The 222795-nt window shown below is 63.0% G+C and carries 230 protein-coding genes, 1 tRNA gene and 2 pseudogenes (1 of these 233 only partly in view); 134 read left to right on the top strand and 99 right to left on the bottom strand.

Going from position 1 to position 222795, the window contains the following annotated elements; genetic code table 11:
• Together ACGYK7_RS04335 and ACGYK7_RS04330 are read left to right on the top strand one after the other, a co-directional pair.
• On the top strand, positions 1–509 hold the 3' portion of the coding sequence (locus tag ACGYK7_RS04335; RefSeq protein WP_394399346.1) for an ATP-binding protein. It extends 481 nt beyond the left edge of the window; 509 of the gene's 990 nt are visible here — the last part of the coding sequence; its start codon lies off the left edge, out of view; its stop codon occupies positions 507–509.
• A gap of 564 nt (positions 510–1073) precedes the next feature.
• Positions 1074–1652, top strand: coding sequence for a YceI family protein (locus tag ACGYK7_RS04330; protein WP_394399344.1), 579 nt, complete (start codon positions 1074–1076; stop codon positions 1650–1652).
• Positions 1653–1726: 74 nt separating this feature from the next.
• Here the strand turns inward: ACGYK7_RS04330 and ACGYK7_RS04325 are convergent, their stop codons facing one another.
• A complete protein-coding gene (locus ACGYK7_RS04325) occupies positions 1727–2911 on the bottom strand; it encodes a cytochrome b/b6 domain-containing protein (protein WP_394399341.1) in 1185 nt (394 codons plus the stop codon).
• Between the two features lie 150 nt (positions 2912–3061).
• On the opposite strand from ACGYK7_RS04325, the gene ACGYK7_RS04320 reads away from it, so the two are divergent.
• Positions 3062–3775 carry a potassium channel family protein gene (locus ACGYK7_RS04320; RefSeq protein WP_394399747.1) on the top strand — a complete coding sequence of 238 codons (714 nt, stop codon included), beginning with the start codon at positions 3062–3064 and terminating at the stop codon, positions 3773–3775.
• 2 nt (positions 3776–3777) lie between these two features.
• The gene (locus ACGYK7_RS04315) at positions 3778–5121 is read left to right on the top strand and encodes a TrkH family potassium uptake protein (protein ID WP_394399339.1); all 1344 of its coding nucleotides are present in this window, start codon (positions 3778–3780) and stop codon (positions 5119–5121) included.
• A gap of 48 nt (positions 5122–5169) precedes the next feature.
• Here the strand turns inward: ACGYK7_RS04315 and ACGYK7_RS04310 are convergent, their stop codons facing one another.
• Positions 5170–5508, bottom strand: a complete 339-nt coding sequence (locus tag ACGYK7_RS04310; RefSeq protein ID WP_394399337.1) for a hypothetical protein — start codon at positions 5506–5508, stop codon at positions 5170–5172.
• 165 nt (positions 5509–5673) lie between these two features.
• The gene (locus ACGYK7_RS04305) at positions 5674–6672 is read right to left on the bottom strand and encodes an aldo/keto reductase (protein WP_394399335.1); all 999 of its coding nucleotides are present in this window, start codon (positions 6670–6672) and stop codon (positions 5674–5676) included.
• A gap of 209 nt (positions 6673–6881) precedes the next feature.
• Here ACGYK7_RS04305 and ACGYK7_RS04300 point away from each other — a divergent pair, with 209 nt between their 5' ends.
• The 6 genes from ACGYK7_RS04300 to ACGYK7_RS04275 all read left to right on the top strand — a co-directional run bounded on the left by ACGYK7_RS04300 (position 6882) and on the right by ACGYK7_RS04275 (position 15388).
• On the top strand, positions 6882–7784 hold the full coding sequence (locus ACGYK7_RS04300) for a helix-turn-helix domain-containing protein (protein ID WP_394399333.1): 903 nt from the start codon (positions 6882–6884) through the stop codon (positions 7782–7784).
• A 101-nt stretch (positions 7785–7885) separates the two neighbouring features.
• Positions 7886–10024 carry a TonB-dependent siderophore receptor gene (locus tag ACGYK7_RS04295; RefSeq protein WP_394399331.1) on the top strand — a complete coding sequence of 713 codons (2139 nt, stop codon included), beginning with the start codon at positions 7886–7888 and terminating at the stop codon, positions 10022–10024.
• Between the two features lie 53 nt (positions 10025–10077).
• Positions 10078–10890: an ABC transporter substrate-binding protein gene (locus tag ACGYK7_RS04290; protein WP_394399329.1), complete on the top strand. Its 813-nt coding sequence runs from the start codon at positions 10078–10080 to the stop codon at positions 10888–10890.
• Positions 10887–12869: a Fe(3+)-hydroxamate ABC transporter permease FhuB gene (fhuB, locus tag ACGYK7_RS04285; RefSeq protein WP_394399327.1), complete on the top strand. Its 1983-nt coding sequence runs from the start codon at positions 10887–10889 to the stop codon at positions 12867–12869. Before ACGYK7_RS04290 ends, fhuB begins: the two co-directional genes overlap by 4 nt.
• Positions 12866–13630: an ABC transporter ATP-binding protein gene (locus ACGYK7_RS04280; protein WP_394399325.1), complete on the top strand. Its 765-nt coding sequence runs from the start codon at positions 12866–12868 to the stop codon at positions 13628–13630. The genes fhuB and ACGYK7_RS04280 overlap by 4 nt, the downstream gene beginning before the upstream one ends.
• A 51-nt stretch (positions 13631–13681) precedes the next feature.
• Positions 13682–15388, top strand: coding sequence for an ABC transporter ATP-binding protein (locus tag ACGYK7_RS04275; protein WP_394399323.1), 1707 nt, complete (start codon positions 13682–13684; stop codon positions 15386–15388).
• A gap of 24 nt (positions 15389–15412) precedes the next feature.
• Here ACGYK7_RS04275 and ACGYK7_RS04270 read toward each other — a convergent pair whose 3' ends face one another.
• Positions 15413–15691 carry a metal-sensitive transcriptional regulator gene (locus ACGYK7_RS04270; protein WP_067630970.1) on the bottom strand — a complete coding sequence of 93 codons (279 nt, stop codon included), beginning with the start codon at positions 15689–15691 and terminating at the stop codon, positions 15413–15415.
• A 198-nt stretch (positions 15692–15889) separates the two neighbouring features.
• Here ACGYK7_RS04270 and ACGYK7_RS04265 point away from each other — a divergent pair, with 198 nt between their 5' ends.
• The 12 genes and pseudogenes from ACGYK7_RS04265 (at position 15890) to ACGYK7_RS04210 (ending at position 24858) form a co-directional block, all read left to right on the top strand.
• Positions 15890–16792 (top strand): DUF305 domain-containing protein, encoded by a 903-nt coding sequence (locus tag ACGYK7_RS04265; RefSeq protein WP_394399320.1) that lies wholly within the window; start codon positions 15890–15892, stop codon positions 16790–16792.
• A gap of 251 nt (positions 16793–17043) precedes the next feature.
• On the top strand, positions 17044–17313 hold the full coding sequence (locus ACGYK7_RS04260) for a hypothetical protein (RefSeq protein ID WP_394399318.1): 270 nt from the start codon (positions 17044–17046) through the stop codon (positions 17311–17313).
• A gap of 81 nt (positions 17314–17394) precedes the next feature.
• Entirely contained in the window at positions 17395–17673 is a 279-nt protein-coding gene (locus ACGYK7_RS04255) for a hypothetical protein (protein WP_394399316.1), read from the top strand.
• On the top strand, positions 17673–19136 hold the full coding sequence (locus ACGYK7_RS04250; RefSeq protein WP_394399313.1) for a TolC family protein: 1464 nt from the start codon (positions 17673–17675) through the stop codon (positions 19134–19136). Before ACGYK7_RS04255 ends, ACGYK7_RS04250 begins: the two co-directional genes overlap by 1 nt.
• A 17-nt stretch (positions 19137–19153) precedes the next feature.
• Positions 19154–20512, top strand: a complete 1359-nt coding sequence (locus ACGYK7_RS04245) for a multicopper oxidase family protein (RefSeq protein WP_394399311.1) — start codon at positions 19154–19156, stop codon at positions 20510–20512.
• Between the two features lie 45 nt (positions 20513–20557).
• Entirely contained in the window at positions 20558–21292 is a 735-nt protein-coding gene (locus ACGYK7_RS04240) for a copper-binding protein (RefSeq protein ID WP_394399309.1), read from the top strand.
• A gap of 69 nt (positions 21293–21361) precedes the next feature.
• Positions 21362–21913: a helix-turn-helix transcriptional regulator gene (locus ACGYK7_RS04235; RefSeq protein WP_394399307.1), complete on the top strand. Its 552-nt coding sequence runs from the start codon at positions 21362–21364 to the stop codon at positions 21911–21913.
• A gap of 30 nt (positions 21914–21943) precedes the next feature.
• Positions 21944–22393 (top strand): ion channel, encoded by a 450-nt coding sequence (locus ACGYK7_RS04230; protein WP_394399306.1) that lies wholly within the window; start codon positions 21944–21946, stop codon positions 22391–22393.
• Positions 22394–22555: 162 nt separating this feature from the next.
• On the top strand, positions 22556–23854 hold the full coding sequence (locus ACGYK7_RS04225; protein WP_394399304.1) for a multicopper oxidase family protein: 1299 nt from the start codon (positions 22556–22558) through the stop codon (positions 23852–23854).
• Entirely contained in the window at positions 23854–24276 is a 423-nt protein-coding gene (locus ACGYK7_RS04220; RefSeq protein ID WP_394399301.1) for a c-type cytochrome, read from the top strand. The genes ACGYK7_RS04225 and ACGYK7_RS04220 overlap by 1 nt, the downstream gene beginning before the upstream one ends.
• Positions 24277–24283: 7 nt before the next feature.
• Positions 24284–24505: pseudogene (locus tag ACGYK7_RS04215) on the top strand (SDR family NAD(P)-dependent oxidoreductase); the annotation flags it as partial.
• 104 nt (positions 24506–24609) lie between these two features.
• A complete protein-coding gene (locus ACGYK7_RS04210; protein WP_394399299.1) occupies positions 24610–24858 on the top strand; it encodes an SDR family oxidoreductase in 249 nt (82 codons plus the stop codon).
• A gap of 67 nt (positions 24859–24925) precedes the next feature.
• Here the strand turns inward: ACGYK7_RS04210 and ACGYK7_RS04205 are convergent, their stop codons facing one another.
• Positions 24926–25942 (bottom strand): cation diffusion facilitator family transporter, encoded by a 1017-nt coding sequence (locus ACGYK7_RS04205; protein ID WP_394399297.1) that lies wholly within the window; start codon positions 25940–25942, stop codon positions 24926–24928.
• Positions 25939–26637 carry a transporter substrate-binding domain-containing protein gene (locus ACGYK7_RS04200; protein ID WP_394399295.1) on the bottom strand — a complete coding sequence of 233 codons (699 nt, stop codon included), beginning with the start codon at positions 26635–26637 and terminating at the stop codon, positions 25939–25941. Before ACGYK7_RS04200 ends, ACGYK7_RS04205 begins: the two co-directional genes overlap by 4 nt.
• Before the next feature lie 746 nt (positions 26638–27383).
• Here ACGYK7_RS04200 and ACGYK7_RS04195 point away from each other — a divergent pair.
• The 4 genes from ACGYK7_RS04195 to ACGYK7_RS04180 all read left to right on the top strand — a co-directional run bounded on the left by ACGYK7_RS04195 (position 27384) and on the right by ACGYK7_RS04180 (position 32450).
• Positions 27384–28955, top strand: coding sequence for an ABC transporter substrate-binding protein (locus tag ACGYK7_RS04195; RefSeq protein WP_394399293.1), 1572 nt, complete (start codon positions 27384–27386; stop codon positions 28953–28955).
• Between the two features lie 82 nt (positions 28956–29037).
• Positions 29038–29994 (top strand): ABC transporter permease, encoded by a 957-nt coding sequence (locus ACGYK7_RS04190; protein WP_394399291.1) that lies wholly within the window; start codon positions 29038–29040, stop codon positions 29992–29994.
• Positions 29995–29996: 2 nt separating this feature from the next.
• Positions 29997–30815 carry an ABC transporter permease gene (locus tag ACGYK7_RS04185; RefSeq protein WP_394399289.1) on the top strand — a complete coding sequence of 273 codons (819 nt, stop codon included), beginning with the start codon at positions 29997–29999 and terminating at the stop codon, positions 30813–30815.
• A gap of 18 nt (positions 30816–30833) precedes the next feature.
• Positions 30834–32450 (top strand): ABC transporter ATP-binding protein, encoded by a 1617-nt coding sequence (locus ACGYK7_RS04180; RefSeq protein ID WP_394399287.1) that lies wholly within the window; start codon positions 30834–30836, stop codon positions 32448–32450.
• Positions 32451–32460: 10 nt separating this feature from the next.
• On the opposite strand, the gene ACGYK7_RS04175 is transcribed toward ACGYK7_RS04180, so the two are convergent.
• From ACGYK7_RS04175 to ACGYK7_RS04155, 5 genes are read right to left on the bottom strand one after another with little or no spacing between them, the layout of a single operon-like run.
• Complete coding sequence (locus ACGYK7_RS04175; RefSeq protein ID WP_394399286.1) at positions 32461–33792, bottom strand: aspartate aminotransferase family protein; 1332 nt, start codon at positions 33790–33792, stop codon at positions 32461–32463.
• Positions 33793–33795: 3 nt separating this feature from the next.
• The gene (locus ACGYK7_RS04170; RefSeq protein ID WP_394399284.1) at positions 33796–34908 is read right to left on the bottom strand and encodes a phosphotransferase; all 1113 of its coding nucleotides are present in this window, start codon (positions 34906–34908) and stop codon (positions 33796–33798) included.
• A complete protein-coding gene (locus ACGYK7_RS04165) occupies positions 34905–36194 on the bottom strand; it encodes an ArgE/DapE family deacylase (RefSeq protein WP_394399282.1) in 1290 nt (429 codons plus the stop codon). Before ACGYK7_RS04165 ends, ACGYK7_RS04170 begins: the two co-directional genes overlap by 4 nt.
• Positions 36195–36213: 19 nt before the next feature.
• Positions 36214–37776, bottom strand: coding sequence for an acetolactate synthase large subunit (locus ACGYK7_RS04160; RefSeq protein ID WP_394399280.1), 1563 nt, complete (start codon positions 37774–37776; stop codon positions 36214–36216).
• Positions 37773–38801 (bottom strand): histone deacetylase family protein, encoded by a 1029-nt coding sequence (locus ACGYK7_RS04155; RefSeq protein ID WP_394399278.1) that lies wholly within the window; start codon positions 38799–38801, stop codon positions 37773–37775. The genes ACGYK7_RS04160 and ACGYK7_RS04155 overlap by 4 nt, the downstream gene beginning before the upstream one ends.
• On the opposite strand from ACGYK7_RS04155, the gene ACGYK7_RS04150 reads away from it, so the two are divergent.
• The 26 genes from ACGYK7_RS04150 to ACGYK7_RS04025 all read left to right on the top strand — a co-directional run bounded on the left by ACGYK7_RS04150 (position 38766) and on the right by ACGYK7_RS04025 (position 71819).
• Complete coding sequence (locus tag ACGYK7_RS04150; protein ID WP_394399276.1) at positions 38766–39584, top strand: GntR family transcriptional regulator; 819 nt, start codon at positions 38766–38768, stop codon at positions 39582–39584. The genes ACGYK7_RS04155 and ACGYK7_RS04150 overlap by 36 nt on opposite strands.
• A gap of 99 nt (positions 39585–39683) precedes the next feature.
• Positions 39684–41258: an ABC transporter substrate-binding protein gene (locus tag ACGYK7_RS04145; RefSeq protein WP_394399274.1), complete on the top strand. Its 1575-nt coding sequence runs from the start codon at positions 39684–39686 to the stop codon at positions 41256–41258.
• A 75-nt stretch (positions 41259–41333) separates the two neighbouring features.
• On the top strand, positions 41334–42305 hold the full coding sequence (locus tag ACGYK7_RS04140; protein ID WP_394399272.1) for an ABC transporter permease: 972 nt from the start codon (positions 41334–41336) through the stop codon (positions 42303–42305).
• The gene (locus ACGYK7_RS04135) at positions 42302–43141 is read left to right on the top strand and encodes an ABC transporter permease (protein WP_394399270.1); all 840 of its coding nucleotides are present in this window, start codon (positions 42302–42304) and stop codon (positions 43139–43141) included. The genes ACGYK7_RS04140 and ACGYK7_RS04135 overlap by 4 nt, the downstream gene beginning before the upstream one ends.
• Entirely contained in the window at positions 43138–44760 is a 1623-nt protein-coding gene (locus tag ACGYK7_RS04130) for an ABC transporter ATP-binding protein (RefSeq protein ID WP_394399268.1), read from the top strand. Before ACGYK7_RS04135 ends, ACGYK7_RS04130 begins: the two co-directional genes overlap by 4 nt.
• Positions 44761–44800: 40 nt before the next feature.
• Positions 44801–45547: an SDR family NAD(P)-dependent oxidoreductase gene (locus ACGYK7_RS04125; protein WP_394399266.1), complete on the top strand. Its 747-nt coding sequence runs from the start codon at positions 44801–44803 to the stop codon at positions 45545–45547.
• 151 nt (positions 45548–45698) lie between these two features.
• Positions 45699–46169 carry a (2Fe-2S)-binding protein gene (locus tag ACGYK7_RS04120; RefSeq protein ID WP_394399264.1) on the top strand — a complete coding sequence of 157 codons (471 nt, stop codon included), beginning with the start codon at positions 45699–45701 and terminating at the stop codon, positions 46167–46169.
• A 4-nt stretch (positions 46170–46173) separates the two neighbouring features.
• Positions 46174–48474 (top strand): molybdopterin cofactor-binding domain-containing protein, encoded by a 2301-nt coding sequence (locus tag ACGYK7_RS04115; protein WP_394399262.1) that lies wholly within the window; start codon positions 46174–46176, stop codon positions 48472–48474.
• Between the two features lie 243 nt (positions 48475–48717).
• Positions 48718–49053: an Hpt domain-containing protein gene (locus tag ACGYK7_RS04110; RefSeq protein WP_394399260.1), complete on the top strand. Its 336-nt coding sequence runs from the start codon at positions 48718–48720 to the stop codon at positions 49051–49053.
• Between the two features lie 12 nt (positions 49054–49065).
• Positions 49066–51009 (top strand): hypothetical protein, encoded by a 1944-nt coding sequence (locus ACGYK7_RS04105; RefSeq protein ID WP_394399258.1) that lies wholly within the window; start codon positions 49066–49068, stop codon positions 51007–51009.
• A gap of 6 nt (positions 51010–51015) precedes the next feature.
• Positions 51016–52908 carry a glycosyltransferase family 2 protein gene (locus ACGYK7_RS04100; protein WP_394399256.1) on the top strand — a complete coding sequence of 631 codons (1893 nt, stop codon included), beginning with the start codon at positions 51016–51018 and terminating at the stop codon, positions 52906–52908.
• Positions 52905–54320, top strand: coding sequence for a hypothetical protein (locus ACGYK7_RS04095; RefSeq protein WP_394399254.1), 1416 nt, complete (start codon positions 52905–52907; stop codon positions 54318–54320). Before ACGYK7_RS04100 ends, ACGYK7_RS04095 begins: the two co-directional genes overlap by 4 nt.
• Before the next feature lie 4 nt (positions 54321–54324).
• Positions 54325–55275, top strand: coding sequence for a PleD family two-component system response regulator (locus ACGYK7_RS04090; protein WP_394399252.1), 951 nt, complete (start codon positions 54325–54327; stop codon positions 55273–55275).
• Between the two features lies 1 nt (position 55276).
• Positions 55277–57280 carry an ATP-binding protein gene (locus tag ACGYK7_RS04085; protein ID WP_394399250.1) on the top strand — a complete coding sequence of 668 codons (2004 nt, stop codon included), beginning with the start codon at positions 55277–55279 and terminating at the stop codon, positions 57278–57280.
• Positions 57277–57636, top strand: coding sequence for a response regulator (locus ACGYK7_RS04080; RefSeq protein WP_394399248.1), 360 nt, complete (start codon positions 57277–57279; stop codon positions 57634–57636). The genes ACGYK7_RS04085 and ACGYK7_RS04080 overlap by 4 nt, the downstream gene beginning before the upstream one ends.
• 47 nt (positions 57637–57683) lie before the next feature.
• Positions 57684–58397, top strand: a complete 714-nt coding sequence (locus ACGYK7_RS04075; protein WP_394399247.1) for a hypothetical protein — start codon at positions 57684–57686, stop codon at positions 58395–58397.
• A gap of 258 nt (positions 58398–58655) precedes the next feature.
• Complete coding sequence (locus tag ACGYK7_RS04070; RefSeq protein ID WP_394399245.1) at positions 58656–59636, top strand: TAXI family TRAP transporter solute-binding subunit; 981 nt, start codon at positions 58656–58658, stop codon at positions 59634–59636.
• 111 nt (positions 59637–59747) lie between these two features.
• Complete coding sequence (locus tag ACGYK7_RS04065) at positions 59748–61991, top strand: TRAP transporter permease (RefSeq protein WP_394399243.1); 2244 nt, start codon at positions 59748–59750, stop codon at positions 61989–61991.
• Between the two features lie 120 nt (positions 61992–62111).
• Positions 62112–63023, top strand: a complete 912-nt coding sequence (locus ACGYK7_RS04060) for an AEC family transporter (RefSeq protein WP_394399241.1) — start codon at positions 62112–62114, stop codon at positions 63021–63023.
• A 120-nt stretch (positions 63024–63143) separates the two neighbouring features.
• The gene (locus ACGYK7_RS04055; protein ID WP_394399239.1) at positions 63144–63734 is read left to right on the top strand and encodes a TetR/AcrR family transcriptional regulator; all 591 of its coding nucleotides are present in this window, start codon (positions 63144–63146) and stop codon (positions 63732–63734) included.
• Between the two features lie 2 nt (positions 63735–63736).
• Positions 63737–64816 carry an efflux RND transporter periplasmic adaptor subunit gene (locus ACGYK7_RS04050; protein ID WP_394399237.1) on the top strand — a complete coding sequence of 360 codons (1080 nt, stop codon included), beginning with the start codon at positions 63737–63739 and terminating at the stop codon, positions 64814–64816.
• Positions 64817–64820: 4 nt separating this feature from the next.
• Entirely contained in the window at positions 64821–67871 is a 3051-nt protein-coding gene (locus ACGYK7_RS04045) for an efflux RND transporter permease subunit (protein ID WP_394399235.1), read from the top strand.
• Between the two features lie 186 nt (positions 67872–68057).
• Positions 68058–68972 carry an ABC transporter substrate-binding protein gene (locus ACGYK7_RS04040; protein ID WP_394399233.1) on the top strand — a complete coding sequence of 305 codons (915 nt, stop codon included), beginning with the start codon at positions 68058–68060 and terminating at the stop codon, positions 68970–68972.
• 98 nt (positions 68973–69070) lie between these two features.
• Positions 69071–70156 carry an ABC transporter permease gene (locus ACGYK7_RS04035; protein ID WP_394399231.1) on the top strand — a complete coding sequence of 362 codons (1086 nt, stop codon included), beginning with the start codon at positions 69071–69073 and terminating at the stop codon, positions 70154–70156.
• Positions 70153–71088 (top strand): ABC transporter ATP-binding protein, encoded by a 936-nt coding sequence (locus tag ACGYK7_RS04030; RefSeq protein ID WP_394399229.1) that lies wholly within the window; start codon positions 70153–70155, stop codon positions 71086–71088. Before ACGYK7_RS04035 ends, ACGYK7_RS04030 begins: the two co-directional genes overlap by 4 nt.
• Positions 71085–71819: an ABC transporter permease gene (locus tag ACGYK7_RS04025; protein ID WP_394399228.1), complete on the top strand. Its 735-nt coding sequence runs from the start codon at positions 71085–71087 to the stop codon at positions 71817–71819. Before ACGYK7_RS04030 ends, ACGYK7_RS04025 begins: the two co-directional genes overlap by 4 nt.
• A gap of 3 nt (positions 71820–71822) precedes the next feature.
• Here ACGYK7_RS04025 and ACGYK7_RS04020 read toward each other — a convergent pair whose 3' ends face one another.
• From ACGYK7_RS04020 to ACGYK7_RS04010, 3 genes are all read right to left on the bottom strand, one after another.
• The gene (locus ACGYK7_RS04020) at positions 71823–72518 is read right to left on the bottom strand and encodes a haloacid dehalogenase type II (RefSeq protein ID WP_394399226.1); all 696 of its coding nucleotides are present in this window, start codon (positions 72516–72518) and stop codon (positions 71823–71825) included.
• 71 nt (positions 72519–72589) lie between these two features.
• Positions 72590–73894, bottom strand: a complete 1305-nt coding sequence (locus tag ACGYK7_RS04015) for an NAD(P)/FAD-dependent oxidoreductase (protein ID WP_394399224.1) — start codon at positions 73892–73894, stop codon at positions 72590–72592.
• The gene (locus ACGYK7_RS04010) at positions 73894–75243 is read right to left on the bottom strand and encodes a glutamine synthetase family protein (protein ID WP_394399222.1); all 1350 of its coding nucleotides are present in this window, start codon (positions 75241–75243) and stop codon (positions 73894–73896) included. The genes ACGYK7_RS04015 and ACGYK7_RS04010 overlap by 1 nt, the downstream gene beginning before the upstream one ends.
• A 124-nt stretch (positions 75244–75367) precedes the next feature.
• Here ACGYK7_RS04010 and ACGYK7_RS04005 point away from each other — a divergent pair, with 124 nt between their 5' ends.
• From ACGYK7_RS04005 to ACGYK7_RS03995, 3 genes are all read left to right on the top strand, one after another.
• The gene (locus tag ACGYK7_RS04005; protein ID WP_394399220.1) at positions 75368–76084 is read left to right on the top strand and encodes a GntR family transcriptional regulator; all 717 of its coding nucleotides are present in this window, start codon (positions 75368–75370) and stop codon (positions 76082–76084) included.
• Positions 76085–76188: 104 nt separating this feature from the next.
• The gene (locus ACGYK7_RS04000) at positions 76189–77271 is read left to right on the top strand and encodes an alpha/beta hydrolase (protein ID WP_394399218.1); all 1083 of its coding nucleotides are present in this window, start codon (positions 76189–76191) and stop codon (positions 77269–77271) included.
• Positions 77272–77361: 90 nt separating this feature from the next.
• Complete coding sequence (locus tag ACGYK7_RS03995) at positions 77362–78279, top strand: MYG1 family protein (protein ID WP_394399216.1); 918 nt, start codon at positions 77362–77364, stop codon at positions 78277–78279.
• Between the two features lie 30 nt (positions 78280–78309).
• On the opposite strand, the gene ACGYK7_RS03990 is transcribed toward ACGYK7_RS03995, so the two are convergent.
• The 4 genes from ACGYK7_RS03990 to motA form a co-directional block, all read right to left on the bottom strand.
• Complete coding sequence (locus ACGYK7_RS03990; RefSeq protein WP_067262423.1) at positions 78310–78648, bottom strand: peptidoglycan-binding protein; 339 nt, start codon at positions 78646–78648, stop codon at positions 78310–78312.
• A 179-nt stretch (positions 78649–78827) separates the two neighbouring features.
• Entirely contained in the window at positions 78828–79253 is a 426-nt protein-coding gene (locus ACGYK7_RS03985) for a hypothetical protein (protein ID WP_209217524.1), read from the bottom strand.
• Positions 79250–79504 (bottom strand): hypothetical protein, encoded by a 255-nt coding sequence (locus ACGYK7_RS03980; protein WP_394399214.1) that lies wholly within the window; start codon positions 79502–79504, stop codon positions 79250–79252. The genes ACGYK7_RS03985 and ACGYK7_RS03980 overlap by 4 nt, the downstream gene beginning before the upstream one ends.
• On the bottom strand, positions 79504–80370 hold the full coding sequence (gene motA, locus ACGYK7_RS03975; RefSeq protein ID WP_394399212.1) for a flagellar motor stator protein MotA: 867 nt from the start codon (positions 80368–80370) through the stop codon (positions 79504–79506). The genes ACGYK7_RS03980 and motA overlap by 1 nt, the downstream gene beginning before the upstream one ends.
• Positions 80371–80463: 93 nt before the next feature.
• On the opposite strand from motA, the gene ACGYK7_RS03970 reads away from it, so the two are divergent.
• The 6 genes from ACGYK7_RS03970 (at position 80464) to ACGYK7_RS03945 (ending at position 86241) form a co-directional block, all read left to right on the top strand.
• The gene (locus ACGYK7_RS03970) at positions 80464–81564 is read left to right on the top strand and encodes a hypothetical protein (RefSeq protein ID WP_394399210.1); all 1101 of its coding nucleotides are present in this window, start codon (positions 80464–80466) and stop codon (positions 81562–81564) included.
• A gap of 186 nt (positions 81565–81750) precedes the next feature.
• A complete protein-coding gene (locus ACGYK7_RS03965; protein WP_394399209.1) occupies positions 81751–82221 on the top strand; it encodes a MucR family transcriptional regulator in 471 nt (156 codons plus the stop codon).
• Positions 82222–82264: 43 nt separating this feature from the next.
• Positions 82265–83194: a flagellar motor protein MotB gene (locus tag ACGYK7_RS03960; RefSeq protein WP_394399207.1), complete on the top strand. Its 930-nt coding sequence runs from the start codon at positions 82265–82267 to the stop codon at positions 83192–83194.
• Between the two features lie 274 nt (positions 83195–83468).
• Positions 83469–84101 carry a hypothetical protein gene (locus ACGYK7_RS03955; RefSeq protein ID WP_394399205.1) on the top strand — a complete coding sequence of 211 codons (633 nt, stop codon included), beginning with the start codon at positions 83469–83471 and terminating at the stop codon, positions 84099–84101.
• 53 nt (positions 84102–84154) lie between these two features.
• Entirely contained in the window at positions 84155–85561 is a 1407-nt protein-coding gene (locus ACGYK7_RS03950; protein ID WP_394399203.1) for a flagellar hook-length control protein FliK, read from the top strand.
• A gap of 11 nt (positions 85562–85572) precedes the next feature.
• Positions 85573–86241, top strand: coding sequence for a flagellar hook assembly protein FlgD (locus ACGYK7_RS03945; RefSeq protein ID WP_394399201.1), 669 nt, complete (start codon positions 85573–85575; stop codon positions 86239–86241).
• 19 nt (positions 86242–86260) lie between these two features.
• On the opposite strand, the gene ACGYK7_RS03940 is transcribed toward ACGYK7_RS03945, so the two are convergent.
• The 5 genes from ACGYK7_RS03940 to flgF form a co-directional block, all read right to left on the bottom strand.
• Positions 86261–86806: a hypothetical protein gene (locus tag ACGYK7_RS03940; RefSeq protein WP_394399199.1), complete on the bottom strand. Its 546-nt coding sequence runs from the start codon at positions 86804–86806 to the stop codon at positions 86261–86263.
• 80 nt (positions 86807–86886) lie between these two features.
• Positions 86887–87657: a flagellar basal body L-ring protein FlgH gene (locus tag ACGYK7_RS03935; RefSeq protein WP_394399197.1), complete on the bottom strand. Its 771-nt coding sequence runs from the start codon at positions 87655–87657 to the stop codon at positions 86887–86889.
• Positions 87654–88313: a flagellar basal body P-ring formation chaperone FlgA gene (gene flgA / locus ACGYK7_RS03930; protein ID WP_394399195.1), complete on the bottom strand. Its 660-nt coding sequence runs from the start codon at positions 88311–88313 to the stop codon at positions 87654–87656. Before flgA ends, ACGYK7_RS03935 begins: the two co-directional genes overlap by 4 nt.
• Positions 88313–89098, bottom strand: a complete 786-nt coding sequence (gene flgG, locus ACGYK7_RS03925; RefSeq protein WP_394399193.1) for a flagellar basal-body rod protein FlgG — start codon at positions 89096–89098, stop codon at positions 88313–88315. The genes flgA and flgG overlap by 1 nt, the downstream gene beginning before the upstream one ends.
• Positions 89099–89130: 32 nt before the next feature.
• A complete protein-coding gene (gene flgF, locus ACGYK7_RS03920; RefSeq protein ID WP_394399191.1) occupies positions 89131–89874 on the bottom strand; it encodes a flagellar basal-body rod protein FlgF in 744 nt (247 codons plus the stop codon).
• A gap of 98 nt (positions 89875–89972) precedes the next feature.
• Between flgF and ACGYK7_RS03915 the strand changes: the two genes are divergently transcribed.
• The 11 genes from ACGYK7_RS03915 to ACGYK7_RS03865 all read left to right on the top strand — a co-directional run bounded on the left by ACGYK7_RS03915 (position 89973) and on the right by ACGYK7_RS03865 (position 100245).
• Positions 89973–91733 (top strand): hypothetical protein, encoded by a 1761-nt coding sequence (locus tag ACGYK7_RS03915; protein WP_394399189.1) that lies wholly within the window; start codon positions 89973–89975, stop codon positions 91731–91733.
• A gap of 98 nt (positions 91734–91831) precedes the next feature.
• On the top strand, positions 91832–93100 hold the full coding sequence (locus ACGYK7_RS03910; RefSeq protein WP_394399187.1) for a flagellar hook protein FlgE: 1269 nt from the start codon (positions 91832–91834) through the stop codon (positions 93098–93100).
• Between the two features lie 12 nt (positions 93101–93112).
• On the top strand, positions 93113–94528 hold the full coding sequence (flgK, locus tag ACGYK7_RS03905; RefSeq protein ID WP_394399186.1) for a flagellar hook-associated protein FlgK: 1416 nt from the start codon (positions 93113–93115) through the stop codon (positions 94526–94528).
• Between the two features lie 7 nt (positions 94529–94535).
• Positions 94536–95597 (top strand): flagellin, encoded by a 1062-nt coding sequence (locus ACGYK7_RS03900; RefSeq protein ID WP_394399185.1) that lies wholly within the window; start codon positions 94536–94538, stop codon positions 95595–95597.
• 15 nt (positions 95598–95612) lie between these two features.
• Entirely contained in the window at positions 95613–96713 is a 1101-nt protein-coding gene (locus ACGYK7_RS03895; protein WP_168612836.1) for a flagellar basal body P-ring protein FlgI, read from the top strand.
• Positions 96714–96722: 9 nt separating this feature from the next.
• Positions 96723–97025, top strand: a complete 303-nt coding sequence (locus tag ACGYK7_RS03890) for a rod-binding protein (protein WP_067262376.1) — start codon at positions 96723–96725, stop codon at positions 97023–97025.
• Positions 97022–97399 carry a hypothetical protein gene (locus ACGYK7_RS03885; protein WP_394399183.1) on the top strand — a complete coding sequence of 126 codons (378 nt, stop codon included), beginning with the start codon at positions 97022–97024 and terminating at the stop codon, positions 97397–97399. The genes ACGYK7_RS03890 and ACGYK7_RS03885 overlap by 4 nt, the downstream gene beginning before the upstream one ends.
• A 107-nt stretch (positions 97400–97506) precedes the next feature.
• On the top strand, positions 97507–98478 hold the full coding sequence (locus ACGYK7_RS03880) for a flagellin (protein ID WP_394399181.1): 972 nt from the start codon (positions 97507–97509) through the stop codon (positions 98476–98478).
• A 105-nt stretch (positions 98479–98583) separates the two neighbouring features.
• Positions 98584–98988: a flagellar biosynthesis regulator FlaF gene (flaF, locus tag ACGYK7_RS03875; RefSeq protein WP_394399179.1), complete on the top strand. Its 405-nt coding sequence runs from the start codon at positions 98584–98586 to the stop codon at positions 98986–98988.
• Between the two features lies 1 nt (position 98989).
• Positions 98990–99415 (top strand): flagellar biosynthesis repressor FlbT, encoded by a 426-nt coding sequence (locus ACGYK7_RS03870; RefSeq protein ID WP_394399177.1) that lies wholly within the window; start codon positions 98990–98992, stop codon positions 99413–99415.
• Complete coding sequence (locus ACGYK7_RS03865; protein WP_394399175.1) at positions 99412–100245, top strand: DUF1217 domain-containing protein; 834 nt, start codon at positions 99412–99414, stop codon at positions 100243–100245. The genes ACGYK7_RS03870 and ACGYK7_RS03865 overlap by 4 nt, the downstream gene beginning before the upstream one ends.
• Positions 100246–100251: 6 nt before the next feature.
• On the opposite strand, the gene ACGYK7_RS03860 is transcribed toward ACGYK7_RS03865, so the two are convergent.
• The 5 genes from ACGYK7_RS03860 to fliF are packed head-to-tail and all read right to left on the bottom strand — an operon-like array spanning position 100252 to position 104948.
• Positions 100252–101301 (bottom strand): flagellar motor switch protein FliG, encoded by a 1050-nt coding sequence (locus ACGYK7_RS03860; RefSeq protein WP_394399173.1) that lies wholly within the window; start codon positions 101299–101301, stop codon positions 100252–100254.
• Positions 101302–101323: 22 nt separating this feature from the next.
• Positions 101324–102160, bottom strand: a complete 837-nt coding sequence (gene fliP, locus ACGYK7_RS03855; protein WP_394399171.1) for a flagellar type III secretion system pore protein FliP — start codon at positions 102158–102160, stop codon at positions 101324–101326.
• Positions 102147–102599, bottom strand: a complete 453-nt coding sequence (locus tag ACGYK7_RS03850) for a FliM/FliN family flagellar motor switch protein (protein ID WP_394399169.1) — start codon at positions 102597–102599, stop codon at positions 102147–102149. Before ACGYK7_RS03850 ends, fliP begins: the two co-directional genes overlap by 14 nt.
• Positions 102586–103248, bottom strand: a complete 663-nt coding sequence (locus ACGYK7_RS03845) for a FliH/SctL family protein (protein ID WP_394399167.1) — start codon at positions 103246–103248, stop codon at positions 102586–102588. Before ACGYK7_RS03845 ends, ACGYK7_RS03850 begins: the two co-directional genes overlap by 14 nt.
• On the bottom strand, positions 103245–104948 hold the full coding sequence (gene fliF, locus ACGYK7_RS03840; protein ID WP_394399165.1) for a flagellar basal-body MS-ring/collar protein FliF: 1704 nt from the start codon (positions 104946–104948) through the stop codon (positions 103245–103247). The genes ACGYK7_RS03845 and fliF overlap by 4 nt, the downstream gene beginning before the upstream one ends.
• 182 nt (positions 104949–105130) lie before the next feature.
• Here fliF and ACGYK7_RS03835 point away from each other — a divergent pair, with 182 nt between their 5' ends.
• Genes ACGYK7_RS03835 through ACGYK7_RS03820 form a run of 4 tightly spaced genes read left to right on the top strand, consistent with a single transcriptional unit; the run spans position 105131 to position 107616 of the window.
• Positions 105131–105664: a flagellar basal body-associated FliL family protein gene (locus ACGYK7_RS03835; protein ID WP_394399163.1), complete on the top strand. Its 534-nt coding sequence runs from the start codon at positions 105131–105133 to the stop codon at positions 105662–105664.
• Positions 105661–106608: a flagellar motor switch protein FliM gene (locus ACGYK7_RS03830; RefSeq protein WP_394399161.1), complete on the top strand. Its 948-nt coding sequence runs from the start codon at positions 105661–105663 to the stop codon at positions 106606–106608. Before ACGYK7_RS03835 ends, ACGYK7_RS03830 begins: the two co-directional genes overlap by 4 nt.
• Positions 106601–106990, top strand: a complete 390-nt coding sequence (locus ACGYK7_RS03825; protein ID WP_394399159.1) for a flagellar motor switch protein — start codon at positions 106601–106603, stop codon at positions 106988–106990. Before ACGYK7_RS03830 ends, ACGYK7_RS03825 begins: the two co-directional genes overlap by 8 nt.
• Positions 106987–107616 carry a MotE family protein gene (locus tag ACGYK7_RS03820; RefSeq protein ID WP_394399157.1) on the top strand — a complete coding sequence of 210 codons (630 nt, stop codon included), beginning with the start codon at positions 106987–106989 and terminating at the stop codon, positions 107614–107616. Before ACGYK7_RS03825 ends, ACGYK7_RS03820 begins: the two co-directional genes overlap by 4 nt.
• 9 nt (positions 107617–107625) lie before the next feature.
• Here the strand turns inward: ACGYK7_RS03820 and flhB are convergent, their stop codons facing one another.
• The 8 genes from flhB to flgB are packed head-to-tail and all read right to left on the bottom strand — an operon-like array spanning position 107626 to position 113859.
• Positions 107626–108744, bottom strand: coding sequence for a flagellar biosynthesis protein FlhB (gene flhB / locus ACGYK7_RS03815; protein WP_394399155.1), 1119 nt, complete (start codon positions 108742–108744; stop codon positions 107626–107628).
• Positions 108745–108747: 3 nt separating this feature from the next.
• A complete protein-coding gene (locus ACGYK7_RS03810) occupies positions 108748–109503 on the bottom strand; it encodes a flagellar biosynthetic protein FliR (protein ID WP_394399153.1) in 756 nt (251 codons plus the stop codon).
• A gap of 2 nt (positions 109504–109505) precedes the next feature.
• On the bottom strand, positions 109506–111590 hold the full coding sequence (flhA, locus tag ACGYK7_RS03805) for a flagellar biosynthesis protein FlhA (protein WP_394399151.1): 2085 nt from the start codon (positions 111588–111590) through the stop codon (positions 109506–109508).
• Positions 111587–112420 carry a lytic transglycosylase domain-containing protein gene (locus ACGYK7_RS03800; protein ID WP_394399149.1) on the bottom strand — a complete coding sequence of 278 codons (834 nt, stop codon included), beginning with the start codon at positions 112418–112420 and terminating at the stop codon, positions 111587–111589. Before ACGYK7_RS03800 ends, flhA begins: the two co-directional genes overlap by 4 nt.
• Positions 112417–112686, bottom strand: a complete 270-nt coding sequence (gene fliQ, locus ACGYK7_RS03795; protein WP_067261035.1) for a flagellar biosynthesis protein FliQ — start codon at positions 112684–112686, stop codon at positions 112417–112419. Before fliQ ends, ACGYK7_RS03800 begins: the two co-directional genes overlap by 4 nt.
• Before the next feature lie 3 nt (positions 112687–112689).
• Entirely contained in the window at positions 112690–113022 is a 333-nt protein-coding gene (locus tag ACGYK7_RS03790; protein WP_067261033.1) for a flagellar hook-basal body complex protein FliE, read from the bottom strand.
• 12 nt (positions 113023–113034) lie between these two features.
• Positions 113035–113445: a flagellar basal body rod protein FlgC gene (flgC, locus tag ACGYK7_RS03785; protein ID WP_067261031.1), complete on the bottom strand. Its 411-nt coding sequence runs from the start codon at positions 113443–113445 to the stop codon at positions 113035–113037.
• Between the two features lie 9 nt (positions 113446–113454).
• Positions 113455–113859: a flagellar basal body rod protein FlgB gene (flgB, locus tag ACGYK7_RS03780; protein ID WP_394399146.1), complete on the bottom strand. Its 405-nt coding sequence runs from the start codon at positions 113857–113859 to the stop codon at positions 113455–113457.
• A 70-nt stretch (positions 113860–113929) separates the two neighbouring features.
• On the opposite strand from flgB, the gene ACGYK7_RS03775 reads away from it, so the two are divergent.
• Positions 113930–115270, top strand: a complete 1341-nt coding sequence (locus tag ACGYK7_RS03775; RefSeq protein ID WP_394399144.1) for a FliI/YscN family ATPase — start codon at positions 113930–113932, stop codon at positions 115268–115270.
• Between the two features lie 162 nt (positions 115271–115432).
• Here ACGYK7_RS03775 and ACGYK7_RS03770 read toward each other — a convergent pair whose 3' ends face one another.
• The 6 genes from ACGYK7_RS03770 to ACGYK7_RS03745 all read right to left on the bottom strand — a co-directional run bounded on the left by ACGYK7_RS03770 (position 115433) and on the right by ACGYK7_RS03745 (position 120786).
• A complete protein-coding gene (locus ACGYK7_RS03770; protein ID WP_394399142.1) occupies positions 115433–116581 on the bottom strand; it encodes a lytic murein transglycosylase in 1149 nt (382 codons plus the stop codon).
• 119 nt (positions 116582–116700) lie between these two features.
• Positions 116701–117165, bottom strand: a complete 465-nt coding sequence (locus ACGYK7_RS03765) for a CreA family protein (protein ID WP_394399140.1) — start codon at positions 117163–117165, stop codon at positions 116701–116703.
• Positions 117166–117218: 53 nt separating this feature from the next.
• Entirely contained in the window at positions 117219–118943 is a 1725-nt protein-coding gene (locus tag ACGYK7_RS03760; protein WP_394399138.1) for a SulP family inorganic anion transporter, read from the bottom strand.
• 49 nt (positions 118944–118992) lie between these two features.
• Positions 118993–119910 (bottom strand): MBL fold metallo-hydrolase, encoded by a 918-nt coding sequence (locus ACGYK7_RS03755; protein WP_394399136.1) that lies wholly within the window; start codon positions 119908–119910, stop codon positions 118993–118995.
• Positions 119910–120350, bottom strand: a complete 441-nt coding sequence (locus tag ACGYK7_RS03750; protein ID WP_394399135.1) for a DUF6691 family protein — start codon at positions 120348–120350, stop codon at positions 119910–119912. Before ACGYK7_RS03750 ends, ACGYK7_RS03755 begins: the two co-directional genes overlap by 1 nt.
• A gap of 1 nt (position 120351) precedes the next feature.
• A complete protein-coding gene (locus tag ACGYK7_RS03745; RefSeq protein WP_394399133.1) occupies positions 120352–120786 on the bottom strand; it encodes a YeeE/YedE family protein in 435 nt (144 codons plus the stop codon).
• Between the two features lie 92 nt (positions 120787–120878).
• Here ACGYK7_RS03745 and ACGYK7_RS03740 point away from each other — a divergent pair, with 92 nt between their 5' ends.
• Positions 120879–121184, top strand: a complete 306-nt coding sequence (locus tag ACGYK7_RS03740; RefSeq protein ID WP_394399131.1) for an ArsR/SmtB family transcription factor — start codon at positions 120879–120881, stop codon at positions 121182–121184.
• A 27-nt stretch (positions 121185–121211) separates the two neighbouring features.
• Here the strand turns inward: ACGYK7_RS03740 and ACGYK7_RS03735 are convergent, their stop codons facing one another.
• Positions 121212–121670: a beta-lactamase hydrolase domain-containing protein gene (locus ACGYK7_RS03735; RefSeq protein WP_394399129.1), complete on the bottom strand. Its 459-nt coding sequence runs from the start codon at positions 121668–121670 to the stop codon at positions 121212–121214.
• Positions 121671–121949: 279 nt separating this feature from the next.
• Between ACGYK7_RS03735 and ACGYK7_RS03730 the strand changes: the two genes are divergently transcribed.
• The 5 genes from ACGYK7_RS03730 to ACGYK7_RS03710 are packed head-to-tail and all read left to right on the top strand — an operon-like array spanning position 121950 to position 124809.
• Complete coding sequence (locus tag ACGYK7_RS03730) at positions 121950–122396, top strand: hypothetical protein (protein ID WP_394399127.1); 447 nt, start codon at positions 121950–121952, stop codon at positions 122394–122396.
• A complete protein-coding gene (locus tag ACGYK7_RS03725; protein ID WP_394399125.1) occupies positions 122396–123082 on the top strand; it encodes a MotA/TolQ/ExbB proton channel family protein in 687 nt (228 codons plus the stop codon). The genes ACGYK7_RS03730 and ACGYK7_RS03725 overlap by 1 nt, the downstream gene beginning before the upstream one ends.
• On the top strand, positions 123075–123452 hold the full coding sequence (locus ACGYK7_RS03720) for a biopolymer transporter ExbD (protein WP_394399123.1): 378 nt from the start codon (positions 123075–123077) through the stop codon (positions 123450–123452). The genes ACGYK7_RS03725 and ACGYK7_RS03720 overlap by 8 nt, the downstream gene beginning before the upstream one ends.
• Before the next feature lie 2 nt (positions 123453–123454).
• On the top strand, positions 123455–123844 hold the full coding sequence (locus tag ACGYK7_RS03715) for an ExbD/TolR family protein (protein WP_394399121.1): 390 nt from the start codon (positions 123455–123457) through the stop codon (positions 123842–123844).
• Positions 123841–124809: a TonB family protein gene (locus ACGYK7_RS03710; RefSeq protein WP_394399119.1), complete on the top strand. Its 969-nt coding sequence runs from the start codon at positions 123841–123843 to the stop codon at positions 124807–124809. Before ACGYK7_RS03715 ends, ACGYK7_RS03710 begins: the two co-directional genes overlap by 4 nt.
• A 16-nt stretch (positions 124810–124825) precedes the next feature.
• Here the strand turns inward: ACGYK7_RS03710 and ACGYK7_RS03705 are convergent, their stop codons facing one another.
• Positions 124826–126160: an aspartate aminotransferase family protein gene (locus ACGYK7_RS03705; RefSeq protein WP_394399117.1), complete on the bottom strand. Its 1335-nt coding sequence runs from the start codon at positions 126158–126160 to the stop codon at positions 124826–124828.
• 172 nt (positions 126161–126332) lie between these two features.
• Between ACGYK7_RS03705 and ACGYK7_RS03700 the strand changes: the two genes are divergently transcribed.
• The 6 genes from ACGYK7_RS03700 to gap all read left to right on the top strand — a co-directional run bounded on the left by ACGYK7_RS03700 (position 126333) and on the right by gap (position 133454).
• Positions 126333–127340 (top strand): BMP family protein, encoded by a 1008-nt coding sequence (locus ACGYK7_RS03700; protein WP_394399115.1) that lies wholly within the window; start codon positions 126333–126335, stop codon positions 127338–127340.
• Positions 127341–128888, top strand: coding sequence for an ABC transporter ATP-binding protein (locus tag ACGYK7_RS03695; RefSeq protein WP_394399113.1), 1548 nt, complete (start codon positions 127341–127343; stop codon positions 128886–128888).
• On the top strand, positions 128878–129927 hold the full coding sequence (locus ACGYK7_RS03690; RefSeq protein ID WP_394399111.1) for an ABC transporter permease: 1050 nt from the start codon (positions 128878–128880) through the stop codon (positions 129925–129927). Before ACGYK7_RS03695 ends, ACGYK7_RS03690 begins: the two co-directional genes overlap by 11 nt.
• The gene (locus ACGYK7_RS03685) at positions 129927–130871 is read left to right on the top strand and encodes an ABC transporter permease (protein WP_394399109.1); all 945 of its coding nucleotides are present in this window, start codon (positions 129927–129929) and stop codon (positions 130869–130871) included. The genes ACGYK7_RS03690 and ACGYK7_RS03685 overlap by 1 nt, the downstream gene beginning before the upstream one ends.
• A gap of 153 nt (positions 130872–131024) precedes the next feature.
• Positions 131025–132305 (top strand): amidohydrolase family protein, encoded by a 1281-nt coding sequence (locus ACGYK7_RS03680; RefSeq protein ID WP_394399107.1) that lies wholly within the window; start codon positions 131025–131027, stop codon positions 132303–132305.
• 147 nt (positions 132306–132452) lie between these two features.
• Complete coding sequence (gap, locus tag ACGYK7_RS03675; RefSeq protein WP_394399105.1) at positions 132453–133454, top strand: type I glyceraldehyde-3-phosphate dehydrogenase; 1002 nt, start codon at positions 132453–132455, stop codon at positions 133452–133454.
• 39 nt (positions 133455–133493) lie between these two features.
• Here gap and ACGYK7_RS03670 read toward each other — a convergent pair whose 3' ends face one another.
• A complete protein-coding gene (locus ACGYK7_RS03670) occupies positions 133494–134021 on the bottom strand; it encodes a winged helix DNA-binding protein (protein WP_394399103.1) in 528 nt (175 codons plus the stop codon).
• 198 nt (positions 134022–134219) lie between these two features.
• On the opposite strand from ACGYK7_RS03670, the gene ACGYK7_RS03665 reads away from it, so the two are divergent.
• Positions 134220–135287 carry a Hint domain-containing protein gene (locus tag ACGYK7_RS03665; RefSeq protein WP_394399101.1) on the top strand — a complete coding sequence of 356 codons (1068 nt, stop codon included), beginning with the start codon at positions 134220–134222 and terminating at the stop codon, positions 135285–135287.
• 30 nt (positions 135288–135317) lie between these two features.
• Here ACGYK7_RS03665 and ACGYK7_RS03660 read toward each other — a convergent pair whose 3' ends face one another.
• Positions 135318–135887, bottom strand: coding sequence for a TlpA disulfide reductase family protein (locus ACGYK7_RS03660; RefSeq protein ID WP_394399099.1), 570 nt, complete (start codon positions 135885–135887; stop codon positions 135318–135320).
• A gap of 23 nt (positions 135888–135910) precedes the next feature.
• Here ACGYK7_RS03660 and argH point away from each other — a divergent pair, with 23 nt between their 5' ends.
• Genes argH through ACGYK7_RS03630 form a run of 6 tightly spaced genes read left to right on the top strand, consistent with a single transcriptional unit; the run spans position 135911 to position 141834 of the window.
• The gene (gene argH, locus ACGYK7_RS03655; protein ID WP_394399097.1) at positions 135911–137302 is read left to right on the top strand and encodes an argininosuccinate lyase; all 1392 of its coding nucleotides are present in this window, start codon (positions 135911–135913) and stop codon (positions 137300–137302) included.
• Positions 137299–137478 (top strand): hypothetical protein, encoded by a 180-nt coding sequence (locus tag ACGYK7_RS03650; protein ID WP_394399095.1) that lies wholly within the window; start codon positions 137299–137301, stop codon positions 137476–137478. The genes argH and ACGYK7_RS03650 overlap by 4 nt, the downstream gene beginning before the upstream one ends.
• On the top strand, positions 137475–137636 hold the full coding sequence (locus ACGYK7_RS03645; RefSeq protein WP_394399093.1) for a hypothetical protein: 162 nt from the start codon (positions 137475–137477) through the stop codon (positions 137634–137636). Before ACGYK7_RS03650 ends, ACGYK7_RS03645 begins: the two co-directional genes overlap by 4 nt.
• Complete coding sequence (locus tag ACGYK7_RS03640; protein ID WP_394399091.1) at positions 137636–137953, top strand: DUF2834 domain-containing protein; 318 nt, start codon at positions 137636–137638, stop codon at positions 137951–137953. The genes ACGYK7_RS03645 and ACGYK7_RS03640 overlap by 1 nt, the downstream gene beginning before the upstream one ends.
• A 27-nt stretch (positions 137954–137980) precedes the next feature.
• Positions 137981–139246: a diaminopimelate decarboxylase gene (gene lysA / locus ACGYK7_RS03635; protein ID WP_394399089.1), complete on the top strand. Its 1266-nt coding sequence runs from the start codon at positions 137981–137983 to the stop codon at positions 139244–139246.
• A 35-nt stretch (positions 139247–139281) separates the two neighbouring features.
• Positions 139282–141834 (top strand): DUF4175 domain-containing protein, encoded by a 2553-nt coding sequence (locus tag ACGYK7_RS03630; protein ID WP_394399087.1) that lies wholly within the window; start codon positions 139282–139284, stop codon positions 141832–141834.
• Between the two features lie 6 nt (positions 141835–141840).
• Here the strand turns inward: ACGYK7_RS03630 and ACGYK7_RS03625 are convergent, their stop codons facing one another.
• Positions 141841–142827, bottom strand: a complete 987-nt coding sequence (locus tag ACGYK7_RS03625) for a zinc-ribbon domain-containing protein (protein ID WP_394399085.1) — start codon at positions 142825–142827, stop codon at positions 141841–141843.
• 156 nt (positions 142828–142983) lie between these two features.
• Between ACGYK7_RS03625 and ACGYK7_RS03620 the strand changes: the two genes are divergently transcribed.
• The 3 genes from ACGYK7_RS03620 to ACGYK7_RS03610 are packed head-to-tail and all read left to right on the top strand — an operon-like array spanning position 142984 to position 145300.
• Positions 142984–143661 (top strand): cell division ATP-binding protein FtsE, encoded by a 678-nt coding sequence (locus ACGYK7_RS03620; RefSeq protein ID WP_394399083.1) that lies wholly within the window; start codon positions 142984–142986, stop codon positions 143659–143661.
• On the top strand, positions 143658–144566 hold the full coding sequence (locus tag ACGYK7_RS03615; protein ID WP_394399081.1) for a cell division protein FtsX: 909 nt from the start codon (positions 143658–143660) through the stop codon (positions 144564–144566). The genes ACGYK7_RS03620 and ACGYK7_RS03615 overlap by 4 nt, the downstream gene beginning before the upstream one ends.
• The gene (locus ACGYK7_RS03610) at positions 144563–145300 is read left to right on the top strand and encodes a lysophospholipid acyltransferase family protein (protein WP_394399079.1); all 738 of its coding nucleotides are present in this window, start codon (positions 144563–144565) and stop codon (positions 145298–145300) included. Before ACGYK7_RS03615 ends, ACGYK7_RS03610 begins: the two co-directional genes overlap by 4 nt.
• 413 nt (positions 145301–145713) lie before the next feature.
• On the opposite strand, the gene lpdA is transcribed toward ACGYK7_RS03610, so the two are convergent.
• From lpdA to ACGYK7_RS03540, 14 genes are all read right to left on the bottom strand, one after another.
• Positions 145714–147102, bottom strand: a complete 1389-nt coding sequence (gene lpdA, locus ACGYK7_RS03605) for a dihydrolipoyl dehydrogenase (RefSeq protein WP_394399077.1) — start codon at positions 147100–147102, stop codon at positions 145714–145716.
• 93 nt (positions 147103–147195) lie between these two features.
• Positions 147196–147591 carry an MAPEG family protein gene (locus ACGYK7_RS03600; protein WP_394399075.1) on the bottom strand — a complete coding sequence of 132 codons (396 nt, stop codon included), beginning with the start codon at positions 147589–147591 and terminating at the stop codon, positions 147196–147198.
• On the bottom strand, positions 147588–147851 hold the full coding sequence (locus ACGYK7_RS03595) for a hypothetical protein (protein WP_394399073.1): 264 nt from the start codon (positions 147849–147851) through the stop codon (positions 147588–147590). Before ACGYK7_RS03595 ends, ACGYK7_RS03600 begins: the two co-directional genes overlap by 4 nt.
• An 11-nt stretch (positions 147852–147862) precedes the next feature.
• Positions 147863–148246 carry an MAPEG family protein gene (locus ACGYK7_RS03590; RefSeq protein WP_394399071.1) on the bottom strand — a complete coding sequence of 128 codons (384 nt, stop codon included), beginning with the start codon at positions 148244–148246 and terminating at the stop codon, positions 147863–147865.
• Positions 148247–148325: 79 nt separating this feature from the next.
• The gene (gene odhB, locus ACGYK7_RS03585; RefSeq protein ID WP_394399069.1) at positions 148326–149912 is read right to left on the bottom strand and encodes a 2-oxoglutarate dehydrogenase complex dihydrolipoyllysine-residue succinyltransferase; all 1587 of its coding nucleotides are present in this window, start codon (positions 149910–149912) and stop codon (positions 148326–148328) included.
• Positions 149913–149915: 3 nt separating this feature from the next.
• A complete protein-coding gene (locus ACGYK7_RS03580; RefSeq protein ID WP_394399067.1) occupies positions 149916–152876 on the bottom strand; it encodes a 2-oxoglutarate dehydrogenase E1 component in 2961 nt (986 codons plus the stop codon).
• A gap of 305 nt (positions 152877–153181) precedes the next feature.
• Positions 153182–154069 carry a succinate--CoA ligase subunit alpha gene (gene sucD, locus ACGYK7_RS03575; RefSeq protein WP_067261915.1) on the bottom strand — a complete coding sequence of 296 codons (888 nt, stop codon included), beginning with the start codon at positions 154067–154069 and terminating at the stop codon, positions 153182–153184.
• Positions 154070–154121: 52 nt separating this feature from the next.
• On the bottom strand, positions 154122–154808 hold the full coding sequence (locus ACGYK7_RS03570) for a hypothetical protein (protein WP_394399065.1): 687 nt from the start codon (positions 154806–154808) through the stop codon (positions 154122–154124).
• Positions 154809–154881: 73 nt separating this feature from the next.
• A complete protein-coding gene (locus ACGYK7_RS03565) occupies positions 154882–155175 on the bottom strand; it encodes a hypothetical protein (RefSeq protein WP_394399063.1) in 294 nt (97 codons plus the stop codon).
• 135 nt (positions 155176–155310) lie between these two features.
• Positions 155311–156504 carry an ADP-forming succinate--CoA ligase subunit beta gene (gene sucC / locus ACGYK7_RS03560; RefSeq protein ID WP_394399061.1) on the bottom strand — a complete coding sequence of 398 codons (1194 nt, stop codon included), beginning with the start codon at positions 156502–156504 and terminating at the stop codon, positions 155311–155313.
• 223 nt (positions 156505–156727) lie between these two features.
• Entirely contained in the window at positions 156728–157759 is a 1032-nt protein-coding gene (locus tag ACGYK7_RS03555; RefSeq protein WP_394399059.1) for a MaoC family dehydratase, read from the bottom strand.
• Positions 157759–157962: a DUF1737 domain-containing protein gene (locus ACGYK7_RS03550; protein WP_067261906.1), complete on the bottom strand. Its 204-nt coding sequence runs from the start codon at positions 157960–157962 to the stop codon at positions 157759–157761. Before ACGYK7_RS03550 ends, ACGYK7_RS03555 begins: the two co-directional genes overlap by 1 nt.
• A gap of 14 nt (positions 157963–157976) precedes the next feature.
• Entirely contained in the window at positions 157977–158534 is a 558-nt protein-coding gene (locus ACGYK7_RS03545) for an NnrU family protein (protein WP_394399057.1), read from the bottom strand.
• Complete coding sequence (locus ACGYK7_RS03540; RefSeq protein WP_394399055.1) at positions 158531–159397, bottom strand: HpcH/HpaI aldolase/citrate lyase family protein; 867 nt, start codon at positions 159395–159397, stop codon at positions 158531–158533. Before ACGYK7_RS03540 ends, ACGYK7_RS03545 begins: the two co-directional genes overlap by 4 nt.
• A 305-nt stretch (positions 159398–159702) precedes the next feature.
• Here ACGYK7_RS03540 and ACGYK7_RS03535 point away from each other — a divergent pair, with 305 nt between their 5' ends.
• The 10 genes from ACGYK7_RS03535 (at position 159703) to ACGYK7_RS03490 (ending at position 168381) form a co-directional block, all read left to right on the top strand.
• A complete protein-coding gene (locus tag ACGYK7_RS03535) occupies positions 159703–160029 on the top strand; it encodes a hypothetical protein (protein ID WP_394399053.1) in 327 nt (108 codons plus the stop codon).
• Between the two features lie 177 nt (positions 160030–160206).
• On the top strand, positions 160207–161322 hold the full coding sequence (locus ACGYK7_RS03530) for a PRC-barrel domain-containing protein (RefSeq protein ID WP_394399051.1): 1116 nt from the start codon (positions 160207–160209) through the stop codon (positions 161320–161322).
• Positions 161323–161476: 154 nt separating this feature from the next.
• Positions 161477–162439, top strand: a complete 963-nt coding sequence (gene mdh, locus ACGYK7_RS03525; protein WP_394399745.1) for a malate dehydrogenase — start codon at positions 161477–161479, stop codon at positions 162437–162439.
• Positions 162440–162693: 254 nt separating this feature from the next.
• A complete protein-coding gene (gene sdhC / locus ACGYK7_RS03520) occupies positions 162694–163077 on the top strand; it encodes a succinate dehydrogenase, cytochrome b556 subunit (RefSeq protein WP_067261898.1) in 384 nt (127 codons plus the stop codon).
• Positions 163078–163088: 11 nt separating this feature from the next.
• Complete coding sequence (gene sdhD, locus ACGYK7_RS03515) at positions 163089–163460, top strand: succinate dehydrogenase, hydrophobic membrane anchor protein (protein WP_067261896.1); 372 nt, start codon at positions 163089–163091, stop codon at positions 163458–163460.
• Between the two features lie 28 nt (positions 163461–163488).
• Positions 163489–165294 (top strand): succinate dehydrogenase flavoprotein subunit, encoded by a 1806-nt coding sequence (sdhA, locus tag ACGYK7_RS03510; RefSeq protein ID WP_322329225.1) that lies wholly within the window; start codon positions 163489–163491, stop codon positions 165292–165294.
• Positions 165294–165629, top strand: a complete 336-nt coding sequence (locus ACGYK7_RS03505) for a hypothetical protein (RefSeq protein ID WP_394399049.1) — start codon at positions 165294–165296, stop codon at positions 165627–165629. Before sdhA ends, ACGYK7_RS03505 begins: the two co-directional genes overlap by 1 nt.
• Positions 165630–165639: 10 nt before the next feature.
• Complete coding sequence (locus ACGYK7_RS03500; protein ID WP_067261891.1) at positions 165640–166419, top strand: succinate dehydrogenase iron-sulfur subunit; 780 nt, start codon at positions 165640–165642, stop codon at positions 166417–166419.
• A gap of 43 nt (positions 166420–166462) precedes the next feature.
• On the top strand, positions 166463–166678 hold the full coding sequence (locus ACGYK7_RS03495) for a hypothetical protein (RefSeq protein WP_394399047.1): 216 nt from the start codon (positions 166463–166465) through the stop codon (positions 166676–166678).
• A 53-nt stretch (positions 166679–166731) separates the two neighbouring features.
• Positions 166732–168381 carry an FAD-binding dehydrogenase gene (locus ACGYK7_RS03490; RefSeq protein WP_394399045.1) on the top strand — a complete coding sequence of 550 codons (1650 nt, stop codon included), beginning with the start codon at positions 166732–166734 and terminating at the stop codon, positions 168379–168381.
• A 191-nt stretch (positions 168382–168572) separates the two neighbouring features.
• Here ACGYK7_RS03490 and deoD read toward each other — a convergent pair whose 3' ends face one another.
• The 3 genes from deoD to ACGYK7_RS03475 all read right to left on the bottom strand — a co-directional run bounded on the left by deoD (position 168573) and on the right by ACGYK7_RS03475 (position 171890).
• The gene (deoD, locus tag ACGYK7_RS03485; RefSeq protein ID WP_394399043.1) at positions 168573–169277 is read right to left on the bottom strand and encodes a purine-nucleoside phosphorylase; all 705 of its coding nucleotides are present in this window, start codon (positions 169275–169277) and stop codon (positions 168573–168575) included.
• Positions 169278–169494: 217 nt separating this feature from the next.
• Positions 169495–169839, bottom strand: coding sequence for an H-NS family nucleoid-associated regulatory protein (locus ACGYK7_RS03480; protein ID WP_394399041.1), 345 nt, complete (start codon positions 169837–169839; stop codon positions 169495–169497).
• An 83-nt stretch (positions 169840–169922) separates the two neighbouring features.
• Positions 169923–171890 carry a methylmalonyl-CoA mutase family protein gene (locus ACGYK7_RS03475; protein WP_394399039.1) on the bottom strand — a complete coding sequence of 656 codons (1968 nt, stop codon included), beginning with the start codon at positions 171888–171890 and terminating at the stop codon, positions 169923–169925.
• A 165-nt stretch (positions 171891–172055) separates the two neighbouring features.
• Between ACGYK7_RS03475 and ACGYK7_RS03470 the strand changes: the two genes are divergently transcribed.
• From ACGYK7_RS03470 to ACGYK7_RS03450, 5 genes are all read left to right on the top strand, one after another.
• Positions 172056–173453, top strand: a complete 1398-nt coding sequence (locus ACGYK7_RS03470) for a 1-acyl-sn-glycerol-3-phosphate acyltransferase (RefSeq protein WP_394399037.1) — start codon at positions 172056–172058, stop codon at positions 173451–173453.
• A 125-nt stretch (positions 173454–173578) separates the two neighbouring features.
• Complete coding sequence (ccrA, locus tag ACGYK7_RS03465) at positions 173579–174859, top strand: crotonyl-CoA carboxylase/reductase (RefSeq protein ID WP_209217441.1); 1281 nt, start codon at positions 173579–173581, stop codon at positions 174857–174859.
• Positions 174860–175050: 191 nt separating this feature from the next.
• On the top strand, positions 175051–175257 hold the full coding sequence (locus ACGYK7_RS03460; protein ID WP_394399035.1) for a hypothetical protein: 207 nt from the start codon (positions 175051–175053) through the stop codon (positions 175255–175257).
• On the top strand, positions 175205–175924 hold the full coding sequence (locus ACGYK7_RS03455; RefSeq protein ID WP_067261877.1) for a LuxR family transcriptional regulator: 720 nt from the start codon (positions 175205–175207) through the stop codon (positions 175922–175924). Before ACGYK7_RS03460 ends, ACGYK7_RS03455 begins: the two co-directional genes overlap by 53 nt.
• 80 nt (positions 175925–176004) lie before the next feature.
• Positions 176005–177543, top strand: coding sequence for an ATP-dependent RecD-like DNA helicase (locus tag ACGYK7_RS03450; RefSeq protein WP_394399033.1), 1539 nt, complete (start codon positions 176005–176007; stop codon positions 177541–177543).
• Here the strand turns inward: ACGYK7_RS03450 and ACGYK7_RS03445 are convergent.
• The 12 genes from ACGYK7_RS03445 to ACGYK7_RS03390 all read right to left on the bottom strand — a co-directional run bounded on the left by ACGYK7_RS03445 (position 177540) and on the right by ACGYK7_RS03390 (position 187739).
• On the bottom strand, positions 177540–178307 hold the full coding sequence (locus tag ACGYK7_RS03445; RefSeq protein WP_394399031.1) for a TIGR02186 family protein: 768 nt from the start codon (positions 178305–178307) through the stop codon (positions 177540–177542). The genes ACGYK7_RS03450 and ACGYK7_RS03445 overlap by 4 nt on opposite strands.
• Complete coding sequence (locus ACGYK7_RS03440; RefSeq protein ID WP_067261874.1) at positions 178304–179218, bottom strand: sulfite exporter TauE/SafE family protein; 915 nt, start codon at positions 179216–179218, stop codon at positions 178304–178306. Before ACGYK7_RS03440 ends, ACGYK7_RS03445 begins: the two co-directional genes overlap by 4 nt.
• 114 nt (positions 179219–179332) lie before the next feature.
• Complete coding sequence (locus tag ACGYK7_RS03435) at positions 179333–180301, bottom strand: ABC transporter permease (RefSeq protein WP_394399029.1); 969 nt, start codon at positions 180299–180301, stop codon at positions 179333–179335.
• A 35-nt stretch (positions 180302–180336) separates the two neighbouring features.
• On the bottom strand, positions 180337–181473 hold the full coding sequence (locus ACGYK7_RS03430) for an ABC transporter permease (RefSeq protein ID WP_394399027.1): 1137 nt from the start codon (positions 181471–181473) through the stop codon (positions 180337–180339).
• A gap of 1 nt (position 181474) precedes the next feature.
• The gene (locus ACGYK7_RS03425; RefSeq protein ID WP_394399025.1) at positions 181475–183076 is read right to left on the bottom strand and encodes an ABC transporter ATP-binding protein; all 1602 of its coding nucleotides are present in this window, start codon (positions 183074–183076) and stop codon (positions 181475–181477) included.
• A gap of 136 nt (positions 183077–183212) precedes the next feature.
• Positions 183213–184214 carry a BMP family protein gene (locus ACGYK7_RS03420; RefSeq protein ID WP_394399023.1) on the bottom strand — a complete coding sequence of 334 codons (1002 nt, stop codon included), beginning with the start codon at positions 184212–184214 and terminating at the stop codon, positions 183213–183215.
• A 107-nt stretch (positions 184215–184321) separates the two neighbouring features.
• Positions 184322–184777, bottom strand: a complete 456-nt coding sequence (locus ACGYK7_RS03415; RefSeq protein WP_394399022.1) for a GNAT family N-acetyltransferase — start codon at positions 184775–184777, stop codon at positions 184322–184324.
• Complete coding sequence (gene tsaB / locus ACGYK7_RS03410) at positions 184774–185397, bottom strand: tRNA (adenosine(37)-N6)-threonylcarbamoyltransferase complex dimerization subunit type 1 TsaB (protein WP_394399020.1); 624 nt, start codon at positions 185395–185397, stop codon at positions 184774–184776. Before tsaB ends, ACGYK7_RS03415 begins: the two co-directional genes overlap by 4 nt.
• Positions 185390–185950, bottom strand: a complete 561-nt coding sequence (locus tag ACGYK7_RS03405) for a NifU family protein (protein WP_067261530.1) — start codon at positions 185948–185950, stop codon at positions 185390–185392. The genes tsaB and ACGYK7_RS03405 overlap by 8 nt, the downstream gene beginning before the upstream one ends.
• A gap of 113 nt (positions 185951–186063) precedes the next feature.
• The gene (locus ACGYK7_RS03400; protein ID WP_040700546.1) at positions 186064–186522 is read right to left on the bottom strand and encodes a universal stress protein; all 459 of its coding nucleotides are present in this window, start codon (positions 186520–186522) and stop codon (positions 186064–186066) included.
• 97 nt (positions 186523–186619) lie between these two features.
• The gene (locus ACGYK7_RS03395) at positions 186620–187498 is read right to left on the bottom strand and encodes a branched-chain amino acid aminotransferase (protein ID WP_394399018.1); all 879 of its coding nucleotides are present in this window, start codon (positions 187496–187498) and stop codon (positions 186620–186622) included.
• Positions 187499–187508: 10 nt separating this feature from the next.
• On the bottom strand, positions 187509–187739 hold the full coding sequence (locus tag ACGYK7_RS03390) for a hypothetical protein (RefSeq protein ID WP_067261534.1): 231 nt from the start codon (positions 187737–187739) through the stop codon (positions 187509–187511).
• Between the two features lie 132 nt (positions 187740–187871).
• On the opposite strand from ACGYK7_RS03390, the gene ACGYK7_RS03385 reads away from it, so the two are divergent.
• Positions 187872–188597, top strand: a complete 726-nt coding sequence (locus ACGYK7_RS03385) for a M48 family metallopeptidase (protein WP_394399016.1) — start codon at positions 187872–187874, stop codon at positions 188595–188597.
• A 4-nt stretch (positions 188598–188601) separates the two neighbouring features.
• Positions 188602–188958, top strand: a complete 357-nt coding sequence (locus ACGYK7_RS03380) for a YigZ family protein (RefSeq protein WP_394399014.1) — start codon at positions 188602–188604, stop codon at positions 188956–188958.
• On the opposite strand, the gene ACGYK7_RS03375 is transcribed toward ACGYK7_RS03380, so the two are convergent.
• The 3 genes from ACGYK7_RS03375 to ACGYK7_RS03365 all read right to left on the bottom strand — a co-directional run bounded on the left by ACGYK7_RS03375 (position 188955) and on the right by ACGYK7_RS03365 (position 191057).
• Positions 188955–189575 carry a hemolysin III family protein gene (locus ACGYK7_RS03375; RefSeq protein ID WP_394399012.1) on the bottom strand — a complete coding sequence of 207 codons (621 nt, stop codon included), beginning with the start codon at positions 189573–189575 and terminating at the stop codon, positions 188955–188957. The two genes, ACGYK7_RS03380 and ACGYK7_RS03375, sit on opposite strands and share 4 nt — an antisense overlap.
• A gap of 69 nt (positions 189576–189644) precedes the next feature.
• On the bottom strand, positions 189645–190028 hold the full coding sequence (locus ACGYK7_RS03370) for a hypothetical protein (RefSeq protein ID WP_394399010.1): 384 nt from the start codon (positions 190026–190028) through the stop codon (positions 189645–189647).
• A 138-nt stretch (positions 190029–190166) separates the two neighbouring features.
• Positions 190167–191057 carry a LysR family transcriptional regulator gene (locus ACGYK7_RS03365; protein ID WP_394399008.1) on the bottom strand — a complete coding sequence of 297 codons (891 nt, stop codon included), beginning with the start codon at positions 191055–191057 and terminating at the stop codon, positions 190167–190169.
• A gap of 95 nt (positions 191058–191152) precedes the next feature.
• Here ACGYK7_RS03365 and ACGYK7_RS03360 point away from each other — a divergent pair, with 95 nt between their 5' ends.
• Complete coding sequence (locus ACGYK7_RS03360; protein WP_394399006.1) at positions 191153–191647, top strand: lactoylglutathione lyase family protein; 495 nt, start codon at positions 191153–191155, stop codon at positions 191645–191647.
• An 18-nt stretch (positions 191648–191665) separates the two neighbouring features.
• On the opposite strand, the gene rimO is transcribed toward ACGYK7_RS03360, so the two are convergent.
• Positions 191666–193039 carry a 30S ribosomal protein S12 methylthiotransferase RimO gene (rimO, locus tag ACGYK7_RS03355; protein WP_394399004.1) on the bottom strand — a complete coding sequence of 458 codons (1374 nt, stop codon included), beginning with the start codon at positions 193037–193039 and terminating at the stop codon, positions 191666–191668.
• Positions 193040–193101: 62 nt separating this feature from the next.
• On the opposite strand from rimO, the gene ACGYK7_RS03350 reads away from it, so the two are divergent.
• The 6 genes from ACGYK7_RS03350 (at position 193102) to ACGYK7_RS03325 (ending at position 198417) form a co-directional block, all read left to right on the top strand.
• Positions 193102–195039, top strand: a complete 1938-nt coding sequence (locus ACGYK7_RS03350) for an AsmA family protein (protein ID WP_394399002.1) — start codon at positions 193102–193104, stop codon at positions 195037–195039.
• A 95-nt stretch (positions 195040–195134) separates the two neighbouring features.
• Positions 195135–196367: a tryptophan synthase subunit beta gene (gene trpB / locus ACGYK7_RS03345; protein ID WP_394399000.1), complete on the top strand. Its 1233-nt coding sequence runs from the start codon at positions 195135–195137 to the stop codon at positions 196365–196367.
• Between the two features lie 436 nt (positions 196368–196803).
• Complete coding sequence (locus ACGYK7_RS03340) at positions 196804–197052, top strand: tryptophan synthase subunit beta (RefSeq protein ID WP_394398998.1); 249 nt, start codon at positions 196804–196806, stop codon at positions 197050–197052.
• A gap of 54 nt (positions 197053–197106) precedes the next feature.
• A complete protein-coding gene (locus tag ACGYK7_RS03335; protein ID WP_394398996.1) occupies positions 197107–197373 on the top strand; it encodes a tryptophan synthase subunit beta in 267 nt (88 codons plus the stop codon).
• Positions 197374–197412: 39 nt separating this feature from the next.
• Positions 197413–197679 carry a tryptophan synthase subunit beta gene (locus tag ACGYK7_RS03330; protein ID WP_394398994.1) on the top strand — a complete coding sequence of 89 codons (267 nt, stop codon included), beginning with the start codon at positions 197413–197415 and terminating at the stop codon, positions 197677–197679.
• A gap of 204 nt (positions 197680–197883) precedes the next feature.
• Positions 197884–198417, top strand: a complete 534-nt coding sequence (locus tag ACGYK7_RS03325) for a LuxR C-terminal-related transcriptional regulator (protein ID WP_209217422.1) — start codon at positions 197884–197886, stop codon at positions 198415–198417.
• Positions 198418–198432: 15 nt separating this feature from the next.
• On the opposite strand, the gene ACGYK7_RS03320 is transcribed toward ACGYK7_RS03325, so the two are convergent.
• The 8 genes from ACGYK7_RS03320 to trpA all read right to left on the bottom strand — a co-directional run bounded on the left by ACGYK7_RS03320 (position 198433) and on the right by trpA (position 205073).
• The gene (locus tag ACGYK7_RS03320) at positions 198433–199011 is read right to left on the bottom strand and encodes a DUF4893 domain-containing protein (RefSeq protein WP_394398992.1); all 579 of its coding nucleotides are present in this window, start codon (positions 199009–199011) and stop codon (positions 198433–198435) included.
• Between the two features lie 2 nt (positions 199012–199013).
• Positions 199014–199397: a DUF2237 family protein gene (locus tag ACGYK7_RS03315; protein ID WP_394398990.1), complete on the bottom strand. Its 384-nt coding sequence runs from the start codon at positions 199395–199397 to the stop codon at positions 199014–199016.
• 24 nt (positions 199398–199421) lie between these two features.
• Positions 199422–200588, bottom strand: coding sequence for a serine hydrolase domain-containing protein (locus tag ACGYK7_RS03310; protein WP_394398988.1), 1167 nt, complete (start codon positions 200586–200588; stop codon positions 199422–199424).
• A gap of 105 nt (positions 200589–200693) precedes the next feature.
• Positions 200694–201392 (bottom strand): aminoacyl-tRNA hydrolase, encoded by a 699-nt coding sequence (pth, locus tag ACGYK7_RS03305; protein WP_394398986.1) that lies wholly within the window; start codon positions 201390–201392, stop codon positions 200694–200696.
• A gap of 178 nt (positions 201393–201570) precedes the next feature.
• Positions 201571–202224 (bottom strand): 50S ribosomal protein L25/general stress protein Ctc, encoded by a 654-nt coding sequence (locus ACGYK7_RS03300; protein ID WP_394398984.1) that lies wholly within the window; start codon positions 202222–202224, stop codon positions 201571–201573.
• A gap of 113 nt (positions 202225–202337) precedes the next feature.
• Entirely contained in the window at positions 202338–202958 is a 621-nt protein-coding gene (locus ACGYK7_RS03295; RefSeq protein WP_394398982.1) for a hypothetical protein, read from the bottom strand.
• Positions 202952–204142: an L-lactate dehydrogenase gene (locus tag ACGYK7_RS03290; RefSeq protein WP_394398980.1), complete on the bottom strand. Its 1191-nt coding sequence runs from the start codon at positions 204140–204142 to the stop codon at positions 202952–202954. The genes ACGYK7_RS03295 and ACGYK7_RS03290 overlap by 7 nt, the downstream gene beginning before the upstream one ends.
• Before the next feature lie 139 nt (positions 204143–204281).
• The gene (gene trpA, locus ACGYK7_RS03285) at positions 204282–205073 is read right to left on the bottom strand and encodes a tryptophan synthase subunit alpha (protein ID WP_394398978.1); all 792 of its coding nucleotides are present in this window, start codon (positions 205071–205073) and stop codon (positions 204282–204284) included.
• A gap of 156 nt (positions 205074–205229) precedes the next feature.
• Between trpA and ACGYK7_RS03280 the strand changes: the two genes are divergently transcribed.
• A complete protein-coding gene (locus ACGYK7_RS03280) occupies positions 205230–205421 on the top strand; it encodes a hypothetical protein (RefSeq protein ID WP_067261693.1) in 192 nt (63 codons plus the stop codon).
• Between the two features lie 59 nt (positions 205422–205480).
• A complete protein-coding gene (gene ychF, locus ACGYK7_RS03275) occupies positions 205481–206578 on the top strand; it encodes a redox-regulated ATPase YchF (protein ID WP_394398976.1) in 1098 nt (365 codons plus the stop codon).
• An 86-nt stretch (positions 206579–206664) separates the two neighbouring features.
• Here the strand turns inward: ychF and ACGYK7_RS03270 are convergent, their stop codons facing one another.
• Entirely contained in the window at positions 206665–206967 is a 303-nt protein-coding gene (locus ACGYK7_RS03270) for a hypothetical protein (RefSeq protein ID WP_394398974.1), read from the bottom strand.
• A 435-nt stretch (positions 206968–207402) separates the two neighbouring features.
• Here ACGYK7_RS03270 and ACGYK7_RS03265 point away from each other — a divergent pair.
• Positions 207403–207492 (top strand) — tRNA-Ser (locus tag ACGYK7_RS03265).
• A 263-nt stretch (positions 207493–207755) separates the two neighbouring features.
• On the opposite strand, the gene rarD is transcribed toward ACGYK7_RS03265, so the two are convergent.
• The 4 genes from rarD to ACGYK7_RS03245 all read right to left on the bottom strand — a co-directional run bounded on the left by rarD (position 207756) and on the right by ACGYK7_RS03245 (position 211450).
• Positions 207756–208697: an EamA family transporter RarD gene (gene rarD, locus ACGYK7_RS03260; protein ID WP_394398972.1), complete on the bottom strand. Its 942-nt coding sequence runs from the start codon at positions 208695–208697 to the stop codon at positions 207756–207758.
• Positions 208698–208839: 142 nt separating this feature from the next.
• On the bottom strand, positions 208840–210039 hold the full coding sequence (pcaF, locus tag ACGYK7_RS03255) for a 3-oxoadipyl-CoA thiolase (protein WP_394398970.1): 1200 nt from the start codon (positions 210037–210039) through the stop codon (positions 208840–208842).
• Positions 210036–210731: a 3-oxoacid CoA-transferase subunit B gene (locus tag ACGYK7_RS03250; RefSeq protein ID WP_067624155.1), complete on the bottom strand. Its 696-nt coding sequence runs from the start codon at positions 210729–210731 to the stop codon at positions 210036–210038. Before ACGYK7_RS03250 ends, pcaF begins: the two co-directional genes overlap by 4 nt.
• Positions 210731–211450, bottom strand: a complete 720-nt coding sequence (locus tag ACGYK7_RS03245) for a 3-oxoacid CoA-transferase subunit A (protein ID WP_394398968.1) — start codon at positions 211448–211450, stop codon at positions 210731–210733. Before ACGYK7_RS03245 ends, ACGYK7_RS03250 begins: the two co-directional genes overlap by 1 nt.
• Before the next feature lie 105 nt (positions 211451–211555).
• Here ACGYK7_RS03245 and ACGYK7_RS03240 point away from each other — a divergent pair, with 105 nt between their 5' ends.
• Positions 211556–212317 (top strand): IclR family transcriptional regulator C-terminal domain-containing protein, encoded by a 762-nt coding sequence (locus ACGYK7_RS03240; RefSeq protein WP_394398966.1) that lies wholly within the window; start codon positions 211556–211558, stop codon positions 212315–212317.
• Between the two features lie 68 nt (positions 212318–212385).
• Here ACGYK7_RS03240 and ACGYK7_RS03235 read toward each other — a convergent pair whose 3' ends face one another.
• The 3 genes and pseudogenes from ACGYK7_RS03235 to ACGYK7_RS03225 form a co-directional block, all read right to left on the bottom strand.
• Positions 212386–212604 carry a DUF2798 domain-containing protein gene (locus ACGYK7_RS03235; protein ID WP_269348081.1) on the bottom strand — a complete coding sequence of 73 codons (219 nt, stop codon included), beginning with the start codon at positions 212602–212604 and terminating at the stop codon, positions 212386–212388.
• Between the two features lie 215 nt (positions 212605–212819).
• Complete coding sequence (locus tag ACGYK7_RS03230; protein ID WP_394399743.1) at positions 212820–213521, bottom strand: substrate binding domain-containing protein; 702 nt, start codon at positions 213519–213521, stop codon at positions 212820–212822.
• A gap of 15 nt (positions 213522–213536) precedes the next feature.
• A pseudogene (locus ACGYK7_RS03225) lies at positions 213537–213713 on the bottom strand (LysR family transcriptional regulator); the annotation flags it as partial.
• Between the two features lie 132 nt (positions 213714–213845).
• Here ACGYK7_RS03225 and ACGYK7_RS03220 point away from each other — a divergent pair.
• Both ACGYK7_RS03220 and ygiD read left to right on the top strand, forming a co-directional pair.
• Positions 213846–214268 (top strand): DoxX family protein, encoded by a 423-nt coding sequence (locus ACGYK7_RS03220; RefSeq protein ID WP_394398964.1) that lies wholly within the window; start codon positions 213846–213848, stop codon positions 214266–214268.
• Positions 214269–214330: 62 nt separating this feature from the next.
• The gene (ygiD, locus tag ACGYK7_RS03215; RefSeq protein ID WP_394398962.1) at positions 214331–215152 is read left to right on the top strand and encodes a 4,5-DOPA dioxygenase extradiol; all 822 of its coding nucleotides are present in this window, start codon (positions 214331–214333) and stop codon (positions 215150–215152) included.
• 64 nt (positions 215153–215216) lie between these two features.
• On the opposite strand, the gene ACGYK7_RS03210 is transcribed toward ygiD, so the two are convergent.
• From ACGYK7_RS03210 to ACGYK7_RS03200, 3 genes are all read right to left on the bottom strand, one after another.
• Complete coding sequence (locus tag ACGYK7_RS03210) at positions 215217–216509, bottom strand: TRAP transporter large permease (protein WP_394398960.1); 1293 nt, start codon at positions 216507–216509, stop codon at positions 215217–215219.
• On the bottom strand, positions 216506–217006 hold the full coding sequence (locus ACGYK7_RS03205; RefSeq protein WP_394398958.1) for a TRAP transporter small permease: 501 nt from the start codon (positions 217004–217006) through the stop codon (positions 216506–216508). Before ACGYK7_RS03205 ends, ACGYK7_RS03210 begins: the two co-directional genes overlap by 4 nt.
• Before the next feature lie 66 nt (positions 217007–217072).
• Positions 217073–218104 (bottom strand): TRAP transporter substrate-binding protein, encoded by a 1032-nt coding sequence (locus tag ACGYK7_RS03200; RefSeq protein ID WP_394398956.1) that lies wholly within the window; start codon positions 218102–218104, stop codon positions 217073–217075.
• Between the two features lie 299 nt (positions 218105–218403).
• Here ACGYK7_RS03200 and ACGYK7_RS03195 point away from each other — a divergent pair, with 299 nt between their 5' ends.
• The 5 genes from ACGYK7_RS03195 to ACGYK7_RS03175 all read left to right on the top strand — a co-directional run bounded on the left by ACGYK7_RS03195 (position 218404) and on the right by ACGYK7_RS03175 (position 222708).
• Positions 218404–218877 carry a MarR family winged helix-turn-helix transcriptional regulator gene (locus ACGYK7_RS03195; RefSeq protein ID WP_394398954.1) on the top strand — a complete coding sequence of 158 codons (474 nt, stop codon included), beginning with the start codon at positions 218404–218406 and terminating at the stop codon, positions 218875–218877.
• A 216-nt stretch (positions 218878–219093) separates the two neighbouring features.
• On the top strand, positions 219094–220239 hold the full coding sequence (locus ACGYK7_RS03190) for a muconate/chloromuconate family cycloisomerase (RefSeq protein ID WP_394398952.1): 1146 nt from the start codon (positions 219094–219096) through the stop codon (positions 220237–220239).
• Positions 220240–220309: 70 nt separating this feature from the next.
• Positions 220310–221698 (top strand): benzoate 1,2-dioxygenase large subunit, encoded by a 1389-nt coding sequence (gene benA, locus ACGYK7_RS03185; protein ID WP_394398950.1) that lies wholly within the window; start codon positions 220310–220312, stop codon positions 221696–221698.
• Between the two features lie 12 nt (positions 221699–221710).
• Positions 221711–222238, top strand: coding sequence for a benzoate 1,2-dioxygenase small subunit (gene benB / locus ACGYK7_RS03180; RefSeq protein ID WP_394398948.1), 528 nt, complete (start codon positions 221711–221713; stop codon positions 222236–222238).
• Between the two features lie 71 nt (positions 222239–222309).
• Complete coding sequence (locus tag ACGYK7_RS03175) at positions 222310–222708, top strand: 2Fe-2S iron-sulfur cluster-binding protein (RefSeq protein WP_394398946.1); 399 nt, start codon at positions 222310–222312, stop codon at positions 222706–222708.
• The last annotated feature ends 87 nt before the right edge of the window (positions 222709–222795 follow it).

The following is a 222795-nucleotide window of genomic DNA, read 5'->3' as shown; positions in this document are numbered from 1 at the left end:
AGGTTCTGAGCGTCCTGGATGCGTTCAAGACGCTCATGAAGTCACACGACTGGCCGCTCATGTTGATCCTTTCGGGTGTTCCGGAACTGGGAGACTACGTGCAGCGCGAGCCACAGCTCGATCGACTGATGACTAGGATCGAGTTCCAGGAAATCGATCTGAGCAGTGCGCCCGGGCATCCAGCGCAGGACTACGAAACCCTCAATGAAATCGTCGGGAGCTACGCCATCAGCGCGGGGCTCGATGTCGATGCGAGTCTACCGACGGGAGATTTCCTGCACCGCCTTGCGACTGCCGGCGCATTCCGGTGGGGATTGGTCATCGACATGGTCGTCGATGCTGTAGCGCTTGCCGTTGCCAGGAGGGAAGGGGTGGTTGAGCGGTCGGATTTCGTGGCGGCCTGGTGCGAGAAAACCGGAATGAACCAGCTGGCGACACCATTCACCCATGAAAGCTACGAGAGGATGTTCCGGAGGGACAAGCCGTTCCGGGCCGCCATCGGCACCTGATCGTCCAAGACAATTCAGTCTTTGAGAAACCCGCGCTTCGGCGCGGGTTTTTTCATGCCTGGATGCTGGCGCCCGGATGTCAACGCGAGCTAAGTCGCTGATGCTGCGCAGTTTTTTGGTTTCTGCGCAGGCATATGCTTTCACTCTGGAAATCGTGTCCGGCAAGTTGTTGAAAATGTTTATGGATTCCTGGCGCCGAATCGGAAGTGATTGATTTTGCGCATTCATCTGCTTTCTCTGACTATTGTGTGACTGAAAGCAATTCTAGCCCATTACGCCTGAAGTTTTGACCGCTATGAAACCAAAAAAACCATCGGGTTCTCGCCCGGTGGTCTTTTTGGTCTCAAACCCGATGCTGTCCCCACAAACCAGTCATCGCCCGCGCGGCCTGTGCTGTCGCGATGTGTCTTTCGCTTTTTCTGGCCAGAAGTCGAGCGCTCCCCCCCTCGCATGCCTGTTCGATTACGCACAGGAGATGTTGACGGTTGAGAGTTGCTGCAATTCCGCAGGGTGCTTATCCCAAGGAGCGTAATGAATGCACCTAAATCAGGGAATGAAACCGATATGAAGAACGTCCTTCTCTCGACGGCTGTGGCCGCAACGCTCGCGGCGGCGGCACAGGCTGAAACCGTGACCTATATGCTCGACCCGTCGCATAGCCAGATCGTCTTTAGCTACAATCACCTGGGCTTTTCCACCACCACAGGCATGTTCTCCGGGTTCGAGGGCAGCATTGAACTGGACGCAGAAGACCCCGCGGCCTCAAGTGTTGCCGTTTCCTTCCCCGCAGAAAGCCTCATTACCGGCTGGCCCGCCCGCGAAGCGCATTTTCTGACAGAGGATTTCTTCGGCGCCGAAGCGAACCCAGTGGTGACCTTCAAGTCGACAAAGATCGAAGTGACGGGTGAGGATACCGGTTTGATCACCGGCGATCTGACGCTGAACGGGATCACGAAATCTGTGGTGCTGGACGCCAAGCTGAACCAAATGGCCGACCACCCGATGGAGAACCGGCCCTGGGCGGGCTTTGATGCCACGACCACGCTGTTGCGGTCTGACTTCGATATGGGCCAGTTTGCCCCGTTTGTTGGCGATGAAGTTGCCATCGACATCTCGATCGAAGCCATGGTTCCCGCCGAGTAACCGGCATTCGCCGCAGCAATTCAAGGGCCGCCCAAGCGTTGGGGCGGCCCTTCTTCGTTCAGGCAGCCTCTGGCCTATTCCGCTTTGGTTGCGACAAGTTCGATGAGGGCTGTCACGCTGAACCCGACGGTGCTTTCATCCGGATAGCCCGCCCCCATGCCGAAATCGCGGCGGTCCAGAGCTGTGCTGCCAGACACGGTGGCCCTGTCGTCTGCCAGATCGAGGTCGAAATCAAGGGTGACGGGCACGGTCTGCCCGACCAAGGTCAGCGCCCCTGCGGCACTGTGGTTCGATCCCCCGACCCGCCGAATGTCGCCTTCGAACACCGCCTTGTCATGGGTTGCGACATCAAAGAACTCTGGGCCTTTCGCTTGCTCTGTCACCGATCCCAGCTTGAGGGAAGTGGTGTCGATGACCGCCCTCACAGTTCCCGCGCCGCTGTCGGGGTCATATTCGATACGGGCATCCCAATTTGCGAAACCACCCGTTACCTCGGCCCCCATTTGGGTGACCGAGATAGCCAGGCGACCCTCCTGCACCACCCAACCTGCTGTGCTTTGCGCGGGCTGCCTTGCGGCTATCTCGCCCTCATGCGCGGGAGCAAAGACGGTAAGTGCCCCGCCGATTGCAATCGCCCAAACCCCCATCGCGGCAAGGGTCGAGGCGGCCTTGCCCGCGTGGGCGGCCTTCGCATCCCCGGCGGCCCGGCCGTTCCACATGCGGGCCAAAGTACTGTCCCGGTCGATCAAAGCATGCTTGAGGGCCCCGCCAATATGCGCCGCGACGGTGGCCGCCAATACGATCCCCGCGATCCAGTGAACATTGGCCGCCAGTTCCGCCAAACGCTCTGATTTTGGAATGAACGGCAGGTCTTGGGCAAAGGGCCACCAGATCGGCGCAAAGCCGACCTCTGCCGAATGGATCACCCAGCCGGACAGGGGCAATAGGAAGATAGCCGCGTATAATACCCAATGGGCTGTCTCGGCGGCAAAGGTTTCAAGGCGGCGTTCGGGGTGAAGGGGCAGGGGGCGCGGTTGCGTCACGGCCCAGATCACACGCAGCACGGCGAGCGCCAAGACGGTAACCCCGATGGTCTTGTGGGTCGAATACAACAGCTGAAGGAACCCGACGGTGTCACCGGAACGCGGCGTATATTTTCCCGCTACCCCGAGCCCTAAGTCGAGCAAGACCAAAAGCGCAATGCTCCAGTGAAAAAAACGGGCGACGCGCCCGTAGCTGGCGGCAGTATTTCGTATCATTGAACCCTCGCGTGGTTGTGCTGGAGGTTCGATACATCAACCACATGCCGCCTTCATCATGCGGTTTCACACAGCCAATGTGCGCGAAAGAGGGAAACGCGCGGCAAATGGCCTGCGAAACCTCAGGATGCCCCTTTCATTGACATCATTCTGCGTTGCCGCAATGGTCCGCGACAGTCAGATTGGATGGACAGTAACGTGACGAAAATCAAAAGACGCACCTTTGGTGTCGTTGGTTTGGGCAACTTCGGAAGCTCCGTTGCGAAGGAATTGCAACGTTTCGGCAACCATGTCATCGGCATCGACATCTCGGAGGCGCGCGTTGCCAACCTCGCCGATACCCTTTCGCAGGCCATGATCGTGGACGCCCGCGATGATGCCGCGCTCCGTGATGCCGGGTTTGGGGACTGTGATACCGCCGTGGTGGCCATGGGGTCGGACCTAGAGGCCAGCATTCTATCGGCGATGAACCTTAAGCTCGTGGGCGTTCGGGTCGTCTGGGCCAAGGCCACGACCCGCACCCATCACCGAATACTGAAAAAGCTCGGCGTGGACAGGATCGTGCATCCCGAGGTCGAGATTGGCCAGCATATCGCCCAGATCCTGCACAACCCGCTCTTGCGGGACTATGTCAGCCTCGGCAACGGATACCATGTGGTGAACTTTCGTATTCCCGAAAGCCTTGAGGGCAGGCGTCTGACCGAACTGCCGCATGGGAAAACCTATAATCTGCGCTGCATCGGCGTGATGCGAGGGAGCGAATTCATCGGGCAGGATGGAGATGAATGCCAGTTGCAGCGCGATGATCTGCTCTTGCTGTTGGGCCAGCGCAAAGACCTGCACAGCTTTTCGGCCAGCCTCTGACAATGGCCCTGTCAGTTCGGTCCCTCCTGCGGCGGAAAAAGACCCTGCGGATGCCGCCGCCTGCGCTTTTGTCGCTCTATTACATGGCGTTTATCATTCTGGGAGCCGTTCTGCTGTGGCTGCCGATTTCGCATCACGGTGACATCGGTCTGGGCGAGGCGCTTTTTACCTCGACCTCTGCGGTGACGGTCACCGGGCTGGTGCTTGCCGACACCGGGGCGGCATTCACGGGCTTTGGTCAAGCGGTGATTGCGGCATTGATTCAGCTTGGCGGTCTTGGCCTGATGACCTTTGCGGTGCTGTTGCTGGGGGCGCTTGGTATTCCCATCGGCATGCCGCAACGGCTGATCCTGCGCGAGGATTTGAACCAGACATCCCTGTCGAACCTGTCCTATATTGCGCGTATGATCTTGATCATCGCCATCGCTTGCGAGGCGGTAGGTGCCGCGCTTTTGGCCCTTGTCTTTGTGCCTGAGTTCGGCTGGGCCGGGCTGTGGGAGGCGGTCTTTCATTCCATTTCCGCCTTCAACAATGCCGGGTTTGCCCTGCACCCCGACAGCCTGTCGCAGTGGGTGGGAAACCCGATCATCAATCTGGTGATCCCTGCGCTTTTCATCCTTGGCGGGCTTGGGTTTATCGTGGTCGGCGATGTCTATCGCAACCGGAGTTGGCGCAAACTGACCCTGCATTCCAAGCTGATGCTGGTTGGCACGGCACTACTGATCACTTGGGGCAGTGTCATGTTTGGCCTTCTGGAATGGGGCAACCCTGAAACCCTCGGCCCTTTGGGTGTCGTTGAGAAACTATGGGCAAGTTGGTTTCAAGGCACCACGCCGCGGACCGCTGGTTTCAACACGATCAACACCGGCGGGATGCATGACAGCACCTCCCTGCTGACCATGACGCTGATGCTGGTGGGGGGCGGCAGCACCTCAACGGCGGGTGGCATCAAGGTGACCACGCTCTTTGTCCTGCTGCTTGCCACGATCGCATTTTTTCGGCGTCAGACAACACTGCATGCCTTTGGCCGGTCCTTGGGGCTGGATGAGGTGATGAAGGTCTTGGCCCTGACGACCATTTCCATGCTGCTGGTCCTGACGGGGGTATTCGTCATGACCATCAACCATGACGGCCAGTTCACCGATATCGCCTTTGAGGTCACTTCCGCTTTTGGAACGGTCGGCCTGTCGCGGGGCATTACGGCAGAGCTGGATGGCATTGGGCGCTTCATCATCATGACGATCATGTTCGTCGGGCGGGTCGGCCCCCTGGCAATCGGCTTCTTCCTTGCCACCCGCAACGTGCCAAAGGTCAAATATCCGGCGGGACAGATTTATCTGGGGTGATGGGGTGATTGGCTTCGCGCCACGGAGCCTGCGCTGGCGTCAAACCGGTCAGATCGTCTCGTCGTCGTAAGGTAGGCTGTCGAGGGGGCGGTTCACGAAGTCAGGCGGCGGGGTCTTGGCGAAGCGCACCGCCGGGATCTGGGTGCGGCCCTCTGCAATCGCCTTCACGACACGGTGCATTCCATCCATCAACCGACCATCGGCACAAAGGATAATCGGATGCCGGGGATCGAGGTCGCCGATCAGGGATAGGTGGCCCGCAATTGATCGTGGGGTGGGTATGGCATCGGCCCCGCCATACCACCAATTCTCATCCGCCTCGGCAATAGCGTCGGGCGATACCATCTGCACCTCTAACCAACGCGCCGCGCGCATCAGCCGGTGCACGTCCCAAATGTGTAAGTCAGATCCGACTTTCCGAGAGTGGTATTGCTTTCTGACGGGCTTTTTGTCCGAGGTCTCCATCTTCAAAAGGGTAGATGGTGATCGCGTGGGCGCAAGGGCAGGGGGACATTGCCGCCCCCGCGAGACCCCGTTTGGCGATGAGGCGCCCTAACAATAGCGTTCCGGCCCCTGCCACTGCGCCTCTGAATAGCGGTCTCCATGGGCCCAGCCCACGGGCAGGACCGCCTCGATCTGCTCAAGATCGCTGGCCGAAAGCGCCAGTTCCGCGCCCGCGGCACACTCCCGCAAATGTGCCGGATAACGGGTGCCGGGAATCGGGATAACATGCTCGCCCCTACTCAAGAGCCAGGCTATGGCGAGTGCGGCTGCCGAAGTCTCCATCTCTGTTGCCAAGGCGCGGAACCTGTCCGTGATGGCGAGGTTCTCGCTCAGGTTCGGCTCTACGAAACGGGGGTTGCCCGATAGGAAGGGCAGTTGCGAAATGCGGTCCTTGGGGATTGGATTGTCGGTCAGCAAAGACCGCCCGACCGGAGAGAAGGCAACCATGGCGACACTCAGTTCCGAGCAAGCCTGCACCAGACCGAGGTCCGGGGCGCGGGTCGACAAGGAATATTCGGATTGGACCGCCGTAATCGGATAGGCCCGATGGGCGCGTCTCAGCGTGGCGGGAGAGACTTCGGACAGTCCGATCGCCCTTGTTTTTCCTTTTTCGACCAGACGGCCCAGATTGGCCGCCGTTTCCTCAGGGCTAAACCGTGGATCCCTACGATGAGCGTAGAACAGATCGACACAGTCCACGCCGAGGCGCTGAAGCGATTTGTCCAACTCCGCTTCGAGATGCGCGGCGGAGTTGTCGAGGATCCGGTTGCCATCGTCGTCGCGGGTGATCGTCGCCTTGGTGGCGATCACGAAGTCTTTGCGCGCGCCCGGGTTGGCCTTCAGGTAGCTGCCGATGGCGCTTTCGGATCGGCCCATGCCATAGATATTCGCGCTGTCCAGATGGGTGATGCCAAGATCGCGGCAGCTATCCAAGATCGCATGGCTTTCGCCCTCGTCGGTGGGGCCGTACATGTCGGAAAATGACATGGCGCCATATCCGACGCAGCTGATCTCCGGCCCGTTCTGTCCCAGTTTGCGCGTTTTCATGAAAGCCTCTTTGGTTCGGAATGATCTGTCGCGGGTGTCATGATGATGAAAAGACCCGGCCTTGTCGAACGGTCATATTTTCGGGTCTGTGAGGCACCGCGTCCCTGTCGGAGGCCAAGTAATATCACCTTAACCGGTCTTCTTGACATTTCTTATAAAATTAGTCAGGAATTCGGGCAATCCTCTGATCTGCCAGAAATGTCATCCTCATGCCGACGTCCTCACTGTCTGAACTGCGCAACGCGCGGGCCTTCATCCCTCGTATGGAGGCGCGGACAAGAGACCTTCACACCCTCAAACCCTTGAAGTTCAGGCCGCTTTCAGGGGCTATCGCGGATGTGTGGCACGTCTCCGGTAAGCGGGGCGGGGGCGGGTATTACATCGCGCCCGATCCGCGGCTCGTCGTGTTTCTCGACGATGTGCCGCCCTCGATCCAATTGCGAACCTCCGAGGAAGGGGCCGATGGGACCGGGCTGCGCGCCTTTTTCGTGCCTGCCGGCGTCCCGCTCTGGAGCAAGCTTGCTAAGGCACAGAGGCTCAGCCATATCGACTTTCATTTCGACGCGGCCGCCTTGCAAGCGCGGCTGAGCGCCAGTGGCCTTTCCAGTTTGCCGCGCTGCCCCATTTTTGCAGGCGACGACAGTATTTTGCTGACCCTCGCCCGGCTGGCCGCGCGTGAAGTCGAGGCACCGCAGCGCGGTACGTTGGTTCTGGACGGATTGCTGCAGGCGCTCTTGGGGGCCGTCGTGGCACCGCCTCTCGACACCGCGGCGCCTGCGTCTGGTGGGTTGACGCCGCAACTCATGTCGGCAGTGCAGCGGCATATGGCCAAGAATATCTTTCGGGCCGTCAGTGTCGCGGAACTGGCGCATGTGGCGGGGCTTTCCGAAAGCTGGTTTGGCCGGACGTTCAAGCAAACGACGGGCATGTCGCCGCAGCGTTGGATCGCCGAATGCCGCGTCGTTGCCGCAAAGGAAATGATGGCCGACCAGCAGCGCCCACTTGCCGATATTGCGGTGGCAACCGGCTTTTCCGATCAATCCCACCTTTCGCGGGTCTTTCGACGCTCGGTCGGTCTGTCGCCCTCACAATGGCGCCGCCAGACGCAATAGTTCCTTTGCAACGGATTGAGGCAAATGACGGCGGAAACGTTCAAGACGCGTCGAAATAGTTGAGTTATTCGCTCGGGAAATTCACAGACGGATATGAGAACATGAAATCCACATTCTTCCTGATGCTGGGCACCAGCGTATTGGCCGTGTCGGCAGGTGTTGCCGCCGCACAGGATGCCGTAGACCTCGGCGAAATTGTCACCCAGTCCGAAGAAGCCCCGACCGGCCCTGTTGTCGGCTACGCGGCGGGCACGACGGCCTCGACCAAGAGCGGGCGATCCTTGCTGGAAACGCCGTCGTCGATCACGGTCGTGACCACGGATCAGATCGAGGACACGGCGGCCAACAACCTGTCCGAGGCACTCGGCTATTCCGCGGGCGTGGTGACCGAGGCTTATGGGGCCGACCCGCGGTTCGATTCGATCTCGGTTCGGGGGGCGGGTTTGCAAAACCAGATCTACCTCAACGGGCTTCCTTTCAGCCGTTCCACGCGCCCGAACTACGGTGCGCCCTCGCTTGATCTTTACGGAATGGAGCGGGTCGAGCTGTTGCGCGGGCCGAACTCCGTCCTCTACGGGTCGGGGTCTCCGGCAGGTCTGGTGAACCTGATCCAAAAGCGGGCTCAATTCGATGGTGACACGAATGAGGCCGGTCTGCACACCGACAGCAACGGCTCTTACTATGCGTTCGGCGACGCGAACCGCGTGGTCAACGAAAAGCTGGCCTATCGCATTGTCGGAAAGGCGGGCAATCGCGTTCTGGGCATCGACGAATACGACAACCCGGGCGCCTACCTCGGCTTCGCCGCGAAGTACCGTCCGACAGATGCCACCACGGCGGAGTTTCTGCTCTCTTATCAGGATGACGACCCGGATTCCCCTTCGGGCGCGCCCAATGGTCTGATCGGCACCGCATCCGATGAAACCCTGCGCGATTTCTACTTCGGCAATGAGGCGCTGGAATACGGCGACCGCAAGACACTCAACATCGGAACCCAGATCACGCATGAATTCGACAGCGGGTGGCGGCTTGTGGGCAATGCGGGGATCACCAAGTTTGACTGGTCCTATTCGAACCTGTCCGTCGGCGCGGTCAACGGAACGAATGTTTCCCGCACCCAGCTGTTGCAGGACGAAGATGTGACCTCCTATGCGGTGGACCTGCGCCTTGAAGGGGCGGCCTATACAGGTGACCTGCGCCATAACCTCACCTTTGGCGTGGATGCGCGCAGGTTCGAGGAATCCGCCGTCAGCCTGTTCCACTACGGTCAGCAAGAGATCGACTTTGCCAATCCCGATTACAGTCCGATCACGCCAGAGCGTAACGGCGCAAGTTGGTACGCCAACAAGAATGTGACGGTGCAGCAAACCGGTTTCTATGTCAGCGATGAGATCGACTATGGCAATTGGCGCGCGGGTCTGGCCCTGCGCCATGACCGTAACAAGTCCGAAGGGCAGTCCGAAACGCTCTATTCGGTGCCGGGGTCCGGCGATTTTCCCGGCACGGTCGATCTGACGCGCGACGACAGCGCGACCACCGGGCAGGCCAGCCTTGGCCATGTCTGGGACAACGGTCTTTCGGCCTATCTGTCCTACGGCACTTCTTTCCAAAGCTTCGCGGAACCCGGCGATACCGGCAGCGCGCTTGAGCCGACAACGGGGGAACAGTGGGAAATCGGCATGAAATACCTGCCCGCCACGGTAGACGCCTATGTGTCGGCAGCCCTCTACCAGTTGGAAGAGAAGAACCGCGCGGTCTATGTGCAAAATGGCGCCGGGGTCCGAAGCTACGAGCAGGTGGGCAAGTCCCGGGTGCGTGGGCTTGAGTTGGAAGGCCGGGCCAATCTTGTCAACGGTTGGAGCCTGACAGGCGGCTATTCCTATACCGACAGCGAGATCATTGGCGGCGACGAAGATGGCAATGAGTTGGGTTTGACGCCTGCGCATACCTTCAAGCTCTGGGCCTCCAAGGAAATTCAGGCCGGGCCGCTTGCCGGGCTGACCATCGGGGCAGGGGCGCGCTACATCGGGGAGCGCTATGCGTTCAACGCCAATGCCAACCAACTCGACGCTGTAACCCTGCTGGATGCCGCCGTGTCCTATGATTTCAATGACGGGACCGAGTTGCAGGTCAATGTGACCAACTTGACCGATGAGGCTTATGTATCCTCCGTGGGCTACTTCTCCACCTACTATGGGGACGGGCGCACCTTCTCGGCGACGCTGTCCAAGAAGTGGTGAAGTCGAGCCCCCTGACGCGTCGCGCATTCATTGCCACAGGAGCCTGCGCTCTTGTGGCATCGCGCGCGCGCGCCTGGGGGGTGTCGCGGGTTGCGGCGATTGATTGGGCGATGGCGGAAACGGCTGTGGCTCTTGACCTGCCGCTGGCGGCGGTGGCGGAGAAGCGGCAGTTCCTCCGCGGCGCGGCGGTAGCGCTGCCCGCGGGCTGCGCGGATGTGGGGCTGCGCGGCAGCCCCAACCTCGAAGCGCTGAGCCTTGTCGCCCCCGACCTGATCCTGTCGTCGAATTTCTACAGTTTCGTGGAACCGCAGCTTGGCCGCATCGCCCCGGTGATCACCCAAAACATGTTCATCCCGACCGAACCGGCCTTGCCAAAGGCCCTGTCAGCGCTGGAAACCTTGGCGATACAATTGGACCGCGGGGCAAATGGCCACCGGGTGCGGCGGGACTATGAGACCGCCTTTGATGCCCTGCGCGCCCGCGCGACACGCTTTGCGGGACGGCCCTGTCTGGTGATGACCGTGGGGGATGCGCGCCATGTGCAGATCTATGGTTCCGACAGCCTGTACGGCGGGGTGCTGCCACGGATCGGGCTGACCAATGCCTGGGGCGGCGATACCGAGTTTGGCTTCAATGCACCGGTCCCGCTGGCGAAACTGGTCGATTTCCCCCATGCGCAACTGGTCGTCGCGGGCCCGGTGCCGCTTGTCGCGCGACGCGCGCTTGCGCAAAGTGCGCTTTGGGCCGCCCTGCCGCCTGTGCGGGCCGGTCGGGTGGCCTATCTGCCCGATCGCATGCCCTTTGGCGGCGCGCCCTCCGCGCTGCGTTTCGCCACCCATCTTGTGACCGCGCTGGACGCTGCATGATCCCGCATCGCGTCTCGACACTGCCCCTTGTGGCCGGGCTGGCTGCGGCTTGCCTTTGGTCCCTTGCCGCGCTCAAGGCGCTGCCCGCCGGGCAATGGGTGCTGCCCTTTTCAGGGCCGCAAGACCTGTCGCCCGCACAGATCCTCTTTGCTTTCGGGCTGATGCCGCGGGCGGTGATCGCGCTGCTGATCGGGGCGCTTCTGGGGTTGTCGGGGGCGCTGATGCAGGCGGTGCTGCGCAATCCGCTGGCCGACCCCACAACGCTGGGCGTGGCCTCTGGCGCGCAGCTTGCGCTGGTCTGCGCCACGCTTCTTTGGCCGCAGATGTTGGCCCTTGGCCCCGGTCCCGTGGCACTGGCGGGGGGCGGTCTGGCGGCGCTTGTCGTCATGGCCTTGGGCGCGCGGCGCGGCTTTGCCCCTGTCACGGTCACCATCGCGGGAATGCTGGTGGGCATGCTTGCCTCTGCCATCTCTACCGCCCTGACGCTGGGGCAGGGGCATTACCTGCTGTCTCTGGTCATCTGGAACGGCGGGGCGTTGTCACAAGACAGTTGGCACGGGGTGGCACGGCTTGCCGTGGTGTTGCTTTTTGGAGCGGCAGGGGCTGCGCTGCTTTTGCGCCCCTTGCTGGTCCTGAGCCTTGGCGGGGCGACGGCCAAGGCCCTTGGCGCGCAGGTCGGGGCCATCCGTGTCGCGGCGCTGGCATTGGCGGTGTTCCTTTCGGCCATGGTCTCTGCCGAGGTGGGGCTGGTCGGCTTTGTCGGCCTTGCGGCCCCCGCCTTGGCCCGCCGTCTGGGGGCACGCAGCGTGGCGCAGGTACTGCTGGCCGCACCGCTTGCAGGTGCACTGCTGCTGGCGCTGGTGGACAGCGGTCTGATGGCCCTTGCCGCGTTGGGGCTGCCGGAGTTGCCCACGGGCGCGCTGACCGGGTTGCTTGGCGGCCCGCTTCTCATCGCGCTCCTGCCGCGCTTGCGCAACATCGTTCCGCCTGACGCCGAACGCAACGACAGCTTTTCCGCCCGCGCGCGGCACCCGTGGCAGCGGGTTGCCATGCTGGTCGGTGCGACGGTCGTCATGGCCCTGCTCAGCCTTTTCGGCACCCGCGGGCCTGATGGCTGGAGCGTAATATCCGGCGCGATTGCGACGACCTTCCTGCCGTTGCGCGCCACCGCCATTCTGGCCGCCGCCGCTGCCGGAGCGCTCTTGGCCCTTTCGGGGTCCGCTTTGCAACGGGTGACGGCAAACCCAATGGCCGCGCCCGAGGTTCTGGGCGTGACCGGCGGTGCCGCGCTTGGCTATGCGGCCACCCTCTTTGCGGTGCCCGCGCCCTCGCCACTGGCGCTGGCAATCGGCTCTTCCTGCGGGGCGGTGGCGACGCTGTTCCTGCTGTCCGCCTATGCCGCGCGCAGCGACATGGCCCCGGCGCGTCTGCTCTTGGCGGGGCTGGCGATCGGTGCATTCGCCTCGGCCCTGCTGGCGGCAATCATGGCCTCGGGCGATCCCCGGGCCTGGACCCTGCTGGGCTGGCTTGCGGGCAGCACCACGCGGGTAACGCTGGCCGGGGCGGTGGCGCTGTCGCTATTGGCGGTCGTGGCCCTGATGGCGGCGCTGCTCTTTGCACGCTGGTTCGACATCCTGCCGCTCGGAGCGGGGATTGCGCGGGGGCTGGGAATGCCGCTTGGCACCGCAAGGCTCGCGGTCGTCATGGCCGCCGGGCTGGCCACCGGGGCCGCAAGCGTGCTGGTCGGACCGGTCAGCTTTGTCGGTTTGATGGCCCCGCATATCGCCCGCGGCCTCGGCCTGCTGAGGCCCGCCCCATTCCTCGCCGCCAGTTGGTGTCTGGGCGCGCTGCTGATGAGCCTCGCCGCCTTTGGGGCTCGCACCGCCAGCTACCCCTACGACCTGCCTCTGGGGCTTTTCGCCACGCTGGTCGGCACGCCCTGGCTGTTCTTGGCCCTGCTCGGACGGAGACACGCATGAGCCTTTTTACGCTTGATCATATCACCTTCGACGTGCCCGGACGACGGTTGGTCGATGACCTTTCCCTGCGGATCGAGACGGGGATCACGGCGCTGGTCGGGCGCAATGGATCGGGCAAATCGACACTGCTAAAAATGCTGGCGGCGCAAACCCGCCCCAATACCGGCAGCATCCGCTATGGCGGGCGCGATCTGCGCGCTTGGAAATCTCGCGATTTCGCCCGCGATCTGGCCTTTCTGCCGCAGGTCACGCCGCCCACCGAGGGGCTACTGCTGGAGGAACTGGTGGCACTAGGCCGCTACCCTTGGCGCGGAGCCTTGGGCCGGTTGGGGCCGGAGGATCGGCGCATGATCGACAGCGCCATTGCGCAATGCGGGCTTGAGCACAAGCGCGGGCAGATGGTCGACACCATGTCGGGCGGCGAAAGACAGCGCGCTTGGATCGCCATGATGCTGGCCCAAGGCGCGCGGAGCCTGCTCTTGGACGAGCCGATCTCGGCGCTGGATGTCGCCCATCAGATCGATGTGCTGACGCTGTTGCGAAAAACCGTCGACGCCGGTGCGCTTTCGGCGGTGGTGGTGCTGCATGACGTCAATATGGCGGTGCGGTTTTGCGACCATGTCATCGCCCTCGACGGTGGTCGCGTCGCGCTGGAAGGACCGGTGCAGCACCTGCTCGACCCGCATGCATTGCAGCGCATCTATGGCCTGCCCATGCAGGTGATCGAGACCAGCCCGAGCCCGGTGGTCCACCCCACCTGAGCGCCTCTCCCTCTCACCTCTCTCTTCTCCCTCCCCGTCGAAAGCCAGCCCATGTTACGCCAGTTTTTCCAATACTACCGCCCCCATATGCGCCTATTCTGGGTCGATTTCGGCTCTGCCGTTCTGTCCGGCCTGCTGGAACTTGCCTTCCCGCTCGCCATTACCGCCTTTATCGACCACCTGCTGCCGCTTGGCGATCTGCGGCTGACCGTTCTGGCCGCGATCGGGCTGCTCTTGGTCTATCTGGTCAATACCGCGCTGATGGGGGTGGTGATCTATTGGGGGCACCGTCTGGGGATCGAGATCGAGACCGAAATGCGCCGCCGCGCTTTTTCGCATCTGACCCGACTGTCTTGGCGCTGGTATGACCGGGCACGCACCGGCAAGCTTGTCGCTCGGGTCACCCGCGATCTGGAAGAGATCGGCGAGGTCGCGCACCACGGGCCCGAAGACCTGTTCATCGCCATGGTCACCTTCGTCGGCGCCTTTGTGTTGATGATCAATCTGCATGTCACCCTTGCCCTGATCACCGTGGTGATCGTGCCGATGATGGTCTGGGTGGTGGCCGTCTATGGCGCGCGCATGACCCGCTCTTGGCGCGAAATTTACGCTCGGGTAGGGGCGTTCAACGTCCGCCTCGAAGAGGCGGTCAGCGGCATTAGGGTGGTGCAAGCCTTCGCCAATGAGGGGCATGAGGAGGCGCTCTTTGCCCGCGACAATGCCGCCTATCGCGATACCAAACTGTCGGCCTATGCAATCATGGCCAAGGCCAGCGCGATCCACTACATGGGGCTGCGCTTCGTGCAGGTCGTGGTAATGGTCGCTGGGGCGGGATTTGTGCTCCAAGGATCGCTCAGCACCGGGGGCTTTGTCGGCTTTCTGTTGCTGGTCAGCGTCTTTTTCCGACCGCTGGAAAAAATTGCCGCCGTGATCGAGACTTACCCCCGCGGCATTGCGGGGTTTCAACGCTATACCGAATTGCTAGAGACCGAGCGCGACGTCGCCGACCGGCCCGATGCGCGCGCCGTGACCATCACCCAAGGCACCGTGTGCTTCGAGGACGTCTCTTTCGCCTATGACAGCCCGCTGCCGATCCTGCATGGGGTGAGCCTGACCGTGAACGCCGGAGAAACCGTCGCTTTTGTCGGCCCCTCGGGCGCGGGCAAGACCACGCTTCTGGCGCTGCTGCCGCGGTTCTACACCCCCTCGGGCGGGCGGATCACCATCGACGGCGTTGATATTGCCGATATGACGCTGGAAAGCCTGCGCTCGCAGATTGGGCTCGTGTCTCAGGATGTGTTCCTGTTCGGCTCCACCTTGCGGGAGAATATCCTCTATGGGAAATTGGATGCCACGGCGGCGGAACTTGAAGCCGCGGTTGAGAATGCCCAGTTGAGCACGCTGGTGGCCGCCTTGCCCGAAGGCTTGGAAACCATCGTAGGCGAAAGGGGCGTGATGCTGTCGGGTGGGCAAAAGCAGCGTGTCGCCATCGCCCGGGCTTTCCTGAAGAACCCGCCGGTGCTGATACTGGACGAAGCCACCTCTGCCCTCGACCGTGAGACGGAGAGGGACATTCAAGCAGCGCTCCTGCGGCTGTCACAGGGGCGCACGACCCTGATCATCGCGCATCGTTTGGAGACGGTGCAGCATGCCGATCAGATCGTTGTTATGGATGCCGGGCGCAAGGTCGAGACCGGCACGCATGACAGTCTTTGCAGGCGCAACGGGCTATATTCGCGGCTGACGGGAGGGGTGTGACCGGACTGGGAAAGGGAGCGCCCGTCAGTCCCGCGCCTTTTCCAGCAAAGCAACCAACTCACGAAACTTCTGCCGCTGTTCTTCACGGTCGCCTGAGAGGATCGCCTCTTCCATACAGTGGTTGGCGTGGTCTTCGATCACCAAGCGCTCCACGGCGCGCAGGGCCGAGCGGACGGCGGCGGTTTGCACCAGCACGTCGACGCAATAGCGCCCTTCGTCGACCATCCGCGTGACGCCGCGCAATTGCCCTTCCAACCGCGCCAGCCGCTTGAGGATCGCTGCCTTGTTTTGCTTTGCTTCCACGTATGATGCCTCCACCTATCGGAACTATGACGAATGTGGCCGGTTAACATACCACAGGGGGGTATCTGGGGCCGCCCCATTCGCATTCTGCCGGCGCGTCGCAAAGGCCCGCATTGGCGCTGGTGATCATAGCCTTCCATGGGGCTGATTGCCACGGAGCCAAAGGCATCGCGCATAAAGTTGATAAAGGAGACACCCATGTCCTATTGGCGTTTCGCTGCAATGATCGCGACATCCACCATCGTGATGTTTGGCCTGATGTATCTCAACACCTACGCCTTCGAACATGTCTTTTTCAGCGAAACGCGGACCTATATGGCGCTGCTGATGGGGGCGGTGATGGCGGTCATCATGCTTAGTTTCATGCTCTCTATGTATTCGAACAAAGCCATAAACATCGCCATCTATATCGGGTCCGTCGTGGTTTTTGCGCTCACCCTTTGGCTGGTCCGCAGCCAGGTCACGGTCGGCGATACTAGCTATATGCGCGCGATGATCCCGCACCATTCGATCGCAATCATGACCTCGGAGCGGGCAGAGCTTTCCGACCCGCGTGTGCGCAAACTGGCCGATGACATCATTGCGGCTCAGCGCAAGGAAATCGCCGAGATGCGCAGCCTGATCGCCGATATCGAAGAGAACGGCGATGCGGTTGACCCCGAGCTTGGCAAAGCGACATCTCCGGCGGAGATCGGCACGGTGGAAGAGGCGCTGTCGTCGGCTGATGTGGCCGCGGTCGACCCGGCAGCATTGACCGCAGAGGATGTAGACAGTGTGCTGGGCGCTGAGGCGATCTGTCAGTTCAGCCGCACCAACGAAGGCGATCCGAGCCTCGTGATGGCGGGCAAGACCGGCGGCATCAAACTGTCGGGCACTTTGATCGAGTTGCAATCCAATGAGGCCATCGACCAAGACGCCCTTGCCGATGGTGCCGCTTTCTCCGCTGAGGGCGTCGACGTGACTGTTGCCCCCCTCGCCGGGGCGGAGTGGACCGACACGGACGGCGACCTGAGCCGCTCGGAAGCCGAGTTGAAATTCCACCTCGACCGCGGGTTGACCGTTGGCTACCGCGGGTTCTTGGACTGCAAGAGCGAATTATAACGCGTTCGAGGGCGGGGGGCAGGTCGCGTTGGCCGTGCCCCCCCCCAGACCCTGCTGCCACGGTAGAGAGGCCTAAAAAGTTGCCATCCTTCCAGCGCTGGACGCGTTGACAGGCTTGGCCACATGGGACACTCCTGTTCCTCATGCGTCCTTTGGCAAACATATTATACCTCTGTCGCGCCCTGCTTGGCGTGATTTTGGCCTGTAGTTTGTTGCTGCTGCCGCCTTCCTCGGTACATGCCCAAAGCGGCATGCATGACAGCGCGCAGGCGCTGCATCACGCTGACGATCATGGGGCGGCAATGCCTGTGGCGCAGCAGGATGCCGCGCAATCCGAGCATCTGGATTTGTCAGGAGAGCTCGACGGCGAACCTTGCTGCGGGGGCATCTGCCTAACGGCCGCGCTCAATCCCTCGCAGGATTCCAGAATGTCAGATCTGCGGTCCGTCGAATTCACCCGCGTTTCCCGGTCCGTCGTTTCGGGCCAGCCTTCCCGCCAGTTGCGCCCGCCGCGCGTCTGAGTTGATCCCGGCCCGAACACGGCCTTCCCATTCGCAGTGTCCTGCTGCGGGTTAGATCACCTCATTCTCAGGCAAATACCAATGAAACGACCACTGATCGCAGGGACCATGTCCCTGACCCTTGGCGCATGCGCCACGGCGCTTCCGCCCCTTCCTGACGTCACCGCCGCCTATGTTCAGCACCCCACGCCGCTGCCCAATGTCGCCGCCATGACCGCCGCCGACAATAGCGCGCGCGGCAGCGTTGCGCCCACCGCCGAGCAGCCCTTCGCGGGCTACCGTCGCCGCGGCGTTGTCGAGCCGCTCGACTGGCGCCGGCTCAATGCCGAACAAGCGCCGATGCAGGGGATGAACCACTGATGCGCTGGAAATTGAAAACCGCGGCTGTCATCACCCCGCTGATCTTGGGCGCCTGCACGACAACGGACCTGCCGGTGAGCTTCTCGGCCCGTGATGCTGGCTTTGCCACCGTCGAGGCGCGCACCTCCAAAGCCATCGGCAAGCGCACCGTATGGGCACAGTCGCAGGCCGAGACCGTCGCCACCTCCAAACAGGTGCGCGCCATGGTGCAGGGCAAAACCATCAATGCCGAAACCGCCGTGCAGGTGGCGCTTTTGAACAACAAAGGGCTTCAGGCGTCCTATGCGCAGATCGGCCTATCGGCGGCAGAGGCGTGGCAACAGTCCACGCCTGAGAACCCGGTCGTGTCCATCGGACTGTTGGGCATCGGCGCGCCCGAGGTGGGGCTCTATCGTGCTTTGGAAAGCATGATCGCCGTGAACCTGCTGGATGCCCGCACCCGCAAACAGCGCATCGCCGTAGCCGAGGCAGAGTTCCAGCACGCCCAGATGCAGGCGGTGAGCGACACGCTGGCTTTGGCCAATGAAACGCGGGAGGCTTGGATCAATGCCGTCGCCGCCTTCGAGACGGTCAGTTACCTGAAGCGGGCCTCGGTCACCACCGATGCCTCGGCCGAGTTGGCGCAGCAGTTGGGCAAGACCGGCGCGCTCAACAAAGCCGCGCAGGCCCGCGAACAGGCCTTCAATGCGGAAATGGCGGGGCAACTGGCGCAGGCACGGCTGGACGCGGAACTGGCCAAAGAGCAACTGACCCGTCTCATGGGGCTTTGGGGGCAGGACGTGGCCTATTATGTCCCCGATGCCCTGCCGCGCGTGCCGAATACGGTCAGGGGCCACGGGGGCATCGAACGGCTGGCGCTGGCCAACCGGGTCGACCTCGAAGTCGCACGGCTGGGGCTCGCCGCCACGGCGAAAGCCTACGGTCTGACCGATGCCACCCGCACGTTGACCGATCTCGAAGTCATCGCCGGGGTGGAAGTCGAGCGCGAGGAAGAGAATGGCGAGATTGAGACCAGCGCCTCCCCGCAGGTCGAGTTCGAGTTCGTCATTCCGATCTTCGACAGTGGCAAGGCACGGCTGCGCAAGGCCGAGCTGAGCTATCTTCAAGCCGCCAATGTCCTGGCGGAACGGGCGGTGAATGTGCGCTCCGAGGCGCGGGCGGCGGCCACGGCCTATCGCTCGAGCCACCAGATCGCCCGGCATTACGCGGAGGTGGTGCTGCCGCTGCGCCGCACCATCGATGAAGAGGCGCTGTTGAGCAACAACGGCATGATCACCAGCACTTTCGACCTGCTGAACGACGCCCGCGAGAAGATCGGCAGCCAGCTTGAGGCGGCCAATGCCAAGCGCGACTTCTGGCTGGCCTCGGCCGGGCTGACCGCCGCGATCTACGGCGGCGGCAGCGGCGGCGCGAGCGCGGGCGGAGAGACACAGATCGCCGCCGGTGGCGGCGCCGGACATTGAGACAAGGAAGCAAACAGATGATCAACAGACGTCAACTGCTGGGCGCGGGTGCCGCGGGGGCGACGCTCGTCTCCTCCAAGGCCTGGGGCCAGACCCTCAACATGGGCCTGCCCGAAGCCGCGGTCATGGACAGCGCGGCGACCCAAGCCCCGACCCGCCCCACCTCGGGGCCGGATTACAACCCCGTCGTCACGCTCAATGGCTGGACCCTGCCGCACCGGATGAACAACGGGGTAAAGGAATTCCACCTCGTCGCCGAACCGGTCGAGCGGGAGCTGGCCGATGGGATGGTCGCGCGGCTCTGGGGCTACAACGGCCAATCGACCGGCCCGACCATCGAGGCGGTCGAGGGCGACCGGGTGCGCATCTATGTCACCAACCGCTTGCCCGAGCATACGACGATCCATTGGCACGGGCTGATCCTGCCCTCGGGGATGGACGGTGTCGGCGGGCTCAGCCATCCCGGCATCCCGCCGGGCAAGACCTTTGTCTATGAGTTCGACCTGACCAAATCGGGCACCTTCATGTATCACCCGCACGGCGATGAGATGGTGCAGATGGCCATGGGCATGATGGGCATGTTCGTAGTCCACCCCAAGGATCCGGATTTCATGCGCGTGGATCGGGACTTCCTGATCATGCTCAATGCCTTCGACATCGACCCGGGCAGCTACATCCCGAAAATCATGACGATGACGGATTTCAACCTGTGGACCTGGAACAGCCGGATCTTCCCGGACATCGACCCCCTGGTCGTCAACCGTGGCGACAGGGTGCGGGTGCGGGTCGGCAACCTGACGATGACCAACCACCCGATCCACATGCATGGCTATGACTTCAAGGTCACCTGCACCGATGGCGGCTGGGTGCCGGAATCGGCGCAATGGCCCGAAGTCTCCATCGACATCCCCGTGGGCGCGATGCGCGCCTATGAGTTCGTGGCCGACCATCTGGGCGACTGGGCGATCCACTGCCACAAGTCGCACCACACGATGAACGCGATGGGGCACGATGTGCCGACGCTGATCGGCACCAACAGCACCCAGATGACACGTCAGGTCCGCCGCGTGCAGCCCGAGTTCATGCCCATGGGCACGGCGGGCATGGCGGATATGGGCGAAATGTCGATGCCACTGCCCGACAATACCGTGCCGATGATGGCCGGCTGGGGGCCGCATGGCCCGCTGGAAATGGGCGGCATGTTCTCGGTCGTGAAGGTGCGCGAGGGCATCGACGCGGACGATTACGAAGATCCCGGCTGGTACGAAAACCCGCCGGGCACCGAGGCGTATGAATGGACGGGCGAACTGCCTGACTTTGCGCAGAACCACAGTGCGAAAACCCAGATCACGCCGAAACCAACCTCCAAGGGCTAAGCGGCCCTCGGACCGCAACGACAACCAAAGGATACAGGAAACACCATGAACAAACTTCTTCTTTCGACCGCCCTTAGCCTTCTGATCGGCGCCCCCGCCTTTGCCGCAGGCACCCACGGCGGCGGCCACGGCGATGACGGCCATGGCGAGATGCATGAAGAAATGGCCATCGGCATGCCCGGCAAAGCCGAGGCCGTTGACCGCACCATCGAAGTGACAATGCGCGAGACCGACGACGGCGAAATGATCTTTGAGCCGGCCGAATTCGACATCCAGAAGGGCGAAACCATCCGCTTTGCCGTCACCAACAAGGGCGAGATAGAGCATGAGTTCGTCATCGACACCATGGAGGGCAACGCCAAGCACAAGGAAGCCATGGCCAAGATGGACATGGAGCATGACGATCCAAATTCCGTGCGCCTCGACCCCGGCATGGAGGGGGAGGTGATCTGGACCTTCGCCAACGAAGGCGCCTTTGAGTTCGCCTGCCTGATCCCCGGCCATTACGAATCCGGCATGCATGGCCCGCTGACCGTGGCGCAGTCCGATGCGGCCGCCGAGGCGCCGCTGGTCTATTCCACCGGCAAGGTCAAAAAGATCGACAGTAAGGGCAAGAAGGTCACCATCATCCACGGCCCGCTGGAAAACCTCGATATGCCGTCGATGACCATGGTGTTCAAAGCCGATGAGGCGCTGATCGCCAGGATGAAGGAAGGCCAGAACATCGAATTCGTGGCCGACCGTGTCAAAGGCAAGCTGACCGTCACAGCGATGAAGTAAGCGCGTCTTGCAGGGCCGGTCGCTGAGGTCGGCCCTGCATTCCACCACAACAACAAGGCGTATCGAGCTATGAAAACGCGTGGAACCATCGCCCTTTGGGCCATCGCGGCGCTACAGGCCGTCGTGGCGATTTTCTTTACCACCTGCTTCTTGCTGGACGCCATCGGCATGGAGCCTGATTTCCTGATCTGGCAGAGCCATGAGTACCAGCAAACCGTCTTGGCCATCGGCCTGAACCTCGGCGTGGCTCTTGGCTGGGTCGCGCTTCGCACCAGTTTGCAACGGGCGCGGCTTGCCGAAGAGAAGATGCGTCGGTGCACCTCGGAGTTCTCAATCGTGATGTCTCAGCATTTCACCGATTGGCGGCTGACCCCGGCAGAGCGGGATGTCGCTGTCTTTCTGGTCAAAGGGCTCAGCACCCGCGACATCGCGGAATTGCGCGGCACCTCCGAGGGAACGATCAAGGCGCAGACCAACGCGATCTACCGCAAGGCCGCGGTCACGGGGCGCACGCAGCTGCTGAGCACCTTCATCGAGGACTTGATGGATGACGTCCTGCTGCCCGAGGGCCCGCAGCGACCTGCACCGACAAAGGGCGCTAAGATTGCCGCCGCAGCATGACATGACCCTACGAAGAGAGGTGCCCGCCTTATGATCCAAGCAATGCTTTTGTCAGCTCTGGTCGTGACAATCTGCACAGCGATTCATTATTTCGTCCTCAAAGGGGTCTCCGACACGATCGCCCGGTGCCGTGCAGGGGGGCAGGGCCAGAATCTGGGCCTCGCGGTAGGGGCGATCACGATCGCGCATGTGATCGAGGCTTTCATCTATACGCTCTTCTTTCTCTGGGCTGTACAGGGGTTGCAGATCGGCGTGCTGAACGCGTCCGGCCCGGGGGACAAGCCGATCACCTTGATGGACTATTTCTATTTCTCGCTGGTCAACTTCACCACGCTGGGGCGCGGAGACCTGAGCCCCGCAGGGCATTTGCGTTTTCTTACCGGCATCGAAGCCTTTCACGGGTTTCTTATGATCACCGCCTCGGGAAGCTTCCTTTTGCAGGTCATGGGGGGCCGTGCCCCCTTGTCAGAGAGGGGATGACCCGAATGGTTCGGCACAGTCCCCTGAGCCAGATTGCGCGCATCGGCGGTTCACCTCGCACCCGAGTTGGAAACGGCTTGCGCAGCCAGTACCTTTGTCTGAACCCCGGCGGCCCGCGCATCGACAGCAGCATGAATCTCAAACATCCCGATAAGGCATGACATGAACAGAAGACACTTCCTCGCCAGCGCTTCAGCCGCGATGGTCCTGCCGCGCCCAAGCTTTGCAAGCGCGCTGCCTTTGACGCTCAAGGCCCAGAGCGTGACCCAACAGATCCTGCCTGAGGGCGAAGGCACCACCGCGATGCTCGGCTTCAACGGCTCGACGCCCGGCCCAGAGCTTCGGCTCAAACGCGGCGCGCAGGCTTCGATCAAGGTCGAGAATGCGTTGCAAGAGGGCACAGCGGTTCACTGGCATGGCATTCGGCTAGAGAACCGAATGGACGGCGTGCCGGTCTTGACCCAAGACTTGATCAACCCCGGCGACAGCAAGACCTACAGTTTCGTGCCGCCCGATGCGGGAACCTATTGGTATCATTCGCACTACATTTCGCAAGAGCAGGTCGCGCGGGGCCTCATGGGGCCGTTGATCGTCGAAGACGACATGCCGGTCGATGTGGATCACGATGTGACTGTGATCCTGTCAGACTGGATCCTTAATCAAGACGGCAGCCTTGTCGATGAGTTCACGGATATGCATAGCGTCGCACATGCGGGCTATATGGGGAACTTCGCCCGCGCCTTCCTGTCGCGGGATGAGGTCCGGCAGGGCGACCGTGTGCGCCTACGCCTGATCAATGCGGCGACCAACCGGATCTTTCCGCTGATGCTGTCGGGGGTCTCGGGGTCGGTGGTGGCCTTGGACGGTATGGCGCTGAGCCAGCCGCGCGACCTGTCCGACCTAGTGCTGGCCCCCGCCCAGCGGGCCGATCTGATCGTCGATATCACGGGGCCGGTTGGCTTTGACATGCAGACCGGGCAGGGGGGCTACAGGCTCGCCGAACTGCGCGTTTCTGGTGAAAATAGCGAGCGCAAACCCGGACCTCTGCCCAAGCTCACGGCCCCGAACCTCCCCGCGCCGGGCAGCCCCGCGCAGCATCTCACCCTCACCATGATGGGCGGCGCGATGGGCGGGCATCACGGCGGCGCGAATATCTGGTCCTTCAACGATGTCTCGGACCTGCCGCCGGACCCTTTCGCCACCATAGAGCGCGGGGAGACCGTGCGGATCACCCTAGCCAACGACACCGCTTTTCCGCATGGCATCCATCTGCATGGCCACCATTTTTACGAAGTCGCCGCCGATGGCAGCCTTGGGGACCTGCGCGATACGACATTGCTCGCAGCCCGCGAAAGCCGCGATGTGCTTTGCGTGTTCGACAATCCCGGCCGCTGGCTGATCCATTGCCATATGCTGAGCCATGCCATCGGAGGGATGCGCACTTGGGTTGAGGTCACGTGATGCGTTATCTGTTTCTAGTCTGCCTTTGGGCGACCGCCGCACAGGCGGAGCACGAACTTGAAGTCCGCGATATCGAAGCCGGTCGCGGGCTCTATGCCGAGACCTGCGCGGCCTGTCATGGGGCCGATCTGGAAGGCCAACCCGAGTGGCGCACACCGGACGAGGACGGCATCCTGCCCGCGCCGCCCCATGACGCCACCGGCCACACCTGGCACCACGACAACGCGCTGCTGTTCGAATATACCAAATTCGGAGGCCAAGCCGCTTTGGCCGCGCGCGGCATCAATGATTTTGCCAGCGGCATGCCCGCCTTCAAAGAGGTTCTGTCGGACGAGGATATCTGGGACATCCTCGCCTACATCCGATCAACTTGGCCGCCCCGCGAACAGGCTGTTCAGGCAAGCCGCAATCGGGCGCATTGAAACGCTGTTGCTGGAGGGCGATGTCGGTGAGAAAGCCTTTTGCAAAGATGCCGTAAGCCGCACGATGGCAAGCTTTGGCAAGATCGACATCCTCTTCAACGATGCGGGCGAACAACACGCGCAGGAAAGCCTCGAAGACATCGAAGAAGCGCAGATCGAACGCACGTTCCGCACCAATATCATCGGCATGATCTTGGTGACGCAGGCGACGCCGCCGCATCTGAAAAAGGGCGCGCGGATCATCTGTGTGACGTTGATCACCGCCTACAAAGGGCAGGTCTTCTCATCGACTATGCCTCGACCAAAGGGGCGATCCTGTCCTTCCTGCGCGCGGTGGCAAGCAAGCTGGCGCCCAAGGGGATTCTGGTCAATGGCGTGGCCCCGGGGCCGATCTGGATGCCACCGATCCCGGCTTCCTTCCCGGCGGAAAAGGTTGAGGGCTTCGGGCAGAACGCCCCGCTTGGCCGCCCCGGGCAGCCGAATGAGGTGGCCCCATCGCTGCTGTTCCTCGCTTGCGAGGACTCGTCATATATGAGCGGACAGGTGCTGCATCCGAACGGCGGTACGTTGGTCGGGGGCTAAACCAGATGCCTTTCGCCTCGCCCGCCATGGCGCGGGGCGGGCGCGATACGGGGGGCGCGTCCGTGGTTCAGCCCGCCGGACGCCGCCGGGCACCCGAACGCAGCGGCAAAGTGCCGTCATCCGCGCCTTCGATCGTGACCGACCCTGCAATCTTGGTTCGCGGCATGATTGAGATGTCATGAATGCGCCAATGCAGGTCGAGCAATTCGGCCTCCGCCGCCTCGACCCTTTCGGGCGTGCCGCCGTTATCATGCGCCACGACATAAATCGTACCGGTCAGAAACCGCCCTTCTTCGCGCAGCCGCAGGCGGCTTTCGCAGACCCATGGCAGCGCGTTGAAGGTCTTTTGAACCTTCTCGATCAGAGGGTCGAACTCTTTATCCTCAATCGTGCGCGGCATCTCATCGCTGAGGTCGCGGATCGCCGCGCCCGTGTGTTTGAACCCGTCATGCAGCACGTCCAAGGCAATTATGATCGCCGCGACCGCATCGGCCCACCACCAGCCCATGCCAATTCCGAGGATGCCCACGATCCCGGCAAGCCCGGTCATCCAATCCGCCTTGTTCATCATGGCATCGGCATAGAGCGTCTTGTCATGGAGCATCTTGGCAGGTTTCATTTTCAGATGGCCGAAAATGACCGGCATCACGACGCTATAGGCCAGCGCCGCGATCATCACCCAACCGAACCAAATGGTGGTGCCGAAAAGCTCGACACTGCCGATGCTGGGGTGTTCTTGTTTGAGCAGCGCGATGGAAGAGTCGACGATAAGAAAAATCCCGACCCCGCCGAGCGACACGGCGCTGATCAGATAAGCGATTGATGTGACGCGGATATAGCCCAGTGGGAAACGGCGGTTGGGCTTCCACCCCTCGATCCACGAGCCAACCAGAAAGGCGATGGGCGGCACGAAGCTGAGCAGGTCTTCAATCCAAGCAGTTTTCATCGCTTGGCTGCCACCCACCACAAAGTAGATCGCCGCCACGATCGACACCAAGACCGCGATCCAGATGGCCTCAAGCCAGCGCGCGCGGTGCAGCGCCTTTTTCTGCGCCTCGGGCATGGTGCGAATGGAACGGCTCATGGGGCAGATGCGCGCAAACGCGCCCCGATGGTTCCGGCCTCATCTCGAAGGAAACCTTCGATCTCCATCAGCCAAGCGTTTTCGCCCTGCTGCACGGCAACGACATGTTGCGCTCGCTTTAGGGTCACTTCGCTGGCGGTAAGGTCTTTCTCCTCAAGCTGCCAATGGGGGAGGGCGGCAAAGCTGAGATCCTCGGCCCATTGATCCACCGGAATGCCGCCTTCTTTCTCGACCAGTGCGGCAAGCGGCAGGTCGGGCGGTACGAAAACCTGTTGTCCTTTGATGTCATCAGGCAAAGCGTCTGGCCCGCGGCTGCCGATGACAAAGGACTCTTCGAAATAGACGTAACTCGGCGCGGCACTCTTGACTGGTGTCACGTCCTTGCGGGTGAAACCCCCGATGGCGAGGTCGATGTCACCCTTTTCCAACCCCTCCAAGGCTGCGAAGGCGCCGAGGGGCTTCCATTCGATGGACACCCCCAAAGCCTCGGCAAAGGCGCGGGTCAGATCGGCTTCGACCCCCTGCGGCGGGTGGCCGTCTGCCAGCACGACCCACGGCGGGTTTTCCGATACCGCCACGGTCATTTTCTGTTCGGCAAGAACGGTTTCGAGGGTTTCTTCCACATCCCGAGGGAACTGCAGGTCCTCGCATGCGGCGAGCATGCTCAGGGCGGCGAGGGGGAGCAAAAGGCTCAAACCAGTCGGATATCCTACGCCTTTCGCATGCGGCGTAGCTTTGCGGGGCGTCATCACATTATTCCTTTGAGCCGGATCGCAGGGGGATAACCGGCGGTTACCCGAAAGGTTCCTGTAACGGTCAACCTCACCCCCGCGGCCCGCTCGGTTAATTTTCGTAGGAGGCGTGGATTGGGGGCGCATCTTTGGAGCGCCTGTTTCTGCACCCGGGCGCGGCGCGAAGCCCGCGCGTTTCGGGGACTGTGCCGTCGGCGGGCGCAGGGTGACCATCGACCGCCCGCGCGACGGGCTTTACAGTCACTGGCATTTGCGAGGCTGTCGACACAGTTAGGGGTGCGCAGACGACCAAAGCCGAAGGAATTTTGCGGCAGCTTTATGCGCCGACCAACCAAAGGTTTTCAGGGCACGCAGCAGGGGGCGGCGGCTGGGCTGCACCGCCCGCCACCCCTCAACATCTTGATCTTCCCGTAAAACTTCACTAGCCGTAACGTAATTTCGCGACAGGCGACCGGGGTATCTATACCGCGGTGTCGGAACCGGCTATGCCTATGGGAAAGAGCGTTGCGGCAGGCGAATTGCCGCGATGGATCGCACGCAGAGGGGCGCGCACCGTCTTTTGTCCGCGCCTGCGGCTGGGGCGGATGGCCCATGCCAGTGCGAGGGGGGCGACCAATAACGCGGCCCCGCAGCAAGATGCCGAGCGCTTTGTCAGGCGTTTGACCAAGAAAACAAACAAGGGGGATACAATGACCAATTTCACAAACCGTCAAAACGGCCCGAGCCGTCGCAGCTTTCTGGCCGGGAGCGCCGCAGCCGTGGGGGCCGGTCTGATCCTGCCGCGCGGGGCGCGGGCACAGGCGCAGCCCAAGAAGGGCGGCACGCTGCGGGTGGGCTTCACCCAAGGTTCGACCTCAGACAGCCTTGACCCTGCGACCTTCAACAACGACTTCATGTTCGCCAGCGGCTACGCGGTCTTCAACACATTGACCGAGATCGCCCCCGACGGCACCGCCCAGCCCGACCTTGCCGAGAGCTTTGAGGCCAGCAGCGACGCCGCCACATGGACCTTCCGCCTGCGCGACAATGCGCAATTCTCGGACGGCAAAACCGCCACGGCGAATGACGTGATCGCCTCGGTCCGTCACCACATGGGGCCAGAGTCCAAATCTGGGATCAAACCGCTGCTTGAGCAGATCACCGACATCCGCGCCGATGGCGATAAGGTGGTGGTGTTTGAACTGGCTGCGGGCAACGCGGATTTCCCGTTCATCTTCAATGATTACCACCTCGGCATTCGCCAAGACACCGGCGACGGCACGATCGACCCCAACAGCCGCATCGGCACCGGCGGCTATGTGATCGACGTCTTCGAGCCGGGCGTGCGGGTCGAACTGTCGCGCCGCGATGACTACTGGAAAGAGGGCCGCGCGCATTTCGACAAGGTCGTGATCCTGAAAGTCGGCGATCCGGCGGCCCGGATGAACGCGCTGATGACCGGTGAGGTCGATCTGATCGACCGGCCCGACCTCAAGACGATCAACCTCTTGGGTCGCGCACCCAACGTGAAGATCCACACTCAGGACGGCACGCTGCATTACATCATGCCGATGCAGACCAACACGGCGCCCTTCGATGATCTGAACGTGCGCATGGCGCTGAAATACGGCATCAACCGCGAGGACATGATCGAAAAGGTTCTGCGCGGCTATGGCACCGTGGGCAATGACCAACCGATCTCGCGCTCCATGCCCTATTACAACGACGATCTGGAACAGATCACCTATGATCCGGAGCGGGCGAAGTACCACCTGAAACAGGCGGGGTTGGAAAGCCTCGACGTGACGCTCTCGACTTCGGATGCGGCGTTCAACGGGGCGGTAGATGCCTCTGTGCTCTTTGCCGAAAGCGCGCGGCCTGCTGGCCTGAACATCGAGGTGAAGCGCGAGCCGGATGACGGCTATTGGTCGAACGTTTGGCTGCAAAAGCCCTTCTGCTGCTCCTATTGGGGTGGCCGCCCGACGCCTGACCTGATGTTCTCGACCGGCTATGCGGCGGATGCGGAGTGGAACGAGACCAAATGGGACAACGAGCGTTTCAATGAACTGCTGTTGCAGGCCCGGCCCGAGCTCGACCAGACCCGCCGCGCCGAGATGTACGGCGAGATGCAGAAGATCGTGAAAGAACAGGGCGGCGCGCTGATCCCCGCCTTTGGTCAATATGTCTCGGCCATGAGCGAAAGCGTGCAGATGCCCGAGGAAGTGTCCGAGATGTGGGATCTCGACAGCCAGCGCTTCATCGAACGCTGGTGGATGTCCTAAGCCACAGCTTCACGCGGGCGGCCCCCGAGGGCCGTCCGTTTCCCGCACCAATGGCCCGCCCCGGGCCGGAGAAAACTTTAAAATGTCCCGGCTTCAGAAGCTTGTTATTGGCCGAGTGTCCCTTGGCATTCTGACCCTCTTTGTCGTATCCGCCCTCATGTTCGTTGGCATCGAACTTTTGCCCGGTGATCTGGCGCAGCAGATCCTTGGCCAATCGGCGACTGAATCGACCCTCGCCGCCTTTCGCGCCGAGCTTGGCCTCGATCAGCCCGCGCATCTTCGGTATTTCGATTGGCTTGGCGGTGTGCTGCGCGGTGATTTCGGCACCTCTCTGGCTTCGGGGCGCGAGGTGTCTGAGCTTTTGGGCCCGCGGCTTGCCAATACCATGTTTCTGGCCGTCTATGCCGCCGTCATCGCCGCCCCGCTGGCGGTGATCCTCGGCCTTCTGGCGGCGCTGTGGCGCAACACGCTGTTTGACCGCGGTGTCAACCTGACCGCGCTTTCCGCCATCTCCATGCCCGAGTTTTTCGTGGGCTATCTCCTGATCCTGTTTTTGTCGATCAAAGCGGGCGTCTTCCCGACGCTGGCACGGATCGACAGCGCCACGGGGCTTTGGGACGCGCTCTATCGCAGCTTTCTGCCCGCGCTGACGCTTATTCTGGTGGTCGTGGCGCATATGATGCGGATGACGCGGGCGGCCATCATCAATGTGCTGGCCTCGCCCTATATCGAGATGGCCCGCCTCAAGGGCGTGCCGCGCTGGCGCATCATTCTGCAACACGCGCTGCCCAATGCGCTCGCGCCGATCGTGAACGTCGTGGCGCTGAACCTTGCCTATCTGGTGGTCGGCGTGGTGGTGGTTGAGGTCGTCTTTTCCTACCCCGGTCTGGGCCAGTTACTGGTCGATGCGGTTTCCAGCCGGGATTTCCCGGTGGTGCAGGCCGTGGGGCTGTTCTTTGCCGCTGTCTATATCACGCTCAACGTTCTGGCCGACATCATCTCGATCATGTCGAACCCGCGTCTGCGGCACGGGAGATAACGATGAAATCTTTGCTAAAATCCGCGCCGCCCTCGGCGATCTTTGGCATGGTGGTGCTGGTCCTCGTGGCGATCACCGGTCTTTTCGCCCCGTGGATTGCGCCCTATGGCGAGACGGAGGTGGTGGGCGACGCCTATCTGCCGTGGAGCGCCGCGCATCCGCTCGGCACCGACAATCTGGGCCGCGATATGCTGTCGCGCATGATCTTTGGGGCGCGCAATACGGTCGGGCTGGCGCTGCTGACCACGGCTATTTCCTTTTCGGTCGGGGCCACGCTGGGGATGCAGGCCGCCCTCAAGGGGGGATGGCTGGACGAAGTCCTGTCGCGGCTCGTCGACGTGTTGATGGCGGTGCCGCCGCTGATCTTGGCGCTGATGCTCTTGGCCATTGTCGGCCCCTCGATCCCGAATATGGTCGGGGTGATCGCGGTGATCTATGTGGCCCCGGTCTACCGTCTGTCGCGCGCGGCGGCGATGAATGTGGTGGGCCTTGATTTCGTCGAGGCCGCCAAGCTGCGCGGGGAGCGCACGCCATGGCTGCTGCGGCGCGAGATTCTGCCCAATATCTGGTCCACCCTGATCGCTGAATTCGGCGTGCGCTTTTGCTTTGTGTTTCTCTTTATCGCGGCGCTGTCCTTTCTCGGCATCGGGATCCAGCCGCCGACGGCGGATTGGGGGTCGATGGTGAAAGAGAATGCCACCCTGATCAGCTTTGGCGATATCACCCCGCTGATCCCGGCGGCTGCCATCGCCTTGCTGACCGTCGCGATCAACCTGATCGTCGATTGGATGCTGCACCGCGCCAGCGGTCTGAAAAGTTAACCAAGCAGGGGCAGGCCTATGGGAAATCTTCTGAACATTCGCGGTCTTCGGCTTGAGGCGGGCAGCCGTGCGCGGCCCAATGTGATCATCAAAGGGCTCGATCTGGAACTGGACCGGGGCGAGGTGCTGGGTCTTGTCGGCGAAAGCGGGGCGGGCAAAAGCTCCGCCGGCTTGGCGGCGATGGGCTATGTCCGCGACGGGGTGCGCTTTGCCGGGGGCAGCGTCGAATTCGACGGGACCGAGTTGATCGGCATGGGGCGCGGGCAATTGCGCCGGTTGCACGGCAAACGCATCGCCTATGTCGCCCAGTCCGCGGCGGCAAGCTTTAATCCCGCCAAGACGCTGATCGACCAATATACCGAAGCGCCACGCCTGCACGGTGTCTCGGGCCGCGCGGCGGCAGAGCATGACGCTGTCGCGCTCTACCGTCAGATGCAATTGCCCAACCCCGAAGAGATCGGATTTCGCTACCCGCACCAAGTGTCGGGCGGCCAGTTGCAGCGGGCGATGACGGCGATGGCCATGGCCTGTCGCCCCGACCTGATCATTTTTGATGAGCCGACGACCGCCTTGGACGTGACCACCCAGATCGAAGTGCTGGGCGCGATCCGCGATATCGTCGAGCAATATGACACGGCGGCGATCTATATCACCCATGATCTGGCCGTGGTCAGCCAGATGGCCGACCGCATCTGCGTGATGAAGGATGGCGCGGCGGTGGAGACCGCGCCGACCAAGACCATGCTGGACGCCCCGCAAGAGGAGTACACCCGCTCGCTCTGGGCCGTGCGGTCCTTCCGCCGCCCCGACGCCGAGGCGGGGGAGGCCCCGGCGCTGATCCGCGGCGAGGGGGTCTCGGCCGCCTATGGGCCGATGACGGTTCTGGACAACCTTAACTTCACCTTCCCGCGCGGCCAGACCACCGCCGTCGTCGGGGAAAGCGGGTCGGGTAAATCGACGCTCGCGCGGGTGATCGCGGGGCTGTTGCCCCCCGTCGCCGGGCAGTTTTTCTGGAACGACGCGCCGCTAGAGCCGCGGTTGGCCAAACGCGGGGCCGAGACGCTGCGCAATATCCAGATGATCTATCAATCGGCGGATACCTCGCTGAACCCGCGCCACAGTATCCGCGAGATTTTGGCCCGCCCGGTGCGCAAGTTCACGGGCCGCAGGGGACAAGAGCTTCAGGCGCGGGTGGCGGAACTGATGGATCTGGTCGACCTCGACCGCGCCTTCCTTGACCGCAAACCTAGCGAACTCTCGGGCGGGCAGAAGCAACGCGTGGGCATCGCGCGGGCGCTGGCAGCCGAGCCCGAATTCATCATCTGTGACGAGGTTACCAGCGCGCTGGACCAACTGGTGGCCGAAGGAATCCTGCGGCTTTTGGTGCGTTTGCAGGCCGAGCTGGATCTGACCTTCATGTTCATCACCCATGACTTGGCCACGGTTGAGGCGATTGCTCATAAGGTGATCGTGCTCAAGAATGGTCAGATCGTGGAACAGGGCGGGCGTGATGAGATCTTCGGCGCCCCAAAGCAGGCCTATACCAAGCGGTTGCTGACATCGGTGCCTCAGATGGACCCGGAATGGCTGACCGAGGCCCGCGCGCGGGAGCGGTCCCTGCGCGAGGCGCAGTAGGGCCGCGGGGTTAAACCCCCTCGGCCCGCGCGGCGGCAAAGGCGGCTTCGGTCGCGTCGAGGAACAGCGTAGCCTCGGCCTGCTGCAAGACAAGCGGCGGGCGGATTTTCAGCACGTTGGCCCCCGGCCCGGTGGCGCTGATCAAGACGCCATTCTGGCGCAGGTGGTTGACCACGAATTTGGCGCGGGCGGCATCGGGGGCGTTGGTCTTGCGCGCGGTGACGCATTCGACCGCCAGAAACAGCCCCGCGCCGCGCACATGGCCGATCTCGGGGTAGCGGGTCGCGATATCCTGCAAGCCGCGCTTGAGAAAGCCGCCCACCCTGGCGGCATTGTCCTGCAATCCCTCATCCGCGATCACGTCGAGCACCGCCATGCCCGCGGCGGCAGCCACGGGGTTGCCGCCAAAGGTGTTGAAATAGCGTGCCTTTTCACCAAATTCTTGCACCAGTTCTGGCCGCATCGCGGTGCCGGAAAGGGGGAAACCATTGCCCATCGGCTTGCCCATCGTGACCATGTCAGGCACCAGACCGTGGCGCTGAAACCCCCAGAAAGCGTCGCCGGTGCGGGCAAAGCCGGGCTGCACTTCGTCAGCGATGAAAAGCCCCCCTTCGGCGCGGATCAGATCGACCGCCGGTTGCAGGAACCCTGCCGGATCGGGATGCAGCCCGTCGCTGGAAAAGATCGTATCGACGATGAAGGCCGCAGGCTCGATCCCATCGGCGCGCATCTCGGCAATCGCTTGGGCCAGATCGGCGGCGAGTTTCGCGCCCTGCTGGGCCTCGGGGATGCGCAGCGTGTCAGGCGCGTCGATCAGCCGGATGCGCGGGCTGCGCGGGGTGAATTCGCCTAACGAGGGGGAGAGTTCGGCCACCGCTTCGGTCAACCCGTGATAGGCAAGCCGGGTGACGATGACGCCCTCGCGCCGGGTATAGCTGCGGGCGATGCGCAGGGCGATGTCATTCGCCTCGGAGCCGGTGCAGGTGAACATGACATGGCCGAGTGCGTCGGGCATGGTGGCGAGCAGCCGTTCGGCATAAGTGAGTACTTTTTCATGCAGATAGCGGGTGTGCGTGTTCAACACGCCCAACTGCCGGGTAATCGCCTCGACCACGCGGGGGTGGCAATGGCCGACAGATGCGACGTTGTTATAGGCATCGAGGTATTTGCGTCCGTCCTTGTCCCAAAGCCAGACACCCGCACTGCGCGTGATATGCAGCGGCTGATCGTAGAACAGCCGGTAGGCGGGGCCGAGCGCCTTGGCGCGGCGGTCGATCAGGGCGCGGTCTGCGGGGCTGAGGGCCTCGGCTTGGGCGCTGTCATAGGCGTTGATCATGGTCATCGGTCACTCCGTTCCCGCAGCGTGGTGCAGGGCTTTGATCGCGGCGGCGTCGCCCACATGGTCGAGTGCGGCCAGCCCGCGCTGCGAGGCGGCGGCGTTGCGCAGGATATAGGCGGCATTCTCGGGATAGCGCCGCGCGCGAGAGGCACCGATCGCCAAGGTGGTGGCATGGCGCAGCCGGATCAGACTGGGCAGAAGCGCGATTTCCTCGGCCTCCAGCGGCAGCCGTGCGGCGAAGCCCGCGACCATCTCGCAGATGGCGGCCAGTGGGTCTGTACCTTGGCCGAGTTGATAGGAGCAGGCTACCGCCAGATCGCAGGCCAGCGGCGTATGCACCATGTCACCGAAGTCGATCAGCCCGACGGGGCGCAGTGCCTCTGGTCCATCGACCAAAATATTGTGCGGATTGAAATCGTTATGGACGACCTGTGCCCGCAGATGTGGAAGCTGGGGCGCGACTTCTGCATCAAAGTGATCGAGGGTGCGCCCCAGTTGGGCGCGCAGCGCGGCGTCCTGCACATCCGCCAACAGAGGGCGCAGATGGCCTGCCTGTTTGATGTCCCATTGCAGAAAATGCCCGCCCGCCGGGTGAAAGAACCCGCGCAGCCCAAGGGTGACCCGCGCGTGGAAATCGCCCAAGGCGCGGTAGAGGCCGGGCTGCGGGGCCGCATTGCTGAGCACGGTGCCGCCGAGGAAGGACATCAGGCGGACCACATGGGGCTGTCCGTCGGCGGCGGTGACGACCTCGGCGGCTTTGCCGTTCAGGCTGGCGCAGATGCGTTGCACGGGCAGTTCGGGATCGGCGGCGGCCAGATGCATCAGTGCGGCGGTCTGCATGTCGGTCACCGCACGGTCTTCGGCGGCGTTGGTGATCTTTAGCAGTGCCTTTTCGCCCGTGGCGAGGGCAATGAGGAAGTTCGCGTCTTTCTCAGCCGCAAGCGGTTCGATCTGACCCGAGATACCATAGCAGCGCCGCGCGACCTCTGCCGCGCGGGCCGCGTCAAAGGCGGGCGGGTCTTGCGCCAGCAGGTCGGTCTGCGCCCCGGCCTCTTCGGCCAGCACACCGCTGAGAAAGGGGGGCAGACCGCCATGGGGCGTGATCCCGGCCTCGGTCATGGGGTGATGTCCTCGGTCCCGCACCATTCGGCGATGAACAGCGCCATGGCTTGGGTGATCTTCTTGACCGAACTCAGGCTGACGGATTCATTGATCCCGTGAATGTTGCGCGACTTCGGCCCGTAACAGAGCGCGGGGATCTTGTTGTAAAGCGCATAGACCCGCGTATCGAGGTAGCCCGCCGTCATGAAGGATTGCAGCGGCGCGCCGATGGCCTCTTCATGGGCGCGTTCCAACACGGCTTCGGCTTCGCTGCCCGGCGCCAGCACATAGCCTTCGGCGTGAAAACCGTTGAAGACCACCTTGGGCGGATTGTTCGACAGGAAGTTGTCGCTTTGGGCGAAGGCTTTGACCCGCTCGGTGATCTCGCGCGCGGCATCCTCGGCGCTGCGGCCCGGATAGATGGAAACGCGGCAATCGATGTTGCACCATGACGGCACCGATGACGCCCAATCGCCGCCTTCGATCTTGCCGATGTTAAGGTTGATCGGATGGGTCTCGTCTTCGAAATGCGGGTGCTGGTCTTTCTCGGCGTTCCAATCCTCCTCCATTTCGCGCAGGGCGGTGATGACGCGGGTGGCGGCATCAATGGCATTGGCGCCTTCGCCCATTTCGCGCACATGGACGGGCACGCCACGCAGCTGCACCTGAAACCAGATGACGCCGGTGTTGGCGCGGACCAGCATTTCCTCTTCGGGTTCGGGGATGAAAACCGCATCGGCGGTGTAGCCTTGCAGGAAGGTCTGCAAAGCGCCGTTGCCGGTGGATTCCTCCTCGACCACGGATTGCACATAGACGGTTGCCGCCGGTTGCAGCCCGATGCGGCGCAGCGCGTCGAGCGCAAAGAGATTCGCAGCCGCCCCCGCCTTCATATCGCCCGCGCCCCGGCCATACATCCAATCGCCGTCGATCTTGGCCGAAAAGGGCGGATCGTCCCACATGTCGTGCAGCCCCTCGGGCACCACATCGAGATGCGATTGCAGGATCAGCGAGCGGCCCCGCTCATCGCGCGGGCGGTGGATGCCCACGACGATGGGCGCATCGGAATGATCGTCCGAGTATTTCGACCCGCCGGGATGCGCCTCAATCGCGGCGCGGTCCATCTTGAAACGGTCCATCGCGTAGCCACGGCTTTGCAGGCTGCGAAACAGCAGGTCTTGGATCGCATGTTCATGGCCGCGCAGAGAGGGCATTTGCACAAGCTTTTGGGTAAAGCTTACCTGTTCGGCAAATCCGTCTTCGACAGCCTGAAGGATGCGAGACTTGAGGTCTGGATCGAGGGGCATGGCGTGTCCTTTCGGTGGGTTACAGCATCGCTTCGATGAGGAAGGGGCCGGGCTCTTTTGCGGCCTCTTCGATGGTGCGCATCAGATCGGTGATGTCTTCGACCCGTTTGCCGGGCACGCCCATGCCCTTGGCCATGGCGACGAAATCCAATTGCGGGCGGTCGAGGTTCAGCATGCTCAGCGCGTCAGGGCCGGGCTGGGCGCCGACATTGTGCAACTCGCCCTTGAGGATCTCATAGGACTGATTGGCCAGAATGATGGTGGTGACGTTGGAATTCTCGCGCGCTTGGGTCCAGAGTGCCTGAATGGTGTACATGGCCGAGCCATCGGCTTGCAGTGTGATCACCGGGCGGTCGGGGCAGGCGATGGCGGCCCCGGCGGAGAGGGGGATGCCGATGCCAATCGACCCGCCGGTCAGCGCGAGCCAAGTGTTCGGCGCAGCACTGTCGCCCGCCGGGAAAGTTGCCCCGCCGGAAGAGACGGCCTCATCCACCACGATGGCGTCTTCGGGCAGCGCATTGGCCAAGGCCGCGCCGAGGTTTTGCAGGCTGATGCCGCCCGCCTGTGGTGCCGCGGGCCGCGCGTGGTCGCGCGGGGTGGCGGGTTTCGCACCGATGCGGTCGGCCAGAGCGGCCAGCGCGGTGGCACCATCGCCATCGACGGCGGCGAGTGTCACGGTATGGCAATCGACCGGCAACAGCAGGCTCGGCTTGCCGGGATAGGCAAAAAAGGCGACCGGGGGCGGGGTTTCGACCAGGATGGCGCGGCTGTAGGGGGCGAGGGATTCGAGCGCTGCGTTGATCGGATAGGGGATTTTGTTGACGGCAAACCGCCCCTGTCCGCGCTCCAACCGGCGGTTCGAGGTCGGGGCGAGGATATCGGCCCCGGTCTTTTCCGCAATGCCATGCAGCAGGGCCATCGCCTCTTGGTTTTCAAGCACACCGCTGCCGACCAGAAGCACGGTCTTCTCACCGCTTTCCAAGGTTTTGACCGCGGCATCGAGCGCGGCTTCGTCCAGCGGGGCAGGGGCGGCGGGGGCGACGGCCTCGGCCATCTGGCCGCCCGCGTCCCAGCCGATGTCGGCGGGCGCGATCAGCGTGGCGACCTTGCCCGGCTTGCCTTGGGCGACCGCGAGGGCGGTCATCGCATCGGCGGCAAAGCTGCCCGCGTCACGGCCCGAGCGCACCCAATCGCTGAAGGGCGCGCAGGCGCCTTCGACATCCGCCGACAGGGGCGCGTCGTATTTCTGGTGCCGCAGCGCGTGATCGCCCACAAGGTTGACCATCGGCACCCGCGCCTTGCGGGCGTTGTGCAGGTTGGCGGCGGCATTGGCGAAACCGGGGGCAAGGTGCAGCAGGGTCACCGCCGGTTTGCCCGCCATGCGCGCATAGCCATCGGCGGCGCCGGTCACCACGCCTTCGAACAGGCCCAGAACGCAGCGCATCAGTTTGGTGCGGTCCAGCGCGTCGACGAATTGCATTTCGGAGGTGCCGGGGTTGGCGAAACAGACCTCCACCCCGCCCGCATGCAGGCTGCGCACAACGCTTTCCGCGCCGTTCATCTCTTGGGGTGTCTTGCTCATGCTGTGGCCTCGCGGAATGTCGTGAGAAATGATTTTGCGTTATCGGCAAGGGAGGGGCCAAGGTAGCCGCCCTCTTGGATCAATGCGGTGGGAAGGTTCAGCGCCGCCAAGCGCCGCGCCATCTCGGCAAAGCCGTCGGGGTAGACCTTCACGGCAGCGAGCGGATCGTCGGCGGCCATGTCAAACCCCAGCGAGACGACCAACGCCTCGGCCCCGAAATCACGGATCGCGGCGATGCCCTTTTCGAGCAGGGCCAGCACCTCATCTTGGCTCGCGCCCTGCGCCAGCAGGAGGTTTAGCGATTTGCCCGCCCCGTCGCCTTCGCCCGTCTCATCGGCATGGCCAAGGTAGAAGGTGGGGTAGGTGGCCGGATCGGGATGCAATGAGCAAAAGAAGATGTCGCCGCGTTCATAGAGGATGTCGAGCGAGCCATTGCCGGTGTGCACGTCGATGTCGATCAGCGCGACCTTCTTATAGGTCTGGGTAAGGTGCTCTGCCGCGATACAGGCGTTGTTGAAAAAGCAAAAACCATTCGCGCAATCGCGCATCGCATGGTGGCCGGGCGGACGGCAGAGCGCATAGGCCGCGCGGGCACCGGTTGCCACCGTTTGGGCCGTTTCAATGGCGGTTTGCGCCGACCAATAGGCCGCGTCCCATGACCCTTCGGTCAGCGGGGTCGAGGTGTCGGTCATCCACCAGCCCAATTGACCGTGAATATCCTTGGGCTCTTTCCCGCGCCGCACGCCGGGGTGCATGGTGGGGATGGCCAGCGCCTCTGGCCCCGCGCTTTCGACGAAACGGGCATGGGCATCGGGCAGAAAGTCGACGTAATCGGGGTTGTGCACCGCTTTGATCGGCGCCAGCCCGTGGTCTTGGGGTTTGCTGATCTCGAACCCTTCGCCGATTAACATATCGCGTAGAATTTCAGCACGTTGGGGCTGTTCTTGATGCGGCATCGCCGCGCCGCGCCGAAAGTAATGTGTCGGCGCATGGCCAAGCTGGCGTTCGTCGAAAAAGACTTTCATCACATTCCCTGTGGTCTGATGTCGTTGCGGCGGAGCATTGCAGTTTTAATTTGCAGGCTCAATAGAAATGATGCATCATGCATCAAAACTGGCAGCAAGTCGGCCAGTAAGGATGAGGGCGCGATGGCCGAGATCAATCAAGTTTCATTAGGCGATGCGATCTATGATCGGGTCTGTCAGGACTTGGTGGAAGGCAGGCTGCGCCCGAATGAAAAGGTCACCATTCGCGGCTTGGCAGAGCGGTTGGGCACCAGTTCGACCCCGGTGCGCGACGCGGTGCAGCGGCTTTTGCGGGATGAGGCTTTGGTCCAGCGCAGCGTGCGAGATGTGCGCGTGCCGGTGCTGACAAAGGCGCAGTATCTCGAAATTGCAAGCATCCGGCGCGAGCTGGAGGGTTTTGCCGCAGGCCGCGCCGCTGAGGTGGTCGGCCCCAAGGAAATCCGCCGCCTGAAGAAGATTGTCGAGCGCAACGAGGCCGCAGCGGTGGCCGGGCGCTGGCCGCAGGCGGTGAAGTTCAATCAAGAGTTCCATTTTGCGCTGGTAGAGGCGGCAGAGATGCCGATCCTGCTGGCCATTCTCAGCGGGCTATGGCTGCGCATGGGGCCGTTGATCGCGGGGTACTATGCGCGAGAGCAGATGGGGCTGGTTCGACATCATCAGGCAATTATTGCAGCCTGTGAGAATCGCGATCCCGCGGCCGCGGCTGCGGAGATGCGCGCAGACATCGATGACGCAAAGGAGGGGATCATAAGATACATCCAATCATTCACCACAGGTGAATGAGCCATCAAGGCGCCGCATATCGCGCGGCGACCACCCAAGCGACTGCAAGAAGCCGACATCAGATCGGACGCCGTCATTGGGCGAGTTTCAGCAAAACCAATGGGGATTTACATGCTAAAAACAACTAAATTAACCGCAGCCGTTCTGGCGCTGGCGCTGGCCGGGCCTTTGGCCGCGCAGGATGGTGAGCCCAAATCCGGCGGCACGCTTAACGTCGTGATCCAGCCCGAGCCGCCCAGCCTGATGATCGGCCTTGTGCAGAACGGCCCGACACAGATGGTCGGGGGCGATATCTACGAAAGCCTGCTGCGCTATGATTTCGACCTGAAGCCCGAAGGGCAATTGGCTGAATCATGGGAGATTTCCGAAGACGGCAAGACCTATACCTTCAAGCTACGCGAGGGCGTGGTGTTCCATGACGGTGAGCCCTTCACCTCGGAGGATGTCGAATTCTCCATGGATAAGTTCCTGCGCGAGAGCCACTCGCGAATGCGCACTTATATGGAACATGTCGAAAGCATCGAGACGCCTGACGACCACACGGTTGTCTTCAACCTCAAACAGCCCTTCGGCCCCTTCATCGGCATCTTTGAGGCGGGCACCGCGCCGATGATCCCAAAGCACATCTATGAAGGTACGGATTACGCCAATAACGAGGCGAACAACACGCCCATCGGCACCGGCCCCTTCAAGTTCGACAAATGGGAAAAGGGCAGTTTCATCCATCTGGTGAAGAACGAGGACTACTATATGGAGGGGAAACCCTACGTTGACGAAGTCTACTACCATGTGATCCCCGATGCGGCCTCCCGCGCGGTGGCCTATGAGACCGGCAAGGTCGATGTGTTGCCCGGCGGCTCGGTCGAGAATTTCGATGTGGCGCGCATTCAGGCGATGGAGAATACCTGCATCACCGACAAGGGCTGGGAATATTTCGGCCCGCTGTCTTGGATGTGGGTGAACAACGACAACAAGCCGCTCGACGATGTGAAGGTGCGCAAGGCGATCATGCATGGCATCGACCGCGAGTTCGCCAAGGACGCGCTGTGGAACGGTCTGGGCAAGGTTGCGACCGGCCCGCTGTCCTCCTCGACGCGCTTCTATGACGGCGAGACGCCGGACATCTCCTATGACCCGGAAAAGGCCAAGGCCCTGCTGGAAGAGAGCAGCTATGACGGCGAAACCATCCGCATCTTGGGTCTGCCTTACGGTGAGACTTGGCAGCGCTGGGCCGAGGCGGTCAAACAGAACCTGAGCGAGATCGGCATGAAGACCGAGATCGTGCCCTCGGATGTGGCGGGCTGGAACCAGAAGGTTGCCGACCGCGACTTCGACCTCGCCTTTACCTATCTCTACCAATATGGCGATCCGGCGCTTGGCGTTTCGCGGACCTATATGGGCGACAATGCCGCCCCGGGTTCGCCTTGGAACAACGTGGCGAACTACCAGAACCCCGAGACCGACAAGCTCTTTGCCGAAGCGGCCCTGATGGCCAGCCCGGAAGAGCGCAAGGCCGCCTATAAGGAGATCCAAGACGCGATCGTCGAGGATGTGCCGAACATCTGGCTTCTGGAGCTGGGCTTCCCCACCATCTACCGCTGCGACGTGAAGAACCCGGTCAACACTGCCTTTGGCGTGAACGACGGTTTCCGCGACGTGTGGCTCGATAAGTAACAAGAGCGACAACGCTCATGGCCCGAGCCGCCACGGCGGCTCGGGCATCTATCAGAACAACACGGGGCGGATAGCGTGATACGTTTCATATTGGGCAGGTTGGTCAAGGCAGTGTTTATCCTGCTGGCGATCCTTGTCTTCAATTTCCTGCTGATCCATGCGGCACCGGGTGACCCTGCGGCGGTCATGGCGGGTGAAGCCGGGGCGGCGGACGAGAAATTTCTTGCAGACCTGCGGGCGCGTTTCGGCTTGGACCAGCCGCTCTACATGCAGTTGTGGATTTACATCAAAGGCGCGGTGCAGCTCGACCTTGGCTATTCCTTCCGCCAGCAGATGCCGGTGGCCGAGATGATCGGCGACCGCCTGCCGGCGACGCTTTTGCTGACCGGAGTGGCCTTTGTGCTATCGCTGGTGCTGGGCGTGACCGCCGGGGTCGCGGCCTCGGCCCGGCAGGGGCGGTGGGGTGACACGATCATCTCGACCTTCGCGCTGCTGTTCTATGCAACCCCGCTCTTTTGGGTGGCGCTGATGGCGACGCTGGTGTTCTCCGTCTGGCTCGAATGGCTGCCGGGTTTTGGCTATTCCACCATCGGCGCGGGCTATACTGGCCTCGCTCATGTGTTGGATGTGGTGAAACATCTGATTTTGCCCGCGTCGACGCTGGGGCTGTTCTTTACGGCGATCTACATGCGCATGACGCGGGCCTCGATGCTCGAAGTCTCGCGGCTCGATTTCGTGAAAACCGCCCGCGCCAAGGGGCTGAACCGCGGCGTGATCCAGCGGCGGCACATCCTGCGCAATGCGCTTTTGCCGGTGATCACGCTGGCCGGGCTTCAGGCCGGGCAAATCTTTGGCGGGGCCATCCTGACCGAGACCGTCTTTGCATGGCCCGGCATCGGGCGGCTGATGTTCGAGGCGATCAACCAACGGGACTACAACGTGATCCTCGGGGTCTTCTACATCTCGGCGGCCATGGTGCTGCTGTTCAACCTGATCACGGATGTCATCTATGTCATTGTTGATCCGCGGATAAGGCTGACGACATGATGAGCTTTTGGAAACGTTTCAGCTATAACCGTGGCGCGGTCATTGGTCTGGTCATCCTGACCTTCGTCATAGCCGCTGCCATCCTCGCGCCCATCCTCTTTCCGCAAAGCCCGTGGAAAATGGTGCAGCGGCCCTTCCTGCCACCCTTCACCCAATATGGGCTGCTTCTGGGCACCGATGCGCTTGGCCGTGATGTCATGGCGGGGCTTGCCCATGGCGCTTATGTGAGCCTGCTGGTCGGTCTGGTCTCGACCATTGTGGCGCTGGCCATCGGCGTGCCGGTGGGGGCCGCGGCGGGGTATTTCGCAGGCCGGATCGACGACGCGCTCATGCGCTTTACCGAGTTCTTTCAGACCATCCCGAGCTTTGCCTTGGCGATCGTGCTTCTGGCGATCTTCCAGCCGAGCCTGACCTTTGTGATCATCGCGATTTCGATCGTGTCATGGCCCCCGGTCGCGCGTCTGGTGCGGGGCGAGGTGCTGTCGCTCAGAACCCGCGAGTTCGTCGAGGCGGCGAGCCTGTCGGGCCTCGGCAACCTTCAGATCATCACCCGCCACATCCTGCCCAACGCGCTGCCGCCCATTATCGTGCTGGCCTCGCTCATGGTGGCGCAGGCGATCCTGTTGGAAAGCTCGCTGTCTTTTCTGGGGCTGGGCGATCCGAACATCATGTCTTGGGGCTATATGATCGGGGCTGCACGCACCGTGATCCGCACCGCTTGGTGGCTGTCCTTCCTGCCGGGCATGGCGATCCTGCTGACAGTGCTGGCGCTGAACCTGATCGGCGAAGGTCTGAACGACGCGCTGAACCCGCGATTGACGAGGAAATCCGAATGACCCTGCTTCGCATCCGTGACCTGTCTATCGCTCTGCCCATGGGGGCGGATCGGCTCTATGCCGCGAAGGACATCAACTTTGACCTCGCCCCGGGGGAGATCCTCTGCATCGTGGGCGAAAGCGGGTCGGGCAAATCCATGTCGGCCAATGCGGTAATGGGGCTGTTGCCGCAGGGGGTTCTGCCCGACAAGGGCAGCATCACCTTTGACGGGCAGTCAATCCTTGGGCTGTCTGAGAAAGAGATGTTGAAACTGCGCGGCAGCCGCATTTCGATGATCTTTCAAGAACCGCTCAGCGCGCTGAACCCGCTGATGCGCATCGGGGCGCAAATCGCCGAGGTGTTCGAGGCCCATGGTGCGCTCACCGGGGCCGAGCGCCGCGCGCGGGCGCTCAAGTTGTTGGAGGAGGTCGGCATTCCCGACCCCGAAGCGGCGATCCGGGCCTATCCCTTCCAGCTTTCGGGCGGGCAGCGGCAGCGGGTGATGATCGCAATGGCCTTGGCGTTGGAGCCGGACATCCTGATCGCGGATGAGCCGACCACCGCGCTCGATGTGACCACGCAGGCGCAGATCCTCAAGCTGATCGAAGACCTGCGGCGCAAGCGCGGCATGGCGGTGATCTTCATCACCCATGACTTTGGCGTGGTGGCCGATATCGCCGACCGGGTGATCGTCATGAAAAAGGGGGAGATCGTCGAGGCTGGCCCGGCCCAAGAGGTGCTGCTGAAGCCCCAGCATCCCTATACCCGCGCCCTCATCGACGCGATCCCCCGGCTGACCAAGACCGAAGCCACGGCAGAGGTCGAACGCACCCCGCTTTTGAAGGTCGAGGGTCTGCAAAAGACCTTCTCCACCGGCTCTGGCACGCTTTTTGGCAAGCGCCGGGTGGTGAAGGCCGTGCAGGACGTGAGTTTCGAGCTTTTTGCAGGCGAAACCATCGGCATTGTGGGGGAGTCCGGCTCGGGCAAATCCACCGTCGGGCGCTGTCTGGTGCGGCTGCTCAATCCGGACGGGGGCCGCGTGTTGATGGACGGCGTCGACATTGCAGAGATGTCGGGGCCAGAACTGCGGGCGCAGCGGCGCAAGTTGCAGATGATCTTTCAAGACCCGTTCTCATCGCTCAACCCGCGCGCGCGGGTGTCGCGCATCCTGACCGAGGGGCTGATTGCCTATGGCACCCCGGATAAGGAGGCCAAGGCCAAGGCGCGCGAGTTGCTGGAACTGGTCGGGCTGGACGAAAGCGCGATGAAACGTTTCCCGCATGAGTTCTCGGGCGGGCAACGGCAGCGGATCGGTATCGCCCGCGCGCTGGCGCTGGACCCGTCGATCATCATCGCGGATGAGGCCGTCTCGGCCCTCGACGTCTCCATTCAGGCCCAAGTGCTCGACCTCTTGGCCGAGTTGAAAACCCGGCTGCATCTGTCGATGCTTTTCATCACCCACGACCTGCGCGTCGCGGCGCGGATTTGCGACCGGATCATCGTGATGCAAAAGGGCCAGATCGTCGAGGCGGGGCCGGTCAGCAAAGTGCTGCACGACCCCGATACCGCCTATACGCGCAGCCTGCTCGACGCTATTCCGGGGCAGGAGTATGAATGCGCGCTGGCGGCGGCCGATTAGGGCGCTACCTCAGGCGCTGCGCCCAAGATGGATCAGACGGATGAAACCTGTGGATCACGACCAAAAGACGCTGCTTCTGACCGGTGCCAGCCGGGGCATCGGCCATGCCACGGCCAAGGCTTTCGCCGACAAGGGCTGGCGGGTGATCGGCTGTTCGCGGCAGGCGTTCTCGCCCGAATGCCCTTGGCCGGGCGGGGCGCAGGATCATGTGCAGGTCGATCTCAGCGATCCGAACCAGACGATAGAGGCGGTCGCGCAGGTCAAAAGGCTGTTAGGCGGCAGCCCTTTGCATGCTCTGGTCAACAACGCGGGCGTCTCGCCCAAAGGCGAGGGTGGCGCGCGGCTCAGCACGCTCGACACCGATCTGCGGACATGGGGCGAGGTGTTTCATGTGAATTTTTTCGCCTCCGTGGTGCTGGCGCGCGGGCTTCAGGATGAGCTTTCCGCCGGGCGCGGGTCGGTGGTGAATGTCACCTCCATCGCCGGGTCCCGGGTGCATCCCTTTGCCGGGGCGGCCTATGCCACTTCCAAGGCGGCGCTGGCGGCGCTGACGCGCGAGATGGCCCATGATTTCGGCCCCCTCGGCGTGCGGGTCAATGCAATCGCCCCGGGCGAGGTTGAGACGGCGATCCTCAGCGAAGGCACCGATAAGATCGTGCGCGACATCCCGATGCGCCGCCTCGGCCAGCCCGATGAAGTTGCGCGGGCGATCTATTTCCTGTGCAGCGCGGAGAGCTCCTATGTCTCGGGGACCGAGATCGAGGTGAACGGCGGCCAGCACGTCTGACCGCGCGGCGCGCGACTTTTCTGACAATTGCGTGAGCAGTGCAGTCTTGCGCTGTCATTCCCGGCCAATGGGCCTATCTACAGCCCCTCAAATCAGGGCAGCTATAGGCGCGCTCCCCCCAGGCAAAGCATACCTCAAGGGACACCACCTCATGATAAAATTCGAATTGAACGGGCGGTCGATCTCGGTCGATGCCGACCCGGACATGCCCCTTTTGTGGGCGATCCGCGATGAGATCGGTCTTACCGGTACGAAATTCGGCTGCGGCATCGGCGCGTGCGGCGCTTGCACCGTGCATGTCGACGGCACTGCGACACGGTCTTGCATCACCTATCTGGGGGATGTCGAGGGCCTGTCCGTGACCACGATCGAGGGGCTGGACGCAGAGGGCAAGCACCCGGTGCAGGAAGCATGGCGCAACCTGCGTGTGCCGCAATGCGGTTACTGCCAGTCGGGCCAGATCATGCAGGCGGCCTCGTTGTTGAAGGACACACCCAACCCCAGCGACGAAGACATCGACGCGGTGATGACTGGCAACCTCTGCCGCTGCATGACCTATCCGCGCATCCGCGAAGCCGTGCGCGACGCCGCCACCGCAATGGGAGAGACCGACAATGGCTAATCTGATGTCCCGCCTGAAAGGCTCCGACGCGCAACCGCAGATGACCCGCCGTGGGTTTCTGGTGTCGATGACCGCCGCAGGCGTTGCCTTTGGCTTTCCGCAGGCGTCGAATGCTGCGATGAACCCTGCCGTGCCCGATGGCACGCCGATCGCGCCCAATGGCCAGCCCTTCGAGCCGTCGATGTGGTACTGGATCGACGCCGAAGGTCAGGTCAACGTCAACATCATCCGCGCCGAGATGGGCCAGCACGTCGGCACCGCCATCGCCCGCATTCTGGCCGATGAGTTGGAAGTCGCATGGGAAGATGTGCACATCACCCATGTCGACACGGCTGAGAAATGGGGCTTGATGGTCACCGGCGGCAGCTGGTCGATCTGGCAAAGCTGGCCGGTCTACCGTCAGGCGGGCGCCGCCGGGCGCACCGCGCTGATCGAAGCGGCGGCGGCCAAATGGGGCGTCGACCCCGCGGGTCTGACCGCGCGCGACGGGGCCGTGACCGATGGCACGCAGAGCATCAGCTATGGCGATCTGGTGGCCAAAGGGCTCGACCGCAGCTTTACCGAAGACGAATTGGCGGCCCTGCCGCTGAAACCCCATGCCGATCTGCGGCTCGTGGGGCAGGACGTGCATCCGCTTGATCTGGATACGAAAACCACCGGTCAGGCGATCTATGGGCTGGATGCCAAGGTCGACGGCATGGTCTACGGCGTGCCCATGCTGCCGCCAACGCGCTATGGCGCCAAGGTGAATTCCGTCGATGACAGCGCCGCGAAAGAGGTCAAGGGCTACCTTGAAACCGTGATGCTGGACGATCCATCGGGCACCGTGCCGGGCTGGGTCGTGGTGCTGGGCAAGACGCTCCATGCCGCGCGGACGGCCTCCTATGAAATCCGCGTCGATTGGACGGCGGGAGAGACGGCGGATGTCTCCGAAGACGATATCCAAGCCCGCTCGCGCGCGTTGATCGACAGCGATGCCGGGTCGATTCTGCACACCGAGCAGCCCGAGACCCGCGCCGCTTTCGATGCCGCCGCCGAGACGCTGGAAGCCGAATACACCACGCAATCCGTGCTGCACTTCCAGATGGAGCCGGTGAACGCGACCGTGTTCCAAAACGCCGATGGCATTTGGGAGACCCATGCAGGGAACCAGTGGCAATCGCTTATCCTGCCGACGCTGGCCGCTGCGCTGGAGGTGCCCGCCGATCAGATCGTGATGCGCAGCTATATGCTGGGCGGCGGTTTTGGCCGGCGTTTGAATGGCGATTACATCGTACCCGCCGCGCTGGCCTCCAAGGCGGTAGGCAAGCCGGTGAAACTGGTCTTCTCCCGCGAGGAAGATGCCCAGTTCGACAGCATCCGCTCGCCTTCGGTGCAAAAGCTGCGCATGGCTTTCGATGAGGGCAAAGCCATCACCGGCATGGAACATCACGCCGCCGCGGGTTGGCCGACGCAGGTGATGGCGCCGGGGTTCATGCCCAAGGGCGTTAACGAAGAACCCTATGACCCCTTCGCCATCGACGGCGCGGATCACTGGTATTCGGTCGGGGCGCATCGCGTGCGGGCGATCTCGAACGATCTGGCCAATGCGACCTTCCGCCCGGGTTGGCTACGCTCGGTCGGGCCGGGCTGGACCAACTTCGCCGTGGAAAGCTTCATGGATGAGGCGGCGCATAAAGTCGGTGCCGATCCCTTGCAGTTCCGTCTGGACCACCTGAAGGCCGAGGGTCACAACGCAGGTTCTGCCCCCAATGCGGTGGGCGGAGCGTCGCGGCAAGCGGCTGTTTTGCAGCGCGTGGCCGAGATGTCAGGCTATGGCCAGACCGAGCTGCCCGAGGGCACGGCAATCGGGATCGCCACCACCTTTGGCCAATCGCGCACCATGCCGACTTGGACCGCCGCCGCCGTCAAACTGGCGGTGGATGCCGAAACCGGGGAGGTCGCGGTCGAGAAGATGTGGCTGGCTTTCGATTGCGGCACCGTGGTCGACCCCGACGGCGCGCGCGCGCAATGCGAAGGCGCGGCGCTCTGGGGTCTGTCGATGGCTTTGCATGAGGGCACGCGGATCGAAGATGGCAATGTCATCGACCTGAACCTAGGGTCTTATACGCCGCTGCGGATGGTCGATGTGCCTGAAATCGAAGTCGCTTTCGTCGAGAGCACCGAAGTGCCCGTAGGGCTTGGAGAGCCGGGGACCACGGTCATCGCTCCGGCGGTTGCCAATGCGATCTTCAACGCCACCGGGGCGCGGGTGAGGCATCTGCCGATCACCCCCGATGCTCTGCTTGCGGCGCTGGAAAGCTGAGGGCAAAGCACGGGCGCGGCATGTCGCGCCCGTCTTGGACCCAGTCCGGGCCGCTGTCCTGTGAGGGGCGCGGCACCGAGGCCGGCCAGCACGGCGGCTGCCCAAATTCAACGGCTCGAATTTTAAGCATTCGCGCTTAAAAACTTAGAAAGATTCGCCCTGCGCCATAATTCTGACAGGTTTCGAACAATAATCTAATTGAGCTATCTGGGCGCCTGTGCGGGCGGGTACGAAGGACGATCTGTGGCACCTACCGAGACATATGAACAACGCGTCGCAGCGACGCGAAAGCGCTTCGTCGAAGGAGTGCCGGAGCGGTTGCAGGCCGTGGCCGAGGCGCTGCGCGAGACGGATGGCGCAGACCCGCGCGAGACCAAGGCGCGCAAGGTCCACCGCATGCTGCACGATCTGGCTGGCAATGCCGCGATGCTGGAATATGCCGCGATCGAAGATTGCCTCCGCAAGGGGCTGCGCGTGGCCGAAGATGCCGACGAATCCCTATCACCCTTGTCGAATGATGATATTCGTATAATTGAAACGGCTCTGGCCGATGCCCGCAGCGTCGCTGAAAAAATTTAAGAAAGCCTATCCATGAAGTATCCCGCAATCGGTATGTTGGCGGCCCTGCTGCCGTTTCAAGTTCATGCCCAAACGACCCCGGGTGCGGACGCGGCGAACGCTCCCACAGAGCAGGTCCAAGAGGGGCTGATCGCGCGGAGATTCGATCTGGCGGAGCTTGGCTTTCAAAACGGTCTGTCCTTCCGGCAGCTTTCGGGCAATGCGACGGTCTATATCCCGCTGCCCAATCCGGATGCGCTGAAGTCGGGCAGCTTGCAGCTTGAGCTTGAACATGCCTCCACCACAGAGGTGGATCGCTATTTGCGGGTCTCGGTCGCGGGCCGCCCGGTGACCTCGCAGGCGCTGCCCGATGGGGCAGGGCGCCTGAGCGTTCCGGTGCCGCTCAGCCCCGAAGACGTGTCGGGCGGGTTCATCGCCGTGGGCCTGTCCTATTCCGGGGCTTTCAGCGATAGGGTCTGCGTGGACGAACGCGCCTCGGGCGACTTTCTTGAGATCACGGCGGCCTCTTCCGTGACCTTGCAATTGGACCCGTCTGAGATCGACACATCGGCAGCATTCGCCGGGCTGCGCCCTGCGGACACGCGTCTGGCCATCGGGGGCAACGATTCCCTCGCGGCCTTGGCCGCTGCGACCCGCGCCGCGGCGCTTTTCGATGCCGAGGCCGGGCGGCTGACCTTTGGCGGCGATGGGGGCAGCACATCAGGCGCATGGTCCGAAGGGGTTATCGAACTGGACGTGACCACCTCGGGCGTGGCGAGCGAGATGGCCGTGGATAATCAAGCCGGGCTGCCCGTCTTGAACCTGCGCGGCAGCGATCCGCAGGTGGGGCTGTGGCAATTGGTGTCGGAATGGTCGGCCCTGTCGAACCAAGGCGCGACCGTGGTCGATGTGGCCGGGGGACCGGCCCGTTTTGATGACCGTTTGCCGTTGTCTGCGCTGGAGGGCGACCTCACCCCGCGCCCCGTGGTTTCGACCGAAGATTTCTTCGTGCCGTTCCAATCCTCCGACCTTCCGGCGGGCAAGGGCGTGTCGGGCGTGAACCTGCATGTCGCCGCAGCACTTGATCCCGAAGGGCGGGGGGCGACGGCCTCGGTCTTTCTGAATGACACGCTGCTGGGCAACCGGCCCCTTGGCAGCGGCAAGCCCGAGCAATTGACCTTTTCGGTCCCAAGCGGTCTGTTGGGCCGGGACAACCTGTTGCGGGTGTCGATCCAGCGCCAGCCCACCGGCGGCGAGTGCCGGTTCAAGCCGCAGGGCTATCCGGCGCAAATCCTGCCCGGCAGCACCTTGATCCTTTCGGATGCCACGCCGCAGGATCGCGATTTCTTTACCCTGCGACAGGAATTCGCCGATGGCGTTCAGGTCGTGCTCGACCCCGCGCTTTCGCTGGATTTCGGGCAGACCCTGCCGTGGCTTGCAGGCGTCGCGGGCAGTGTGATCCCCGACCGCGCCCCCATCCTGCCGCGCGCCTCGGTCGAGGCGCTTGAGGGGGATGAGCCTTTCTTTGTAATCTCTGACCAAAACCCCGGCGATGAGGAGCCGCTGATCACCTTCGATCAGGGCCGGATCGAGGTGCGCGACCGTCAAGACAACCTGATCTATTCGGGCGAAGACCTGTCGCGGCTTGGCGTGGTGCAGATCGTCACCCGGGGCGAGACCCGTGGCCTCTGGCTGCGCCCGGGCAATGGCCCCGCGCCAGAGCTGACCCCCGAACGCCCCATGATGTTGGACCGTGGCGATCTGGCGCTGATCGGACAGGAGGGGGTGGTCCTTGCCACCGCCACCGACCGCAGCCCGCTCGTGGAGGTCGTCTACCCCGACCGCACCAGCCTTGCACAGATGCTGGCCAAGTACCGACCCTGGATCGTGGGGGCCATCTGGGTGTTGGTGACGCTGCTTGTGCTGATCGTGTTCCAGCGGGTCTACCGCGCCCGTCGCGGCAAAGACGAGACGTAAGCCACCGTGCCGTTGGATGCCGAAAGCGAAGCCATTGGTTCGCTGCTGATTGACCGTGGCGCGTTGACGGCAGACCAGCTCGACGCGGCGGAGGATCTGGCCGAGGAGTGGAATGTCTCTTTGGTCAAAGTCCTTCTGTCGCGGCGCTGGCTGACCACGCAGACACTCTACCGCGAGATCGCCTTCTACCACGGGCTGCCTTTGGTCGATCTGATCGAAGACCGCGCCGATGACGATCTGATCCGCCAATATGATCCGGTGGTGATGAACCAATATATGACGGTGCCGATTGGCCGGGCAGAGGATGGCACGCTGACGGTGGCCACCTCGCGCCCCGGGCCGCGCACGCTGCTGCACATCCGCGAGGTCTATGGCTCTGGCGTGACCATCGTCGTCGCCTCGCATTTCGATGTGTCATGGCAGTTGCAACGCGCCTTCCGCGAGAAACACTCGCATGAGGCGGTCTTTGCACTGGCCGAGCTTGACCCCGACATGTCGGCGCAGAACGTCGTGACCCCGCCGCAGATCCTGGTGATCTACCTCATGATTTCGGCGCTGCTGCTGGGGCTGGCCTTTGCCCCTGTGGTCACGCTGATCGTGCTGAACGTCCTGCTCACCGTGTTCTACACCGGCAACTTTCTGTTCAAGGCGCTGCTGGTCTGGCTCGGCGGCGCGGCGCAAGAGACCTCATCGCGGGCCATCGCGGCCGAGGCATCGCTGCTGCGCGACGAAGACCTGCCGATCTATACCGTGCTGGTGCCGATGTTCCGCGAGCCCGAGGTGCTGCCGATCCTCGCCCAAGCGCTGCGCAACCTCGACTATCCGCTGGCCAAGCTCGACATCAAGATCGTGCTGGAAGAGGGCGATCACGAGACCATCGACGCGGCGCGCAAGCTTGACCTTGAAGGCGTGTTCGAGATCATCCGCGTCCCGGCCTCCCACCCGCAGACCAAACCCAAGGCCTGCAACTTCGCGCTGCGCTATGCGCAGGGCGATTTCCTCGTGATTTTCGACGCTGAGGACAAGCCCGAACCGGATCAGTTGAAAAAGGTCATCGCCGCCTTCAACCAATCCGCGCCCAATACCGCCTGTATCCAGTGCCGCCTGAACTACTACAACGCGCGGGAGAACTGGCTGACGCGGATGTTCACGCTGGATTATTCGCTGTGGTTCGACCTGATGCTGCCGGGGTTGGAGCGTTTGGGCGTGCCGATCCCGCTGGGCGGCACCTCGAACCACTTCCGCATGGACGTGCTGCGCGAGTTGAACGCATGGGATCCCTTCAACGTGACCGAGGACGCCGATCTGGGCATACGTCTGACGCAAAAGGGCTACCGCGTGGGCGTCATCGATTCCACGACCTTTGAAGAGGCCAATGTTTCGATCCCGAACTGGGTGCGCCAGCGCTCGCGCTGGATCAAGGGCTATATGCAGACCTTCCTCGTCCACAGTCGCAGACCCATTCACCTGTGGCAATCGGTCGGGGCGGCGGGCGTCTTTGGCTTTGTCTTCTTCATCGGGGGCACCGTGCTCTCGGGCCTGTTGAACCCGGTCTTTTGGTCGATCTTTGCCATCTGGCTGATCTTCGGGACCGAGGTGATCACCCCCTATTTCCCGCTCCCGGTGCTGTACCTGTCGCTGGTGAACCTCTTGGCGGGCAATGGCTTGTTGATCTATCTCACGATGGTCGCGCCCTTCCGGCGCAGATGGACCGATCTGGCCCCTTGGGGGATCACCGTGGTGGGCTATTGGGTGCTGATGACCGTGGCCTCATACAAGGCGCTGTCGCAGTTGATCTTCAACCCGTTCTACTGGGAAAAGACCCAGCACGGCCTGTCCAAACACACCGCCAATGAGGTGGCCGAAGCCAGTGCCGAAGCGACGGAGGCCGCACAATGATCCGCGCCGCCTCATGGTCTTTCGGCTTTGTCGCGCTGGCACTGGTGCTTTTGCTCACCTTGGGCTGGACCGAGGCGCATGGCTTCCTGTCGATGGACGTGACCGACCTTTGGGCCAAGTCCATCGTGCAGATCGAAGGGCCGGCGCAGTTCAAGGCGAGCGATGCCTTCTACCCGCCCGTGCCCTATGCGCTGTCGCTTTTGGGGCAGGCGGTCTTGCCCGATACGCAGGTGCCGGTGCCCTTCGTGCTCTCCGCGCTGGTGGGGGCAGGGCTGCTGGTCCTGTGGTTCCTCAACCTGCGCGATACGGGCGGGTTTTCGGGCGTAACCTCGGCGCTGGTGGTGCTACTTTTGGCGCTGAACCCGTTTTTCCTGCGCGCCTTGGCCGATGGGCCGGAGACGATGTTTTGCATCTTGGGCACATGGCTTTTTGCGCGCGGGATCGTCAACCTACGGCTCACGGGCAATGCGCCCGATATGATGAAAGTCGCCGTAGGGTTGTTGGTGGTGGCCCTGTCGGACAGCTATGGGCTGATGCTCTGCCTCGGGGCGATGCCCTTCATGATCGTCGCGGCACGGCCCAGCATGATCGCGGTTTCCTCGACCGGCTATCTGGTGGCGATGTTCTATCCCGTGGCCGCTGCCGTGGGGGCGCTGATGTTCGTCAGCATGATCTTCGACAGCCGCCTGATCCCACTATTGTCGGAAAGCGCCACGCCGCTGACCTTGCGGCAGCATCTGGTCATTCTGGCCGGGCTTGGCCCGGCGGCTCTTGTGGCGATCCTGCGCAATATCATGGTGCCGCGCCTGTTCATGCCGCTCTTGGCGGCGGTGGGGGCGGTGCTGGGTGGCTACACGCTCAACGTCTTTTTCCATGTCGAAGGCGACCCGGCCATGGCGCTGGCCCCCATGCTGGGGGTCTTGGCCGCCGCGATCCGCTTTTGGCCGAACCTGCCCCTGCGCGAGCCGATTGCCATCGCGCTGATGGCGCTGTCGCTGGCGACCTCGGCGGTTGTGATGCGCCATGTCGCCCATGACGAAACCCGCGCTTGGACCCATGCCATGCTCGGCGCGGAAAACGCAGCGTCGCGCCCCGCGCGAGAGGTCGTTTCATTCTTGCGCGACAAGTCCGAAATTATGGTAGATGTTGAGAGAAACCCCGAGATCGTCGTCGGTCTGGGGGATATCGACCGGTTGGTGATCGCCGGACAGCCTGCCTACGACTGGGCGCTCGAAGGGGGCGTGCCGCGCACAGGTTACATCGTGGTTCCGCGGCAGGCGGAAGGGCAGGCCACAGCAGACAGAATTCTGCGTAGGTTCCCGCAGCTGAAGCAATCGCAGATGCCGGGGTATGAGGAGGTTTTTCAAAACAGCCGATGGCGTGTTTATGAAAGAGTTAACGAGTGGAATTAAAACTATGAGCCCACGTATTATCGCAGTCGACGACTCGGATATCGCGCAGGATTTCATCAGCGCGACACTTTCTGAGCTTGGGTTCGACGATGTCGTCAGTTTCATCGATCCGCGCAGCGCACTCGACGCGATCGAAAGCGAAGAAGCCACCGCGGACCTGATCCTGATGGACATAATGATGCCCGATATCGATGGTATCGAGCTTTGTGCCCGTATCCGTGCCTTGGACAGATGGAGCGATGTGCCGATCATTATGCTGACCAGCCGAACAGACATGGGATCTTTGTCCGAAGCCTTCATGGCGGGGGCGAACGACTATGTCACCAAGCCCTTCAACCGGATTGAGCTTCAGGCCCGTATGCGCAGTTGCCTGCGGCTGAAATCCGAGTTGGACCGCCGCCGCTCGGGCGAAAACCGCGGCGCCCGCCGCCGTGCCGCGCCGGGCGTGTCCGAGGCCACGGTGCCCAGCCTTTTGGGCAGCAAATCGGGGTTTCAGGGGCATCTCATGTCGCTGTCGCCCGCGATGCAAAAAGACCTCGGCCTGATCGTCTTTCGTATTGATGGCGACCGTGATCAATCCGATGCGGCGCGCGCGCAGCGGCAAAAGCTTCAGCGCCTCGTGGCCGGGCTTTTCGGCAAGGTCGAAATCCCCGCGCAGGACGGTTTCGCCCATTGGGAGGATGATCTTTTCGTCTATGGCGCGCTCCACGCGGATCGCGCCCAGCTTGAAGCGCGGGCGCAGCAGTTTATCTCAGCCGTGGCAGCGGCCTCTGCCACCGTGAAAGAAGGCTGGACCTCGCGGCCCTTGAGCGTCAGCGCCTGTGTCGTGCCGCCCTCGGACGCGGCTGTCGCCACCTCGCTTGCGCGGGGCATTCAAGGCGTCGAAAATGCTGGAAAAACAAGCGCGCCGGGCAGCATCTGCCTTGCCGCCAACGACATAGGACACCAAGCCTAGAATGGTCAGCACTGAGCCCACCAACAAAGCCGATGCGGAACCCTCTTCGCGTGCGCAAACGCTCTTCTGGGCGCTGATTTCGGCTGCCGTTCTGATCTATTTCGTGGGGCTCGCGGTCCTGACCTGGTCGGACTACAAACGCGCCACGACCCGGGCAGAGGTGAAGCTTGAGCATTTCGCGGAGCTTTACGAGCAAGCGGTCGATGCCTCACTCTCGGTTGCGAATGTGCGGATGTGGGGGCTGATTGATGAGCTGTCGACCGCGCGCCTGAGCGACCCCGAGCAGTTTGAGGCGCAATACGGTGATCTGATTAATGCCGCCGTGCAGGAGACCGAGCAGGTCGATGCGCTTGTGCTGATCGGCGCCGATGGGATCGTGCTTTGGGCCACGGTCAAACCCCTGATGGGGCAGTACCTTGGGGACCGGGCCTATTTTCAGGCGGCGATTGGCCTTGATGTCGATGAATATACGGTCGGGGTGCCCATCGTGTCGCGGGCCACGGGGCGGCGGCTGACCCCGATTGCATGGCCGTTGATCGGCATGGATGGCCGGTCGCGCGGGGTCTTGGCCTCTTCGCTGGGCGAGGATTACTACTCGCAATTGCTGGCGATAGATGGGATGCAACAGGACATGTATGTCGAGGTGGTAACCTCCAACGGAGAGCGGGCCTTCGTTTCGGGGCGGCCTCCGCGCGACCCCGATACGCCCGTGTTCCGCGCCCGGAAGGAGATTCCGGCGCTGGACCTCTATATCGACGTGACGCGCAGCAAACGGGCGGTGCTGCAAAATTACTGGCAGCGCACCTTGGTTTTCGTGGGACTTGCCACGATCCTGTTCCTGACGGTGATCAATGCGGCGATCCGCGCGCGGCGGCAGTCGACCCAATTGGCGCAGGCGCTGCGCAATTCCGAAAGGCACCGCGAACGGATCCGCGTGGCGCAGAGCGAATTCGATGCGATCTTTGAGAATGTCGGCGACGGGCTGATCGTTTATAACGACAACAACAAGCTGCACCGCTCCAACCGCAAGGCGCGGCAACTGATGGGCGTTTCATCGGATATCGAAGCCGTCCAAAAGCTGCGCGGCATGGTCCCGCCCTTTTCGCAGATGGACGATGACGTGGCTGTTCACCGCATTCAGATCACCACCGCCGAGAACGAGAGTGTGGCGGTGCAATGCCGGGTGATGAAGCTGCATCTGCACGGGGATTACATCGCCTATAACGTGCTTCAGGACATCTCTGCCGAAGAGCGTCTGGTGGCCGCGCGGGCGGCCTTTGTCACCTCGGTCAACCACGAGCTGCGCACGCCGCTCACGTCCCTCGCCGGGTCGCTCGAAATCCTGCATGACCGCTTTGGCGACAGCATGCCGAAGAACGCGGGCAAGCTGTTGTCGATGGCCACCCGCAATGCCGACCGGCTGTTGGTCCTGGTCAATGATATCTTGACCCTTCAGGCGATCGACCAGCGCCAACTCAGCATCCAGACCGAGCGGGTCGCGGTGTCGGAAGTGCTGTCGGAAGCCATCGCGGCCAACACCGGCTATGGGGTGAACCGTGACGTGCAACTCGATATTCACACAGGCCCCGACGCGGCGCAGGAGGCCTATGTGCGGGTCGATACCGTGCGCATGCAGCAGATCTTCTCCAACCTCATTTCCAACGCGGTCAAATATACCCCGCGCGGCGGTACGGTAAAAATCGGTGCCGAGGTGGACGGCCAATGGGTCACGTTCTATGTCTGCGATACGGGGCCGGGCATCCCAAGGGCCGCCCATGACCGTATGTTCAAAAGGTTCGCTGACCCTGTGCACTCTCGCGAGAACCAAGCGAATGGGACGGGGCTGGGGCTGGCCATCACGCGGGAGTTGGTGTTGCGACAAGATGGCGATGTGAGCTTTGAGACACGCTCGGAGGAAGACGGCGACGAGAACCCCGGCACCACGTTCTTTGTGCGTTTTGCCCGGGATACAGGCGCGGCGCCCACGCAGGGGGCATCGGCATGAGAGTGTTGTTCGTCGATGACGAGGATGACATCCGTGAGTTGATCGAATTTGCGATGATGACCGAAGATGACATCGAACCGACCTTCGCGGCGACCGGGCTCGACGCGATTGCCACGATGGAAACGCAGTCTTTCGACGTGATCATGCTGGATGTGATGATGCCGCCCCCCGATGGTATGGAGGTGCTGCGCTGCGCGCGGGCCAATGCGGATTTGGACGACACGAAGATCGTCATGTGCACCGCCAAAACCTCGCCCGAGTCGGAGAGGAAGTTTCGCGACCTCGGGGCAGATCACATTCTGCACAAACCGTTCAAACCGCTGAAACTGGCGGATTTCATTCGGTCGATCGTTTAATATCTCATCGCTCAGCCTCTCGCGGCTCCGAACACGCGGAACTTACCATGCGCAAAACTGCGAAAATGCCTTTCGACCTCACGCGGCACTTCTTGTCCGGCTTCGCCATGCTCGCCGCCTTGGGCACTGCAGCCCTCCCGGCGCGCGAGGCCGCCGCGGCGGCATGGCCGCGGGGCGAAGACAAAAGCTTTGTCACCCTGTCCTATGAGACCACCGTTGACGGACCCGACTTTGGCGATTTCGGCGCGTTTTACTACGAATACGGGGTGACCGAGAAACTGACCTTCGGCCTCGACATCGGCAAGAGCCAGAGCGCGGGGCAGGTCAGCGCCATCGCCTTTCTGCGCTATCCGCTGGAGCTCTCGGGCGGGGACAATGTTTTCGCCGCCGAAGTCGGTCTCGGCTGGGCCGAACGGGATGGCAGCGCGGTGGCAGCCCTGCGGCCCGGCCTGTCTTGGGGGCGTCCGGTATCGGGGGCTTGGGGCAGCGGCTGGCTGGGGGTGGAAAGCACCTTTGCCATTTACGAAGACGGCGAAACACTGGGCAAGATCGACAGCAGCTTTGGCATCAACTATAAGAATGGCAGCCTGTCGATCTTCAAGCTGGAGTTTGCCGCCCCGTCAGACGGGGATGAGACATTGGCCTTTGCGCCCGCGCATGTGATCAAGGTCTCGGAAAACAGCTTTCTGGAACTGGGCCTTTCGCATGAATTCACCGACGCTGTGACCAAGGTCAAAGTCGGGGTCTGGCACAGCTTCTGACCGGGTGCGGCGCGGGGCAGCCTTTTGCCATGTGATTCTCTCCATGGGGCATCTCTGGCTATCAGGCAGGGACCGAGAGGGAAAACGCCACTGATCCAACGGCAGGCGGTCTGTTTCTTTCGCACCTCGCATTTTGCGGCAAATTCGGACTTGCCTCTGCCTGCCGGAGTACAGTTAATTGGCCGAACAAGCTGAATACAGCGGCGGCGCGCGGCACCCTGTGCCGAAGCCCGTTAAGAGCAACCAAGGGAGAGAGACATGAAATTCACCGCAATCCTCGCCGCAAGCACCATTCTGGCAGGCGCTGCCGCCGCTCAGGACGTCGATAAATCCGACTGGCCGAGCAGCTTCACCGTGGGCACGGCCAGCCAAGGCGGCACCTATTTCGCCTATGGTTCGGGCTGGGCGAACCTCGTGGCCAAGGAACTGGGTCTGACCGGCGGCGGCGAAGTCACCGGCGGCCCGATGCAGAACATGGCGCTGGTCCACACCGGCGAGGCGGCCTTCGGCATGACCACAATGGGGCCGGCGGCGGAATCGCTGGCTGGCACCAACCCCATCGCCCCCGGTCTGGAAATGACCCAAGCCTGCGCGATGTTCCCGATGTATCAGACACCCTTCTCCGTGACCGCGCTGTCGTCCTCGGGCATCGCCTCCGTCGCCGACATTCCGGCAGGTGCCAAGATCGGCTTTGGTCCGGCGGGCTCCACCTCGGACACCTATTTCCCGCGCATGATGGACACGCTCGGCGTCGAGTATGAGCGCCGCAACGGCGGTTGGACCGATCTGGGCGGCCAGCTGCAGGACGGTCTGCTGGACGTGATCGCCTTTGCCGCCGGTGTGCCGGTGCCCGCGGTCAGCCAGCTTGAAGTGCAGACGGATGTGAACATCATCGAGTTCACCGAGGAAGAGCAGGCCAAACTGCTCGAAGAGTTCCCGGTGTCCGAGTTCACCATCGACGCCAGCACCTACACCACGCTGGAAGAGGGCGCGCGTTCGGTCTCCATGTGGAACTTCGCGATTGCCAACTGCGATTTGCCGGAATCCTTCGTCAAAGCGGCTGTGGATGTCGTCATGTCCGACAATGAGCGGATGAAGGGCATTCACAAAGCGGCGGCTTCGACCCTGCCTGAGAACTGGGAGAAGAACACCGTTCTGAAATGGCACCCCGGTGCGGCGGCTTGGTTCAAAGAGAACGCGGATGCCGATATTTCCGACGATATGATCTACGGCAACTAAGCTAACACCTAGACAAAACTGCATGCCGTCCCTAATCGGGGCGGCATCTTGCCATCATCCCGCCTGATTGTCGGGACAGATCCCGCGCAGATAACGGGAAAGGAAGCCTCCATGACAGACCAGCATAGCGCCGCCGACCCGCAGGGCCCGATTGTCGCCGAAGGGGTTGATGACGAACCGGTAGAAAGCAATCGCCGCATATTCACCGGGCGCACCTATCTGGTCGTTGCGGCCATGTCGGCGATCTATGCCTTCTTTCACATGGCGGCCCTCAACGGCATGTCGATCGGCGAACTGACCGGCATCCGCATCCCGCTGCTGCCGACCTTCCCGATGGAGACGTGGAATTTCCGCATCGTACACATCGCGGGCGCGCTGATCCTTGGATTTACCCTTTATTCCGCCCGCGCCTTTGTGGATGAGGGCGAGGGGCAGGGCCGTCATCCGCTGGATTTGGTGGCATGGGCCGCGATGATCCCGGCGCTCTATTCGATTTGGACCGCGTGGAGCATCGCCAGCCAGATCGCTGGCGGCACCCAGTGGAACGGCATGAGCCCCGAGTTCAAGACCCTTGAAATCTATCACTATGGCCTGCCGCTGGTTGCAGCCACGGCCATCGGCATCGTCGTGGGCTGGCTGCGCGGACGCGCGCGCGGGCAGGTTTCGCCTGCGGACCTGTTGCTCTCCATCTGCGGGGTGGCCGTGGCGATCTACCTCATCGCCATGTACGGCACCTTGATGCGTAACTCGACGGGCACGCCCTTTGCACCCATCGGCATCTCCATCGCCGCAGTTGCGGGCACCGCGCTGATCATGGAGCTGACGCGCCGCGTGGCGGGGCTTGCGCTCATCGTGATCTCGGGTGTCTTTTTGGTCTATGTCTTCGTCGGGGACATGCTGCCGGGCTTCCTGAACGCGCCCAACATTCAATGGACCCGCTTCTTTAGCCAGGTCTACACTGATGCGGGCATTCTGGGGCCGACCACGGCGGTGTCGTCGACCTATATCATCCTCTTCATCATCTTCGCGGCCTTCCTTCAGGCGTCGAAGGTGGGGGACTATTTCGTCAACTTCGCCTTTGCCGCTGCGGGCCGCGCGCGCGGGGGGCCGGCCAAGGTCGCGATCTTTGCCTCGGGTCTCATGGGGATGATCAATGGCACCTCGGCGGGCAATGTGGTGGCGACAGGCTCGCTGACCATTCCGCTGATGAAAAAGGTGGGCTACCCGGCCCGGACCGCAGGCGCGGTCGAAGCCGCCGCCTCGACCGGGGGGCAGATCATGCCGCCGATCATGGGGGCCGGCGCCTTCATCATGGCCGAGATCACGGGCATTCCTTACACCGATATCGCCGTGGCGGCGATCATCCCGGCGGTGCTTTACTTCGTGTCGATCTACTTCATGGTGGATTTCGAAGCGGCCAAGCTGGGCATGCGCGGGATGCGGTCCGAGGAACTGCCCAAGCTCAAGGACATGCTGCGCCGGGTATTTCTGTTCATTCCGATCATCATCCTGATCTATGCGCTCTTCATGGGCTATTCGATCATCCGCGCGGGCACGCTGGCGACGGCGGCAGCGGCGGTGGTGTCGTGGTTCACGCCCTTCCGCATGGGGCCGCGCAGCATCGTCAAAGCCTTTGATTTGGCCGGGATCATGTCGATCCAGATCATCGCGGTCTGCGCCTGTGCGGGCATCATCGTAGGGGTCATCAGCCTGACCGGTGTCGGCGCGCGTTTCTCTTCCGTGCTGCTGGGTCTGGCAGAGGCGAGCCAATTCCTTGCCCTGTTCTTTGCCATGTGTATCGCCATTCTGCTCGGCATGGGCATGCCCACCACGGCGGCCTATGCGGTGGCGGCTTCGGTCGTGGCGCCGGGGCTGGTGCAACTGGGCATTCCGCTGCTGACGGCGCATTTCTTTGTCTTCTACTTCGCCGTCGTATCGGCCATCACGCCCCCCGTGGCGCTGGCCAGTTACGCAGCGGCGGGGATTTCGGGCGCCAACCCGATGGAGACTTCGGTGGCGTCCTTCAAGATCGGCATCTCGGCCTTCATCGTGCCCTTCATGTTCTTCTACAACGGGGCGATCCTGATGGATGGCACGTGGTTCGAGGTGATCCGCGCCGGTGTCACGGCGGTCTTCGGGGTCTATCTGCTGTCTTCTGGCATGCAGGGCTGGTTCGCGGGCAGCGGGGCGGCTTGGTTTATCCGGCTGGGCCTGATCCTTGCAGCGCTGTGCATGATCGCGGGCGGTCTGATGACCGACCTCATCGGCATCGCAGTGGCGGCGGTGATCTTTACCGTACAGTGGAAGTTCCGCCCTGCCGCCGACGCGCAGATCGCAGTACATGGCAGCGACTGATCCGTGATTGATCCATGCCCCGGCCCTTTGGGGCCGGGGTCGCCCGTTTGAGGCAAGGCTCCCTGTTGCATCTGGGCCAAGCCGCGCCTAGGGTCCGCGCGATCCTTCCGGGCGGTTAATATGTTCACTATCTTTCTGGCCATCGCGCCGGTCTTTGCGCTGATCCTCATGGGCTATGGCCTGCGCCGGGGCGGTATCCCTTCCACCAAGTTCTGGAACCTGAATGACCGGCTGGTCTATTGGGTGCTGATGCCCGCGCTCTTTTTTGCCAAGATCTCGGCGGCGGACCTCAGCGGCGGTTTGGGCGACTATGCGCTGCTGCTCTACGCTGGTTTCTTTGCGGCGATCTTTTGCGGCTGGCTGTTCGGTCGGGCCTATGCCGCGCCGCAGGGCAGTTCGCTGATGCAGGGCAGTGCGCGGTTCAACACATTCATCGGCCTCGCGATTGCCGAGGCCGTCTTTGGCACGGCGGGGCTACAGATTGCCGTGCTCGGTTCGGCCCTGCTGGTCCCGGTGGTGAATGTGACGGTGGTGACGCTGATGACCCGGCAGTTGGGCGGCGGCGGCAAATCCATCCTCAAAGGCTTGGTCAAGAACCCCCTGATCCTCGGCATTCTCGCGGGCGTGCTCTTTAACGTGGCGGGGCTGCACCATGTGCCCGTCCTGCACGAAAGCGCGCGTATTTTGGGGGATGCGGCGCTGCCGATCATGCTGCTTTGCGTCGGCGCCAACCTGCGGCTGCGCGGGTTGTCGGGCTCGGTCTCGGTCATTGGCCTGTCGATCATCGGCAAACATCTGGTGAACCCGCTGGCGGTGCTGCTGGCCGCGCTGGTGCTGAACCCGGCGCCGCTGACGCTGCAAATCGCGCTGATCTTCGCGGCCCTGCCGACGGGGGTGGCCAGCTATACGCTGGCGCGGGAGATGCGCGGCGATGCGCCCTTGATGGCCGCGATCATCACCACGCAGACGCTGCTCAGCTTTTTCACCCTGCCGCTCACGCTCTATCTCGGTAGCCTGATTTCTGCGCCCTAGAGCCCGTTCCATGCGCGAAACGCGATTGTGATCTGCGTGCGCTGCAAGGGCGTTGATTTACAGGTTGACATATTTGGTTCAAATGTCCAATTGCGCCTTGACCCATGTTGAGGAGCCTGCATGACCGAACTCGAAAAGACCGTGCTTGACGCTGCGCTGCATGTCTTTTCCCGCTACGGGGTCAAGCGCACCAGCATGGGCGATCTCTGCGAAGAGGCGGGTGTTTCGCGCCAGACCCTCTACAATCGGTTTCGCAACAAGGACGACATCCTGCGCGGGCTGATTGGGCGCTACACCGAATTGGCGCTGGAAGAGATTGCCGAAGAGATGCCCCATACGCCCGATCTGGCGGCGCAGCTCGATCTGATCTTTGATCGGATGGTGGTTCGCGGCTATGACACGATGCAGGCGATGCCCAATGCGCAGGATTTCATCGCCGGGGCCAATGCCGTCAGCCAAGAGGCGCTGCAATGTTCCGCCGGGCGGTTTCGCGGCGTGATCGCTCAGGTGCTGATGCCCTATGAAGCCTCGATCACCCGCAACGGCCTGAGTGTCGAGGCGCTTGCCGATTTCATCCAACGTTCCGCCAAGGCCGCTGGCATGCATGCGCTGGACCGTGACCATTTTCTCGCGCAGCTGCGCACCCTTAAACAACTTAGTCTGACCGCCGCCCTTGGGCCCGTGCCGGATGCTATTCATAAGGAAGACTGACCATGGCCAAATGGCTTGTTGAGACGACGCGCGGGACCGGCGCGGGGCGGGTGTTGGGATTTGCGCTGGCCTTGGCCGCCGGTATCGCCGCGCCGATGGTAACTGCGGCCGAAATGCCGGTGGTAAAGCTGCAAACGGTCAAGGTCAGCGACGCCGAGGTCGAGCGCGTTTTCTTTGGCAAGGTGGTTGCACGTGAAACCGTGGACCTTGCCTTTCAGGTCGGCGGCCAGATCGAGGAATTTCCGGTCGAAGAGGGGGCCACGGTCAGTAAAGACACGGTCGTCGCCCGGATGGATCTGGAGCCGTTCCAACTGGCGCTAGAACAGGCGCAGGCCAATGACGCACAGGCGCGCCGGACGATGGAGCGTTATCAAAAGCTCGCCGGGTCTTCGGTGGCCGAGGTCAATCTGCAAGACGCCGAAACCGCCGTGACGGTCAACGATATCGCCGTGCGCAACGCCGAGCGTGACCTTGAGAACGCGACCCTGCATGCGCCCTTCGATGCGATTGTCGCCTCGCGGCTGGTGCCCAATTACTCGACCGTCAGCGCGGGCACGCCGGTGGTGCGCCTGCATGACATGTCCGAGTTGCGGGTCGAGATCGACGTGCCCGAAACCCTGTTTTTACGCGCAGGGCGCGACCCCAGCGTGCGCTTCATGGCCAAGTTCCCGGCCAATGCAAACACCTACCCGATGCAAATCCGCGAATACAACGCCGAGACGGCGGATGTGGGCCAGACCTATAGCATCACCCTTGGGGCGGAATTGCCTGAGGATTTCGTGCCGCTGCCCGGCGCCTCGGTCGAGGTGCGCGCCACGCTGAACATCGGCGGGTCGAGCATCATCGTGCCAGACACCGCCATTGTGGTCGGCAATGACCGCGGCACCTATGTCATGGTCCTCGACCCTACAGGGGCGCGCGAAGGCACCGTGACCCGCACCGCGGTCGAGATCACCCCCACTGCGCGCGGCGATGTCAAAGTCGAAGCCGGGCTTTCCGATGGGCAAGAGATCGTTGTGAGTGGCGCAAGCCAGCTTGAAGACGGTGCCGCCGTGCGCCGCTTCGTCGGTTTCGGAGACTGAGCGCATGGATATCGCACGTCTGTCGATCAACCGCCCGATCTATACTTGGATCATCATGCTGACCTGTCTTTTGGGCGGTATCTGGGGCTTCGCGACCCTTGGCCGTCTCGAAGACCCGGCCTTTACCATCAAAACGGCGGTGGTGGTGACCCAATACCCCGGAGCCTCTGCCGAAGAGGTCGCGCTTGAGGTCACCGAACCGCTGGAATCGCAAATTCAGAAGATGTCCGAGATCAAGGACATCGAATCCATGAACCAGCCCGGTCTGTCGTGGATCACGGTCAATATGCAGGACACCTTTGATGGGTCGGAACTGCCGGAAATCTGGACCAAACTGCGCAACCGCGTGAATGAGGCGGCGCTGCCGAGCGGGGCCACACAGCCCTATGTGAACGACGGTTTCGGCGATGTTTACGGGCTTTACTACGCCGTGACGGCTGAGGGCTATTCCGATGCCGAGGTCAACGAACTCTCCAGCTATCTGCGTCGGGAATTGCTGCTGGTCGATGGCGTGTCGGATGTGGCGCTTTCGGGCGTGCCGAACGAGGTGATCTATGTCGAACCGCAGCTTGCGCTGAGCACCACGCTCGGCATTCCGCCCTCGGCCATCGTCGGCGCGGTATCGAGCGCGAATGAGATCGTCGACGGCGGCGCCATTCAGGACGCAGACGGGCGCACCCTCATCCAGCGGCCCGAAGGCTCTGACAGCGTGTCCGAAATTGCCGCCTTGTCGGTGGGGGTTGGCGGTCAGGTGATCAACCTTGCCGATGTGACCAACATCTACCGCACCCGCGAGGCGAACCCCGATCTGGTGATCCGCCACAACGGGCAGGGGGCCTTTACCCTCGGGGTGGCCGGGATCGCGACCGAGAATATCGTCGATATCGGCAAGCGGGTGGATGACAAGCTTGCGCAGCTGCGCGAAACGCTGCCCTTGGGCATCTCGATCGAATCCATCTACCGCCAGCACACGGTGGTCGAAGAGGCATCGAACGCCTTTCTGGTGAACCTTGCCATGTCCGTGGCCATCGTGGTTGCCGTGCTGGCTGTCTTCATGGGCTGGCGCGCGGCGGTGGTCGTGGGCTCAACCCTGTTGCTGACGGTGGTGGGGACGCTCTTTTTCATGGCGCTCGGCGCGATTGAGATGGAGCGTATCTCACTCGGGGCGCTGATCATCGCGATGGGGATGCTGGTCGATAACGCCATCGTCGTGGCCGAGGGGATGCAGATCTCCATGCAGCAGGGCAAAAGCTCGCGCGAAGCGGCGACCGAGGCGGCGAGCAAGACGCAGATCCCGCTTTTGGGGGCGACCGTCATCGGCATCATGGCCTTTGCCGGGATCGGGCTAAGCCCCGATGCCACGGGCGAATTCCTCTTCTCGCTCTTTGCCGTGATCGCGATTTCGCTGCTGCTCTCTTGGGTGTTGGCCATCACGGCCACGCCGCTTTTGGGCCACTACTTTTTCAAACGCGGAGCCGAGGGCGGCGCGGGTGGCTATGACGGGGCGATCTTCAAGGGCTATGCGGCGGTGCTGCGCGCCTCGCTCAAGCTGCGTTGGCTGGTGGTCGTGGGCCTCATCGCGGGCACGGTCGTTTGCTATGGCCTCTTTGGTCAGATCAAGCAGCAGTTCTTCCCCGACAGCAACACGCCGCTCTACTTTGTGCATTACAAGCTGCCGCAGGGGTCGTCGATCCATCAGACCTCCAACGATCTGGCCGTGCTCGAGGACTGGCTGGTGGCGCGGGACAATGTCGAAGACGTGACCTCCTACGCGGGGCAGGGTGCGGCGCGTTTTATGCTGACCTATCAGGCCGAAGACCCCAACCCCAGCTATGGGCATCTGATCGTCCGGGTGTCTTCGCTTGAGGTGATCCAAGACGAGATGAACGCGCTTGAGGCCTTCGCCGCCGATGCGGTTCCGCAAGGGGAGTTCCGGGCCAAGCGTCTGGCCTTTGGCCCCGGCGGCGGTGCCCCGATCGAGGTGCGCTTCTCGGGCCGCGATCCCAATGTGCTGCGCGATCTCGCGGATGAGGCGATGGACCGGATGCAGGCGGTGTCGGACAATATCATCAGCCCGCGTCAGGACTGGCGCGAGCGTGAATTGGTGCTGCGTCCGATCTATGCCGAAGAACGCGCGCAGGACGCTGGCATCTCGCGGACCGAAATCACCGAGACCCTCAAATTCGCCACCGAGGGCACCAGCGGCGGGACGTTCCGCGAGCGGGATCGTCAGATCCCAATCGTGATCCGCGCCCCGCAGGATGCCGATCTGGCGCTGACGGATCATGTGATCTATGCGCAAAACACCAATGCGCTGGTCCCGATGGAGCAGGTGATCGACGGTTTCTGGTTCGAGCCGCAGGACACGCTGCTCTACCGTCGCGACCGGGCCGATGTGATCACCGTGGGTGCGGATATCCCGCGCGGCGTCACGGCGGCGCAGGTGCAGGCCGAGGTGCAGGAAACCATTGAGGCGATGGAAATCCCCGAAGGCTATGCCATGGAATGGGGCGGCGAGTTGGAAAGCGCGGGCGAGGCGCAGGCCGCCTTGGGCAAGCAATTGCCCCTCAGCCTCATCATCATGGTGCTGATCTCGGTCCTGCTGTTCAACGCGCTGAAACAGCCGATCATCATCTGGCTCTTGGTGCCGATGGCGGTGAACGGGGTCAGTCTGGCGCTTTTGGGGGCGGGGTTGCCCTTCACCTTCACCGCGCTTCTGGGGCTCTTGTCGCTCTCGGGGATGTTGATCAAGAACGGCATCGTGCTGGTCGAAGAGATCGACCTCACCCGTGCCGCCGATCCGACGCTGGACTTGAAAGAAGCCATCGTCACCGCCTCGACCTCGCGTTTGCGCCCGGTCTTCCTTGCCGCCGCGACGACCATTCTGGGGATGCTGCCGCTGTTGTCGGATGCCTTCTTCCAGTCCATGGCGGCGACGATCATGGGCGGGCTGGCCTTTGCTTCGGTCCTGACGTTGATCGCGGCACCGGTGCTCTATTTCCTCTTCTTCAAGCGCAGCGCCGCGCGTGAGGCAGAGGCCGCCCGCGCCGCCTGATCGGTGTGTGACGGCAAGACGATGGGCGCGTCCGATCACGCCGGGCGCGCCCTTTGTCGTACCCGGGCGTTAAAAATTCCGCGCCGCCCTGCAATCCCGCCTTGGTTTCGCGGAATTGCCAGCTACCTTACCGTCTTCAAACGGCATGTCGCCGTGTCAGGCCATTGTTTCAAGGAGTTCTCGCCCATGAGTCCCCGCATTCTTTCCACTGCCGCCGCCGCTGGCCTTGCCGCCACTCTGGCCTCTGCCGCCTCGGCAGAGATCACCGTTTCGTCGAAAATCGACACCGAAGGCGGCCTGTTGGGTAACGTCATCGCGCTGGCGCTCGAAGATGCGGGTCTGCCCGTTGAACGCCGTCTGCAACTGGGCGGAACACAGGTTGTGCGCGAAGCGATCCTGTCGGACCAGATCGACATTTACCCCGAATACACAGGCAACGCCGCCTTCTTCTTTAACGAGGCGGAAAGCGACGTTTGGAAAGACGCGGCCAAGGCCCATGCCCGCGCCAAAGAATTGGACGGGGGCGAGAACAACGTCACATGGCTCGACTCCGCACCGGCCAACAACACTTGGGCCATCGCCGTGACCGGCCCGGTGGCCGAGGAAAATGACCTGACCACCATGTCCGATTTTGGCGCATGGGTGGCCGAGGGTGGTGAGGTGAAGCTCGCCGCCTCGACCGAGTTCGTGTCTTCCCCCGCCGTTTTGCCCGCGATGCAAGAGACCTATGGCTTTGAGCTGACCCAAGACCAGACGGTGATCCTCTCGGGCGGCGACACGGCGGCGACCATTCAAGCGGCGGCGCGTGGCACATCGGGCGTGAACGCGGCGATGGTTTACGGCACCGATGGCGGCGTGGGGGCCACGGGTCTGGTGGTGATGGAAGACGACAAGGGCGTGCAGCCGGTCTATGAACCCGCCCCCATCGTCCGCGCCGAGGTGTTGGAGGAATACCCACAGATCGCCGAGGTGCTGAACCCGATCTTCTCTGGGCTCGACATGGCGACGCTGCAAAAGCTGAACGGTCGGATTCAGGTCGGTGGGGAGCCGGCGGAAGCCGTGGCGCGCTCCTACCTGACCGAGACCGGGGTGCTGGACTGATCTCCGCCGCCCGCACAATAACTGGCCCCGGCGCGGGAATTTCCGCGCCGGGGCTTTTGTTCGCCCTATTGGGCGCGGCGGCGCTTTGCGTGCCTTTCATGACCCTCGCTGCAAACCGGATCGTGGCGGGCGAAGGGGTGATGGCATGGGGCGTGGCCAGCCTGCCGGTGGTGCTGCCGGGGCTTGCCGCGATCGGGGCAGGGCTGTTGATGGGCCTTCCTGCAGGCCGCGATGGCCTGCGGATCGGCGGTGCGGCTTTGGGCTTGGGCGGGCTATTGTGGTTGCTGACCCAAGGTGCCACCGGTCTGCTGGCCGAGGCGGGTGACTATGCCCGTGTCTCGCCCTCGGTGGGCTTTTGGTGCCTGCTGGTCGTCTTCATGTTGCTGATGGCAGATGCGCTTGCCGCGATGGCACCGGGGCCGCTGATGCGCGGGGCCGTGCTGGCGGGCGTGCTTGCAGTGCTGGGCGCGATCCTGTGGTCGGGGGCGCTGTCAGAGCTTTCGGTGATGCAGGAATACGCCAGCCGCGCCGATGCCTTTGGCCGGGAATTCCTGCGCCATCTGGGGTTGGCCTTTGGTTCTCTCGCCGCGGCGGCGGTGATCGGCTTCCCGCTTGGCGTGCTCTGCCACCGGCTTGCCGGGCTGCGCGGGGCCACCTTGCCGGTGCTAAGCTTTTTGCAAACCATCCCCTCGCTCGCCATGTTCGGGCTGATGATCCCGATCCTCGGCTGGGTGGGGGCCAATCTGCCGGGCGCCCGGGCGCTTGGCATCGCGGGCATCGGCTTTGCGCCCGCCTTTCTGGCGCTGGTGCTCTATTCGCTGCTGCCCGTGGTGGGCAATACCGTGGCGGGGCTGGCCGCGGCCCCGCCGGCGGCGCTGGAGGCCGCGCGGGGCATGGGGATGACGCCGCTGCAACGGCTGCTGCGGGTGGAACTGCCGCTTGGCCTGCCGATCATCCTCACCGGGCTGCGCATCGTCTTGGTGCAGAACATCGGGCTCGCGGTCATCGCCGGGCTGATCGGCGGCGGCGGGTTTGGGACGTTCGTCTTCCAAGGGCTGAACCAAACCGCGACCGACCTGATCCTGCTGGGCGCCTTGCCGACCGTGGTGCTGGCCCTGACGGCGGCCATCGTGATGGACATATTGGTCGAACTGACCCGCAAGACCCCAAAGGACAGCGCATGATCGAGATCGACCGCATCACCAAGACCTATGGCGACATCCGCGCGGTGGATTCCGTGTCGATGACGGTTGAGACAGGCACGATCACGGTGATCGTCGGCACCTCCGGTTCAGGCAAAACCACACTGTTGCGGATGATCAACCGGCTGGAGGAACCGACCTCGGGCGAGGTGCGGATCAACGGCTGCTCCACCCTGTCGGTCAAGCCGCATATCCTGCGGCGGCGCATCGGCTATGCCATTCAGGGCCATGGGCTGTTCCCGCATCATAGGGTGGGGCGCAACATCGGCGCGGTGCCGCAATTGCTGGGCTGGCCGCGCGAAAAGATCGCGGCGCGGGTGGATGAGCTGCTCTCGCTTTTCTCGATGGACCCCGCGCAATTCCGCGACCGTTATCCGGCGGAGCTTTCGGGCGGGCAGCAGCAGCGGGTCGGCGTGGCGCGGGCCTTGGCCTCAAGGCCCGATCTGTTGCTGATGGACGAACCCTTTGGCGCGCTGGACCCGATCATTCGCACCCGCGCGCAGGAAGACCTGCGGCACATCCAGCAGCGGCTGGGGTCGACAATCATGCTGGTGACCCACGACATGGAAGAGGCGATCCGGCTGGGCGACCGGGTGGCGGTCATGGACGGGGGGCATCTGGTGCAACACGGCACCCCTGCCGAGATCATCGCGGCACCCGCGACCGATTTCGTGGCGGATATGGTCGGCGATGTGGAGCGGCCCCTGCGGCTTCTCTCATTGATCCCTGTCGCCGAACTGGTGGAAGAGGGCAGCGCCGAAGGTGAAGCGCTGCCCGCCGATGCCAGCCTGCGCGAGGCGCTCTCGGCCTGCCTGTGGACGGGGCGCGCGGCGGTGCCGGTGGCGAAAGACGGGGCGCCGATGGGCCGGGTGACCCTTGACGCAATCCGCGCCCGGGCCGGGCAGCACGCATGAGGATCGGCTGGTTCCTCCGCCCGCTTCTGGTGGCGGTGCTGCTGGCTTTGGTCCTGCGGCCTGAGTGGTTCACGCCGCTGCTTGCGCCCTTGGCCCCGGCGAATGGCCCGGTGATCTACACCCGAGCGACGCTCTTATCGCTATCGCTGAGCCATCTGGCGCTGGTGGCCATGGCTTCGGCTGCGGCGACGCTGGTTGCGGTGACGCTGGCGGTCCTTGTGACCCGCCCGGCGGGCGCGGCCTTCCGACCGCTGTCGCGCACCATCACCAATATGGGCCAGACCTTCCCGCCCGTGGCAGTGCTGGCGCTGGCCGTCCCGGCCTTGGGCTTTGGGGCCGGGCCGACGTTGGTGGCGCTGTTTCTCTATGGCTTGCTGCCGATCTTCGAGAATGCGGTCACCGGCCTCACCAACCTGCCGCCCGCCACGATGGAGGCCGCGCGCGGCATCGGGCTGAGCCGTTGGCAAAGGCTCTGGCGGGTGGAGCTGCCGCTGGCCCTGCCGGTGACGTTGACGGGCATCCGGCTGTCGGTGGTCATCGCGCTTGGCACGGCGACCATCGGCTCGACTGTGGCGGCACGGACCTTGGGGGAGGTGATTATCGCGGGGCTTTTGACCAATAACACCGCCTTCGTGGTGCAGGGCGGGCTGGCGGTCGGGCTCTTCGCAGTGCTGATCTATGACGCCATGGTGCAGCTTGAAACCCGGCTGGCGCGGCGCATGGGCGGCTGAGGATCAGCGCCCGTTGCCGGCGATGATCTGTTTGGCCAAATCCGCTAGATCGTCCGAGAGGTAGTGCGGCTGCGGCATCTCTTGCACCTCGATCAGGGTGTTGTTGGGCCGGGTCAGGAAGGCCCCCTGACAGCCTGCCGCCTGCGCGCCGATGGTGTCCCACAGATGGCAGGCCACCATGCAGAGATCATCGGTTTGCAGATCAAGCGCCTCGGCCACCATCTGGTAAGTCGCAGGATGGGGTTTGAACTTTGCCACCTCATCAACGCTGAAGCTCCGCTCGAAGAAGTCGGCGATCCCGGCTTTCTCCAGCGGCGTTGGCGCGGGAGAGGGGGGCGAATTGGTCAGCGTGACCAGCCGAAACCCCACCTCTTGCAGCCTGCGCAGGGCAGGGGCGACATCCGCATGGGCGGGCATGGAACCGATGCGGGATTTCAACTCGGCCACGTCCTCATCCGTCACCGCCACGCCCTTGTTCGCGCCGACCATCCGCAAGATGCCCCCCGCCAGCGCGCCGAAGGGCGCGTAGCGGTCTGAGAGGGTCATGGTCTGGGAATAGAGGATCAACTCGGCGAACCATTCGCGCAGCACTGAGGCGTTGCCGAAGAGGCGCGCAAACACGGGCTCCAACGTGGTGATGTCGAGCAGGGTTTCGTTCACATCGAAGACGATCACGGAGGCGGGCTTTTGATCGGGCATGGGGGTCCTTCCACTCATGGCGTGCGCCGTGCCCGCCACAGTGAAGAAACCCCCGGCCCTGTCAAAAGGTTTCAGACACCCAAACGGTCGCGCAGCCCATACCACCACGATCCCACGACCGAATAGGGCACGCGGAACATGCGCCCGCCGGGGAAGGGGAACCATGGCACATTGGCGAAGACGTCAAAGCGGGTGAGGTCGCCGTCGATCGCCTCGGACAGGATGCGCCCGAAGGTATGCGATCCGGTCACGCCGTGGCCGCTGTAGCCATGGGCGAAATAGGTGTTGTCGCCGATCCGGCCCATCTGCGGCACGCGGCTGAAGGACAGCGCGAAATTCCCGCTCCAGGCATAGTCGATTTTCACGTCTTTCAACTGGGGGAAGACCTTGTCCATGTTGCGTTTGAGCTTGGCCTTGATGTCGCGCGGGTCCGCGCCGCCGTAAACGGTGCCGCCGCCAAAGAGCATCCGTTTGTCACCCGACAGGCGGTAGTAGTCGAGGATATAGCGGATGTCTTCGACGCAGGCATCGGTGGGCAGCAGCGCATGGGCCTGCGCCTCGCTCAGCGGTTCTGTCGCCATCACTTGGGTCGAAACGGGCATCACGCGCGGGGTCAGCGTGGGCACCACATGGCCGAGGTAGGCATTGCCGCAAAGCACCAGTGTCTTGCAGGTCATCGTCCCCTTGGCCGTGCGGACCACGGGGCGGGCGGCCTCGTGATCGACATCCGTGACTGGGGACATTTCATAGATCGTGCCGCCGTTCTTCTCAAAGGCCGCCGCTTCGCCGAGGGCGAGGTTCAACGGATGCATATGGCCGCCCGAATGGTCGATCAGCCCGCCTTCGTAGAGGTCGGAATTGACGTGGGCGCGCAACTGTTCCTTGTCCAGCATCTCTTGATTGTCGATGCCGTAGCTTTGCCAGAGCTTTTGCCGCTCCTCCAACTCGCGCATATGTGCCGTGGTGAGGCCAGTGAAGATGTTCTTGTCCTTGAGGTCGCATTGGATGTCATAGGTGCGAACCCGCTCGCGGATGATCTCGCCACCCTCTTGCACGAGGCCGGCGACGAAGGTCGCGGTGTCCTGCCCATAGCGGCGCTTGATCGTCTGCAGGCTCGCGTTCAGCCCGTTGACGATCTGCCCGCCATTGCGCCCCGAGGCTCCCCAGCCCACGCGTGCGCCTTCGATGATGGCGACCTTATAGCCCTTTTCGGCCAGATGCAGGCCGGTCGACAGACCGCTGTAGCCCGCGCCGACGATACAGACGTCGATCTCGTGATCGCCCTGCAATTCGGGGCGCGCGGGGGCAGGATTGGCCGAGGCGGCGTAGTAGCTTGACGTATGGCTGCCGTCTCCGGCGTAGGGATGGCGCGACATCAGACGATCTCCAGATAGGTGTCATATTCGAAATGGGTCACTTGCCGCGCGAATTTGCGCAACTCCTGCGTCTTGCATTCGACCATCATGGTCTGCAACCGCGCAGAGAAGAGGCCGGGCACATCCGGCCCCTTGCGAAAGGCGTCGATGGCCGTGGCCCAGTCGAGCGGCAGGTTGTCGAGCTTCATCGTATAGGCGTCGCCGGTGATCGGGGCGACGGGCTGCATGTCCTGCTCGATCCCCAACAGCGCGCCGCCCAAGATGCTGGTCAGCACCAGATAGGGGTTGGCGTCGGCCCCGGCGACGCGATGCTCGATACGGCGGGCCTTATGATCGCCGCCCGGTATGCGGATTGCCGCGGTTCGGTTTTCATAGCCCCAAGCGACATTGGTCGGCGCATGTGCCCCCGGCAGCAGGCGGCGGTAGGAGTTTTCATGCGGCGCGAAGGTCAGCGTGTTCTGCTGCATCGTGGCCAACAGACCGGCGACGGCGTTGAGCATCAGGGGGGTGCCTTCCTCCCCGCCGTTGTCGAAGACGTTGACGCCGTTTTCATCCACCAGGGAGAAGTGAACGTGAAAGCCGCTGCCCGCCAGATCGCCATAGGGTTTGGCCATGAAGGTGGCGGCGAAGCCGTGTTTGCGGGCGATGCCGCGCACCAGACGTTTGAACAGCACCGCGTCATCGGCGGCGCGCAGCGGATCGTCCACATGGCGCATGTTGATCTCGAACTGCCCCGCGCCGTTTTCCGAAATGGCCGCATCCGCCGGGATGCCTTGCAATTCGCAGGCGTCATAGACCTCGTTCAGGAACTCGTCGAAATGCTGCAACTCGTCCAGCGACAGCGCACCGTCGGAATCCAGCCGTTTGCCCGTGACCGGAGAGCAGGGGGCCTGCGGGTGATCCTCGGTCGGGTCGAAGAGGTAGAATTCCAATTCCGTGGCAACCACGGGGGTCAACCCGCGTGCCTTGAACCGCGCAGCCACCTCGGCCAGCGCGCGACGCGGATCGCCGGGGAAGGGCTTGCCGTTTTCCTGACGCATCCACAGCATCGCCAGCGCCGTGGGGCGCGTGGTCCATGTGATGGGCATCAAGGGCCGCCCGGTAAAGTCGCACAGCCCGTCGGAATCCCCGGTCTCGAACACCAACTCGCTATTCTCGACATCCTCGCCCCAGATATCCATGCCGACGATGGAAAGCGGCAGGCGCAACCCGCCTTCGACGACCTTGGACACCTGATCGGCCGGTACCCGTTTGCCGCGCATGGTGCCGTTGAGGTCACAAACACAGGCAAAGATCGATTCGATCTCGGGATGTTGCGCCAGCCACGCTTCGGCTTTGCTCTCGGACATGGGGTTCCTTTCGATATCGAAGGCAAAAATGTGATACCATTTATTGGAATGTCATATCACTATCCGCTTGTCTGTCAATCGCCCTCGCGCGTATGGTCAGCGGCGAAAGACCAAAGGCGGCCAGATGACCGAGACTGATAACGACGCGCTCGATATTCCCGAAATCCCCGAAATCCCGGGCGGGACGACGCAGGAATATGTCTATGAGCGGCTGCGCAACGCGATCATGCTGGGCGCGATCACGCCCGGCACCTCGCTGACCATGCGCGGAATTGCGGAGCGGCTCGGCCATAGCCCGACCCCGGTACGCGAGGCGGTGCGGCGGCTGAGTTCGGAACATGCCATCCAGATCAAGGACAACCGCCGCCTGACCGTGCCGCTGATGACCCCCGACCGCTTCGAGGAGCTGGTCGCCCTGCGCATCGCGGTCGAGACCCACGCCGCCCTGCGTGCCTTGCCCTATATCTCGGACATCGTGATCGACCGGCTGACCGAGATCGACGGCAGCATGGACCATTTCGTGGCCGAGCGGAACGCGGATCAACTGACGCTGCTGAACCAAGCCTTCCACCGGATGCTCTATTCCGTGAACCCCGCGCAGGCCTCTTTGCCGATGATCGAAAGCATCTGGCTGCAACTCGGCCCGTTCCAGCGGCAGGTCATCACCGAGGTGGCGGAATACTATCAGATCGACCGCCATAAAGAGGTGCTGGCCGCCCTCACTGCCCGCGATGGCGCAGCGCTGAGCGCGGCGATTGCCAATGACATCGTCGACGGCGTGCTCGACACGGGCCGCAAGCTGCTGGCGGCAGAGGCGGGCAGAGAGGTGGGGCTGCCGTAGGCTGAAAGCGGGGCTGTTTCGTCGTAGTCGCGGCGGGCCATTCGTCTATGACTTTATGGGCCGATTACGCTAGAACTGCGCCGAAGGATGGGCCGGGGGGCGATATGCAACGACATGAGATTGGGGGCCGGGGGCTACGGACGCTCTGCGCCGTTTCGGTGGTCTTGCTGTCTGCCTGCACCCCGCGCCCGGGCGCAGAGACTTTGACCGTGGTGCCCAAGGCCGAAGCCGCGCAGAGTTTGGCGATCACCGTGGCCTCGACCCGCGGGCGCGATCCGCAGACAGGCACCTATACAGACGCCCGCGCGCGGGCGCTGAATTACGAGCGGTTCACCATCGCCATCCCGCCAGACCATGAGGCCAGCAAGATCGAATGGCCCAATGAGAAGCCAGACCCGCGCCGCAGCTTTGCGGTGACGGCGCGCGATCCGCTGCCGGGGCTCGATATCCGCCGCTCGGGCCGGGCGCGGCAGGATGTCATGGTCTTCGTACATGGCTACAACCAGACCTTCCCGGAATCCCTCTTTCGTTTGGCGCAGGTGACGGCGGATGGGCATTTGCCCGAACAGCCGATCCTCTTCGCTTGGCCCTCTGCCGGGACGGTGGTGGGTTATGTCGCGGATAAGGACGCGGCGGCCTATTCGCGCGATGAACTGGCCGCCATGCTCGGCACCCTCGCCGCCGATCCCGACGTGGGTGAGATCACGCTTTTCGGCCACAGCATGGGCGGCTGGCTGGTGGTGGAGGCGCTGCGGCAGTTGCGCCTGTCGGGGCAGGATGAGGTGATCGCGCGGCTGAGCGATGTGGTCCTTGCGGCGCCCGACATCGACGTGGATGTCTTTCGCAAGCAGGTCGAGGTGATCGGGCCGCTTGATCCGCCCATGGCCATCCTTGTGGCACCGGATGACCGGGCGCTGCGCATCTCGGCGGGGCTTGCAGGGGCGCGGCCCCGGATCGGGCGCAGCAATGCCAGCTCCCCGGCGGTACAGGCGCTGGCCAAACGCTATGGCGTTTTGCTGGTCGATATCTCGGCCATCGGCGCGGTGGACGGCACCCATCACAACCGCTTTGCCTCTCTCGTGCAGCTGATGCCGGAACGGCGCGATGGGCTCGCGCAGGCCCGGGCGCAGGTGGGGGCCTTCATCCTCGACCCCGTCTCGGCGACGCTGGTGGCGCTGTCGCGCTAGGGCGGGCGGCTTGCACTCGGACTGCGCCGCACAGTATGGGGGCGCGAGCCACCACTGACCGATTTCCCCAGCCCGAGCGGAGCCAGCCCCATGACCATCACCCATCTTGTCACCCATTCGGGCGGCTTTCACGCGGATGAGCTTTTGTCCTCCGTCATCCTGACCCGGCTCTACCCGGAGGCGGTGCTGATGCGCAGCCGCGATGCTGCGTGGATCACCCCCGGCGCGGGACGGGTCATCTATGATGTGGGCCGCGACTATGACGCCGAAGCGCTGATTTTCGACCACCACCAGCGCCCCGGACCGCTGCGCGAGGATGGCCAGCCCTATAGCTCTTTCGGGCTGATCTGGCAGCACTATGGCCGCGACTATCTGCGCAGCTTTGACGTGCCCGAGGCGGATGTGGAGGATATCCACCACAGTTTCGACCAAGGCTTCGTGCTGCCGGTCGACCTGATCGACAATGGCGCGCTTGAGCCTTCGGTCGCGGGGCCGCTGGCGGGCATGACCCTGCCGGTGCTTTTGGAGACCTTGAAGCCGGTCTTCGATGAGCGTGGGGAGGATGCCGACGACCGCGCCTTCATGGCCGCCCTTCCGGTCGCGCGGGCTTTTGTGGAGGCAGCGATTAAGGGCAAGGCCGCCAAACGGCGGGCCGAGGCGATGGTGATGCAGGCGATCGAGGCGGCAGGCAGCGGGCGCGTATTGGAACTGCCCACGGGCATGCCCTTCCGGTCGGCGGTGGAAAAGGCCGGGGCCGATCACCTGCTCTTCGTCGTGCATCCGCGCGGAGAGGATTGGGCCCTGACCACGATCCGCAAAAGCGGCGACAGTTTCGAAGCCCGCGCCGATCTGCCCGAGGCTTGGGCCGGGCTAACGGATGCAGAATTGGAGGCCGCGAGCGGCGTGCCGGGGGCCAAATTCTGCCACAACGCGCGGTTCATTGCCGTGGCGGCAAATCGCGACGCGGCGCTGCGCATGGCCGAACTGGCGGTCGCGCAAGCAGGGTAAGGCCGAGGCCCGAAAGGGCCCCGGGCACAGTCACATATAGGCGTCGGAGGTCAGGAAGAACATCGTTTCGCTGACCTGAACCTCATGGGCGAATGTCCATGTGGGGGCGTGGCGCTGGTAGCGGTCAGAAGCCATGAGCGCGCGAAAGGCGGCTTCGGTCCCCGGCCCCCATGCGCCGTCGATGGCCCCCTTGTAATAGCCCTCGTGTTTCAGGCTGTCCTGCACCATCCGGCGCGCCCCAAGATCGCGGCTTTGAAACAGGGCGCGCACCTCGGCGAGGGTCACCTCCGCCGATTGGGCGCAAAGCGGGCTGACGCTCAAAGACGCGGCACCGATCGCGGCGGCGGTGAAAAATCCTCTTCGCTTCATCGTAAATCCTCTCAAACTATACCAAAGCCGGAATACAAACGCGTTGGCCTCGGCGCCCCCCCTCCCCAGGGCGGCATTTTCAATGGGACTGAGATGCAATCGAATTGCGGTTTTTTCTTGTCCGGTATTCGCTATTTAAGGGAATTTTCGGAAATAATTCCCGTAATTGGATAGGGTCGCTAGCGCTGATCGTCGAGCCAGATCGACAGAAAACCTTCGGCTTGGGCGGCGGTCTCGGCCTCTTGCAGGGCTTGCCGGCGGGCCTCGGCGCGGCGGTTGCGGATCAGGTCGATGCGCTTGGCTTCGGCGAAAAGCCCGTTCAGCCTGTCATGGATGCCCGCGCTGTCGGCGCGCAGGCGCTCGGCCTCGGCCTCCTTGCGGTGGATGGTTTCCGAGACATTGCGGATAAAGGCCGAAACCACGCGCGTCGATTCCACCGCGTCGGGATCGCCCCGGTCATTGAGCTGCTCCATCAGGCTGTGGCGTTCGTTCTCGATCTGGGTCAGCGCACGATTCACCTCGGCCATCTCCAGCGCGACATTCTCCATCTCAAAGCGTTTCAGCCGCGAGAGTACGGCCAGCCCGTCGCCCCGCTTTGGCTTCACTGCTTTGCGCCCTGTGACAGAACGATGAGCCGCTCACGCATCCGCTCCAGCACCGCGGCGTCGAGCAGCGGCAGGCCCGCCATCGGGGGGACATGGCCGATGACACCGTGGCGGCGCATGGAATTGGGCAGCCGGGCCTCTGCTTCGGCGGTCTTGTCGACCTCCTCCGCGTCTTTTTCCTTGGCCGCACCCGCCGCATGCCCCGGCCCGGCAAGAAGCGCGATCAGCGCGATCAGGGGCAGGGCGCGCATCATACCGCAGGCAGTTCGCGCTGCGAGGCCTCCACGGCAGAGAAGTTCGGCTGTTTCGTAGTGGGAATGTTGCCGCGGCCCAGTTCGACACAGATGCTGGGCGGGTGGCCTGCGACGATGGCCACGATGACATCACGGATCACCGTATACATCGCGCCGTCTTCCTCTTCGATCTGCTCCAACCGGCCTGCAATGGGCTGCACCATGCAATAGGCAAGGAAAACCCCAAGAAAAGTGCCCACCAAGGCGCCGCCGATCATCGCGCCGAGGATCTCTGGCGGCTTGTCGATCGACGACATGGTTTTGATCACCCCCAGAACCGCCGCGACAATGCCGATGGCGGGCAGCCCGTCGGCCATGCTTTGGATCGCGCGAGCCGAGACCAGCGCCTCATGGTGGTGCTTCTTGATCTTGCGGTTCAGCACGTCTTCCATCTGGAAGCGGTCATCGAATTGCATCGACATCATGCGGAAACTGTCGGCGATGAGGTCGGTCAGAAAGTGGTCTTTCATCAGCTTGGGGTAGCGTTGAAAGATCGGGCTGGCCTCGGGGTTTTCGATATGCTCGTCCATGGCGACGATGCCCTTGTTTTTGTAAAGGCGCGCCAGTTCGAACATCAGCGCAAGCAGGTCGTTGTAATCCGCCGCCTTCCAGCGCGGCCCCTTGATCACCCGCAGAACCCCGCCCAGCGATGACTTCACCACCGAGAAGGAGTTGGCGATCACGAAAGCCCCCAGAGAGGCGCCGCCGATCATCATGCCCTCGTAGGGAAGGGCGTGCAGGACGATGTCCATATTGCCCCCCGACAGCATGAAACCGCCAAAGACCAGACCGAAGACCATTACAAGACCAAGCAAGAGTGTCATTGCTGCACACGCCTCCAAAAAGAAACTATTCTTACTTTATCCTTGAGTGAATGGGTCTATACAAGTATTATCTAGGAAAGAACTTGGGTTTCTATGATGAATAGTGGTTTTTCGGTCAAAGAAGAGTTGCGGGATGATGTCGACGCTCAGCAAGAGCCCGATGCCTTCGCCTATTTCGTCGATCCGTCCGAGCTTTCGGTGCTCGTGCCGGGCTGGCCCGATGAGATGCGGCTCCTGCTGTGCATGGATGCCGCCGGTCTTTGCGAGTTCGTGGTCTTTCACAATGACGAAGAACATGCGGTGTTCGACCGGGTGGCGGATATCCTCGACCGGCCCGTGGGCAGCTTTGCCGTCAGCCCCGAGGTTGAGGGTCACCCCTGTCGTAGGCTGTTGTTTTCCGAGGAAAATGCACTGTTGAAGGCCATTCAGGAGAGTAAGACGCTTGAGGAAACGGCGGCGGATTACCTGATCAACTACAATTTCGCCCGCGAAGAGGGGCTGGATTTCGACGAGCTTATGCGCCAGCGGCCCGAGCTGGATCAGTTCCAGCGCGTCAGCACCAACAAGATCTTCCCCATCGGCAACCGCAAGCGCCGCAAGCTGCGCCCGGGCCCGCCCGAAGGCTATATGCCTTCTGCCGAGGTTCAGCCGGGGGAGTGTTTCTATGTCCGTCTTGAGATGTGGCTCGCCGGGGGGCGGATGCGAATCGCCTCCAACCCGGAACAGCCGCTTCCGATGGTGCCGACCTTGGTGCGTGACATCGCCTTTCGGGATGATTTCGCCTCGGTCTATATCCCCCGCGACACGCTGGCGGCAGAGTGGCGGCCCAAGGATGACATGGTGATCGACATTCCGGCTGAGCTCTTCCCCGCAGGGTTCAGCGACAGCTGCGCGCGGCGCGAGGTGAAGGTCGCGGTCATGCCGCGCGGCATCTTTGTCGAGTTCGGCGCGCCGATCGAGGTGCCCCCTGCGCCAGAGCCTGAGTTGCTCGACCCCGCCGCATTGACGCCGCAGCCGCCCGCGCTGCGCAAGAGCCTTTGGAAGTCGCTGCATGTGCCGCTGATCGCGGTGGCGGGGCTGGGGGTGACCGGTCTGTTCAGCACGATCATCGCGCAGACCACCGGCAATGACGTGGCCCCCGATCCGGCCCCGAAAAGCGCGATCTTCAAAACCGTCGCGCAGATGGAGCCGTGATGCATTGCGCACGACATGGCGAAAAAGTGCTTGCCAATGCTTGCGCGGGTTCCAAATACAATTCGAATCGTGATAAGAATAAACGGCAAAGAATTATTTATCTTTGCTGCGTCCCTTGCGAAGCGCTCTTGGAATGCTTTGCGAACCTTGCAGAAGGCAAGATTAACTTAACAAGGAAGTTGCTTCATGCCTAATGTACCCCCCAAGCAGAATCTGAGCGATACCGCGATTGCGACCATCGTTTCGGGGTTCGCCAGCCGCAGCGACGTGACCATCGACGATATCCTGACCTTGGTCGAGCGTCTGCGCGCGACCCCCGCCGAGGCTCCTGCCGCCGCATTGGCCAATATCCCCGCCGCCGCCGTGGCCCCCGTCGCGCCCAAGGCGCAGGGGATGAGTGCCGCACCGGGCGAGCAGCCGATGACCGAAGACACGATCTTTTGCCTCTGCTGCGGCAAGGGCTTCAAGATGCTGAAACGTCACCTCGGGGCCGAACACGGGCTGACCGAAGCGGAATACCGGGTGATGTTCAATCTGCCTGCCGATACGCCGCTGGTCGCGCCGAGCTATTCCAAGCGCAAGGCCGAATACGCCAAACGCGCGGGGCTGGGCAAATACAGCCGCGACAAATCGGACAACAACGCAGAGCTTTCCTGATCTGGCCCCCGTGCCCGATCTTGCGTAATCGGGAGGCCGCGTGATGGCTGACAAGAAGAACGCGATGATTATCATCAAGCGCTACGATGCGGAGGGCGGCCACGCCCACCACGGCGGCGGTTGGAAGGTGGCCTATGCGGACTTCATGACCGCGATGATGGCGTTTTTCCTGCTGCTGTGGATCCTCGCCGCCTCGGACGAGGAAAAGCTGCGCGGGCTGGCCAATTACTTTACCCCCACGGTGTCGGACGGTGGTTCTTCCTCGGATGCGGCGGCGGACCTGCGTCCGCTGATGGCCGCAGGGGTGATGACCGGCGCGGTCGACAACACGGGCAATGTGCAAAAGCCGACCTTTGGCCGCGACAATCCGATGATGGTCTTCGACAGCCGCCTGCGCGACAAACCGGCGGAAGTGGTCGTGGAATATGCCGAAGCGCCCGAGCCCGCGGCGCCCGCCGATCCCGCCACGCTGGCCGCGATCGAAGAATCCGAGCGCCGCCAATCCGAGATCGACCGCATGGCCGAGGACATCGCCGAGCGGATCACCTCGGACGGCGCGTTGAACGATCTGGCGCGCAATGTCCGGCTGGAGAAATCGAACGGGGCGCTGACGGTTCAGGTCTTGGATCAAGATGAGCGGTCGCTCTTTGCCCGGGGCAGTGCCGAGGTGACGCCGAAAACCCGTGAGCTGCTGCTGGCCATCGGCGATGTGATCGCCGAACAGAACCAGCCGGTCGAGATTGTGGGCCATACCGATGCCGCCGCCTTTGGCGCGAACAATGGCTACACGAATTGGGAGCTATCGGCAGACCGCGCCAATGCCACGCGCCGCACGCTGATGGCCGCAGGCATCGCAGGCGCGCGCTTTATGCGGGTGTCGGGTGTGGCCGACACGCAACCGATCAACACGATTGACCCCTTGGCCGCTGAAAATCGGCGCATCTCGATTCGCTTGGTTTATCAGGCCGAGTAGCCCTTGTTTTCAAGGCTCTATCGGCCCGGTTGTGCGGATTTACGACCGCGCAAAAATGCGACATCCCTGCCGCTGCTTCCCAAAAAAATGGCGCGAACCTGTAAAATTGTTGACGGTCAAGGTCTTGCGATCTACACCTTATGCAATAATCGAGCACCGGGCACCTAAAAAACCTTTAAAAACCGCCCGGATAAACCATGGACAGAACGTCCTGAACGAGGCGGAAATGCAGGTAAACTCACTTATAGGTGGCATCTGGAAGGGTGCCTGCCACATGGATTCTTCGGCCGATGGCCGTCATTTCAACATGCTGATCCGGGCGCTGATTCCGGTTCAAGCTTCGGTCTTCGAGATGCAGGATTGGGCCGGTCATCCGGTGGCAATGCCAGATTGCATCGAACCGATCCCGGGCATTTGCCTTGGCGATATCCTTGCCGAAGAACTCGACGCCGATGTGCCTTATGGCTCGTTCGTCGTTATTCGCAAAAGCGACAATTTCACCAATATCTCCCAAGCCGCCGGTGCACTGGTGGGCGAAGTGCTGATCGGGATCATCGGGCGCGGCCTGTTCCCGATGATGGACGAAGACAGCGTTCTGCATGCTTTGGGGCAGGCCTACCATCACGCCGCCGAGGCGGATGAGCTGCTCAAGCTGGGGCTTGAGCCTGCGGCTTTCCGCATGGGGCTAAGCGCGGTTCTGGGGCAGTACTGGGGCCGCCCGGTCGACAGTCATTCGGTCTTTGGCCAGCAGCCAGCCGAGGGCGCGCAGATCTCGCTTCGCGCACTGACCGGGACAGAGACGCCCGTGACCCTCAACCAGTGGACCCTGCGGCTCAAAGCCCTCGTCGAGGCCCGCAGCGCCCGCCGCGCCTTTGAAGATCAGCGCGGGAACGTGCGGATCTCCTGATCCTACGAAAGCCTTCGGAATCCCGCCGCGGAACCCGAGTTGGAGGATGTCAGATGATCGCTCAACTTCAGGCAGCACCTGCGGTGCCGAATACCGCAGGTCTCGGGCAGCCCTCGGGGAAGGGGGCCGCCGAAGGCTTTGCCGCCCTGATGCAGGGGTTAGCCAGACAGGGGGGCGCGTCGGAGGCGCAGGTTCAAGACGTGCAAGCCGCCGTGCCAGAGGGGGAAATCGCCCCCGATGCGCTGTCTGAGGATATCGACCTTGAGACGGCTGAGGGGCTGATGGCCCTGATGGATCACACCCTCGCGGGGTTGGAGGAGAGCCGCCAGCAGATCACCCCGAAAGCCGCCCTCGCCGCATTTGCCGAAGCCTTGGGCGAAGCCCCGCCCGAAAGCCTCGGTGCGCTGGAGGCGGTGGCGCAGTTGGATGACCCCAGCCTTGAGACCGCGTTGGAGGAAAAACTCGCCGGTGCCCTGCGCCTGCCCACCCCGGCCAGCCAACTCAGTATCGCCTCGGCGGCGCTGCCGGTTGTCGGACGTGTGACCATAGGGCAGGTCCAGCAGGGGCCGAAGGTGATGACCCCCAAAGCGGCCGCGCCGGTGTTACAGGCCGAGGAAAACGCAGAGCATCCGGTGTTCAAATCCGTCCTTCCGGGCGAGACAGCGGCCCCGAAAGTCGCCGCCGTAGCGGCTACAGAACCGACCCTCCTTACAAAGGCCGACGCCGCCACGCCCGTGGCCGCAAATACCGATGCCAGCACGACCGCGGCAGCAAAGGCCGAAGACAGCGCGACCAGTGCCGCCAAGCTGGAGCTGAGCATCAAAGTCGCGGACCCGCGTCTCACCGCCGCCGCCGAGCGTTTCAGCGCAGCGGTCGATGCCGCCAAGGCAGCCCAGCCCGGCACGAATGCCCCGGCGGCAGAGGCCGTCTTGCGCGAGGTCGCCGCTGTGACCGCGCCGCAGGCGCCGCAGAGCGAGGGGCCGCGCCTTGGCCCGCCGCAGGCTACACCGGCCCCCACACCCAACCCTGCCGCCGCGCCGGAAGAACAGCTTCGCCAACACGTCAGCCAACAGATCCGCAGCCTGGATACGGCGGACAACAAGCTGCGTTTCTCCCTTTCCCCCTACGGTATGGGCGAGATCGAGATCGAGGTCGTGCGCAGCGAGGCGGGGCGCATGCAGATCGCCATGACCACCGAAAGCGCCTCGGTCCTGCACATGCTGCGGCAAGACCGTGAGCAACTGTTGGACGCGCTGCAATCGCGCGGCATCAGCGCCGAGAATGCGGACCTCGATTTCCAGACCTTTGGCGACCGGGGTCGGAACGGCGGGCAGCAACAGGGCGCTGAGTTCACCCAGATCACAGCGCAGGCCGACGAGGCGCAGGGCAATGACGCCGCGCCCTTGGCCCAGATTCCCAGCCCGCGCCTCGGCGCCGGGCAGCTAGATATCCTCACCTGAAAGGCGAGACCATGATCGACGCGACCACAGCAAGCACCCTGAGCACCGCCAACACCTCGGCGGCGGCGACCTCCTCTGCTGAGCTTCAGGAGAGCTACAACAGCTTTCTGACCCTGCTGACGGCGCAGATTTCGAACCAAGACCCGCTGAACCCGGTGGATTCGACGCAGTTCGTCTCGCAATTGGCGCAGTTGACCCAAGTGGAGCAATCCATCGCCACCAATGCGAGCCTTGAGCAAATCTCGACCATGCTTTCCACCGTGGGCGCAATGTCGGACCTGCAATTGATCGGGCGCGAGGTGCTGGTGCCCTCGACCCAAGTGCGCATGACCGATGATGAATTTCCGCTAAGCTATCAGCTCAACGCCGGGGCGGAGGAGGTGACCGTTCGGATCTTTTCCGAAGACGGCACCCTGATCCGCGAGATGCCCGGCCCCTCCACCGCCGAGGGAGAGGTGATCGACGTGGCGTGGAACCGTCTCGATTCCGTGGGCCTGCCGGTCCCGCCCGATACCTTCCGGGTTGAGATCACGGCCACTGATGCCGCCGGTAACAATGTGGGCGTCACCCCGCTGACCCGGTCCGAGGTGACGCGGGTGAACTTCACCGCCCTTGGGCCGGAGTTGGAGCTTGATAACGGGGAATCCGTCCTGTCGAACGTGGTACGCTCGGTCCTGTAAGCCAGCGATGTGGCGCCTGTCAGAGCCGCGCCACGTCTTGTTTGTAGAGCGAGACGAACATCACATCATCGACGCCCTTATGCTCTTTGCTGATCAGATCCCGCAGCAGCTGCGACAGGGCTTCGCTGTCGATCGCCACGCCGCGCAGCACGGCGCTTTCGGCGGCGAGGTTCATCGCCTGCAAGAGTGAATCGCGCATCCGCGTGGCGTCTTCGACCCGGCGATAGCGTTCGGCCAATTCCAGTGACCCCATCTTGAGCGCGAAATCCGCGACCACATAAGAGACGCTGTTGGTCTTTTCCACCGGGATCGTCATCTGCCCAAGGCGCACCACCGTGCGGTCCTTGGCCAGCTCGTAACTGTCCATTGGCGCGTGATCCTCGGCCTTGGCGGATTTCTCAGCCGTTTCGCCATGCGCGTCGTTCTCAGGCGCATGGGCGGTCTTGTCATCACTCTTTGTCCCCGCCGCTTCGGCTGGGGTCGGGGCGAGGGCCAGACCGGCGCCATAGCCCGCGCCCATGCAAAGCAAGGGGAGCGCTACGAATGCGATTGCTGCCTTTTTCATGTTCGACCTTTCCTGAGCTTTCGTCAGGTTTAGCGGTCGATTGCGACGGCAATGGTCTCACTTTGTGACCAAGTCAGGAATTAATAGGGCAGGATCACATCCATCGCATCTTCGCCGTAGCTGCGCTCTTGCGCGCGCGACAGCGTGCCACGGCCGCCATAGGCGATACGGGCCTCGGCGATCTTGTCGTAAGAGATTGTGTTGTCATCGCGGATGTCGGCCGGGCGTACGATCCCGGCCATGCGCAGCTCGCGCAGTTCTTGATTAACCAATATTTCTTGGCGTCCGGCGACGACGAGCGTGCCGTTTGGCAGCTTGTCGATCACCAATGCGGCGACCTTCAACTCGATCCGCTCGTTGCGCGTGATGGCGCCCGAGCCGCTGGCCTCGGAGGCCGATCCGACCTCGACAATATCGCCGCTCGGCAGATCGGAGGCGCTGATTCCGGGCAGAATTGCGGCAATTTTCGCGCCATAGCCAAAGAATGTCGGGAATCCGACCGAGCTTGCCCCCTCGCGCTCACGGTCGGTCGAATTGCGCAGCTGTGCACGGTCGTCGATCGAGATCACGACCGTGACGATATCGCCAATGTCATCGGCGCGTTGGTCGGAAAACAGCGGCTGGCTGCGCGCGGTAAAGAGCGAGGCTTTGGCGCTGCCGCGCCGGGGCGGCTCCATCGCGACGGCGGGCATCGGCACCTGCACGCGGGCGACCTCGGGGATGGATTGGCCGTCCACCACAATCGGCGAGGGCTGCGGATCACGGTCGAAATGATCGGTGGTATCGCAGGCGGACAGGGTAAGGGCGGCACCGAGCATCAAGACAGAGGGGCGCGCGAAAGCGGTGGTCATCGTAGGATCTCCACGGTCCCTTCGCCGGTGGCGATGCCGGTGACCGTTTTGTTGCTGACAAGGTTCACGATACGGATTTCCTGCCCCTCATGCGCGTCATCAAGCGCGCGCCCGGGGGAGGAGAGGGCCAGAAGCCCGTCGCTGAAATAGATCTCCACCCGCTTGCCTCGGTTGATGACCAGCGGCTGAATGATGGACTGCGTCTGAATGGGTCGCCCCGGCGTCAGCACGCGGCGCACCTGTTTGCCAACGACCTCTTCCATATCCGTCATCACATAGGCGCCGATCCGGCCCACGGGCAGGCGCATGACGGTCAGGTCGTCTTCCATGATGATGTCATCGGGCAGCAGGCGGGTGAGGGGCACAGGGACCGGCATGGTGACAAGAGCGTAGCCCGCGATGCGCTGCACCTCGCCCGTCTCAAGCACCGCATTGGCCAGAAACTTGCCGCTGCGCGGGTCCATCCAGAACTCGGCCAGCGTCAGCACCTCTTCGGCGGGGGCGTCTTTGACCGTGATCTCGAAGGCACCCTCTGGCGGCAGGCTGTCGGCGTAGTCCACCCGCGCGCGTTCCTCGACCAACACGCCGATGGGCGCCGAGAGGGCAGGGCCCGTCAGCGCCATCAGGCCAAGGAAGAGGGCGGCGAGCCGTCGCATTAGCGGATTTGGTTCGCAGCCGAGAGCATCTGGTCTGCGGTCTCGATGGATTTGGAGTTCATCTCATAGGCGCGCTGCGCCGAGATCAGATCGGTGATCTGCTGGATGACATTCACGTTAGACGCCTCAAGATAGCCCTGGCGGATCATGCCCGCACCCGGATCACCGGGGTTCACCACCTGCGCCTCGCCCGAGGCTTCGGTCGCCAGCAGGAAGTTGTTGCCCACCGGACGCATCCCCGGCTCGTTGACGAAGGTGGTCAGGTTGAACTGGCCCAGTTCCACCGGCAGGGGATCATTCTCAACATAGGCCATGACAACGCCCTGTTCGTTGATCTCGACCGCCGTGGTATTCTCCGGCACGACCATGCCCGGCTCGACGCGGTAGCCTTGCATCGTCACGATCTCACCCTCGGGGGAGAGTTGGAACGAGCCATCGCGCGTATAGGCGGTGCCGCCATCGGGCAGCGTGACCGAGAAATAGCCGCGCCCGTCAATGGCGACGTTAAGCTGGTTTTCCGTGGCCACCATGCCGCCTTGGGTGTTCAGCCGCACGGTGCCGGCAGTCTGCACGCCCATGCCGATGTCGATGCCCACGGGGCGGGTCGATCCGGCCTCGGAAGTGACGGCGCCCTCACGCTGCATGGATTGATAGATCAGGTCTTGAAAGGCGGCGCGGCTGGCCTTGAACCCGGTGGTATTCGCGTTGGCGATGTTGTTCGAGATCACATCGACATTGGTCTGCTGTGCCATCATGCCGGTCGCGGCGATGCTAAGTGCCTTCATTGTCTCGTTCCTTCCGTTTTACGGATGCCGGGTCAGACCGCCTGTCCGATCCGTTTAAGCGAGTCGCGGCGCAGGTCGTCCGCATTGCCCAGCATGGTATTGGTGCGCTCATAGGCGCGCTGTACGTCGATCAGCCGCGTCATCTCGCGCACCGGGTTCACGTTGCTTAGCTCCAGCGTGCCTTGGCGCACCTGCACGGCTTCGGCCACGCCCGGTTTGGCGGCCCCTTCAGGTGCGACAAGTATGCCGCCGCCCAGCCGTTTGTAGCTTTGAATCTGAGGGATATCGAACACGCCGATCCGGCCCAACGGGCCAGTCTCACTGCCCGAAATGGTGCCATCTTCGGAAATGTTGATATCGCCCATGCCCGCAGGGGGCAGTTGGATCGGCGCACCGCCCGCGTCGAGCACCTTGGCCCCCGACAACAGCGTCAGATTGCCCTCGGGGTCGATGGCAAAGCTGCCGTCGCGGCCAAAGGCTTGCTGCCCGTCGGCGGTTTGATAGCTGAACCAGCCCTCACCATGCAGCGCCACGTCCAGCGGGTTGCCGGTCTGCGACAGCGCGCCGGGGCGGGTGTCGATGTAAGAGCCGGTATCGCTGACGAAAGCCGCCTGATCGTCGCCAAGCGCGGTGTTGTCCTGCAACAGCGCCTCGAACACCACATGTTCGCCCTTGTAGCCCGCGGTGCTGGCATTGGCGATATTGTTGGCGGTGATGTCGAGTTGGCGCTGGAGGGACGTCGCCAGCGACATGCTGATATGGCTGGTTTCCGTCATGGCGGGCCTCAGTTTGGGCAAGGATGGCGTGACATTGTGAAGATCAGTGTGAAATAAAGAATGGATCTTTACAAGAATAAAGTGCATCTATTCATATAATGAAGCATCTGCACAACATTGTTCTTGGCCTGTCTTTGCTCTTGGCCCCGCCCGCGACAGCGGAAGAGGGTGCTGTCTTTGCGCCTTTGTCTTTGGCCGAGCAGGGCGGGCAGGACTTCCTCGCCACGCGCGAAGCCTTGATGACGCGGCTGGCAGAAGTCTCCGGGTCAGAGGAACCCGCGCGGGCCGAGGTGTTGCTGGGGCTGGCGGAGTTGCACCTTGCTTGGATGATGCGCCCCGAGGCGGCGAGCTTTCTGAAGGCGATCGACGCCGAAACCCTCACCGGCGATGCGGCGCGGCGGCACCGGACCCTGAGCCTCGCGCTCGCCCTGCTCGATGCAGGCGCAGGCGGCGATCTGGGGCAGGCGGTGTCATGGTCCGTCGGCTGGGGGCAGGGGCAGGCCCTGCGGGCGGCGGCCTTTGCCCGGTTGGGCGCGGTAGAGGAGGCGGCGCGCTTGATGCCGCGCACCTTGGACAGCCTCGCTGACCTGTCGCCAGCCATTCAAGCCGCCGTTCTGCCCGACCTGCTCGAAGCGGCGCTGAAGGCTGAGGATTGGGAGGTGGCGCAGGCTTTGGCCGCGCAATTCCCCGACCATGCCGAGCTGCGCGATGGCCCCGCCTATCGCTACCTTCTGGCCCGCGCCTCTGAGGTGTCGGGCGATCTTTTGATGGCTTTCGATGGCTATGCCCAAGCCGCGCAGGGCCGCGATGCCTATGCACAGCGGGCGCGGCTCGCGCTGGTTCGGATAGGGCGCGAGACCGAGACCCTGCCGGGGCAAGACGCGCTGTCGCTGCTCCAAGCCGCGCGCTGGACGTGGAGCGGGGATGCCCTCGGGCGCGAAGGCGCGCAGCTTTTGGCAGAGGTCGCCACAGAGCAGGGCGACACCGATACCGCCCTTTGGGCCTTGCATAATTTGCTGCGCACGGCCCCTGAAGAGGAAGCCGAGGCGCTGCGCGCGCAGGCGCGGGCGATCTATGGGGCCTTCTATGCCGCAGGGGCGGCGGGGGAGATCGACCTCGGGCCATTCCTTGAGGGGCATACCCGTATCAGCGCCCGCTGGCGTTTCGATCCGGGCTTTGTCGACCAGGCAATGGCCGTGCCGCAACGTCTGTTGGATACGGGGATGACCGCCCTTGCCGCGCGGGAGTATCGCGCGCTTCGCGAAATGGCTGAAACCTTGCAGGGGGTCGGCACGGCTGCGGCCAATGCCGCCCTTCTGGCCGATTTGCGGCGGGGCGAGGCGCGCGCGCTTTTGGCGGGCGGGCAGGCGGATGCCGCGGTGGACCTGCTCAGCGGCTATGCCGACGATCAGGGCGCCGAGGCCGAAGCGCTTTTGGTCGAAGCCTTGGCGCAGGCGGGCCGGTCGGATGAGCTCGCGGCCCTGCGCCTGCGCGCCGAAGACATGGACCTGCGCCGCAGCCGCGCCGTGGCCCTCTACGAGACCGGCAAATGGGGCGCGGCCCGGCTGGCCTATCTAGAGATGTGGGAAGCCCATCCCCAGCAGTTCGCCTTTGCCGATGCCACGCGCCTGACCCTTGCCGCCTATCAGGTGGGCGACAGTGACACGGTGGCAAGGGCCGCCACGGCCTTTCCCGCGCTGGCCGACCTGCCCGGCTGGGCCGAGATTGCCACGGGGCTGGGCGCGCGCCCCGCCGAAGAGGGGCCGCTGGGATCAGACGTGATGCGGCTCAGCATGGAGAGCGCGGACCGTATCCTAGAGGCCGTGACCAAGGTCACGGACGTCAAGGAAAGTCAGTGACATAAATATCAAATACAAATTTTATTCTTGCTTTAGTCATGGGGAATCGGCTTTCTCATGTATAAGTCAAGAATAACAAGAACGAGCAGGATCAAGTCATGAGCATTACAAGCGCCCTTCAAATCGGGGTCAGCGGGTTGCAGGCCAACTCCTCCCGCGTCCAGAATATCTCTAGCAATATCGCCAACGCCAATACCGTGGGCTACCGGCGGACCTTCTCGGAATTCGTGACGCAGAACACCGGGTCCACACAGGCGGGGGTGCTGACGGATGTGCGCGCCGATATCTCGGCCAATGGCAATATCATGGGCACCGGGCGCGCGACCGACTTGGCGGTGCAGGGCGACGGCTTCTTCGTCGTCTCGCGCAACCCCAACGATCCTGTCGAATCCAACTACTATCTGACCCGCGCCGGTTCCTTCACCCCGGATCAGAACGGCAACCTGCGCAACTCGGCGGGCTACTTCCTGTCGGGCTTTCCCACGGATGCCAGTGGCGCCACGGGCAGTGTCAGCAGCACCAGCTACAATGACCTCAGCACCGTCAATGTGGCGAGCTATCAGGTCCAAGGCACGCCCAGCACCCGCGTCGGCGTTTCGGGCAATGTCCCCGCGCAGGAAACCGGCGCTGGTACCACCGGCACGGCCTTCGAATCCACCCTGCGCTATGTGAACCAACTGGGCGGCAGCGATGCGCTCAACCTGTCTTGGACACCGGGGGCCACGGCCAATGAATGGACCGTCAGCATCACCGATGAGGCCGGCAACAACTATGGCGATGCGACGGTGAATTTCACCGACAGCGGCGTCAATGCCGGCAGCCCGGCGAGCTACACGCCCGGCACCCTCCCGATTGATCCCGCGACCGGCGTGGTGACGTTGCAAATCAACAACGGCGGCACCCCGCAGCCGCTTGAGATCGACTTCGGCGCGCCCGGCACTTTTGAGGGTATGACCCAGTTTTCCGGCGACTACACGCCCCCCGCGTTTTCGGATGACGGCACCGAGACCGGCAGCCTTGAGCGGGCCGAGATGAGCGACAGCGGCATCCTTTACGGTGTCTTCGACAATGGCCAGCGCCGCGCGCTCTTCCAAGTGCCGCTTGCCAATGTCGCCAACCCCGACCAGATGCGATCGGTCGATGGCAACGCCTATATCGCGACCCGCGATTCCGGCGCGGTGAGCCTCGGCAACCCGATGTTGAACGGTCTGGGCAGCATCAACAGCGGGGCGCTCGAAGGCTCCAACGTGGATATCGCGGAAGAGCTGACCGACCTGATCCAGACACAGCGGGCCTATTCCTCAAGCGCCAAGATCATCACCACCAGCGATGAGATGCTGAGTGAAACGCTAAGCATCAAACGCTAACCCGGTGCATGAATGAGCATCTCATCTGCCTTTAGCATTGCCCGCAGCGGGCTAAGCACGACCGAGGGTCGCGCCAACCTCGTTGCGAGCAATATCGCCAATGCGCAAACCGAAGGCTACGTCCGCCGCGAGGCCGCGCAGGTCACGACCAACGGTCAGAGTGGCACGGTGGAGCTGCGCATCGCGCGGCAGGTGGATGAACGTCTTGCGGGCATGTCGCGGAATGCCTCGGCCGAACTCGGCCGTGCCTCTGCCACCAGTGAGATACTTGGCAGCTATCTGATCACTCTGGGCGAGCCGGGCGATGAAGTCTCCCCCGCTGCCCGTCTGGCGGAGTTTCAGGCCGGGCTCGACCTTTTGGCCAACAACCCCTCTGACCCCGCCGCGCAGAACGACCTTTTATCGCGCAGCGAGACCTTGGTGCACAGCATCAACGAGACCGCCGTCGGGCTTGAGGCCAGCCGCGCGCGGGCCGGTGACAGCCTGGTGGCGAGCGTGGCCGAGGTGAATGCGGCGCTTTCGGATATCGCCGCCTTGAACGAGCGTCTGGCCCTTGCCGGGACCGACCCCACCGGCACCAGCGGGCTGATGGATGAGATGAACCGCCGCCTTGATGTTTTGGGCAGTCAGATGGATTTCCAAAGCCGTTGGGAAGCGGATGGCACGCTGACGCTGCACACCACCGGCGGCACGGAACTGGTCTTTGGTGAAACCGCCGTGCGGCTGAGCGCCAACCCCGAGACGGGGCGGTTGATGGCCGGAGGCATCGACATCACGCCAAACAGCCCCACCGCGCGCGGGTCCGACAATGGCCGCCTTGCGGGGCTGAGCGGGCTGATCGCCAATGACCTGCCGCAGATGAAGCTGCAATTGGATGAACTCGCCCGCGGGCTGGTGCAAAGTTTCGAGGCCGCAGATGCCTCTGTCGGGGCCGGGCAGCCGGGGCTGTTCACCGATGCGGGCGGCGCTTTCGATCCGGCGCAGTTGGACGGTCTGGCCGGGCGGCTTGCGCTCAATGACAGAGTCCAGCCCGACAAGGGCGGCGCGCTTTGGCGGCTGCGCGATGGCGTCGGGGCCACATTTCCCGGAGAGCCGGGCGACACCACCCAGTTGAACGCCTTCGTCGACGTGCTTGAAACGGGCATGACCTTTGACGCGGCCACGGGCCTTAGCACCAATGCGCGTCTGGGGGAATACGCCGCCGATCTGGTCAGCCAGCAGAACGTGCTGAGGGTCGGGGCCGATGCACAGGCCGAGACGGCGCGCGTGCGCCTTATCACCTTCGAGGACAACCGCAGCAGCATCGAGGGTGTGAACGTCGATACCGAATTGCAAAAGCTTCTGGAAATCGAACAGGCCTACGGCGCGAATTCGCAGGTGCTCACGAGCCTGAGCGATATGCTCGATACCCTTCTGGCCAGCGTGTGAGGATAGAATGACCGAGATTTCCCGCACCGTCTCCACCGCTTTGCAAAGCCTGCGCCAGCGCGAACAGACCAGCCGCCTTGCCGCTAAGATCTCGGATGTGTCCAAAGAGGTGACGACTGGGCTGAAGGCCAACCCCTATGACGATCTGGGCCATCGCTCTGCCGATGCCATCGCCATTCGGATGCAAATCACCCGCAACGATGGTTTCCTGACCTCCAACGCGCTTTTGGACCGCCGCTTCCTCGCTGTGGAAACATCGCTCGGGGCGATGCGCGACGTGGGCCAAGAGGTGCTTGAACAAGCCTTCACCACCGACAGCGCGGGCGCGCTTTCGACGACCTTTCTGTCGCAATCGGCGCGCACGGCGCTTGACCGGGTGTTGGAACGTGCGGCGGTCAGCGACAGTTCGGGCTTCCTGATGTCGGGCACGCGCACCGACACGAACCCGCTGCAGGCATGGGACGAGATCAACCCGCGCACCGGCGAATCCCCGGCCATTGCGGTGGATCACATGATCGGCGGCCCTCTGACCGATGTGGCAGATGTGCAGCGCGCCATCGACGATCTCAAGGCAGGCTTCGGCGACAGTTCGGTGTTCTTCAAATACAATTTCGAGAACAGTTTTTACAACGGCGCGCCGTCGGGCAATCCGCCGCTGACCTCGCGCACCTCCGAGACCCAGACCCTGACCCAAACCGCCCAAGCCAATGACCCGGCGATCCGCGATCTGATCCGCGGGCTGGCGATGCTCAGCGCGGTGAACCCCAGCGACATCCCCGATGAGGCCGCCCGCGATGTTTGGCTGAACGAGGCGCGCAGCGCCATCGGGGCGGGGCTGGAAGGGCTGACCGATCTGGAAACCCAAACCGGCCTGAAACGCGCACAACTGGCCGATACGATCGCGGCGCAAGAGAGCCGGGCGCTGTTTCTGGATGCAGAGGTGATGAACCTCGAAGGGGTCGATCAATATGACGCGGCCACCCGTCTGACCCAATTGCAAAACCAACTCGACTCCAGCTTTGCCATCACCGCGCGGCTCTCGCGCCTGTCTTTCCTGAACTACCTCTAACCGGAACCGCCACCCATGAACGCCCTGTTTAAACTTTTGCTGATCGGCCTCACCTTCGCGCTTGCCGCGCCGGCGGCAGCACAGGTGCGGATCAAGGATATCGTCACCGTCGAAGGCGTGCGGTCGAACCAATTGGTCGGCTACGGGCTGGTCGTGGGGCTGAACGGCACGGGCGACAGCCTGCGCAACGCGCCTTTCACCGAACGCGCCATCGAAGGCATGTTGGAGCGTCTCGGCATCGGCAACCTGACCGAAGACCAGATGCGCACTGCCAATACCGCCGCCGTCATGGTCACCGCCTCCCTGCCGCCCTTCGCGCGGGCCGGTAGCACCATCGACGTGGTGGTGTCCTCGCTGGGCGATGCGTCATCGCTGCGCGGCGGCACGCTGATCGTCACCCCGCTGACCGCCGCCGATGGCGAGATCTACGCCGTGGCCCAAGGCCCGATCGCCGTCGCGGGTTTCGCCGCGCAGGGGCTGAATGCCTCCATCGTCGAAGGGGTGCCGACAGGCGCGCGGATCGACAATGGCGCCATCGTCGAGCGTGAGGTCGATTTCGACTTCAGCGAGATGAACAGCATCAAACTGGCCCTGCGCAACGCCGATTTCGTCACCGCACAACGGGTCGAGGCGGCGATCAACCAAGCCATGGGCCCGGTCGCCAAGGCCATCGATTCGCGCACCATCACCGTATCGGCCTATGGCAAAGGATCGTTGATGGAGACGATGGCCCTGATTGAGCCGCTGCAAGTCCAGCCCGATCAGGTCGCCAAAGTGGTGATCGACGCGCGTTCTGGCACCATCGTCATCGGCGCCAATGTCCGCATCGACCGCGTCGCGGTCAGCCAAGGCGGTCTGACCGTCACCGTCCGCGATGATTTCAACGTCAGCCAGCCCGAATCGCTGTCCATCGGTGGGACCACTGTGGTGGTGCCGAACTCCTCGGTCGGCGTCGAAGAGAAAGACGCGAAATTCGCCGTCATCGACGGGTCGGTCAGCCTGCAACGGCTGGTCGACGGGTTGAACGCCATCGGCGTCGGCGCGACCGAGACGATCTCAATCCTTCAAGCCATCAAGGCGGCGGGCGCTCTGCATGCCGACCTTGAGATCATCTAGGGGCAGGCCATGGAATTCGCATCTTTCCCAATCCCCGCGCCGACCCCGGCGGCCAAACCGGCAGCACCGCAGGCCGATGCCGTCACCGCCGAAAAGGCGCAGGAGTTCGAGGCCATGTTCCTTGGCCAGATGGTCGATGAAATGCTCTCGACCGTGGACATCGGCAGCTTCGGCGGCGGCCACGCCGAGGAGACTTGGCGCAGCTTTTTGTCCAACGCGATCGGAGAAAGCATCGCCGAGCAGAACAGCACCGGAATCGCCCGCACGATTGAAACTGCGATGCAGCGCTATCAAACGGGGGCCAACCGATGAGCGATCCGCGCAAAGCACTCGCCGCCGTGGATGCCTTGGGCAATCTGCTGCGCCGCGAAATCGCCGCGGTCGAGGGCGGAGCATTCAACCAGCTGGTCGAATTCGCCAGCGAAAAGGCCCGCCTCACCGCCGTTTTGGAAGAGCAACTCAGCCACGATCCCGAGGCGGTCAGAAAAGATAAATTGCGCGATCTGAAAGATCTGATCGCGCGCGATCATCACCACCTGAAATTGGCCCGCCAAGCCACGTCAGAGATGATCTCACAGGTTTCCCAAATCCGGGAAAAGCACAGCATTGCAGGCATTTACGGCCGAAGCGGTGCAAAACGTGACAGCCGCGCAACACTGATGACAACCGTGGACAAAAGTTTCTGAATTGCCTCAATGTTGCCAGTTTTTCGCGTAAAAACGTAATCAAGCGGGTTCGCCCCGCAGTTGTCAGAAAGACGACATAACGAACTAGAATAGTCTGGAATAAGAATATGTCTTCGATCAACACAAACGCCTCCGCAATGAACGCTCTCGCAACTCTGCGGAACGTCAATTCGAGCCTCAATCAAACTCAAGACCGTATTTCCACCGGTCTGAAAGTCTCCTCCGGTAAGGATAACGCAGCTTACTTTGCGATCTCCGAAACCATGAAGGGCGACAGCGGCATGACCAAGGCCGTGAACGAGAGCCTGACACTGACCAAGAACTCGGTTGCGACCGCGCGTCTTGGCGCAGAGCAGTTCTCCGATCTGGCGACGGAATTCCGTGACAAGGTGGCCTTTGCCCAGGAAAACAAGGGTGGTCTTGGCGAAATTGAGGCCGACTTGACTCGTCTGGTGGCCGACATGGCAGCGATTATGTCGCAGTCGACCTTTAACGGGGACGACCTCGTAAACGCCGCCAAATCTGATAACGCGGCCACACCTGCGGCTTCAACACCGCTTGCTTTGGATGTCTATGGCGGTACCGCCACCGCTTCGACGAGTGCGGCTGCAGCCGACCGCCAGATCATTACAGGTATCAGCCGGGATGCAGGCGGCACCCTGCAAACCACTAAAATCACTGTTTCGCCAGTTGACCTTAACAAGCAACTTGAGACTTTTAGTGCGATTGCGACGGACTTTTCAACTCGGGCGGCTGCAACTGGTGACGCCGATACCGATGGCACGATCGACGGTGACCAATACCTTGCCAACGTTCTGACGCTCGCCGATACCGCAACCCAAGCCACTGTCGACGCAGCGACTTCCCTCGGTCAGTCCGAGAAGTCGATTGAACGTCAGCAGGAATTCCTGACCAAGCTCTCCGACAACCTCGACTCCGGCGTTGGCGCGATGGTTGACGCCAATATGGAAGAAGAAGCCGCCCGTCTTCAGGCGCTTCAGGTTCAGCAGCAGCTGGCATCGCAGTCCCTGTCGATTGCCAACCAGGCGCCGCAGAACATCCTGAGCCTGTTCCGTTAAGGATTAGGGTTTTCGGGGCCGGAGCCTAGCGCTCTGGCCCCGATCCAACCGCCTCAGAATTTGCGGTTGGCAGGCAGCAAACGATAAAAACAAGGAAGAATTCCTATGGGGCTGGCAGCATACAAACGAACAATTCGCGAAAGCGAAACCCCGCGGCAGATCGAGCGCCGCATCCTGAGCCGCGTCACACATGACCTTGCCGAAAAGGGCCAAGGCTTTGATGCGACAGACGATAAGAGCGAGCGGTTGAACATCCTCTCCTCCGGTCTGCGCGACGCAATCTACGAAAATCAACGGTTCTGGTCGGCCCTGCGCTTTGACCTGTCCGATCCGGAAAACAAGATGCCTGACGGGCTGAAAGCCTCGCTCATTTCCATCGCGCTTTGGGTGGACCGTCACAGCACCGCGCTGATGGCTGGCGAAGGCCGCTTGGCGGGTCTTGTCGAGATCAATGGCAATATCGCCGCCGGTTTGGCCGGGCAGGCCGCGCCGCAGATGCAGGAGGTGTAAGATGCTGAAACTCACCCTCCGCCCCCGCGAACGTGTGGTCGTGAACGGCTGCGTCATCCGCAACGGGGACCGCCGCCAAGCACTGACGGTCGAGAACCGCGCCGACATCGTGCGCGAATCCGATCTGCTGAAGCCGGATGCGGAATCCACGCCGGTCTCCAAGGTCTATTTCCTGGTGCAGACCGCGCTGATCCGTCCCGACACCCGCGATCAAATCATGCCGATGATCCAGCAGGGCTTGGCCGATCTGGCCTGTTGCTTTGGCGCAGATATGCGCGCCCGGATCATGGAAGCGGCGAACTTCGTCTCCATGGTCGATTTCTACAAAGCAATGAGCGAGCTGCGCGCGGTGCTGAAATACGAGACTGAGCTGATGCAGCTTCGGCCAGTGCCGCCCGCGTCAAACCATGAGGCTGCGCACGCATGATTTCGCTGGGCGGCATCGGCACGCAGGTGGCGGTCAAGCTGTTTGACGCGACGCGCGACAAACAGCTCGACCTTGCCGCCAACGATGCCTTGAACGCCCGGCAGATCGAAGCTTTTAAAGAGCGTATCGGCGACATCAAATCTCCGAAGGAATTTGTTGCCGATACCGAAGTCTACACTTTCGTCATGCGGGCCTTTGATCTTGAGGATCAGATCTTCGGCAAGGCAATGATCCGCAAAACGCTTGAGAGCAATTCCGATGAGTCCTCGGCTCTGGTGAACCGGCTGAGCAACCCGAAGATCAAAGATATGTACGATACATTAGGCTTTGCCCCCGGTGGCGGGCGGAGCTTTAACTTCAATCGCACTGGCTGGCAGGATGAGATGATCGACCGGTTCAAAGAGCGGGTCGTGCTAAACTCTGCCGGAGAGGACAACGAAGGGGCGCGGATCGCTTTGGAGTTTAAGTCCAAAGCCTCGGAAATCGACACTTGGCTCGACGTGTTGAAAGACGAAGACCTCGGCAAATTCATGCGCCGCGCCCTTGGTGTGCCGGATGAGGCGATCCGAGTCGATCTCGACCGCCAGATCGCGCTTTTCGAGCAGAAGTTTGACATCGAAAAGCTGAAAGACCCCGCCGAGGTCGACAAGCTCGTCTCGCGGTTCTCGGCGATTTACGATGCGGTCGAAGGCGTCTCTTCGTCATCGAACGCGGTGCTTTCGCTGATGCAGGGGGCTGTCTCCATCGGGCAGGGCGGCAGCTTTACGGCCGCGACCATCGACATCCCCACGATCACCGGCGGCTATAGCGCGTCAAGCGTCTACCGCTAATCCACCCTATTCGATGAATTCGTCGTCATCGGCGGCCGAGGGCAGTTCGATCACGCCTTCGTCGGCAAGGCTCTTGGCATATTCCACCATGGCGGCCTGTGCTGCGCGCACGTCGCGGCCCCGCACGGGGCCGGTGGCGGCCATCTCGTCCATCAGCATCTGACGCGAGCGTTGCGGCAGGCATTCCATCAGGTGATCGCGCTGCTCTTTCTTGGCGCCGCGCATGGCCATCGGCAGGGTCGCCCCGTCCAGCCCGCGCATGACCTGCGCCAAGTCCTGCATCGGCAGTTTGAACAGATCGTCAAAGACGAACATGCGCTGTTTGATGGCTTGGAAAGCATCGGGGATACGCGCATCCAGCGCGCTGGAAAGGTCCTCGAAAGCCTGTACATCCAACTGGTTGAACAGATCCGCCATGCGCTGATGGGTCTCGACCGAATTCGTGTGCATCGCATTCGACAGGATGTCTTGTTTCAGAGTCTCTTCAATCTGCTGCATCATATGCAGCGGCACGGCCTCCATCGCGATCATCCGCTCGGCGATGTCCTGCATCCGCTCAGGGCCGAGCAGCGGCAGCACCTTGGCGGCCACGCCGGTGTCTACGTTGTTGAGGATCGCCGCGGCGGTCTGGTCGTGCTCGCCCTTGAGGTAATTGGCGATCACCGTCTCATCCAGCGCGCCAAAGCCGCGCCACATGGCGCTCTCTCGCTCGCTGTTCTTGAGCCCCTCCATGATGCTGGACACCTGTTCTTCGGGCATGAATTTACGCAGCATGGATTCCGCCGTCGACAGCGACCCCACGACCGATCCGGTGCCGCTGACCACCTTTTGGGTGAACTCTCTAAGCACATGTTCCACCACCTCTGCCGGGATCGGGCCAAGGCGGCTCATGGCGCTGGTGATACGCTCGATCTCGGCGGTGCCGAGCTTTTGCATGAGTTCCGATCCGGTCTGCTCGCCAAGGCAGAGAAAAGTGATGGCGGCCTTGGTCGGACCGTTCAGATCCGCCACCGTGATGGGCTTTCTGCGGGGTTTGGAAAGGGCATTGGTCGACATGGAGAAATCCTTTCAGGGCAGGTCAGCCACCGGCAAGCGGCACATAGCTTTCGATCAGCGACCCGGCCAGCATGTACCAACCGTCGATCAGCACAAAGAAGATCACCTTGAACGGCAAGGAAATCAGCACCGGGGGCAGCATCATCATGCCCGCGCTCATCAAGACCGAGGCGACGATAAGGTCGATGGCCACGAAGGGCAGATAGATTAGAAAACCGATGGTAAAGGCGCGGCGCAGTTCCGAGATCATGAAGGCGGGCACCAGATGGCGGAATGTGGCCTCTTCCGCCGAGGCGGGCAGGGGGCTCTCTTCTGCCGCTTCATCCGCGGGCGCGATGCGCAGGAACAGGGCATAGTCTTCGGGCCGCGTGTTGACGTACATGAAGGTCTTGAAGGGCGCGGCGATCCGCTCCAGCGCCTGTTCCTCGGCGATGGCGTTTTCCAACAGCGGCTCGACCCCGGCCTCATAGGCGTCCTCAAACACCGGCTGCATGACGAAGAAGGTCATGAAGAGCGCCAGCGAGGTCAGCACGATATTGGGCGGGGTCTGGTTCAGCCCAAGGGCCGAGCGCAGCATCGACAGGACAATGACAAAGCGGGTAAAGCTGGTCATCACCACCAAAAGCCCCGGCGCGATGCTGAGCACGGTGATCAGCGCGATGAACTGGACGATCCGACCCGAAAGATTGGCGTTCTCATCACTGCCCGGCGCGGTGTCGCCAATCACATCCGAAAGCGTGCTGAGAAACCCGCCGTCTTGGGCCATGGCCATGCCGCCGCTGGCGAGAAGCACCAGCAGGGCAAGGCCCATCCGGCCCGGCGCATAGCTGCGCAGAGAGGGGCGGTCAGTCAGGGACATAGTCCTTGACGATCTGGGTCAGCGACACGCCCAGCCGGTCTTCGCCGACTTTTACGAGATCACCGCGCGCCACCAGACGGTCCGAGACCATAAGGTCCACCGGCGCGCCGATCTTGCGGTTCAACTCCACGATGGAGCCGCGGGTGAGTTCCAGCAGGCGCGAGATCGGCATACGGGCTTGGCCCAGTACGATCTGCACATCGAGGCCGACGTTCAGCATCGCATTGATGCCCGCACCGCCCGCCTCGGGGCGGGGGGCCAGCGCATTGCGCGAATCTTCGGTGTCGAGCTGCGGGAAGACGCCCGCATCATCGCCGCCCGTGCTGGCGGCGGCGTTGCCAAAGGCATCGGCGCGCGGTTGCTCTGGCGTGGCGTCAGGCGCTTTGCCCTCTGTGGCGTTGTTGTCGTCTTGGGGGGATTGCAGGTCAGGCTTGTCCATTTCCGTCCTTCTCCTTTTGTGCTTTCAGCGCCCGCGCGTGGGTGTCGCGCAATTCGGCGAGCAGGCGGTCGCAAATCTTTTTGAACCCGTAATCAAGGCTGCCGTGGTCCCATTCCATCCGCGCATCCCCATCGGGCAGCGCGGGGTCGGCGCGCAGGTCCAGCACGCTATCGCATTTGTAATAGACCGCCCGTTGGCGCAGGTCGGGGCCGATCTGATCCAGCGTGGCGGGCGACAGGCGCACTTTGATATGGCTCGACCCGATGGCCATTTTCAGCGATTGGGTCACGGTCTTTTTCACCCGTGCGGTCGAAAGCCGTTCGATCACCTCGGGCAGGACGATCTCGCAGGTTTGCAGGGTAAAGCCCACGATCTGCGCCATCAGCGCGTCTTGATGAGCCTGCATCGCCTGCGCCAGCCGCGCAAGCTCCTGCGCGAGCTTTTCGGCCATGGCGGCATGTTCGGCCTGCATGGTCTGATGCATCTCGGCCCGGCCCGCATCGGCCCCGGCCAAATAGCCTTCGATATGGCCCTGCTTATGGGCCTTCTTGATCTTCGCTTCGATCTCTTCGGGGGTGGGCAGCGCCGGGTCTTGTGGTTTGCTCTTGCCGTCCTCATCGAAATTCTGAAGCTTGAGGCTCGTGATCACAGATCATCCCCTTCCGACAGCCATTCGCCCAGAACGCGCAGCGCGTCATCGGTGTTGTCCTCGGCCAGTTCGGCCACGGCGCGCAATTGGCTGTGCTGAACCGCTCCCTCGACCGAGGCGAGATGCACCATGTCGCGGGGCAGCTCATCCATCGGGCCAAGCACCGCACCGGACTGCGCCGCCGCCGGGGTGGGTAGACGGTTTTGCGGGGTCTCTTTCTGGGTGCCGCCGGTCAGCGCCTTGGGCGCGTTGTCTTCCTCGGGGCCGTCCAGCAGCGCCGCGTCGGCCCCGGCACCGGCCAGCGCAGGCTGGGGCAGGGTGGCATCCAGCACCATGCGCAGCGGGCGCGCGCCCAGCACCATGATGATCGCCACCAGCGCCAAGGCAAAGAGCGACCGCAGAATGGTCATGGCGTTATCGGCCAGCACCACGCCCAAGCCACGGCTGCCGGGGGTGTTGAACTCGGAATCGAAATCGAGGAATTGCAGACTGTCGACCTGCACCTGATCGCCCCGGGCCTGATCAAAGCCGATGGCGGTGCTGACCAATTGGGTCAGGCGCGCCATCTCCTCGGGGCTGCGCTCGATATAGCCTTCGGAGCCATCGGGCAGGGTGCCGTAGCTGCCGTTGACCAAGACCGCGACCGAGATACGCTCGATATCGCCCGGCTCACGCACAAGCTCACTCTGAACCGAGCCGATCTCGTAGTTGATGATCTCGTCGTTTTCCGAACGGGTGGACTGGCCCGCGGCCCCGCCTGCATCGTCGCGCAGTTCATCGGGGATGTTGTTGGCCACATCCACCGTGGCCGCTGCCGGATCGGTCTCGTTCGAGTTGCGCACGCGGGTCTCGATCGACCGGGCGACCTGCTGGGCGGGATCGAAGCTGCGCGAGACGCGGACTTCGCGCTCGGTCGTCAGATCGACGCTGACCCGCACGCGGGCATTGCCCGGCCCCACGCGGGCGTTAAGGATCGATTCAACCTTTTGCGCAAGCTGCTCTTCGATCATGCTGCGCTGCCCTTGCAGCGAGAAGTCGGAACTGCCGCCCTCATCCTTGGCCAGGATCGTCTCGCCAGAGGCCGACAGGACGGTCACGTTCTGCGCTTCCAAATCCGCCACGGCGGAGGCGACCAGCGCTTGGATCGCCTGCGCCTGACGGCGGGTCATGCTGGTATTGGCCTGCGAGCGCACGATGACCGAGCCGCTGGCCTCGGCCCGGGAGCGCGAAAAGGCGGCGCGTTCGGGCAGCACCAGATGCACCCGCGCGGCCTTGATGCCGCTGATCGTCTGGATCGACCGGGCCAACTCACCTTCCAGCGCGCGCAGCCGGTTCACCTTTTGCATGAAGGAGTTCATCCCCATGCCGGACATATTGTCGAAAATCTCCCACCCCGGGACGCCTTCGCCCGGCAGCCCCGCATCGGCCAGCGCCATGCGGGCGCGGGCGATGTCGGTCTCGGCGACCGAGATGGTATCGCCGTTGCGCGACAGATCGACCGTCAGCCCCGCCTGTTCCAGCGTCTGCATCATCTGCGAGGCGGTGCCGGGGCTCAACTGGCTGTAAACCGGGACATAGGTGGGGGCGAGGATGATCCGCGCGCCGATAAAGATGGCCGCGGTGATCGCCAGGCCGATGCCGCCGAGGAGAGCCAGCCGCTTTGGACCCAAATCCTTAAGGTTTTCAACGATCTGATTCACGGCCCCTCACTCGGTTGTACGGTCCGAGCATTCTCCACTCGGCCCTCACTATGCAAGTATATATCGATTTATACTTGGTCGATCCGGAAAATAAACAGGTTTCTGTTGCAATAAAGCTTGTTTGAAGATGTATTTGTTCTTGCGTGTGGCGCTTCGCGCGGGATCCGATTAAGAGTGAAAGAATGAAAAAGCCTCTCGCTATCCTTGCTGTCGTCTTGCTCTGCCTTCTTGCGGGTCTGGGTGGGGTGACGCTGGCCATCGGCCCTTCGGGGCTGCTTGAAATGGCCGGGCTGGGCGGAGAGGAAACCGCCGAAGAGACCGTTGAGACGGCCGAGAACGATCACGGCGAGACGGGTGGCGAAGACGGCCATGGGGCAAAGTCCAAGACCGAAGTGAAGATGCCGGTCATGCCTTTTCCTGAGATCATCGTGAACGTCACCGACACCGGCCCGCAGGGCGGGCAGACAAGCCGCTTTCTCAAGCTCAACATGCTGATGGTCTATGATGAAACCGCCGAGGGCGCGGACCGTCTGGTCGCGCGTGAGATTTACCTGCGCGACAGCTTCCAAGACTTCCTGCGCCAGTTGCATGTCAGCGATCTGTCGGGCAGCTATGGGCTGGCGATGCTAAAGACCGAACTGCTGCGCCGGGCGCGGGCGGTGGGGCACACCGACGCGCCACATGAAATCCTGATTGCCGATATGGTGGTGCAATGACGACAGCGGCCTCCCCCGATGCGCTGAGCCTCGAAGAGACGATGATCCGTCAGGCGCGGGAAAGCTTCCAGCGCCTGCCCACGCTTGAGATCATCATCGACCGTCTGCTGCTGGCTCTGGTGCCCGACCTCAAATCCTATTGCACCATCGCCCCCGAGATCGAACTGAGCTCGCTCGAATACATGCCCTATGAGGACGCGATGGAGAGCATCCAGTCGCCCTCGCTCATCGCCATCGCCAATGCGGAAAGCTGGGGCAGCCAGATCGCCTGCGTGGTCGAGCCCGACCTGCTGTTTTCGGTGCTTGAGATCATGTTGGGCGGCCGCCGCGCCACCAGCCAACAGTGGAAACCCCGCGGCCTGACCGCGATCGAGCAAAAACTGGGCCGCAGGCTGGCGGAACTGTCGCTCAAAGGTTTGGCGCATTGCCTGCATGATGTCAGCCCGGTGCAATTCGACATTCAATCGCTCGAATCCAACCCCCGCTCGGTCATGCTGGCCGCGCCGCGCACGGCGACGGTGCTGGTCCGGATGCATATGCAGTTCGAGGATCGCAGCGGCCATATGGCGCTGGTCCTGCCCTATGGCACGCTGGATGAGGTCAGCGCCCAGCTTGCGCAGCCCTTCCTTGGCGGGCGCTCGCCCACCGACAGCAACGCGCGTAAGGATATGAACAGCCAGATCTCCAGCACCACGGTCACGATCACCGGCGTGCTGCAGCAGGTGACGATCCCGCTGCATGAGGTGCTGGAATGGAAGCCCGGTCAGGTGATTGATCTGGGCATGACCGTCGATACCCCCGTGGTCGGCATGGTGAATGCCCAGCCGATGTTTCAAGCGGCCTTTGGCCAGCGTAGCAATGGCGCCTTGGCGCTGCGGGTGATCCAATCCTTGCTCCCTAAGGAAAATCAGGAGGACAGCGACGATGGTGCCGGCCTTGATTGATATCCTCATCATCGTGCTGCTGCTCGGCACGCTGGTCTATGCCTTTATCCTCGACCGCCGCGTTCGCGCCCTGATGGCGACCCTGAAAGAGATGGAGCCGATGGTCGGGGCCTTTTCCAACGCGGTCGATCAATCGGCGAAATCGGTCGAAGACCTGCGCGACCTCAGCACCAAGGTGCAGCGCCCCGAGCCGCCGGTGCAGCGTGAGGCGACGCCGCCGCGCCAAGCCGCGCCCGAGCCTGCCCCGGCAGGCCAGAACCCGGCCCAGATGCGCGCCGCGCGGCTCAAGGGCCGCGCGCAGGTCCGGGGGCAAGCGGCGGTGCAGGGCAAATCCGAACTGGTCCGCACCTTTTTCGACATCACCAAGGAGCGTAAGGAATGAGCCGTATTTCCCTGCCAAAGATCGCGCTTTTTGGCCTTGGCGTGGCGGGCGTGCTCAAACTCACGGTTGAGTTCATGCCGATGATGGCCATCGCCGAAACCCCCGATGACACGCCCCCGGTCCCTGTTGAGCTTGCCGCCGCCCCCGCGCCGCCCAGCTATGACGCCAGCGCCCCGGGCGAGAGCGGCATGTGCGAGCCGAGCCATCTGATCGCCGAAGCCATCGCCGAAGAGCGCGCGCTGCTGAAAGAGCAACGCGACACGATTGCCGACCGCGAAGCCAAGCTTGCGCTGGCCGAACAGAGCCTCAAGGCCGAACAGACCCGCCTCGCCAGCCTGCGCGACGAGATCGGCGCGCAGCTCAAGGTGATCGGAGAGGCGAACAATCAGGACATGACCAAACTGGTCGAGCTTTACCGCAACATGAAGCCGCAGGTGGCGGCGGGCATCATGGATGAGATCGACGTGGAAACCGCCGTGCAGGTCATCGGCGCCATGCCCGAACGGGATGCGGCGCAGATCATGGGCTCGTTCAGCCTTGTCCGCGCGCGGTTGATCACGAAAATCCTGCTGGAGCGCTCAAAACTTCCCGCTGACCGCAACCTCGAAGGGCTGCGCCTGCGCTGAACGCGCGCCTCATTCCTCTCGGATCGACGACCCGGCGGGGGGCTTGCGGCGCACGTTGCGGCGCAGGTCCATGACAAAGCCGATGATCTCGGCCACGGCTTGCCAGTGTTCCATCGGGATGCGGTCGTCGACCTCCACCGCCGCGTGCAGCGCACGGGCCAGCGGGCGGTTCTCGATCATCGGAATGTCGTGTTCCTTGGCCAACTCGCGGATGCGGTGGGCCATGACATCGGCCCCTTTGGCCACGCAGACCGGCACATCATCGACCCCCTGTTCATATTTCAGCGCCACGGCGTAATGGGTCGGGTTGGTCAGGATCACGCTGGCGTTGGGAATGGCCTGCGCGATGCGCTGGCGGGCGCGGGCGCGGCGCAATTCGGCGCGGCGGCCCTTGATCTGCGGATCGCCCTCGCTGTCCTTATGCTCGTCGCGGATTTCCTTGAGGCTCATCATCTGTTTCTTTTTCCACTGCGCCCGCTTCCAGATGATGTCGGCGATGGCGATGGGCACCAAAAGCACGGTGGTGACCAGAAAAATCCAGCGCACCTTTTGCAGGGTCGCTTGCAGCAGCGTCTCTGGGATGAAAGCCCGCGTCTGGCCCAGCGACTGCGCGATGTCGCGCACGGCCCAGACGGTGATGAAACCGATCACCAGCACCTTGGCGGTGTTCTTGGCGAATTCGACGAAAGCCTCGGCCGAGAACAGCCGCTTGAACCCCGACAGCGGGTTCAGCTTGGAGAACTTGGGCTTGATCCGCTCGGCCGAGACGACGGTCTCGCCTTGGATCAAAACGCCGAAGAGGGCTGCCAGCACCATGATCCCCACCACCGGCATCATCGCCAGCCCCAGCGTGAAGCCTAGCGATTTCAGCACCTGGCCCGCTTCGGCCACGCCGGTGCCGCCGGTGCCGATGGCGGTCACACCCGCCCCCAAAAGGGGGCTTTGCAGCGCCGCCACGATACCGTCGATCGAGGCGGGAAGCACGAAGATCAGGATCATCAGCAGGGCAAAGACCAGCATCGCGGTGCCGGTCTCGCGCGATTGCGGCACGTCGCCTTTCTTGCGCGCGTCGCGGAGCTTTTTCTCCGTCGGCTCTTCGGTCTTACTGCTCTTGTCCTCTTCCGACATGGGCTAGAATCCGTAGGTGGTGAGCCAATTCGCGAAAGGCTCAAGAAACCCGCGCATCATGGTCGGAACCGCCAGCACCATCAAGGCCAGCCCGGCGGCGATCAGCAAGGGCTGGGCGATAAAGAAGACCTGAAGGCTCGCCATCATGCGGTTGGCCAGACCCATCCCGACGTTCAGCACCAGACCGGCGACATAGAAGGGCGCTGCGATGGACAGGCCAAGGTAGAGGCTCACCTGCGTTGCCCGCGCGAATTGATCGGTCAGATCGGCCAGCATGAAGGTGCCGGGGACGAAGACCTGATAGGACATGAGCAGCGATTCAATGATGAGGTGGTGCAGATCAGTGACGAAAATCAGCGCCGTGGCCCCGATCAACAGCATCGCCGCCATAGAGGTCGCCCCCTCGAAAGCGCCGATGTTCGGGGCCAAAGCATTCGCCAGCCCCGACATCAGGGCCATCTGATAGCCCGCGAATTGCAGCGCCGAAAGCAGCGTGCGCGCCACCAGCCCAATCCAGAGGCCCACGGTGATCTCCGAGCCAAAGATCAACAACAGGGCACCGGGGCGGTCTTCGGCCACGGGGCCAAGGCCGGTCACGGGATAGAGCGCGGCGCTAAGGATCAGACCAAAGAACAACCGATGCCGCATGGGCACCGAGGTCTCCCCGAACCCCGGCATGAACACAAGCGCGCTGCCGATCCGGGCGAAAACGACGAAATACCCCATTAGGGCATCGGTCAGGAGGGCCGAAAGGTCCATCCCTAGCCCCCGATGGTGGCGACGGTCCGCAGGGAGACCTTGCGATGGATCTCGGCGTTGGAGATCACCGGCGTCATCGGGCTGACCCGTTCCAGCATGGAGCGCACATAGGACCGCGCCTCGGGGTTGACCATCAGCGCGGGCCAACTGTCTTCCGAGGCGAAGCGCTGGATCTGCTGGCGCGCTTGCAGCACGAATTCCTGCACCCGTTTGGGCGACATGACAAAGGTGCGATCCTCGCCCACGATCTTGACCGCCTCGATGAACTCCGCCTCCCATGAGGGCGACAGGGTGATGACCGGCACGAAGCCCTGCCCATCGGCCAGCCCTTGGCAAATCTGGCTCGACAGGCGGCGGCGCACATTCTCCAGCACCAGCGCGGGCTTGGAGGTCTGGCGCGTGGCCTCGGCCATCGCCTCGACGATCAGCGGCAGGTTGCGGATCGAGACACGTTCAAGCAGCAGTTCCTGCAAGACCTGCTGCACCAGAATGGCGGGGGAGGGGACGGGCAGGTCGTTGACCAGCTTTTGATAGTTCCGGTCCAACCCCTCAATCGCCTCTTTTGCCGACCCATAGGTGAGCAGCTCGGACATGTTCTCTTTGACCACTTCGGTTAGATGCGTGGTGATCACACTTTCCGGGTCCACCACGGTATAGCCCTGCGCCTCGGCCTGATCGGCGACCTTGCTGTCGACCCAAAGCGCGTCGAGGCCGAAGGTCGGCTCGCGCGTGGCCTCGCCCGGCAGTTGCAGCGGCGCGCCTTCGGGGTTGATCACCATCATCTGATTGGCGCGGATGTCACCCTTGGCCACATCGACGCCGTGAATTTGGAAGGCGTAGCTGTTGATTGGCAGGCTCACGTCATCCTTGATCCGCACCGAGGGCATGGGAAAGCCGAATTCCTCGGCGAAATGTTTGCGCAGGGATTTGATCTTGCTCGGCAGTACCGCATCGGGGCGGTTGGCCAACGCCACCAGCCCTTCGCCCAGTACCAGCCGCAGCTCATCCAGATGCATCGGGTTGCTGTCGACCTCTGGCATGTCCTGCTGTTTCTGCGCCTCGGCATCGGCCTTCGCCTTGGCCTCAGCCGCCTCGGCCGCGCCGCGCTGGATGACCACGCCCAAACCCACCATGGCCGCGGCCAAAAGGGCAAAGACCAGCAGCGGAAAGCCGGGCAAAAGGCCGATACCGAAGAGCAGCAGCGCCGCCATGTAAAGCGCCTTGGGGAAGTTCGAAAGCTGATCGAAGACCGCCTCATTGGCCGCCCCCCGCGTGCCGCCCTTGGTCACGATCAGACCGGCGGCGAGCGACACGACAAGCGCCGGAATTTGGCTGACCAGCCCGTCGCCAATGGTTAGCGAGGTAAAGACGTTAAAGGCATCGCCCACGCCCATGCCACGCTGCACGACACCGATCAGGATGCCGCCGATCACGTTGATCAGCGTGATGATCAGCCCCGCCACCGCATCGCCGCGCACGAATTTCGAGGCACCGTCCATGGCCCCGAAAAACGCGCTTTCGTCCTCAAGCTCCTTGCGGCGGCGGCGGGCCTCGTCTTCGTCGATCAGCCCCGCGCCCATATCGGCGTCGATCGCCATCTGCTTGCCCGGCATCGCATCCAGCGAGAACCGCGCGGCGACCTCGGCGATGCGGGTCGAGCCCTTGGTAATCACGACGAAATTGATGATCACGAGGATGGCAAAGATCACCACGCCGATGACGAAATTGCCCGCCACAATGAACTTGGAGAACCCTTGAATCACATCCCCCGCCGCATGCATCCCCGCATGGCCTTCGCTAAGGATCAGCCGGGTCGAGGCCACGTTGAGCGACAGGCGCAGCATGGTGGTGACGAGCAGCAGCGTCGGGAAAGAGTTGAACTGCAAGGGGGACGGAATCCAAAGCGCCACCATGAAGATCAGCACCGAGAGCGAGAGCGACAGCGCCAGCCCGAAGTCCAGCAGGATCGGCGGCAGCGGCAGGAAGAGCACCGCCAGCACCAGCGCCATGCCGACGGCAAAGCTCACGTCCTTATTGGCGCCAAACATGCTCAACTGCGGCAAGAGGGTATTGGGTTTCGTGCTCATCCCGCATCCTCCGCCCGGACGGTGGTGAACTGCGGCAGAACCGGCTGCATCTCATGGGCCGAGTAAAGCGAACGCCGCGCGTTCGCCGCCCCGCCGATCTGCGCGCCCCATGTGGCCTTGGCCGCCAGCCTGTCATAACTGCCTGACGTGTTGCGGGCCGTCTTGCGTGGACGCGCGGGAACGGGGCTGGCGCTGGCCAGCGCCTGAAACTCCGGCAGCCGCGCATTGGCGGCGGAAATGTTCTTTTGCAGCCGGTCGAGGTAGGTGTCGCGGTATTCCGGCTCAAAGGAGTGGTACGACCCCGCCGCCTGTAGCCAACTGCCCGTGCGCCGGTGCAAGCGCTTGAGGAAACGCGCCGCGTAGTCGACGTTCACCCGTGGATCGAACCCCTGGACGGGGCTGTCGAAAGCATCCGGGTGCCAGCGCATGTTGATCTGCATACAGCCCACGTCGATGGAGCGGATGCCGCTTGCCTGACGCTCTGCAATCCAATCCAGCGCGGCAGTGCGGCTGTCGAACAGCCGCCCTTCGCCCGCGGCATTGACCGCATAGGGCCAGACGGTGAAATGCCCGTTGCGGCGGGTGCCCGCCTCTTGCAGGCCGATGGCCAGCAGCAGATTGTCGGGGATGCCATGCCGGGTTTGGGCGGCAAGGATCTCGCGGATGCAGACGCCTTCGGGCCCGCCCTTGGCGGCCAGCGTCCGCGCGGTCTTGGTCACCGCGTTTTTCTGTGACGGCTCATAGAAAGACCCCCAGCCCTGCGCGAGAGTGGGGGAGGCAAGCGCGGCGCCCAGAAGGGCCGCCGCCGCGATATGCCGCCAGCCCCTCATAGCCCACCGTTCTGCACGAGGTCGAAAATCGTGTCCGACAGGTTCTTCAGCGTCGCATACATGAAGGGCGTTGCCGCCAGCAGGGTGACAAAGATCATCACGATTTTGGGCACGAAGGTCAGCGTCATTTCCTGAATCTGCGTGAGCGCTTGAAAGAACGCGATCACCAGACCAATCGCCAGCGCCACCCCCAACACCGGACCCGAGGCCAGAAGCACGGCCCAGACGGTAGCAGAGATGATGTCATAGGTCTGGGTTTCGGTCATGGCCTAGATCGGCATCCGCAGAATTTCCTGATAGGCTTCGACAAAGCGGTCGCGCACAGAGACGGCCACTTTGACGGTGGATTCCATCGCCAGCATGGCTTCGACAACCTGCTGGGTATCCGCCTCACCGCGCAGCCCGGCTTGGGCCACGGCTTCGCCCTCGCGCACCGTTTCCAGCGCGCTTTCCGAGGCTTGCTGCACCATATTGGTGAAACTATTGGCGCTGGCGCCGGCCTCTTCGGCGATGGCTTCGCCCTTTTGCGCCGTCAGCGATTGCGAGGTGCGATAGGCACCACGGACCGCGGCGGTCGAGATCAGGGAGGCGGGATCGCTCATCTCAGGTCAGCCTCACTTCAGCAGGTCGAGCATCTGACCGCGCATCCGGCGGCCCGACTCGAACATGTTCATATTGGCCTCATAGTTGCGCGAGGCTTCGCGCATGTTGGCCATCTCGATGATCGGATCGACATTGGGGCGTTTGACATAGCCGGTTTCATCCGCCGCCGGATGCGCCGGGTCATAATCGCGGCGAAAGGGGGATTGGTCGCGCCCGATACGGTCGACCTCCACCAAAGAGCCGCCGCCATTGCGGTCGATCAACTCCGAGAAACTGATGGTCTTGCGGCGAAATGGATCGGCGCCGGGCGTGGTGCCCGTTGAATCGGCATTGGCCACGTTTTCCGAGATCACCCGCAAACGCGCGGTCTGCGCGGTCATCCCGCTGGCGGCGATCTTGGCGATGGACTGAAGCGGATCCATGGGCTTTCCTTACCTGTTTCCGGTGACGGCCATGGTCAGCATGTCATAGCTTTTGCGGTAAAGCTGTGCGGCCAACCTGTAGTGATCGCCAATCTCGGCGGCTTTCACGGCCTGTTCTTCGAGGTTCACGGTATTGCCATCCAGCGTGGTGCCCTTGGCGTGGCCATCCGTCACCTCGCGCACGCCGGGCGTGCCATGGGCGACGCCGGTGAAGTGTTTGTCATGGGTGGTCACCAGCCCGGTATCACGCGACAACTCGCCGCTGAGCATCGTTTCAAAGGAGGACACGTCGCGCGCCTTGTAATTCGGAGTCGAGGCATTGGCGACGTTTTCCGACACGACCTTTTGCCGGGCCGAGAGCCACTGCATCCGGTCCGACGCCAGTCCAAGAATAGAAAGATTAGACAAGTTCATTTTTTTGCCTATAGCCTGTTTAATCCTTGTATAGTAAATATTGCCCCGCGCTCCTAGAGGAAATTTATCCATGCAGACACTCTTTTCCGAGCTGACCAGTTTCGCCCGCGAGGCAGGCGAGGCCGAGATCACCGGCGAAGTGCGCGCGATCACCGGCATCACGCTGACCGCCGTGGGGTTGGAGCGGGTCTTAGGCATTGGCGAGCGTTGCATCGTGCATGGCTCCGACGGGCCGGTCCATGCCGAGGTGGTGGGGCTGGGCAGCCACGGTACGGAATTGCTCCCCTTCGGCTCATGGCGCGGGGTGGCGGCGGGCGACCGGGTCGAGGTCGCGATTGGCCGCGATGTGATCCGCCCCGATGAAAGCTGGAAGGGCCGGGTGATCAGCGCGTCGGCCACACCGCTCGACGGGAAAGGGCATCTGCCCGAGGGCAACGAGCCCCGCCCGCTGCGCGCCGCCCCGCCCGGCGCCTTCGACCGCAAGCGCATCGGGCCAAAACTGGCGACCCATGTGCGCGCGCTCGATGTTTTCACGCCGCTTTGTCAGGGCCAGCGCTTGGGTATTTTTGCGGGCTCTGGTGTGGGTAAATCGACGCTGATGGCTATGCTGGCACGCTATACGGAGTGCGATGTGGTCGTCATGGCACTGGTCGGCGAACGCGGGCGCGAGGTGCAGGATTTCATCGCCTCCGACCTCGGCCCCGAGGGGATGGAGAAGGCGGTTCTCGTCGTCGCCACGGGCGATGAGCCGCCGCTGACCCGCCGCCAAGCCGCTTGGACCGCCATGGCCGTGGCCGAACATTTCCGCGATCAGGGCCAACATGTGCTGCTCTTGATGGACAGCATCACCCGCTTCGCCATGGCGCAGCGTGAAATCGGCCTCGCCTCGCGCGAACCGCCCACCGCCAAGGGCTATCCGCCGACGGTTTTTTCGGAGCTTCCCCAGATGCTGGAACGCGCCGGGCCGGGGCCGGTGGGCAAGGGCGACATCACCGCGATTTTCACCGTTTTGGTGGATGGCGACGACATGAACGATCCCATCGCCGACGCGGTGCGCGGGATCACCGATGGGCATATCGTGCTCGACCGCAAGATCGCCGAAAAGGGCCGCTACCCGGCGATTGACCTGCTGGCGAGCGTCTCTCGAACGTTGCCGGATTGCCACAGTGATGTGGAATATACGCTCCTCACCGCTGCCCATAAGGCGCTGGCGGCCCATGCGGATATGGAGGAATTGATCCGCATCGGGGCCTACCGCGCGGGCAGCAACCCCGAGCTTGACCGCGCCATCGCCTTTGCCGGACCTTGCGAAGCCTTCCTCAGCCAGCGCAAGGCTGAACACACCCCGCCACAATCCTCTTTCGCCGAGGTGGCAGGGATGCTCGACCGCGCAGGCATCAGCCCGGGCTAGGCCTTACCGCAGATTGACCTTCTCGGGTCGCCCGGTCGCAGGCCGGGCAGCGCCGACCCGCCCTCCTGGGGCGGCGCTGCCCTCCATGGTTTAAAAAACGTCGCCCCGATTGCCTTGCCGCCAGCCCCAGCGTGGAGGGTGGGAAGGACCGAGCTACGTCGCCTACTGCAACCGGCGCAGCAACTCGACCGAAGGCTCACCCGTCGCGGGCAGGCCCACGCTGGCCTGATAGGCGCTGATCGCTTTGCGGCTGTTCGGCCCGATCACCCCATCCGCGCCATCGGTATCGAACCCCCGCGCGGTTAGCCGTTGCTGTAACGCGATGCGGTCGTCCTTGGTCAGCCCATTGGCGTCGGGCGGGAAACTGCCGCGCAGCGGCCCGCCGCCCGCGATCCGATCCGCCAGATGGCCCACGCCAATCGCATAGCTGTCGGAGTTGTTGTAGCGTTTCAGCGCGCGGAAGTTGCTGGTCACCACGAACTGCGGCCCGCCCGCCTGCGGCTGGATCACCGACCCCGCGCTGGCGGGGAGGCTGCCCAACTCGCCGCCCCATTTCAGCCCCCGCGTCCAGCCGTTGCGCGACAGATATGCGGCGGTAGAGGCCAGCGCATCGCTGGGGTCTTCCGACCAGATATCGCGCCGCCCATCGCCGGTGAAATCCACCGCGAAGGCTTGGTAAGAGGTGGGGATGAACTGCGTATGTCCCATGGCCCCGGCCCAAGAGCCGGTCAGCCGGTCGGCCGTGATGTCACCGTTTTGCAGGATCTTCAGCGCTGCGATCAACTGCTTTTCAAAGAACGCCCCGCGCCGCCCGTCATAGGCCAATGTCGAGGTGGCCGAGACGACAGGCACATTGCCGCGCCGCTCGCCAAAGAAGCTCTCCAGGCCCCAGACCGCCGCGACGATCTCTGCGGCCACGCCATAGCGGCTCTCAATCGCGTTCAATGTGCTGCGGTGGCGGGCAAAGGCCGCGCGCCCCATGGAAACACGCTCGTCCGAGGCGGCGATGGCGAGGTAATCTTCCAAGCTGCGGCTGAATTCCGTCTGGTTGCGGTCGCGCTTGACCACGCCGGGCAGATAGCCCGCGCCGCGAAACCCTTGGGCCAAGGTGCTGGCCGAAATCCCCTGTGCCGAGGCGCGGCTTTTAAAGGCTGCGACCCATGCGTCATAGCCCGCGTTGGGCACGGGGCGCAGATCGTCCGGCACCCCCGCCGCCGCCGCGGGGCCAAGCGCGCCGCCCCCGGTCGAACAGGCCGAGGTCAGCCCCAATGCGGCAAGGCCGAATGCGAATGTTCTGCGTGAATGTCTCATAAAACCTGCCTGTCGCTGCGTTGTTGCCTTTCCGCGCAGCATATCGCAGGCAGGCAGCCCGACAAGGCGGGATCGCGCTGATGGCAAGGCTTTGCCTAAGCGATCTTTGGCTTTTGGCTCTACTGGCCGGGCTGGTACAAAGGCACCGTCGACATGGAGGTCTTGGCCGAGCCGTCCTGCACCTGCTGGCTGTGGCTGATGTAGATCAGCGTATTGTTCGCTTCGTCGAAAATACGCTTGACCTTCAAAGTCTTGAAGATGATCGAGCGACGCTCGCTAAAGACGTTTTCGCCCTCGTCGCCACGGTCGATATCGCCGATCTCAATCGGGCCGGTCTGGCGGCAGGAGATCGAAGAGTTTGACGGATCTTCGAACCAATTGCCCTTTTGCAGCCGGTCTATCAGCCCGCGTTCGAAATAGGCGAGATGGCAGGTCACGCCCTTCACCTTGGGGTCGGCCACGGCTTCGACGATGATGTCATTGCCCAGCCAATCCACATCCACCTTGCCCACCTCCTCGGCAGTGGCGGCGGTGGCGAAAATACTGGCGGAGAGGGCGGCGGCGCGGGCAAATGTCTTGTTCATGGCAGGCCAACGCGCAGCGGGCGGCGCGGTTCCGGTAAATTCGCACGGCGGCCTCACCGCCGGGATTTGGCCAGCGCGCAGGCCGCCTCATGCTGGCTGAGAAAGACCTCGCCGGTCAGTTCGTCGAGGAAATGGCTGCGCTTCAACCGATCCATCACCGGGCCTTTGACCTCGCTCAGGTGCAGGCGGATATCGGCGTCCTTCAGCCGCGTGTTGATCGCCTCGAGCGACTCCAGCGCTGAAAGGTCGATCTCGTTCACCGCCGGGAACATCAGCACCACATCTGTCAGCTCCGGCTTGTCGGCGGCATATTGGGCCAGTTGATCCTCCAAAAACCGTGCGTTGGGGAAATAGAGGCTCTCGTCAACCCGCAGGCTCAGCACATGGGGCTGGGTCTCGACTTCGTGGCGCAGCACGTTGCGGAAATGCTCGGTCCCCGGCACCCGGCCCACCACGGCCATATGCGGGCGCGAGGTCTTGTAAAGATGCACGAGGATCGAGGTCACGACGCCCGCGCTGACCCCGGCCTCGACGCCGAAGATCAGCGTCAGCAGGATCGTCACGCTGACGGCGGCGAAATCGGCGTGGCTGAAGACCCAGGCCCGTTTCAGGATCGAGAAGTCGACGAGGCTCAGCACCGCGACGATGATCGTGGCGGCCAGCGTGGCCTTGGGCAGGTAGTGGATGAGCGGCGTCAGGAACAGCGCCGCCAGCGCCAGCCCGACCGCGGTGAAGGCGCCCGCGGCGGGGGTCTCGGCGCCCGCGTCGAAATTCACCACCGAGCGCGAGAAGCCCCCGGTGACCGGAAAGCCGCCGGTGAAAGCCGCACCGAGGTTGGCGCTGCCGAGACCGATCAACTCCTGATCCGGGTCGATCCTCTGGCGTTTCTTCGCGGCCAGGGTCTGGGCCACGCTGATGCTCTCGACAAAGCCGATGACGGAGATCAGCAGCGCCGGGACAAGAAGCTGCGACAGCAGGTCAGGCGAAAAGGAGGGCAGGGTGAACGGCGGCAGGCTTTGCGGCACTTCGCCCACGATCGAGACGCCGCGCGCGCCCAGATCGAAGGCCCAAACCGCCACTGTCGTCGCCACGATCGCCAGCACCGGCCCGGTCTTGGCGCCGATATCCGCCATACGCGGCCCCAGCCCCATACGCCGCAGCAGCGGCTTCAGCCCGCCGCGCACCCAGAACAGGAAGGCCGTCGCGGCCAGCCCCAGCCCGAGGGTGATGACATTAATCTCCCTTAGATGCGCCCAGAGGCTGGATAGGATCTGCGGCAGGGTATGGCCCTCCGCCTCAATCCCCAGAATATGCCGCAACTGGCTCGCGGCGATCAGGATGCCAGAGGCGGTGATGAAGCCCGCGATCACCGGATGCGACAGGAAATTCGCCAGAAACCCCAGCCGAAACAGCCCGAGCGCCAGCAGCATCGCGCCCGACAGGAAGGCCAGTGTCAGCGCCGCCGTGACATAGCCCGCCGTGCCGCTCTGCGCGATCTCGCCCACCGCCGCCGCCGTCATCAGTGAGACCACGGCCACCGGCCCCACCGCCAGCGCGCGGCTGGTGCCGAAGATGGCGTAGAGCACGATGGGCGCGATGGAGGCATAGATCCCGGCCTCGGGCGGCATGCCCGCCAAGAGCGCATAGGCCAGCGATTGCGGGATCAGCATGATCGTGACGATCACCGCCGCGATCATATCCCCGGTGAAGTGGCCACGGTCATAGCGCCGCCCCCAGTCGAGGATCGGCAGATAATGCGAAAGCGAAGGAAGGGTCATGGGCGGCGATCCGTCAGAAAGGGGCGGCCCAATGGGCCACCCGGTTGGCTCAGTCGAAACGGTTCACCGGCAGTTTCAGGTAGTGATGGCCGTCATCCTCCGCCGGGGGCAGCCGCCCGCCGCGCAGGTTGATCTGCAATGCGGCGAGGATGCGGTTGGGCAGCGACAGGGTCGCGTCCCGTTTCTGACGGCGCTCGATATAATGCTCGCGCTTGGTGCCATCTTTGACATGGATGTTATGGGCGCGGTGTTCGTCCACCGTAGCCTCCCACTGCGGCTCATCGCGGCCATCGGTGCCGTAGTCATGGCCGATGTAAAGCCGCGTGTCGCCGGGCAGGGCGAGGATGTCTTGGATCGAGTCCCACAACTCCTCGGTCGTGCCGCCGGGGAAATCCGACCGCGAGGTGCCGGCATCGGGCTGCATCAGCGTGTCATGTACAAAAGCCGCATCGCCGCAGACATAAGTGATCGACCCCAGCGTATGCCCGGGCGACAGCATCACCTTGGCGTCCAACTCGCCGATCTTGAAGGTCTCGCCCTCCTGAAACAGGTGGTCGAAGTCGCGGTCGGGGTCGAAGGCCTCGGGCAGGTTGTAAAGATCGGCCCAAATCTTGGCGATCTCAGGCACCAGCGCGCCGATGGCATTGGGCGCGCCCGTCCGCTCTTTCAACTGGGCCGAGGCCATGACGTGATCCGCATGGGGGTGGGTGTCGAGTACCCATTCCACGCTCAGACTGTTCTCCTTCACGAGGTCCAGCACCTGATCCATGCTTTCCGTGGTGAACTTGTAGTTCTTCGGGTCGAAGTTCCACACCACGTCGATCAGCGCGGCCTTCTTCGTCGCCGGATCGGCGCAGATGTACTGGATCGAACCGGTGTCGGGTTCATAGATGCCCCAGACATCGGGGCTGCCTGCCCCTGTCGAAGGGGAGTGGCGCACGACGGGTGAATTGAGAGGGTCGCTCATCAGGCTGGTCCTTTCTTGGTTTTAGAGGTCAAATCAGGGCTGTGCCGGGCGATCCACATGCCGCCCAGCATGAAGGGGACAAAGATCAAAGTGCCGCTGGCCGCGAGGGGCAGGGCGGTCAGTGCCGGGCCGGGGCAAAAGCCGCCCAAGCCCCAACCGATGCCGAAAATCGCGGCGCCGGTCAGCAGTTTCGGCTCAAGATCATTGCGGGTGGGCAGGCGGAATTTGCGATCGAAATAGGGGGTCTGACGGCTGCGGAACAGCCATGCGAACCCCGGTGCCGTCACCGCAATGGCGCCGCCCATGACAAAGGCAAGGCTGGGATCCCATGTGCCGAAAATGTCAAGGAAGTTCAAAACTTTGGCCGGGTCGGCCATGCCGGAAACGATCAGGCCGATGCCGAACAAGAGGCCGGAGAGGAGGGCGAAGAGCTGTTTCACGTCACCCTCCGATCACATGGCGCATGACAAAGACGGTCACGACTGCCGTCGCCATGAAGGTCACCGTCGCCACGATGGACCGCGCCGAGCCTCGGCTGATCCCGCAGACCCCGTGGCCCGAGGTGCAGCCATTGCCATAGGTCGCACCAAAGCCGACGAGCAACCCGGCGACGGCCATCAAAACGGGGTTCGACGGCACCCATTGCTGCGGCCATCCGCCCGAGGTGATCAGCCAAAGCGGTGCCGCGAGCAAAAGCCCCAGTACGAAAAAAAACGACACGCCCCGCGCTTCGCCATCGCTGTTGCGGGCGAATAGCCGTGAGGTCAGCCCGCTGATCCCCGCGATGCGCCCGTTCGTGGCCATCAGCAGCACCGCCGAGACCCCAATCATCGCGCCGCCGCCCAGCGACAGCCATGGTGTGAATTCGGTTTCCATCTCTCTACTCCTTACGGCCTGCCAAGCGGCTGGCTTGTGTCAGACTGTAAAGTAGTATATATTACGCTTTCATAATATTCAATGATGCTAATATGAAAAACACGGACGACTTTCTGGAGGGCGATATCGCCGGGGCTGCGGCGCTCATGACGATGCTTGCATCGGAGGCGCGGTTGCAGATCCTGTGCCGTCTGATCGGGGGGGAGCGCTCGGTCGGGGATTTGGCGCAGGCCTGCGGTCTGTCGCAATCCACCATGTCGCAGCAGTTGAAAAAGTTGAAAGATGCCGGTCTGGTCGACAGCCGCCGGGCGGGTCAGACGATCTTTTACCGCGTCAAGGGGCAGGAGGCCGTGGCCGTTCTGGAAACGCTGCACGGCCTATACTGCACGCAAAAGTAAAGCGCCCGGTAAAACCGGGCGCCTCTCTCACGCTTTGCTATCCGCGTAGGATTTGACCAATTGGCCGATCTTCTCTTCGGTCAGGTCGATGCCCCGGGCCTTGCCCTCCTGCAAGGCCGTATCACCGTCCCAGCCCTTATCCGCCGCGAGCGCCATCAAGGTCATCGCCCCTGCACGTTTGCCCGAAGCGCAGTGCAGAAACACCGGCTGGGGCAGGTCGTCTAGTGACTTGCGGAATTCATCCACTGTCTCGGGGCCGAGGCTGTCCGGCGTGACCGGGTGGTGCAGGTAGTTCAACCCCAGTTTCTCGGCCACCAGCCGCTCCGCATCGGGGGACAGGCCGCCTTTCTCATCCGAGGCGCGGAAGTTCACCACCGTTTTCATGCCGGCGGAAGCTGCCTGCTCTAGCGCTTTGGCGTCCGGCGTGAACAGGGCCACGGTATGGGCAGGGTCGATGGTCGCGATCTTCTGGCTGTCGTCGGTCATTCTGGCCTCCTTCTCTGCGCGAATGCGGTCGTCTCGCATGTCGTGGTTTCAGCTTCCCAACACCAACCCGACGCAACTGTTCCCTGCCTGTCAAATAGGCAGCACCACACCCATTTAATCCGAGTATTAAAGTCAGGATTGTCACCGCCGCCCGGTTTTGCTAGGCAGCAGGCAGAAATTCCGCTTGGCGCAAGAGGTGTTGCGACGATTCTGCCCTGCCGGGGCAGGCGCCCCAACGCTGCGCCGTGATCAAAGACAAACCCATCGGGAGCCACCCCCATGCCGCATTTTCGTTCCGCGTTCCTCGCGGCCCTGTCCCTGACCATCGCCCAAGGCGCCGCCGCCGAGACGCCCGCCGCGACCCCGGCCAGCGCCGCGCCCGCGCTCAAGGTCGAGCTCAATGCCGCCGACACCACAGAGGCCAATTGCAAGCTGACCTTCCTCATCACCAACGAGCTTTCCGCCCCGCTCGACAAGGCGGTCTATGAAACCGTGCTCTTCGACCGCGAAGGCACCGTGAACCGGCTGACGCTCTTCGATTTCGGCGAACTCCCCGTTGGCCGCCCGCGCGTGCGTCAATTCGTGGTGCCGCAAACCACCTGCGAGAACCTTGGCCGCATCCTCTTTAACGGCGCGCAAAGCTGTGAGGGCGCGGGGATCGAGGCGGGCACCTGCGAAAACGCGCTGGCCCCGGCGACCCGGACCGAGATCGAGGTGCTGGGCTGATGGAACAACTCGATGAATTGTTGACCCCCCTGCGGGGCATTGCCGAAACCGGTGGCCCGGTGGTGGTGATCCTGATGGCCGTGGCCGTGCTGACCCTTGCGGTCGCCCTCTATAAGACATGGCAGTTCCGCGCCGCCGCCGTGGGCCGTCACCGGGCGCTCTCCGAAGCGGTCAACGCGTGGGAGCGCGGCGATGCCGCCGCCGCCCGTTCGGCGCTGGGCCGGTCGAAAAGCTACCTTGCCCCGGTGATCGAACTGGCCATGTCCGCGCCCGAGGCCGGTGCTTCGCGCTTGCAGGCGGAGGCCGAGATGCGTTTTGCCAAGCTTGAGCGCGGTTTCCGCCTGCTCGATTCCGTGGCGCAGCTTGCCCCGCTCTTGGGTCTCTTCGGCACGGTTCTGGGCATGATCGAAGCCTTCCGCGCCTTGCAGGATGCAGGCTCTCAAGTGGACCCGTCGATCCTTGCCGGTGGCATCTGGGTGGCGCTTCTGACCACGGCCGTGGGGCTTGTCGTGGCCATGCCGACCGCACTGGTGCTCAGCTGGCTTGAGCAACGTATGGAGACCGAACGCGTCATCGCCGACAAGGCGATCCTGACCGTGCTGCACCCGGGCCAGAACGCGGCCTCTGCCGCTGCGCCCGCCGCCACCCCCTTTGCCGCCGCCGCGCCCCGGCCAGCCCATGGCTAGGCCACGCCGGCGGCGCAACCGCCTCTCCATGACCTCCCTGATCGACGTGATCTTCCTGCTGTTGTTGTTCTTCATGCTGACCTCGACCTTCTCAAAATTTGCCGAGATCGAATTGGCCGCAGCGACATCCGGGGCAGGGGCCGAGACGGGGGCGAAACCGTTTTTCCTGCAACTGACCACCGAGGGGCTGCGCCTCAACGGCGATGCGCTGGCGCTTGACGCGCTGACCGCCAGCCCCTTGGCCGAAGCCGAAGAGGGCACCCCGCTTTTGGTCTCGCTCGGGGCCGAGGTCGAGGCGCAGGCGCTGGCCGATCTGCTCATCGCGCTGCGCGCCCTGCCGAGGCTCAGCGTCTCGGTTCTGGAGGGCTGACCATGCGACCCATCGCCAAGGCCAAACCGCAACGCGAACCGACCATCGCGCTGATCAACATCGTCTTTCTGATGCTGGTCTTCTTCATGGTCGCAGGCACCCTGTCACAGCCGCTGGACTCCGATCTCAACCTCGTCGAAACCCGTGAACTTGAGGGCCGCGCCCCGCCCAATGCGCTGGTGGTCCATGCCGATGGCCGCATGACCTACGCAGGCCAAGACCGCTCCAGCGTGGCCGATTTCATCGACGCGCTGCCCGAAGAAGAGCGCGACACCGTCCGGCTCCTCCCCGACCGCGCGCTGCCCGCCCGCCGCCTTGTGGAACTGACCCGCGAGCTGCGCGGGGCAGGGGCCGCGCGCGTCATGCTTGTCACCGAAAGGGCGCTGCAATGATCCCCCGTTCCGGTCTCGCCAAAACACTGTCCATCGGCGTCGCGGCCAGCCTCGTCGTGGGCGTGTCGCAACTCGCCCAGATTGACGACAGCGCCAAGATCGCAGGCGGCGGCGCGCCCGCCGCTGCCCAGCTTGGCACGCGGTTCGAGGATATGGCCATCGGCACATTGGATGCCGAACCGGTCGAAGAAATCACCCCAACCCCCGCGCCCGAACCGCTGGAGACCGCAGAGGCGCTGCCGCCGACCCCCGCGCCGGAACCCACGCTCACCCCCACGCCTTCGGCCGTCGCAGAGCCGGTGCAGGCGATGGAGGCTGAACCCATGCCCGTCGCCCCGCCCGCCGCCTCGCCGACAGAGACGCCGGTCTTGCCCGCCCTGACCCCGGTCGAAACCCCGCCCGAGACGACTGAGGCCACGCCAACCATCACGGCCGCCGCCCCGGTGCCGCCGGTCGAAACCCTCACCGCCGAGGCCGAGGATGACGCGCCGCGCCTGTCGCAGCGCCCGCAGCGCCGCGATCCCGAACGCGCCGCCGAGGCGGCCAAAAAGGCCAAGCCCAAGCCGCAGCCGAAACCCAAGCCCAAGCAAACCACGCGTGGCAATGCAAAGCGCAACAATACCAAGGGCGCGCAGACTGCCAGCCGCGCGGGCAATGCCGCGCAATCGGGCGCGCAACAGCGTGCCGCGGCGCCTGCGGGGAATGCGGCAGCCAGCAACTATCCGGGCCAAGTCATGAGCCGCATCGCCCGCGTCGGCAAGCCGCGCGTCCGCTCCCGCGGGACGACGACGATCGCCTTTTCCATCGGTGGGGGCGGGCAGTTGGCAGGGGTCCGCGTGGCCCGCAGCTCCGGGTCGGCGGCGCTGGATCAGGCGGCGCTTGGCATCATCCGACAGGCCGCCCCATTCCCGCGCCCGCCTGCCGGGGCGCGGCGCAACTTCTCGATCCAGATCAAAGGCCGATAACGGGCAGGCGGAGGGCTCAGCCCTCCGCGATCGCCCCATCGACTGCCGCGCCCAGCATCTCGACCGTCATCTCGATTTCCTCAGGCGGGGAGGTAAAGGCCGGGGCCAGCAAAACGTGATCCCCCGCCGTGCCATCGGCGCAGCCCTGGGAGGGGTAGCAGATCATCCCCGCCTCCATCGCGGTGCGTTGGATCTTGCCCGCAAGGTTGCGGCTGACGTCGAAGGGCGTCTTGCTGTCGCGCTCGGCCACCAGTTCGATGGACCAAAATAACCCGCGCCCGCGAATGTCTCCGACATGGGCGTGCTGGCCAAAGCGGTCGCGCAGCGCGGTTTCCAACTGCTGCCCCCGGGCGCGCACCGCACTCAGCAAATCGCGGCTCTCGACCTCTTGCAGCACCGCCAGCGCGCCCGCCGTGGCCACCGCATGGGACATATAGGTGTGCCCGTTCCACAGGTTGCCGCTGCCCGCCATGATCGCCTCGATCACGCTTTGCCGCGCCATCACCGCCGCGATCGGCTGGTAGCCCGCGCCGAGCCCCTTGGCCATGGTGGTGATATCGGCGCAAATCCCTTCCTGCTCCAACGCAAACAGGCTGCCGGTGCGCCCCATGCCGCACATCACCTCATCGGCGATGAGCAAGACACCATGGCGGTCGCAGATCTCACGCACATGTTTGAAATACCCCTCGGGCGCGGGCTGCGAGCCGAGCGAGGCGCCGACCACCGGCTCGGCCACGAAGGCGGCGACCGTCTCCGGCCCCAGCTCGACGATCCGCGCTTCCAATTGATCCGCCAAGCGCCGCGCGAAATCCGCCGTGCTCTCGCCTGCGCGTTGCAGCCGGTAGGCATAGGCGGCGTCGATATGTTCCACCTCCATCAACATCGGGGCGAAGGGCTTGCGGCGCCCGGCATGGCCGCCCACCGCCAGCGCGCCCAGTGTGTTGCCGTGATAGCTCGGGGCGCGGGCGATGATCTTGGCGCGGGCCGTGTCGCCGCGCTCCAGATGGTACTGCCGCGCCAGCTTTAGCGCCGCCTCCATCGCTTCGGACCCGCTGCCCAGATACATGACCCTGCCATCGCCCGTACCCTCAGGCGCGCGTGCGATCAGATGGTCGGCCAGCGCCTCTGCGGGGGCGTTGGTGAAAAGGCCAGTATGGGCAAAGGCAAGCTTGTCCATCTGCGCGGCAACGGCGGCGCGCACGGCGGCATTGTCATGCCCAAGGCTCGACACAGCCGCGCCGCCACAGGCGTCCAGATAGCGCTTCCCTTTGTCATCAATAAGGAAATTTCCTTCGCCGCGGACGATCACAGGTTGCGTGGCGCGCAGGTTACGGTGCAATACATGGCTCATCGTAGAATCCGATCCTTGGGGTCGACCCTATTTACCGCTTCGCCTGCTGACTGCCACATTAATCAGCACAAGGCGCCTATTCGGAAAAGCTTGGGCTGACCTAGGGTCAGGAGAAGCTTGACAGGTAAAATATTTTATCAAACGGTAAAATACCTAACCAACGGGGGATAAAATGACACAACGCAATTTCACACGCCGCTTCCTATTGGGCACGGCGGCCATGCTGGCAGGTGCCAGCCTTTTGCCGCAGGGCGCGCTGGCCGCCGAGCCGATCAAGCTCGCGGGCGTCTATACCGTGCCGGTGGAACAGCAGTGGGTCAGCCGCATCCACAAGGCCGCCGAGGCAGCACAGGCGCGGGGCGACATCGAGTACACATTTACCGAAAATGTCTCCAACACCGACTATGCCCGCGTGCTGCGTGAATATGCCGAAGCCGGCAACCAGCTGATCGTGGGCGAGGTCTTCGGCGCCGAGGCCGAGGCGCGCGAGGTCGCCGCCGATTATCCCGAGGTCGCCTTCCTGATGGGGTCCAGCTTCAAGCAGGACGAGGCGCTGTCGAATTTCGCGGTCTTCGATAACTATATTCAGGATGCCGCGTATCTCTCGGGCATCGTTGCGGGCGCCATGACCGAGAGCGGCAACATCGGCATGGTCGGCGGCTTCCCGATCCCGGAAGTGAACCGCCTGATGCATGCCTTCATGGCCGGCGCGCGCGAGATGAACCCCGAGATCAAGTTCCAGGTCAGCTTCATCGGCTCCTGGTTCGATCCGCCCAAGGCCAAGGAAACCGCCTTCGCCATGGTCGAGCAGGGGGCTGACGTGCTCTATGCCGAGCGCTTCGGCGTGTCGGACGCGGCGCAGGAGAAGGGCGTTCTGGCGATCGGCAACGTGATCGACACGCAAGGAGAATACCCCGAGACGGTCGTCGCCTCCGCCCTGTGGCATTTCGAGCCGACGCTCGACGCCGCCATCGCCGCGGTGAAGGGGGGCGAGTTCAAGGCCGACGACTACGGACGCTATTCCTTCATGGCCGAGGGTGGCTCCTCGCTCGCCCCTCTGGGCACCTTCGAGGGCAAGGTTCCGCAGGCGGCGATGGACATGGTCAAAGAGCGTGAACAGGCGATCAAGGACGGCTCCTTCACCGTCGAGATCAACGACGAAGAGCCGAAGTCCAACTAAATGACCGATCAAAACCCCGAGGCGCAGGTGGTCCTGCGCCTCGATGGCATTACCAAGCGATTTGGCAAGCTTACCGCCAATGACGCGATCAGCTTCGATCTGCGGCAGGGCGAAGTCATTGCCCTGCTGGGCGAGAACGGCGCGGGTAAGACCACGCTGATGAATATCCTTTTCGGCCACTACACGCCGGACGAAGGCTTCGTCGAAGTGTTCGGGCAGCGTCTGCCCGCCGGCAACCCCCGCGCGGCGCTCGCCGCTGGTGTCGGCATGGTGCACCAGCATTTCACGCTGGCCGACAACATGTCTGTTCTGGAAAACATCGTCCTCGGCACCCGCTCGATCTGGCGGCCCGGCTTTGGCAGGACGCAGGCACGTCAAAAGATCGTGGCGCTGATGGCGGACTACGGTTTGCGCGTGGACCCCGATGCGCAGGTCGGCAGCCTCAGCGTGGGCGAACGGCAGCGGGTCGAGATCCTCAAAGCCCTCTACCGCGAGGCGCGCATCCTGATCCTCGACGAGCCGACCGCCGTCCTGACCCCGCAGGAGACCGAAGACCTCTTCGCCACCATGCGCAAGGCCGTCGCCCTTGGCCTTTCGGTCATTTTCATTTCCCACAAGCTGCATGAAGTCATGGCGATCTCCTCCCGCGTCGTGGTGCTGCGTCACGGAAAGCTGGTGGCCGAGGCCAAGACCGCCGAGACCGACCGCGCCGCCATGGCGCAGATGATGGTGGGCAGCGAAGTCGCGGCACCCGTCGTGCGACGCGCCGATCCCGGTGCCGCGCTGGTGACGCTTCGAGGTGTTTCGACACCGGATGTCGGCAGCGCCCCGGGGCTGAAAAACGTCGATCTCGCGCTGCGCGCAGGCCAGATCACCGGCCTCGCCGGGGTCTCCGGCAACGGGCAGACCGCGCTTGCCGATCTGATCGGCGGGCTCATTCGCCCCGCCTCGGGTACGTTTCACGTGAAGGGCGACGCGCCGCGCGGCTGGTCCCCCCATGCCGCCATCGGCGCGGGCATCGCCCGCATCCCCGAGGACCGCCACAAGACCGGCACCATCGCCGATTTCGACCTCACCGAGAACGCGGTGCTCGAGCTTTACTCCCGCCCCGGTTTTTCCCGCCACGGCTGGATGAACTGGCGCGCCGCGCGCGATTTCGCGGCCAAGATCATCCAGGGCTACGACGTGCGCTGCCCCGGCCCGGAAACCCGCATCCGCCTTTTGTCGGGCGGCAACATGCAAAAGCTGATCCTCGGCCGCGTGCTGGAAACCGCGCCGTCGGTCGTGCTGGCCAACCAACCGGTGCGCGGCCTCGACATCGGCGCGCTGACTTACGTGCACGAACAACTGCTGGCCGCCCGCGACCGCGGGGCGGCGGTGCTGCTGATCTCCGAAGATCTCGACGAGGTCACGGCGCTGTCGGACGTGATCCATGTGATCTCTGAAGGCCGCCTCTCGCCCCCCTTCGCCCGTGGCGCGCTCACCCCCGCCGAGTTGGGCGTCTGGATGGCGGGCGATGGATTCGAGGAGACCTCTCATGCGGCTTGAACCCGTCGCCAACCCCACATGGACCCGTTCGCTGGGCCTGCCCGCGCTGGCGCTTTTCGCCACCGTTGTCGTGGCCTCGCTTCTGGCGATGGTCGCAGGCGCGCAGCCGTTTTCGGTACTGGGCCTGATCGTCAAAGGCGCCTTCGGCTCGAAATTCGCGCTGTTGGAGACGCTTAACCGCGCCACGCCGCTGATCTTCACCGGCCTCGCCGTCGCCGTCGCCTTCCGCGCCAAACTTTGGAACATCGGCGCCGAGGCGCAGCTTTACATGGGCGCGGTGGTCACCGTGGTGCTGGGCACCGGCGCGCTGGCATGGCCCAGCTTTGCGCTGCTGCCGACGATTGCCCTCGCCGCCATGCTCGCCGGGGCCGTGGTGCTGCTGGTGCCGACCTTCCTGAAAACCCGCTTCGGCGTCGATGAGGTCGTCACCACGCTCCTGCTGAACTTCGTCGTGCTGCTCTGGGTCTCGATGCTGCTCGAAGGTCCGCTGAAGGACCCGATGGGCCTCGGCTGGCCCAAGTCCGCGCGGCTGATCGGGGAGGCGCGTCTGCCGCGCATCGCGGAGGGGCTGCGGCTGCACTGGGGCTTCGCCCTCGCACTGATCTCGGCCCTCGTCGTCTGGGTGATCCAGCGTCGCAGCACGCTGGGCTACGAGATGCGCGCGGTGGGTCTGAACCCCGCCGCGGCACGTTTCGCGGGCATCCCGGTGAACGCGGTGCTGATCAAAACGGCGCTGCTGTCGGGCGGGCTTGCCGCGCTGGCGGGCTTTTCCGAGGTGGCGGGGCTCAAGGGCAACCTCACCTTGGATATCTCGCCGGGCTTTGGCTACACCGGCATCATCGTCGCCATGCTGGCCCTGCTGAACCCGCTTGGTGTGGTCGTCGCGGCGCTTTTTGTCGCCGGCATTTTCGTCGGGGCCGACAGCATGAGCCGCGCCGCCGGTGTGCCCACCTACCTTGCCGACATCATGCTGGCGCTGGCGCTTCTGGCGATGGTGCTGGCGATCATGCTCACGAAATTCCGGGTGAGGCGCGACTGATGGACATTCTCGACATCCTCCTTCAGGCGAGCTTTTGGGCCGCCGCAATCCGCATCGCCTCGCCCCTGATCTTCGCCGCCTTGGGCGAGCTCATCTGCGAGCGGGCAGGGGTGCTGAACCTCGGCATCGAAGGCATCATGGTTGTCGGCGCCTTCGCCGGCTGGCTCACCGTCTACCTCGGCGGCGGGCTTTGGTTCGGCGTCGCGGTGGCGATGCTTTCGGGCATGGCCTTCGGGCTGGTGCATGGCGTGCTCACCGTGCCCTTCGGCCTCAGCCAGCATGTCGTCGGCCTTGGCATCACGCTTTTGGCGACCTCGCTCACCTATTACTGCTACCGCCTCGCGCTGCCCGAAGTGACTTCGCCCCCAAAGATTGAGGCCTTCCAGCCGCTGGAAATCCCGCTTCTGTCCGAGATCCCGGTGATCGGCCCCGCGCTTTTCAACCAGACCCCGCTGACCTATCTGGCCTTTGTGCTGGTGCTGGTGGTGACGCTGGTGCTCTACCGCACGCCCATGGGCCTCGCCCTGCGCGCGGCGGGGGAGAACCCGGCGGCGGTCGAGGCGCAGGGGCTCAGCGTCTCGGCGATCCGCATCGGCGCGGTCATGGTTGGCAGCGGGCTGATGGCCGTGGGCGGGGCGTTTCTCACCATGTCGGCTTTCAACTCCTTCTTCTTCGAGATGGTCAACGGCCGCGGCTGGATCTGCATCGCGCTGGTGGTTTTTGGCTCGTGGAAACCGGGAAAGACGCTTCTGGGCGCGGTGCTCTTTGCGGCCTTCGACGCGTTGCAAATCCGCGTGCAGCAGACGCCGCTCGGTGCCGACATCCCCTACCAGATTTTCCTGATGGCGCCCTATATCCTGTCGATCCTCGCGCTTGTCGTCATGTCGCGCCGGGCGCAGGTGCCAGCGGCGCTGATGGTGCCGTTTAATAAGGGTGAGCGCTGAAAGGCTCGCTACAGATCGCTAAGGGCTGCTCCCGGCCGCGGGTGGGGGTGAAGCCCCCGCCGTCAAACCGTAGGTTTGCCTCCGGCAAAACGGGGGCGGCCGGGGGCTGCCCGGCCTGCGTCCGGGCGGGACACAACTGAAAAGGACCAACCCATGTTCGACCTCATCATCAAAGGCGGCACGCTCCCCAACGGTCGCGTCACCGACATCGGCATCAAGGGCGACCGCATCGCCGCCATCGAAGACCTCTCCACCGCAGAGGCGCGCGAGACCATCGACGCCAGCGGCGACCTCGTCAGCCCACCCTTCGTCGATCCGCATTTCCACATGGACGCGACCCTCAGCTACGGCACCCCGCGCATCAACGCCTCGGGCACGCTGCTGGAAGGCATCGGCCTCTGGGGCGAACTTAAAGAGGTAATGACACAGGACGAGGTCAAGGCCCGCGCGCTGGAATACTGCGATTGGGCCGCCTCATTGGGCCTTCTGGCCATCCGCAGCCATGTCGACACCTGCGACGACCGTCTTCTGGGCGTCGAAGCCCTGCTCGACGTGCGCGAGACGGTCAAAGACTACATCGACCTGCAACTCGTCGCCTTCCCGCAGGACGGCCTCTACCGCGACCCCACGGCGCATGAGAACACGATCCGCGCGCTGGACATGGGCGTCGACGTGGTGGGCGGCATCCCGCATTTCGAACGCACCATGGCCGATGGCGCCCGTTCCGTCACCGCTCTCTGCGAACTTGCCGCCGAGCGCGGCCTCATGGTCGACCTGCATTGCGACGAGACCGACGACCCCCATTCGCGCCATATCGAGACGCTGGCCTATGAGACCCAACGCCTTGGGCTACAGGGCAGGGTGGCCGGCTCGCATCTCACCTCGATGCATTCGATGGACAATTACTATGTCTCGAAACTGCTGCCGCTGATGGCCGAGGCAGAGGTCGCCGCGATCCCCAATCCGCTGATCAACATCACCCTGCAGGGCCGCCATGATACCTACCCGAAACGCCGCGGCCTCACGCGGGTGAAAGAGATGCAAGCCATGGGCATCGACGTGGGCTGGGGGCAGGACTGCGTCATGGACCCGTGGTATTCCATGGGCACGGGCGACATGCTCGACGTGGCCTTCATGGGGCTGCATGTGGCGCAGATGACCTCGCCCGAGGAAATGCGCCGCTGCTTTGACATGGTGACGCATGTGAACGCGCGGATCCTCGGGTTGCGGGACTACGGGCTGCGCGTCGGCGCGACCGCCTCGCTGGTGGTGCTGGACGCGGGCAACCCGATTGAAGCGCTGCGCCTGCGGCCCGACCGGCTCTGCGTGGTGGCCAAGGGGCGCGTCATCTCACGCCAAGCGCGCAATGACGCGCGGCTCAGCCTGCCCGGGCGGCCCGACAGCGTGCGCCGCCGCCATCGCGCGCATTCATGACACCGGGCTGAAAACAGGCCCAAAATCGGCGCCTTGAAACAGGGCGCCGATTTCCTACCTGAGGCCAATTGAACTCCGCCACACCCGGTGCTATGTTAGCGCTAACCGCGCCAATCCGCCCGACACCGGGCCACCGGAGGATTCACCATGCCCACTAAAATCGCCATCAACGGCTTTGGCCGCATCGGACGCTGCGTGCTGCGCGCGCTGATCGAGAACGGCTTTGACGGGATCGAAGTCGTTGCCATCAACGATTTGACCGATGCCGAGAACCTGCTGCACCTATTGAAATACGACTCCGTCCATGGCCGCCTGCCGGTGGATGCGGAATTGAAAGATGGCACCCTGCATGTGGCGGGCCAGAGCATCCGCATGACGGCAGAGCGCGATCCGGCGAAACTGCCATGGGGCGACGTTGATGTGGCCTATGAATGCACCGGTTTCTTCACCGCCCGCGACGCGGCGGCGAAACATCTGGAGAATGGCAGCAAACGCGTGTTGATCTCGGCCCCCGGCAAAGGTGTGGACCGCACCGTTGTCTACGGCGTCAATCATGATGAGCTGACCGGCGAAGACGTGATCGTCTCCAACGCGTCCTGCACCACCAACTGCCTCGCTCCGGTGGCCAAGGTGCTCGACGACAGCTTCGGGATCGAGACTGGCTATATGACCACGATCCACGCCTATACCGGCGACCAGCCGACCCACGACAGCCCGCACCGCGACCCCTATCGGGGCCGTGCCGCCGCCCTGTCAATGGTGCCGACCTCGACCGGCGCCGCCGCCGCGATTTCCGAGGTGATCCCCCATCTGAAGGGCGTGCTCGAAGGCTCCGCCGTGCGCGTGCCGACGGCCAATGTCTCGCTCGTGGATTTGTGCATCATGCCCGAGAAACCCGCGACGGCAGAGGCGGTGAACGCCGCGATGCAAGAGGCGGCCGATGGCGCATTGAAAGGCGTGTTGGCCTATGAGCCCGCGCCGCTGGTCTCGACCGATTTCAACCACGATCCGCATTCCTCCACCCTCGCGCCCGATCAGACGCGGGTGACCGATGGCGGCATGATCCGCGTGGTCAGCTGGTATGACAATGAATGGGGTTTCTCGAACCGCATGAACGACACCGCGCGTGCCATTGCCGCGCTGATCTAAGCTTTGGCGGGCGCGGGGGGCAGCCCTCGCGCCTGCGCTCTACAGCGAGGCCGCCGCGCGGCTCGCTTGGTCATATTGCCCCGACATCGCCCGAAGCTGCGCCGCGATCTTGCGCAGTTCCTCGCCCGAGATATCGGTGCGCGGCAAGCCATCCAGAAAACACGCCTGACGGATCGCGCGATAGGCTTCGCATAGCTCGGCACCCGCAGGCGAGGTGCGATAGAACACCTCCTTGCCGCGCTTCTCGGCGCTCAGCAATTCCGCCTTCACCAGCTTGCGAAGGGCGTAGTTCACCGTATGGGTGTCTTCGATGTTGAGCAGGAAGCAAATATCCGTCAGCCGCTTCTCCCGGCCCCGGTGGTTGGCATTGTGCAGCACGAGGATTTCCAGCGGCGTCAGTTCGCCGTTCCCCGCCGCCGCCATGCAACGCGACATCCAGCGGGTGAAGGCATTGTAGGCGATGATCATGCCGTATTCGAGTTCCGAGGCCTCCCAGCCATCGCCCTCGGCCAAATGACGCGACGAGACGATGCGGCGTGACGGGGTGGGGGGTACTTCTTCCGACATGCGGTGCCTCCGGCTGTTTGACCGCTCTGACGTTACCAAGACGCTGACAATTTACAAGCGTTTCGCAGCGCTTCGCCGGGGCCGCAGGGGTGAAGATCAATTTGCAACAGGTTGCGCCGCCACATTCGCGCCATCTTTCGCGCGACCCCCGGCTTTGCTAGGCTGCTGGCAATAAGAAACGAGGCAGGCAGAGCAGTTATGAAAACGGGCTTTCGGGGCACGTTTGTCATCAGCTGGTCGCAAACAGAGATCGACGGTCTGGAGGCCGCGCCGGTGCAGTCGCTCGAACTGGGCTCGGCCTGGGCTTGGCGTGGGGATACCATCCGGGTGGATGGGCCGAATGATGTGCTGCGGCTGGATATGGCGGACGGGGCAGAGCGGTTGCGCAAACGCGCGGCCCGCAAAGTGCAGCGCCTGATCGGGGCCGCACTGGAGGAGGGGGGCATGCAGCCGCCCGCGCCGCGGCGCGATCTCGGCACGGCCCCGCTGCCTGACGACAGCTTCATGGTCACCAACGGTGCGCGGACCTATACCGTAACGCTGATCGACGCAGGCCCGGGGCGGATGCCGCTCTTGATGTTCGTCGATGAACTGCCCCCGCGCGACAGTGAGCTTTGGGTGATGCACAGCACCCTGACCCCGTGCCGCGATGACCGGCCCGAGCGCGGCGGGGTGATCTGTTTCACCCCCGGCACCCGCATCCGCACGCCCAAGGGCAGCGCCCTGATCGAAGAGTTGCGCGAGGGCGATCTGATCCAGACCAAGGACAATGGCGCGCAGCCGCTGGAGTGGATCGGCAGCCGCCGGATGAGCGGCGCGCGGCTGCATGCCATGCCGCATCTGCGCCCCGTGCGCTTCCGCCCCGGTGCCTTGGGGATTGCCCGGCCTGACGCCCCGCTGCTGGTCTCACCCGACCACCGGATCGTGCTGCAAGGCGCGCAAGCCCGTGATCTGTTCAACAGTGACGAAGTGCTGGTCGCCGCGAAAGATTTGATTAACGGGCGCAGCGTGGCCAGCGATATGTCCCTGCGCGAGGTGACCTATATCCACGTCCTGCTGGCCGCGCATCAGGTCATGTGGGCCAATGGTGTCGAGACCGAGAGCTTTCATCCCGCCTCGGCCCCGCTTACCAGCCTTGGCGCGCAGGACCGGGCGCGGCTGCTGGCGGCGCATCCGCAGCTAGAGACGGACCCGCACAGCTATGGTGGTTTCGCGCGGCGCAATCTCAGCACCTCGGAGGCCGCGATCCTGCAACATGTGGCGTGAGGGCTTGGCGCGGAGGCCCGACCTGGCCGCTTAGCTCTCGGCGCCGTCTTCGATCAGGGCTGCGATGATCGCGCGGGCGCTGTCGGAATCCCATTTCGCATCGCCCTGCAACCGGGCAATCTCGCGCCCCTCACGGTCTAGGATCACGCTGATCGGCAGGCCGAATACGCCCATCTGGCTGGCAAGCTTTTGCTTCGGGTCTTGGTGACGGGGCAGGCTGTCGACGCCCGCTTCCTCGAAGAACCGTTTGATCCCTTCCTCAGAGTTGCGCCCCGTGGCGATGGTCAGCACCTGAAAGTCATCGCCGCCGAATTCCTTTTGCAAGGCGTTCAACTGCGGCATCTCCTTGCGGCAGGGCGCGCACCATGTGGCCCAGAAGTTCACCAGCACGACCTTGCCTTCGTAATCCGCCAGCGACATCGCCTCGCCATCGTCCTCGCGCTCAAAGGTCACGTCAGAGGCCGCCTGCGGCGCGTCGTGAATTACGAGTTTCTTCATGTCCCCTTCGCGCAGCCCCGCGATGTCAGCCGTTCCGGCAAGGGCGGGGTTTGCACCTGCGACAAGCAGCGTATAAACGAGGCCGAGCACAAGATTTTTCATACGTCCCTCCAAGGGTATTCAACATGACCGACACGACCTCGAACAAAATGTGGGGCGGGCGTTTCGCCGCCGGACCGGATGCGATCATGGAGGCGATCAACGCCTCGATCGGGTTCGACAAACGGATGGCCGCGCAAGACATCAAAGGGTCGCGTGCCCATGCCGCCATGCTGGCAGCCACAGGCATCCTGACTGATAACGACGCCGACGCGATACGGGAAGGGCTTCTCACAATCTTGTCAGAGATCGAAGAGGGCCGGTTCGAATTCTCCGCCGCGCTCGAAGACATCCATATGAACGTGGAAGCACGGCTGAAAGACCTGATCGGAGAGCCCGCAGGCCGCTTGCACACGGGCCGCAGCCGGAACGACCAAGTCGCCACCGATTTCAAACTCTGGGTGCGGGACCAGTTGGATGCCGCCGACGAAGGGCTGCAAGCGCTGATCCGCGCGCTTTTGTCTCAGGCCGAAGCGGGCGCGGATTGGGTCATGCCCGGCTTTACTCATCTGCAAACCGCGCAGCCCGTGACATGGGGGCATCACATGATGGCCTATGTCGAGATGTTTGGCCGCGATCTGTCGCGCATCCGCGATGCGCGGGCGCGGATGAACGAATGCCCGTTGGGGGCCGCCGCATTGGCTGGCACCTCCTTCCCGATTGACCGCGAGATGACGGCAGAGGCGCTTGGTTTCGACCGCCCCGCCGCGAACTCCCTCGACGCCGTGAGCGACCGCGACTTCGCGCTGGAATTCATGTCAGCCGCCAGCATCTGCGCCATGCACCTGTCGCGCTTCGCCGAGGAATTGGTGATCTGGTCCTCCGCGCAGTTCCGTTTCGTGACGCTGTCGGATCGCTTCTCGACCGGCTCTTCGATCATGCCGCAGAAAAAGAACCCCGATGCCGCCGAGCTCATCCGCGCCAAGGTGGGCCGCATCTTCGGCGCCAATACCGCGCTGATGATGGTGATGAAAGGGCTGCCGCTGGCCTATTCCAAGGACATGCAAGAGGACAAAGAGCAGGTCTTTGACGCTGCCGACAACCTGATGCTGGCGCTGGCCGCGATGACCGGCATGGTGGGCGACATGACGGCCGAGCGTGAGAACCTCGCCGCCGCCGCGGGCTCGGGCTTTTCTACCGCCACCGATCTCGCCGACTGGCTGGTGCGGGTGCCGAACCTGCCGTTCCGCGACGCGCATCACGTGACCGGCACGCTGGTCGCCATGGCCGAGGCGCAGGGCTGCGATCTGCCCGACCTGACGCTCGAGCAGATGCAATCGGTCCATGCCGAGATCACGGAGGACGTTTTTGACGTGCTTGGCGTCGAAAATTCGGTAAACTCGCGCATGTCCTATGGCGGCACCGCGCCCGCGCAGGTGCGTGCCCAGATTGAGCGTTGGAAGGAAATCCTGAAGTGAAACGCCTCCTTGCGGCCCTTTCCCTGTTGAGCCTTGCCGCCTGTGGCGCGGATGGGGAGCCGGTGCGGCCCACGGCCAGCAGCAGCATCACCATGTCCTCTTCGGGCGTCTCGGTGGGGACGGCGGTGGGGCTGCGCCGCGGGCCGTTCTCGCTGATGCTCGGGGCCGGGTCATGAGGCCGCTTTTGCAGATCACACTGGTGGCCGGGGTGCTTGCCTTGGCCGCTTGCACACCGCCGCAGTCCGCCCCACGGCAGGCCGCGCCCACACCGCCGACCGAGCCGGGGATCAGCCTGTCGGGCTATGCCACCGTCGGCGTGGTCAAGAGTTTCTGATGTCGCTTTTGCGGATGCTCTACCTCGCCCTCGCGGTCTGGGGCACGATCCATCCGATGTACTACTTCATCACATGGTTCAACGCCGAAGGCTGGAGCCTGAGCGCCATGGTGGACGCTTGGCACGCCAATGCCGCCGCCAGCGGGCTGGTCTGGGATCTGACCATCGCGGCCGTCACTTTGACCATCTGGATCATTGCCGAGGTCGCCGTGCGGCGCAATTTCCTCAGCCTGATTGCCATTCCCGCCACGTTCTGTATTGGGGTGAGCTGTGGCCTGCCGCTCTATCTTTTCCTGCGGACAGCGCCCATCAGATAAGCGGCGACGACATGGGGCCAAGCGCAGATGGATCATTTTCTCTATAAAGACGGTGTGTTGCACGCCGAGGACGTGAGTCTTGCCGAGATCGCGGCCAGCGTGGGCACGCCCGTCTATGTCTACTCCACCGCCACGCTGCTGCGCCATTTCCACCTTTTTGACGACGCGCTCTCGGGCATGGACCATCTGGTCTGCTATGCGATGAAGGCCAATTCCAACCAAGCCGTTTTGCGCACGCTGGCGCAGGCGGGCGCGGGGATGGATGTGGTCTCGGGCGGGGAATACCGCCGGGCGAAAGCGGCGGGCGTGCCGGGCGATAAGATCGTCTTCTCCGGCGTCGGCAAGACCCGGGAGGAGATCGAACTGGCGCTCACGGGGGGCATCCGCCAGTTCAACGTCGAAAGCGAGCCAGAGATGATCCTGCTGGACGTCGTGGCGCGGGAATTGGGCAAAGTGGCCCCGATCACCATTCGCGTGAACCCGGATGTGGACGCGAAAACCCACGCCAAGATCGCCACCGGCAAAAGCGAGAACAAGTTCGGCATCCCCATCGCCCGCGCCCGCGAAGTCTATGCCATGGCGGCCAAGCTGCCGGGGCTCGAGATCGTGGGCATCGACGTGCATATCGGCAGCCAATTGACCGATCTGGCGCCCTTTGAGCAGGCTTACGGCAAGGTCGCGGAACTGACCGAGGTGCTGCGCGCCGACGGCCATGACATCCGGCGGCTCGACCTTGGCGGCGGCCTGGGCATCCCTTACGAGCGCTCGAATTCCGCCCCGCCGCTGCCCACGGATTACGGCGCGATGGTGCAGCGCAAACTGGGGCATCTGGGCTGTGAGGTCGAGATCGAGCCGGGCCGCTTGATCGCGGGCAACGCAGGTGTGCTGGTAAGCGAGGTGATCTATCTCAAATCCGGCGAAGGCCGCGATTTCCTGATCCTCGATGCCGCGATGAACGATCTCATTCGCCCCGCCATGTATGACGCATGGCATGACATCGTGCCGCTCAATGAACCCGCCCCGGGGGCCGAGCCGCGCCCCGTCGATATCGTGGGGCCGGTCTGCGAATCCGGTGATACTTTCGCCAAACAGCGGATGATGCCGGTGCTGGGCTCAGGCGATCTGGTGGCCTTCCGCTCTGCCGGGGCTTACGGCGCGGTGATGAGCAGCGAGTATAACTCGCGGCCCCTGATCCCCGAGGTGCTGGTGAACGGCGATCAATTCGCGGTTATCCGCCCACGGCCAAGCTTTGACGAAATGATAAACCGCGATACCATCCCTGAATGGCTTTGACGGCATCCCGGCGCCGGGCCACCGGAGCGTGACGCATGGAGACATCCACTGACAGGACAGACGGGCTGCGCGCTTTGCGCTGGCCCCTGCGGCTGACCTGGGCAGGGATGCTGGCCGAGGCGCTGGTGCAGGCGCTCTGGCTCATGCTGGCGCTGATGCTGGCGGTGCTGGCGGCGCTGATGATGGGGGCGCAGGATGCTTTGGCGGGCGGCGTGCTTTGGGCCGTGCTGGCCGTCATCGGTCTGGCGGCCCTCTTTACTCTGTTCTTTGCCCTGCGCCGTTTCCGCCTGCCGTCCCGTGCAGCGGCGCTGGCGCGGTTGGATGCCAGCTTGCCGGGGCGGCCCATTCGCGCGCTCTTGGACGATCAGGCGATTGGCGCGGGCGATGCCGCCTCGGCGGCGGTCTGGCAGGCGCATCAGCGGCGCATGGCCGCGCGGGCGGCTGCGGCGAAGCCGGTGAAGGGCGATCTGCGGGTCGCGCAGGCCGATCCCTATGCGCTGCGCTATGTGGCGCTGCTTGGGTTCATCGTGGCGCTTGTCTTCGGATCCGTCTGGCGGTTGGGCGAGGTGACGCATCTGGCCCCCGGCGGGGCGGGCGGCACGCTGGCCTCCGGCCCCGTTTGGGAAGGCTGGGCCGAGCCGCCGCGTCATACCGGCAAGCCGACGCTCTACCTCAACGATCTTGAGGCCGGGGCGCTGTCGCTGCCTGAGGGCACGCTGATCACCCTGCGGCTCTATGGCGAATTGGACGCGCTGACGGTGGCTGAGAGCGTCTCGGGCCGGGAAGTTGCGGCGTCTTCGGAACCCGCGCAGGATTTCACCCTGCGCCAAAGCGGGGAGATCAGCATCGACGGGCCGGGCGCGCGGGCGTGGCAAATCACGCTTTTGCCCGATGCCGCGCCGCAGGTCGAAAGGCTCGGCCCGCCCGAGGTGACTGCTTTGGGAGAGATGAGCCTGCCGTTCCTTGCGCGCGACGATTATGGCGTCGAGGCCGGGGAGGCGCGGATCAGCCTCAATCTGGCCTCGGTCGACCGGCGCTATGGTCTGACCGTCGACCCCGACCCGCGGCCCGAGATCGTGGTGCCGCTGCCCATGCCGATCAGCGGCGACCGGCGGGATTTCGAAGAGAGGCTGATCGAGAATTTCTCGAAACACCCATGGGCCAATTTGCCGGTGTCGCTGCAACTTTCGGTCTTGGACGCCTCCGAACAGCAGGCCGTGACCGAGGGGAGCCAGTTGACCCTGCCGGGGCGGCGCTTTTTCGATCCGGCGGCGGCGGCGGTGATCGAGATGCGGCGCGATCTTTTGTGGTCGCGCGCCAATGCGCCGCGCATCGCGCAGGTATTGCGCGCGGTGATTTATGCCCCCGGCGATGACCTACGGTCGGAGGTGACGGCACTGCGGCTCAAGCAGGTGATCCGGCGGCTGGAACTGCGCGCGCGCTACGGGCTGGACGAAGAGGTGCAGACCGAGCTGGCCGAAGACCTCTGGGCGCTGGCGATCGAATTGGAAGAAGGCGTCTTGGCCGATGCGCTCGACCGGATGCGCCGCGCGCAGGATCGGTTGAACGAGGCGATGAAGAATGGTGCCTCCGAGGCCGAGATCGCCGAACTGATGGACGAGCTGCGCCGCGCCACCGAAGATTACCTTGAACAACTTCAGCGCCAGCAGGCGCAGGAAGGCGAGGGCGAAGACCAGCAGCCGCAGGGCGAGGCGATGCAGATGACCCAAGACGATCTGCAACGCATGATGGACCGCATTCAGGAGTTGATGGAACAGGGCCGTATGGCCGAAGCCGCCGAGGCGCTGCGCCAGTTGCAGGAAATGATGGAGAATATGCGCGTCACCGAAGGCCAGCCCGGACAGGGCGGCAATTCGCCCGGTGAACAGGCGATGGAGGGGCTGTCGGACACGCTGCGTGAGCAACAGGGCTTAAGCGATCAGGCCTTCCGTGATCTGCAAGAGCAGTTCAACCCCGGCACCGGCGCAGGCGAAAGTGACGACAACGAGGGCCGCAACGGCGGGCAAGAGCGCGGCGAGAGCCATGAAGGCCAGCGCGGGCAGGGCGGCCCCTCCGGTGAAGACGGGGGCGAGGAAGGGCTTGCCGGTCGCCAGCAAGCGCTGCGCGACGAGCTGCGCCGCCAGCAGGGTCGCCTGCCTGGGCAGGGCACGGCTGAGGGGGACGCGGCCCGCGACGCGCTGGACCGCGCGGGCGCGGCGATGGACCGCGCCGGAGAGGCGTTGCGCCGCGACGAACTGGCCGAGGCGATCGACAATCAGGCGCAGGCGATGGAAGCGCTGCGCGAGGGGATGCGCGCCCTCGGTGAGGCGATGGAGCAGGAGCAACGCGCGGGCCAGCCGGGTCAAGGCACGGCAGAGGGGGGCGATCAGCGCGGCGAGGGACGCGATCCGCTTGGGCGTGAGCAGGGCGGCAGCGGGGCCAACAGTTCGGACGCGCCGCTGGCGCAGGGGCCAGACGATCAGGGCCGCGCGCGGCGGTTGCTCGACGAAATCCGCCGCCGCTCGGGCGAGGCAGCGCGGCCAGAGGTCGAGCGGGATTACCTTAACAGGCTGTTGGATCGGTTCTGATCGGGGTTAGCCCTGCGATTGGGTCGCCACGGTGTCGAGCCAGACCAGCAGGTCTTGCAACTGCCCGTCGAGCCAGAGCCGCGCATCGTCCATCCATGCTACATAGGACGATAGATAGGGATCGGCCTGCGGCAGGGATTGCGCGATCTCGGGCGCGTAGACATAGACCGCCGCGAGCAGGGCTGCCAAGACGATCATTATAGTGAAACCGCGTATGAACCCGCCGGATTTCTGCGGCTTTTCGGGGCGGTCGAGCGCGGCGGTGGGGGTGGGCCCGGCCTGCGCGCCCTCTTGCCCGTCATGGCGCAGGGTCGAGTTGATCTCTTCGATATCGGGCAAAAGATCGCGGCGCGAGGCGCTGCCATAGGCGTCAACTTCGCTCTCGGGCACCGGCTCTCCGCGCATCTTGGCCATGCGCAGGCGCGCCTCATGGGCGCGGCGGGCGTCTTCATCCTCGGTCACATGGTCTTCCGCGGCGATCTCGGGGGCCTGCTGCGGCTGTGTCAGGGGCGCGTCGTCTAGGCCGAGGTCCGGCTGGCTTTCCAGCGGTTCCGACTGGCGACGGCGGCGGGCTTCTTGCTCTGCCGCGGCCTCTTGACGGAGGATCTCTGCGATGGCGGGGTCGAGGGGGCGGCGCACCGGCGCGGCGGGGGCGGGTTGGGGCGCCTCCTCCTCGGGGTCGAATGCGTCTTCGAAGTCGTCGTCTTGATCGTCCTCAAAGGGCGCGTCTTCCTCTTCATCGCCGAAGGGCTGCAAATCGGGCAGGCTGGCCGCTGCGGCGGCTTCCGTGTCCTCATCCGGGCCGCGCTGCTTCATCCGCATCACGTCGTCGGCGAAATCATCCTCTTCGGCCTCCGGCGCATTGTCGGGGTGATGCTGGAACCAGGTCTGCCCGCAGTTGGAACATTGCACATCACGCCCCGCCGCCGGCATCACATCGTCGGGGACTTCGTATTGCGCGTCGCAGTTGGGGCAGATCAGCCGCATGGTCATTCCTGGGTTCGTTCGGTGCTCTGAGATCGTAACGGGCAGCATATGTCCTAGAATAACGTAGGAAAAGTGATATCTGGGCAGGGTGCTGGGGTTCTGAGTGATTGAATCCTTTCCGGTGCTGAGGCACAACAGGTCGAAGTTTTTTAAGGTGGATGCGTGATAGAGCTCGAAAATGTGGCCTACAGCTATGGCGGGGGCGAATTGCTGTCTGACATCACGCTGAAACTCGCCCCCGGATCCTTTCATTTCCTGACCGGCCCCTCGGGCGCGGGCAAGACCACCTTGATGAAGCTCTGCTACGGGGCGCTTTTGCCCACGGCGGGGCATCTGCGGATGTTCGGGCAAGACGTGCGCGGGCTGGGGCGCGATGACATCGCGCTGATGCGCCGCCGTGTCGGTGTGGTGCATCAGGACGTGAAATTCCTCGACCATCTCCCCCTGACCGAGAATGTGGCCCTGCCGCTCAGTGTTTCGGGCCGCGGGGCCGAGGCGGGGGGCACCGATCTGGAAGAATTGATGTCTTGGGTTGGCCTGACCAACCGCGCCGACGCCCTGCCGCCTGAGCTTTCGGGCGGGGAGCGGCAGCGGGCCGCCTTGGCACGTGCGGTGATCATGTCGCCCGATGTGATCCTCGCGGATGAGCCGACGGGAAATATCGACTGGGACATGTCCCAGCGGCTGCTGCGCCTGCTGATCGAGTTGAACCGCATGGGCAAGACCGTGTTGATCGCCACCCATGATCTGGGCCTGATCCGCGCCACCAAGGCGCATGTGCAGGCCCGCGTCTTGCGCATCGCGAACCGGCGCATCCAACTGGCGGGGGCGGATTTGTGAAACGCTTCGATCTGGGCGCCCTGCGCGCGATTTTCAAAGGCGACCGGCAGGCCGACCGCGTGGTGCCGCCTTCGGGTTTCACCGCGCAACTGACCCTTTTCGCCGCGGGGGCGATGGCCTTTCTGGCGGTTTTTGCCTTGGCGCTGTCGCTGGCCTCGGGCCGTTTGGCGCAGGTCTGGGGGCAGGAGTTGGCGCAGTCGGCAACGGTGCGGATCGTGGCCCCCTTGGATCAACGTGCGGCCCAGACGGAGGCCGCGTTAAAAGTGTTGCAGACGACCAAGGGCGTGGCCTCGGCCCGTGCGCTGACGGATGCGGAGCAAGAAGAGCTGCTCGCCCCGTGGTTCGGCCCCGAACTGGCGATGGAGAACCTGCCCGTGCCGCGGCTCATCGAAGTGGTCGAGGAGGGCGAGGGGTTGGACCCCGTGGGCCTGCGCCTGCGCCTGTCGGCCGAGGTGCCGGGCGCGGTGCTGGACGATCACAGCCGTTGGCGCGCGCCGCTGGTGGCGGCCGCAGGCCGTTTGCGCCTTTTGGGCTGGATTTCGACCCTGTTGATCGGGGCTGCGGTGGCCGCGATGGTGACGCTTGCCGCGCAGGCGGCGCTTGCCGCCAATGCGCAGGTGATCGCGGTGCTGCGGCTGGTGGGGGCGACCGATGACTATATCGCGCGGGCCTTCATCCGCCGTTTCACCCTGCGCGCGCTTCTGGGTGCGGCGGCGGGCACGGCTTTGGGCATGATCGCGGTGGTTTTGCTGCCCGACGCGGGCGAGGCGGGCGGGTTTCTGACCGGCCTGGGCTTCCAAGGCTGGCATTGGGCGGTGCCGCTGATGGTGCCGTTCCTTGTGGGTGCGGTCGCCTTTGCCGCCACCGGGGCCGCCGCGCGGCGTACATTGAGGGAGTTGACATGAAGCTGCTGCAATGGGTCCGCTCGATCCTCTATATCGTGCAGGTGACCGTGGCGATGCCGGTGATCGGACTGGCCTTTGCGCCTTGGGCGATGTTTTCCAAACGCGGCGCCTATGCGGCCTGCAAAGCCTATGCCGCATGGGCGATGTGGACGGCGCGTTGGCTGATCGGGCTGCGCTGCGAGGTGCGCGGCCAAGTCCCCGAGGGTGAGGTTCTGATCGCGGCCAAACATCAGTCTTTCCTCGATATCATCATGATCTTCCACGCCCTGCCACGGGCCAAGTTCATCATGAAGCGCGAGGTGCTTTGGACGCCGGTGATCGGGCAATACACCAAGCGGATGCAGATGATCGCCGTGAACCGGGGCAAGCGCGGGCAGGCGATCACCAAGATGATGGAAGACGTGAACGTAGGCCGGGTGGAGCCGGGGCAGATCGTGATCTATTCCCAAGGCACCCGTGTCGCCCCGGGGCTCAGCGCGCCTTACAAGGTCGGCACGGCGGTGCTTTACGATCAACTTGGACAGGTCTGCGTGCCTGCGGCGACAAATGCGGGCTACTTCTGGCCGCGCCGGGGGCTCTACCGCCGCCCGGGCTTGGCCGTGGTGGAGTTTCTGGCGCCGATCGAGCCGGGGCTGGACAAGCGCGCCTTCATGGCCCGGCTGGAGCAGGAGGTGGAGAGCCATTCCGACGCACTGCTGCGCGAGGCCGGGTGGCAGCCTGCGGAGGCGGGGTAGGCGCGGGGCGCGGGCCTTGTTGGTCTTCGGGGGCTGTCGGAATGATCCGCCCGTCCGCAGGCCGGGCAGCGCCGACCCGCCCCCTGGGGCGGCGCTTTCAGCACCACCCCGCGGGTCGGCGCTGCCCTTCGCGATTTGTCGGCATGTCATAGTGCCCGCTGAAACGACGGTTTCGCGGGACGCAATCTCGGATATCTGGGAAGCCGTTAAAGTGGCGGCGCCGCCGGGGGAGGTGGAAAGAGCAGGCGTCACCCTGCATGTCTCTACGTATAGACATGACCCGCGAGGGGCCTCGTCTTCCGTGAATGTCGCGACGGGGGAGGTTGTAGGGCAGGGGTGTTAACGCGCGATAGCCGCAGCGTGCGCTGCCTGCGCAACGAAAAAGGGGCGGACACTTGGCCCGCCCCGTTGTTTTACATGTGGATTGGCCCGTCGCCGCAGGCCAGAGCGGCCTCGCGCACGGCCTCGGAATAGGTCGGGTGCGCGTGGCAGGTCATCGCCAGATCCTGCGCCGAGGCGCCGAATTCCATCGCCACACAAACCTCATGGATCAGATCGCCCGCGCCGGGGCCGATGATGTGGCAGCCAAGGATGCGGTCGGTCTCTTTGTCGGCGATCAGCTTGACGAAACCGTCACCAGCAAAGACCGCCTTGGCCCGGGCGTTGCCCATGAAGGAGAACTTGCCGACCTTATAGGCCCGGCCCGCTTCCTTCAGCGTCGCCTCGGTCTCGCCCACGCTGGCGACTTCCGGGTGGGTGTAGATCACGCCGGGGATCACGCCGTAGTTCACATGGCCATGTTTGCCTGCGATGACTTCGGCGGCGGCCATGCCCTCGTCCTCGGCCTTATGGGCCAGCATCGGGCCTTCGATCACGTCACCGATGGCATAGACGCCATTGACGGAGGTCTCCCAATGCTCGTTCACGGCGATCTGGCCGCGCTCGGTCATCTTGATGCCAAGATCGTCGAGCCCCATGCCTTTGACCACCGGCTTGCGGCCTGTGGCGACGAGCACGGCATCGGCTTCGATCTCATGTTCGCTGTCGTCCTTGCGCAGCTTGTAGCTGACCGTGGCCTTGCCCTTGGTGACTTCGGTCTTCTGCACGGCGGCACCCATAACGAAGTTCAACCCCTGCTTTTTCAGCATGCGCTGGAAGGTCTTTTGCACCTCTGGGTCCATGCCGGGGGTGATCACGTCAAGATATTCGACGACCGTAATCTCGGTGCCGAGACGGGCATAGACGCTGCCCAGTTCCAGCCCGATCACGCCCGCGCCGATCACGACCATCTTCTTGGGGATCTTGCCCAGTTCCAGCGCGCCGGTGGAGGTCACCACGGTCTTCTCATCGACCTCGACGCCCGGCAGGCCAGCCGCTTCGGAGCCGGAGGCGATGATGATGTTCTTGGCCTCATGGACCTCGTCGCCGACCTTGACCTTGCCGGCCTCGGGGATCGAGCCCCAGCCCTTGAGCCAGTCGATCTTGTTCTTCTTGAACAGGAACTCGATGCCCTTGGTGTTGGTCTCGATCGTCTTGTCCTTATAGGTCAGCATCTGCTTCCAATCGACGGTCGGCGCTTTCGCTTTGAGACCCATCTCTTCGAAATTATGCTCGGCCTCATGCAGCATATGCGTGGCGTGCAGCAGCGCCTTGGAGGGGATGCAGCCCACGTTGAGGCAGGTGCCGCCGAGGGTCTCACGGCCTTCGACACAGGCGGTTTTCAGGCCCAGTTGCGCGCAACGGATGGCGGCGACATAGCCGCCGGGGCCGGAGCCGATCACGATGACATCATAGCTCGACATGGGGGGTCTCCTTAGCAGTCGGGTGGTGCAGGCAAGGTATGAGGCGCGGGTTTCAGGTGCAAGCGCCGCTGCCTGCGGGTGTTTGGGAAAGGGTTAAACGAGAGCCGCCAGCAGCATCAGCATGGTCGCGGCGAAACCGACGATCCAGATGAACGACCGATGCGGGCGCAGGCCAAGCGCATAGGCGGGAACATAGAGCAGCCGGGCGATGAGATAGACCCAAGCGCAGGCGACGGTGAAGGCGGTGTTCTGGGCCGACATCTGCACCACGCCCACGGCGATGCCGAAAAGGATCAGCCCTTCGAAATGGTTGTCGAGCGCGCGGCCCAGACGGGCGGTGCGGTCGCTCATCACGCGCGACGGCTCACGGTCGCGCGCCGACATGGTGTAGCCGGGACCAAGCTCCCGGTTGGCGGGCACGGCGTAGAGCACGAATTGCACCCCCTGCAGCAGGGCCGCGAGGGTCAGAACGGTCAGCTCGGCGCTCATGCGGATTTCACGAAATAGGCGGTGGAGCCGGTGACGGTGCCCTTGTCATCGCTGCTGAGCGCATCGGACCGGGTGAGCCAATCGTCGGCCTTTTTGCGGTCGTTCACATCCAACAGGACAGAGGCTTTGGTGCTGCTGTCGGCGTGTTGCCAGATTTGCAGCACCGAGAGCCCCGCATTGCGCCGCGCCTCGGCATCGGCGTCGAATGCGTCTTTCCAAGCGGCGAAATCGGTGACGTCGAAGTGGCAGATCATCTGCATGGGAATGCCTTTCAGAGCGCGTGGAAATAAAGAACGGCGGTGGCGGCATAGCCTGCGAGCCACGCCAGCGTGCGGATCGTCGGCACGCCAAGGGCGTAGACGATCAGATAGATGATGCGTGCCAGCAGGAAGACCTGTGCGGCCAGCAAAGTGGCGCTGTTGTTGCGGCCCAAGATCTCGACCAGCAGCACGGCGGGGGCGAAGATCGCCATGGCCACGACGGAGTTATCAAGCGCGCGGCCCAGACGGGCGGTCATCCCGGTGGTGGTGCGCGTCTCATCGCGCGAGGACATCAGGTAGCCCATCGACAGCTGCCGGGTCGCGCCCAACACCTGCAAGAGGATCGTCAGCATGACCAGAAGGCCATAGGCGGCGAGGAGGGTGGTTTCGGTCATGGTCTGTGTCCTTTCGCTATGTGGGAAAATCCACGGGTCCACAGGTAGATAGGGCGGGGGGCGCCCCCCGCCCATAGTATCACAGATCCATCAACAGACGGCGCGGATCTTCGAGCATCTCTTTGACGCGGACAAGGAAGGTCACCGCGCCCTTGCCGTCGATGATCCGGTGGTCGTAGCTGAGCGAGATATACATCATCGGACGGATCACGACTTCGCCGTTGATCGCCATCGGGCGGTCCTGAATCTTGGCCATGCCGAGGATGCCGGACTGCGGCGGGTTCAGGATCGGCGCGGTCATCAGCGAGCCGTAGACGCCACCGTTGGAGATGGTGAAGGTGCCGCCGGTCATGTCGGCCATGGTGAGCTTGCCGTCACGGGCCTTCTTGCCCATGGCGTTCACGGCCTTCTCGATCTCGGCAAAGGACATCGCGTCGGCATTCTTGATCACCGGCACCACGAGGCCCGTGGGCGTGCCTGCGGCGACGCCCATGTGGACGTAGTTCTTGTAGATCACGTCGGTGCCGTCGATCTCGGCGTTGACCTCGAGAATTTCCTTCAGAGCGTGGCAGCAGGCCTTGGTGAAGAAGGACATGAAGCCCATCCGCACGCCGTGCTTCTTCTCGAAGTCGGCCTTGTAGGCATTGCGCAGGGCCATGACCTCGGTCATGTCGACCTCGTTGAAGGTCGTCAGGATCGCGGCGGTGTTCTGCGCTTCCTTGAGGCGGCGCGCCATGGTCTGCTTGAGGCGGGTCATCTTGACCCGCTCTTCGCGGGCGGCGTCATCGGGGGCGGAGGCAGCGCGGGGGGCTGCGGGCTTCGCCTCGGCTTTCGGCGCGGCGGAGGTGCCGGCGGCCACGGCTTTGGCCACGTCTTCCTTCATCACGCGACCGTCACGGCCCGAACCTGTGACCTGATCGCGGCTGATGCCTGCTTCGGCCATCGCTTTCTTGGCGGAAGGCGCGTCTTCGACATCCTTGCCACCGGCGGGCTTGGTCTCAGGCGCGGCACCGGCACCGGACTTGGCGTCTTCGCCCTTGGGGGCGGCGGCGCCTGCGCCGGTGGTCAGCACGGCCAGCGTGGCAGAGGCTTCGACGGTGCTGCCTTCTTCGGCAAAGATCTCGGCCAGCACACCTGCGGCGGGGGCGGGGACTTCGACGCTGACCTTGTCGGTCTCCAACTCGCAGAGCATCTCATCTGCTTCGACCTTGTCCCCGACCTTTTTGAACCAAGTGCTCACGGTCGCTTCGGTCACCGACTCGCCCAAGGTGGGCACCTGTACGTCGATGCTTTGACCTTCGCGGGCGGCGACTTCGGTAGCGCCTGCGTCGATGGCTTTGGGCGCATCGCCGCCACGGTCGGACTGGGAGGCGGCACCGGCATCTTCGGCGGCTTCCTTGGCCTTGGGCGCGGCGGCAGAGCCGCTGTCGCCTTCGCTGACATTGGCCAGAAGGGCGTCGACACCCACGGTGTCGCCTTCTTGGGCCACGATCTCGCTCAGGGTGCCGGCGACGGGGCTGGGCACTTCGACGGTCACCTTGTCGGTTTCCAGCTCGCAGAGCATTTCATCCACCGCGACGGTATCGCCGGGTTTCTTGAACCATGTGGCAACGGTGGCTTCTGTGACGGATTCGCCCAGCGTTGGGACGCGTACTTCGCTTGTCATGGTTTACTTTCCTTTGATGGTCAGCGCCTCGTCAACGAGGGCGGCTTGTTGTGCTTTGTGCTGGCTGGCCAGACCCGTGGCGGGCGAGGCCGAAGTGGCGCGGCCCACATAGGAGGCGCGGCCATGTTTCGCGTCGATGCGGCCCAGAACCCATTCGATGTTGGGCTCGATGAAGGACCAAGCCCCTTGGTTCTTGGGCTCTTCCTGACACCAGATCATCTCGGCCTCTTTGAAACGCTCCAGCTCTCTCACCGCGGATTGCGCGGGGAAGGGGTAGAACTGTTCAAAGCGCAGGATGTAGATGTCGTCGATGCCGCGGGCGTCTCGCTCTTCCAGCAGGTCGTAATAGACCTTGCCCGAACACATCACCACACGCTTGATCTTGTCATCCGCGACCAGTTTGGTGTCGGAGTTGCCTTTTTCGGCGTCATCCCAAAGCACCCGGTGGAAGCTGGACCCGGTGGTGAATTCGTCGGCCTTGCTGATGGCCAGTTTGTGGCGCAGCAGCGATTTGGGTGTCATCAACATCAGCGGCTTGCGGTAGCTGCGGTGCAACTGACGGCGCAGGATGTGGAAGTAGTTGGCGGGCGTGGTGCAGTTCGCCACGATCCAGTTGTCGCCGCCACACATGGTGAGGAAGCGCTCCAGACGGGCCGAGGAGTGCTCGGGGCCCTGACCCTCGTAGCCATGCGGCATCAGGCAGACGAGGCCCGACATGCGCAGCCATTTGCTTTCACCGGAGGAGATGAACTGGTCGAACATGATTTGCGCGCCATTGGCGAAGTCGCCGAACTGCGCTTCCCAGAGCGTCAGCGCGTTGGGTTCGGCCAGCGAATAGCCGTACTCGAACCCCAATACCGCATATTCGCTGAGCATGGAGTCGATGACCTCATAGTCGGCTTGACCCTCGCGGATGTGGTTCAGCGGGTAGTAGCGGTCTTCGTTCTCTTGGTTGATGAAGGCCGAATGCCGTTGGCTAAAGGTGCCGCGCGTGCTGTCCTGACCCGACAGGCGGACCTTGTAGCCCTCGGTCAGCAGGGAGCCGAAGGCGAGCGCCTCTGCCGTGGCCCAGTCGAAGCCTTCACCGCTTTCGAACATCTTCTTTTTCGCGTCGAGCAGACGGCCGATGGTCTTGTGCAGGGGGAAGCCCTCGGGCGCGGTGGTGATCGCCTTGCCGACGCCTTGCAGCGTTTCGGGGGCGATGGCGGTTTTGCCGCGCTGGTAGGACTTGTTCTTTTTGTCCATGCCGGACCATTTGCCGTCGAGCCAGTCGGCCTTGTTCGGGCGGTAGTCTTTCCCGGCCTCGAACTCATCGTTGAGATGGTTCTGGAAGGCGGTCTTCATGTCTTCGATCTCCCCCTCGGGGATCAGACCGTCGGCCACCAGACGCGAGGTATAGAGGCTCAGCGTGGTTTTCTGTTTCTTGACGCTCTTGTACATCACCGGGTTGGTGAACATCGGCTCGTCGCCTTCGTTGTGACCGAAGCGGCGGTAGCAGAAGATGTCGATGACCACGTCCTTGTGGAACTTCTGGCGGAACTCGGTTGCGACGCGGGCGGCGTGGACCACGGCCTCCGGATCATCGCCGTTGACGTGGAAGATCGGCGCCTCCACGACCAGCGCGTTGTCGGTCGGATAGGGCGAGGAGCGCGAGAAATGCGGCGCGGTGGTGAAGCCGATCTGGTTGTTCACCACGATATGCATGGTGCCGCCGGTCTTGTGCCCCTTGAGGCCCGACAGCGCGAAACATTCGGCCACGACCCCTTGGCCCGCGAAAGCCGCGTCGCCGTGCAGCAGCACGGGCATGACGGCGGTGCGGTCTTGGTCGTTCAATTGGTCCTGTTTGGCGCGGACCTTACCCAGCACCACGGGGTTCACCGCCTCTAGGTGGGAGGGGTTCGCGGTCAGCGACAGGTGCACGGAGTTGCCGTCGAACTCACGGTCGGAGGAGGCGCCGAGGTGGTATTTCACATCGCCCGAGCCATCCACATCGTCAGGCTTGAAGCTGCCGCCTTGGAATTCGTTAAAGATCGCGCGGTAGGGTTTTTGCATGACATTGGCCAGCACCGACAGACGGCCCCGGTGGGGCATGCCGATGACGATGTCCTTCACGCCCAACTGGCCGCCGCGCTTGATGATCTGCTCCATCGCCGGGACAAGGCTTTCGCCGCCATCGAGGCCGAAACGCTTGGTGCCCATGTATTTGACGTGCAGGAACTTTTCGAAACCTTCGGCTTCGACCAGCTTGCTCAGGATCGCCTTGCGGCCTTCCTTGGTAAAGGCGATTTCCTTGCCGTAGCCTTCGATCCGCTCTTTCAGCCAACCGGCCTGTTCGGGGTCGGAGATATGCATATATTGCAGCGCGAAGGTGCCGCAGTAGGTCGAGCGGACGATGTCGACGATCTGCTTCATGGTGGCCACTTCAAGGCCCAGCACATTGTCGATGAAGATCGGGCGGTCCATGTCGGCATCGGTGAAACCGTAGGACTTGGGGTCAAGCTCGGGCTGTTCGCCCATGTCGCGCATGCCCAGAGGGTCGAGCGTGGCGGCGAGGTGGCCACGGATCCGGTAGGCGCGGATCAGCATGAGCGCGCGGATACTGTCGAGCACGGCGGCGCGGATCTGATCGTCGGAAACGGGAACGCCCTTTTCCTCGGCCTTTTTCTTGATCTTCTCGCCTGCGGCCTTCGCTTCGGTGGGTTCTGGCCAGACGCCGGTCAGCGCGCCCATCACCTCGCTTTGGGGGGCGGGGGGCCAATCGGGGCGCGCCCAAGAGGGGCCAGCGGCCTCGGCCTGCGCGGTTTCGGCGTCATCGCCCATCGCCGCAAAGAACGTTTGCCATGCCTCGTCCACCGCGTTGGGATCGTTGGCATAGCGGGCGTACATCGCCTCAAGATATTCCGCGTTGTCGCCTTCCATGAAGGAAGAGGCATGGAATTGTTCGTTGGCGGGTTGGTCGGTCATTGGGTCACCTTTGTTCGGCGGGGCAGACGGGACAGGGTCAGAATCAGGGTCGGTCTATAGTCAGGCCCGGCGCGGGGGGCCATAGGTATTGAAGGCGGAGGTGCAGGGCTTTGCCGGGCCGCCGGATCGGGCGCTTGCCCGCGGACCGGCGCCGGGCGAAAGCGGGCAGAGATTGACTAAGGTCTGTATGTGCATCTTGCCCTCCTTCGCTGTCGGCGGCGCCGGGTGGTTGTCATCAAGACCCCGCAAAACATAGCGCTTTGCAGAGTGGGTCAATGGGCGGGCCGTGGCCCGCCCGGCGGGCATCAGCCCTTATCGATCGCTTCTTTGACCGCTTCGCCCAATGTGGCGGGGCTGTCGGCGACCACGATCCCGGCTTCTTTCATCGCCTCGATCTTGCTCTCTGCGTCGCCCTTGCCACCGGCGACGATTGCGCCTGCGTGGCCCATGCGGCGTCCGGGAGGGGCGGTGCGGCCCGCGATGAAACCGGCTGTGGGCTTCCAACGGCCCTTCTTCTTCTCATCGGCGAGGAATTGCGCCGCTTCCTCCTCGGCGGAGCCGCCGATTTCGCCGATCATGATGATCGACTGTGTCTCGTCATCGGCAAGGAACATCTCCAACACGTCGATATGCTCGGTCCCTTTGATCGGGTCGCCGCCGATGCCCACGGCGGAGGATTGGCCGAGGCCCATGTCGGTTGTCTGCTTCACTGCCTCATAGGTCAGCGTGCCGGAGCGCGACACGACGCCGACGGAGCCGCGGCGGTGGATATGGCCCGGCATGATGCCGATCTTGCAGGCGTCGGGCGTGATGACACCGGGGCAGTTCGGCCCGATTAGGCGCGATTTGGAGCCTTCGAGCGCGCGGGCGACGCGGGCCATGTCCAGAACCGGGATGCCTTCGGTGATGCAGACGATCAGCTCCATCTCGGCGTCGATCGCCTCAAGGATCGAGTCGGCGGCGAAGGGGGGCGGGACGTAGATCACGGAGGCATTCGCCTCGGTCGCGTGTTTGGCCTCGTGCACGGAGTTGAAGACCGGCAGGTCGAGATGCGTTTGACCGCCTTTGCCCGGTGTCACGCCGCCGACCATCTTGGTGCCATAGGCGATGGCCTGTTCGGTGTGGAACGTCCCCTGCGAGCCGGTCAGACCCTGACAGATGACTTTGGTGTTTTCGTTGACTAGTACGGCCATGATTTCTTCCTTGGTCGGTGATGTTTAATCCCGGGGGCAGGCCCCGGGGGCGTCAGACGCGGTGCGCCCGGTTGGTGGGATGGGCCGTGGCAGGCGCAGGGCCGGGCCACAGCAGGATGGCGGCGAGGAACATGACCGGGATGCCAAGCTCCCCGATCTCCTCGACGACGAAGGCGGTGCGTTCGGCATTGGCGGAAATCTCGATCCCCAAGGGGGCAAGTTTGCGCGCAATGCCGTCGAGCAGTTTGTAAGCGACGGTGAAGCCGATCCCCAGCAGCACGGCCCCGGCCCAAGCGCGGCCCCGAAACAGGGCCGTGAGGTAGGGGCGGAAGTGACGCCAAAGCATCAGCAGGATCGCGGTGACGATCAGCGCAAGGATCAGTGCGGCGATCAGCCGCTCGCCCAGCGGGACGCCCTCACCGGTATATTGCCGGGCTTTGAAGAGGCCGCGGGAGAAGAGGCTTTTGTCGAGGTCCAGTTCCCGCGCTGCCATGACCGCCAGCACCAGCGGCAGATACCAGACCCGCAGCACCGCGCCGCGCAGGGTCCAGACCAATGCGAGAATGCAAAGGATGTAACCCACGACCGAAAGGCTTTCGTAGAAGCCGCCTTCGGCCAGCAGCGTGGTTTGGGTGGCGGCGGGCAGGCCGTTCACCACGACCATCTGCGCAGCGAAGGCCAGGATCAGGGCAAGGATCACCCACCAGCCCGCGCGGGAAGAGGCAAGCGCCGGTGTCATAGGCCCGCCTTTCGCGGGGCGCTGTCGCGCTTGGCCGCGTGTTGGGTAAGGGGGGCGAGCGACAGCGCGGGCATCAGTAAAGCTGCTCATCTTGATCGACCAGCAGGTCCAGCACCCGCAGGGTCAGCAGACCCGCGCCCATGATCATCAGGCTGCGGCCAATGGAGCCGGTGAGGTTCGACGGCAGGATCATCGCCAGCCCGTCGCGGGATTTCCGCGCGGCGCGGCGCAGCCCGCGGTCGTGGCGACGGTGGTTGGCCGGTTCGGGCAGGCGCAGCGCGCCGGGTTGCCATTGCTGGATCAAGATGCCCGCCCCCAATAGCGCAATACCCGTCAAAACGGGGGAGGATTTGGGAGAGTGATCCATACTGACCTCATTGCGTAATCGGGTGGGCGCGGCGCGGTGTCGTCGCATTTGCCCCTGCCGCAGCGGGGCGGCAGGAACGTTGGAAACGGCCAGTCCCGACCGGCGCGGGGGCCGGGCGGGACTGGCCGAAAAGGCTTAGCCTTTGACCGCTTTCACGATCTTCTGCGCGCCATCCTTCAGGTCGTCGGCGGCGATGACGTCGAGACCGGAGTTGTTGATGATCGCCTTGCCTTCTTCGACGTTGGTGCCTTCGAGACGGACAACCAGCGGCACTTTCAGACCGACTTCCTTCACCGCGGCGACCACGCCTTCGGCGATGACATCGCAGCGCATGATGCCGCCGAAGATGTTCACGAGGATGCCTTTGACGTTCTCGTCGGAGGTGATGATCTTGAAGGCCTCGGTGACTTTCTCTTTGGTCGCACCACCGCCCACGTCGAGGAAGTTGGCAGGCTCCGCGCCGTAGAGTTTGATGATGTCCATCGTGGCCATGGCGAGGCCCGCGCCGTTCACCATGCAGCCGATCTCACCGTCGAGCGCGATGTAGTTCAGGTCGTATTTGGAGGCTTCGAGTTCCTTGGCGTCTTCCTCGGTCTCGTCGCGCAGGTTGGCGATGTCGGGCTGGCGGTACATGGCGTTGCCATCGAAACCGACCTTGGCGTCGAGCACCTTGAGTTCGTTGCCGGGCATGACGATCAGCGGGTTGATCTCGAGCATCTCCATGTCCTTCTCGATGAAGGCCTGGTAGAGCTGACCCATCAGCTTCACGCATTGCTTGATGGCGGCACCCTCAAGACCCAGCGAGAAGGCGACGCGGCGGCCGTGGTAGGGCTGGTAGCCGGTGGCCGGATCGACGGAGAAGCTGAGGATTTTTTCAGGTGTCGCTTCGGCGACTTCTTCGATGTCCATGCCGCCTTCGGTGGAGCAGACAAAGGAGATGCGGCTGGTCTGGCGATCAACCAGCAGCGCGAGGTACAGCTCACGCTCGATGTCGGAGCCGTCTTCGATGTAGATGCGGTTGACCTGCTTGCCTGCGGGGCCGGTCTGATGCGTGACCAGCGTTTTGCCCAGCATCTTCTTGGCTTCCTCGGCCGCTTCTTCCACGGATTTGGCAAGGCGCACACCGCCCTTTTCGCCAGCGGCGGCTTCCTTGAAGCTGCCCTTGCCGCGACCGCCTGCGTGGATCTGCGCTTTGACAACCCAAAGGGGCCCGTCCATTTCGCCGGCTGCGTTCTTGGCGTCTTCTGCCTTCAGCACAACGCGGCCGTCGGAGACAGGGGCGCCATAGCTGCGCAGGAGGGCTTTTGCCTGATATTCGTGGATGTTCATGAAAACGGTCCCGTTTCTGTTCCAGTTGCCCCGTAGTATGGGGATGACTCTCGTTCCTGTAAGGGTTTTTTCGGAGAACGCCGGGTTTGGCCAGCTAAAAATGAGATTTGTGATCACACGATAAATACGTGTGATCACATTTCCGCTCAAAGGCTGCGAATCGGCTGATTTTTGCTTGATTAAGGGGGGATAGGCCGCCCCACTCAAGGGGCGGACCGGCCAGTCAGCGCGGCATGAGCGCCCAATAATCGAGGTCAAGCAAAACCTCTGCGCGGTATTTTCCGGCCTCATCGCGCAGCTCGAAGGGGGCGCCGCCCTTGGTTGCCACAAGGCGCAGACGCAGCGCGCCGACGCCGGGGGCCGAAGTCTCGGCCTTGTCGAGCACTTCGGTCCATGCGCGGACGGTATCGCCTGCAAGGCAGGGGTTGGCATGGGCGCCGCCGTTCAGCCCCACGACCATCTGCGCATTGGCCAGCCCGTTGAAGGACAGCGCCCGCGCCATAGAGATCACATGCCCGCCGTAGATCAGCCGCGAGCCGTCGGGGCGGGCGGAAGTGTCGAAATGCACCTTGGCCGTGTTCTGCCACAGGCGCGTGGCCATCATGTGTTCGGCTTCCTCAATCGTGACGCCGTCGACGTGGTCGATCTTTTCGCCGACCACGTAGTCGCCCCAGCGGTGCGGCTCCCCGGCGCGGGCGAAGTCGTAATTGGTAAAGTCGAGGCCCTGCGGGATGTGCAATTGATCCACGCTCAGGGCATCGGGCAGATCCGGCAGGGTGGTTTCGGGCGCGGGGGCGTCGAGGTCGGCTTTGCGCACCATGACCCAGCGGACATAGTCCAGCACCATTTCGTCATTCTGGTTCAGCCCGCTGGTGCGGACCCAGACCACGCCGGTCTTGCCGTTGGAGTTTTGCTTGAGGCCGATGACCTCGCTTTCCGCGCGCAGCGTGTCGCCGGGCCAGACGGGGCGCAGCCAGCGGCCTTGGGCATAGCCCAGATTGGCCACGGCATTGAGCGAGACATCGGGTACGGTTTTGCCAAAGACGATGTGAAAGGCGATCATATCGTCGAGCGGGCTGGCCTTCAGCCCGCAGGACTGGGCGAAACTGTCGGCGGAATAGAGCGCGTGCCGCGCGGGGTAGAGCGCGTGATAGAGCGCGCGTTCGCCCGCGCCGACCGTGCGGGGCACCGCGTGATGCAGCACTTCGCCCAGTGTGTAATCCTCAAAGAAGCGGCCCCGGTTGGTCTTGCTCATCACTGCTCGCCCAGTTTGGTGTCGGGCGAATAGGTGCCGGGGGCGTCTTTCACCACGGCTTGGCCGCAGCGCATGACCCCGGCCTTGTGGTCCCATGTCTGGGTGGGGGAGCCGTAAAGCTCCCAGCCTTTGTTCAGCGCGTCGGTGACCTTGTGGCAAAAGGCGGATGTGTCTTCTTCGGAGAGGAAGCGGTAAACTTTCATGGAAGGCTCCGGGGTCAATGGGGGAAGGGGATGACGCCAAGCCATGTGTGAATGCCGGCGACGAGAACGAAGAGGATCGTGGAGATCACGATGAGGCGGATATAGGTGGCGCGGCCTGCGTGGGGCGGGGGTGTCCAGCCCGGCTCGGCGCGGTTGATCAGGATCACCTCGCTCACCGCCCAGCCGAGCATGGTGCCAAAGAGCAGGATAGAGGCGAGATCGCCATTGACCAGAAGATGCGCCGTGGCCCAGATTTTCACCGCCAGCAGCTGCGGGTGGCGGGTTTTATAGGCGGGCCATGCCTTGGCGCCCTTGGCGGCGCTGGAGCCGAAGACCCAGAAGGCCAGCACCATCAACAGGTTGTTAAGGTGGGTTAGGAAACTCGGCGGGGTCCAGACCGGAATGAATTCCGCCGCGCGATACCCCCAGATGATGAGGGCGAGTGCCACGACCAATGCGGCGGCCACTGCGCCTCGGCCTGCGGTGCCCATCTGCGCCCGTTGGTCAGGCATCAGGCGTTTGAAGAGATGGGCCCCGATCCAAAGGATCAGGCCGAGGATGAGAACTGTCATGGCGAAGGCTCCGGGCTCATGGCTGCAATTGCCGCCAGTTTTGCCAGTGTTTCGCGGGCGGTGGCAACATGGAGATTCTCCACGATCTTGCCGTCGACGACCGCCACGCCCTGACCTGCGGCCTGCGCCTCTTCATAGGCGTCTATCTGGCGGCGGGCGAGGGCGGCTTCCGCCTCCGACGGGGTGAAGGCGGCATTGGCGATGTCGAGCTGCGCGGGGTGGATCAGGGTCTTGCCGTCGAACCCCATGTCGCGGCCTTGGTCGCATTCGGCGCGCAGCCCGTCTTCGTCTTTGAACGCATTATACACCCCGTCGATAATCGCCACGCCATGGGCCTTGGCGGCCAGCAGGCAAAGGCCGAGGCCGGTGATCAGCGGCAGGCGGTCGGGGCGGAAGCGGGTTTGCAGGTCTTTCGCCAGATCGTTGGTGCCCATGACCATGGCCTGCAACTGACGGTGACCGGCGATGGCGGCGGCGTTGAGCATGGCGCCGGGGGTTTCCATCATCGCCCAGAGGGGGATGTCGCCCACAATCTCGGCCAGCGCTTCGAGATCGGCGGGGGAGCCGACCTTGGGCAAGAGAATCGCATCGGGCTGCATCGCGGCAGCGGCGCGGGCGTCATCGGCGCCCCATTCGGTGTCGAGCCCGTTGATCCGCACCACCCGCATCCGCGCGCCGTAGCCGCCCTCGGCCAGTGCCTCGGCCAATGTTTCACGTGCAGCGACTTTCTCGTCGGGGGAGACGGCATCTTCGAGGTCGAAGATCACGGCGTCGCAGGCCAATCCACGGGCCTTGTCCAAGGCACGGGGCTTGGAGCCGGGAATGTAGAGAACGGAACGCAGGGGGCGAGTTGTGGCGGTCATGAAAGGCTCCTCGGGCAGGGCGGCGCGCTGGCCGCCTAACATTGTTGCGCACAGAGGGGCATTTTTGTGCGAAAACTTCAAGGCAAAACATGCCGCGACGCAGCGAAGCCGTTGCAGAAATTTCCGCGCGGCGGATTAACCAGTCTTTCAGCCTTGCGGCGCACTGTCTGTTGCATCGCATCTGAGGCAACACTCGGCGCAGCGGATGCAGTCATTTCAACCAAGGCTGCTTTGGGGCCGGTGCGAAAGACGGCGCATTTCACCCCCCCCCAAGGATCACGCCTTTCGATGCGAAGGCAGATGCTATGACAGGTTTCGTTAAATTTCTTCACCTCGCGGCGCTCACCGCCGCATCGGCGATTGTGCTGGCCACCACGACCGAGGCGCAGACGCCGCGCAATTGCGCGCCGCGCGATCATGTGGTGCTGCGGCTGGCGGATGGCTATGGCGAGACGCGCCAGTCTATGGGGCTGGGCGGCGATAATGCAGTGGTCGAGGTTTTCGCCTCTGACCAGACGGGCAGTTGGACGATCACGGTCACCGGGGTCAATGGCATCACCTGTCTGGTCGCCTCGGGCCAAGGGTTCGAGGCGCTGACAGAAGAGCTGCCTGCCAAGGGCGAGGACGCCTGAAAGCGAGCCATATCGGGAAGACACGGGCGGCCCATGGTCGCCTTTTTTCTGTTTGGGTCTTGGCGGTTCTCGGGCAGAGGCCCGCTATTTATTTGTCTGGCCGTGGAACTGGATAGGGCCATCCGGGTTGTGGTTCCAGAAGAGCAAGCAACGCTCGTTTTTGGAAGGAGACTTACAATGAAACGTTTTCTGAGCACGACGGCCATCGTACTGACCATGTCCGGCGCAGCCTTTGCTGAGGCGCATTCCGAGGGCTTTGGTAACGTCGCTGTCGAGCAGACAGATTTCCTTGCGTCCGACCTGATCGGTATGCGCATTTACAATTCCGAAGCCGAAGTTGACGCGGCCACCCCTGTCGCCAATGGCGCAGAGCAGGATTGGGACGACATCGGTGAGATCAACAACATCATCGTGTCGCAGGACGGCGAAGTGACTGCCGTGATCCTCGGCGTCGGCGGTTTCCTTGGCTTGGGCGAGCGTGACGTTTCCATCTCCATGGACAAGATCCAAATCCTGAACGACGAAGACGGTGACCGTTTCCTCGTTGTGAACACCTCGAAAGAGATGCTGGAGCAGGCGCCTGAGTTCGAACGCCCCGTGATGGACGGCGAGCCCATGGAAGGCGACGCCATGAAAGAGACTGACGCGAACGTCACCGTCGTCAACGGCGAGACCGAAGCCGAAGAGATGGCCAATGAGGCCGAAGCCGAAACCAAGGAAATGGCCAATGAAGTAGAGGCCGAGACCGAGGAGATGGCTCAGGACGCAGAGAACGCGGCCGAGAACCTTGAAGCCGAGACCGAAGAGATGGCCAACGAAGTAGAGGCCGAATCCGAGGAAATGGCGCAAGAAGCCGAAACCATGATGGAGAACGCTGAAGCCGAGACAGAAGAAGCTGTCAACGAAGCCGAAGCAAACACCACCGTGATCACAGGCGATGAGACTGTTGAGCGTGAACTGCTGCCGCGCCCCGAGGTCGAGCGTGAAGGCTATGCCGCCGCCGAAGCCGAGATGATCCAACAGATGAGCGCCGATGACCTCGAAGGCTCCTATGTATATGGTGCCAACGACGAGACCGTGGGTGAGATCGACACGCTGCTGATCGGCGACGACGGCAAGGTTGACCGTGTTGTCATCAACGTGGGCGGTTTCCTTGGTCTGGGCGAAAAGCCGGTGGCCGTGACTTTTGACGAACTTCAGGTTCTGAAGAACGTGGAAGGCGACGATGTGCGGATCTACATCGACAGCACCGAAGAGCGTCTGGAATCGCAGCCTGAGTACCAAGGCGACTAATTCTTCGCCTTAAAGTTCAGCAATTGGCCGCCCCTCGGGGCGGCCTTTTTCGTGGTGAGGGCAGGGGTTAGCCGCTGTTAAATGCTGCAACTTGCACGGGACCGTGCATTTCGGTATCTCCGGCGCAAATGAAACCTCTGTCGGAGACATGACCATGGCCAGACCCAAAATCGCGCTTATCGGCGCGGGGCAAATCGGCGGCACTCTCGCCCATCTCGCAGCGTTGAAAGAATTGGGCGATGTCGTCCTGTTCGACATTGCCGAGGGCACCCCTGAGGGCAAAGCTCTCGATATCGCGTCGTCGGGCCCCTCGGGCAAGTTCGACGCCACCATGTCGGGCACTCAGGATTACGCCGATATCGCGGGCGCAGATGTCTGCATCGTCACCGCCGGTGTCGCCCGTAAGCCGGGCATGAGCCGCGATGACCTTCTGGGCATCAACCTCAAAGTTATGAAATCCGTGGGCGAGGGCATCGCCAAACACGCGCCCGACGCTTTCGTGATCTGCATCACCAACCCGCTCGACGCGATGGTTTGGGCGCTGCGCGAATTCTCGGGCCTGCCGCACAACAAGGTTTGCGGCATGGCAGGGGTTCTCGACAGCGCGCGTTTCCGCCACTTCCTCGCGACCGAGTTCAACGTGTCGATGAAAGACGTCACCGCCTTCGTTCTGGGTGGTCACGGCGACACGATGGTGCCGCTGGTGCGCTACTCCACCGTCGCGGGCATCCCGCTGCCGGATCTGGTCAAGATGGGCTGGACCACACAGGACAAGCTCGACGCGATCGTGCAGCGCACCCGTGACGGCGGCGCCGAGATCGTGGGCCTGCTGAAGACCGGTTCGGCCTTCTACGCGCCTGCCACCTCCGCGATCGAGATGGCCGAAGCCTATCTCAAAGACCAAAAGCGCGTGCTGCCTGCGGCGGCGCATGTCGATGGCGCCTACGGCCTGAACGGTTTCTACGTGGGCGTGCCCACGGTGATCGGCGCGGGCGGTGTCGAGCGTGTTGTCGAGATTTCGATGAACAAAGACGAGCAGGCGATGTTCGACAACTCCGTCAACGCGGTCAAAGGTCTGGTCGAAGCTTGCAAAGGCATCGACGAAACCCTCGCCTGAGCCTCACCGCATATGCGTTCGAAAGCGCGTCCCAATCGGGGCGCGCTTTTTCGTTCGGGGAAGGGGGAGGTTTTGTGATCACACGATAATCTGCTGTGATCACAAAAGCGGGCAGGACCACATCACTCTGTCATTTTTCCATCGAAACACCGGCCAAACCCCGCAGATTCCCCGCAGTTCCTCGTGACAGTCCTGTAAAAACCGCTATCAAGATGGCAAAGCACAGGACAAAGCACAGGACAAAGGACCGCGCCATGGCCGATGTGAACCGGGGTAACCGCCCGCTTTCCCCGCATTTGACGATTTATCGCCCCCAACTTACTTCTATGACGTCGATTCTCACTCGGATCACCGGCAACGCGATGCTGATCACCGCGCTGCTGATCGTGTGGTGGTTCCTCGCCGCCGCCACGTCGCTTGAGTATTTCGACACGGTAAACGGGATCATGACCAGCTGGTTCGGTGATTTGGTCTTTACCCTGTCTCTCCTAGGTCTGTGGTATCACACGCTGGCCGGCGTTCGGCACCTGATCTGGGACACGGGCCGGATGCTCGATATCCCCACCGCGGAAAAGCTGGGCTGGACCGTGCTGATCGGATCGGTCGTGCTGACCATCCTGACCATCATCATCGTTTGAGGAGCGACACCATGGCATACATGACAGATCGCAAACGCGCCCGCGGCCTTGGCTCGGCGAAAACCGGCACCGCGCATTTCTGGGCGATGAAAGTCTCTTCGCTGGCGCTGTTGGTCCTGATCCCGCTGTTCGTCTTTACCTTCGGCAGTGCGCTCGGCGGCAGCTATGAAGAAATCCTTGCCTATTACGCGCGTCCTTTCCCGGCCATCGTGGCGGCGCTGACGCTGATCGTGGGCTTTAAACATTTCAATGACGGCGTGCAGGTGCTGATCGAGGACTATGTCCATGGGCTGGCCAACAAAGTCGCCCTCATCGTGATGACCATCATCAGCTACGGCGCAGCAGCGGTCGGCGTTTTCGCCATCGCCAAGCTCGCCCTGTAACAATACGCCCAAACGGGAGACCGATTAAATGGCAGCATATGAATACGAAACCCACGAATATGACGTTGTCGTGGTGGGGGCAGGCGGTGCTGGTCTGCGCGCGACGTTGGGCATGGCGGAGCAGGGGCTGCGCACGGCCTGTATCTCAAAGGTGTTCCCGACCCGCAGCCACACCGTGGCGGCGCAGGGTGGCATCGCCGCGTCCTTGAGCAACATGGGCCCCGACAACTGGCAGTGGCATATGTATGACACCGTCAAGGGCTCGGACTGGCTGGGCGACACGGATGCGATGGAATACCTCGCCCGCGAAGCGCCCAAGGCGGTTTACGAGCTTGAGCATTACGGCGTGCCCTTCTCGCGCACCGAGGAAGGCAAGATCTATCAGCGCCCCTTCGGCGGCCACACCACGGAATTCGGCGAAGGCCCGCCCGTACAGCGCACCTGTGCCGCCGCCGACCGGACCGGCCACGCGATCCTGCACACGCTCTACGGCCAGTCGCTGAAGCAAAGCGCGGAATTCTTCATCGAATATTTCGCCATCGACTTGATCATGTCGGACGACGGTGTCTGCCAGGGCGTGCTTTGCTGGAAGCTCGACGACGGCACCATGCATCTGTTCAGCGCCAAGATGGTGGTGCTGGCCACCGGCGGCTATGGCCGGGCCTATTTCTCGGCCACTTCCGCACACACCTGCACCGGTGACGGCGGCGGCATGGCGGCCCGTGCGGGCCTGCCGCTGCAGGACATGGAGTTCGTTCAGTTCCACCCCACCGGCATCTATGGCGCGGGCTGCCTGATCACCGAAGGCGCGCGCGGCGAGGGCGGGTATCTGACCAACTCCGAGGGCGAGCGCTTTATGGAGCGCTATGCGCCAACCTACAAGGACTTGGCCAGCCGTGACGTGGTCTCGCGCTGCATGACCATGGAGATCCGCGAAGGCCGCGGTGTGGGCGAAAACAAGGATCACATCCACCTGCACCTCAACCACCTGCCGCCGGAAACGCTGGACCTGCGCCTGCCGGGCATCTCGGAATCCGCACGCATCTTTGCCGGTGTGGACCTCACCAAAGAGCCGATCCCGGTGTTGCCCACCGTGCACTACAACATGGGCGGCATCCCCACGAACTATTGGGGCGAGGTGCTGAACCCGACCGCCGATAACCCCGATGCCATCGCACCCGGCCTGATGGCCGTGGGCGAGGCGGGCTGTGCCTCTGTGCATGGGGCCAACCGTCTGGGCTCCAACTCGCTTATCGACCTCGTGGTCTTTGGCCGCGCCGCTGCAATCCGCGCCGCCAAGATCGTCGACGCCGACAGCCCGGTCCCCGCGCCGAACCTCAAATCGGTCGAGAAGGCTTTCGATCGCTTCGACGGTCTGCGCAATGCCAAGGGCGGCACGCCGACCGCCGAACTGCGCCTTGAGATGCAAAAGACCATGCAGGCCGATGCTGCCGTCTTCCGCACCGACAAGACGCTGGAGGAAGGCCGCAAGAAGATGATCGACGTGGCCGACAAGCTGAACGATCTGCATGTCACCGACCGCAGCCTCGTGTGGAACTCCGACCTGATGGAGACGCTGGAGCTGACCAACCTGATGCCCAACGCCACCGCCACCATCACCGCCGCCGCCGCCCGGAAAGAGAGCCGGGGCGCGCATGCCCATGAGGATTACCCGGATCGGAACGACGACGAATGGCGCAAGCATTCGCTGGCCTGGTTCGACGGCAACGATGCCAAGCTGACCTACCGCGCCGTGCACCTTGATCCGCTGACCAAAGAGGATGAAGGCGGCATCGACATGAAAAAGATCGCCCCCAAGGCACGGGTGTATTGATGGTCCGCACAGTACTCATCGCTGCCACACTGCTCGGCCTGTCGGCCTGTGTGGAGGTTCAGCAGGCGGTGGATGACACCGCCCGCCAGACCTCCAAAGGCGTGGTGACCGAGGTTCTGGCCACCCGTTTCCCGCAGGTGCCGAAAGAGCTGATCACCCCCTTCACCGATTGCATCATCGACAATGCCGACGCGCTGGAGCTGCGCGAATTGGCCCGCGCCACCGTGGTTGGCGTGGATGACACAACAACGGGCACCGTGCGCACCATCCTGTCGCGCCCCGAGACCCGTACCTGCCTGCTGGCCGCCGCGCCCGCAGCCGGTCTGACGCTTTAGGAGACGCATAATGGTTCAACTGACGCTTCCGAAAAACTCCCGCATGACCAGCGGGAAGACATGGCCCAAGCCCGAAGGGGCGACCAACCTGCGCGAGTTCCACATCTATCGCTGGAACCCCGACGACGGGAAGAACCCGGCGCTCGACACCTATTTCGTCGATATGGACGATTGCGGGCCGATGATTCTCGACGCGCTGATCAAGATCAAGAACGAGATCGACCCGACCCTGACCTTCCGCCGCTCCTGCCGCGAAGGCATCTGTGGCTCCTGCGCGATGAACATCGATGGGATCAACACGCTGGCCTGCACCTACGGCATGGAAGAGATCAACGGCGTGGTGAAGATCTACCCGCTGCCGCATATGCCGGTGGTCAAAGACCTGATCCCCGACCTCACGCATTTCTACGCCCAGCACGCCTCGATCCAGCCCTGGCTGGAAACCGACACGCCCGAGCCGCGCAAGGAGTGGAAACAGTCGATCGACGACCGCGCCAAGCTCGACGGTCTTTACGAGTGCATCATGTGCGCCTGCTGCTCGACCTCCTGCCCCAGCTACTGGTGGAACGGCGACCGCTACCTCGGGCCGGCGGCGCTCCTGCATGCCTACCGCTGGATCATCGACAGCCGGGACGAGGCCACGGGCGAGCGTCTGGATGACCTTGAGGATCCGTTCAAGCTCTACCGCTGTCACACGATCATGAACTGCGCCAAGACCTGCCCCAAGGGGCTGAACCCGGCAGCGGCGATTGCCAATATCAAGAAGCTGATGGTCGAACGGACCGTCTAAAAACAACAAGGCCCGGCCAAGCGCCGGGCCTTTGGTTTTCCCCATGATCCTACCCTTCGTCATCGTTATCGTCTTTGTGATCGTGCTGATCTTTGCCCGTCGCAACGCGCCCACGCGCGACTGCCGCTGGCGCGAAGACCGGGCGGGGGACAAGGGCGCCCTGCGCAAATACCACTGCGTCGCCTGCGGGGCCGAAGCCTACCGCAGCGAAGGCGCGCCCGACCGCTGTCTCAAAGGGCTCGACACCCCGCGTCTGTGACTTGCTTTTGCCCCCAGACCACCGCAAGCTTGCCGGAACAGGGGGGGGCGGCAATGGGTGCGCGTTTCAAAGCAGATGTGATCGTCGTGGGCGCGGGTCTGGCCGGCATGGTCGCCGCACATGAGGCCGTGCTGCGCGGCCGCCGCGTGCTTCTGCTGGACCAAGAAGCCCCGCAAAGCCTCGGCGGGCAGGCCTATTGGTCGCTCGGCGGTCTCTTCATGGTCGACACGCCCGAACAACGCCGCATGGGCATCCGCGACAGCGCCAAGCTTGCCTATCGCGACTGGATGGGCTCGGCGCAGTTCGACCGGGCCGAGGACGCCAACCCCCGCAGGCTGGCGGAAGGTTTCATCGACTGGGCGGCGGGCGACATGCGCGCATGGTTGCAAGGTTTCGGCCTGCGCTGGTTCCCGGTCGTCGGCTGGGCCGAGCGCGGCGGGGCAGGGGCGCATGGCCACGGCAACTCTGTCCCGCGCTTCCACATCACCTGGGGCACCGGCACCGGCATCGTCGCCCCCTTCGCCCGGCTGATGCAGGAATATGCGGCAGCGGGCAAACTGCGCCTCGCCTTCCGCCACCGGGTCACGCGGCTTGTCATCACCAATGGCGCGGTCACCGGCGTGGCGGGCGAGGTGCTGGAAGACAGCGACGCCCCGCGCGGTCAAAGCACGTCACGCAACGCCACAGGCCAATTCGAACATGCCGCCGAGGCCGTGATCCTCACCACCGGCGGCATCGGCGCCAACCACGATCTGGTGCGGCAACACTGGCCGAAAGACCGCCTCGGCCCCGCGCCGGGCCGGATGGTCAGCGGCGTGCCCGACTACGTCGACGGCAAGATGCACGCCATCGCCGCCGAGGCCGGGGCGGGGCTGATCAACGAAGACCGCATGTGGCACTATTGCGAGGGCGTCCAGAACTGGGATCCGATCTGGCCCAACCACGGCATCCGCATCCTGCCCGGGCCGTCCTCGATGTGGTTCGACGCGCGCGGCGACCGGATGGAAGCACCCTGCCTGCCCGGCTTCGACACGCTCTCGACCCTCAAACGCATCCTGCAAGCGGGCGAACACAGCTGGTTCATCCTCACCCAAAAGATCATCGAAAAGGAGTTCGCCCTCTCGGGATCCGAACAGAACCCCGACCTCACCTCAGGCAAATGGGGCGAAGTCTTGAAAGCACGGCTCGGCAAGGGGGCGACCGCCGCAGTCGAGGCTTTCAAAGAAAAGGGCGCGGATTTCATCGTCGCCGAGGACTTGGAAACCCTCGTTACCCGGATGAACGCCCTCACAGCAGACGCTCCCCTTGCCCCAGAGCACATCCGCGCCCAAATCGCGGCCCGCGACGGCCAGCTCGACAACCCCTTCGCCAAAGACGCCCAGATCACCGCAATCCGCGGCGCCCGCAACTATCGTGGCGACCGCTTGATCCGCACCGCCAAACCCCACGCCATTCTCGACCCGGCCAACGGCCCGCTCATCGCCGTGCGCCTGAACATCCTCACCCGCAAATCGCTCGGCGGATTACACAGCGATACCCAAGGCCGAGTGCTCACGCCGGCGGGCACCATCCTCCCCGGCCTCTTCGCCGCCGGAGAGGTCTGCGGCTTCGGTGGCGGCGGCTACCACGGCTACAACGCCCTCGAAGGCACCTTCTTGGGCGGCTGCCTCTACTCCGGCCGCCTCGCTGGCCAACACGCCTGAAAGACGCGCCACACCCCCTCCCTTCATCCTTTCCCAAATACCTTCCGCACTCTCCCCACACGCGAGCGCCAACCAACGAAGCACCCCCCTCGCTCACACCACCCGCCAAGCCACGAAAAAAGGCGCGACCCCCGCCGCGCCCCTTCATCCTTTTTCAAATACCAATCCCGCCCTCTCAGCAGGCGCCGCACTCAGGCAAAGGCCGCCTCCAGCGCAATCTCGACCATATCGCCAAAGCTCTTCTCCCGGTCCTCCGATGGCAGCGCCTCGCCGGTCTGGAGATGATCGCTTACTGTCAGCACCGCCAATGCCCGCCGCTTGTGCCGCGCGGCCAGCGTGTAAAGCTCGGCCGCTTCCATCTCGACACCGAGGATGCCATGGCGCACCATCTGCTCGTCAAGGTCGGGGCGCTCCGCATAGAAGACGTCCGAAGAATAGATGCCGCCTACATGGGTCTTTGCCTCCAGCTTTTCGGCAGCGGCCACGGCGGCGCTCAATAGGCCGTAATCGGCGCAGGGGGCGTAGTTCAATTCGCGGAAAATGCCCGTGGAGGGCGAGGTGATCGTGCTCGCCGTCATGGCGATGATCACGTCGCGGATGCCGACATGAGATTGCATGCCGCCGCAAGAGCCGATGCGGATCAGGGTCTGCGCGCCATATTCGGTCATCAGCTCATTGGCGTAGATCGACAGCGAGGGCATGCCCATGCCCGAGCCTTGGATCGTCACCCGGTTGCCGCGCCATGTGCCGGTAAAACCCAGCATGCCGCGCACTTCATTGACCAGTTCGGCCCCTTCGAGAAAGGTCTCCGCCGCCCATTTCGCGCGGTAGGGATCGCCAGGCATCAATACGGTTTCGGCGATATCGCCGGGTTTCGCGCCAATATGGACGGTCATTTCTGTCTCCTGATGTTTGGCGCATTTTGCCTGCGCGCGGCGGGCTTCACAAGGGCTGCCGTGGGGCCGGGGGGCCGCAGTAGGGCAGGCGCGGCGACGTTAACTCCCGCTCAGCACCGTGCCGGAGATCACTGTCCAATTCACTTTTCCGTCAACAATAAAAAGCGCCGGTGAATTGCTATTCAACCGGCGCGAAATTCCCGTATTCGGGGAAGTATTACACCCGCATCGTTTCCGGGTCGGCGCCTTTATCTATCTGAGCGCGAAACCAATTCGGCTGGCGGCCTTTTCCAGTCCAAGTCTGGGACGGGTTTTCCGGATTGGCAAATTGGGGTTTCGATTTCGGACCGCCGGGCGCCTTGCGCGGCTTCTTAGCCTTCTTCGGCGCGGGGGCTTCATCAGCTAACTCATTCAGGGAAAAGCCATATTCCGCCGCTGCCTTTTGCGCCGCCTTGCGTGCGGCGCGGCGTTCGCGGGCCTGTGCGGCCTGCAATGCCTTTTTGACATCCGACAGAAGTTTCTCCAATTCCTTGCGGCTCATGGATTTCAGGTCTTTTTCCATATCTGATATTTCCTTTCCAGATTGTGCTGGGAGAGGGAATTATAGAGCCAATAGGTTAATTGCACGATGTATTTTGTGTCAGCCTATTCCGCCGCCACCGCTTTGGGATCGGCGAGCGTAATGATATCTTGCATGATGACGTTCAATTCAAAGTCCTTCGGCGTATAGACCTGCGCCACCCCGGCGGCGCGCAAACGGGTCGCGTCGGCCTCGGGAATGATGCCGCCGACGATGACGGGAATATGCGTCAACCCGGCTTCGGCCATGCGTTCCATTAGGTCTTCGACCAAGGGCACATGGGAGCCCGAGAGGATCGACAGGCCGACCACATGGGCGGCTTCCGTCTGCGCGGCCTCCACGATCTCCGCAGGTGTCAGACGGATGCCTTCATAGCTGATGTCCATGCCGCAATCGCGGGCGCGGACGGCGATCTGCTCGGCCCCGTTTGAGTGGCCGTCGAGCCCCGGTTTGCCAACGAGGAATTTCAACCTCCGGCCCAATTTGTCGCTGACCGCATCCACCGCATCACGCAGGTCGTCCAGTCCTTCGGTCTTGTTGGACTGGCTTGCGGAAACCCCTGTGGGGCCACGATATTCCCCGTGAACGGCGCGCATTTGCGTGGCCCATTCGCCGGTGGTCACCCCGGCTTTTGCGGCGGCGATAGAGGCGGGCATGATGTTCTCGCCCGCTTGTGCCGCGGCGCGCAGATCGGCCAGCGCCTGTTTCACGGCACCCTCGTCGCGCGCGCTGCGCCATCTGTCGAGGCGGGCGAGTTGGTCGGCCTCGGCGCCGGGGTCGGATTGCATGATATCGCCCGCGCCGGTCATCAGGGGCGAGGGCGCGCCCTGCTGCCATTTGTTGACACCGACCACCACGGTTTCGCCGCTTTCGATGCGGCGCAGCCGGTCGGCATTGCTTTCGACCAAACGTCCTTTCATGTAATCAATTGCGGAAATCGCGCCGCCCATACCATCGAGATTCGCCAATTCGGCCCGCGCGCCTTCCTTGAGCAATTCGACCTTGGCATCGACTGCCGGATTGCCGTCGAATAGATCGTCGAATTCCAAAAGATCCGTCTCATGGGCCATGATCTGCTGCATCCGCATCGACCATTGTTGATCCCACGGGCGGGGCAGGCCGAGGGCTTCGTTCCATGCGGGCAATTGCACGGCGCGGGCGCGGGCCTTTTTCGACAGGGTCACGGCCAGCATTTCGATGAGAATACGGTAGACGTTATTCTCGGGCTGTTGTTCGGTCAGCCCCAGCGAATTGACCTGCACCCCATAGCGAAATCGACGGAATTTGGGGTCTTCGACACCATAGCGCTCGCGGCAAATCTCGTCCCAAAGGTCTACGAAGGCGCGCATTTTGCACATTTCGGTGACGAAGCGGATGCCTGCGTTCACAAAGAAGGAAATCCGGCCCACCAATTTCGGGAAATCCTCTGCCGGGACGCGGGGTTTCAGCGCGTCGAGCACGGCGGTGGCGGTGGCCAGTGCAAAGGCCAATTCCTGTTCCGGTGTCGCGCCTGCTTCTTGCAGGTGGTAGGAACAGACGTTCATCGGGTTCCATTTCGGCACATTCGTATAGCAGAATTCGGCCACATCCGCGATCATCTTAAGCGATGGCGCAGGCGGGCAGATATAGGTGCCGCGGCTGAGGTATTCCTTGATCAGGTCGTTTTGCACCGTGCCTTGCAGCTTGGCGACATCCGCGCCCTGTTCCTCGGCCACCGCGATATAGAGTGCCAGCAGCCAAGGGGCGGTGGCATTGATCGTCATCGAGGTGTTCATCTGTTCCAGCGGGATGCCGTCAAACAGCGCGCGCATATCTCCGAGGTGATTGACCGGCACGCCCACCTTGCCCACCTCGCCGCGGCTGAGCACATGGTCGCTGTCATAGCCGGTTTGGGTCGGCAGGTCGAAGGCTACGGAAAGGCCGGTCTGCCCGCGCTCGAGGTTCGAGCGGTAAAGCGCGTTGGACGCGGCGGCGGTGGAATGGCCCGCGTAGGTGCGAATGAGCCAGGGGCGGTCTTTCTGCGGTTGGGTCATTGTGGCCTCTTGAATCTGGATGGCAATAAAGTTGCGTCATTGCGTTGATAGGGGAAATAATATGCCTCTGTCAATTCGCTGCGTTGCGGCATCACTCGGGTCGCTTGAGCGGGCGGGAAACAGATAAATATTGTCCTCTCGCCCGCGCGCTGTAAGGGTTAAGCCATGACGCAGACTGTGCAATTGCCCCTTTGGCTGTTCATCCTCATCGTGGTTTTCGCAGCCGTCACGGCGCTAAGCCATTTTCTGCTGCCTTCGGTGCGTTGGTTCTTTCGCCGTCGGCTCGAACGGGCGGTGGAGCGGTTGAACAAGCGGCTGACCCGGCCCATCGAGCCCTTCAAATTGGCGCGGCGGCACGACATGATCCAGCGGCTGATCTATGATCCGGAGGTCAGCCAAGAGATCGTCAATTACGCCCGCAGCAACGGCGTGCCCGAAAACGTGGCCTTTCAAAAGGCGCGGGAATATGCGCGCGAGATCGTGCCGCGGTTTTCGGCCTTTGCCTATTTCAGTTTCGGCATCCGCCTGGCGCGGCTGTTGACCAATACGGTCTACCGGGTCGAGACGGCGGTGAGTAACGAGACAACTTTCGCCGCGCTGCCGCGGGATGCCACGGTGGTTTTCATCATGAACCACCGGTCGAACATGGATTATATGCTGGTGACCTATCTGGCCGCGCGGTCTTCGGCGCTGAGCTATGCGGTGGGGGAATGGGCGCGGGTCTGGCCGCTGAGCACGCTGATCCGCTCCATGGGGGCGTATTTTATCCGCCGCCGGTCGCGCGGGGCGCTCTATCGCAAGGTTTTGGCGCGCTACGTGCAGATGGCCACCACGGGCGGGGTGACGCAGGCGTTCTATCCCGAGGGCGGCTTGAGCCTGACCGGGGCCTTGCAGCCGCCGAAGGTCGGGCTTCTGTCCTATGTCGTGGATGGGTTCGATCCCGAAGGCGAGCGCGACATCATCTTTGTGCCCGTGGCGATCAACTATGACCGGGTGCTGGAGGACCGTGTGCTGATCGCGGCCGGGCAGCGCGGGGACCGGCGTTTCGGGGCGCGGACCACGGTGGTCGCGGGCTTTGTGCTGCGCAAGATGTGGCGGCGGCTGCGCGGGCGCGACACGCGTTTTGGCACGGCGGCGGTGACCTTTGGCGATCCGCTGTCGCTGCGTCGCACCGGGGCCGGGGTGCCGGTCTCGGAACTGTCCGAAATGCTGATGGACCGGATCGCGCAGGCGATGCCGGTGCTGACCGTGCCGCTAATCGCGCGGGTGATGTTGCAGGCCGCGCGTCCGATGCAGGAGGCCGACCTGCTGGCCGAAGTCGCCGCGACTTTGGAGCGGATGCCGTCGCGCAACCGGGTGCCGAAGCCGGAAGTCCTGCCCGAACGGGTCGCCCGCGCCGTTGCGCGGCTGAAGAAACGTGGCGTCATTTCCGAAGGTCCAGAGGGGCTGGAGATCGTCGAAGGGCAGGCGCCCGTCTTGGCCTTCTACGCTAATTCCATTGCACATTTTCCGGCGGATGATGCTGCACCTGCGGCAGAAATTGCTGCGACTGCTGGGTCATAAAATTACAAACGGCGGCATCTAGGGGTTGCATTGTTGCGTGGTGGATCATATCCCGAAAGGGAGCCGCCGCGATTCTGCGGTGCGGCACAGACCTTGTAGACACCGATCACCGGCAGGAGGCCCACATGGCACTGGATACGAAACACGCCGAATATGACGCCCCGCAAAAGGACCTCTATGAAGTGGGCGAGATGCCCCCGATGGGGCATGTCCCGAAACAGATGTATGCTTGGGCGATCCGCCGCGAACGGCACGGCGACCCGGACAGCGCGATGCTGCAGGAAGTGGTCGATGTGCCCAAGCTCGACAGCCAAGACGTGCTGGTCCTCGTGATGGCGGCGGGCATCAACTACAATGGTGTCTGGGCCGCGCGCGGCGTGCCGATCAGCCCCTTCGACGGCCATGGCGAGCCTTACCACATCGCGGGCTCCGATGCCTCGGGCATCGTCTGGGCGGTAGGCGACAAGGTGACCCGCTGGAAGGTCGGCGACGAGGTGGTGATCCACTGCAACCAAGACGACGGTGACGACGAGGAATGCAACGGCGGCGACCCGATGTATTCCCCCAGCCAGCGGATCTGGGGCTATGAGACGCCCGACGGCTCCTTCGCGCAGTTCACGCGGGTGCAGAGCCAGCAGCTGATGCCGCGGCCCAAGCATCTGACCTGGGAAGAGAGTGCCTGCTACACGCTGACGCTGGCCACCGCCTACCGGATGCTTTTTGGCCATGAGCCGCATGACCTGAAGCCCGGGCAGAACGTGCTGGTTTGGGGGGCGTCGGGTGGCCTCGGCTCCTATGCGATCCAGCTTATCAACACCGCGGGCGCCAATGCGATCGGCGTGATTTCGGACGAGAGCAAGCGGCAGTTCGTGATGGATCTGGGCGCCAAGGGGGTGCTGAACCGCAAGGACTTCAACTGCTGGGGCCAATTGCCCACGGTGAACACGCCGGAATATGCCGAGTGGTTCAAAGAGGCGCGCAAGTTCGGCAAAGCGATCTGGGACATCACCGGCAAGGGCGTGAATGTCGATATGGTCTTCGAGCACCCCGGCGAGGCGACCTTCCCAGTCTCCACCTTCGTCGTCAAAAAGGGCGGCATGGTGGTGATCTGCGCCGGCACCTCTGGGTTCAACCTGACCTTCGACGTGCGCTACATGTGGATGCACCAGAAGCGCCTGCAGGGCAGCCACTTTGCCCATCTCAAACAGGCGAGTGCCGCCAACAAGCTGATGATGGAGCGGCGGCTCGACCCCTGCATGTCCGAGGTCTTTAGCTGGGCCGACCTGCCCGAAGCGCATATGAAGATGATGCGCAACGAACATAAGCCGGGCAATATGTCGGTGCTGGTCCAAGCGCCAACGACTGGGCTGCGCACGCTGGAGGACACGCTGGTCGCCCGCGACTGAGCGTCACTTTTTGGCAAGGATGAGACCCCCGTGGCTTCGGCTGCGGGGGTTTTGCGTGGCGCCCCTTAGAAACAGCGGCTTAGCGCCCGAAACCCCGCCATTTATGGGGGGGCAGAAAGCGCGGATGGTGCAAAATTTGGTACATGCTATGGTTGTATTAATCTGCCATTAACCAAAGCTGGGCGACCCTCATGCGAGATGATTGGATATTGGACGTTTTGGCCGATCTCAGGGCGTTTGCCATGGCGAACCAACTGCCGCGCACGGCGGAACAGTTGGACGACGCGGCGCTGATCGCTTTGGCTGAGATGTCCTTGCAACGCGAAAGGGCCGTGGGCCGGACGCATGAGGATAGAGCCGCATCTGGAACGGATTTGGGAAAGGCTGGCGCAGGCTGATGGCCAGCCCGCCCTTGGGCAGGCCTGCAAAGACCTGCGCGATCACTATGGCATTTTGCACGTCGTCTATCACTGGGTCGATACGGCGGGGGTGCAATATGGCTGCGGCACCTATGGCGCGCTCTGGTCTGAGCGCTATCAGGCGCATAACTACCTGCGCATCGATCCCGTGGTCGCAGGCTGCTATCGCCGGTTCGAGCCGGTGGATTGGAAAGACCTCGATTGGTCCTCGCGCGCGGCGCGGCAGTTTCGCCGGGATGCTTTGGATCATGGGGTCGGCGATCAGGGCTTCTCGGTTCCGATCCGGGGGCCGCATGGGCAATTCGCGCTTTTCACCACGAACCACAGTTGCACCGATCGGGTTTGGGCCGCTTTCACCGCGCGGCACCGGCGCGATTTGATCTGGGCGGCACATTGCTTCAATGAAAAGGCGCTGGCGTTGGCTCCGGAGCGGGCGCCGGGTGCCGTGCAGGCGCTCTCCCCGCGCGAGGTGGATGCGATGACCCTGCTGGCGGTCGGCTATAGCCGCGCGCAGGTGGCCGACCGTCTGTCGATCTCGGAACATACGCTGCGCGCCTATGTGGAAAGCGCCCGCTTCAAACTCGGGGCATCCAACACCACACATGCTGTCGCCCGTGCACTCAGCCGGGGGCTCATCGTCGTCTGAGGCGGATAATCCACATGAATTGCAGGCGGGCGGGGCAAAGCCATCTGGCCCCCGGCGCGGGGCTCATTTAGGGTCGCCCAATGACATCTACCGCGCTCACCTATTCCGATGACCAAGCCGCCGCCCATGACAAGGTGGCCGATATGCTGCGTTCGGCGGGCATTGATCTGGACGACTCGCTTTTGATGCCGCCTGCGGGCGGGCCGGATCAGGTGATGGCGGTGACCGGGAAGGCCGGATCGGGCAAGACCCTGCTGCTGGCCGAGCTTTACCGCGCGCTGGAGGCGGCGGGGGTCGAGATCGTCTCGGGCGACTACGAATCGCGCAAGAAGCGCGAGAAGCGCAGCTTGGCGATCCTCGCGCCCACCAACAAGGCTGCAAGCGTGCTGCGCCTGCGCGGGGTGCCGGCGACGACGATCCACCGCATTCTCTACACGCCGGTCTATCACCCCGAGTACGAGCGCATCGCCGAATGGCTGACCGGCAATGGCGATAAGCCCGAGATCGAGGGCTTGAGCGAACAGGCGCTGGACCGGGCGGCGGCGTTTTTTGCGGGCAACAAGTCGGTGCCCGGGGCGCTGGCCGCGGCGGGGCTGCGCGGCAGCGATTTCATCACCGGCTGGAAGCGGCGCGAGGAGCCCTTGGACATCGGCTTTGTCGACGAAAGCTCGATGCTGGACGATAAGCAGTTCGAGGATCTCAAGGAGATTTTCCCGACGCTCTTGTTGTTCGGCGATCCGGCGCAGCTGGCGCCGGTGGGGCAGTCGGGGACCATGGTTTTCGAGAAACTGCCCGAGAAGCGGGTGTTAAACCTCAACCGCATTCACCGGCAGGAGGCAGATAATCCGATCCTCGACTTGGCCCATGCCTTGGCCGATCCGCAGCTCGAGTTCTACGATTTCGAGCGTATGGTCGAGGAGGCGGCGCGGAAAGATGACCGGGTGGTCTGGGGCCAGCGGGTTGAGGTGGACTTGATGGCGCGCAGCCCGGTGTTGGTCTGGCGCAACGCGACGCGCATCCGGCTGATCAACGCCTTTCGCGCCGTGCATGGCGCGCCCGAAGATGCGTTGCTGGCGGGCGAGCCGCTGATCTGCGACGGGATCGAACTGCCGCTGAAACACCGCAAGAAACGGCTGGACCTTGAGGCGCGCGGCCTGATCAAGGGCGCGCAGGTGGTCTATCTGGGCGAGGGGCGCAAGCCCGGGTTCAGCCGCTTGCATGTGATCGGGGCCGAAGACCCGCAGGTGAGTGCCGCCTCGATCGTGAAGATCGAGAAGCCGGATGAGGAGGAACCCTTTATCCCCTTCGCCGCACGTATGGGGGCGACTTTCCTGCATGGCGCGGCGGTGACGATCCACAAGGCGCAGGGCAGCCAGTGGGAGAACGTGCAGGTCTTCGCGCCCGATCTCTATGCCGCCGCGCGGATGGGGCGGTCTGAGGCCGGGCAGCCGCTGTGGAAACGGCTGGCTTACGTCGCCATCACCCGCGCGCAGGAGCGGCTGATCTGGGTGGTGCGCAACCGGTTGAGCAAGCCTTCGGGGCCGCTCAGGGTGGACGATCTGCGGGCGGCGCCCGCGGCGGCGCTGACGCTTGAGGCGACCGAGGATGGCGCGGCTTAGCGGCGCAGCAACCCAAAGACAGCAGAGGCGCCCCAGCCCGCGGCAACCGCAATGAAGAGCGATAGCAGCCCGTAGAGAAACGCCTGCTGATGGGCGAGGTTGAACAGCCAACGCTCCATCCCGACCTTGCGCACGTCGATGATCGTCTCATATTGCGCCACCACATCGCCGCCGCGCGTGAGGAAAATCCGCGTGTCATAGGCCCCTTCGGTGAGCGAGGCGGGCAGGGCGACGGCGGCGCGGAAGAGGGTTTGCTCATCCACCTTCACCCCGTCTTCGATGACTTGGTACAGGTTGGCATCTTTCCGCACGCGGATCAGCGCGTCGGTGAACTGGGTGGGGTCCGCGATCTCCATCGGGGCGCCGACCGACCGGATGGCGCGGGGGATGGAGATGCGGTGGCGCAGGTCTTCGATGCGTTTGAGCACCTCGGCCAGCGGGCCGGAGGTGACGACGGCGTAGAAGCTCGGCGCGCGGTCGACCTCAACCGCGGCGGTGTTCACCCAGATGCCAAAACGCCGCTCTTTCCGGCGCACCATGACCGGGGCCGATGGGCCGGAGACGGTAATGACGACTTCGAGCGGCGCGCCCTCGGGGATCGGCGCTTCGCGTTTCACGGCCCCGTAGACAAGGATCTCGGACCCGTCGAAATTGGTGGTGATGGAGACTTCGGCCTGGCTGAGGCCAAGCACGATTTCCTCTTCCGCCATGGCGGTCAGGGCCGTGAAACACAGGCCGAGAAAGGCGATCACCGCGCGCATCATTCCGCGGCCACCGGGCTGAGAGAATAGAGTTCAGCGGGTTCCAGCAGAAGGTCGAGCGCCAGCTTGCCGCAGACCGCCAAGACCAGCACCGCCAGCAGGATGCGCAGCTGTTCGGCCTGCATCCGCACGCCGATCCGCGTGCCCACCTGCGCGCCCAACACGCCGCCCACCAGCAGTAGCACTGCCAGCACGATGTCGACCGTCTGGTTGGTGGTGGCATGGAGCATGGTGGTGAAGCCGGTGACGAAGATGATCTGCAACAGCGAGGTGCCGATGACGACTTTGGTCGGCATGCCGAGCAGGTAGATCATCGCGGGCACCATGATGAAACCGCCGCCCACCCCCATGATCGCCGAGAGCATCCCGACCGCCGCGCCGACCAGCACCGGCGGGATCACCGAGATATAAAGGCCCGAAACCCGAAAGCGGATTTTAAACGGCAGCCCATGCACCCAATAGTGTTTCTTGCGTTTGACCCGGCCCCCCTTGCGGGTGCGGCGGATGGCGCGGAGCGATTCCACGAACATCAGCCCGCCGATGATGCCAAGAAAGACGACATAGCAAAGCGTCACCAGCAGATCGACTTGGCCCAGCGATTTCAGGTAGTTGAAGATGAACATGCCGATGCCGGAGCCGATCAGCCCCCCGGCCAGCAGAACCCAGCCCATTCGGAAATCGACCGTCTTCCGCTTGAGATGCGCCAGAAGCGCCGAGAAGGAAGAGGCCACGATCTGATTGGTCGAGGTCGCCACCGCCACGGCGGGCGGGATGCCGACAAAGAACAGCAGCGGCGTGATCAGAAAGCCGCCGCCGACGCCGAACATGCCCGACAGGATGCCCACGATGCCGCCCAGCCCCAAAAGGAGGAAGGCGTTGACCGATACTTCGGCAATGGGCAGGTAGATTTGCATGACGTTTCCTAGCCCCGAACGGCGGCGCAGTTCAACATAGCTTGTCGCGGTGAGGCGACGACTTTGAAAGGTCGCGCCGATCCGGCCCTCGGGTGCAAGGGCCGGAAGGAAGTGTCAGCGTTCTTTCACATAGGGCTCGCCACCCGCGCGCGGCGGGATCGCTTTCCCGACGAAACCGGCGAGGATCACCACGGTCATCAGGTAGGGCAGGGCGCCCAGAAGCTGGCCCTGCACCTTGATGCCGATGACCGACTGGATCACGTCAGGCCGGGTTTCCAGCGCCCCGAAAAGGCCGAAGAGCAGCGTGGCCCAAAGCGCGTACCAAGGCCGCCACTTGGCGAAGATGAGTGCCGCCAGCGCGATGAAGCCGCGGCCCGCGGACATGTCCTTGACGAAACCCGCTTGTAGCGCGGTGCTGAGATAGGCGCCCGCCACGCCGCAGAGCAGCCCCGCGATGGCCACGGCGGCATAGCGCAAACCCACGACCGAGACACCGGCGGTGTCGACGGCGGCGGGGTTCTCGCCCACGGCGCGCAGGCGCAGGCCGAAGCGGGTGCGGAACAGGATCCACCATGTCATCGGCACCGCGAGGAAGGCGGCATAGACGAGGATCGAATGGCCGGAGATCAGCTCTTCGTAGAGCGGGCCGATGACCGGCACGCTCTCCATCTCCTCGGCGAAGGGCAGGGTGATCGGCTCGAACCGCGCGCCGCCGAAGAGCGAGGGCGTGCGGCCCCCTTGGGCGAACCAGTCCTGCGCGATCAGCACGGTCATGCCCGCGGCGAGGAAGTTGATCGCCACGCCGGAGATCAGTTGGTTGCCACGGAAGGTGATCGAGGCAAGGCCATGCACGGCGCTGAGCGCCAGCGAGGAGGCGATGCCCGCCGCCAGACCGATCCAGACCGAGCCGGTGATCGACGCCAGCGCCGCCGAGAAGAAGGCCGCAGCCAGCATCTTGCCCTCGAGCCCGATGTCGAAGACGCCCGCGCGTTCGGAGAAAAGACCGGCAAGACAGGCCAGAAGCAGCGGCGTGGCAAGCCGCACGGTGCTGTCGAGCAATTGGATGAGCGTGATATAGTCCATAGGTCAGACCCGCTTTCTCAGGGGGGTGTTCTGGGTCATTCGGCGCCCTCCGACTGGGCGCTGCGCGGGCCGGGTTTCGGCGGGCCGGGGCGGCGGAACATCAGGAAGAGGCGTTCCAGCGGCATCCGCACCATGTTGTCGAGCGCGCCGGTGAAGAGGATCACGAGCGCCTGGATCACGACGATCAGCTCGCGCGGGATCGAGGTCCAGAGCGCCAGTTCCGCGCCGCCCTGGTAAAGGAAGCCGAACAACAGGGCGGCAAAGAAGACGCCCACGGGATGCGAGCGGCCCATCAGCGCCACGGCGATGCCGATGAAGCCCGCGCCCTCGGTCGCGTTCAGTACCAGACGTTCGCTTTCGCCCATGACGTTGTTGATCGCCATCAGCCCCGCCAGCGCGCCCGAGATGATCATGGTGATCATGGTGATGCGCACGGGCGAAATGCCAGCGTATCGCGCCGCCGGCTGCGAATGGCCGTAGGCGCGGATTTCATAGCCCAGACGGGTGCGCCAGATCAGCATCCAGATCGCCACGCAGGCCGCGACAGCTACCAGCAGCGAGACGTTGGCGGGTGCGGATTTGGAGAAGGCGATGCCAAGCGGGGCAAGGAGTTCGTGCAAGGTCGGCAGATGCACGGCCTCGGGGAAGCGGGCGCTGGCCGGGTCCATGCTGCCGGGCGGGCGCATGACGTTGACCAGAACGTAGTTCAAAAGCGCCGCGGCGATGAAGTTGAACATGATCGTGGTGATCACGACGTGCGAGCCGCGCTTGGCCTGTAGCCAGCCCGGGATCGCCGCCCAGACCGCGCCCAGAAGGCCGGCCATGACCCCACAGCCGATCAACGCCAGCGTCCAATGCGGCCAGGGAATGTAGAGCGCGGCCAGCGCCACGCCCAAGCCCCCCAGCATCGCCTGACCCTCACCGCCGATGTTAAAGAGCCGCGCGTGAAAGGCCACGGCGACGGCAAGGCCGGTGAAGATGAAGTTGGTGGCATAATACAGCGTGTAGCCCCAGCCATAGGTCGAGCCGAGTGCACCCTTGACCATGAGGTTCACCGCCGCGACCGGGTCTTCGCCGATCGACAGGATCACCAGCGCCGAGAGCACGGCGGCCAGCAGCAGGGAAATCAGCGGCACGAGGATCACCTCGGCCCATTTCGGCATCACGTCCATCTCAGACCTCCTTGCGCGCGTCGCCGCCCGCCCGGGCGAGATTGGCCTCGACCTCGGCCACGCTGTGTTCGTTCTCGGTATCGGTGATCCCGGCCATCAGCAGCCCAAGCTCCTTTTCGTCGGTCTGGTCGGCGGCACGTTCGCCCATGATCTGCCCGTCGAACATCACCGCGATGCGGTCCGACAGGGCGAGGATTTCTTCAAGCTCGACCGAGACCAGCAGGATCGCCTTTCCCTGATCGCGCAGGGCGGTGATCTGCTCGTGGATGAATTCGATGGCGCCGATGTCGACGCCGCGGGTGGGCTGGCCGATCAGCAGCAGGTCGGGGTTGCGCTCGATCTCGCGGGCCAGAACGATCTTCTGCTGGTTGCCGCCCGAGAAGTTCTTGGCCGCCAGCGTCGGATCGGGCGGGCGCACGTCGAAACGGGCCATCTTGTCTTCGGCGTCGGCGCGGATTGCGGCGTGGTCCATCAGCATGCCGCTGTTGAAGCGGTCGTCGTGGTGGTAGCCGAAGACGTTGTTCTCCCAAGCCTGAAAATCCATGATCAGACCCTCGCGCTGGCGGTCTTCGGGCACATGGGCGACGCCGCGGGCGCGGCGCGACTGGCCGTCGCTTTTCTTGCCCGACAGGTCCAGCGGGGTGCCGTTGAGCGTGACGTTGCCCGTACCGTCGGCATAGCCGCCCAGCACCTCCAAAAGTTCCGACTGGCCGTTGCCCGCGACGCCCGCAAGGCCCAGCACTTCGCCCGCGCGGATCTGCAGGTCGATCCCGCGCAGCCGCTCGACGCCCTTGTCGTCGACGACCCGCAGGTCCTTGATGTCGAGGATCACCTCGCCCGGGGTGGCGGGCTCTTTGTTGACGCGCAAGAGCACCTTGCGCCCGACCATCAGCTCGGCCAGTTCCTGCGGCGAGGTCTCGGCGGTTTTCACGGTGGCGGTCATCTGGCCGCGGCGCATGACCGACACGGTGTCGGTGATCTCCATGATCTCGCGCAGTTTGTGGGTGATCAGGATGATGGTCTTGCCCTCAGAGCGCAGACGCCCGAGGATGCGGAACAGCTGGTCGGCCTCGGCGGGGGTCAGCACGCCGGTGGGCTCATCGAGGATGAGGATGTCGGCCTGCCGGTAGAGCGCTTTCAGGATCTCCACGCGCTGCTGCATGCCCACGCCGATGTCTTGGATCAGCGCGTCGGGGTCGACGTTCAGGCCGTAGTCCTTCGACAGTTCGATCAGCGTCTTGCGCGCCTTCGACAGCGAGGGCTTCAAGAGGCGGCCATCCTCGGCCCCGAGGATGATGTTTTCCAGAACGGTGAAGTTTTCGACCAGCTTGAAGTGCTGGAACACCATGCCGATGCCGGCGGCGATTGCGGCCTGGCTGTCGGGGATGTCGGTCTTCTTGCCACCGATGAAGATCTCGCCCGCGTCGGCCTTGTAGAAGCCATAGAGGATCGACATCAGCGTCGATTTGCCGGCGCCGTTCTCGCCGATGATGCCGTGGATCGTGCCCGGCATGACGCGGATCGAGATATCCTTGTTGGCCTGTACCGGGCCGAAGGCCTTGGAAATGCCCTTGAGTTCGATCGCGGGGGCGGTATCGGTCATGTCAAAAGGTCCTGCGGGCATGGCAGCCCTTGGTCTGGCGTTGGTCCATCTCAGCCCCGGTCACGCTGTGGGGTTTTAAAAGGGGCCGCGCCGATGATCGGCGCGGCCCCGGGGGTCGATTGTGGATAAATCGGGCTCAGAAGTCCAGTGCCGGGCAGCTGTCGTTCTCATAGTAGGAAACCACTTTGATCTCGCCGTCGATGATCTTCTGGCGCGCTTCGTCGACAGCGGCCTTCATCTCTTCGGTGACAAGCTCTTGGTTATGTTCGTCGATGGCAACGCCGACACCTTCTTCGGCCAAGCCGAGGGTCACGACTTCGCCGACTTCAAGGTCTTCGCCCGCCATCATCGCGTCATAGACGGCGACATCGACGCGTTTCAGCATGGAAGTCAGAACCTTGCCCGGGTGCAGGTGGTTCTGGTTGCTGTCCACGCCGATCGACAGGATGCCCTCGTCGGCAGCGGTTTGCAGCACGCCCACGCCGGTGCCGCCCGCCGCGGCATAGACCACGTCAGCGCCTTGGTTGATCTGCGCCTTGGTAATCTCGGAGCCTTTCACCGGGTCGTTCCACGCGGCGGGGGTCGTGCCGGTCATGTTGGCGATGACGGTGGCGTCGGGGTTCGTCGCCTTGACGCCTTGGGCATAGCCGCAGCCGAAGTGACGGATGAGCGGCACGTCCATGCCACCGACGAAGCCCACGGTGTTGCTCTCGGAGGCCATCGCCGCCATCACGCCGACGAGGTAAGACCCCTCATGTTCGGCAAAGCTGACCTGACGCACGTTGGGCAGGTCAAGCCAGTTTACGTCGATCACGGCGAACTTGGTGTCGGGGTAGTCGGGTGCGACGGTCGCCAGCGGATCGGCCATGGCGAAACCCATGGTGATGATCGGGTTGGCACCGGATTCGGCAAAGCGGCGCAGAGCCTGCTCACGCTGCGCTTCGGACTGCATTTCGATCTCGGCGAATTTGCCGCCGGTTTCTTCGGCCCAGCGGGAGGCACCGTTGAAGGCCGCTTCGTTGAAGCTCTTGTCGAACTTACCGCCGAGGTCGAAGATCAGCGCCGGTTCGGCTGCCGCCGCGCCGGCGGTGAGCGCGAGGCCCGCAGCAGCGCCGAGGAATTTCGTCATGAGGGTCATTTGGTGTCTCCCGGGTTGTGGTGTCGGGCGGTCAATCAGATGCTGCCGCCACGGCGTTTGTGGATCATGTGATCAGGTATAATCTAGGGCGCAGGCGGGGGGTAGGGTCAACCGCTTTTTGAGGGCAAGCCGCCCGGATCGCCAGCGTGACCATGGGTCAAGATGCGTTGCAGGATGCAGGCATCCACGGGCGGGGCGCCGCTGCGCGCGTAATAGGCACGGCGGGTGGCGATTTGGGCAAAGCCTTGATCCGCATAGAGCGCGCGGGCGGGCAGATTGTCGGCGGCGACTTCGAGAAAGGCGCTTTCACAGTCGGCGGGCAGGGCGGCCAGCCAGTCGCGCAGCAGCGCCCGGCCCAGCCCCCGGCGCTGCTGCGCAGGGTCCACGGCAAGGGTCAGCAATTCGGATTCGCCCGCGATGGTGCGGGTCAGGGCAAAGCCGCCGGGGCGGGTGAAAAGGCGCACGAAGGGGCTGTCGAGCAGGCTTGCGAACTCCGCCTCTTGCCACGGCCTGTCTTGGGTGAAAGCCGCAGCGTGGAGCGCGGCGAGAGCCGCCGGTGTCACGGCAGCAGCACCGGGGCGGCGTCGCGGGCGGGGGCGGCATCGGCGGGGCGCAGGTAAAGCGGCGCAGGCCGGGGCGGATTGCTGGCAAAACGGCGCGCGGCAATGCGGGCGATGGCTTCGGCGACGGGCATCGCAGGCGGCTCTCCGCCCGCGCCAATCAGCGGGCCGGTGAAGGCCGGGAGGGCTGTGGCATCATAGAGCACGGGCGTGGAAATGGCCGGGTTGTCAAAGCCTTGCAGAAATACCTGATCGCGGCGGGCATCCACCGCACAGCCGCAGGGGCCGTCATGGCCTTCGCGCAGCGCGTCGAAAGCATCGACGCCGACTGCCGGAATGCCAAGGCCAAGCGCCAGCCCCCGCGCGGCGGAGACGGCGATGCGGATGCCGGTGAAATTCCCCGGCCCCACGCCGACGCCAAGCGCGGTAAGGTCGGCATAGGCGAGCCCAGCCTCGCTCAGCAATTCCGCGCAAAGGACCATGATCCGCTCGGCCTGACCCTTGGTCATCGGCTCGGTGCGGGAGGCCAAGATCCGGTCGCCCGACAGCAAAGCGGCCGCGCAATGCGCGGCCGATGTGTCGAAGGCCAGAATCAGCGGCCCGCTTGCGCCATGCTCAGGCAACCGGGCGCACCTCTGTCACCTCGGGGATGTAGTGGCGCAACAGGTTCTCGATGCCCATTTTCAATGTCAGGGTCGAGGAGGGGCAGCCCGCGCAGGCGCCCTGCATATGCAGGTAGACAACGCCCCGTTCAAAGCCGTGGAAGGTGATGTCGCCACCATCCTGAGCCACGGCGGGACGCACGCGGCTGTCCAGCAACTCTTTGATCTGGCCGACGATCTCACCATCTTCGCCGTCATGAGCGGCATGGCCGGAGGTGGGCTGGTGGTCGGAGGCCATGACCGGCTCACCGGACTGGAAATGCTCCATAATGGCGCCCAGCAGGGCGGGTTTCACATGGTCCCATTCCACCGCGTCTTGCTTGGTCACGGTGACGAAATCGGTGCCGAAGAACACGCCGGTCACGCCCTCGACCGCGAAAAGCCGTTGGGCCAGTGGCGACGTCGCCCCGGCTTCGGGGGAGGGGAAATCGGCGGTGCCCATCTCCAGCACGGTCTGACCCGGCAGGAACTTGAGCGTTGCGGGGTTCGGAGTGGATTCGGTCTGGATGAACATGGGGTGTACCTCGCTTTCGGCGTGGCTACTGATATGCGCCTGCGCGGGCGGCAAGTCAAGGTTTAGAACCGTTCTAAATTGCGGCGCCGATCAATGGGCGGGCGCCAGAGCGCTTAGGTGATCGCTTCAAGCCGTTCTTTGCTCAGATCGCCGGGCACGATGGTGATCGGGACGGGCAGGGCACCGGCGGAGCGCGACAATTGCGTGACGAGCGGGCCGGGGCCTTTCTTGCGGTCGCCGCTGGCGCCGAGCACCAGAACGCCGATGTCGGGGTCGTCAGAAAGTTGCTGAATGATCTCATCCGTGGGTTCGCCCTCGCGGATGATTAACTCGGGATCGACGCCCTGTTTGTCGCGCATCCATTTGGCGAAGACTTCGAAATGCACCTCGATCCGTTCGCGGGCCTCTTCGCGCATCAGGTCGCCGACGCCGATCCAATGGTTGAACTCTTCGGGCGGGATCACCGACAGAACGGCCACGCCGCCCCCCGTGCGCGCCGCGCGCAGGGCGGCGAAACGCATGGCATTCAAACATTCGGTGCTATCGTCCAACACCACTAGGAATTTCCGCATCAAACCCTCTCTCCGCACCTCCTCCCGGTGCGGTGCGATCATGGCGCGGGCGGGCGGCGCTGGCAATCGCTTTCACGCGCCGCTGCCGCCCGGGCCTTCAGCCGCGCTGACTTGCGGCCCAGTCCCAATACATTTCGCGCACCCGGCGCGTGACCGGGTTCTGGTTGTCCCCAGTGCCATATTGCGTATCGTCAAAGGCGCTGACAGGCGTGACTTTCATCATATTGCCCGACAGGAAAACCTCATCGGCGGCATGGAAGTCGTCAAAGCTGAGGACGGTCTCATGCACCTTCATCCCCGCCTCGCGTATGTTCGACATATGCCGCGCACGGGTGATCCCGGCAAGGAAGGTGCCATTGGGAATGGGGGTGAAAACTTCGCCATCCTTGACCATGAAGACATTGGCGCTGGCGCTTTCGGCGACATTGCCCATGGCATCGGCGACCAGTGCGTTGCCAAACCCCTTGGACCGCGCCTCGACCATCATCCGGGCGTTGTTGGGGTAGAGACAGCCCGCCTTGGCGTTTACGACGTTATCCTCCAGCACCGGGCGGCGGAAGCGGGTGCGGGTGAGGGTGGTCGCGGCCTCGGGCGGGGCCATGGGGATGGCCTCTAGGCTGATGGCAAAGCCGGTGGCACCTTCGCGCGGCACGATGCCCAGCTCGTCGCCTGCCAGCGCCCAATACATGGGGCGGATATAGACCGCCTGATCGCGCGAATAGCTCTTCAGCCCCTCGCGGCACATCTCGACCATCTCGTCGGTCTCGACCGTGGGGGTGATCATCAGCGCCCGGGCCGAGCGGTTGATCCGCGCGCAATGCGCCTCAAGGTCCGGGGCGAGCCCGTCGAACAGCCGCGCCCCGTCGAAAACGGTGGTGCCCAGCCATGCCCCGTGGTCGGCGGCTTTGATGGTGGGCAGATCGCCGTCATGCCATGCGCCGTTGAAATAGGTCTTGATGTCTGTGCCGGTGGCCATGTGACGATCCTCAGGAATTGCTTCGGTAGATGCCCTCGGGCAGGTTCAGTGCCGCCGTCAGATCGCTCAGCTGCGCGGGGGACAGGGTGATCTTGGCCACACGGTCGGTTCGGGCGTCCCATTGCTCGATCGTGATCTGCCCCGCGAAGGCAGAGACGGTGACGTCCTCGCGCAGGGGGGCGTCGGATTCGTCGATCAGGGTGATGACGGTGGCGTCGAATTCATGCTCGATGGTAAACATGAGGGCACATTAGGGGTTGTGGGGCCAAGCGCAAGACCGCCGTTGCGGCGTCAAAGCTCCGTGAACGGGGGTGGCGGCGGCAGGGCGGCGTGATAGACAGGGGGCTCAAGCAAACCCGAGCGAGGAACAGCCGTGAAATTGTTGAATGCCCTTGGCGCATTTGCCGTCATCGCCCTGCTTTCGGCCTGTGAGGTGGCACCGATCCAAACAGGCCCGATCCCGGTCGACAGGCCACAGACCACGGGGCAGGCAGGCCCACGGCTGAGCGCGAGTGCGGCGGCGCGGAGCTTTGTTCAGGTGGTCCGCACGCTTGAACCCGTGGCCGAACGGGAGTGTCGGAACCGGACCACGGGGATGAACTGCGATTTCAATATCGTGGTGGATGACCGCCCCGGCCAACCGGCCAACGCCTTCCAAACGCTTGACAAAAATGGCCGCCCCATCGTGGCATTCACGCTGGCGCTGATCGCTGACGCCCGCAACGAAGACGAGCTTGCCTTTGTGCTGGGCCATGAGACTGCGCATCACATCGCGGGCCATATTGAACGCCAACAGCAGAATGCCATGGCAGGGGCGGTGATCTTTGCCGGTATCGCCACGCTGAGCGGGGGCGATGCGACTGCCGTGCGCACGGCGCAGGAGTTGGGCGCAGAGGTCGGCGCGCGCCGGTATTCCAAGGATTTCGAGCTTGAGGCCGACGCTTTGGGCACGATCATCACCGCACGGGCGGGCTATAATCCGCTGCGCGGGGCCGAGTTCTTTACCCGTATCCCCGATCCCGGCGACCGTTTCCTTGGCACGCATCCGCCCAACAGTTCGCGCATTGATATCGTGCGGCGCACCATGGCGGGGCTGTGACGGCTTGCGCAAACTGGGGCAGGTGCTGAACGACCGCGGGTCGAAATACGCGGTGTCGGGCTGCCCCGCGCGGAACCGGGCCGAGGTCGATGCCGCGTTGAAAGACCTCAAACGCGACAAATCCTATGCCAAGGCCACGCATAACACTTGGGCGGTGCTGCTCTCGGATGGGGGCGCGCTTAAGGGGGACGATGGCGAATCCGGCGCGGGCATGGTGATCGTGCGGATGTTGGAGCGCGAGGGGCTGACCGATCATCTGATCGTCGTCACCCGCTGGTACGGGGGCAAACATCTGGGCGGCGACCGGTTTCGCCATGTGCAGACCTGCGTGCGGGCCTATCTGGATGAGGTCGCAGGCTAAAGGCTGAGCGCGATGGCGGCAAAGAAACAGGCCGTGGCGACCAGCACAAAGACATGCCAGATCGCGTTTTGATAGCGCATACCGGGATGGGCATAGACCAAGGTGCCCGCGGAATAGGTCAGCCCGCCCGCGGCCACCAGCGCCAGCGCCGCCCCCGGCAGGTTGTGCCACATCGGGTAGATCAACAGGACCGAGAGCCAGCCCATACCGAGGTAGAGCGCGAGTGATCCGCGCGCATCGGTGCGCCAGAACCAGAGCTTGGCCACCGCGCCGATCACCGCCAGCGCCCAGACCACGCCAAGGATGCCATAGGCAAAGCCCGAACCGATCACCATCACCAGCGGCGTATAGGTGCCCGCAATCTTGAAATAGATCGCCGCATGATCGACCCGGCCCAGAAAGGCGCGGCTGCGGTCGAAGGGCAGCAGGTGATAGACGGCAGAGGCGGTGAAAGAGGCAAGGATGCAGCCCGCGTAGATCGCGGTGGCGGTCAATTGCCCCTCTTGCCCGGCGGCGTGGAGCATCAAAAGGATGCTGGCGGGAATGGCGAAGCCAAGGCTCAGCACATGCACGGTGCCGTCGGCCAAAGTCTCAGCGATGGAGGTCGGATAGCCCATGGCAGAAAGGTAGCAGCGAAATCGCCCTCTGCCATGGGTGACGAAAGGTAAAGCGCAGAGCCCGGTGGATCAGCGCGGTTTATTGCCGTCGATCCAGCGCGACATCAGGGTCTTGTCGCGAAAACACTCCTGCGGGACATCGCGGCGTTTCAACCGCGCAATGCGTTCAGCAAAGGCGACCTGTTTGGCGGAAGGATAGGCGGCAAAGGGCCCCTCAAGCGTCTGCGGTTTATGGGCGTCGATCCATTCCGAGACCGCCGCGCGATCCGCTTCGATCCCTTTGGGAAGCTCTTCGCCCGTTCGCTTGGCGAGGGACCGGGCGTATTGCATCTGCTTTTCGGTCGCGGGCATGCGGCGGTCGGCCTGTTTGGGTTGCGCGCTGTCGCTGCCACGGGGCGGGCGGCCTTGCTGCTCAAGGTCGAAGATGCCGGGAAACTGAGGTTGAAAAGACATGTGGTCATTCCTCTGCTACTGCGTTCTACATATAGAACAGAAAGGGAACATGTTCAAGTCTCTCCGTAATCTCGCCCTTCCTTGGTAATATATCTAGTAGCGGGGGTGTTTTGTTCCGCAATATCTGTGATGCGTTTGCTATCGTAGCTGTTCCGCCGCCTCTGAGATCAGGTCCGCCGTCTTTACCATCCGCGCGGGCAAGAGCCGTCCGCGCCGCGAGGCGAGCCAAAGGTCATGCCAGCGCCGCTTGGGCAGAGGCAGCAGCCTGAGCCGGTCCTTGGCGGCAAAGGTTTCGACCCCGCTGCGCGGCAAAAGCGTATAGCCCACGCCCCGCGCCACTGCTGCCGGGATCTGGCCGATCTGGTTCACATAGCCGCGCAGGCGCATCCGGTCGGCCCCCGGATAGCTATCGGGGAAATTTAGCTGGAGCAGATCGTCGGCATAGGCAAAACCATCGGGATGGGCGATGAAGCCGCGGCTTTCGAGATCGGCAAAACTTTCTATCTGTTCCAAGGCATTAACCGGCAGCACAAGGCAAAGTTCCTCGCGCCCCAGATGCCGCGCCTCGAGCCTTGCATGGGCCGGGTCATCGGCCAGCACGCCCAGATCGAAGCGGCCATCGAGCAGCCCGGCGCGGATCGTGGCTTGGGGTGCGGCTTCGAGGTGGAGGGAAAGGTCGGGCGCTTGGGCCATCCACGCCAGCAGCAGCGGCTGGAGCAGCATGGCGAAACTGCCGGAGCAGGCGATATGCACCACGCCCCGGTCGGGCAGGTCCGTCGCGATACGTTCGCGCAGGCGCTGCTCTTCTCGGCGGCGGGCAAGGCCGATTTCGAACAGCGCTTCGCCCGCCGGGGTCAGGGTGAAACTTTTGCCCTCGCGCGCGATCAGCGGCTGGCCCAACTGGTCCTCGAGCTTGCGCAGGTGCTGCGACACCCCCGGCTGGGTCATGTTGAGCCGCTGCGCTGTGCGGGTGAAATGGCCAGTCTCGCAAAGGGTGGTGAAGGTCTCAAGCCAAGTGGCGTTCAGCATGGCAAACGGTTTGTTATGATTTCGATGAGGTTTGATAATTTCACATATGGGGTGCGCCTGTCTATCTGAACCTCGACGCAAACAGGAGACCGCATATGACCACCCCCCGTACCTTTTCCCACATCGGCCTATCCGTGCCGGACCTCGACGCCGCCGTGAAATTCTATTCCGAAGTGCTCGGCTTCTATGTCGTGATGCAGCCCACAGAAGCGGTGGAAGAAGACACCGCCATCGGCGTCATGTGCACCGATGTCTTCGGCCCCGGCTGGGGATCGCTGCGCATTGCCCATCTGGCGACAGCGGATGGCATCGGGATCGAAATCTTCGAATTCCCCGGCAACTACGCCCCCGCTGAAAAGCTGGAGCACAAGCGCCACGGCACTTTCCACTTCGCCATTCAAGACCCCGATGTCGAAGGTCTGCTGGAGCGGATCATCGCGGCGGGCGGCAAGCAGCGGATGCCGGTGCGGGAGTATTTCCCGGGCGAGAAACCCTACCGCATGGTCTATGTCGAAGACCCCTTCGGCATCGTCTTCGAGCTTTACAGCCACAGCTATGAGTTGACCTATTCGGCGGGCGCTTACGCCTGATACCAGCCCTTGGGGGCGTCAGGTGATCTGACGTCCCCAAAGGTCATATTCGCCGGCCTCTTCGACTTCGACAGTGACGATGTCGCCGATTTTGAGGTTCTGAAAATCCTCGTCGATGAAAAGGTTGCCGTCGATCTCGGGCGCGTCGGATTTGGTGCGGCAGGTGGCGGCGTCTTCGTCGATCTCATCCACGATCACGTCGAGGTGTTTGCCGACCTTGGCGGCGAGCTTGGCCTCTGAAATCGCCTGCGCCTTTTCCATGAAACGCTCCCAACGGTCCTGTTTAATCTCGGGCGCCACATGATCCGGCAGCGCGTTCGACCGCGCGCCTTCGACGTTTTCGTATTGGAAGCATCCGACCCGGTCGAGCTGCGCCTCGTCGAGCCAATCGAGCAGGGTCTGGAACTCCGCCTCGGTCTCACCCGGGTAGCCGACGATGAAGGTCGAGCGCAGGGTAATGTCGGGGCAGATGTCGCGCCAGGCGGCGATCTCGTCCAGCGTCTTCGACGCCGCTGCGGGGCGGGCCATGCGTTTCAGCACGTCCGGATGCGCGTGTTGGAAGGGGATGTCGAGATAGGGCAGCACCAGACCCTCGGCCATCAGCGGGATCAGCTTGCGCACATGCGGGTAGGGGTAGACGTAGTGCAGCCGCACCCATGCACTGAGCGAGCCAAGATCACGGGCCAGATCGGTGATATGGGCACGGTGGCCGCGGTCTTCGGCATGTTTGATGTCGACCCCGTAGGCGGAGGTGTCTTGGCTGATGACCAAGAGTTCCCTCACGCCGTTGTCGACCAGCCGCTCGGCCTCGCGCAGCACCGCATGGGCGGGGCGGCTCTGCAGACGGCCCCGCATGTCGGGGATGATGCAGAACTTGCACTTGTGGTTACAGCCCTCGGAAATCTTGAGGTAGCTGTAGTGCCGCGGGGTGAGCGAGACCTGCTGCGCGGGCAGAAGGTCGATGAAAGGATCAGGCGCGGGCGGCACCGCGCCATGCACCGCGTCGAGCACCTGTTCGTATTGATGCGGGCCCGTGACGGCGAGGATGCGGGGGTGATGTTCGCGGATGTAATCCGGCTCGGCCCCCAGACAGCCGGTGACGATCACCTTGCCGTTTTCGGTCAGCGCCTCGCCGATGGCGTCGAGGCTTTCGGCCTTGGCGCTGTCGAGAAACCCGCAGGTGTTCACAATCACCGCATCGGCGCCCGCGTAATCGGGCGAAACGCCATAGCCCTCGGCGCGAAGCCGGGTCAGGATGCGTTCGGAATCGACCAATGCCTTGGGACAGCCGAGGCTGACCATGCCGATGGTCGGCTGGCCGGGGCGGGCGGGATCGCTGATCTTCGCCTGCGGGGCGAGGTCGGGGCGCAGATTGGGTGGGTTTGTGCTCATGGCTTGCGCTATAAGGCAAGCGGATGAGCGGGGAAAGAGCCGCCGGGCAGGAGGAGAGAGCCATGAGATGGATTATACGGGTCATCGGCGCGCTGTTGCTGATCGTCGTGATCATGCTGGGGGCGTTGTTCCTGCTGCCCGCAGAGCGGATCGCACGGATCGCCAGCGATCAACTCAGCCGGATGACCGGGCGCGAAGTGTCGATCACCGGGGATGTGGGCGTGACGCTCTGGCCGGTGCTGGGGGTGACCGCGGGCGGGCTTGAGGTTGGCAATGCCGATTGGACCGACAAGGGCGCGCTGCTGACGGCGGCCAATGCGGCGATCGGGGTGGATGCGGGCGCGCTTTTGCGCGGTGAGATACGCATCACCAATATCGCGGCGCAAAGCCCGGTGATCCGGTTGGAGCAGCGTCTTGATGGGCGCGCAAGCTGGCAGTTCACCGACAGTGCCAGCGGCGCGCGGATCGAGACCGAGAGCGCGCCGAGCGCCAGCCGCCGCCCGCTGAGTATTCAGAAGCTGACGGTGACCGATGCCAAGCTGATCTATGACGCCGAAGGGGCGGACTTGCTGCGTTATGATGGTGTCGATCTGGCGCTGGACTGGCCCGAGCGGGGCGGGGCGGCGAAGATCACCGCCAGCATGGCGCCAGCGGGCGAGCCGGTTAAGCTTGCCGCGCGGATTGAAGGTTTTGCGGATTTTCTGGAGGGCCGCGTGCAGCCGCTGCAGGCGGAGCTTGCGACGGGCGGAGGCGAAGCGTCATTCGACGGGCGCGGATCGCTCAATGGTGCGCTGGCGGGGGATATCCGGATCGACAGCCCCGATACGGCGCGCTTTCTGGCGTCGCTCGGCACGGGTGCTGTCGCGCTGCCGCGCGGTTTGGGTCGGTCGGTCGATCTGCGCTCTGAGCTGACCCTGACGGCGGATCGGCGTCTGTCGCTGCGCAATCTCGCGGTGGATTTTGGCGGCAACAGCCTGACCGGGCAGGCCGATCTGGCCCTGAACGGCACGCCCCGGATCACCGCGAACCTGCGCACCGGGGCGCTGGACCTCTCGGCCCTGTCCGAGGAAGCGGCAGAGACGGACGGCAGCGGCAACCCGGGCGCGGCGGAAACGGAGGGCTGGTCACGGCAAGAGATCAACGCCGATTGGCTCGCGGCTTTTGACGGGAACATCGCCCTGAGCGCGGAAAGCATCAATCTGGGGCAGCTCGACCTAGGCCCCACCCGCGCTGTGCTGCGCAATGAGCGTTCGCGGATGGTCTTTGATCTGAGGGACATGAACGCCTATGGCGGCAAGGTCGCGGGGGAGTTCGTGATGAACAACCGCGGTGGCCTGTCGGTGGGCGGCAGGCTGCAAGCGCAGAACGTGCAGATGCGCGACCTGCTGGAGGATACCGCCGGGGTGACGCGCTTTACCGGGGCGGGCGATGCGGACCTGTCGTTCCTCGGGGTGGGGCAGTCGATCGACGCGATCATGCGCTCGCTCAGCGGCTCCGGCGCGCTGTCCATGGGGCGCGGCACGATTGCGGGGATCGACTTGGACGCGCTGCTTGGCTCCGTCGATGCCGAAGGTGGCAGTACTGTATTTGATTCCGTGGAAGCGACATTCGACATCGCCAAGGGCGTCTTGCGCAACGACGATCTGCTGATGCTGCTGCCGAATTTCAACGCGACGGGGGCAGGGCAGGTCGATCTGGGGGCGCAGACGCTCGACTATACGGTCACGCCTAAGGCGCTGCGCGTCAATGCGTCGCGCGGGGGGCTGGCGGTGCCGGTTCGGATCAGGGGGCCATGGGCGGACCCTGAGATCAAGGCCGACCTGCGTGCCGCGATCGACCTGAACTTTGCCGAAGAAAAGCAGCGGGCCGAGGATGTCCTGCGCCAGAAGATACAGGAAGAATTGAACATCGCGCCCGACGACACCCGCTCGACCGAGGATATCGTGAAGGATGAGTTGGAGAATGCGGTCAGACGCGAGTTGTTCAAACTGTTCGACTAGCCGCCTCACGCCGCCCGCCGCCGCCTGCCGAAACTCATGGTGGCGCAGGCGGGCGGGCTGCGGTAAGGCTGACGCGACATTCTAGGAGAGGCGCAATGGCCAACGATCTTTTCAACAGCTTCATGACCGGCCCCGACGAACAGGGTCGTTTCGGCGATTTCGGCGGGCGCTTTGTCTCGGAAACGCTGATGCCGCTCATTCTTGAGCTTGAAGAGCAATATGAGAAGGCCAAGACCGACGACAGTTTCTGGGCCGAGATGCACGACCTCTGGACTCATTACGTTGGTCGCCCCAGCCCGCTTTATCACGCCGAACGGCTGACCGAGCATCTGGGCGGCGCCAAGGTCTATATGAAGCGCGACGAGTTGAACCACACCGGCGCGCATAAGATCAACAACGTGCTGGGGCAGATCATCCTCGCCCGCCGGATGGGCAAGAAACGCATCATCGCCGAGACCGGCGCGGGCCAGCACGGCGTCGCCACCGCGACGGTTTGCGCCAAGTTCGGCCTGAAATGCGTGGTCTATATGGGCGCGCATGATGTTGAGCGTCAGGCTCCCAACGTCTTCCGCATGCGCCTGCTGGGCGCCGAGGTGGTGCCGGTGACCTCCGGTCGCGGCACGCTGAAGGACGCGATGAACGACGCGCTGCGCGATTGGGTGACCAATGTGCGCGACACTTTCTATTGCATCGGCACCGTGGCCGGGCCGCACCCCTATCCGGCGATGGTCCGCGATTTTCAGGCGATCATCGGCAAAGAGGTGCGCGAGCAGATGGAGGCGGCCGAGGGCCGTCTGCCCGATACGGTGATCGCCGCCATCGGCGGGGGGTCGAACGCCATGGGGCTGTTCTACCCCTTCCTTGACGACAAATCGGTGAACATCATCGGGGTCGAGGCCGGCGGCAAGGGCGTGGACGAAAAGATGGAGCATTGCGCCTCGCTCACCGGTGGGCGTCCGGGCGTGCTGCATGGCAACCGCACCTATCTGTTGCAAGACGACGACGGGCAGATCCTCGAAGGTTATTCGATCTCTGCCGGGCTCGACTATCCCGGCATCGGGCCAGAGCACTCTTGGCTGCACGACATTGGCCGGGCGCAATATGTCTCGATCACCGACCGCGAGGCGCTGGAGGCGTTCCAACTGTGCTGCGCGCTCGAAGGGATCATCCCGGCGCTGGAGCCGAGCCATGCGCTGGCCCATGTGCTGAAGATCGCGCCGGAACTGCCGAAGGACCACCTGCTGGTGATGAACATGTGTGGCCGGGGCGACAAGGACATCTTCACCGTCGCCCGGGCATTGGACTTCGATATGGGTGAATTCGCCTAAATCCCCGATCCGAATCCGAGCCAAGTTTGACGGGTCCGCGTGAAAACGCGGGCCCGTTTTTATATGCGGCGCTGCGCGGTAGGTGATTTGCACATAAACTTTGGGCAGGGGGCGAAGTTCTTTGCCGAAAAAGCGCGAAAAAACTTTCACAGCGCGAAAAGACCGGCTAGCCTTTGGTTGCAGCCCGCGCGCCCGCCCGCGAAACACCGTTTCGCCCTTACAGGCTTGACGCTAAGGCAATCCACCCCCGTTTTTGGCACCCGATCGGCACCGTAAACCAAAGTTTATGGTGCTCTTACAGGGGTTTAGATCGGACGATTTAAACCCGGGGCAGATAGCCAATCCCCCCTCGAATGCCCTTTTCCCTGTCATCCCAACGACACCGCGTCACCGATGAGTGGCTCGAAACCCAACCCGGGACTGAAAGGAACACGATATGAAAAACGCATTCGCAACCGCCGCACTGATCCTTGCCACAGCAGGCACCGCCGCTTTCGCGCAGGGCATGGAAGGCCAGCAAGTCGGCTATTCCGCAGATAACGCAGAGGCCGCCTATTCGACACGCAACGTCACTTCCGACGCTCTGAGCTTTGACGACCTGCGCGCCGAGACACCTGCCGAGGCAACAGCAACCGTCTTCGTCACCACGCAAGACGCACAGAAAGATGGCCGTTTCGTCCGCTAATCGCGGGCCACGGCTCCTCCCCCCCCCTAACTTTCTCCCCGAAAGGCTAAAACGATGAAAAAAACACTCGCAACAACCGCACTGATCCTCGCCACCGCAGGCACCGCTGCTTTCGCTCAGGGCATGGAAGGCCAGCGCATCGGCTACAACGACAAGACCGACAACGGCGTTTCCTACTCCAGCCGCAGCGAAGCCGTGGATGAAACCAAGCTGGAAATCTTCAAAGACGGTATCCTGCGCGCCGAAGACCTCTCGGACGTGACCATCACCGTCTTCCCGACCGCGCAGAGCGACGCGTCGGTCAACCGTTTCCCGCGCTGATCACTGCGCGACCCTGACTTTCCCCCGAAAGGACACGACATGAAAAAGACACTCGCAACCACCGCCCTGATCCTTGCCACCGCAGGCTCCGCCGTTTTCGCACAGGGTATGGAAGGCCAGAAAATCGGCTATAACGACAAAGCTGACGCAGGCGTTTCCTACTCCAGCCGCAACGACGCGGTCGACAATGTGAAGCTGGACATCTTCAACAGCGGCACCTTCCGCGCAGAGGATACATCTGATGTGACCGTCACTGTTTTCCCCGCCGCGCAAGACGCCGACAAGGTGAACCGTTTCCCGCGCTAAGACCGGCCTAATGCCTGCTAAGGCATTGCGATAAAACAGTCTTCCGGCCAGCTGATTAACCCTGAAACTGGCCTTAAGGAAATGCACTCGCCCCCCCGGGGCGGGTGCCAAATCACTAAGGGTTGATCAAGGCGCATGCCCGCCATCCCTTGCACTTCGGTGAGCCGCGGTTAAATACGGCGGATACCAAGGCAAGGCTTCACCATGAATAATAAGAAAAAGATCGCACTGTGGGTTATCGCCGCTCTACAGTTCAATGCCACTGTCTATTTCGTGCTTGTTTTCGCACTGGAGGGGCGCGGCGTGACGCTTTTCGGCACCCCGCTGGCTGACATTGGACCGAACAAGGGCATTCAGGTTTTGGGTCTGATTCTCGGGGTCGTTCTGGGCTGGATGGCGCTGCGGATGAGCCTCCAGCGCGCCGAGCGGGCAGAGACGGCGCTGCGTCATTGTACGGTGGAATTCGCCGATGTGCTCGAAGAACACTTTCGCGAATGGCACCTCACCCCGGCCGAGCGGGATGTGGCGATTTTCCTGACCAAGGGTTTGAATACACGCGATATTGCGGAAATGCGCGGCACGTCCGAAGGGACCGTCAAGGCGCAGACCAATGCGATTTACCGCAAGGCGGGCGTGACCGGGCGGACCCAGCTTCTCAGCACCTTTATCGAAGACTTGATGGACGATTCCCTGATGCCGCGTCCCAAGTCGAAACTGCATCTCTGCCACGCGGCCTAAAGGCGGCGTGGCGCCTCAGCGCGTCAGTTCCAAAATATCGAAATCGCTTTCCACTGCCGGTGACGGGAAGAGCAGCCGTGCGCGGGTGGGGCTGACCCGCTGGAACACGGCCACGTCGCTTTGCACCTTGCCGCCAGAGGTGAAATCGGCGGGCAGATCCGCATAATCGGGCGGCGTTTCGCCCCGGACATAGCCCACCCCGGCATAGATCGCGCGCCCGTCGCGCAGAGTGATCTCGCCCTTCGTAAGCTGCGAACCGGTGAGTTTTTCAAAGGTGAAACCGCGATCGCTGGCGGTAAAGCGGCATTTGAACGGCGAATAGGCCACAAGCGGGCTGATCCCGCCCAGCTTGATCGTTCGGCACGACCAATCGCCCTGCAAATCGGCGAAGAATGCAACCTGAGGTTTGCCGGAAAGCGCACGGGTCAGCGCCGCCACATCCCCGGCGTCGCCGCCGTTCAGCGCTTGCATCATGGCATCGCCAAAGGCGGAATCGAAACCATCAAGCCGAGCGCTATCGGCGGGGCGGAGCGTGGTTTCCGCCCAAGCGGTGACGGGCAGAAGCAGCAGGAGGGGCAAGAGACGCAGGCGCATGATTAATCCTCACTCGGGAAGATGGCATGGGCGCGCAGCACTTCTAGCGGCACGATATCGAGCGCGCGCAAATGCGTGGCGGACAGATGCACCCGCGGGGCGCAGCCCTCATCCGCGGCTTGCAGGAACCGCGCGGCACAAAGGCACCATGCGTCGCCCGGCTTCAGCCCGGCAAATCCGAACTCGGGGCGCGGGGTGCTGAGGTCATTGCCGACATATTTCGAATAGGCCAGAAATTCTGCCGTCATCACCGCGCAGACCGTATGGCTGCCCTGATCCTGCGCGCAGGTGTTGCAATGGCCATCGCGGAAAAAGCCCGTGACCGGATCGGTCCCGCAGATGGCAAGGGGCTGGTTCAGAACGTTGATGCTGTCGTCCGGGGTCATGGCTTCCTTTCTGTCTCAGCTTTCCTAGTCGAGTGAGGCCGCGATCTGGCGGAAAATCTCGATGTTTTGTTCCGCCACCCCGGCCTCACGGAATTTGCGATCGGCGGCATTGGTGGCGATGACCACATCACGGGCGCTGTCGACATAGATGTACTGCCCATAGATGCCGCGCGCCATATATTCCCCCTCAGGCGCGCCTTGCGGGATCCACCATTGGTAGCCGTAACCGATGCGTCCCTCGGCGGTGGGGGCGGTGGGGCTGGTCGATTCCTTCACCCAGTCTTCGGGCACGATTTGCTGGCCGTTCCACTGCCCGCCTTGGGCGAACATCTGGCCGAAACGGGCATAGTCGCGCGTGGTCATGTTCAGCCCGCCGAGCACGAAGGCGGTGCCGGAGCCATCGACGATGTAATAGGGCGCATGTTCCAGCCCCAAGGGCGCGATGACCTTCTCGCTGAGCAACTCCGGGACGCTGCGCCCGGTGGCGCCCCGCACCACCATGCCGATCACATGGGTGTCGATCGACACATATTGCCACTGGCTGCCCGGCGCGGTGAAGGTCTCGGACAATTCGGCGGTGAAATCGTCGAGCTTGCCGCCAAGTGCCACCACCCGGCCCATGCGATTGATATCTGAATCGTAGTCCAGATAATCTTCGTCAAAGGTGACGCCGCTGGCCATATGCAGCACGTTGCGCAGGCTGGCCCCGTCATAGGCGCTGCCCTTCAGGCTGGGGGCATATTTGATCACCGGATCGTCGAGGGATGCGATCTGGCCCTCCTCCAGCAGGATGCCCACGAGCGCCGAGAGATAGCTTTTCGCCACGGACCAACTGATGCGGCGGTCTTCGGGGCCGGTGCCTTCGAAGTAGTTCTCATAGACGATGGCGCCGTCTTTCAGCACCACCAACGCGGTCACGTCACGGGCCGCGATCCAGTCGTCGACCGCTTCGGGCAGTTCGGTTTCGGGGCCATAGGGAAGCTCGGTCGTCAGCCCGTTCCCGCGTGGGACGGGGGCGGAGAGGAAAGCGCCGTCCATATGGCTGAAGTTGTGCACGATCTTCTCTTCGGAGAAGAGAGAGTTCACCGCCAGGAGCCGCTCGATCTCTTCCCGCTTCCAAAGTCCGATGACGATGGCCGCCAACAAAAGCGCCAGCAAGACCCGGCCCAGCCATTTTCCGAATGCACGCATGATATCCCCCCTGTTGGCCCGCAGTGAACCACGGCGCGGGGGCGGGGGCCAGCCCGACATTGCGTCAGGAGGGGCGTCAGGGGGGGGTGCGTCGGGCGGAAAGCGTCAGCGGAAGCGGTCCATCAGCTTTTGCAGCGGCGATTGGGGCTCTGCCTCCGGTTCGGGCTTGCTGGGGGCGGGCTTCGACTGGGCTTCGGTGGGTTTCTTTGGCCCCTTGCTGCCGGTGCCCGAGCGGGGCGGGGCCACGCGCAGCGCCACGGCATTCATGAACCGCCCGGTGTCGCCCCGCGCAAGATCCGCCGCTCCGTCAGAGACGCCGCGCAGCACATCATCCAGCCAGCCCTCGTCAGCCTTGGGGAAGTCGCGCAGCACATAGCCCGCCACCGCGTCCTTATGGCCGGGGTGGCCGATGCCCATGCGCACGCGGTCATAGTCCGCCCCGATATGCGCGTGGATCGAACGCAGCCCGTTGTGGCCTGCATGGCCGCCGCCGGTCTTGCATTTGACCTTACCGGGGGCGAGGTCCAATTCATCGTGAAAGACGATCACATCGGCGGGGTCGATCTTGTAGAACTTCATCGCCGCCTGCACCGATTGGCCGGAGTTGTTCATGAAGGTTTCCGGCTTGAGCAGCACCGCCCGGTCAGAGCCGAAACGCCCCTCACTGACGCTGCCTTGAAACTTGCCCTTCCACGGGGAAAACCCGTGGTCATCGGCAATGCGGTCCAGCGCCATGAAGCCGATGTTATGGCGGTTGCGGGCATATTTGCCGCCCGGGTTGCCGAGGCCGACGATCAGTTTCATGGGGCATCTCCTGTGGTTGGACGCAGTCTAACAACTGGGGCGGGGGAGTGAAATGGCGCGCGGGGGCTGGAATCTTTGAAAAATTCCGGGGGCGATTTCTTCAAAAGAAATCGGGGCCCCAACGCAAAACGGGGCCGCGTGATGCGACCCCGTTTCAGCACGGCCTTGCGGCGCGCTATCATTCACCGTCGGGCGGGCCCATTTCGGTTGTCGGCACTTCGTCCGCTGCCGTGTCGTCATCTTCGTCTTCCGACGCGGCCAGACCAGCAGGTGCAGAGATCGTGGCGACGACGAAGTCGCGGTCGATCGTGGGTTTCACACCTTCGGGCAGGTCGACGCGGCTGATGGTCGCGCTGTCGCCGATTTCGAGGCCGGTGACGTCGACGGTCACATGCTCGGGGATGTCCGCGGCGGTGACGACCAGTTCAACTTCCGGACGGACCAGAGTGAGCACGCCACCCTTTTTCAGGCCGGGGCATTCTTCTTCGCCTTTGACTTCGACGTTGATGAACAGGTTGATCTTGGTGGTCCGCTTGAGGCGCATCAGGTCGATGTGCGTCGGCAGATCCTTGACAACGTGGCGCTGAACGTCGCGGCAGATCACACGAACGTCGTCGTGGCCTTCAACCTTGAGGTTGAACAGGGTCGCTTTGAAGCGGCCTGCGCGCAGCTTGGTCAGCAGTTTGTTGAAAGGGATGTTGATCGGCAACGGCTCTTTGTCGCCACCAAACACGATACCCGGAACCATGCCATTGCGGCGTGCCTGACGAGCGGCGCCCTTGCCTGTCCCCGTGCGTTCCAAGGCTTCAAGATCAGGAATCTCTCCGGCCATTTTACTCTCCAAATTTGTTAGGGCGGGAATCCTCCAAGGCTGTATTCCCGCGTGAAGCCGCGCGTATAGACCGGTTTTGCCCGGCTGGAAAGGGCAAAAGGGCGGGGGCGGCGCTATTCCTGCGGCGTGCGCAGATAGCCATCCGCCGCCATGAGCCGGTCATAGAGGGCGAACTCCTTGGCGCGTGCGGCGCGCAGGCGGGATTCGATCTCATGCGACAGGGGCGCGGGCCGATCGGGAGAGACGTTCTTGGGCTTTAGCTTGATCTCTCGCCCCAGTCTTTCCGCCAGAAAATCGCGAAAAGCCGGTTGGCGTTCATAGGCGAAGAGGTGCTCGACCAGCAGGTCGCCATGGTCGGAGGTCAGAAAGGAAAACTGGCTGCCGATCTGCGCACGGGGCGGCGGCGCGTCGGAGATGACTTCGAGCGCGAAGTCCTCGAAACTGAGCCCCTTGGTGCTGAGCGGTTTGCCATCCAGCCGGGGTTGGCTGCGGTAGCGATACCAGCTTCGGATTTGCTCGACAGGGTTGCGCATCACCGCCACGGCCTCGGGAGAGGCCGAGAAGGTCTCCTGCAAAAAAGGCAGGACGCGCCGCCGATAACGCAGGGCGATTACATGTTTGCGCCCCCGCGAAAAGATAATCTCGGCCTCGGGTTTCAGCGCCATTTCGACAGCGGTGGTCCCGGTTTTCGGCGTGGCGAGAAAGGTAAGGTTGCGGCTGAGAAAGATCAGCATGTGCCCGGATCGCGCGGACGTTCCTGCCAGTCACCGCCGAAGTTGCGCGGGATCAGCAGGTTGTGCCGCCCGAGATTGGCAATTTGCGTCTCTCCGCAGAGCGCCATGGTCAGGTCCAGCTCGCGGTGGATCACCTCCAGCGCGCGGGTCACGCCCGGCTGGCCCATCGCGCCCAGCCCATAGATGAAGGCGCGCCCGATGTAGGTGCCCTTGGCCCCCATCGCCATGGCTTTGAGCACGTCCTGACCCGAGCGGATACCGCCATCGAGATGCACTTCGATCTGATCGCCCACCGCGTCGAGGATCTCTGGCAACATGCGGATCGAGCTTAGCGCCCCATCGAGCTGCCGCCCGCCGTGGTTGCTTACGATGATCGCATCGGCCCCGACTTTCAGCGCCATGCGCGCATCCTCGGCATCCAGAATGCCCTTGAGAATGACCTTGCCGCCCCATTGCTCTTTGATCTTGGCGATCTTGTCCCAATCAAGCGAGGGGTCGAACTGTTCCGCCGTCCAAGCGCCAAGGTCGGCGTTGTCGGTGACCCCATGCACATGGCCCACGATATTGCCGAAATGCCGCCGTTTCGCGCCCAGCATCTCGCGTCCCCAGCCCCATTTGGTGGCGAGGTTGGCGAGTGTTTTGACCGTCAGTTTGGGCGGGGCGGAAAGGCCGTTTTTCAGGTCTTTGTGGCGCTGTCCGAGGATTTGCAGATCGAGCGTGATGACGAGGGCCGAGCAGTTCGCGTCTTTCGCGCGCTGGATCAGGCGGCTGACATAGTCCTGATCGCGCATGGTATAGAGTTGAAACCAAAAGGGTTTCGTCGTCGCCTCTGCCACGTCTTCGATGGAGTTGATGGACATGGTCGAGAGGGTGAAGGGCACGCCAAAGGCTTCGGCTGCGCGCGCGGCTTTGATTTCCCCGTCGGCGCATTGCATCCCCGTCAGGCCCACTGGGGCGAGGGCCACCGGCATGGCCACATCCTCGCCGATCATCTGCGTCGCGGTGCTGCGCCCCGACATATCCACGGCGACCCTCTGGCGCAGACGGATTTGGTCAAAATCGCTGCAATTCTCGCGGAAGGTCTGCTCGGTCCAGCTGCCCGATTCCGCGTAGTCATAGAACATCTGGGGGACGCGGCGTTTGTAGATGCGTTTGAGATCGTCAATGTTGGTGATGACGGGCATGGGCCACCTGTGCTGAATGGGTTAACTTTTGGTAGCAACTGGTGGGGGGCTTGGCAATTGGGAAGGCTGCGGCAACGAAAAAGCCCGCGCGGCCAATGGGGCTGCGCGGGCGTGGGCTCGTTTCCTGAAGCGAAGGGGCTTAGGCTGAATGCGCCCCGTCGGCCAGTGATTTCACAAAGCTCAGCACATCCTCTGCGCTGTCGCCATTGGCGATCCGGCTGACAATGGCCGAACCGATCACCACACCGTCGGCCACTTCGGCGATGGCGCGGGCTTTCTCGGGCGTGTTGACGCCAAAGCCCACGATGACAGGCAGGCCGCTGGCCTTTTGAATGCGCGCCACCTCGGGCGAGACATCCGCGGCATTGGCTTCGGCCGAGCCGGTGATGCCGGTGATCGAGACATAATAGACAAAGCCCGAGGTGTTCTGCACCACGCGCGGCAGGCGCTTGTCGTCGGTTGTGGGGGTCGCGAGGCGGATGAAATTCAACCCGGCGTCCTGCGCGGGCAGGCAAAGCTCGATGTCTTCTTCGGGCGGCAGATCGACCACGATCAACCCGTCGATCCCGGCGTCTTTGGCTTCTTTCAGGAAGGTTTCGACGCCCATGGAATAGATCGGGTTGTAATAGCCCATCAGCACGATCGGCGTCGTGTCGTCATTTTCCCGAAAGGCGCGGACCATTTCCAGCGTGCGGTTCAGCGTCATGCCCCCTTCGAGGGCGCGTTGACCGGCAAGCTGGATCGTCGGGCCATCGGCCATCGGATCGGTGAAGGGCAGGCCAAGTTCGATGATGTCCACCCCGGCGGCGGGCAGGCCGCGCACGATTTCCAGCGAACGGTCGAAATCCGGGTCGCCCGCCATCACGTATGAGACAAACGCCTTTTTGCCGCGGGCGCGGAGATCTTCGAATTTGGCGTCGATACGGGTCATGTGGCTTGCCTCATTTGGTGCTTTCCTCGGCAATGCCGAATGTCGCAGTGAAAATCAATCCACCGCGGGGCAGGGGGCGGCAAAATTCGCCTCCCGTGGGCGCCTATGGCAGGCCGCGCCCTTCCATTTCGCCAAAAGCCTCCTATCTCAAGAGCCATGAATTATGTACTCGCCCTTTTCCTGCCGCCGCTGTCGATCCTGCTGATCGGACGGCCGATCCTGTCCATCGTGGTGTTTCTGATCTGGCTGCCCGCGATCATCTTTTCGGGCGGGCTGACGCATCCGATGTTCATCCTGCTGGCTTGGATCCTGATCTATCAGGCGCATCAGGACCGACGCGCGCGCTGAGCCTTGCGCTTTGCGGCCCGTACCCCTAACACACGCGCAGCTTTTATAGGGGTATCGTCATGGGTTTCAAAATGGGCATCGTCGGTCTGCCGAACGTCGGCAAATCGACCCTTTTCAACGCGCTGACCCGCACCGCTGCGGCGCAGGCGGCGAATTTTCCGTTCTGCACGATCGAGCCCAACGTCGGCGAGGTGGCAGTGCCCGATGCGCGGCTCGACAGACTGGCCGAGATCGCCAGTTCGAAAAGCATCATCCCCACGCGCATGACCTTCGTCGACATTGCCGGTCTGGTGAAGGGCGCGTCCAAGGGCGAAGGTCTGGGCAACCAGTTCCTCGCCAATATCCGCGAAGTCGACGCCATCGCCCATGTGCTGCGTTGTTTTGAAGACGGTGACGTGACCCATGTCGAAGGCCGCGTTGACCCGGTGGCCGATGCCGAGACCATCGACACCGAATTGATGCTGGCCGACATCGAGAGCATTGAAAAACGGCTGCAGAACATCGTCCGCAAAGTGCGCGGTGGCGACAAGGAAGCGGTCCAGCAAGAACGCCTGATGCGCATGGCGCTGGAAGCGCTGGAAGACGGCAAGCCCGCCCGCGTGGTCGAGGTGGACGAGGAGGACGCCAAAGCGTGGCGCATGCTCCAACTGCTGACGACCAAACCGGTGCTCTACGTCTGCAACGTGGGCGAATCCGAGGCCGCCGACGGCAATGAGCATTCCGGTAAAGTCGCCGAGATGGCCGCCGCACAGGGCAATTCCCATGTCGTGATTTCCGCCCAGATCGAGGAAGAGATCAGCCAGCTTGAGACTGAAGAGGCCGAGATGTTCCTCGAAGAGATGGGCCTGAAGGAAGCCGGGCTCGACCGTCTGATCCGCGCAGGCTACGAGTTGTTGCATCTCGAGACCTATTTCACCGTCGGCCCCAAGGAAGCGCGCGCCTGGACCATCAAGTCCGGCACCTCCGCGCCCAAGGCGGCTGGCGTCATCCATGGTGATTTCGAGAAAGGTTTCATCCGCGCCGAGACCATCGCCTATGATGATTTCGTGAGCCTTGGCGGGGAAGGCCCTGCGAAAGAAGCGGGCAAGATGCGGGCCGAAGGCAAGGGCTATATCGTCAAAGACGGTGACGTGCTGCACTTCCTGTTCAACACCTGATCGGCGGGGCAGGGGGCAAGGTCTCCGCCCACATAAAAAGCCCGGCAGCGCGCGCTGCCGGGATTTTTGTTTGTCGGGTCAACAGCTTACTTGCTGTCATTGCCCGGGCCGAAGCCACCGTAGACATAGCCTTCACCGGGGCTGCGCAGGGCGCTGCGCGTGCTCATTACGGTGTCGCGGTCCTTGGCGTTGTCGGCAGTGTTCAGCATGATGTCATTCGCCTTGGTCGAGGCATTCGGGTTCCGCATCCGGTCATTGTTGCCATAGACATCGCCCGCGTCGGCGCTTACCGAAGTGTCGAGGAAAATGTCGTTGTGACGGGTGGAGTTGTCGGCAACGGCAGCGGTGGAAATCAAAGCGGCGGCGGCGGTGGTCATGATGAGTTTCATAGCGTGTTCCTTCAGGTTTTCGTTTCTATCGCGTCATTGCGATGTCATCGTTTGTGGTGAAGTAACGGGCGGTCCCCCGTGAAGGTTTCGCTGCGGTCGCAAGGTTGGGGGCCAGGCGGGGCGTTTCGCTTGTTCGAAGGAGGGCGGGGTTCTTTTTTTATGTAACTAATCAAATGGTTATCCACTCCCTCGCACCGTTTCACAAGTTAATCACGCTGCCGTGTAAGTTGCTACAGCCGCGCAAAATGGTTGGAAAATTCCGCCTACAAAGGGGACGGGCGCGGCTGTTTCTGCGCAGCAGCACAGTTAATAGCGCAGCATTCGCTCACAGGGCGGCAGATACGAGAGCCGAAAAAGAAACCCACCGCAAGAAATGCAGAATTTCCCACGAATTTCGCCTTGCCCCTCGGGCGCGACCTCTTTAGACGGGTCGACGGAGACGTGGCCGAGTGGTCGAAGGCGCTCCCCTGCTAAGGGAGTAGGCCCGGAAGGGTCTCGAGGGTTCGAATCCCTTCGTCTCCGCCATTACCCCTCTGATAGAAGTGGTTTCGCCCCGTGAGGGCTAAAGGCGGTCTCGCAATACCGGGGAGCGCGCCTGCGTCCATACGGATGTTGTTGTCGGTTTATCCTATCCATCGAGAAAACTTCACGTCCTCGGAACCGTCGCATGGGTCTTATGCAGCGATACATTATCGACAAAGGAACCCATCACGCCCTTCCAAATTAGATAGACGAAATCAAATTTCGTGGTGCGAAACCTATAGCGATCGTCGATATCTACCAAACGCTCAACCTTGCCCTTCAGCCCCCTTGGCGGGACGGCTCCGGCGCATCTGTTGCAGCATTGAAGACGAGTAAAGGATCAGCGCCGCCCAGATCATCGGGAAGGCAATCATCCGCGCGCGGCCGAACTCTTCGCCGAATACGAATACTGCAACGATGAAGATCATGGTTGGCGCAATGTATTGCAGAATGCCGATGGTCGAGAGCCGCAGGAGTTTCGCGCCATTGGCGTAGACCAGCAAAGGCACTGCTGTGACCGCGCCACAGCCCAACAACAGCCAGGTATCGACCGGCGTTCCGGCAAGGAAGTTCCCCTGGCCGGTGGACGTAAGGTAGGCGATATAGGCCAGGGCCGGGACAAGCAGGAGGAGCACTTCGAGAAGAAAGCCTTGGTTCGGCCCGATTGGCAGGCTCTTTTTGGCCAGCGCGTAAAAGCCCCAGCTCAATGTTAGCCCCAAGGCAACCCATGGGATCGAACCGCTGTCCAGTGCCAGCACGAGCACGGCTCCCACGGCGAGGGCTACTGCGAGCAGTTGCCGCTTGGACATACGCTCCCCCAGAAGAACGGCGCCCAATAAAATGCTGAACAGAGGGTTGATGTAATAGCCCAATGCGGCATCAAGCGCGTGGCCGGAGGCGATCGCCCAGACATAGATGCCCCAGTTGATCGAGATCAGCGTCGCCGTAACCGCACCCATGAGCAGCGTCCGGGGGGAAAGAAGCGCAGCTGTCAAATCCTGCGTTCGCCGCATCACCACCAGTACCAAGGCTGCGATGGGCACAGACCAGACCACCCGGTGGGCGACGACCTCGGCCGCCGGGATATGCGCCAGCGCCTTCATATAGAGGGGCAGGAACCCCCAAAAGACATAGGCTGCGATGGCAAAGGCCAAACCCTGAGGTGTGTCTTCGTTCGGTCTGGTCGTGAGGCTGTCGGGGTTGCGCATGGGAGTTCCTCCGCATCCGTCCTAGCCGCTTCTATCAGCGCCTGCCAGCGCCAACTATTCGCGGGTAGACTGGTTCTCGGGAGGACATTAGTCCCCCGCGCGCAACGAGGTGAATCCCTATCCCCGCACTACGGCCAGCGGCTTAGACGGCTTCCAACGCAATGGCGATCCCTTGGCCGACGCCGATACACATCGTGGAGAGGGACTTCTCGCCGGGTTTTAAATCCAGCATGGCCGTGCCGGTGATCCTGGCCCCCGACATGCCCAACGGGTGCCCAAGACTGATTGCCCCGCCGTTGGGGTTCACCCGTGGATCGTCGTCTGCGATGCCCAAATCGCGCAGGGTGGCGAGACCCTGTGACGCGAAAGCCTCGTTCAGTTCGATGACGCTGAAATCCTCCTGCCTCAGCCCGAGCCGCGCCATCAGCTTCTTGGACGCAGGTGCCGGACCAAAGCCCATGATGCGCGGTGCGACTCCGGCCGTTGCGCCACCGAGGACTTTGGCAATGGGGGTCAGCCCATGTTTCTCTGCGGCTTCTTTCGTGGCGAGGATCAATGCCGCCGCACCATCATTCACGCCGGAGGCATTGCCTGCCGTCACCGTGCCATCTGCTTTGACGAAGGATTTGAGCTTTTGCAGCGCTTCCAAGGTGGTCGAAGGGCGGGGGTGTTCATCTTCTGACAGGATGAGGGGGTCGCACCGGCGTTGCGGAATGGAGACAGGCACGATCTCTTGCGCCAGACGCCCGCTTGCCATCGCGGCACCCGCTTTTTGCTGGGACCGCAGGGCGAAGGCATCTTGATCTGCACGGTTAACGTCAAAATCCTCCGCTATATTCTCGGCGGTTTCAGGCATTGAATCGACGCCATATTGTGCCTTCATCAATTTGTTGACGAAACGCCAGCCGATGGTGGTGTCAAAAACCTCGTTGGCCCGTGAAAAGGCGGTCTCGGCCTTGGGCATCACGAAGGGGGCGCGCGACATGCTCTCAACCCCACCGGCGACGATCACCTCGGCCTCTCCGGCCTTGATCGCCCGTGCGGCGGTGATCACCGCATCCATGCCTGAGCCGCAGAGTCGGTTCATCGTGGTGCCGGGCACGGTCTCGGGGTAGCCCGCCAGCAGCAGCGACATCCGTGCGACGTTGCGATTGTCCTCACCCGCCTGATTGGCGCAGCCGAAGATGACTTCGTCGATCGCCGCGGGATCCAAAGATGGGTTACGCTCGATCAGCGCCCTGAGGGGCACCGCGCCCAGATCATCGGCCCGTACCGAAGACAGTGCCCCGCCATATCGGCCAATGGGGGTGCGGATGTAGTCGCAGATATAGACGTCGATCATGCCAATTCCTCCGGTACGATAAGATCGGCAACATCGCCTTCAATGTGCAGCGTGGCCCCGGTGACGGCCTGTAGAGCGTCCATGCTCAGCCCCGGCACTTTCTCCCGCAGGATGAACCTGCCGTCCCTGATGTCGATCACCGCAAGGGAGGTATAGACTTGGGTGACGCACCCCACGCCGGTCAGCGGGAAGGTGCAGCGCTCAACCAGTTTCGGGCCGCCATCCTTGGTGACATGATCGGTGACCACGGCCACGCGTTTGGCGCCATGTACAAGGTCCATCGCGCCGCCCACGGCAGGCACGCCCTTGGTGCCGACGCGCCAATTCGCCAGATCGCCATTCTGAGCCACCTGATAGGCTCCCAGCACGGCGAGATCGAGATGCCCGCCGCGGACCATCGCGAAACTGTCTGCATGGTGGAAAAACGCGGCACCGGGCTTGAGCGTGATCGGCTTCTTTCCAGCGTTGATCAGATCCCAGTCCTCTTCGCCCTCTTTCGGGGCCTGACCGAAACCCAGAACCCCGTTTTCGGTGTGATAGGTCACATCGCGACCTTCGGGCTGGAACTTGGCGATCATCTCGGGGAAGCCGATGCCGAGGTTGACGTAAGATCCGTCTTCGATGTCCTGCGCCGCGCGCCATGCGATCTGCGCGTTCGAAAGCTTGTCCTGCATGATGTTGAACTCAGCCATCAGTAAACCACTCCCGTGCGCACAAGCACTTCTTCTTGTTGGGGTTCTGCCACTTCCACGATGGCATCGACGAAGATACCCGGGGTGATGACAGCTTGCGGGTCAATGCTGCCAGGCTCCCCCAGCAGGCTGACCTGCGCGATGGTTTTCGCTGCCGCCATGGCCATCAGCGGGTTAAAGTTGCGGCCTGCCATGCGGTAGGTCAGGTTGCCGGTGCGATCCCCGTCCTGCCCCTTGATCAGCGCAAAATCCGCCTTAAGCCATCTTTCGCGGACATACATCTTGCCGTCGAATTCCTCGGTCGGTTTGCCTTCGGCAAGTTCCGTGCCGAAGGAGGTCGGCGTGTAGAAGGCGGGGATGCCGGCACCGGCGGCGCGGATGCGCTCGGCCAATGTGCCTTGGGGGACGAGGTCCAGCTCGATCTCGCCCGCGAGGTACTTTTCATTGAAGGCTTCGGCGTTGGAACTGCGCGGGAACGAGCAGATCATCTTGCGAACCATGCCTGCTTTGATCATCGCGGCGATCCCGCAATAGCCGTTGCCTGCGTTGTTGTTGATGACAGTGATCGCCGCCGGGCTGCCGGTGGCGCGAAAGCGGTCGATAAGGGCGTGGATCAGTTCGATCGGCGCGCCGGAGCCGCCAAACCCTCCAATCATCACCGTTGCCCCATCCGGGATGTCGGCCACAGCATCGGCCACGGTAGGAAGTGTTTTGTCCATTGCTGGTCTCCTCAGGTTGCAGAGGGTCTAGCGGGCAGATGCCTGACCGGCTAGAAATTTGTGCGTATGTTGACATTTGTTCGCATTGCGTCATTTGATGTGCGCATGCCGAACAAATCTAGCAGTACAGTCTCCTCTCTCGCTAAGGGACTTCGGGTGATCGAGTGTTTCGACGCACAGCGTCCCAAGCTGTCCATCAGTGAGGTCGCCGCGCTGACCGGACTTGACCGTGCCACCTCGCGCCGGTGCCTATTGACGCTGCATGCCGAAGGCTACGCCGCCTATGACGGGAAGTTCTTTACTCTGACACACCGCTGTCTGCGCCTTGGCACCGGGGCCATCGGTGGCTTGCAACTGCCTCAGGTCGTGCAGCCCTGGCTGGATCAACTGACTGAACAGATCGGGCAAAGCTGCTCTGTCGCCATTCTTGACGAGACCGAGATTGTCTATCTCGCCCGCGCATCGCAGCGGCGGGTCATGTCGATCGGCCTGATGCCCGGCTCACGCCTCCCGGCGCATAGCACCTCCATGGGGCGGGTGCTGCTGGCTGCGATGCCGGACGTGGAAGCGCGCCGCGTCATTGAGGCGTCAGACCTATCCCCGCGCACCCGGTTCAGTCTGACCGACCCGGACGAAATCATGGCGCAGGTACAGGCGGCGCGGGCACGCGGCTATGCGATGGTCGATCAGGAGGTTGAGATCAGCCTGCGCTCGCTCGCGGTGCCGGTGCTCAACAGCAAGGGTGCCGTGGTTGCGGCCTTGAACACCGGAATGGCAGCAACGCAGCCTGACCCGGGAGAGTTGGTCGAAAGTTACCTGCCAGCATTACTGAAGGTGCAGGCCGGGATTGCGCGCATTCTTGGATAGGGCGCGCAGGGGCACGGTTATGCAGCGGGTCATCCCCACTGCATAAATGTGTTCACGCCAGATAAGAGCTATTTTGCGATGGTTCGATTTGCGATCGCGAACGCCAATGGCGTCGTGAACTGGGTGAAGACAAACGCAATAGGCCAGGCGGTGAGCGCTTGCCAAGGCCAAGCCAAAAGCCATTCCATAGTAAACCCCATGATCAATAGCGACATCGTGCCCGACATTAAAACCGCCATCATAAAGGTGATGAGGATTTGAGCGAGGATAAGAGTTTTTCGGTTCATTTAAGTCGTTCCATGTTGCGGTCGGACGGGGGAACACAACTCCCCCGGCACCGACCGATGAGTGGTCGATGCCGAGGGTTCGCAGAATGCTGCGACTGGATCTCTGAAAATCAGAGGGCCGGAATAACCAACCGGCCTCAGAATCTTTTCGGCGGTTGAGGCTTACCGCCAGAGACATCGCCAAGCAAGGCCATTCACCTTCGCCGTTTCAGGCCTTAAACTGAATGTTCGCGCAGGTCGGCGACGATAAAATCGATAAGCGTTCGTACCTTGCGTGGGAGCGCGCGGCCTTCGAGGTAGACCGCCGCCACATCGCCTTTCTCCCCGGTCCACTCCAGTAGAAGCGGCACCAGCGCGCCGTATTCAATGGCATCACTCACTGCGAAACTCGGGATATAGGCGACCCCAAGCCCCTGCCGCGCGAGTTCTGCCGCCGCGTGAGCAGAGTTCACCTGAAACCGTCCTTTGACTTGGACGACCTGCTCTTTAGACGCACGTGCGAAGTTCCAGCGACGCGGAAATCTGCGGTTCGTGTCGACAATACAGGCTACCTCGGACAGGTCTTCAGGCTTTGTGATCTCGGGGCTCTGGGCCAAAAAGGCGGGGCTGGCGACAAGAATGCTTTCAAAACTGGTGAGGCGGCGGACCTTCATGGACGACAGATCGAAATGGCCGATGCGCAGGGCAAGGTCGATCCCATCTGACGCGAGGTCTGCATAGGCATCGCTCAACCGCAGATCGATGGTCAGGTCGGGATATTTAGCGCCGAAGCGTGCCAGCATACCGGCCACGTAAATCTCACCAAAGGTGACCGGGGCCGTGATCCGAAGCGGACCAGACAGGCCATCGGAGCCTTGCGAAACCTCTTCAAGAAGGTCTTCGATCTCATCAAGGAGCGCAGGGACACGGGCAAACATGGTTTCCCCGGCCGGTGACAGCCCGACCTGCCGTGTCGTTCTTTGCAGGAGGCGAACCCCAAGCCTCTGCTCAAGCTCGGCCACATACTTTGACGTCAGGCGGTTAGAGGTGCCTAATTCTTCGGCGGCCGCAGTGAACGATCCACTTCGTGCGGTCGCCACGAAAGCGCGCAATTGATCGAGAAGGTCCATCTTATTCAGTACAATTTATGGATAGTCATTCCATATATTCGCCATTTTGGGTGAGGCAGGCAAGGCGTATGTAGGGGCCATACCAACATCGGGCCGCTTGCATGTGGCCTCCCCCGAAAAGGAAACAGACGAATGACCACGCAATCCAATACCAATCTCGCCGCTCTGGCGCTCCGCCTTTCCAGCGGTGTTCTCTTCCTCGCCCATGGCTGGATGAAGGTATGCCTTTTCACCATTCCCGGCACAGTCGCCTTTTTTGAAAGCCTTGGGCTTCCGGGTTTCTTCGCCTATCTGACCATTCTCGCCGAGCTTGGCGGCGGTCTTTTGTTGATCGCTGGCATAGCAGTGCGCCTTGTGTCCCTGCCGTTGATTGCCATCCTTCTCGGGTCGGTTTGGGCCCATGCTGGGTTTGGGTGGACCTTCTCGAACGAAGGTGGCGGCTGGGAATTCCCGCTGTTCTGGGCGGTCGTTCAAGGCGTCATCGCTCTGCTGGGGGCGGGCGCCTATGCGCTGCACCTGCCGGTGATCGACCGTGCCTTGGGCAAATTCGCCTGATCCGCTGAGCCCTTCCGGATCACCCGATCAAGGGTGATCCGGTCAATAGAGGAGACGTCTTTATGCAGACCCATAGCTTGCAGAGCCTACGCGATCGCTTTGGACCCACGCAAAGAATGCCGGTTGTTTTTCTTGGCCACGGCAGCCCCATGCACGCCATCACGCAGGGGCCTTTCAGCCAGGCTTGGGCCACTCTGGGACAGGGCCTGCCACGGCCAAACGCGATTCTGGTGGTATCGGCCCATTGGATGACGCGCGGAACAACGCTGGTCGATGTCTCCGCACTGCCGCGTACGATCCACGACTTCAATGGCTTTCCCGACGCGCTTTATGCTGAGCACTACCCGGCACAGGGCCAGCCGGAACTGGCGCGCGAAGTTGTCTCCCTCCTTGCGAGCCACCGGGCCGAGGAAGACGACACCTGGGGGCTTGACCATGGCGCTTGGGCGGTTCTGAAATATCTCTACCCGGAAGCGGATGTTCCTGTTTTTCAAGTCTCCATCGACATGGCGCAGGGGTTGGCACATCAACTTGAGATCGGCCAAGCACTGTCCGAGCTGCGAGACCGGGGCGTGCTCATTCTCGGGTCTGGCAATATCGTCCATAACCTGCGGCGGCTAAGTTTTGACGGAAGACCCGAAGCTTTTGCGCTGGAGTTCGATGATCTGGTCACCGGTCGTTTGATCGACCGGGACTTCGAAACGCTGGCAAATCGCGAAAAGCTGGGCTCTCTTCTGAGCGAAGCGCACCCTAGCGTGGACCACTACTTGCCCGCGCTCACGATCGCGGGCGCATCGGATCAGCGCGATGACCTGTTGTTCATGACCGACAGTATCGACCTTGGATCAATCTCCATGCGGTCCTTTATCTTCCATCCGAAATAGGCGACGGCGGCCTTCAGGGTTGTCGAGGTGCAGAGGGCGGTCGTTCAACCCTCTGCACCTTCGCTTACCCGATTGTTGATCCCAGCCAGAGCGTGATGCCGGGAAATGCGATCAGCAGAGCAAGACGCACCACGTCGATCGTGACAAATGGGATGAGCCCTTTGAAGATACGGAACACTGGCACGTCGGGCAGCACGGCCTTCAGTACGAATACATTCATTCCGACAGGCGGTGTGATCAGGGCGATCTCGGTCACGACGATCACGATGATACCGAACCACACCAGATCGAACCCCTGCGCTACGACGATGGGCGCAAAGAGCGGCACGAAGATCAGGATAATGGCCATGGAATCCATGACACAGCCGAGCACGAGGAAGACGAGCATGATCGCAAAGATCAGGGCGTAGCCCTCAAGGCCGGTCGACTGCACGAAGGCAAGAATTCCGCCCGCGAGGCCAGACAGGGTAAGCAGCTTGGACAGCATCAATGCGCCGAACAGTACCGTGTAGAGCGAAATCGAAGTATAGGCCGTGTCGATGATCACCGCGCGCAGCACTTTCCAACAAAGCCGCCCGTGGAGTGTGGCCACCAGTATGGCAAGCCCCGCGCCCATGCCCGCGGCCTCGGTCGGGGTGAAGAGTTTGGCGTAAAGACCGCCGATGATCAGGCCGAACAAAAGCATGAAGGGCCAGATGCCGGACAAGGCCACAATCCTCTCGCGCCAAGGTGTGCGGTCGCCCTGTGGGGCGTGTTCTGGACGGCGCGCGGCGACCAATCGGATCGCCAGCATATAAAGCGCGAGCCCAAGCAGTCCCGGTACGACCCCGGCAATGAAAAGTGCGCCGATGTTTGTCTGGGTCAGAATGCCGTAGACCACCATGATGATTGACGGCGGGATCAGAATGCCAAGGGTGCCGCCCGCAGCGATCGTGCCCGAGGCAAGCTCATCGGAGTATTTGTACTTTTTCATACTGGGGTAGGCGACCTTGGCCATGGTCGCCGCGGTGGCATAGCTGGATCCGCAAACGGCAGAGAAACCCGAACAGGCCACCATGGTCGAAAGCGCTAATCCGCCACGAACATGGCCGACAAAAGCATAGGCGGCTCGAAACAGGTCATGGGCGATGCCGGTGCGGGATATGACGTTGCCTATCAGGATGAACATCGGAACGACCGCGAGGTCATAGGAAAGCACCGCTTCTGAGATCGTCAGTGGCAGGAGCTGGAAGGCAATGTTCCAGTTTATCGCGAACCCGATGCCAGCGGTGGAGACCGCGAGAAGGGCAAAGGCCAGCGGCACCCGCAGAAAGGCCAAGAGAATGGCTGCGAACATGGCGATAGAGCCGACAATCATAGTGCTTCTTCCTCGTGGGTATCTGCGGGGTCCACCATTGGGCCTGCAAAGGCAGTGGCGAAGGCGGCCAAAGCGGATAGGGCACAGCTGAGCCCCATGTAGAAATAAAGGGGCGCGCGGGGTGCGCGGAGGGCCTGGCTCACTTCGGAAATGCGCGCGGCGGTGAAGCCATGCTTGATGAAGAGCCAAGCAATCACCGACAGAACGACCACTACCACAGCCGAGACGAGAGCACGCCACCACGCCATTGAGGGCTTGCCGATCACCTTGTCGAAAAGGTCAATGGTCAGATGCGCGCCTGCAGCCGTGACCAAGGGCAGGCCTGCAAAGACGACAAGGGCCATGAGGTGCTCAGTAATGTCATTCGCCCCATAGATGGGCTTGCCGAACAAGCGGCGTCCAATGACATCCGCAAAGGTCAGGGTAACCATTGCAAGTAAAAACAAGGCCATCAACAGTTCCACAGCCCTGCGGATCTTCCACGCTATGTGCAGCATGATATTTCTCCTGGAATGAAAACGGGGGCCGTCGTATCGGCCCCCGACAAGTCACTGGGGTGTGGGTTATTCGGCGGCGAGGGCCTTATATGTCGTGTTGTAGAAATCGAGGATGGCCTGTGGGTCTTCGACGCCGGCGGCCTTGGCGTTCACAACCCAATTGCCGGCCATCTCGCCATAGACCACATCTACCGCAGAGATGAGTTCGGCGGACGCGTCAGATACTGTGTGGCCGTCGGCCTTGAGCCTCTCAAATGCAGCGGGGTTCTGTACGTCGAAGTTCTTGCCCCACGCCGCAGACAGGCCTTCGCCGATGATGGATTCGATGGCTGCTTGGTCTTCCGCGCCGAGCGACTCCCATTTCGCGCCGTTCATGATCACGAAGAAGGACGCGTCGTAAAAACCGTTGGGAAAGATCGTATGATGCTTCAGGCTATCTTCGAGCCGGAAGTTGACGACCGATTCCATCGTGTGAAGCGATCCGTCGATTACACCGCTTTCCAGCATTTCATAGGCCTTGGTCGCAGGTGCAGCCACCGGGACCGCGCCTAGCGAAGTCAGCAGATTTTCCTGAATAGGACCGCCCATGCGGAACTTCTGGTTTGCCACGTCAGCGGAGGTGACCAGATCCTTTGTGCCATGGTGCAACTGCCCGCCGCCGAACAGGCCTACTGCCAGCATCTTCACGCCATCGAAGGCCTCGAGATCGGAGAGGTACTTATCATACGTCTGCCACAAAGCGCGGCTCTGCGCTTCGGCATTCGTGCCTGCGTTAGGAAATTCAGAGAACCAGAGTGAGATGAAGCGTTCAGGCTCATAGGTGAAGTTCCCCCAGGTAATGTCCGCTACACCGTTTCGGGCCAGTTCCCAATGCTGAGGCGGGCTGGCCAGCGGCGCGGGCAGGATCGTCACGGTGACCCGGCCCTCTGTCACTTCGGCGATTTTCTCGGTGAACGGCACGAGAAAGTCAGTATGGACGAAATGGGTGGGGGGTACCCAAGACGAAAGGGTAAGTGTTTCCGCGCTGGCGGACTGTATTGCCGTCGTTGCAAGTGTGGCCGTCGTCAGGCCGAAGTACAGGGCTCTTGCTGCTATCATTGGTATGTCTCCCTAGGTTGTTCAGAAAATTCTGCTGAGCTGTGCGTCCGGGCCTCCCGCCCGGTCGCGGCCGTCTTCATGTCAGTGAAACCATGTGTTTTAACCCTCGTTCATCGGCTATGCGCCCAGCTCTACGGCCAGATGATTACCGGGCCTAAAACTAATCTCACAATGAGACGATTGCAGTTTGAGATAATTATCGCAAGCGGGATTCTTGTGAATTTATGCGTTTTGGGCCAAGCAAGGTAACGGGTGATACCGTTTCGGTAATTTCTCAACAGAGCGGACAACAGCAGCGAATGACCAAGAACTCGACCTTCAAAAACGAGCGTTTGACCTATCGGCTAAACATTCTTGCCGATGAAGCCATTGCCGCGAATGACGAGATATTTCTTAGGGAAACCGGATGTCGCATCCGCGATTTGCGGGTGTTGCGATTAGTGGATGATGCGCCCGGCACAACGTTCGCTGAACTCGCCAAAATCAGTGGGTTCGAGCGCAGCCTTACCTCGCGCATCATTCAGAACCTGCTGGCCGCACAGCTGATTAAGCGTGAGAATTCTGCCAAAGATGCGCGGGTTTTCTTTCTGTCGACTACGACAAAAGGAAAAGAGATGCGCGCAATTGGCAGGCGCATCTCTGATCGGCTGGAAAAGGTGCTGACCCAACCGCTGTCTGAGGACGAGCTGACCACGCTTAACGATCTTCTCGCGCGGCTCGGAGGATGGGTAACCTCAGAAGACTATAAGGCCGCCTTGAAGTCGGATGATTGATTTCGAACTCTCTGCCTGTGCCAAAGCGGCGACGGCATCGAGAGTTTCCCAATAAACATAGTGATGCCTTTAGCTGACAGGGATGAGCTCCACCTAGGCGCGACGCCTTGCGCAAAATCGCAGGGTATCACCCAAGACCCCACCCATCATCGACAGTTACCGAAGAGCGCGGGCATTCTGTGCTGCAGATAAAAACTTGTAAATGCGGTGAAGCCCATGACGAAGATCGACCAAATCGAGACGATGATCCTCGACATCCCAACCATCCGAGGGCACGTGCTCTCGATGGCGACGATGCGTATGCAGACCGCTGTCTTGGTTCGGATCAAATTCTCCGATGGGTCGGAAGGGATCGGTGAGGGGACGACTATCGGCGGTCTGAGCTATGGCGCCGAAAGCCCCGAGGGCATCCAGTCTGCAATTGATACCTATATCGTGCCGCTCCTGCTGGGCCGTGATGCTGACAATGTGAACGGCGCGATCCAATTGATCGACAAGCTGGTAAAAGGCAATCGTATCGCCAAGACCGCAGTGGAAATTGCGCTGTGGGACGGGTTGGGCAAACGGTTGAACGTGCCAGTCTCGCATCTGTTCGGCGGGGCAGTGCATCAGAAATTGCCCGTCGCCTGGACCTTGGCCTCGGGAAATTCCGATACGGACATCGCCGAAGCTCAGGAGATGATCGAAACCCGGCGCCATAATATCTTTAAGCTGAAAATCGGAAAGCGGTCCGTACGGGAGGATGTCGCGCATGTGGCGCGCATCAAACAGGCTGTGGGCGACACGGCAAGCGTGAGGGTGGACGTCAACACGGCGTGGTCCCTTCAGGAAGCGCGCTGGGGGTTGAAGGGGCTACAGGATGCTGGCTGTGAGCTGGTCGAACAGCCCGTCGCCGCACGCTATCGTCGGGCGATGGCCGAACTGACAAAGGGCTACGAGATCGCCGTCATGGCGGATGAAGCCTTGAATGGCCCGGAAGACGCTTTGACTGCTGTTTATGAGCGCTGCGCCGATGTTTTTGCGGTGAAAGTCGCACAGTCGGGGGGGCTCAAACGCGCCTCTGAGGTGATCGCCATCGGCCAAGCCGCAGGTCTGGGCCTCTACGGCGGCACCATGCTTGAGACCGGATTGGGCACCGCAGCGGCGCTACAACTCTTTGCGACGATCGAGACCCTGCACTGGGGCACCGAGCTTTTCGGACCGCTGTTACTGACAGATGGGATCCTCGCAGAGCCGCTTATCTACCGGGATTTCTGTGTTGAAATCCCGTCCGGGGCGGGCATCGGCGTCACGCTCGACCCGGACAAGATCGCCGCATTTCGACGTTGTGCACAACGCAGCATGAAAGCCGTCGCCGGCTGATTGCCAGCGGGGGGACGAAAAGTCAGCCGATACGCTGGAGAAGCGTGACGGCGTTTAGGAGGAGGACCAAATGTTCACACAATCCAATCTTGATGAGTTCCAGACGCGCCTTGATGGCGCGATCCAAGACGACCCTGAGAACGGCGTATTCCGGTGTCGCCGGGATATCTTCACCGATGAAGAGATGTTCGAACTGGAAATCAAACATATTTTCGAGGGCAATTGGATCTACATGGCGCATGAAAGCCAGATCCCGAACCCGGGCGATTATTTTACCCTGACCATGGGGCGTACGCCGGTCGTCATTACCCGTGACAAGGATGGCGAGCTGCACGCGCTTGTGAATGCCTGTTCGCACCGCGGGGCGCAGCTTTGCCGGTTCAAACGTCGCAATCAAAAGACCTTTACCTGTCCCTTCCACGGTTGGACCTTTTCCAACACCGGCAAGCTCTTGAAGGTCAAAGACCCCAAAGGCGCGGGCTACCCTGAGCAGTTCAACACGGATGGCAGCCACGATCTGACCAAAGTGGCAAAGTTTGAAAACTATCGTGGGTTCCTCTTCGGGTCGTTGAGCGAGGACGTCCAGCCGCTGAAAGAGTACCTTGGCGATGCCTGCAAGATGATCGACATGATCGTGGATCAGGCCGATGAGGGGCTTGAGGTGCTGCGCGGCTCGTCGACCTACACCTACGACGGCAACTGGAAACTACAGGCCGAGAATGGGGCCGACGGCTATCACGTCTCGGCGGTGCACTGGAACTACGTGGCGACCACGGCTCACCGTACCGACGACGGCAAGGAAGATGACATCAAGGCAACGGATGCCAGCAAATGGGCTAAGCAGCGCGGCGGATTTCACGCCTATGAGAATGGCCATATCCTACTGTGGACCGAATGGGCCGATCCGACCAACCGCCCGGGCTATTCGCGCTTAGCGGAATGGACCGAAAAGCACGGCCAAACCAAAGCCGAATGGATGGTGGGTGTGTTGCGCAACCTTTGCCTTTATCCAAACGTCTTTCTAATGGACCAATTCAGCTCGCAGATCCGGGTCTTCCGCCCGATCAGTGTCAATGAGACCGAAGTGACCATCTATTGCATCGCCCCGAAAGGGGAGAGCCAAGAAGCACGCACCCGCCGCATCCGGCAGTATGAGGATTTCTTCAACGCCTCGGGGATGGCCACACCGGATGATACCGAAGAATTCCGGGCCACACAGCGCGGCTATGCGGGCGCTGCCCATGCCAAATGGAACGACCTGACCCGCGGGGCCACCCAGTGGATCAAGGGGCCGGATGAGGATGCCAAGAAGCTTGGGATCGAACCGATCCTCTCTGGTGCCCGGACGGAAGACGAAGGGCTCTTCGTTATCCAGCACAGCAACTGGCAAAAGCGTATGAACCGAGCCATCGCAAAGGAACGCGAAACCGCGCCTGATGCGACTCTGGCAGCAGAATAAGGGGGCCTTAAGATGAGCACTGCAACACTTGAGCGCACAGAGGCTGCCTCGGCCATGAGCTATGAAGAGATTCAAGCCTTTCTCTTCGCAGAGGCCCGCGCCCTAGATGACCGGGACTGGGACACTTGGCTGACCTTCTACCACAAGGATTGCCCCTTCTGGATGCCGGCATGGGACGATTATGACACGCTGACCGAAGACCCGGCGAACGAGATTTCCCTGATGTATTATCCCAATAAACAGGGCATCGAGGATCGCGTCTTTCGGATCAAGACCGACCGGTCATCGGCCACGTCTCTGCCTGAGCCGCGGACCAACCATTACCTTTCTGGTATCGAAGTGCTGGATCGCAAGGGCGGCGAGATCAAGCTGCGCTTCAACTGGCAAACCCTAAGCTACCGCTACGGTGCGACTGACCAGCATTGGGGCACGTCCTTCTACACGATTGATATCAGCGGCCCCAAACCGTTGATCACCGACAAGAAGGTGGTCCTGAAGAACGACCACATCCACCACGTGATCGACGTCTACCACACCTGATCCCGAATGGTCGGGAGCCAATACACCCCCGCGCAGCCCGGCAGGCTGCGCGGTCAAGGGAGGAGCATGCCATGACAAGCTACAATGTCGCCCTGAACTTTGAGGATGGTGTCACCCGCGTCATCCAATGCGATGACGATGAGAAGGTAACGGATGCGGCCTTCCGGCAGAAAATCAACCTGCCGATGGATTGTCGTGACGGTGTCTGCGGCACCTGCAAATGTTTTGCCGAAAAAGGCACCTATGAAATCGAATTCTACATGGACGAGTCCATGAGCGACGAGGAAGCCGAAGCGGGCTATGTGCTGACCTGCCAGATGATACCCGAAAGCGACTGTGTGTTGCGCGTGCCGACCTCATCCGCCGCTTGCAAGACAGCGCCGGAGGCCGTCGAGGGTGAGGTGCTGGCTGTCGAGACCCTTTCTGAGACATCCTTCATGACCTGCCCCCCGCGAGATCCCTCACTTTAATGTAGAGTTGGCTCAACCACGAAGGAGCAAACATATGCGAAAGAGCCGTTTTACCGAGGCGCAGATTATTGGGATGATTAAGGAGCA

This window comes from Sulfitobacter sp. 1A15299, from assembly GCF_043556915.1.
GTDB lineage: Bacteria > Pseudomonadota > Alphaproteobacteria > Rhodobacterales > Rhodobacteraceae > Sulfitobacter.
The sequence above is the reverse complement of the archived record's forward strand: the minus strand, read 5'-3'. Positions and strand labels throughout refer to the sequence as shown.

Excerpts from the sequence above, each read along its gene's own strand:
- ACGYK7_RS04205 (WP_394399297.1), bottom strand. The coding sequence starts at position 25,942 with ATGAGCCGTTCCATTCGCACCATGCCCGAGGCGCAGAAAAAGGCGCTG.
- ACGYK7_RS03625 (WP_394399085.1), bottom strand. The coding sequence starts at position 142,827 with ATGACCATGCGGCTGATCTGCCCCAACTGCGACGCGCAATACGAAGTC.
- rarD (WP_394398972.1), bottom strand. The coding sequence starts at position 208,697 with ATGCGCAACCCCGACAGCCTCACGACCAGACCGAACGAAGACACACCT.
- rimO (WP_394399004.1), bottom strand. The coding sequence starts at position 193,039 with ATGAGCACAAACCCACCCAATCTGCGCCCCGACCTCGCCCCGCAGGCG.
- ACGYK7_RS03505 (WP_394399049.1), top strand. The coding sequence starts at position 165,294 with ATGGTCCGCACAGTACTCATCGCTGCCACACTGCTCGGCCTGTCGGCC.
- ACGYK7_RS03775 (WP_394399144.1), top strand. The coding sequence starts at position 113,930 with ATGCAGACACTCTTTTCCGAGCTGACCAGTTTCGCCCGCGAGGCAGGC.
- ACGYK7_RS03335 (WP_394398996.1), top strand. The coding sequence starts at position 197,107 with ATGAAAAAAACACTCGCAACAACCGCACTGATCCTCGCCACCGCAGGC.
- ACGYK7_RS03695 (WP_394399113.1), top strand. The coding sequence starts at position 127,341 with ATGACCGATCAAAACCCCGAGGCGCAGGTGGTCCTGCGCCTCGATGGC.
- ACGYK7_RS03765 (WP_394399140.1), bottom strand. The coding sequence starts at position 117,165 with ATGAACAAGACATTTGCCCGCGCCGCCGCCCTCTCCGCCAGTATTTTC.
- sdhD (WP_067261896.1), top strand. The coding sequence starts at position 163,089 with ATGGCATACATGACAGATCGCAAACGCGCCCGCGGCCTTGGCTCGGCG.
- ACGYK7_RS04125 (WP_394399266.1), top strand. The coding sequence starts at position 44,801 with ATGAAACCTGTGGATCACGACCAAAAGACGCTGCTTCTGACCGGTGCC.
- ACGYK7_RS04145 (WP_394399274.1), top strand. The coding sequence starts at position 39,684 with ATGGGGATTTACATGCTAAAAACAACTAAATTAACCGCAGCCGTTCTG.
- flhA (WP_394399151.1), bottom strand. The coding sequence starts at position 111,590 with ATGAGCACGAAACCCAATACCCTCTTGCCGCAGTTGAGCATGTTTGGC.
- ACGYK7_RS04220 (WP_394399301.1), top strand. The coding sequence starts at position 23,854 with ATGCGTTATCTGTTTCTAGTCTGCCTTTGGGCGACCGCCGCACAGGCG.
- ACGYK7_RS03725 (WP_394399125.1), top strand. The coding sequence starts at position 122,396 with ATGGAACAACTCGATGAATTGTTGACCCCCCTGCGGGGCATTGCCGAA.
- ACGYK7_RS04050 (WP_394399237.1), top strand. The coding sequence starts at position 63,737 with ATGGCCAAATGGCTTGTTGAGACGACGCGCGGGACCGGCGCGGGGCGG.
- ACGYK7_RS04165 (WP_394399282.1), bottom strand. The coding sequence starts at position 36,194 with ATGCCCCTCGATCCAGACCTCAAGTCTCGCATCCTTCAGGCTGTCGAA.
- ACGYK7_RS04190 (WP_394399291.1), top strand. The coding sequence starts at position 29,038 with ATGTCCCGGCTTCAGAAGCTTGTTATTGGCCGAGTGTCCCTTGGCATT.
- ACGYK7_RS04275 (WP_394399323.1), top strand. The coding sequence starts at position 13,682 with ATGTTACGCCAGTTTTTCCAATACTACCGCCCCCATATGCGCCTATTC.
- ACGYK7_RS04065 (WP_394399243.1), top strand. The coding sequence starts at position 59,748 with ATGACAGACCAGCATAGCGCCGCCGACCCGCAGGGCCCGATTGTCGCC.
- ACGYK7_RS03680 (WP_394399107.1), top strand. The coding sequence starts at position 131,025 with ATGTTCGACCTCATCATCAAAGGCGGCACGCTCCCCAACGGTCGCGTC.
- ACGYK7_RS03885 (WP_394399183.1), top strand. The coding sequence starts at position 97,022 with ATGAGCGATCCGCGCAAAGCACTCGCCGCCGTGGATGCCTTGGGCAAT.
- ACGYK7_RS03870 (WP_394399177.1), top strand. The coding sequence starts at position 98,990 with ATGCTGAAACTCACCCTCCGCCCCCGCGAACGTGTGGTCGTGAACGGC.
- ACGYK7_RS03330 (WP_394398994.1), top strand. The coding sequence starts at position 197,413 with ATGAAAAAGACACTCGCAACCACCGCCCTGATCCTTGCCACCGCAGGC.
- ACGYK7_RS04020 (WP_394399226.1), bottom strand. The coding sequence starts at position 72,518 with ATGCCCGATCAAAAGCCCGCCTCCGTGATCGTCTTCGATGTGAACGAA.
- ACGYK7_RS03190 (WP_394398952.1), top strand. The coding sequence starts at position 219,094 with ATGACGAAGATCGACCAAATCGAGACGATGATCCTCGACATCCCAACC.
- ACGYK7_RS04080 (WP_394399248.1), top strand. The coding sequence starts at position 57,277 with ATGAGAGTGTTGTTCGTCGATGACGAGGATGACATCCGTGAGTTGATC.
- ACGYK7_RS03370 (WP_394399010.1), bottom strand. The coding sequence starts at position 190,028 with ATGTCTTTTCAACCTCAGTTTCCCGGCATCTTCGACCTTGAGCAGCAA.
- flgC (WP_067261031.1), bottom strand. The coding sequence starts at position 113,445 with ATGGATCCGCTTCAGTCCATCGCCAAGATCGCCGCCAGCGGGATGACC.
- ACGYK7_RS04240 (WP_394399309.1), top strand. The coding sequence starts at position 20,558 with ATGAACAAACTTCTTCTTTCGACCGCCCTTAGCCTTCTGATCGGCGCC.
- ACGYK7_RS04060 (WP_394399241.1), top strand. The coding sequence starts at position 62,112 with ATGTTCACTATCTTTCTGGCCATCGCGCCGGTCTTTGCGCTGATCCTC.
- ACGYK7_RS03235 (WP_269348081.1), bottom strand. The coding sequence starts at position 212,604 with ATGAACCGAAAAACTCTTATCCTCGCTCAAATCCTCATCACCTTTATG.
- ACGYK7_RS04095 (WP_394399254.1), top strand. The coding sequence starts at position 52,905 with ATGATCCGCGCCGCCTCATGGTCTTTCGGCTTTGTCGCGCTGGCACTG.
- ACGYK7_RS04090 (WP_394399252.1), top strand. The coding sequence starts at position 54,325 with ATGAGCCCACGTATTATCGCAGTCGACGACTCGGATATCGCGCAGGAT.
- ACGYK7_RS03890 (WP_067262376.1), top strand. The coding sequence starts at position 96,723 with ATGGAATTCGCATCTTTCCCAATCCCCGCGCCGACCCCGGCGGCCAAA.
- ACGYK7_RS03555 (WP_394399059.1), bottom strand. The coding sequence starts at position 157,759 with ATGAGCAAGACCAACCGGGGCCGCTTCTTTGAGGATTACACACTGGGC.
- ACGYK7_RS03395 (WP_394399018.1), bottom strand. The coding sequence starts at position 187,498 with ATGGCCACCGGCACAGACATCAAGACCTATTTCAACGGCGCATGGCAT.
- ACGYK7_RS03350 (WP_394399002.1), top strand. The coding sequence starts at position 193,102 with ATGAGATGGATTATACGGGTCATCGGCGCGCTGTTGCTGATCGTCGTG.
- ACGYK7_RS03865 (WP_394399175.1), top strand. The coding sequence starts at position 99,412 with ATGATTTCGCTGGGCGGCATCGGCACGCAGGTGGCGGTCAAGCTGTTT.
- ACGYK7_RS03900 (WP_394399185.1), top strand. The coding sequence starts at position 94,536 with ATGACCGAGATTTCCCGCACCGTCTCCACCGCTTTGCAAAGCCTGCGC.
- ACGYK7_RS03580 (WP_394399067.1), bottom strand. The coding sequence starts at position 152,876 with ATGACCGACCAACCCGCCAACGAACAATTCCATGCCTCTTCCTTCATG.
- ACGYK7_RS03280 (WP_067261693.1), top strand. The coding sequence starts at position 205,230 with ATGAATTATGTACTCGCCCTTTTCCTGCCGCCGCTGTCGATCCTGCTG.
- ACGYK7_RS03315 (WP_394398990.1), bottom strand. The coding sequence starts at position 199,397 with ATGACCCCGGACGACAGCATCAACGTTCTGAACCAGCCCCTTGCCATC.
- ACGYK7_RS04160 (WP_394399280.1), bottom strand. The coding sequence starts at position 37,776 with ATGAGCAAGACACCCCAAGAGATGAACGGCGCGGAAAGCGTTGTGCGC.
- ACGYK7_RS03325 (WP_209217422.1), top strand. The coding sequence starts at position 197,884 with ATGAATAATAAGAAAAAGATCGCACTGTGGGTTATCGCCGCTCTACAG.
- ACGYK7_RS03420 (WP_394399023.1), bottom strand. The coding sequence starts at position 184,214 with ATGACCCTCATGACGAAATTCCTCGGCGCTGCTGCGGGCCTCGCGCTC.
- ACGYK7_RS03200 (WP_394398956.1), bottom strand. The coding sequence starts at position 218,104 with ATGATAGCAGCAAGAGCCCTGTACTTCGGCCTGACGACGGCCACACTT.
- ACGYK7_RS03590 (WP_394399071.1), bottom strand. The coding sequence starts at position 148,246 with ATGACCGAAACCACCCTCCTCGCCGCCTATGGCCTTCTGGTCATGCTG.
- trpA (WP_394398978.1), bottom strand. The coding sequence starts at position 205,073 with ATGACCCGTATCGACGCCAAATTCGAAGATCTCCGCGCCCGCGGCAAA.
- ACGYK7_RS04305 (WP_394399335.1), bottom strand. The coding sequence starts at position 6,672 with ATGAAAACGCGCAAACTGGGACAGAACGGGCCGGAGATCAGCTGCGTC.
- ACGYK7_RS04120 (WP_394399264.1), top strand. The coding sequence starts at position 45,699 with ATGATAAAATTCGAATTGAACGGGCGGTCGATCTCGGTCGATGCCGAC.
- ACGYK7_RS03565 (WP_394399063.1), bottom strand. The coding sequence starts at position 155,175 with ATGGATCACTCTCCCAAATCCTCCCCCGTTTTGACGGGTATTGCGCTA.
- ACGYK7_RS03245 (WP_394398968.1), bottom strand. The coding sequence starts at position 211,450 with ATGGACAAAACACTTCCTACCGTGGCCGATGCTGTGGCCGACATCCCG.
- ACGYK7_RS04265 (WP_394399320.1), top strand. The coding sequence starts at position 15,890 with ATGTCCTATTGGCGTTTCGCTGCAATGATCGCGACATCCACCATCGTG.
- ACGYK7_RS04040 (WP_394399233.1), top strand. The coding sequence starts at position 68,058 with ATGAGTCCCCGCATTCTTTCCACTGCCGCCGCCGCTGGCCTTGCCGCC.
- ACGYK7_RS03490 (WP_394399045.1), top strand. The coding sequence starts at position 166,732 with ATGGGTGCGCGTTTCAAAGCAGATGTGATCGTCGTGGGCGCGGGTCTG.
- ACGYK7_RS03830 (WP_394399161.1), top strand. The coding sequence starts at position 105,661 with ATGACGACAGCGGCCTCCCCCGATGCGCTGAGCCTCGAAGAGACGATG.
- ACGYK7_RS03290 (WP_394398980.1), bottom strand. The coding sequence starts at position 204,142 with ATGCCCGTCATCACCAACATTGACGATCTCAAACGCATCTACAAACGC.
- ACGYK7_RS03600 (WP_394399075.1), bottom strand. The coding sequence starts at position 147,591 with ATGAGCGCCGAGCTGACCGTTCTGACCCTCGCGGCCCTGCTGCAGGGG.
- ACGYK7_RS03910 (WP_394399187.1), top strand. The coding sequence starts at position 91,832 with ATGAGCATTACAAGCGCCCTTCAAATCGGGGTCAGCGGGTTGCAGGCC.
- ACGYK7_RS03460 (WP_394399035.1), top strand. The coding sequence starts at position 175,051 with ATGCGAGATGATTGGATATTGGACGTTTTGGCCGATCTCAGGGCGTTT.
- ACGYK7_RS03210 (WP_394398960.1), bottom strand. The coding sequence starts at position 216,509 with ATGATTGTCGGCTCTATCGCCATGTTCGCAGCCATTCTCTTGGCCTTT.
- ACGYK7_RS03530 (WP_394399051.1), top strand. The coding sequence starts at position 160,207 with ATGAAACGTTTTCTGAGCACGACGGCCATCGTACTGACCATGTCCGGC.
- ACGYK7_RS03660 (WP_394399099.1), bottom strand. The coding sequence starts at position 135,887 with ATGAAAAATCTTGTGCTCGGCCTCGTTTATACGCTGCTTGTCGCAGGT.
- ACGYK7_RS04015 (WP_394399224.1), bottom strand. The coding sequence starts at position 73,894 with ATGTCGCGCCATCCCTACGCCGGAGACGGCAGCCATACGTCAAGCTAC.
- flhB (WP_394399155.1), bottom strand. The coding sequence starts at position 108,744 with ATGTCGGAAGAGGACAAGAGCAGTAAGACCGAAGAGCCGACGGAGAAA.
- ACGYK7_RS03300 (WP_394398984.1), bottom strand. The coding sequence starts at position 202,224 with ATGGCCGGAGAGATTCCTGATCTTGAAGCCTTGGAACGCACGGGGACA.
- ACGYK7_RS03955 (WP_394399205.1), top strand. The coding sequence starts at position 83,469 with ATGGATTCTTCGGCCGATGGCCGTCATTTCAACATGCTGATCCGGGCG.
- ACGYK7_RS03500 (WP_067261891.1), top strand. The coding sequence starts at position 165,640 with ATGGTTCAACTGACGCTTCCGAAAAACTCCCGCATGACCAGCGGGAAG.
- fliQ (WP_067261035.1), bottom strand. The coding sequence starts at position 112,686 with ATGACCGAAACCCAGACCTATGACATCATCTCTGCTACCGTCTGGGCC.
- benB (WP_394398948.1), top strand. The coding sequence starts at position 221,711 with ATGAGCACTGCAACACTTGAGCGCACAGAGGCTGCCTCGGCCATGAGC.
- ACGYK7_RS04235 (WP_394399307.1), top strand. The coding sequence starts at position 21,362 with ATGAAAACGCGTGGAACCATCGCCCTTTGGGCCATCGCGGCGCTACAG.
- ACGYK7_RS04300 (WP_394399333.1), top strand. The coding sequence starts at position 6,882 with ATGCCGACGTCCTCACTGTCTGAACTGCGCAACGCGCGGGCCTTCATC.
- ACGYK7_RS03445 (WP_394399031.1), bottom strand. The coding sequence starts at position 178,307 with ATGATGCGCGCGGTGATCGCCTTTCTCGGCCTGTGTTTCACGGCCCTG.
- ACGYK7_RS03470 (WP_394399037.1), top strand. The coding sequence starts at position 172,056 with ATGACGCAGACTGTGCAATTGCCCCTTTGGCTGTTCATCCTCATCGTG.
- ACGYK7_RS03835 (WP_394399163.1), top strand. The coding sequence starts at position 105,131 with ATGAAAAAGCCTCTCGCTATCCTTGCTGTCGTCTTGCTCTGCCTTCTT.
- ACGYK7_RS03705 (WP_394399117.1), bottom strand. The coding sequence starts at position 126,160 with ATGAGCCATGTATTGCACCGTAACCTGCGCGCCACGCAACCTGTGATC.
- ACGYK7_RS03175 (WP_394398946.1), top strand. The coding sequence starts at position 222,310 with ATGACAAGCTACAATGTCGCCCTGAACTTTGAGGATGGTGTCACCCGC.
- sucD (WP_067261915.1), bottom strand. The coding sequence starts at position 154,069 with ATGGCCGTACTAGTCAACGAAAACACCAAAGTCATCTGTCAGGGTCTG.
- ACGYK7_RS03790 (WP_067261033.1), bottom strand. The coding sequence starts at position 113,022 with ATGAGCGATCCCGCCTCCCTGATCTCGACCGCCGCGGTCCGTGGTGCC.
- ACGYK7_RS03450 (WP_394399033.1), top strand. The coding sequence starts at position 176,005 with ATGACATCTACCGCGCTCACCTATTCCGATGACCAAGCCGCCGCCCAT.
- deoD (WP_394399043.1), bottom strand. The coding sequence starts at position 169,277 with ATGACCGTCCATATTGGCGCGAAACCCGGCGATATCGCCGAAACCGTA.
- argH (WP_394399097.1), top strand. The coding sequence starts at position 135,911 with ATGACCGACACGACCTCGAACAAAATGTGGGGCGGGCGTTTCGCCGCC.
- ACGYK7_RS03965 (WP_394399209.1), top strand. The coding sequence starts at position 81,751 with ATGCCTAATGTACCCCCCAAGCAGAATCTGAGCGATACCGCGATTGCG.
- motA (WP_394399212.1), bottom strand. The coding sequence starts at position 80,370 with ATGACACTCTTGCTTGGTCTTGTAATGGTCTTCGGTCTGGTCTTTGGC.
- gap (WP_394399105.1), top strand. The coding sequence starts at position 132,453 with ATGCCCACTAAAATCGCCATCAACGGCTTTGGCCGCATCGGACGCTGC.
- ACGYK7_RS03475 (WP_394399039.1), bottom strand. The coding sequence starts at position 171,890 with ATGACCCAACCGCAGAAAGACCGCCCCTGGCTCATTCGCACCTACGCG.
- ACGYK7_RS03665 (WP_394399101.1), top strand. The coding sequence starts at position 134,220 with ATGAAAACGGGCTTTCGGGGCACGTTTGTCATCAGCTGGTCGCAAACA.
- ACGYK7_RS03425 (WP_394399025.1), bottom strand. The coding sequence starts at position 183,076 with ATGACCGATACCGCCCCCGCGATCGAACTCAAGGGCATTTCCAAGGCC.
- ACGYK7_RS03640 (WP_394399091.1), top strand. The coding sequence starts at position 137,636 with ATGTCGCTTTTGCGGATGCTCTACCTCGCCCTCGCGGTCTGGGGCACG.
- ACGYK7_RS03895 (WP_168612836.1), top strand. The coding sequence starts at position 95,613 with ATGAACGCCCTGTTTAAACTTTTGCTGATCGGCCTCACCTTCGCGCTT.
- ACGYK7_RS04170 (WP_394399284.1), bottom strand. The coding sequence starts at position 34,908 with ATGACCGAGGCCGGGATCACGCCCCATGGCGGTCTGCCCCCCTTTCTC.
- ACGYK7_RS03195 (WP_394398954.1), top strand. The coding sequence starts at position 218,404 with ATGACCAAGAACTCGACCTTCAAAAACGAGCGTTTGACCTATCGGCTA.
- ACGYK7_RS04075 (WP_394399247.1), top strand. The coding sequence starts at position 57,684 with ATGCGCAAAACTGCGAAAATGCCTTTCGACCTCACGCGGCACTTCTTG.
- ACGYK7_RS03730 (WP_394399127.1), top strand. The coding sequence starts at position 121,950 with ATGCCGCATTTTCGTTCCGCGTTCCTCGCGGCCCTGTCCCTGACCATC.
- ACGYK7_RS04315 (WP_394399339.1), top strand. The coding sequence starts at position 3,778 with ATGGCCCTGTCAGTTCGGTCCCTCCTGCGGCGGAAAAAGACCCTGCGG.
- ACGYK7_RS03540 (WP_394399055.1), bottom strand. The coding sequence starts at position 159,397 with ATGACCGCCACAACTCGCCCCCTGCGTTCCGTTCTCTACATTCCCGGC.
- sucC (WP_394399061.1), bottom strand. The coding sequence starts at position 156,504 with ATGAACATCCACGAATATCAGGCAAAAGCCCTCCTGCGCAGCTATGGC.
- ACGYK7_RS03405 (WP_067261530.1), bottom strand. The coding sequence starts at position 185,950 with ATGTTCATCCAGACCGAATCCACTCCGAACCCCGCAACGCTCAAGTTC.
- ACGYK7_RS04085 (WP_394399250.1), top strand. The coding sequence starts at position 55,277 with ATGGTCAGCACTGAGCCCACCAACAAAGCCGATGCGGAACCCTCTTCG.
- ACGYK7_RS03670 (WP_394399103.1), bottom strand. The coding sequence starts at position 134,021 with ATGTCGGAAGAAGTACCCCCCACCCCGTCACGCCGCATCGTCTCGTCG.
- ACGYK7_RS03940 (WP_394399199.1), bottom strand. The coding sequence starts at position 86,806 with ATGAAAAAGGCAGCAATCGCATTCGTAGCGCTCCCCTTGCTTTGCATG.
- ACGYK7_RS03960 (WP_394399207.1), top strand. The coding sequence starts at position 82,265 with ATGGCTGACAAGAAGAACGCGATGATTATCATCAAGCGCTACGATGCG.
- ACGYK7_RS03945 (WP_394399201.1), top strand. The coding sequence starts at position 85,573 with ATGATCGACGCGACCACAGCAAGCACCCTGAGCACCGCCAACACCTCG.
- ACGYK7_RS03715 (WP_394399121.1), top strand. The coding sequence starts at position 123,455 with ATGCGACCCATCGCCAAGGCCAAACCGCAACGCGAACCGACCATCGCG.
- ACGYK7_RS04185 (WP_394399289.1), top strand. The coding sequence starts at position 29,997 with ATGAAATCTTTGCTAAAATCCGCGCCGCCCTCGGCGATCTTTGGCATG.
- ACGYK7_RS03690 (WP_394399111.1), top strand. The coding sequence starts at position 128,878 with ATGCGGCTTGAACCCGTCGCCAACCCCACATGGACCCGTTCGCTGGGC.
- ACGYK7_RS03720 (WP_394399123.1), top strand. The coding sequence starts at position 123,075 with ATGGCTAGGCCACGCCGGCGGCGCAACCGCCTCTCCATGACCTCCCTG.
- ACGYK7_RS04255 (WP_394399316.1), top strand. The coding sequence starts at position 17,395 with ATGAAACGACCACTGATCGCAGGGACCATGTCCCTGACCCTTGGCGCA.
- ACGYK7_RS03755 (WP_394399136.1), bottom strand. The coding sequence starts at position 119,910 with ATGAGCGACCCTCTCAATTCACCCGTCGTGCGCCACTCCCCTTCGACA.
- ACGYK7_RS03685 (WP_394399109.1), top strand. The coding sequence starts at position 129,927 with ATGGACATTCTCGACATCCTCCTTCAGGCGAGCTTTTGGGCCGCCGCA.
- ACGYK7_RS04225 (WP_394399304.1), top strand. The coding sequence starts at position 22,556 with ATGAACAGAAGACACTTCCTCGCCAGCGCTTCAGCCGCGATGGTCCTG.
- flgB (WP_394399146.1), bottom strand. The coding sequence starts at position 113,859 with ATGAACTTGTCTAATCTTTCTATTCTTGGACTGGCGTCGGACCGGATG.
- ACGYK7_RS04105 (WP_394399258.1), top strand. The coding sequence starts at position 49,066 with ATGAAGTATCCCGCAATCGGTATGTTGGCGGCCCTGCTGCCGTTTCAA.
- mdh (WP_394399745.1), top strand. The coding sequence starts at position 161,477 with ATGGCCAGACCCAAAATCGCGCTTATCGGCGCGGGGCAAATCGGCGGC.
- ACGYK7_RS03545 (WP_394399057.1), bottom strand. The coding sequence starts at position 158,534 with ATGACAGTTCTCATCCTCGGCCTGATCCTTTGGATCGGGGCCCATCTC.
- ACGYK7_RS03230 (WP_394399743.1), bottom strand. The coding sequence starts at position 213,521 with ATGTTTGCCCGTGTCCCTGCGCTCCTTGATGAGATCGAAGACCTTCTT.
- ACGYK7_RS03935 (WP_394399197.1), bottom strand. The coding sequence starts at position 87,657 with ATGACCACCGCTTTCGCGCGCCCCTCTGTCTTGATGCTCGGTGCCGCC.
- fhuB (WP_394399327.1), top strand. The coding sequence starts at position 10,887 with ATGATCCCGCATCGCGTCTCGACACTGCCCCTTGTGGCCGGGCTGGCT.
- flgA (WP_394399195.1), bottom strand. The coding sequence starts at position 88,313 with ATGCGACGGCTCGCCGCCCTCTTCCTTGGCCTGATGGCGCTGACGGGC.
- benA (WP_394398950.1), top strand. The coding sequence starts at position 220,310 with ATGTTCACACAATCCAATCTTGATGAGTTCCAGACGCGCCTTGATGGC.
- ACGYK7_RS03970 (WP_394399210.1), top strand. The coding sequence starts at position 80,464 with ATGATGAATAGTGGTTTTTCGGTCAAAGAAGAGTTGCGGGATGATGTC.
- odhB (WP_394399069.1), bottom strand. The coding sequence starts at position 149,912 with ATGACAAGCGAAGTACGCGTCCCAACGCTGGGCGAATCCGTCACAGAA.
- ACGYK7_RS04135 (WP_394399270.1), top strand. The coding sequence starts at position 42,302 with ATGATGAGCTTTTGGAAACGTTTCAGCTATAACCGTGGCGCGGTCATT.
- ACGYK7_RS03735 (WP_394399129.1), bottom strand. The coding sequence starts at position 121,670 with ATGACCGACGACAGCCAGAAGATCGCGACCATCGACCCTGCCCATACC.
- ACGYK7_RS03850 (WP_394399169.1), bottom strand. The coding sequence starts at position 102,599 with ATGGACAAGCCTGACCTGCAATCCCCCCAAGACGACAACAACGCCACA.
- ACGYK7_RS03610 (WP_394399079.1), top strand. The coding sequence starts at position 144,563 with ATGAAGCTGCTGCAATGGGTCCGCTCGATCCTCTATATCGTGCAGGTG.
- ACGYK7_RS03295 (WP_394398982.1), bottom strand. The coding sequence starts at position 202,958 with ATGCTGATCTTTCTCAGCCGCAACCTTACCTTTCTCGCCACGCCGAAA.
- flgF (WP_394399191.1), bottom strand. The coding sequence starts at position 89,874 with ATGACGGAAACCAGCCATATCAGCATGTCGCTGGCGACGTCCCTCCAG.
- ACGYK7_RS04260 (WP_394399318.1), top strand. The coding sequence starts at position 17,044 with ATGCATGACAGCGCGCAGGCGCTGCATCACGCTGACGATCATGGGGCG.
- sdhC (WP_067261898.1), top strand. The coding sequence starts at position 162,694 with ATGGCCGATGTGAACCGGGGTAACCGCCCGCTTTCCCCGCATTTGACG.
- flgK (WP_394399186.1), top strand. The coding sequence starts at position 93,113 with ATGAGCATCTCATCTGCCTTTAGCATTGCCCGCAGCGGGCTAAGCACG.
- ACGYK7_RS03770 (WP_394399142.1), bottom strand. The coding sequence starts at position 116,581 with ATGAGACATTCACGCAGAACATTCGCATTCGGCCTTGCCGCATTGGGG.
- ACGYK7_RS03205 (WP_394398958.1), bottom strand. The coding sequence starts at position 217,006 with ATGCTGCACATAGCGTGGAAGATCCGCAGGGCTGTGGAACTGTTGATG.
- ACGYK7_RS04150 (WP_394399276.1), top strand. The coding sequence starts at position 38,766 with ATGGCCAAGCTGGCGTTCGTCGAAAAAGACTTTCATCACATTCCCTGT.
- ACGYK7_RS03800 (WP_394399149.1), bottom strand. The coding sequence starts at position 112,420 with ATGAGGGGCTGGCGGCATATCGCGGCGGCGGCCCTTCTGGGCGCCGCG.
- sdhA (WP_322329225.1), top strand. The coding sequence starts at position 163,489 with ATGGCAGCATATGAATACGAAACCCACGAATATGACGTTGTCGTGGTG.
- ACGYK7_RS03645 (WP_394399093.1), top strand. The coding sequence starts at position 137,475 with ATGAGGCCGCTTTTGCAGATCACACTGGTGGCCGGGGTGCTTGCCTTG.
- ACGYK7_RS03320 (WP_394398992.1), bottom strand. The coding sequence starts at position 199,011 with ATGCGCCTGCGTCTCTTGCCCCTCCTGCTGCTTCTGCCCGTCACCGCT.
- ACGYK7_RS03535 (WP_394399053.1), top strand. The coding sequence starts at position 159,703 with ATGACAGGTTTCGTTAAATTTCTTCACCTCGCGGCGCTCACCGCCGCA.
- ACGYK7_RS04250 (WP_394399313.1), top strand. The coding sequence starts at position 17,673 with ATGCGCTGGAAATTGAAAACCGCGGCTGTCATCACCCCGCTGATCTTG.
- ACGYK7_RS04330 (WP_394399344.1), top strand. The coding sequence starts at position 1,074 with ATGAAGAACGTCCTTCTCTCGACGGCTGTGGCCGCAACGCTCGCGGCG.
- ACGYK7_RS03700 (WP_394399115.1), top strand. The coding sequence starts at position 126,333 with ATGACACAACGCAATTTCACACGCCGCTTCCTATTGGGCACGGCGGCC.
- ACGYK7_RS03400 (WP_040700546.1), bottom strand. The coding sequence starts at position 186,522 with ATGCGGAAATTCCTAGTGGTGTTGGACGATAGCACCGAATGTTTGAAT.
- ACGYK7_RS03745 (WP_394399133.1), bottom strand. The coding sequence starts at position 120,786 with ATGGAAACCGAATTCACACCATGGCTGTCGCTGGGCGGCGGCGCGATG.
- ACGYK7_RS04070 (WP_394399245.1), top strand. The coding sequence starts at position 58,656 with ATGAAATTCACCGCAATCCTCGCCGCAAGCACCATTCTGGCAGGCGCT.
- ACGYK7_RS04230 (WP_394399306.1), top strand. The coding sequence starts at position 21,944 with ATGATCCAAGCAATGCTTTTGTCAGCTCTGGTCGTGACAATCTGCACA.
- ACGYK7_RS03760 (WP_394399138.1), bottom strand. The coding sequence starts at position 118,943 with ATGACCCTTCCTTCGCTTTCGCATTATCTGCCGATCCTCGACTGGGGG.
- ACGYK7_RS03270 (WP_394398974.1), bottom strand. The coding sequence starts at position 206,967 with ATGAAACTCATCATGACCACCGCCGCCGCCGCTTTGATTTCCACCGCT.
- ACGYK7_RS03310 (WP_394398988.1), bottom strand. The coding sequence starts at position 200,588 with ATGCGTGCATTCGGAAAATGGCTGGGCCGGGTCTTGCTGGCGCTTTTG.
- ACGYK7_RS04280 (WP_394399325.1), top strand. The coding sequence starts at position 12,866 with ATGAGCCTTTTTACGCTTGATCATATCACCTTCGACGTGCCCGGACGA.
- ACGYK7_RS04180 (WP_394399287.1), top strand. The coding sequence starts at position 30,834 with ATGGGAAATCTTCTGAACATTCGCGGTCTTCGGCTTGAGGCGGGCAGC.
- ACGYK7_RS03250 (WP_067624155.1), bottom strand. The coding sequence starts at position 210,731 with ATGGCTGAGTTCAACATCATGCAGGACAAGCTTTCGAACGCGCAGATC.
- ACGYK7_RS04325 (WP_394399341.1), bottom strand. The coding sequence starts at position 2,911 with ATGATACGAAATACTGCCGCCAGCTACGGGCGCGTCGCCCGTTTTTTT.
- ACGYK7_RS03995 (WP_394399216.1), top strand. The coding sequence starts at position 77,362 with ATGACCATCACCCATCTTGTCACCCATTCGGGCGGCTTTCACGCGGAT.
- lysA (WP_394399089.1), top strand. The coding sequence starts at position 137,981 with ATGGATCATTTTCTCTATAAAGACGGTGTGTTGCACGCCGAGGACGTG.
- ACGYK7_RS04245 (WP_394399311.1), top strand. The coding sequence starts at position 19,154 with ATGATCAACAGACGTCAACTGCTGGGCGCGGGTGCCGCGGGGGCGACG.
- ACGYK7_RS04045 (WP_394399235.1), top strand. The coding sequence starts at position 64,821 with ATGGATATCGCACGTCTGTCGATCAACCGCCCGATCTATACTTGGATC.
- lpdA (WP_394399077.1), bottom strand. The coding sequence starts at position 147,102 with ATGTCGAGCTATGATGTCATCGTGATCGGCTCCGGCCCCGGCGGCTAT.
- ACGYK7_RS03435 (WP_394399029.1), bottom strand. The coding sequence starts at position 180,301 with ATGGACTATATCACGCTCATCCAATTGCTCGACAGCACCGTGCGGCTT.
- ygiD (WP_394398962.1), top strand. The coding sequence starts at position 214,331 with ATGCAGACCCATAGCTTGCAGAGCCTACGCGATCGCTTTGGACCCACG.
- flgG (WP_394399193.1), bottom strand. The coding sequence starts at position 89,098 with ATGAAGGCACTTAGCATCGCCGCGACCGGCATGATGGCACAGCAGACC.
- ACGYK7_RS03820 (WP_394399157.1), top strand. The coding sequence starts at position 106,987 with ATGAGCCGTATTTCCCTGCCAAAGATCGCGCTTTTTGGCCTTGGCGTG.
- ccrA (WP_209217441.1), top strand. The coding sequence starts at position 173,579 with ATGGCACTGGATACGAAACACGCCGAATATGACGCCCCGCAAAAGGAC.
- pth (WP_394398986.1), bottom strand. The coding sequence starts at position 201,392 with ATGAAACTGATCGTCGGCCTCGGCAACCCGGGCGGCAAATATGCCCGC.
- ACGYK7_RS04025 (WP_394399228.1), top strand. The coding sequence starts at position 71,085 with ATGAGGATCGGCTGGTTCCTCCGCCCGCTTCTGGTGGCGGTGCTGCTG.
- ACGYK7_RS03440 (WP_067261874.1), bottom strand. The coding sequence starts at position 179,218 with ATGCAAATCTACCTGCCCATTGCCGAAGTATCGGTCAACGCCTTCCTC.
- ACGYK7_RS03630 (WP_394399087.1), top strand. The coding sequence starts at position 139,282 with ATGGAGACATCCACTGACAGGACAGACGGGCTGCGCGCTTTGCGCTGG.
- ACGYK7_RS03340 (WP_394398998.1), top strand. The coding sequence starts at position 196,804 with ATGAAAAACGCATTCGCAACCGCCGCACTGATCCTTGCCACAGCAGGC.
- ACGYK7_RS04010 (WP_394399222.1), bottom strand. The coding sequence starts at position 75,243 with ATGTCCGAGAGCAAAGCCGAAGCGTGGCTGGCGCAACATCCCGAGATC.
- ACGYK7_RS03990 (WP_067262423.1), bottom strand. The coding sequence starts at position 78,648 with ATGAAGCGAAGAGGATTTTTCACCGCCGCCGCGATCGGTGCCGCGTCT.
- ACGYK7_RS03950 (WP_394399203.1), top strand. The coding sequence starts at position 84,155 with ATGATCGCTCAACTTCAGGCAGCACCTGCGGTGCCGAATACCGCAGGT.
- ACGYK7_RS04000 (WP_394399218.1), top strand. The coding sequence starts at position 76,189 with ATGCAACGACATGAGATTGGGGGCCGGGGGCTACGGACGCTCTGCGCC.
- ACGYK7_RS04130 (WP_394399268.1), top strand. The coding sequence starts at position 43,138 with ATGACCCTGCTTCGCATCCGTGACCTGTCTATCGCTCTGCCCATGGGG.
- ACGYK7_RS03860 (WP_394399173.1), bottom strand. The coding sequence starts at position 101,301 with ATGTCGACCAATGCCCTTTCCAAACCCCGCAGAAAGCCCATCACGGTG.
- ACGYK7_RS03365 (WP_394399008.1), bottom strand. The coding sequence starts at position 191,057 with ATGCTGAACGCCACTTGGCTTGAGACCTTCACCACCCTTTGCGAGACT.
- ACGYK7_RS04295 (WP_394399331.1), top strand. The coding sequence starts at position 7,886 with ATGAAATCCACATTCTTCCTGATGCTGGGCACCAGCGTATTGGCCGTG.
- ACGYK7_RS04155 (WP_394399278.1), bottom strand. The coding sequence starts at position 38,801 with ATGAAAGTCTTTTTCGACGAACGCCAGCTTGGCCATGCGCCGACACAT.
- trpB (WP_394399000.1), top strand. The coding sequence starts at position 195,135 with ATGGCCAACGATCTTTTCAACAGCTTCATGACCGGCCCCGACGAACAG.
- ACGYK7_RS03430 (WP_394399027.1), bottom strand. The coding sequence starts at position 181,473 with ATGGACGTGATGCCGAAATGGGCCGAGGTGATCCTCGTGCCGCTGATT.
- ACGYK7_RS03980 (WP_394399214.1), bottom strand. The coding sequence starts at position 79,504 with ATGCGCGCCCTGCCCCTGATCGCGCTGATCGCGCTTCTTGCCGGGCCG.
- flaF (WP_394399179.1), top strand. The coding sequence starts at position 98,584 with ATGGGGCTGGCAGCATACAAACGAACAATTCGCGAAAGCGAAACCCCG.
- ACGYK7_RS03375 (WP_394399012.1), bottom strand. The coding sequence starts at position 189,575 with ATGGGCTATCCGACCTCCATCGCTGAGACTTTGGCCGACGGCACCGTG.
- pcaF (WP_394398970.1), bottom strand. The coding sequence starts at position 210,039 with ATGATCGACGTCTATATCTGCGACTACATCCGCACCCCCATTGGCCGA.
- ACGYK7_RS03915 (WP_394399189.1), top strand. The coding sequence starts at position 89,973 with ATGAAGCATCTGCACAACATTGTTCTTGGCCTGTCTTTGCTCTTGGCC.
- ACGYK7_RS03710 (WP_394399119.1), top strand. The coding sequence starts at position 123,841 with ATGATCCCCCGTTCCGGTCTCGCCAAAACACTGTCCATCGGCGTCGCG.
- ACGYK7_RS04195 (WP_394399293.1), top strand. The coding sequence starts at position 27,384 with ATGACCAATTTCACAAACCGTCAAAACGGCCCGAGCCGTCGCAGCTTT.
- ACGYK7_RS04030 (WP_394399229.1), top strand. The coding sequence starts at position 70,153 with ATGATCGAGATCGACCGCATCACCAAGACCTATGGCGACATCCGCGCG.
- ACGYK7_RS04175 (WP_394399286.1), bottom strand. The coding sequence starts at position 33,792 with ATGACCATGATCAACGCCTATGACAGCGCCCAAGCCGAGGCCCTCAGC.
- ACGYK7_RS03810 (WP_394399153.1), bottom strand. The coding sequence starts at position 109,503 with ATGGACCTTTCGGCCCTCCTGACCGATGCCCTAATGGGGTATTTCGTC.
- ACGYK7_RS03220 (WP_394398964.1), top strand. The coding sequence starts at position 213,846 with ATGACCACGCAATCCAATACCAATCTCGCCGCTCTGGCGCTCCGCCTT.
- ACGYK7_RS04035 (WP_394399231.1), top strand. The coding sequence starts at position 69,071 with ATGACCCTCGCTGCAAACCGGATCGTGGCGGGCGAAGGGGTGATGGCA.
- ACGYK7_RS03595 (WP_394399073.1), bottom strand. The coding sequence starts at position 147,851 with ATGCAGATGATCTGCCACTTCGACGTCACCGATTTCGCCGCTTGGAAA.
- ACGYK7_RS04115 (WP_394399262.1), top strand. The coding sequence starts at position 46,174 with ATGTCCCGCCTGAAAGGCTCCGACGCGCAACCGCAGATGACCCGCCGT.
- ACGYK7_RS03740 (WP_394399131.1), top strand. The coding sequence starts at position 120,879 with ATGAAAAACACGGACGACTTTCTGGAGGGCGATATCGCCGGGGCTGCG.
- ACGYK7_RS03390 (WP_067261534.1), bottom strand. The coding sequence starts at position 187,739 with ATGTTTACCATCGAGCATGAATTCGACGCCACCGTCATCACCCTGATC.
- ACGYK7_RS03240 (WP_394398966.1), top strand. The coding sequence starts at position 211,556 with ATGCCGAACAAATCTAGCAGTACAGTCTCCTCTCTCGCTAAGGGACTT.
- ACGYK7_RS04055 (WP_394399239.1), top strand. The coding sequence starts at position 63,144 with ATGACCGAACTCGAAAAGACCGTGCTTGACGCTGCGCTGCATGTCTTT.
- ACGYK7_RS04005 (WP_394399220.1), top strand. The coding sequence starts at position 75,368 with ATGACCGAGACTGATAACGACGCGCTCGATATTCCCGAAATCCCCGAA.
- ACGYK7_RS03880 (WP_394399181.1), top strand. The coding sequence starts at position 97,507 with ATGTCTTCGATCAACACAAACGCCTCCGCAATGAACGCTCTCGCAACT.
- ychF (WP_394398976.1), top strand. The coding sequence starts at position 205,481 with ATGGGTTTCAAAATGGGCATCGTCGGTCTGCCGAACGTCGGCAAATCG.
- ACGYK7_RS03360 (WP_394399006.1), top strand. The coding sequence starts at position 191,153 with ATGACCACCCCCCGTACCTTTTCCCACATCGGCCTATCCGTGCCGGAC.
- ACGYK7_RS03495 (WP_394399047.1), top strand. The coding sequence starts at position 166,463 with ATGATCCTACCCTTCGTCATCGTTATCGTCTTTGTGATCGTGCTGATC.
- ACGYK7_RS03550 (WP_067261906.1), bottom strand. The coding sequence starts at position 157,962 with ATGAAAGTTTACCGCTTCCTCTCCGAAGAAGACACATCCGCCTTTTGC.
- ACGYK7_RS03455 (WP_067261877.1), top strand. The coding sequence starts at position 175,205 with ATGAGGATAGAGCCGCATCTGGAACGGATTTGGGAAAGGCTGGCGCAG.
- ACGYK7_RS03570 (WP_394399065.1), bottom strand. The coding sequence starts at position 154,808 with ATGACACCGGCGCTTGCCTCTTCCCGCGCGGGCTGGTGGGTGATCCTT.
- fliP (WP_394399171.1), bottom strand. The coding sequence starts at position 102,160 with ATGTCCCTGACTGACCGCCCCTCTCTGCGCAGCTATGCGCCGGGCCGG.
- ACGYK7_RS03480 (WP_394399041.1), bottom strand. The coding sequence starts at position 169,839 with ATGGAAAAAGACCTGAAATCCATGAGCCGCAAGGAATTGGAGAAACTT.